This window comes from Curtobacterium sp. MCBD17_021 (assembly GCF_003234525.1).
In the GTDB taxonomy this organism is placed as follows: Bacteria; Actinomycetota; Actinomycetes; order Actinomycetales; family Microbacteriaceae; genus Curtobacterium.
In genome coordinates this window covers 1-230686 of sequence record NZ_QKTS01000002.1, presented here as the reverse complement: position 1 = coordinate 230686, position 230686 = coordinate 1, and the positions used below count along the sequence as shown (strand labels likewise).

The 230686-nt window shown below is 70.9% G+C and carries 207 protein-coding genes, 8 tRNA genes, 1 other RNA gene and 1 pseudogene (1 of these 217 cut by a window edge); 127 read left to right on the top strand and 90 right to left on the bottom strand.

Translation table 11 applies throughout. The annotated features are described in order from the left end of the window. The 10 genes from DEI83_RS02975 to DEI83_RS02930 all read left to right on the top strand — a co-directional run. Window positions 1-322, top strand: the final stretch of a protein-coding gene (locus DEI83_RS02975; RefSeq protein ID WP_111080302.1) for a deoxyguanosinetriphosphate triphosphohydrolase. It extends 959 nt beyond the left edge of the window; 322 of the gene's 1281 nt are visible here — the last part of the coding sequence; its start codon lies beyond the left edge, outside the window; it ends in the stop codon at window positions 320-322. A gap of 69 nt (window positions 323-391) precedes the next feature. Then, window positions 392-2326 carry a DNA primase gene (gene dnaG, locus DEI83_RS02970; protein ID WP_111080301.1) on the top strand — a complete coding sequence of 645 codons (1935 nt, stop codon included), beginning with the start codon at window positions 392-394 and terminating at the stop codon, window positions 2324-2326. A 292-nt stretch (window positions 2327-2618) separates the two neighbouring features. Continuing rightward, the gene (locus DEI83_RS02965) at window positions 2619-4238 is read left to right on the top strand and encodes an ABC transporter substrate-binding protein (protein WP_111080300.1); all 1620 of its coding nucleotides are present in this window, start codon (window positions 2619-2621) and stop codon (window positions 4236-4238) included. A 71-nt stretch (window positions 4239-4309) separates the two neighbouring features. Then, entirely contained in the window at window positions 4310-5404 is a 1095-nt protein-coding gene (locus tag DEI83_RS02960; RefSeq protein WP_111080299.1) for an ABC transporter permease, read from the top strand. A gap of 2 nt (window positions 5405-5406) precedes the next feature. Continuing rightward, window positions 5407-6405: an ABC transporter permease gene (locus tag DEI83_RS02955; protein WP_111080298.1), complete on the top strand. Its 999-nt coding sequence runs from the start codon at window positions 5407-5409 to the stop codon at window positions 6403-6405. Continuing rightward, window positions 6402-8108, top strand: coding sequence for an ABC transporter ATP-binding protein (locus DEI83_RS02950; RefSeq protein ID WP_111080297.1), 1707 nt, complete (start codon window positions 6402-6404; stop codon window positions 8106-8108). The genes DEI83_RS02955 and DEI83_RS02950 overlap by 4 nt, the downstream gene beginning before the upstream one ends. Before the next feature lie 138 nt (window positions 8109-8246). Beyond that, complete coding sequence (locus tag DEI83_RS02945; protein ID WP_111080296.1) at window positions 8247-9122, top strand: ATP-binding cassette domain-containing protein; 876 nt, start codon at window positions 8247-8249, stop codon at window positions 9120-9122. After that, window positions 9119-10126: a D-isomer specific 2-hydroxyacid dehydrogenase family protein gene (locus DEI83_RS02940; protein ID WP_111080295.1), complete on the top strand. Its 1008-nt coding sequence runs from the start codon at window positions 9119-9121 to the stop codon at window positions 10124-10126. The genes DEI83_RS02945 and DEI83_RS02940 overlap by 4 nt, the downstream gene beginning before the upstream one ends. Before the next feature lie 128 nt (window positions 10127-10254). Then, window positions 10255-10327 (top strand) — tRNA-Asn (locus DEI83_RS02935). A gap of 148 nt (window positions 10328-10475) precedes the next feature. Beyond that, window positions 10476-10988 carry a hypothetical protein gene (locus DEI83_RS02930; RefSeq protein ID WP_111080294.1) on the top strand — a complete coding sequence of 171 codons (513 nt, stop codon included), beginning with the start codon at window positions 10476-10478 and terminating at the stop codon, window positions 10986-10988. A gap of 38 nt (window positions 10989-11026) precedes the next feature. On the opposite strand, the gene def is transcribed toward DEI83_RS02930, so the two are convergent. Beyond that, entirely contained in the window at window positions 11027-11602 is a 576-nt protein-coding gene (gene def / locus DEI83_RS02925; RefSeq protein ID WP_111080293.1) for a peptide deformylase, read from the bottom strand. 39 nt (window positions 11603-11641) lie between these two features. Between def and DEI83_RS02920 the strand changes: the two genes are divergently transcribed. The 5 genes from DEI83_RS02920 (at window position 11642) to DEI83_RS02900 (ending at window position 15897) form a co-directional block, all read left to right on the top strand. Continuing rightward, window positions 11642-12556, top strand: coding sequence for a DMT family transporter (locus DEI83_RS02920; protein WP_181431046.1), 915 nt, complete (start codon window positions 11642-11644; stop codon window positions 12554-12556). A gap of 231 nt (window positions 12557-12787) precedes the next feature. After that, window positions 12788-14020: a glycosyltransferase gene (locus DEI83_RS02915; protein ID WP_111080292.1), complete on the top strand. Its 1233-nt coding sequence runs from the start codon at window positions 12788-12790 to the stop codon at window positions 14018-14020. Then, window positions 14011-14085 (top strand) — tRNA-Ile (locus DEI83_RS02910). The genes DEI83_RS02915 and DEI83_RS02910 overlap by 10 nt, the downstream gene beginning before the upstream one ends. Before the next feature lie 94 nt (window positions 14086-14179). Next, on the top strand, window positions 14180-15220 hold the full coding sequence (locus DEI83_RS02905) for an AI-2E family transporter (RefSeq protein ID WP_258371030.1): 1041 nt from the start codon (window positions 14180-14182) through the stop codon (window positions 15218-15220). 143 nt (window positions 15221-15363) lie between these two features. Next, entirely contained in the window at window positions 15364-15897 is a 534-nt protein-coding gene (locus tag DEI83_RS02900) for a DUF3145 domain-containing protein (protein WP_111080291.1), read from the top strand. A 159-nt stretch (window positions 15898-16056) separates the two neighbouring features. On the opposite strand, the gene DEI83_RS02895 is transcribed toward DEI83_RS02900, so the two are convergent. From DEI83_RS02895 to aceE, 6 genes are all read right to left on the bottom strand, one after another. After that, window positions 16057-17301 carry a beta-ketoacyl synthase gene (locus DEI83_RS02895; RefSeq protein ID WP_111080290.1) on the bottom strand — a complete coding sequence of 415 codons (1245 nt, stop codon included), beginning with the start codon at window positions 17299-17301 and terminating at the stop codon, window positions 16057-16059. Window positions 17302-17389: 88 nt separating this feature from the next. Then, the gene (locus DEI83_RS02890) at window positions 17390-17638 is read right to left on the bottom strand and encodes an acyl carrier protein (protein ID WP_058741348.1); all 249 of its coding nucleotides are present in this window, start codon (window positions 17636-17638) and stop codon (window positions 17390-17392) included. Window positions 17639-17721: 83 nt separating this feature from the next. Beyond that, window positions 17722-18810 (bottom strand): beta-ketoacyl-ACP synthase III, encoded by a 1089-nt coding sequence (locus DEI83_RS02885; RefSeq protein ID WP_258371029.1) that lies wholly within the window; start codon window positions 18808-18810, stop codon window positions 17722-17724. Next, window positions 18807-19748 carry an ACP S-malonyltransferase gene (locus tag DEI83_RS02880; RefSeq protein WP_111080289.1) on the bottom strand — a complete coding sequence of 314 codons (942 nt, stop codon included), beginning with the start codon at window positions 19746-19748 and terminating at the stop codon, window positions 18807-18809. Before DEI83_RS02880 ends, DEI83_RS02885 begins: the two co-directional genes overlap by 4 nt. A 115-nt stretch (window positions 19749-19863) precedes the next feature. Continuing rightward, window positions 19864-21090 carry a CdaR family transcriptional regulator gene (locus DEI83_RS02875; protein ID WP_111080288.1) on the bottom strand — a complete coding sequence of 409 codons (1227 nt, stop codon included), beginning with the start codon at window positions 21088-21090 and terminating at the stop codon, window positions 19864-19866. 7 nt (window positions 21091-21097) lie between these two features. Beyond that, window positions 21098-23842, bottom strand: coding sequence for a pyruvate dehydrogenase (acetyl-transferring), homodimeric type (aceE, locus tag DEI83_RS02870; RefSeq protein WP_111080287.1), 2745 nt, complete (start codon window positions 23840-23842; stop codon window positions 21098-21100). 243 nt (window positions 23843-24085) lie between these two features. Between aceE and DEI83_RS02865 the strand changes: the two genes are divergently transcribed. Together DEI83_RS02865 and DEI83_RS02860 are read left to right on the top strand one after the other, a co-directional pair. Beyond that, a complete protein-coding gene (locus DEI83_RS02865) occupies window positions 24086-24574 on the top strand; it encodes a peroxiredoxin (protein ID WP_111080286.1) in 489 nt (162 codons plus the stop codon). A 114-nt stretch (window positions 24575-24688) separates the two neighbouring features. Further along, entirely contained in the window at window positions 24689-25576 is an 888-nt protein-coding gene (locus DEI83_RS02860; RefSeq protein WP_181431044.1) for an alpha/beta fold hydrolase, read from the top strand. Here DEI83_RS02860 and DEI83_RS02855 read toward each other — a convergent pair. Both DEI83_RS02855 and DEI83_RS02850 read right to left on the bottom strand, forming a co-directional pair. After that, on the bottom strand, window positions 25569-26513 hold the full coding sequence (locus DEI83_RS02855; RefSeq protein ID WP_111080284.1) for a L,D-transpeptidase: 945 nt from the start codon (window positions 26511-26513) through the stop codon (window positions 25569-25571). The genes DEI83_RS02860 and DEI83_RS02855 overlap by 8 nt on opposite strands. A 279-nt stretch (window positions 26514-26792) precedes the next feature. Then, the gene (locus DEI83_RS02850) at window positions 26793-27347 is read right to left on the bottom strand and encodes a lipoprotein (RefSeq protein ID WP_111080283.1); all 555 of its coding nucleotides are present in this window, start codon (window positions 27345-27347) and stop codon (window positions 26793-26795) included. Between the two features lie 77 nt (window positions 27348-27424). On the opposite strand from DEI83_RS02850, the gene DEI83_RS02845 reads away from it, so the two are divergent. After that, window positions 27425-27500: transfer RNA gene (locus DEI83_RS02845), tRNA-Val, on the top strand. A 258-nt stretch (window positions 27501-27758) separates the two neighbouring features. On the opposite strand, the gene DEI83_RS02840 is transcribed toward DEI83_RS02845, so the two are convergent. Then, on the bottom strand, window positions 27759-28868 hold the full coding sequence (locus DEI83_RS02840) for an acyl-CoA desaturase (protein ID WP_258371027.1): 1110 nt from the start codon (window positions 28866-28868) through the stop codon (window positions 27759-27761). 69 nt (window positions 28869-28937) lie between these two features. After that, window positions 28938-30020 carry a hypothetical protein gene (locus DEI83_RS02835; RefSeq protein ID WP_146243222.1) on the bottom strand — a complete coding sequence of 361 codons (1083 nt, stop codon included), beginning with the start codon at window positions 30018-30020 and terminating at the stop codon, window positions 28938-28940. 24 nt (window positions 30021-30044) lie between these two features. Here DEI83_RS02835 and DEI83_RS02830 point away from each other — a divergent pair, with 24 nt between their 5' ends. Further along, a complete protein-coding gene (locus DEI83_RS02830) occupies window positions 30045-30644 on the top strand; it encodes a TetR/AcrR family transcriptional regulator (protein WP_111080281.1) in 600 nt (199 codons plus the stop codon). 12 nt (window positions 30645-30656) lie between these two features. Here the strand turns inward: DEI83_RS02830 and DEI83_RS02825 are convergent, their stop codons facing one another. From DEI83_RS02825 to DEI83_RS02770, 12 genes are all read right to left on the bottom strand, one after another. Beyond that, window positions 30657-31799, bottom strand: a complete 1143-nt coding sequence (locus DEI83_RS02825) for a glycosyltransferase (RefSeq protein WP_111080280.1) — start codon at window positions 31797-31799, stop codon at window positions 30657-30659. A 115-nt stretch (window positions 31800-31914) separates the two neighbouring features. Further along, entirely contained in the window at window positions 31915-33288 is a 1374-nt protein-coding gene (locus tag DEI83_RS02820; RefSeq protein WP_111080279.1) for an FtsX-like permease family protein, read from the bottom strand. Next, window positions 33285-34019, bottom strand: a complete 735-nt coding sequence (locus tag DEI83_RS02815) for an ABC transporter ATP-binding protein (RefSeq protein ID WP_111080278.1) — start codon at window positions 34017-34019, stop codon at window positions 33285-33287. The genes DEI83_RS02820 and DEI83_RS02815 overlap by 4 nt, the downstream gene beginning before the upstream one ends. Before the next feature lie 179 nt (window positions 34020-34198). Next, entirely contained in the window at window positions 34199-36985 is a 2787-nt protein-coding gene (locus tag DEI83_RS02810) for a LuxR family transcriptional regulator (protein ID WP_111080277.1), read from the bottom strand. 80 nt (window positions 36986-37065) lie between these two features. After that, entirely contained in the window at window positions 37066-37581 is a 516-nt protein-coding gene (locus DEI83_RS02805) for a MarR family winged helix-turn-helix transcriptional regulator (RefSeq protein WP_111080276.1), read from the bottom strand. A 92-nt stretch (window positions 37582-37673) separates the two neighbouring features. Then, complete coding sequence (locus tag DEI83_RS02800) at window positions 37674-38078, bottom strand: nuclear transport factor 2 family protein (protein ID WP_258371026.1); 405 nt, start codon at window positions 38076-38078, stop codon at window positions 37674-37676. A 56-nt stretch (window positions 38079-38134) separates the two neighbouring features. Continuing rightward, window positions 38135-38620 carry a nuclear transport factor 2 family protein gene (locus DEI83_RS02795; RefSeq protein ID WP_111080275.1) on the bottom strand — a complete coding sequence of 162 codons (486 nt, stop codon included), beginning with the start codon at window positions 38618-38620 and terminating at the stop codon, window positions 38135-38137. A gap of 85 nt (window positions 38621-38705) precedes the next feature. Next, on the bottom strand, window positions 38706-39665 hold the full coding sequence (locus tag DEI83_RS02790) for an alpha/beta hydrolase (protein WP_111080274.1): 960 nt from the start codon (window positions 39663-39665) through the stop codon (window positions 38706-38708). 81 nt (window positions 39666-39746) lie between these two features. Further along, window positions 39747-40739, bottom strand: a complete 993-nt coding sequence (locus DEI83_RS02785; protein WP_258371025.1) for an SDR family NAD(P)-dependent oxidoreductase — start codon at window positions 40737-40739, stop codon at window positions 39747-39749. Continuing rightward, a complete protein-coding gene (locus tag DEI83_RS02780) occupies window positions 40736-41407 on the bottom strand; it encodes an NADPH-dependent F420 reductase (RefSeq protein ID WP_111080412.1) in 672 nt (223 codons plus the stop codon). The genes DEI83_RS02785 and DEI83_RS02780 overlap by 4 nt, the downstream gene beginning before the upstream one ends. Before the next feature lie 141 nt (window positions 41408-41548). Next, window positions 41549-44164 (bottom strand): discoidin domain-containing protein, encoded by a 2616-nt coding sequence (locus DEI83_RS02775; RefSeq protein WP_111080273.1) that lies wholly within the window; start codon window positions 44162-44164, stop codon window positions 41549-41551. A 162-nt stretch (window positions 44165-44326) separates the two neighbouring features. Then, on the bottom strand, window positions 44327-47008 hold the full coding sequence (locus tag DEI83_RS02770; RefSeq protein WP_111080272.1) for a glycosyl hydrolase: 2682 nt from the start codon (window positions 47006-47008) through the stop codon (window positions 44327-44329). 255 nt (window positions 47009-47263) lie between these two features. On the opposite strand from DEI83_RS02770, the gene DEI83_RS02765 reads away from it, so the two are divergent. From DEI83_RS02765 to DEI83_RS02755, 3 genes are read left to right on the top strand one after another with little or no spacing between them, the layout of a single operon-like run. Beyond that, complete coding sequence (locus DEI83_RS02765; protein ID WP_146243221.1) at window positions 47264-48529, top strand: sensor histidine kinase; 1266 nt, start codon at window positions 47264-47266, stop codon at window positions 48527-48529. Between the two features lie 13 nt (window positions 48530-48542). Then, entirely contained in the window at window positions 48543-49211 is a 669-nt protein-coding gene (locus tag DEI83_RS02760) for a response regulator transcription factor (protein ID WP_220036748.1), read from the top strand. Next, window positions 49208-50389, top strand: a complete 1182-nt coding sequence (locus tag DEI83_RS02755; protein ID WP_258371024.1) for a low temperature requirement protein A — start codon at window positions 49208-49210, stop codon at window positions 50387-50389. Before DEI83_RS02760 ends, DEI83_RS02755 begins: the two co-directional genes overlap by 4 nt. Window positions 50390-50438: 49 nt before the next feature. Here DEI83_RS02755 and DEI83_RS02750 read toward each other — a convergent pair whose 3' ends face one another. Together DEI83_RS02750 and DEI83_RS02745 are read right to left on the bottom strand one after the other, a co-directional pair. Continuing rightward, window positions 50439-51701: an APC family permease gene (locus tag DEI83_RS02750; protein ID WP_111080269.1), complete on the bottom strand. Its 1263-nt coding sequence runs from the start codon at window positions 51699-51701 to the stop codon at window positions 50439-50441. A gap of 42 nt (window positions 51702-51743) precedes the next feature. Then, on the bottom strand, window positions 51744-52205 hold the full coding sequence (locus DEI83_RS02745; RefSeq protein ID WP_111080268.1) for a BLUF domain-containing protein: 462 nt from the start codon (window positions 52203-52205) through the stop codon (window positions 51744-51746). Between the two features lie 135 nt (window positions 52206-52340). Here DEI83_RS02745 and DEI83_RS02740 point away from each other — a divergent pair, with 135 nt between their 5' ends. From DEI83_RS02740 to DEI83_RS02730, 3 genes are read left to right on the top strand one after another with little or no spacing between them, the layout of a single operon-like run. Further along, window positions 52341-54380, top strand: coding sequence for an acyltransferase family protein (locus DEI83_RS02740; protein ID WP_111080267.1), 2040 nt, complete (start codon window positions 52341-52343; stop codon window positions 54378-54380). A gap of 51 nt (window positions 54381-54431) precedes the next feature. Beyond that, complete coding sequence (locus DEI83_RS02735; RefSeq protein ID WP_111080266.1) at window positions 54432-55220, top strand: hypothetical protein; 789 nt, start codon at window positions 54432-54434, stop codon at window positions 55218-55220. Between the two features lie 3 nt (window positions 55221-55223). Beyond that, window positions 55224-56183 (top strand): SDR family NAD(P)-dependent oxidoreductase, encoded by a 960-nt coding sequence (locus DEI83_RS02730; RefSeq protein ID WP_111080265.1) that lies wholly within the window; start codon window positions 55224-55226, stop codon window positions 56181-56183. 150 nt (window positions 56184-56333) lie between these two features. Here the strand turns inward: DEI83_RS02730 and DEI83_RS02725 are convergent, their stop codons facing one another. Together DEI83_RS02725 and DEI83_RS02720 are read right to left on the bottom strand one after the other, a co-directional pair. Next, on the bottom strand, window positions 56334-56768 hold the full coding sequence (locus DEI83_RS02725; RefSeq protein ID WP_111080264.1) for an HIT family protein: 435 nt from the start codon (window positions 56766-56768) through the stop codon (window positions 56334-56336). Next, entirely contained in the window at window positions 56765-57268 is a 504-nt protein-coding gene (locus DEI83_RS02720; RefSeq protein WP_111080410.1) for a heme-degrading domain-containing protein, read from the bottom strand. The genes DEI83_RS02725 and DEI83_RS02720 overlap by 4 nt, the downstream gene beginning before the upstream one ends. Before the next feature lie 235 nt (window positions 57269-57503). On the opposite strand from DEI83_RS02720, the gene DEI83_RS02715 reads away from it, so the two are divergent. Both DEI83_RS02715 and DEI83_RS02710 read left to right on the top strand, forming a co-directional pair. Next, window positions 57504-58820, top strand: coding sequence for a reverse transcriptase family protein (locus DEI83_RS02715; RefSeq protein ID WP_111080263.1), 1317 nt, complete (start codon window positions 57504-57506; stop codon window positions 58818-58820). Window positions 58821-58930: 110 nt separating this feature from the next. Further along, the gene (locus DEI83_RS02710; protein WP_111080409.1) at window positions 58931-59182 is read left to right on the top strand and encodes a DUF4287 domain-containing protein; all 252 of its coding nucleotides are present in this window, start codon (window positions 58931-58933) and stop codon (window positions 59180-59182) included. A gap of 37 nt (window positions 59183-59219) precedes the next feature. Here DEI83_RS02710 and DEI83_RS02705 read toward each other — a convergent pair whose 3' ends face one another. After that, a complete protein-coding gene (locus DEI83_RS02705) occupies window positions 59220-60188 on the bottom strand; it encodes an acetylxylan esterase (RefSeq protein ID WP_258371023.1) in 969 nt (322 codons plus the stop codon). Window positions 60189-60315: 127 nt separating this feature from the next. On the opposite strand from DEI83_RS02705, the gene DEI83_RS02700 reads away from it, so the two are divergent. From DEI83_RS02700 to DEI83_RS02685, 4 genes are all read left to right on the top strand, one after another. Continuing rightward, window positions 60316-60510: a zinc transporter permease gene (locus DEI83_RS02700; protein WP_111080261.1), complete on the top strand. Its 195-nt coding sequence runs from the start codon at window positions 60316-60318 to the stop codon at window positions 60508-60510. Between the two features lie 131 nt (window positions 60511-60641). Then, complete coding sequence (locus DEI83_RS02695; protein WP_111080260.1) at window positions 60642-61244, top strand: hypothetical protein; 603 nt, start codon at window positions 60642-60644, stop codon at window positions 61242-61244. Window positions 61245-61254: 10 nt separating this feature from the next. Further along, complete coding sequence (locus tag DEI83_RS02690) at window positions 61255-61932, top strand: RES family NAD+ phosphorylase (protein WP_111080259.1); 678 nt, start codon at window positions 61255-61257, stop codon at window positions 61930-61932. A 47-nt stretch (window positions 61933-61979) separates the two neighbouring features. Beyond that, window positions 61980-63005, top strand: coding sequence for a hypothetical protein (locus DEI83_RS02685; RefSeq protein WP_111080408.1), 1026 nt, complete (start codon window positions 61980-61982; stop codon window positions 63003-63005). A 175-nt stretch (window positions 63006-63180) separates the two neighbouring features. On the opposite strand, the gene DEI83_RS02675 is transcribed toward DEI83_RS02685, so the two are convergent. Further along, window positions 63181-63756, bottom strand: a complete 576-nt coding sequence (locus DEI83_RS02675; RefSeq protein ID WP_111080258.1) for a GIY-YIG nuclease family protein — start codon at window positions 63754-63756, stop codon at window positions 63181-63183. 83 nt (window positions 63757-63839) lie between these two features. Next, window positions 63840-64700, bottom strand: a complete 861-nt coding sequence (locus tag DEI83_RS02670) for a siderophore-interacting protein (protein WP_111080257.1) — start codon at window positions 64698-64700, stop codon at window positions 63840-63842. A 76-nt stretch (window positions 64701-64776) separates the two neighbouring features. Between DEI83_RS02670 and DEI83_RS02665 the strand changes: the two genes are divergently transcribed. From DEI83_RS02665 to DEI83_RS15795, 8 genes are all read left to right on the top strand, one after another. Continuing rightward, entirely contained in the window at window positions 64777-65445 is a 669-nt protein-coding gene (locus DEI83_RS02665) for a heme oxygenase (biliverdin-producing) (RefSeq protein WP_111080256.1), read from the top strand. Window positions 65446-65603: 158 nt separating this feature from the next. Beyond that, entirely contained in the window at window positions 65604-68261 is a 2658-nt protein-coding gene (locus DEI83_RS02660; protein ID WP_111080255.1) for a phosphoenolpyruvate carboxylase, read from the top strand. Window positions 68262-68371: 110 nt separating this feature from the next. Then, window positions 68372-68710, top strand: a complete 339-nt coding sequence (locus DEI83_RS02655; protein WP_110825419.1) for an STAS domain-containing protein — start codon at window positions 68372-68374, stop codon at window positions 68708-68710. Continuing rightward, window positions 68701-69129: an ATP-binding protein gene (locus DEI83_RS02650; protein ID WP_111080254.1), complete on the top strand. Its 429-nt coding sequence runs from the start codon at window positions 68701-68703 to the stop codon at window positions 69127-69129. Before DEI83_RS02655 ends, DEI83_RS02650 begins: the two co-directional genes overlap by 10 nt. A 66-nt stretch (window positions 69130-69195) precedes the next feature. Further along, complete coding sequence (locus tag DEI83_RS02645; RefSeq protein ID WP_111080253.1) at window positions 69196-70155, top strand: helix-turn-helix domain-containing protein; 960 nt, start codon at window positions 69196-69198, stop codon at window positions 70153-70155. A gap of 156 nt (window positions 70156-70311) precedes the next feature. Beyond that, window positions 70312-71442: a hypothetical protein gene (locus tag DEI83_RS02640; protein WP_111080252.1), complete on the top strand. Its 1131-nt coding sequence runs from the start codon at window positions 70312-70314 to the stop codon at window positions 71440-71442. A 38-nt stretch (window positions 71443-71480) separates the two neighbouring features. After that, a complete protein-coding gene (locus DEI83_RS02635; RefSeq protein ID WP_111080251.1) occupies window positions 71481-72314 on the top strand; it encodes a Nif3-like dinuclear metal center hexameric protein in 834 nt (277 codons plus the stop codon). Between the two features lie 2 nt (window positions 72315-72316). Further along, a complete protein-coding gene (locus DEI83_RS15795; RefSeq protein WP_181431042.1) occupies window positions 72317-73051 on the top strand; it encodes a zinc ribbon domain-containing protein in 735 nt (244 codons plus the stop codon). Between the two features lie 86 nt (window positions 73052-73137). On the opposite strand, the gene rnpB is transcribed toward DEI83_RS15795, so the two are convergent. The 3 genes from rnpB to map form a co-directional block, all read right to left on the bottom strand. Then, window positions 73138-73498: RNase P RNA component class A (rnpB, locus tag DEI83_RS02625), an RNA gene on the bottom strand. Between the two features lie 60 nt (window positions 73499-73558). Next, window positions 73559-74311: a polyphosphate--glucose phosphotransferase gene (gene ppgK, locus DEI83_RS02620; RefSeq protein WP_111080250.1), complete on the bottom strand. Its 753-nt coding sequence runs from the start codon at window positions 74309-74311 to the stop codon at window positions 73559-73561. A gap of 43 nt (window positions 74312-74354) precedes the next feature. After that, on the bottom strand, window positions 74355-75218 hold the full coding sequence (map, locus tag DEI83_RS02615) for a type I methionyl aminopeptidase (RefSeq protein WP_111080249.1): 864 nt from the start codon (window positions 75216-75218) through the stop codon (window positions 74355-74357). Between the two features lie 68 nt (window positions 75219-75286). On the opposite strand from map, the gene DEI83_RS02610 reads away from it, so the two are divergent. Beyond that, window positions 75287-75472, top strand: a complete 186-nt coding sequence (locus tag DEI83_RS02610) for an SPOR domain-containing protein (RefSeq protein ID WP_111080248.1) — start codon at window positions 75287-75289, stop codon at window positions 75470-75472. Between the two features lie 4 nt (window positions 75473-75476). Here DEI83_RS02610 and DEI83_RS02605 read toward each other — a convergent pair whose 3' ends face one another. Together DEI83_RS02605 and DEI83_RS02600 are read right to left on the bottom strand one after the other, a co-directional pair. Continuing rightward, window positions 75477-75722, bottom strand: a complete 246-nt coding sequence (locus tag DEI83_RS02605) for a CDGSH iron-sulfur domain-containing protein (protein ID WP_111080247.1) — start codon at window positions 75720-75722, stop codon at window positions 75477-75479. Continuing rightward, window positions 75712-76803: an iron-containing redox enzyme family protein gene (locus DEI83_RS02600; protein WP_258371021.1), complete on the bottom strand. Its 1092-nt coding sequence runs from the start codon at window positions 76801-76803 to the stop codon at window positions 75712-75714. The genes DEI83_RS02605 and DEI83_RS02600 overlap by 11 nt, the downstream gene beginning before the upstream one ends. A 187-nt stretch (window positions 76804-76990) precedes the next feature. Between DEI83_RS02600 and glnA (DEI83_RS02595) the strand changes: the two genes are divergently transcribed. From glnA (DEI83_RS02595) to DEI83_RS02575, 5 genes are all read left to right on the top strand, one after another. Further along, on the top strand, window positions 76991-78328 hold the full coding sequence (gene glnA, locus DEI83_RS02595; RefSeq protein WP_111080246.1) for a type I glutamate--ammonia ligase: 1338 nt from the start codon (window positions 76991-76993) through the stop codon (window positions 78326-78328). A gap of 34 nt (window positions 78329-78362) precedes the next feature. Continuing rightward, window positions 78363-81338: a bifunctional [glutamine synthetase] adenylyltransferase/[glutamine synthetase]-adenylyl-L-tyrosine phosphorylase gene (locus DEI83_RS02590; protein WP_111080245.1), complete on the top strand. Its 2976-nt coding sequence runs from the start codon at window positions 78363-78365 to the stop codon at window positions 81336-81338. Between the two features lie 514 nt (window positions 81339-81852). Next, window positions 81853-83427, top strand: a complete 1575-nt coding sequence (locus DEI83_RS02585) for a glycosyltransferase family 2 protein (RefSeq protein WP_111080244.1) — start codon at window positions 81853-81855, stop codon at window positions 83425-83427. Continuing rightward, window positions 83420-84949 carry a glycoside hydrolase family 26 protein gene (locus DEI83_RS02580; RefSeq protein WP_146243220.1) on the top strand — a complete coding sequence of 510 codons (1530 nt, stop codon included), beginning with the start codon at window positions 83420-83422 and terminating at the stop codon, window positions 84947-84949. The genes DEI83_RS02585 and DEI83_RS02580 overlap by 8 nt, the downstream gene beginning before the upstream one ends. Next, complete coding sequence (locus DEI83_RS02575; RefSeq protein ID WP_111080242.1) at window positions 84946-86373, top strand: UDP-glucose/GDP-mannose dehydrogenase family protein; 1428 nt, start codon at window positions 84946-84948, stop codon at window positions 86371-86373. The genes DEI83_RS02580 and DEI83_RS02575 overlap by 4 nt, the downstream gene beginning before the upstream one ends. A gap of 315 nt (window positions 86374-86688) precedes the next feature. Here DEI83_RS02575 and glnA (DEI83_RS02570) read toward each other — a convergent pair whose 3' ends face one another. Then, entirely contained in the window at window positions 86689-88113 is a 1425-nt protein-coding gene (gene glnA, locus DEI83_RS02570) for a type I glutamate--ammonia ligase (protein WP_110825433.1), read from the bottom strand. Between the two features lie 142 nt (window positions 88114-88255). Here glnA (DEI83_RS02570) and DEI83_RS02565 point away from each other — a divergent pair, with 142 nt between their 5' ends. Continuing rightward, a complete protein-coding gene (locus tag DEI83_RS02565; protein WP_111080241.1) occupies window positions 88256-88693 on the top strand; it encodes an RDD family protein in 438 nt (145 codons plus the stop codon). A gap of 173 nt (window positions 88694-88866) precedes the next feature. Here DEI83_RS02565 and DEI83_RS02560 read toward each other — a convergent pair whose 3' ends face one another. Beyond that, window positions 88867-89580 (bottom strand): DUF4191 domain-containing protein, encoded by a 714-nt coding sequence (locus DEI83_RS02560; RefSeq protein WP_111080240.1) that lies wholly within the window; start codon window positions 89578-89580, stop codon window positions 88867-88869. 128 nt (window positions 89581-89708) lie between these two features. Here DEI83_RS02560 and DEI83_RS02555 point away from each other — a divergent pair, with 128 nt between their 5' ends. Beyond that, window positions 89709-90632 carry a hypothetical protein gene (locus tag DEI83_RS02555; RefSeq protein WP_146243219.1) on the top strand — a complete coding sequence of 308 codons (924 nt, stop codon included), beginning with the start codon at window positions 89709-89711 and terminating at the stop codon, window positions 90630-90632. A 12-nt stretch (window positions 90633-90644) separates the two neighbouring features. Here DEI83_RS02555 and sucB read toward each other — a convergent pair whose 3' ends face one another. From sucB to DEI83_RS02540, 3 genes are all read right to left on the bottom strand, one after another. Then, window positions 90645-92177, bottom strand: coding sequence for a 2-oxoglutarate dehydrogenase, E2 component, dihydrolipoamide succinyltransferase (sucB, locus tag DEI83_RS02550; protein ID WP_111080238.1), 1533 nt, complete (start codon window positions 92175-92177; stop codon window positions 90645-90647). 67 nt (window positions 92178-92244) lie between these two features. Next, window positions 92245-93618 carry a dihydrolipoyl dehydrogenase gene (lpdA, locus tag DEI83_RS02545; protein ID WP_111080237.1) on the bottom strand — a complete coding sequence of 458 codons (1374 nt, stop codon included), beginning with the start codon at window positions 93616-93618 and terminating at the stop codon, window positions 92245-92247. A 168-nt stretch (window positions 93619-93786) separates the two neighbouring features. After that, on the bottom strand, window positions 93787-95292 hold the full coding sequence (locus DEI83_RS02540) for a leucyl aminopeptidase (RefSeq protein WP_111080236.1): 1506 nt from the start codon (window positions 95290-95292) through the stop codon (window positions 93787-93789). A 95-nt stretch (window positions 95293-95387) separates the two neighbouring features. On the opposite strand from DEI83_RS02540, the gene DEI83_RS02535 reads away from it, so the two are divergent. The 5 genes from DEI83_RS02535 (at window position 95388) to DEI83_RS02515 (ending at window position 101333) form a co-directional block, all read left to right on the top strand. After that, window positions 95388-96302 carry a proteasome assembly chaperone family protein gene (locus DEI83_RS02535; protein ID WP_111080235.1) on the top strand — a complete coding sequence of 305 codons (915 nt, stop codon included), beginning with the start codon at window positions 95388-95390 and terminating at the stop codon, window positions 96300-96302. 186 nt (window positions 96303-96488) lie between these two features. After that, window positions 96489-97808, top strand: a complete 1320-nt coding sequence (locus DEI83_RS02530) for a nitrate/nitrite transporter (RefSeq protein ID WP_111080234.1) — start codon at window positions 96489-96491, stop codon at window positions 97806-97808. A gap of 171 nt (window positions 97809-97979) precedes the next feature. After that, a complete protein-coding gene (locus tag DEI83_RS02525; RefSeq protein ID WP_111080233.1) occupies window positions 97980-99293 on the top strand; it encodes an RNA polymerase sigma factor in 1314 nt (437 codons plus the stop codon). Between the two features lie 7 nt (window positions 99294-99300). Further along, window positions 99301-100563 (top strand): MurT ligase domain-containing protein, encoded by a 1263-nt coding sequence (locus DEI83_RS02520; RefSeq protein ID WP_111080232.1) that lies wholly within the window; start codon window positions 99301-99303, stop codon window positions 100561-100563. Next, window positions 100560-101333, top strand: coding sequence for a type 1 glutamine amidotransferase (locus DEI83_RS02515; protein WP_111080231.1), 774 nt, complete (start codon window positions 100560-100562; stop codon window positions 101331-101333). The genes DEI83_RS02520 and DEI83_RS02515 overlap by 4 nt, the downstream gene beginning before the upstream one ends. A 112-nt stretch (window positions 101334-101445) precedes the next feature. On the opposite strand, the gene DEI83_RS02510 is transcribed toward DEI83_RS02515, so the two are convergent. Beyond that, window positions 101446-101673 carry a hypothetical protein gene (locus DEI83_RS02510; protein WP_111080230.1) on the bottom strand — a complete coding sequence of 76 codons (228 nt, stop codon included), beginning with the start codon at window positions 101671-101673 and terminating at the stop codon, window positions 101446-101448. A 179-nt stretch (window positions 101674-101852) separates the two neighbouring features. On the opposite strand from DEI83_RS02510, the gene DEI83_RS02505 reads away from it, so the two are divergent. Beyond that, complete coding sequence (locus tag DEI83_RS02505) at window positions 101853-104042, top strand: type IIA DNA topoisomerase subunit B (protein WP_111080229.1); 2190 nt, start codon at window positions 101853-101855, stop codon at window positions 104040-104042. Window positions 104043-104072: 30 nt separating this feature from the next. Here the strand turns inward: DEI83_RS02505 and DEI83_RS02500 are convergent, their stop codons facing one another. After that, on the bottom strand, window positions 104073-106559 hold the full coding sequence (locus DEI83_RS02500) for a DNA topoisomerase (ATP-hydrolyzing) subunit A (protein WP_111080228.1): 2487 nt from the start codon (window positions 106557-106559) through the stop codon (window positions 104073-104075). 43 nt (window positions 106560-106602) lie between these two features. Here DEI83_RS02500 and DEI83_RS02495 point away from each other — a divergent pair, with 43 nt between their 5' ends. After that, window positions 106603-107751 carry an alkaline phosphatase family protein gene (locus tag DEI83_RS02495; RefSeq protein ID WP_111080227.1) on the top strand — a complete coding sequence of 383 codons (1149 nt, stop codon included), beginning with the start codon at window positions 106603-106605 and terminating at the stop codon, window positions 107749-107751. Window positions 107752-107853: 102 nt separating this feature from the next. Here DEI83_RS02495 and sepH read toward each other — a convergent pair whose 3' ends face one another. Next, window positions 107854-108873 carry a septation protein SepH gene (sepH, locus tag DEI83_RS02490; RefSeq protein ID WP_181431041.1) on the bottom strand — a complete coding sequence of 340 codons (1020 nt, stop codon included), beginning with the start codon at window positions 108871-108873 and terminating at the stop codon, window positions 107854-107856. A gap of 262 nt (window positions 108874-109135) precedes the next feature. On the opposite strand from sepH, the gene DEI83_RS02485 reads away from it, so the two are divergent. Next, entirely contained in the window at window positions 109136-109435 is a 300-nt protein-coding gene (locus DEI83_RS02485) for a DUF4193 domain-containing protein (protein WP_110825450.1), read from the top strand. Window positions 109436-109544: 109 nt separating this feature from the next. Here the strand turns inward: DEI83_RS02485 and DEI83_RS02480 are convergent, their stop codons facing one another. Beyond that, a complete protein-coding gene (locus tag DEI83_RS02480; RefSeq protein ID WP_111080225.1) occupies window positions 109545-110027 on the bottom strand; it encodes a DUF3093 domain-containing protein in 483 nt (160 codons plus the stop codon). A 77-nt stretch (window positions 110028-110104) separates the two neighbouring features. Here DEI83_RS02480 and dut point away from each other — a divergent pair, with 77 nt between their 5' ends. The 5 genes from dut (at window position 110105) to dxs (ending at window position 117400) form a co-directional block, all read left to right on the top strand. Further along, entirely contained in the window at window positions 110105-110668 is a 564-nt protein-coding gene (gene dut / locus DEI83_RS02475; RefSeq protein ID WP_111080224.1) for a dUTP diphosphatase, read from the top strand. After that, window positions 110665-111384, top strand: a complete 720-nt coding sequence (locus tag DEI83_RS02470) for a DUF3710 domain-containing protein (RefSeq protein WP_111080223.1) — start codon at window positions 110665-110667, stop codon at window positions 111382-111384. Before dut ends, DEI83_RS02470 begins: the two co-directional genes overlap by 4 nt. Before the next feature lie 40 nt (window positions 111385-111424). Beyond that, the gene (locus DEI83_RS02465) at window positions 111425-112270 is read left to right on the top strand and encodes a DUF3159 domain-containing protein (RefSeq protein WP_258371020.1); all 846 of its coding nucleotides are present in this window, start codon (window positions 111425-111427) and stop codon (window positions 112268-112270) included. A gap of 129 nt (window positions 112271-112399) precedes the next feature. Beyond that, entirely contained in the window at window positions 112400-115237 is a 2838-nt protein-coding gene (locus tag DEI83_RS02460; RefSeq protein ID WP_111080222.1) for an aconitate hydratase, read from the top strand. A gap of 228 nt (window positions 115238-115465) precedes the next feature. Continuing rightward, window positions 115466-117400, top strand: a complete 1935-nt coding sequence (gene dxs / locus DEI83_RS02455) for a 1-deoxy-D-xylulose-5-phosphate synthase (RefSeq protein ID WP_111080221.1) — start codon at window positions 115466-115468, stop codon at window positions 117398-117400. 159 nt (window positions 117401-117559) lie between these two features. Here the strand turns inward: dxs and DEI83_RS02450 are convergent, their stop codons facing one another. The 4 genes from DEI83_RS02450 to DEI83_RS02435 form a co-directional block, all read right to left on the bottom strand. Then, window positions 117560-119698 carry a 3-hydroxyacyl-CoA dehydrogenase NAD-binding domain-containing protein gene (locus tag DEI83_RS02450; protein ID WP_111080220.1) on the bottom strand — a complete coding sequence of 713 codons (2139 nt, stop codon included), beginning with the start codon at window positions 119696-119698 and terminating at the stop codon, window positions 117560-117562. 2 nt (window positions 119699-119700) lie between these two features. After that, window positions 119701-120912, bottom strand: a complete 1212-nt coding sequence (locus tag DEI83_RS02445; RefSeq protein ID WP_111080219.1) for a thiolase family protein — start codon at window positions 120910-120912, stop codon at window positions 119701-119703. A 126-nt stretch (window positions 120913-121038) separates the two neighbouring features. Next, window positions 121039-122397 (bottom strand): HRDC domain-containing protein, encoded by a 1359-nt coding sequence (locus DEI83_RS02440; protein WP_111080218.1) that lies wholly within the window; start codon window positions 122395-122397, stop codon window positions 121039-121041. Further along, a complete protein-coding gene (locus tag DEI83_RS02435) occupies window positions 122390-122986 on the bottom strand; it encodes a DUF3000 domain-containing protein (protein WP_111080217.1) in 597 nt (198 codons plus the stop codon). The genes DEI83_RS02440 and DEI83_RS02435 overlap by 8 nt, the downstream gene beginning before the upstream one ends. A 98-nt stretch (window positions 122987-123084) precedes the next feature. Here DEI83_RS02435 and DEI83_RS02430 point away from each other — a divergent pair, with 98 nt between their 5' ends. Next, window positions 123085-124329 (top strand): S9 family peptidase, encoded by a 1245-nt coding sequence (locus DEI83_RS02430; RefSeq protein WP_181431040.1) that lies wholly within the window; start codon window positions 123085-123087, stop codon window positions 124327-124329. Window positions 124330-124421: 92 nt separating this feature from the next. Here the strand turns inward: DEI83_RS02430 and DEI83_RS02425 are convergent, their stop codons facing one another. The 5 genes from DEI83_RS02425 to DEI83_RS02405 are packed head-to-tail and all read right to left on the bottom strand — an operon-like array spanning window position 124422 to window position 127214. Beyond that, the gene (locus DEI83_RS02425) at window positions 124422-125216 is read right to left on the bottom strand and encodes a hypothetical protein (protein ID WP_111080215.1); all 795 of its coding nucleotides are present in this window, start codon (window positions 125214-125216) and stop codon (window positions 124422-124424) included. Between the two features lie 48 nt (window positions 125217-125264). Next, complete coding sequence (locus DEI83_RS02420) at window positions 125265-125660, bottom strand: DUF6188 family protein (protein ID WP_111080214.1); 396 nt, start codon at window positions 125658-125660, stop codon at window positions 125265-125267. Further along, the gene (locus DEI83_RS02415) at window positions 125657-126031 is read right to left on the bottom strand and encodes a hypothetical protein (RefSeq protein ID WP_111080213.1); all 375 of its coding nucleotides are present in this window, start codon (window positions 126029-126031) and stop codon (window positions 125657-125659) included. Before DEI83_RS02415 ends, DEI83_RS02420 begins: the two co-directional genes overlap by 4 nt. Beyond that, entirely contained in the window at window positions 126028-126438 is a 411-nt protein-coding gene (locus DEI83_RS02410) for a DUF6188 family protein (RefSeq protein WP_111080212.1), read from the bottom strand. The genes DEI83_RS02415 and DEI83_RS02410 overlap by 4 nt, the downstream gene beginning before the upstream one ends. Then, the gene (locus DEI83_RS02405; RefSeq protein WP_146243217.1) at window positions 126435-127214 is read right to left on the bottom strand and encodes a hypothetical protein; all 780 of its coding nucleotides are present in this window, start codon (window positions 127212-127214) and stop codon (window positions 126435-126437) included. The genes DEI83_RS02410 and DEI83_RS02405 overlap by 4 nt, the downstream gene beginning before the upstream one ends. Window positions 127215-127565: 351 nt before the next feature. Here DEI83_RS02405 and DEI83_RS15680 point away from each other — a divergent pair, with 351 nt between their 5' ends. Further along, complete coding sequence (locus DEI83_RS15680) at window positions 127566-127886, top strand: hypothetical protein (protein ID WP_146243216.1); 321 nt, start codon at window positions 127566-127568, stop codon at window positions 127884-127886. A gap of 161 nt (window positions 127887-128047) precedes the next feature. On the opposite strand, the gene DEI83_RS02400 is transcribed toward DEI83_RS15680, so the two are convergent. The 5 genes from DEI83_RS02400 to DEI83_RS02380 all read right to left on the bottom strand — a co-directional run bounded on the left by DEI83_RS02400 (window position 128048) and on the right by DEI83_RS02380 (window position 131845). Continuing rightward, on the bottom strand, window positions 128048-128452 hold the full coding sequence (locus DEI83_RS02400; protein WP_146243215.1) for a hypothetical protein: 405 nt from the start codon (window positions 128450-128452) through the stop codon (window positions 128048-128050). Window positions 128453-128944: 492 nt separating this feature from the next. After that, the gene (locus DEI83_RS02395; protein WP_111080209.1) at window positions 128945-129214 is read right to left on the bottom strand and encodes a hypothetical protein; all 270 of its coding nucleotides are present in this window, start codon (window positions 129212-129214) and stop codon (window positions 128945-128947) included. Window positions 129215-129249: 35 nt separating this feature from the next. After that, window positions 129250-129501: a DUF6531 domain-containing protein gene (locus tag DEI83_RS16390; protein ID WP_220036747.1), complete on the bottom strand. Its 252-nt coding sequence runs from the start codon at window positions 129499-129501 to the stop codon at window positions 129250-129252. A gap of 986 nt (window positions 129502-130487) precedes the next feature. Continuing rightward, window positions 130488-130937 carry a SufE family protein gene (locus tag DEI83_RS02385; RefSeq protein WP_111080207.1) on the bottom strand — a complete coding sequence of 150 codons (450 nt, stop codon included), beginning with the start codon at window positions 130935-130937 and terminating at the stop codon, window positions 130488-130490. Further along, window positions 130934-131845 (bottom strand): sulfurtransferase, encoded by a 912-nt coding sequence (locus DEI83_RS02380; RefSeq protein ID WP_111080206.1) that lies wholly within the window; start codon window positions 131843-131845, stop codon window positions 130934-130936. The genes DEI83_RS02385 and DEI83_RS02380 overlap by 4 nt, the downstream gene beginning before the upstream one ends. 135 nt (window positions 131846-131980) lie before the next feature. Between DEI83_RS02380 and zapE the strand changes: the two genes are divergently transcribed. Both zapE and DEI83_RS02370 read left to right on the top strand, forming a co-directional pair. Continuing rightward, window positions 131981-133036 (top strand): cell division protein ZapE, encoded by a 1056-nt coding sequence (zapE, locus tag DEI83_RS02375; protein ID WP_258371019.1) that lies wholly within the window; start codon window positions 131981-131983, stop codon window positions 133034-133036. Window positions 133037-133214: 178 nt separating this feature from the next. Further along, window positions 133215-134489, top strand: a complete 1275-nt coding sequence (locus tag DEI83_RS02370; protein ID WP_111080205.1) for an ammonium transporter — start codon at window positions 133215-133217, stop codon at window positions 134487-134489. A 69-nt stretch (window positions 134490-134558) separates the two neighbouring features. Here the strand turns inward: DEI83_RS02370 and DEI83_RS02365 are convergent, their stop codons facing one another. Continuing rightward, the gene (locus DEI83_RS02365) at window positions 134559-134882 is read right to left on the bottom strand and encodes a hypothetical protein (RefSeq protein ID WP_146241526.1); all 324 of its coding nucleotides are present in this window, start codon (window positions 134880-134882) and stop codon (window positions 134559-134561) included. Window positions 134883-134952: 70 nt separating this feature from the next. Then, entirely contained in the window at window positions 134953-135924 is a 972-nt protein-coding gene (locus tag DEI83_RS02360; protein ID WP_111080203.1) for an aldo/keto reductase, read from the bottom strand. An 89-nt stretch (window positions 135925-136013) separates the two neighbouring features. Between DEI83_RS02360 and DEI83_RS02355 the strand changes: the two genes are divergently transcribed. Next, window positions 136014-136406, top strand: a complete 393-nt coding sequence (locus DEI83_RS02355) for a ChaB family protein (protein WP_111080202.1) — start codon at window positions 136014-136016, stop codon at window positions 136404-136406. A gap of 62 nt (window positions 136407-136468) precedes the next feature. Next, window positions 136469-137437, top strand: a complete 969-nt coding sequence (locus DEI83_RS02350) for a beta-ketoacyl-ACP synthase 3 (RefSeq protein WP_111080201.1) — start codon at window positions 136469-136471, stop codon at window positions 137435-137437. Window positions 137438-137517: 80 nt separating this feature from the next. Here the strand turns inward: DEI83_RS02350 and DEI83_RS02345 are convergent, their stop codons facing one another. The 5 genes from DEI83_RS02345 to DEI83_RS02325 are packed head-to-tail and all read right to left on the bottom strand — an operon-like array spanning window position 137518 to window position 141662. Next, entirely contained in the window at window positions 137518-138402 is an 885-nt protein-coding gene (locus DEI83_RS02345; RefSeq protein WP_181431039.1) for a hypothetical protein, read from the bottom strand. A 59-nt stretch (window positions 138403-138461) separates the two neighbouring features. Then, window positions 138462-138854, bottom strand: a complete 393-nt coding sequence (gene fliW, locus DEI83_RS02340) for a flagellar assembly protein FliW (RefSeq protein WP_111051984.1) — start codon at window positions 138852-138854, stop codon at window positions 138462-138464. Beyond that, window positions 138851-139735, bottom strand: coding sequence for a flagellar hook-associated protein FlgL (gene flgL / locus DEI83_RS02335; protein WP_111080200.1), 885 nt, complete (start codon window positions 139733-139735; stop codon window positions 138851-138853). The genes fliW and flgL overlap by 4 nt, the downstream gene beginning before the upstream one ends. Before the next feature lie 2 nt (window positions 139736-139737). Beyond that, complete coding sequence (gene flgK / locus DEI83_RS02330; RefSeq protein WP_181431038.1) at window positions 139738-141174, bottom strand: flagellar hook-associated protein FlgK; 1437 nt, start codon at window positions 141172-141174, stop codon at window positions 139738-139740. 2 nt (window positions 141175-141176) lie between these two features. Further along, window positions 141177-141662, bottom strand: coding sequence for a flagellar protein FlgN (locus tag DEI83_RS02325; RefSeq protein ID WP_111051982.1), 486 nt, complete (start codon window positions 141660-141662; stop codon window positions 141177-141179). A 370-nt stretch (window positions 141663-142032) separates the two neighbouring features. Between DEI83_RS02325 and DEI83_RS02320 the strand changes: the two genes are divergently transcribed. From DEI83_RS02320 to DEI83_RS02220, 21 genes are all read left to right on the top strand, one after another. Next, entirely contained in the window at window positions 142033-142851 is an 819-nt protein-coding gene (locus tag DEI83_RS02320) for a sigma-70 family RNA polymerase sigma factor (protein WP_111051981.1), read from the top strand. 131 nt (window positions 142852-142982) lie between these two features. Next, window positions 142983-143873 (top strand): flagellin, encoded by an 891-nt coding sequence (locus DEI83_RS02315; RefSeq protein ID WP_111051980.1) that lies wholly within the window; start codon window positions 142983-142985, stop codon window positions 143871-143873. 122 nt (window positions 143874-143995) lie between these two features. Further along, a complete protein-coding gene (gene fliD, locus DEI83_RS02310) occupies window positions 143996-145399 on the top strand; it encodes a flagellar filament capping protein FliD (protein ID WP_111080199.1) in 1404 nt (467 codons plus the stop codon). Between the two features lie 17 nt (window positions 145400-145416). Continuing rightward, the gene (gene fliS, locus DEI83_RS02305; protein WP_111080198.1) at window positions 145417-145899 is read left to right on the top strand and encodes a flagellar export chaperone FliS; all 483 of its coding nucleotides are present in this window, start codon (window positions 145417-145419) and stop codon (window positions 145897-145899) included. Next, on the top strand, window positions 145889-146242 hold the full coding sequence (locus DEI83_RS02300) for a hypothetical protein (protein ID WP_111080197.1): 354 nt from the start codon (window positions 145889-145891) through the stop codon (window positions 146240-146242). The genes fliS and DEI83_RS02300 overlap by 11 nt, the downstream gene beginning before the upstream one ends. Window positions 146243-146401: 159 nt before the next feature. Beyond that, the gene (locus DEI83_RS02295; protein ID WP_111080196.1) at window positions 146402-146746 is read left to right on the top strand and encodes a flagellar basal body protein; all 345 of its coding nucleotides are present in this window, start codon (window positions 146402-146404) and stop codon (window positions 146744-146746) included. Continuing rightward, window positions 146743-147138 carry a flagellar basal body rod protein FlgC gene (locus DEI83_RS02290; RefSeq protein WP_258371018.1) on the top strand — a complete coding sequence of 132 codons (396 nt, stop codon included), beginning with the start codon at window positions 146743-146745 and terminating at the stop codon, window positions 147136-147138. Before DEI83_RS02295 ends, DEI83_RS02290 begins: the two co-directional genes overlap by 4 nt. Further along, window positions 147138-147443: a flagellar hook-basal body complex protein FliE gene (gene fliE / locus DEI83_RS02285; RefSeq protein WP_111080195.1), complete on the top strand. Its 306-nt coding sequence runs from the start codon at window positions 147138-147140 to the stop codon at window positions 147441-147443. The genes DEI83_RS02290 and fliE overlap by 1 nt, the downstream gene beginning before the upstream one ends. Then, on the top strand, window positions 147443-149113 hold the full coding sequence (gene fliF / locus DEI83_RS02280) for a flagellar basal-body MS-ring/collar protein FliF (protein WP_111080194.1): 1671 nt from the start codon (window positions 147443-147445) through the stop codon (window positions 149111-149113). The genes fliE and fliF overlap by 1 nt, the downstream gene beginning before the upstream one ends. Next, entirely contained in the window at window positions 149110-150147 is a 1038-nt protein-coding gene (gene fliG, locus DEI83_RS02275) for a flagellar motor switch protein FliG (protein ID WP_111080193.1), read from the top strand. The genes fliF and fliG overlap by 4 nt, the downstream gene beginning before the upstream one ends. Beyond that, window positions 150140-150769, top strand: coding sequence for a hypothetical protein (locus DEI83_RS02270; RefSeq protein ID WP_111080192.1), 630 nt, complete (start codon window positions 150140-150142; stop codon window positions 150767-150769). The genes fliG and DEI83_RS02270 overlap by 8 nt, the downstream gene beginning before the upstream one ends. Further along, window positions 150766-152109 (top strand): FliI/YscN family ATPase, encoded by a 1344-nt coding sequence (locus DEI83_RS02265; protein ID WP_111080191.1) that lies wholly within the window; start codon window positions 150766-150768, stop codon window positions 152107-152109. The genes DEI83_RS02270 and DEI83_RS02265 overlap by 4 nt, the downstream gene beginning before the upstream one ends. Continuing rightward, on the top strand, window positions 152109-152534 hold the full coding sequence (locus DEI83_RS02260; RefSeq protein ID WP_111080190.1) for a flagellar FliJ family protein: 426 nt from the start codon (window positions 152109-152111) through the stop codon (window positions 152532-152534). The genes DEI83_RS02265 and DEI83_RS02260 overlap by 1 nt, the downstream gene beginning before the upstream one ends. After that, window positions 152531-153289, top strand: coding sequence for a C40 family peptidase (locus DEI83_RS16320; protein ID WP_111080189.1), 759 nt, complete (start codon window positions 152531-152533; stop codon window positions 153287-153289). Before DEI83_RS02260 ends, DEI83_RS16320 begins: the two co-directional genes overlap by 4 nt. Beyond that, window positions 153286-154773: a flagellar hook-length control protein FliK gene (locus DEI83_RS02250; RefSeq protein ID WP_111080188.1), complete on the top strand. Its 1488-nt coding sequence runs from the start codon at window positions 153286-153288 to the stop codon at window positions 154771-154773. The genes DEI83_RS16320 and DEI83_RS02250 overlap by 4 nt, the downstream gene beginning before the upstream one ends. Window positions 154774-154800: 27 nt before the next feature. Next, window positions 154801-155241, top strand: coding sequence for a flagellar hook assembly protein FlgD (locus DEI83_RS02245; protein ID WP_111080187.1), 441 nt, complete (start codon window positions 154801-154803; stop codon window positions 155239-155241). A 42-nt stretch (window positions 155242-155283) separates the two neighbouring features. After that, window positions 155284-156459: a flagellar hook protein FlgE gene (locus DEI83_RS02240; protein WP_111080186.1), complete on the top strand. Its 1176-nt coding sequence runs from the start codon at window positions 155284-155286 to the stop codon at window positions 156457-156459. A gap of 225 nt (window positions 156460-156684) precedes the next feature. Beyond that, window positions 156685-157947 (top strand): site-specific integrase, encoded by a 1263-nt coding sequence (locus tag DEI83_RS02235; protein WP_181431037.1) that lies wholly within the window; start codon window positions 156685-156687, stop codon window positions 157945-157947. A gap of 4 nt (window positions 157948-157951) precedes the next feature. After that, window positions 157952-159637 carry a hypothetical protein gene (locus DEI83_RS02230; protein ID WP_146243214.1) on the top strand — a complete coding sequence of 562 codons (1686 nt, stop codon included), beginning with the start codon at window positions 157952-157954 and terminating at the stop codon, window positions 159635-159637. After that, window positions 159630-161858, top strand: coding sequence for a hypothetical protein (locus DEI83_RS02225; protein ID WP_111080183.1), 2229 nt, complete (start codon window positions 159630-159632; stop codon window positions 161856-161858). The genes DEI83_RS02230 and DEI83_RS02225 overlap by 8 nt, the downstream gene beginning before the upstream one ends. 59 nt (window positions 161859-161917) lie before the next feature. Then, complete coding sequence (locus DEI83_RS02220; protein WP_146243213.1) at window positions 161918-162313, top strand: hypothetical protein; 396 nt, start codon at window positions 161918-161920, stop codon at window positions 162311-162313. A gap of 191 nt (window positions 162314-162504) precedes the next feature. Here the strand turns inward: DEI83_RS02220 and DEI83_RS16385 are convergent, their stop codons facing one another. Further along, a complete protein-coding gene (locus DEI83_RS16385; protein ID WP_111080181.1) occupies window positions 162505-163020 on the bottom strand; it encodes a helix-turn-helix domain-containing protein in 516 nt (171 codons plus the stop codon). Between the two features lie 277 nt (window positions 163021-163297). On the opposite strand from DEI83_RS16385, the gene DEI83_RS02210 reads away from it, so the two are divergent. The 13 genes and pseudogenes from DEI83_RS02210 (at window position 163298) to DEI83_RS02150 (ending at window position 183020) form a co-directional block, all read left to right on the top strand. Further along, entirely contained in the window at window positions 163298-163888 is a 591-nt protein-coding gene (locus tag DEI83_RS02210; RefSeq protein WP_146243212.1) for a hypothetical protein, read from the top strand. Beyond that, on the top strand, window positions 163881-164894 hold the full coding sequence (locus DEI83_RS02205) for a hypothetical protein (protein ID WP_111080179.1): 1014 nt from the start codon (window positions 163881-163883) through the stop codon (window positions 164892-164894). Before DEI83_RS02210 ends, DEI83_RS02205 begins: the two co-directional genes overlap by 8 nt. A 14-nt stretch (window positions 164895-164908) precedes the next feature. Continuing rightward, a complete protein-coding gene (locus DEI83_RS02200) occupies window positions 164909-165193 on the top strand; it encodes a hypothetical protein (protein WP_111080178.1) in 285 nt (94 codons plus the stop codon). A gap of 39 nt (window positions 165194-165232) precedes the next feature. Further along, window positions 165233-166090 carry an antitoxin VbhA family protein gene (locus DEI83_RS02195; RefSeq protein WP_111080177.1) on the top strand — a complete coding sequence of 286 codons (858 nt, stop codon included), beginning with the start codon at window positions 165233-165235 and terminating at the stop codon, window positions 166088-166090. Window positions 166091-166343: 253 nt separating this feature from the next. After that, complete coding sequence (locus DEI83_RS02185; RefSeq protein WP_111080175.1) at window positions 166344-167372, top strand: hypothetical protein; 1029 nt, start codon at window positions 166344-166346, stop codon at window positions 167370-167372. Between the two features lie 347 nt (window positions 167373-167719). Continuing rightward, on the top strand, window positions 167720-168460 hold the full coding sequence (locus DEI83_RS02180) for a hypothetical protein (RefSeq protein WP_111080174.1): 741 nt from the start codon (window positions 167720-167722) through the stop codon (window positions 168458-168460). A 214-nt stretch (window positions 168461-168674) separates the two neighbouring features. Then, window positions 168675-170132: pseudogene (locus tag DEI83_RS02175) on the top strand (type I restriction-modification system subunit M); the annotation flags it as partial. Window positions 170133-170165: 33 nt separating this feature from the next. Continuing rightward, window positions 170166-170843, top strand: a complete 678-nt coding sequence (locus DEI83_RS16380) for a restriction endonuclease subunit S (protein WP_375334641.1) — start codon at window positions 170166-170168, stop codon at window positions 170841-170843. Next, entirely contained in the window at window positions 170840-172051 is a 1212-nt protein-coding gene (locus tag DEI83_RS02170; RefSeq protein WP_181431035.1) for a restriction endonuclease, read from the top strand. Before DEI83_RS16380 ends, DEI83_RS02170 begins: the two co-directional genes overlap by 4 nt. After that, entirely contained in the window at window positions 172048-175185 is a 3138-nt protein-coding gene (locus tag DEI83_RS02165; protein WP_111080172.1) for a type I restriction endonuclease subunit R, read from the top strand. The genes DEI83_RS02170 and DEI83_RS02165 overlap by 4 nt, the downstream gene beginning before the upstream one ends. Further along, window positions 175182-178826, top strand: a complete 3645-nt coding sequence (locus DEI83_RS02160) for a P-loop NTPase fold protein (RefSeq protein ID WP_111080171.1) — start codon at window positions 175182-175184, stop codon at window positions 178824-178826. The genes DEI83_RS02165 and DEI83_RS02160 overlap by 4 nt, the downstream gene beginning before the upstream one ends. A gap of 174 nt (window positions 178827-179000) precedes the next feature. After that, entirely contained in the window at window positions 179001-181484 is a 2484-nt protein-coding gene (locus DEI83_RS02155; protein ID WP_111080170.1) for a helicase C-terminal domain-containing protein, read from the top strand. 876 nt (window positions 181485-182360) lie between these two features. Then, window positions 182361-183020: a hypothetical protein gene (locus DEI83_RS02150; RefSeq protein WP_111080169.1), complete on the top strand. Its 660-nt coding sequence runs from the start codon at window positions 182361-182363 to the stop codon at window positions 183018-183020. A 148-nt stretch (window positions 183021-183168) separates the two neighbouring features. Here DEI83_RS02150 and DEI83_RS02145 read toward each other — a convergent pair whose 3' ends face one another. From DEI83_RS02145 to DEI83_RS02110, 8 genes are all read right to left on the bottom strand, one after another. Then, window positions 183169-184086, bottom strand: a complete 918-nt coding sequence (locus DEI83_RS02145; RefSeq protein WP_181431034.1) for an NAD(P)-dependent oxidoreductase — start codon at window positions 184084-184086, stop codon at window positions 183169-183171. Then, a complete protein-coding gene (locus tag DEI83_RS02140) occupies window positions 184083-185273 on the bottom strand; it encodes a cytochrome P450 (RefSeq protein ID WP_111080167.1) in 1191 nt (396 codons plus the stop codon). The genes DEI83_RS02145 and DEI83_RS02140 overlap by 4 nt, the downstream gene beginning before the upstream one ends. Next, window positions 185270-186079 carry a glycosyltransferase family A protein gene (locus DEI83_RS02135; protein WP_111080166.1) on the bottom strand — a complete coding sequence of 270 codons (810 nt, stop codon included), beginning with the start codon at window positions 186077-186079 and terminating at the stop codon, window positions 185270-185272. Before DEI83_RS02135 ends, DEI83_RS02140 begins: the two co-directional genes overlap by 4 nt. A gap of 70 nt (window positions 186080-186149) precedes the next feature. After that, a complete protein-coding gene (locus DEI83_RS02130) occupies window positions 186150-186386 on the bottom strand; it encodes a hypothetical protein (RefSeq protein ID WP_110911277.1) in 237 nt (78 codons plus the stop codon). Window positions 186387-186512: 126 nt separating this feature from the next. Further along, window positions 186513-187400, bottom strand: coding sequence for an SMP-30/gluconolactonase/LRE family protein (locus DEI83_RS02125; protein WP_181431033.1), 888 nt, complete (start codon window positions 187398-187400; stop codon window positions 186513-186515). A gap of 64 nt (window positions 187401-187464) precedes the next feature. After that, window positions 187465-188013: an alternate-type signal peptide domain-containing protein gene (locus tag DEI83_RS02120; protein WP_111080164.1), complete on the bottom strand. Its 549-nt coding sequence runs from the start codon at window positions 188011-188013 to the stop codon at window positions 187465-187467. A 117-nt stretch (window positions 188014-188130) separates the two neighbouring features. Beyond that, window positions 188131-189723, bottom strand: coding sequence for a peptide chain release factor 3 (locus DEI83_RS02115; RefSeq protein ID WP_258371017.1), 1593 nt, complete (start codon window positions 189721-189723; stop codon window positions 188131-188133). Window positions 189724-190026: 303 nt separating this feature from the next. Continuing rightward, window positions 190027-190644 carry a cyclophilin-like fold protein gene (locus tag DEI83_RS02110; RefSeq protein ID WP_146243211.1) on the bottom strand — a complete coding sequence of 206 codons (618 nt, stop codon included), beginning with the start codon at window positions 190642-190644 and terminating at the stop codon, window positions 190027-190029. Window positions 190645-190730: 86 nt separating this feature from the next. Here DEI83_RS02110 and DEI83_RS02105 point away from each other — a divergent pair, with 86 nt between their 5' ends. Both DEI83_RS02105 and DEI83_RS02100 read left to right on the top strand, forming a co-directional pair. After that, on the top strand, window positions 190731-191603 hold the full coding sequence (locus tag DEI83_RS02105; protein WP_111080162.1) for a helix-turn-helix transcriptional regulator: 873 nt from the start codon (window positions 190731-190733) through the stop codon (window positions 191601-191603). Window positions 191604-191673: 70 nt separating this feature from the next. Continuing rightward, window positions 191674-192867, top strand: a complete 1194-nt coding sequence (locus DEI83_RS02100; protein WP_111080161.1) for an MFS transporter — start codon at window positions 191674-191676, stop codon at window positions 192865-192867. An 81-nt stretch (window positions 192868-192948) separates the two neighbouring features. Here DEI83_RS02100 and DEI83_RS02095 read toward each other — a convergent pair whose 3' ends face one another. Together DEI83_RS02095 and DEI83_RS02090 are read right to left on the bottom strand one after the other, a co-directional pair. Further along, window positions 192949-193353 (bottom strand): hypothetical protein, encoded by a 405-nt coding sequence (locus tag DEI83_RS02095; protein WP_146243210.1) that lies wholly within the window; start codon window positions 193351-193353, stop codon window positions 192949-192951. 163 nt (window positions 193354-193516) lie between these two features. Further along, a complete protein-coding gene (locus tag DEI83_RS02090; protein ID WP_111080159.1) occupies window positions 193517-193918 on the bottom strand; it encodes a MerR family transcriptional regulator in 402 nt (133 codons plus the stop codon). Window positions 193919-194011: 93 nt separating this feature from the next. On the opposite strand from DEI83_RS02090, the gene DEI83_RS02085 reads away from it, so the two are divergent. The 3 genes from DEI83_RS02085 to DEI83_RS02075 all read left to right on the top strand — a co-directional run bounded on the left by DEI83_RS02085 (window position 194012) and on the right by DEI83_RS02075 (window position 196826). Then, entirely contained in the window at window positions 194012-194713 is a 702-nt protein-coding gene (locus DEI83_RS02085; protein WP_111080158.1) for an SDR family oxidoreductase, read from the top strand. Window positions 194714-194909: 196 nt separating this feature from the next. Beyond that, window positions 194910-195128: a hypothetical protein gene (locus DEI83_RS02080; protein WP_146243209.1), complete on the top strand. Its 219-nt coding sequence runs from the start codon at window positions 194910-194912 to the stop codon at window positions 195126-195128. A gap of 108 nt (window positions 195129-195236) precedes the next feature. Next, the gene (locus DEI83_RS02075; protein WP_111080402.1) at window positions 195237-196826 is read left to right on the top strand and encodes a Na+/H+ antiporter; all 1590 of its coding nucleotides are present in this window, start codon (window positions 195237-195239) and stop codon (window positions 196824-196826) included. A gap of 11 nt (window positions 196827-196837) precedes the next feature. On the opposite strand, the gene DEI83_RS02070 is transcribed toward DEI83_RS02075, so the two are convergent. Then, complete coding sequence (locus DEI83_RS02070) at window positions 196838-197467, bottom strand: metal ABC transporter ATP-binding protein (RefSeq protein WP_258371016.1); 630 nt, start codon at window positions 197465-197467, stop codon at window positions 196838-196840. 50 nt (window positions 197468-197517) lie between these two features. On the opposite strand from DEI83_RS02070, the gene aztB reads away from it, so the two are divergent. From aztB to csrA, 17 genes are all read left to right on the top strand, one after another. Then, window positions 197518-198432, top strand: coding sequence for a zinc ABC transporter permease AztB (aztB, locus tag DEI83_RS02065; RefSeq protein WP_111080156.1), 915 nt, complete (start codon window positions 197518-197520; stop codon window positions 198430-198432). Continuing rightward, window positions 198357-199577, top strand: coding sequence for an ABC transporter (locus DEI83_RS02060; RefSeq protein ID WP_111080155.1), 1221 nt, complete (start codon window positions 198357-198359; stop codon window positions 199575-199577). The genes aztB and DEI83_RS02060 overlap by 76 nt, the downstream gene beginning before the upstream one ends. Further along, window positions 199574-200494, top strand: a complete 921-nt coding sequence (gene aztC / locus DEI83_RS02055) for a zinc ABC transporter substrate-binding protein AztC (RefSeq protein ID WP_258371015.1) — start codon at window positions 199574-199576, stop codon at window positions 200492-200494. The genes DEI83_RS02060 and aztC overlap by 4 nt, the downstream gene beginning before the upstream one ends. A 26-nt stretch (window positions 200495-200520) precedes the next feature. Then, on the top strand, window positions 200521-201738 hold the full coding sequence (locus DEI83_RS02050) for a hypothetical protein (protein ID WP_181431032.1): 1218 nt from the start codon (window positions 200521-200523) through the stop codon (window positions 201736-201738). 211 nt (window positions 201739-201949) lie between these two features. Beyond that, window positions 201950-202198 carry a flagellar FlbD family protein gene (locus tag DEI83_RS02045; RefSeq protein WP_375334638.1) on the top strand — a complete coding sequence of 83 codons (249 nt, stop codon included), beginning with the start codon at window positions 201950-201952 and terminating at the stop codon, window positions 202196-202198. A gap of 1 nt (window position 202199) precedes the next feature. Then, window positions 202200-203012, top strand: a complete 813-nt coding sequence (locus DEI83_RS02040; protein ID WP_111080152.1) for a motility protein A — start codon at window positions 202200-202202, stop codon at window positions 203010-203012. A 2-nt stretch (window positions 203013-203014) separates the two neighbouring features. Then, window positions 203015-203941: a flagellar motor protein MotB gene (locus DEI83_RS02035; protein ID WP_111080151.1), complete on the top strand. Its 927-nt coding sequence runs from the start codon at window positions 203015-203017 to the stop codon at window positions 203939-203941. A gap of 66 nt (window positions 203942-204007) precedes the next feature. Beyond that, window positions 204008-204889 (top strand): flagellar motor switch protein FliM, encoded by an 882-nt coding sequence (locus DEI83_RS02030; RefSeq protein ID WP_111080399.1) that lies wholly within the window; start codon window positions 204008-204010, stop codon window positions 204887-204889. Next, complete coding sequence (gene fliN, locus DEI83_RS02025) at window positions 204886-205599, top strand: flagellar motor switch protein FliN (RefSeq protein WP_111080150.1); 714 nt, start codon at window positions 204886-204888, stop codon at window positions 205597-205599. The genes DEI83_RS02030 and fliN overlap by 4 nt, the downstream gene beginning before the upstream one ends. A 5-nt stretch (window positions 205600-205604) precedes the next feature. Continuing rightward, window positions 205605-206171: a flagellar biosynthetic protein FliO gene (locus tag DEI83_RS02020; protein WP_111080149.1), complete on the top strand. Its 567-nt coding sequence runs from the start codon at window positions 205605-205607 to the stop codon at window positions 206169-206171. Next, on the top strand, window positions 206168-206995 hold the full coding sequence (fliP, locus tag DEI83_RS02015) for a flagellar type III secretion system pore protein FliP (protein ID WP_111080148.1): 828 nt from the start codon (window positions 206168-206170) through the stop codon (window positions 206993-206995). Before DEI83_RS02020 ends, fliP begins: the two co-directional genes overlap by 4 nt. A 24-nt stretch (window positions 206996-207019) precedes the next feature. After that, window positions 207020-207295 carry a flagellar biosynthetic protein FliQ gene (locus DEI83_RS02010; RefSeq protein ID WP_111080147.1) on the top strand — a complete coding sequence of 92 codons (276 nt, stop codon included), beginning with the start codon at window positions 207020-207022 and terminating at the stop codon, window positions 207293-207295. Further along, on the top strand, window positions 207295-208056 hold the full coding sequence (locus DEI83_RS02005; RefSeq protein WP_111080146.1) for a flagellar biosynthetic protein FliR: 762 nt from the start codon (window positions 207295-207297) through the stop codon (window positions 208054-208056). Before DEI83_RS02010 ends, DEI83_RS02005 begins: the two co-directional genes overlap by 1 nt. A gap of 4 nt (window positions 208057-208060) precedes the next feature. Further along, window positions 208061-209254 (top strand): flagellar biosynthesis protein FlhB, encoded by a 1194-nt coding sequence (locus DEI83_RS02000; RefSeq protein WP_111080145.1) that lies wholly within the window; start codon window positions 208061-208063, stop codon window positions 209252-209254. After that, the gene (locus DEI83_RS01995) at window positions 209251-211305 is read left to right on the top strand and encodes a flagellar biosynthesis protein FlhA (RefSeq protein WP_111080144.1); all 2055 of its coding nucleotides are present in this window, start codon (window positions 209251-209253) and stop codon (window positions 211303-211305) included. Before DEI83_RS02000 ends, DEI83_RS01995 begins: the two co-directional genes overlap by 4 nt. Next, a complete protein-coding gene (locus DEI83_RS01990; RefSeq protein WP_111080143.1) occupies window positions 211280-212242 on the top strand; it encodes a hypothetical protein in 963 nt (320 codons plus the stop codon). Before DEI83_RS01995 ends, DEI83_RS01990 begins: the two co-directional genes overlap by 26 nt. A gap of 60 nt (window positions 212243-212302) precedes the next feature. Further along, window positions 212303-212554, top strand: coding sequence for a carbon storage regulator CsrA (gene csrA, locus DEI83_RS01985; protein ID WP_111080142.1), 252 nt, complete (start codon window positions 212303-212305; stop codon window positions 212552-212554). 96 nt (window positions 212555-212650) lie between these two features. On the opposite strand, the gene DEI83_RS01980 is transcribed toward csrA, so the two are convergent. Next, entirely contained in the window at window positions 212651-214786 is a 2136-nt protein-coding gene (locus DEI83_RS01980) for an acyl-CoA dehydrogenase (protein ID WP_111080141.1), read from the bottom strand. Window positions 214787-215017: 231 nt separating this feature from the next. Between DEI83_RS01980 and DEI83_RS01975 the strand changes: the two genes are divergently transcribed. Further along, complete coding sequence (locus tag DEI83_RS01975) at window positions 215018-216481, top strand: peptide MFS transporter (RefSeq protein ID WP_111080140.1); 1464 nt, start codon at window positions 215018-215020, stop codon at window positions 216479-216481. Window positions 216482-216724: 243 nt separating this feature from the next. Here DEI83_RS01975 and DEI83_RS01970 read toward each other — a convergent pair whose 3' ends face one another. From DEI83_RS01970 to DEI83_RS01950, 5 genes are all read right to left on the bottom strand, one after another. After that, on the bottom strand, window positions 216725-217063 hold the full coding sequence (locus DEI83_RS01970; protein WP_146243208.1) for a hypothetical protein: 339 nt from the start codon (window positions 217061-217063) through the stop codon (window positions 216725-216727). Between the two features lie 56 nt (window positions 217064-217119). Next, window positions 217120-220485: an ATP-binding protein gene (locus tag DEI83_RS01965; protein WP_111080138.1), complete on the bottom strand. Its 3366-nt coding sequence runs from the start codon at window positions 220483-220485 to the stop codon at window positions 217120-217122. Next, on the bottom strand, window positions 220482-221315 hold the full coding sequence (locus tag DEI83_RS01960) for a DUF4194 domain-containing protein (RefSeq protein WP_181431031.1): 834 nt from the start codon (window positions 221313-221315) through the stop codon (window positions 220482-220484). Before DEI83_RS01960 ends, DEI83_RS01965 begins: the two co-directional genes overlap by 4 nt. Continuing rightward, window positions 221312-222847, bottom strand: coding sequence for a DUF3375 family protein (locus tag DEI83_RS01955; protein ID WP_111080137.1), 1536 nt, complete (start codon window positions 222845-222847; stop codon window positions 221312-221314). The genes DEI83_RS01960 and DEI83_RS01955 overlap by 4 nt, the downstream gene beginning before the upstream one ends. Window positions 222848-222945: 98 nt before the next feature. Next, a tRNA-Val gene (locus tag DEI83_RS01950) sits at window positions 222946-223018 on the bottom strand. A 281-nt stretch (window positions 223019-223299) separates the two neighbouring features. On the opposite strand from DEI83_RS01950, the gene DEI83_RS01945 reads away from it, so the two are divergent. The 3 genes from DEI83_RS01945 to DEI83_RS01935 all read left to right on the top strand — a co-directional run bounded on the left by DEI83_RS01945 (window position 223300) and on the right by DEI83_RS01935 (window position 223630). Further along, window positions 223300-223371, top strand: a tRNA-Gly gene (locus tag DEI83_RS01945). A gap of 87 nt (window positions 223372-223458) precedes the next feature. Next, window positions 223459-223532, top strand: a tRNA-Cys gene (locus DEI83_RS01940). 23 nt (window positions 223533-223555) lie between these two features. Then, window positions 223556-223630: transfer RNA gene (locus DEI83_RS01935), tRNA-Val, on the top strand. Window positions 223631-223703: 73 nt separating this feature from the next. On the opposite strand, the gene DEI83_RS01930 is transcribed toward DEI83_RS01935, so the two are convergent. Together DEI83_RS01930 and DEI83_RS01925 are read right to left on the bottom strand one after the other, a co-directional pair. Continuing rightward, window positions 223704-225194, bottom strand: coding sequence for a M20/M25/M40 family metallo-hydrolase (locus DEI83_RS01930; RefSeq protein WP_258371014.1), 1491 nt, complete (start codon window positions 225192-225194; stop codon window positions 223704-223706). Between the two features lie 125 nt (window positions 225195-225319). After that, complete coding sequence (locus tag DEI83_RS01925; protein ID WP_258371013.1) at window positions 225320-226714, bottom strand: serine hydrolase; 1395 nt, start codon at window positions 226712-226714, stop codon at window positions 225320-225322. A gap of 123 nt (window positions 226715-226837) precedes the next feature. Here DEI83_RS01925 and DEI83_RS01920 point away from each other — a divergent pair. After that, a tRNA-Gly gene (locus DEI83_RS01920) sits at window positions 226838-226909 on the top strand. A gap of 90 nt (window positions 226910-226999) precedes the next feature. Here DEI83_RS01920 and DEI83_RS01915 read toward each other — a convergent pair. The 5 genes from DEI83_RS01915 to DEI83_RS01895 form a co-directional block, all read right to left on the bottom strand. Next, on the bottom strand, window positions 227000-227251 hold the full coding sequence (locus DEI83_RS01915; protein WP_111080135.1) for a DUF6510 family protein: 252 nt from the start codon (window positions 227249-227251) through the stop codon (window positions 227000-227002). Continuing rightward, window positions 227251-228066 (bottom strand): FAD-binding oxidoreductase, encoded by an 816-nt coding sequence (locus DEI83_RS01910; protein WP_258371012.1) that lies wholly within the window; start codon window positions 228064-228066, stop codon window positions 227251-227253. The genes DEI83_RS01915 and DEI83_RS01910 overlap by 1 nt, the downstream gene beginning before the upstream one ends. Beyond that, a complete protein-coding gene (locus DEI83_RS01905) occupies window positions 228063-228656 on the bottom strand; it encodes a molybdopterin-dependent oxidoreductase (RefSeq protein WP_111080134.1) in 594 nt (197 codons plus the stop codon). Before DEI83_RS01905 ends, DEI83_RS01910 begins: the two co-directional genes overlap by 4 nt. 114 nt (window positions 228657-228770) lie before the next feature. Further along, window positions 228771-229433 (bottom strand): response regulator transcription factor, encoded by a 663-nt coding sequence (locus DEI83_RS01900; RefSeq protein WP_111080133.1) that lies wholly within the window; start codon window positions 229431-229433, stop codon window positions 228771-228773. Next, the coding region (locus DEI83_RS01895; RefSeq protein ID WP_111080132.1) for a sensor histidine kinase at window positions 229430-230686 on the bottom strand (1257 nt) is incomplete at its 5' end. The genes DEI83_RS01895 and DEI83_RS01900, both read right to left, overlap by 4 nt.

Here is a 230686-nt window from a genome sequence, read left to right as displayed (position 1 = left end):
CGTCGTCACCCCACCCGAGATCATCGGCGAGATCGCGGTCCTCAAGGGCATCGTCGCGGCCTTCGTGATGACGCACGGCGATCGTCAGCCGGTCTACGAGGACCAGCGCCGGATCCTGACCGAGCTGCTCGACGCACTGGCGGCACGTGGTGACGACGCCCTCGAGCCGGGCTTCGCCGCCGACTGGCGTGCCGCCGACGACGACCAGGGCAGGTCGCGCGCGGTCGTCGACCAGGTCGCCAGCCTCACGGACCAGGGGGCGCTCGCCTGGCACAAGCGGATGGTCGTGGGGGAGCGCGAAACGGTGCACATCGCCGTCTGAGCGGCCGCGCGGCCCCGGCCGCTCTGCACCGGTCGGCCGGCGTCGGTCCGTGCGAACTAGAATCGTGGGGTGGCTGGCCTGATCGCGCGGAACGACATCGACGAGGTCCGCGCGCGCGTGGACATCGCCGACGTCGTGGGCGACTACGTCACACTGAAGTCCGCCGGCGTCGGCTCGCTGAAGGGCCTCTGCCCCTTCCACGACGAGCGGACGCCCTCGTTCCACGTGCGGCCTCAGGTCGGTCGCTACCACTGCTTCGGGTGCGGCGAGGACGGCGACGTCTTCAGCTTCCTGATGTCGCAGGACCACACGACGTTCCAGGAGGCCGTCGAGCGGATGGCCGCCAAGATCGGCTTCACGCTCCACTACGAGGAGGGCGACGGGCCCCGCACCGACTACAACGCCCGCGCCCGGCTCATCGCGGCGAACGAGGCAGCGCAGTCGTTCTTCACCGCGCAGCTGACGACCGCTGCGGCCGAGCCGGCTCGCCGGTTCCTCGGGGAGCGCGGCTTCGACCCGGCGGCGGCGCAGCACTTCGGCGTCGGCTTCGCCCCGAAGTCCTTCGACGCGCTCAAGGACCACCTGCGCGGCCTCCGCTTCAGCATCGACGAGATCGTCGCCGCGGGCCTGGTCAGCCAGGGCGACCGCTCCCCGTACGACCGGTTCCGCGGACGGCTCATGTGGCCGATCCGGGACGTCACGGGGGCCACGATCGGTTTCGGCGCACGGCGGCTGCTCGAGGACGACAAGGGGCCGAAGTACCTCAACACGCCGGAGACGCCGATCTACCACAAGAGCCAGGTGCTCTACGGCATCGACCTCGCCCGCAAGGAGATCGCGAAGGGCAAGCAGGTCGTCATCGTCGAGGGCTACACCGACGTCATGGCCTGCCACCTGGCGGGCATCACGACGGCAGTGGCGACCTGCGGGACGTCGTTCGGCGTCGACCACATCAAGGTCCTCCGCCCGATGCTCGGTGACTCGGCCGCACAGCACGTGTCGCAGCTCGGTCAGATCGTCTTCACGTTCGACCCGGACGAGGCCGGTCAGCGCGCGGCGTCGCGCGCCTTCGCCGAGGAGCAGCGCTTCGCGTCGCAGACCTACGTCGCGGTCGCTCCGGGCGGGCTCGACCCCTGCGACCTGCGGCTGGCCCGCGGGGACGACGCGATCCGGCGGCTCGTCGAGAACCGCCGACCGATGTTCGAGTTCATGATCCGGCGACGCCTGGACGGCCACGACCTCGACACCGTCGAGGGCCGGGTCGGTGGGCTCCGCGAGTCCGCTCCGGTGATCGCGGGCATCCGAGACCGCGCCCTCGCCGACGGATACATCCGGAACACCGCCGGATGGCTCGGGATGGACATCGAGGACGTCCGACGCGCGGTCGCGGCCGCGCGTCGCCGTCCGGCCGACAGCGGCTCGGACCACCGCACAGGAGGCTCGGCCAGCGCCGGACACGTCGGCCCGGCCGGCGGACACGGCGGCCAGGGTGAGGCGTCGAGCATCCCCGAGGAACCGCAGGCGAGTCTCCGCTCCCTGCCGGACGACCCGATCGCCCGCATGGAGCGCGACGCCGTGATGGCGATGGTGCAGCAGCCGCAGTCCGTCGGCGCGCCGCTGCTCGGTCTGGCGGCGTCGGCGACGTTCTCGGCCCGGATGCTGTCGGTGGTGCGCGACGCCGTCGTGGCGAACATCGACGCGGTGGGGGACCGGGCGTGGCTCGACAAGCTGCTCGGTGACGTGCCGACGCCGTTCCGGTCGCTCGTGCAGGAGCTCGCGCTCGCGCCCATCCCGGCGCGGTCCGACGAGGACCTCGCCATCTACTGCCGGGGGATCGTCGTCGCCCTCGTGGAACGCGACCTGCTCGCACGGAAGGCGTCGTTGCTCGGACAGCTGCAGCGCACCGACCCGTCCGACCAGGAGCGCCGGGCGGATGTGCAGCGGCAACTCGTCGACCTCGACGCGCAGCGGATGCGCCTCCGCGCGGACACCCCGGGAGCCTGATCCCGACCAGCGGTCGCGCGTCCGCCCGCGGCCCGTCAGGCCCGTCATCTCGCGGAGTTGCCCGACGCAACTCACCGCCAGGGGCGCAACGAACCTGCGCGCCGCGCCGGGCACACTGCCTCCGATCGTGCACCGCGAGACGCGATCGTGCGTTACAGCGGTGTAAACAATCCGCTCCCGGGGCCGCCAGTTGTCTGACAGGGTGTGACCATTGAACGTCCCCGCGGCCGGTCACAGCCCGTTCCACCTCGGTCCCGGGACTCTTGCAACCACATCAGAGAGGCAATCGGACATGGCATCCGTTTCCACATGGGGCAAGCGCACCCTGGCGCTCGGCACCGGAGCAGCGGCGACCGCGCTCGTGCTCACCGGCTGCGCAGGCGGCACCAGCGGCGGCTCCGGCGACCTGAACGGCCTGATCATCGGTACGACCGACAAGATCACGTCGCTCGACCCGGCCGGCTCGTACGACAACGGCTCGTTCGCCGTGCAGAACCAGGTCTTCCCGTTCCTCATGAACACGCCGACCGGGAGCCCGGACGTCGAGCCGGACATCGCCACCAAGGGCGAGTTCACCGACCCGACGACGTACGAGGTCACCCTGAAGAAGGGCCTCGAGTTCGCCAACGGCAACCCGCTCACGTCGAGCGACGTCAAGTTCTCGTTCGACCGCGACCTGAAGATCAAGAACGACAACGGCCCGTGGTCGTTGCTCGCGAACCTCAAGAGCATCGACACGCCGGATGACACCACCGTCGTGTTCAACCTCGACCACGCCGACCAGACCTGGCCCCAGGTGCTCTCGAGCCCCGCCGGCCCGATCGTCGACGAGGACGTCTTCTCGGCGACCGAGCTGACGAGCGCGGACGACATCGTCAAGGGCAACGCCTTCGCCGGCCAGTACAAGATCACCTCCTACAAGGAGAACGACCTCATCGCCTACGAGGCGAACGAGAAGTACGACGGCGTGCTCGACAAGGCGAAGACGAAGGACGTCACCGCCCAGTACTTCACCAAGGAGACGGACCTCAAGCTCGCGGTGCAGCAGGGCGACGTCGACGTGGCGTACCGCTCGCTGACCCCGACCGACATCTCCTCGCTCCGCAAGGACGAGGACCTGCAGGTCATCGACGGCCCCGGCGGCGAGATCCGCTACGTCGTCTTCAACTTCGCGACGCAGCCGTTCGGCACCGACCAGGACGGCGCCGACGAGGCCAAGGCCCTCGCCGTGCGTCAGGCCGTGGCGGACGTCGTCGACCGTGACGAGCTCGCGGAGGAGGTCTACGACAACACCTACACGCCCGTCTACTCGATGGTGCCGGACGGCCTGACCGGTGCCGCGACGCCGTTCAAGTCGCTCTACGGCGACGGCAACGGTGCCCCGGACGTCGACAAGGCGAAGAAGACCCTCGCCGACGCGGGTGTCACCGGCAAGGTCGAGCTCGACATCCAGTACTCGCCGGACCACTACGGTTCTGCCTCGGACGACGAGTACGCCACGCTGAAGACCCAGCTCGAGGACTCGGGCCTGTTCACCGTCAACATCCAGTCGACGGTGTACACGACCTACGCGGTCGAGCGCACGAAGGACGCCTACCCGCTGTACCAGCTCGGCTGGTTCCCGGACTTCTCGGACGCCGACAACTACCTCTCGCCGTTCTTCACGAAGGACAACTTCGTGCAGAACCACTACGACGACCCGACCATCCAGGGTCTGATCGCCGACGAGCAGCAGGAGTCGGACCCGGCCAAGCGCGCCGAGATCATCGAGCAGGCCCAGGAGCGTGAGGCCGAGCAGATCTCGACCCTGCCGCTCCTCCAGGGCAAGTCGGTGGCCGTCGCCGGCAAGGACGTCAAGGGTGTCACCCTCGACGCGTCGTTCAAGTTCCGCTACGGGACCATCACCAAGTAACCCGATGCACGACCGGGGGCGCTCCCACGAGGAGCGCCCCCTCTCGGCGTCATGCGAAAGGCACCCACCCCGTGACCCTCACGAACCCCGAGGCGATCGACACGGAGCCCACGAAGCCACAGGCACAGCGACGTGCCAGTGGCGGCGGCGGACTCGGTCGGTACGTCCTCGTCCGCTTCCTCCTCATCTTCCCGACGGTCTTCATCCTGGTGACGCTCGTCTTCTTCCTGATGCGCGTCGTCGGGAACCCGATCACCGCCTCGGTCGGCGGACGGCTCACCCCGAGCCAGCTGCAGGAACGCCTGCACGACGCCGGCTACGACCGCCCGGTCATCGTCCAGTACCTCGAGTACCTCGGCCAGATCGTCCGCGGTGACTTCGGCACGACGGCCACCGACAACCGGCCGGTGACCGAGATCATCCTGCAGTACGGCGGCGCGACCGCGGAGCTCGTGTTCTACGCGCTCATCGTCGCCCTCGTGCTCGGCATCCCGCTCGGCATGCTCGCCGCCTACCTGCGCGACAAGTGGCCCGACGTGCTGCTCCGCGCGCTGGCGATCCTGACCTACGCGACCCCGGTCTTCTTCGGTGGCCTGCTGCTCAAGCTCGTCTTCTCGGTCTGGCTGGGCTGGCTGCCCCTCGGCGACCGTGCGTCGACCCGGGCGCAGCTGGTGCTCGACCGCATCGAGAACCCCACCGGCATCTACATCATCGACGCGATCCGGACGGGCAACGGGCAGATCATCAGCGACGTGCTCCAGCACGCCGTGCTGCCGGCGCTCACCCTGGGTCTCCTCACCGCGGGCATCTTCCTCCGCCTGGTCCGCGCGAACATGATCGGTTCGCTCGGCTCGGAGTACGTCGACGCGGCCCGCTCCCGGGGTGTCCGCGAGTCGCGGCTCGTCCGCACGCACGCGTTCCGCCCGGCCCTCGTGCCGATCATCACCGTCATGGGGTTGCAGATCGCCATGTTGCTCGGCGGCTCGGTGCTCACCGAGACCACCTTCGGGTGGCGCGGGCTCGGCTTCGAACTCAACCAGTACCTGTCCGCCCGTGACTTCATCGCGGTCCAGGGCATCGTCGCGATGCTGGCGGTGATCGTCGCCGTCACCAACTTCGTCGTCGACGTCGTCGCAGCGCTCATCGACCCGAGAGTGAGGTTCTGACGATGTCCGACATCACACTCGTCGACCGCCACGAGCCGCTGTGGAAGCGGCTCCCCGTCGTGGTCCAGCTCCGTCGCAGCACGGGTTGGCAGCGCGCCATGCTCATCGTCGGCGTCGTCATCTGTGCGGTGTACCTGCTCGTCGCGCTGTTCGCCCCCCTCCTGGCGCCGTACGGCTTCGGGCAGCAGCAGGGCGCCGACGGCGTCAACTTCCCGCGCACCGCTGAACCGAGCGCCGAGCACATCTGGGGCACGACCGTTGGTGGCCTCGACGTCTTCAGTCGTGTCGTCTTCGGGGCCCGGACCGCGGTCCTCGTCGTCATCGTCGCCGTCATCGTGTCGATCGCGATCGGCGTCCTGCTCGGCATGGTCTCCGGCTACATCGGCGGCTGGCTCGACCGGATCCTCGTGGTCGTCGCCGACGCGATCTACGCGTTCCCGTCGCTGCTCCTCGCGATCGTCGTCTCGATCGTGGTGTCCGGCGGCAACTCGAGTTACTTCGGCGGCATCACGGCGGCGGCGATCTCGATCACGGTCGTGTACATCCCGCAGTACTTCCGCGTCGTGCGCGCCGAGGCCGTGCGGCTCAAGAACGACGCGTTCGTGGAGTCCGCGCGCGTGATCGGCACGAACCCGTGGCGGATCATGACACGCCACGTGCTCCGGAACTCCACCCGGTCGCTGCCGCTCATCCTCACGCTCAACGCGAGTGACGCGGTGCTCACCCTGGCCGGCCTCGGCTTCCTCGGGTTCGGCATCGGTCCGACGCAGGGCGCCGAGTGGGGCTACGACCTCAGCCGGGCGCTCTCCGACGTCGCGAGCGGTGTCTGGTGGACGGGCGTCTACCCGGGCGTCGCGATCGTCGTGCTCGTGCTCGGCGTGACCTTCATCGGGGAGAGCCTCAACGACATCTCCGACCCGCGTCTGCGTGCGCGTCGTCGGCTCAAGCAGCTGGTCTCCACGCGGCGCGCGGCGGCCACGACGGAAGGAACGGGCGCATGACGGGCATCCCCACGGGCCTCCGGTCCGGCTCGGGCCGAACCGCAGCCGACCCGGTGGTCGTCGTCGACGACCTCACCGTCACCTTCGCGACGGACGGCGGCGCCGTCGACGCGGTGAAGGGCGTCAGCCTCGACGTCCGGCCGGGCGAGGTCCTGGCCCTGGTCGGCGAGTCCGGCTCCGGCAAGTCGGTGACCGCGCGGAGCATGCTCCGGCTCATGCCGGAGACCGCCACGCTCGGCGGCGCGGTGCTGCTCGACGGCACCGACGTCGTGTCGGTCGGCGCCCAGAAGCTGCGCGACCTGCGCGGCACGGCGGGCGCGATGGTGTTCCAGGAGCCCTCGACCGCGCTCAACCCCGTCTTCACGGTCGGGTGGCAGATCGCCGAGGGCCTCCGAGCGCACGGCGGCATGTCGAAGAAGGAGGCGCGGGCGAAGGCGATCGACTACCTCGGCCGCGTCGGCATCCCCGACGCGGAGACGCGCGTCGACCACTACCCGCACCAGTTCTCCGGCGGGCAGAAGCAGCGTGTCGTCATCGCGTCGGCGCTCGCCCTCGAACCGTCGGTGATCATCGCCGACGAGCCGACCACCGCGCTCGACGTCACGGTGCAGGCCGAGATCCTCGACCTGCTCCGCCGGTGCCGCGACGAGTTCGGTGCCGCGATCGTCGTCATCACGCACAACATGGGTGTCGTCGCCGACCTGGCCGACCGGGTCGCCGTGATGTACCAGGGCGAGATCGTCGAGGAGGCCCCGGTGCACCAGCTCTTCGCTGCGCCGCAGGCCGACTACACGAAGCGGCTGCTCGCCGCGGTGCCCCGCCTCGAGGCGTCGACGGGCGGCGCCCGGCGCGCCGCCGTCACCGAGGACGTCGAACCCGTCGTGTCGGCGAAGGGCCTCGAGATCGTCTACCCGGGCCGGCTCGGATCGGCGGCGTTCCGCGCGGTGAAGGGCGTCGACCTCGCGATCCGTCCCGGCGAGGTCCTCGGGCTCGTGGGCGAGTCCGGATCGGGCAAGACCACCATCGGTCGGGCCATCGCCGGCCTCACGAAGATCACCGGCGGCTCGCTCAACGTCCTCGGCACCGAGATGCTCGGGTACAAGGAGCGCGACTTCAAGCGGCTGCGCAAGGACATCGGGTTCGTCTTCCAGGACCCCGCGACGTCGTTCAACCCGCTGCTGACGATCGCCGAGGCCGTCGCCGAGCCGCTCGTCGTGCACGGCGTGGCCTCGTCACCGCGCGCGGCCCGGAAGCAGGTGGACGAGCTCATGGAGGCCGTGCAGCTGCCCGCCGCGTACGGCGACCGGTACCCGCACGAGCTCTCGGGCGGACAGCGACAGCGCGCCTCGCTCGCACGGTCGCTGGCGCTCCGGCCGAAGCTGCTCATCGCCGACGAGCCGACCAGTGCGCTCGACGTGTCGGTGCAGGCACGCGTGCTCGAGCTGTTCCTCGAGTTGCAGCAGGACTTCGGGTTCGCGTCGCTGTTCATCAGCCACGACCTGGCCGTCGTCGGGGCGCTCTCCGACCGGATCGCGGTGCTGTACCGCGGCGACCTGGTCGAGACCGGCACGACCGCGCAGGTCCTCGGCGCCCCGCAGCACCCGTACACGCAGCGGCTGCTCGCGTCGTTGCCGGTGCCGGACCCGGAGGAGCAGGCCGAGCGACGGCGTACGCTGGAGCGACTGGAGCAGGCCGGCGCCTGACCGCTCGGTCACGACCGACGGCAGCACGACCAGCCAGGAGGCCCGGCCCCCGTCCGCGACGACCGTCGCGTCGGCGGGGCGGCCGGGCCTTGCGACATGGTGCCGCCGCAGGGCGCGCGTGGCACGAGAAGGGGTTGCATGACCGGGGAGAACGAGCCGGCCGTCGTCGCGGACGACGTCAGCATCGAGTACCGGGGCGGTGCGGTCACCAGCCCCATCCGTGCCGTCGACGGCGTGAGCCTGTCACTCGGGTGGGGCGAGGTCCTCGCGGTGCTCGGGGCCTCCGGATCCGGCAAGTCGACCTTCGCCGCGGCGGTCGCCGGGCAGCTCGGGACCCACGGTGAGGGCGAGGGGGCCCACCGTCGTCGCATCATCGGCGGGGAGCTCACCGTCCTCGGGCAGCCGACCCGCCGGATCCGGCAGTCGTCGCGGCGGTACTCGCGGTTGACCGGTCGGATCGGGTACCTGCCGCAGGACGGCGCCGACCGGCTCCGTCCCGACCTGCTCGTCGGCGAGGCGATCGCCGAACCCATCTACGCGCGGGACCGCCGGTTCGACCGGAAGGAAGCCGGCCTCATCGTCGCGCGCCTCGTCGACGCCGTGCACCTGCCGCTCGGGGTCCTCCGGCTCAACACGTGGGAGCTCTCGAGCGGACAACGGCAGCGCGTCGCACTGGCTCGGGCGCTCGTGCTCGAGCCGCAGCTGCTCGTCGCCGACGAGCCGGCGCGGGGTGTCGACGTGCTCGTCCGCCAGTCCGTGCTCGAGGCCCTGGTCGGACTGCAGCGGAAGCGACGGTTCTCGGCGATCGTGGTGTCGAGTGACCTCCGCGAGGCCCGGGCCCTCGCCGACCGTGTGGCGATCATGAACGAGGGCCGGCTGGTCGGGCTCGGGACCTTCGACGAGGTCCTCGACAACCCGCTCGACCCGTACGTCCGGACGCTCGCGGCGACCGCGTCGCGTCCGGTGAAGCGCAGGCCGGCCACCGCCGGCCGAGGAGGGGTCCGCCAGGCATGAGCGAGCAGCACCAGTCACGAGGCCACCGGGCCGTCGTCACCGACGAGGGCCGTCCGCTCCCCGTCGGCACGCCCGCACCGGGGGCGATCACGATCCTGCCGACACCCACCGACCTGCACGAGGACGCGGTCCGGCAGGCCGGCGGCGCCCTCGCCGACCTCGGCGGTGACACGCGGGGGATCGTCTGGCTCGATGCGAGCGACCCCGACGGGTTGCAGCGTGCGCTGACGACGGCCCCGGACGTGTCCTGGGTGCAGCTGCCGTTCGCCGGAGTGGACGCGTTCGCGCACCTCATCGCCGAGCACGGGGACCGTGTCCTGTTCACCTCCGCCAAGGGCGCCTACGCCGAGCCGGTCGCCGAGCACGCCCTCGCGTTGACGCTCGCCACCCTGCGCGTGCTGCAGAAGCGCGCACGCACGACGTCATGGGGTCGCGAGCCCGAGGGTGTATCGCTCTACGGCCGCTCGATCGTCCTCATCGGTGCGGGTGGCATCGCGCTCGAGTACCTGCGCCTCGTGGCGCCCTTCGACGTCCGCGTGACCGTCGTCCGGCGGTCCGCCGAGGCCGTGCCCGGGGCCGAACGCACCGTGACGACGGACCAGCTCGACGAGGTGCTGCCCGGCGCCGACGTCGTCGTGGTCGCCGCGGCCATGACCTCGGGGACGTCGGGGCTGCTCGGTGCGCACCAGTTCGCGATCATGCCGGAGCACGCCCGGCTGGTGAACATCGCCCGCGGCGGGCTCGTCGACACGGACGCGCTCGTCGACGCCCTGCGCTCCGGGAGCATCGCCGCCGCGGGACTCGACGTGACCGATCCCGAGCCACTGCCCGACGGTCACCCGCTGTGGGACGAGCCCGGCGCGCTCATCACCCCGCACCAGGCGGACACCCCGGAGATGGTGGCGCCGCTGCTGGCCGAGCGGGTCGGGGCGAACGTCGCGGCCTTCCTCCGTGGCGACGGAACCGGTTTCATCGGCGTGGTCGACCCGGCCGCAGGGTACTGATGCACCGCGGCTGACCAGGACTTCCGCCACGGCGCGCCCGGGATGCGCGACCGATGCGCGGGACGCTGGACGTTTGCTGCTATGCTGTTACCCGCTGTTCAACCGCCTTCCAGCGGAACCGGCAGTGATCCTCGATAGCTCAATTGGCAGAGCAGCCGGCTGTTAACCGGCAGGTTGTTGGTTCGAGTCCAACTCGGGGAGCGACAGGCCCTCACCCTTCGGGGTGGGGGCCTCTTGCGTTCTCCGGCCGTCCCCACTGCTGCACTGTCGCAGGTGGTCGGTGCGGTTCTCGGGCGTCGTGGTGCGCGTGCTCAGCCGTCACCGCGCCCGATGCTGTTAACGTCCACAGGTGCCCCGTCCTCCCCGCCGCTCCGCGACCCTCGTCGCCGTGCTGTCGGTCGGGTTCGTCGTCGCGGCCCTGACCGGGTGCTCGTCGACGGACGACCGGGCCGGCCTGGCTGATGCGGAGGACCCCATCTCGTCATCCGCTGCCGATCCGTCCGGCCCGACCGGGTCGTCGCCGATCGTCTTCGCCTTCACCTGCGACACCGGCGACGGCGCCGAGCAGGAGACCTACACGACGGCCGCGGCGGTGTGGGAGGACGGCCGGACCTCGTGCACGGCGGCCCCGATCACCGGCACCGAACCGTCGGAGCAGCAGCGCTCCGCCCTGGACGCCGCCGCCGGTGACGTGACCCTCGAGCAGCTCGCCGCCGGATGCGCCGTCAGCGGTACCGCCCCGTGGACGAGTGCGGTGACGAGCCCGTCGCAGGCGCACCTGGCATCGGGGCTGGAACGGTACTGCCCGGGGCACCCGGAGATCGAACGGCTCCGCCGGGCCCTGGCGGCGTACCAGCGCTGAGGCGCGGAACCGAGCCGCTACCGGCGCGGTCGGAGCGTTCAGCCCTCGGGGTGGTCCCGCCCCGGCAACCACGACCTGCCCGGGCCGCCCCAGCTGTTCTTCCGCACGGCCTTCTGCGCCTGCTTCGCGTACGGGTGGACGAGTCGGTCCGCGTACAGCAGGCCGTCCAGGTGGTCGTACTCGTGCTGGAACACCCGGGCGAGCCAGCCGTGCGCCTCGATCTCGAACGGTGCACCGTGCTCGTCCACCGCGCGGAGGAGGGCTCCCTCGGCGCGACGGAGCGGGAAGCGCTCACCGGGGATGGACAGGCAGCCCTCGGACTCCTCGTCCTCGTCGAGCTCCTCGACCGACTCTGGCACCGGGGGAGTGGTCCAGAGCACCGGGTTGACCGCGACGCCCCGCCAGAGCACGTCCTCGTCGTCCGTCCACGAGTAGACGAACAGGCGCTTGTCGACGCCGACCTGCGGACCGGCGAGCCCGACGCCCGGCGCCAGGTCCATCGTCTCGAACATGTCGGCGACGAGCGCGCGGAGGGCGTCGTCGAAGACGGTCACCTCGGTCGCGGGAGTGTGCAGGACGGGTTCACCGGTGATCCGGATCGGGAGGACGGCCATGCAACCAGGTTATCTGCGCGCGTCGGATAGCCTCGACCCGTGACACCGGACCTGCCGATCCCCGACGTGGTGCAGAACCTGACCCCGTTCCAGGCCCTGATGATCCCCGTCGCACTGATCGGAGCGGTGTTCCTGTCCCTCGGTGCGCAGTTCCAGAGCCGCGGGGTCCAGCGGGTGGAGGCCCGGCTCGGGCAGCAGTCGAAGGGCCTGTCCGTCCGGCACGTCCTGGCGTTGCTCGGCAGCGGCAACTGGGTGCTCGGCACGCTCATGCTCGGAGCCGCCATCGTGCTCCAGCTCGTCAGCATCACCTACGCGCCACTCATCGTCGTGCAACCGCTCGGAGCCGTCGCCCTCGTCGTCACGACCTGGTTCTCCTCCCGGAGCTCCGGCGTCCCGCTCGGCACCCAGGCACGGCGGGCCGTCTGGACCTGCATCGGCGGCGTCGGCCTGTTCGTGCTCATCGCCGCCCTGTACGGCCGTGAGAGTCCGATCGGACGCGGGCAGCTCATCACCGTCCTCGTGGTCCTCGCGGTCGTCCTCGTGCTCGTCGTCGTCTCGTTCCGTCTCGTCGCCAAGCGACGGAACGCGCTCTACTACATCATCGGTGCCGGTGTCCTCTACGGCTTCGTGGCGACCCTCGCCAAGGTGACCCTGAACCGCCTCGTGAACGGCAGCTTCGACTGGGTGACGGTGTTCGCGATCGTGGGCGTCGTGGTGGCCTCGGCCGTCGGTGCGTACTTCGTGCAGAACGCCTACTCGAGCGGGTCCGCCGACCTGGTGATCGCCGGACTCACCGTGGTCGACCCGATCGTCGCCGTCGGCATCGGCGTGATCGTCCTCGACGAGGCGGCGGGCGCACCCGTCGGGGCCGGGATCGGCTTCCTCGTCGCCGGCGCCATCGCGATCACCGGGGTGTTCCTGCTCGCGAAGCACCACCCCGACACGCGCCGGTAGCGACAGCCGGGAGGCATGCCTCCCGTCCGTCTCCGGACCCGCGTCCGCGACGTGGCGCATGCAGACCCCGCTGCACGTCCTGGTCCCCACGGGGCGGTACCACGGGATGACGCAGGTCAGCCGCGCGGCGGAGGCGGGCGGCCAGAGGGGTGCGGTAGCGTTCCGAACCGACCAGTCCGGCGTGCTGCGACGACGTACGCCGGTGATCGCGACGAGAGGACGACCCCCGCCGTGTCAGCAGACGCCACGACCGAGACGACCGACACCACGGCCGCCACCGGGGGGCGACGACCGCTGCGGGTCCTCATCGCCGCCGACACGTTCGCCCCCGACGTGAACGGCGCGGCGACCTTCACCGAAGAGCTCGCCGTCGGCCTGGCCGAGCGCGGGCACGAGGTGCACGTCATCGCGCCGTCCTGGAACCGCACGCACCACGGCTCCTTCGACGAGGAGCACCGCGGCGTCACCCTGACCGTCCACCGCCTCGCGTCGTACCGGTGGCCCGCCCACGCCTGGTACCGCTTCGCCTGGCCCTGGACGGTCCGCAAGCACACCGCTCCGGTCATCGACGCCCTGCAACCCGACGTCGTGCACATCCAGTCCCACATCGTGGTCGGTCGCGGCGTCGCCCGCGAGGCGCACGACCGGGGCATCCGGATCATCGGCACGAACCACTTCATGCCCGAGAACCTGCTCGAGTACACGCCGTTCGGCAAGCGCACGACGCCGATCGCCCTCAAGGTCGCGTGGGCGGACGCAGCGAAGACGTACCGGTTGGCCGAGGCGATCACCACGCCGACCGAGCTCGCGGCCGACTACCTGCGCGATGCGATCGCCGGTCAGCCGGTCCTCGCGATCTCGTGCGGGATCGACGCCACCCGCTACACCCCGGCGACGGGCCGGCCGGCGGGCAACGACATCGTCTTCGTCGGACGCGTGGCACCGGAGAAGAACCTCGACGTCGTCATCCGGGCGCTCCCGCTCCTGCCCGCATCGCTCGACGCGCACTTCACGGTCGTCGGTGACGGCGACATGATCCCGAAGCTCACGGCGCTCGCGCAGGAGCTCGGTGTCGAGGACCGCGTCCGCTTCCTCGGGTTCGTCCCGGACGAGGTCAAGCTCCGCACGCTGACGAACGGGACCGTGTTCGTGATGCCGTCGACCGCCGAGCTGCAGAGCATCTCGTCGCTCGAGGCGATGGCCTCCGGGCTGCCCGTCGTCGCGGCGGACGCCATGGCGCTCCCGCACCTGGTCGACGGCAACGGCGCCCTCTTCGCCCCCGGTGACGAGCACGACCTCGCGGCGAAGCTCACCTCGGTGCTCACCGCTCCGGACGACGAGTACGCACGGATGCGGGAGCGCAGCCTGACGATGATCGAGGCACACGACATCAACCGCACGCTCTCGACGTTCGAGGCGCTGTATCGTGGGGAGCCGGTGGCCGCTGGCCCCGAGGGGCGGTAGCCAAGCTGGTCAAGGCAGTCGGCTCATAACCGAACGATTCGCGGGTTCAAGTCCCGCCCGCCCTACGTGCACCTGCCGTCCAAGAAGCGCCCACCCGAAGACACGAGTCACGCGCCCACCCCGAACGTGGTGTTCGAGGTGAGCCGGGCCGGTACGGGCGTGCGCGTCAACGCCTTCCGCATCGGGTTCATGGGCGCGATCGGCGTGCTCGTCGCCCTGTTGGCCGGCACCCTCATCCACCAGCTGAGCACCGTCCTCGTCTACATCGGTGTCGCGCTGTTCATCGCCCTCGGTCTCGACCCGCTCGTCACGCTGCTCGAGCGCTACATCCCGCGGTGGTCGGCGATCACGATCGTGGTGGTCGCGGTGCTGGGCGCCTTCGTCGGGGTCGTCTTCGCGATCGTGCCCCTCCTGGTCGAGCAGGCCACGAACCTCGTGCAGAACTTCCCCGAGATCGTCGCGGACATCTCGCACCAGGGCTGGGTGCAGGACCTGTCGCGCCAGTTCGACGGGTCGTTCGACATCGACCACGCCCTCGAGTCGGTGCAGACCTTCGTCGAGAACCCGGGCAATCTGCTCTCACTCGGCGGCGGGATCCTGGCCGTCGGCAGCGGCATCCTCTCCGGGCTGACCGGCGCGCTCATCGTGATCATCCTGATGCTGTACTTCCTGGCGTCCATGCGCGGACTCAAGACGATGGCGTACCGCTTCGTGCCGGCGTCCCGTCGCGAGAACTTCGTCGCCGTGAGCGAGGAGGTCACGTCCTCGGTCGGCCGCTACGTCGTCGGGCAGATCACCCAGGCGGGCATCAACGGCGTGCTGAGCATCATCTGGCTGCTCATCATCGGCGCCCCGCTGCCCGTGCTGCTCGCGACCTTCGCGTTCCTCGGGTCGCTCATCCCGCTCGTCGGGACGATCGGTGCCGCGGTGCTCATCTCACTGCTCTGCCTGTTCGCCTCGCCCGCGACGGCGCTGGCGGCGGCGATCTACTACCTCGTGTACATGCAGGTCGAGGCGTACATCATCTCGCCGCGCATCATGTCGCGTGCCGTCCAGGTCCCGGGAGCCCTCGTGGTCATCGCCGCCGTGGCCGGCGCGACGATCGGCGGGGTGCTCGGCGCACTCGTGGCGGTGCCGGCCGCCGCGTCGGTGATCATCATCGTGCAGAAGGTCATCTACCCGCGCCAGGAACTCGCGTAGCGGCAGTCCGCGGGCGGCCGGTCGGACCGGGTTCGTCGGGGTGCTTGCCGTTCCCAGTCGGCACCTGGCATGATGAGCGTGTCCTCCGGGACATCACAATCGCATACCGATGGTCCCGAACGGGTCCTCCGCTGTACAGGTCGATGGGGAAGTCGCACCTGACGATCGGAGGAATCGTGACTGGGACAACGTCAGGAGTGCTCTACGTGCACTCCTCACCGCGCGCGCTCTGCCCGCACGTCGAATGGGCGGCAGGTCGCGCGATGAGTCGCGCCGTCAACTTTTCGTGGCTCGACCAGCCCGCGCTGGACGGTTCGCGCCGCACCGAGTTCACCTGGACCGGTCCGGTGGGCTCAGGCGCCGCGATCGCCTCTGCGCTGCGCGGGTGGGAGCACCTCCGCTTCGAGGTCACCGAGGACGCCACCGCGGACTCGGACGGTGGACGGTGGATGCACACGCCCGACCTCGGTGTCTTCTACGCGCAGACCGACGTCACCGGGAACATGGTCGTGCCGGAGGACCGGATCCGCTACGCGATGGAGGTCGCGGGCAGCAACGCCCTCGAGCTGCGCCGTGAACTGCGACTCGCGCTCGGCCAGGCGTGGGACGACGAACTCGAGCCCTTCCGGCACGCCGCCGAGGGCAACCCGGTCGTCTGGCTGCACCGCGTGGGCTAGTCCCCGACTCAGGTTCCTCCGATCGACGGCGTCGTCTCTGCTGAGGCGGCGCCGTCGCCCCCGTGGCGAGGTGCCGCGGGCAGCGCTGACCGCCAGGGCGGCCACACGGACAGGAGACCCGCCCCGCGACGCGGGACGGGCCTCCTGGACGAGCGTGGATCAGACCGAGCGGAACGCGACCACCGCGTTGTGCCCGCCGAAGCCGAACGAGTTGCTCACCGCGAGCAGGTCGCCCTGGGGCAGGTCGCGCGGCGCGGTCGCGACGTCCATCACGATCTCCGGGTCCTGCTCGGTGAGGTTGATCGTCGGCGGTGCGACGCGGTTCTCGAGCGCGAGGACGGTGAAGACCGCCTCGATCGCGCCGGCGCCACCGAGCAGGTGCCCCGTGGACGCCTTCGTGGCGGACACGACGACCTGGTCGAGGTGGTCGCCGAAGACCCGACGCATGGCGTGGTACTCGGCGACGTCGCCGACCGGCGTCGACGTCGCGTGCGCGTTGACGTGCGCGACGTCGGACCGGCTGGCGTCCGCGTGCTCGAGCGCCATGATGACGGCACGGGCAGCCGCCGAACCCTCGGGGTCCGGCGCGGTGATGTGGAACGCGTCGGAGGTGATGCCGGAGCCGGCGACCTCGGCGTAGATGTGGGCGCCCCGGGCCTCGGCGTGCTCCTTCGTCTCGAGGATGAGCGCGGCCGCACCGTCGGCGAGCACGAAGCCGTCACGGGTGACGTCGTACGGACGCGAGGCCGTCTCGGGGGAGTCGTTCCGACGGGACAGCGCCTGCATCGCGGCGAACGAGGCGAGCGGCAGCGGGTGCAGCGCAGCCTCGGCACCACCGGCGATGACGATGTCCGCGTCACCGAAGGCGACGTGACGGTAGGCCTCGGCCAGGGACTCCGTGGAGGAGGCGCAGGCGGAGAGGTAGGTGCGGGCGCCACCACGGGCGCCGAACTCCATCTCGATGGCGGCGGCGGGGCCGTTCGCCATGAGCATCGGGACCGTCATCGGCATGACGCGACGCGGGCCCTTCTCGCGGAGGGTGTCCCACGCGTCGAGCAGCGTGTTGACGCCACCGATGCCGGTCGCCCAGTCGACGATGAGGCGCTCGGGCACGACGGACTCGGCGTCGATGCCCGCGTCCGCCCATGCTTCGCGCGCGGCGATGAGGGACAGCTGCGACGAGGGGTCGAGACGCTTCGACTCCGGGCGGGTGAGCTGGTCGGTGACGAAGCGGCGCGCCTGGCCGGCGAACTCGACGGGGAGCTCGAGCTCGGCGTAGCGCGGGTCCTCGATGCGGCTGATGCCGGACTCACCGGCGAGCAGTGCCGCCCAGGATTCCTTGGCGGTCGCAGCGAGGGGACTGATCGCACCGATCCCGGTGACGACGACGGTTCTCTTGGTCATGAACGACGGTTCTTTCTGCGAGGGACAAGACGAGCGCCGCGGGCCACGACTCGAGGGTCAGCGGCCCGCGGCGCTCAGGAAGCTCGACTCAGGCCTGGGCCTTGACGATGAAGTCGACGGCGTCGCCGACGGTCTTGAGGTTCTTGACCTCTTCGTCGGGGATCTTGACGTCGAACTTCTCTTCGGCGTTCACGACGATGGTCATCATCGAGATCGAGTCGATGTCGAGGTCGTCGGTGAACGACTTGTCAGCGGCGACGGTGTCGGTGGCGATACCGGTCTCGTCGTTGATCAGCTCGGCCAGGCCGGCGAGGACTTCTTCGTTGGACAGGGCCATGGGTGTTCTCCTTGAGGGGGGTGTCGTTTGACCGTGGGACAGCCTAGGGCACGGGCACTGCCCGCGCCCGGAGGCGCGAGGGGCTAGGGGAGGACGACCACCTGTGCGCCGAACACGAGTCCGGCGCCGAACCCGATCTGCAGGGCGAGGCCGCCGGACAGTTCCGGGTGCTCGGAGAGCAGGCGGTGCGTGGCGAGCGGGATGCTCGCGGCCGAGGTGTTGCCGGTGGTGGTGATGTCGCGGGCGATCGCCACCGTGTCCGGGATCCCGAGCTGCTTCGCGAACTCGTCGATGATCCGGATGTTCGCCTGGTGCGGGACGAAGGCCGAGAGCTGGTCTGCGCGGACGCCGGCGGCCTCGAGTGCCTGACGCGCGACCTTGACCATCTCCCAGACGGCCCAGCGGAACACGGTCTGTCCGGCCTGGCGCATGGTCGGGCGGGGCGCGCCGGCCTCCCACTCGTTGTAGGTCGCGGTCATGCCGATGGCGTCCCACTTCGAGCCGTCGGAGCCCCAGATGCTCGGGCCGATGCCGGCCGTGTCGCTCGGACCGACGACCGCGGCGCCCGCGCCGTCCCCGAGGAGGAACGAGATGGAGCGGTCGGTCGGGTCGACGACGTCGCTGAGCTTCTCCGCGCCGATGACGAGCACGTGGTCGGCGATGCCCGACTTGATGAACGAGTCGGCCTGCGCGATGCCGTAGGCGTAGCCGGCGCACGCGGCGCTGATGTCGTAGGCAGCGGCCGGTGCGGCGCCGATGCGCTCGGCGAGCAACGAGGCCATCGACGGGGTCGCGACGGTGTGGGTGACGGTCGCGACGAGGACGACGCCGATCTGGTCGGGGGTGAGCCCGGCCTTCTCGATCGCCTCACGTGCGGCGGCCTCGGCGAGGTCCACGGCCTCGACGTCACGGCCGGCCCGCATGCGGGTCACGATGCCGGTCCGCTGGCGGATCCACTCGTCGGACGAGTCGATCGGGCCGACCAGGTCGTCGTTCGGGACCACGTTCTCGCCGCGGGCGGCGCCGAAGGCGAGGATGCGCGTGAACTCGTGGCCGCGTCGCTGGGCCAGGACGGGGCGGGCGCCCGCCTGGAGGCCCTGGGTCGCGTCCGCCGCACCGGCCTCGGCGGCCGGCGTGGTGGCGCCTGGGCCGGTCGTGCTCGTGTCGGTCATCGGGTGGCCTCGGTGGTGTCGACGGTGGCGCTCAGCAGCTCGACGGCCGCGGGCAGGTCTTCCGGCGTCTTGATCGCGACGGTCGGCGTGCCGCGGAGTCCGCGCTTCGCCAGGCCGACGAGGGCACCGGCCGGGGCGAGCTCGATGATCCCGGTGACGCCGGCCTGCTGGAACGACGTCATGACGGCGTCCCAGTGCACGGGGCTGGCGATCTGCCGGACCATGAGGTCGACGAAGCGGCGTCCGTCGTCCACCCGGGAGCCGTCGGCGTTCGTCCAGAGCGGGAGCGTCGGGTCCTGCACGGTCGTGGCCGCGGCGACGGGGGCGACACGATCGACGGCCGGGGCCATGAAGCGGGTGTGGAAGGCGCCGGCGACCGCCAGGGGCACCACGCGGGCCTTGGCGGGCGGCTGCTCCGCCAGGCGCACGATCGCGTCGGCGGGTCCGGCCACGACCGTCTGGCCACCACCGTTGTGGTTCGCGGCGGTGAGGCCCAGGGACTCGAGGGCGGCTGCGAGTTCGTCGGCGTCGCCGCCGAGCACTGCTGCCATCGAGGTCGGCTCCAGCGCCGCGGCGTCGGCCATCGCCCGCCCGCGCTCGGCGACCAGCGACACGGCGTCGGTCGGCGTGAGGACCCCGGCGACGGCGGCGGCCGTGAACTCACCCACCGAATGCCCCGCAACCCCGCCGACGAGGGCGCGACGGCCGTCGGCGAGCAGGGCGTCGGCGGTGACGAGTCCGGCAGCCACGATGAGCGGCTGCGCCAGGGCGGTGTCCTTGATGGTGTCCGCGTCGGAGTTCGTGCCGTGCTCGGCGAGGTCGACGCCGATCGCCTCGGACCACTGGCCGACTCGTTCACGGACGGCGGCGTCCTCGAGCCAGGGGGCGAGGAATCCGGGGGTCTGGGAGCCCTGTCCGGGCGCGACGACGACGATCACCGGTCAATCCTGCACGGCCACCACCCCGGGATCCGTGTGGAATCCCCACACGGATTCCGGGGACGGGTTGTAGGAACCCCTACGGGTGGGGCGGGTGAGGCGGCAGGACCGGGGTCTACCGGCGGGTCGGACGACGGCGGGTGGACGCCGACTCGGACATCGCTCCGAGGATGAGCGCCGACTGCACGATCAATGCGTCGCGGGCGTGGGTGGCGTCCCACCCGATGATGTCCGCGACCCGTCGGAGCCGGTAGCGCACGGTGTTCGGGTGCACGAACAGTTCCCGCGCGGTGGCCTCGAGTGACCGTCCGGTGTCGAGGTAGCACCACAGGGTCTGCAGGAGCTCGGTCGACTGGTCCTTGAGGGGTGTGTAGATCCGCTGCACGAGTGCCGACCGGGCGAGCGGGTCGCCGGCCAGTGCCCGCTCGGGGAGCAGGTCGTCGGCCAGTGCCGGGCGGGGTGCCCCGCGCCAGGCGCGTGCGACCGCGAACCCGGCGAGGGCGGCCTTCGCGCTGGTCGACGCGTCGACGACCCCGGGCACCTCGTTGCCGAGCACCAGGTGTCCCTCCCCGAAGAGCGGTTCGAGTTCCTGCGCGATCGACATGAACGACACCGGCTCTTCCCCCTCGGGCACGTCGTCCCGCGGGGTGGCCCGGCCGATGACGACGACGAGCCGCGACCCCTGGACGCCGATGAGCACGTCCGCGTCCTGGTGCCGGGCCGTCCGGCGGACCTGGTCGACCTCGAGCTGCTTCGGCGCCGTGCCGACGAGCACCGCGACCTCGCCGTGTCCGTGCCAGCCGAGCGCGGCGATGCGCGACGGCAGCTCGTCGTCGTACTCGCCCGACAGGATCGAGTCGACCACGAGGGCCTCGAGACGGGCGTCCCAGAGCCCGCGGGCCTCCGCGGCGCGGGCGTAGACGTCCGCCGCCGCGAAGGCGATGTCACGCGAGTACTTGAGGATCGCCTCCTGCAGCATCTCGTCGTCGGCAGCGCGCTCCTCGACCACGGTGACCACGACGCGGATGAGCTGCAGGGTCTGCTGCAGGCTCACCGAGCGCAGGAGCTCACGTGGCGCCGAGCCGAAGACGTCGGCGGCGGCGATCCACGGGGTGGAGGCGCTGCCCTCGAGCCATGAGATGAACGAGGTGATGCCGGCCTGGGCCACCATGCCGACGGCCGAGCGACGGCCGGGAGGCATCTCGCTGTACCAGGGCAGGGTGTCCTCGAGCCGCTTGATCGTCGCGGTCGAGAGTTCGCCCGACACCTGCCGGAGCCAGGAGAGCGCCCGTTGCCGGTCGTCCTCCCGGCCCGCGGCGGTGGCGGTGCGGGGTGTGGTCACGCCCAGATCAGCTCTCGCCGCCCGCGCTGCCGGTGGTGCCGGCCGTCACGTCGTGCAGGCGGTACTTGTCGATCGCCTGCTGCAGGACGGAGGCGTCGAGCTTGCCCTGGCGGACCAGCTGCTGCAGCGTCCGCACGACGACCGAGGGACCGTCGATGTGGAAGAAGCGGCGTGCTGCCGGACGGGTGTCCGAGAAGCCGAAGCCGTCCGCGCCGAGCGTGGCGTAGTCGGCCGGGACGAACGGGCGGATCTGCTCCTGCACGGCGTGCATGAAGTCGCTCACCGCCACGACCGGACCCTCGGTACCGAGCAGGCGCTCGGTGACGTACGGGGTGCGCGGCTGTTCGTTCGGGTTGAGGAACGCGTGCTGCTCGGCGTCCACACCGTCGCGGTAGAGCTCACCCCAGCTGGTGACGCTCCAGACGTCAGCCGACACGCCCCAGTCCGAGGCCAGGAGCTCCTGCGCCTCGAGGATCCACGGCACGGCGACACCGGACGCGAGCAGCTGGGCCTTGGGGCCGTCGTGTTCGCTCGCCTTGAGCAGGTACATGCCCTTGACGATGCCGTCGACGTCGACACCCTCCGGCTCGGCCGGCTGCACGAGCGGCTCGTTGTAGACCGTGAGGTAGTACATGACGTTCGGGTCGTCGTGCGACGGCGTGCCGTCCTCGTTCGTGCCGTACATGCGCTCGAGGCCGGAGCGGACGATGTGCCCGATCTCGTACCCGTACGCGGGGTCGTACGAGACGACGGCCGGGTTCGACGCCGCGAGGAGCGGCGAGTGGCCGTCCGCGTGCTGCAGACCCTCGCCGGTCAGGGTGGTGCGACCGGCGGTGGCGCCGATCATGAACCCGCGGGCCATCTGGTCGCCGGCGGCCCAGATCGCGTCGCCGGTGCGCTGGAAGCCGAACATCGAGTAGAAGACGTAGACCGGGATGAGCGGTTCGCCCTGCGTCGAGTACGAGGTGCCGACCGCGGTGAAGGCCGCGAGGGCGCCCGCCTCGTTGATGCCGACGTGGATGATCTGGCCCTGCGGGCTCTCCTTGTAGGCCAGGAGGAGTTCGCGGTCGACCGACGTGTAGTGCTGGCCGTTCGGGTTGTAGATCTTCGCGGTCGGGAAGTACGCGTCCATGCCGAACGTGCGCGCCTCGTCCGGGATGATCGGGACCACGCGGTTGCCGAAGTCCGGCGACCGGAGCAGGTCCTTCAGCAGGCGGGCGAACGCCATCGTCGTGGCGACCTCCTGCTTGCCGGAGCCCTTCTTGACGACCTGGTACTTCGACTCGTCGGGCAGGTTGACCTGCGTGTACTTCGTGCGACGCTCCGGCACGTAGCCACCGAGTTCACGGCGGCGCTCGTGCATGTACTGGATCGCCTCGTCGTCGTTGCCCGGGTGGTAGTACGGCGGGGTGTACGGGTTCTCCTCGAGCTGCGCGTCGGTCACCGGGATGCGCATCTCGTCGCGGAACTGCTTGAGGTTGTCGAGCGTGAGCTTCTTCATCTGGTGGGTCGCGTTGCGCCCCTCGAAGCTCGGGCCGAGGCCGTAGCCCTTGACCGTCTTGGCCAGGATGACGGTCGGCTGGCCCTTGTGCTCGGTCGCGGCCTTGAACGCGGCGTAGACCTTGCGGTAGTCGTGGCCACCGCGCTTGAGGTTCCAGATCTGGTCGTCGGTGTAGTCCTCGACCAGCTCGAGCGCCTTCGGGTCACGCCCGAAGAAGTTCTCGCGCACGTAGGCACCGTTCTCGGCCTTGTACGTCTGGTAGTCGCCGTCCGGCGTCTGGTTCATGAGGTTGAGGAGCGCGCCCTCGGTGTCGCGGGCGAGCAGGTCGTCCCACTCGCGGCCCCAGACGACCTTGATGACGTTCCAGCCCGCACCGCGGAAGAACGCCTCGAGCTCCTGGATGATCTTGCCGTTGCCACGGACGGGGCCGTCGAGGCGCTGCAGGTTGCAGTTGATGACGAAGTTGAGGTTGTCGAGACCGTCGTTCGCCGCGACCTGGAGCTGACCGCGGGACTCGACCTCGTCCATCTCGCCGTCGCCGAGGAACGCCCAGACCTGCTGCTCCGAGGCGTCCTTGATGCCACGGTTCGACAGGTACTTGGCCTGCTGTGCCTGGTAGATCGCGTTGATCGGACCGATGCCCATCGACACGGTCGGGAACTGCCAGAAGTGCGGCATGAGACGCGGGTGCGGGTACGAGGAGAGCCCGCCGCCGGCGTGCGACTTCTCCTGTCGGAAGCCGTCGAGCTGGTCCTCGCTGAGACGGCCCTCCATGTAGGCGCGGGCGTACATGCCGGGGGAGGCGTGGCCCTGGAAGAAGACCTGGTCGCCGCCGGACGGGTGGTCCTGCGCACGGAAGAAGTGGTTGTAGCCGACCTCGTACATGGCAGCACTCGACGCGTACGTCGAGATGTGGCCGCCGACCGAGATGCCGGGGCGCTGCGCGCGGTGCACGGTGACGGCCGCGTTCCAGCGGATCCACCGGCGATAGCGGCGTTCGAGCTCTTCGTCGCCCGGGAACTCGGGCTCGTCCTCGGGGGCGATCGTGTTGACGTAGTCCGTCGTCGGGACCATCGGCACGCCGAGGTGCAGCTCGTTCGAGCGCTTCAGCAGGCTCTGCATGATCTCGCGCGCCCGCTGGTGCCCGTGCGTCGCGACGAGACCGTCGAGGGACTCACGCCACTCGGCGGTCTCCTCCGGGTCCTGGTCCTGCCCTGCGGTGCTGCGCGGGTCCTGGTCGTTCACCGTCACCGTTGACCTCGTTCGTTCTCGTGGTGGTGGACATGTCGAGCCGTCGGTGGTCGGATCACGACCGGGGACGGGCCGCGTCCACTCTAGGCCCCTGCACCGACGGCGATGCTGATGACGACGCGGTGCGGACGGCACTTGCGTTCGCCTGCCGTCGGCGTAGCATGGCCGATCGTGCGTCCGCGACCGGCGGACGCGTGGAACCGACGGGCACACCCAACGCCCGGGGAGAGAAGCACCACCACGATGGCACTGGAGATCGGCTCACTCGCGCCGGACTTCGAGCTCCCGAACCAGTTCGGTGAGCACGTCCGACTCAGCGACCACCGCGGACGCCGCCCGGTCGCCCTCGTCTTCTTCCCGCTCGCGTTCTCGTCCACCTGCACTGATGAGCTCTGCACGCTGCAGGACAACATCGCGATGTTCCAGGACCAGCGCATCGAGTTGATCGGCATCTCGGTCGACTCCAAGGCGACGCTGCGTTCCTTCGCGCAGGCCAACGGCTACGACTTCGAGCTGCTCGCGGACTTCTGGCCGCACGGTGCCGTGTCCAAGGAGTACGGCGTCTTCCTCGAGCAGAAGGGCTTCGCCACCCGCGCGACCTTCGTCATCGACGTGGACGGTCGCATCAAGGCCTCGATCATCACCGAGCCGGGTGTCGCCCGGGACGTCACGGAGTACCGGGCGGCCCTCGACCGCCTCGCGGCCTGTGCCGCGCCGGTCTCCGTCGGCTGAGCGTCGCCCCTTCCCTGACGGCGTCGGTTCCGAACTCCGGGTGACGTCACGAGACGTCGGACTGGAGGCACGGTGGCCGTCACCGACACCGGCGCGGTCCCTCAGGTGGGATCCGTGCACCCCGACGCGTACGCGCCGTACCCCGTCGTCGGCGACCCTGCTCGGTGGGGCCTCACCACGACGACGGTGTCGACGAGTGCCGGCCCGACCGTGGTCCGGCACCGACCGGGTGCGCGTCCGCTGTTGTTCCTGCACGGTGTCGCCGGGTCGTGGACCACGTGGACGCCGCTCCTGTCCGCAGCGGGTGCCGTCGTCGGCCGTGGACTCGTCCTGGTCGACCTGCCGGGGTGGGGCTCCTCACCCGCGCCGGCGGTCCCGCTCGACGTCGACGAGTCGTCACAGGTGATCGTCGAGGTGCTCGACGCCCTCGGCCTCGACCAGGCCGACGTCGTCGGGCACTCCATGGGGGCCTTCGTCGGCCTCCACCTCGCGGTGACCCGGCAGGACCGGGTGCGCTCCCTCGGCCTCGTCTCCGGCACCACCTTCGCCACGGCGACCGCCGCGCGCCACCCGGTCCGGGCCCTCCGGACACTGCCGGCCTTCACGCTCCTGCGCGCCGGGCTCGCCGTGACCCGGCGGGCTGCCCATGGCCTCCTGCGCGGACTCGCCCGGATCGGACTGCTCCCGCTGCTCGCCGGGCCGGTGTTCGCCACCGTCCGGCGACTCGACCCGAGTGTGCTGCGGGCGTTCGTCGAGGAGTTCCGTCCGGTGGGCTTCCTCGGCGCGGCCCGGTCGGCCGCCCGCTACGACACCCGGCGATGGGCCGGGGTGCGATGCCCGGTCGTGGCGGTCGCGGGGCGGCAGGACGTGTTCGCTCGGGTCGACGACCTCGCGCGTCTGGGTGGTGTCCTGCCGGACGTCCGCACGGTCCTCCTGGAGGACTGCGGGCACTTCGCGCACGTCGAACGTCCCGGCGCGGTGGTCCGCGAACTGTTCAGCTGAACTCGATCGGCGTGCCGATCGGCAGCGTCGCGAGCGCGTCCGTCATCGCGGCCGTGACGCGGACGCAGCCGTGCGACGAGCCGGTCGGGTCCGGGTAGAAGTGCAGCGCGGTGAGGGCCGCGTTGCCGCCGTACCCGGCGAGCTTCGACGAGTGCGCCCCGGTCAGTGCGATCGGGTGTCCCTGCGTGTACGGGACCTGCGGATCGACGTAGTTCGCCTCCATGTAGGTCTTCGTGTCAGCGGGTGTCGGGTCTTCCGGGGTGCCGAGCCGTGCGGTCTCGCTCGTCTCCGTGGTGCCGTCGCGATGCACGATCGCGATCGTGGACGTCGCGTTGTCGATCCGGACCTCGCGGTCGATGCTCGCGAGCGTGAAGTCGGCGGCGCGGGCCCAGGCGAAGGTCGAACTCGGGGCTTCGGCGACCCCGCCGTCACCCGGGGTCCGGTTCCGGGAGGGCGTCGAGACGAGGACCATGCCACCGTCTTCGCCAGCCGTACGCCCCCACACCGCGGTCGCGGTCGGCGTGTTCAGGGTCGACACCGACGAGGACAGTGTCGCGACCGGGGCAGCGTCGGCGTCGGGTGCGGCGTAGAGCGGGACGAGGGGGGCCTTCGGCGTCGCGGTCGTCCACTGGTTGCGGGCGTCGACCTGGGAACCGTCGAGGAGCTGGCTGATCACGGCGTCGTGGAACGCCAGGGGCAGTGCGGCGAGTGCCTGGTCCGACGGGCGGTCCGGGACGGCGGGCAGGGGCGTCTGCGAGGGGGTGGGCGTCGGCGTGGCGGTGGCGACGGCCGCTGCGGGGGTGGGGCGGGCCTCCCGGCCGGGGTCGGCGAGTGACCACGCAACCGTGCCGGCGGCGACCACGACGGCGAACGCCCCGGCCCCGACGATCCACCAGCGTCGTGGGTTGCCGTGCGGCGGTGCTGACGGTTCCGTCATCGAAGTCCCCGTTCCCCTGTCCCGGTGGTCCGGTCCCACGACCGCGGCCTGGTCCCGTTGTCGTTCCTCCACAGCATCCCAGATGGTGCTGCGTCGTCCACAGGCTGCCGCCCGTGGCGTCCTGCCCGTACCGGAGGGAGCCGGTCCGGAAGCGCACGAACGAGTGCGTGGCAACTCGGACCAGGCTCGGCGGACGAGAGGGACCTGGACCTCGTGGGTGGCACCGAAGGAGGACTGAGCGGGTGGTCCGGTCCGGTCCGGTCCGGCTCTGCGGGTCGGTCAGCGGTACTGCGGCGGCCAGTCGAACGGCGCCGGAGGATGCGGGACCTCACCGATCGTCGTCACGCCGAGACCGATCTCGCGCCGGTTCGTCAGCTCGATGGACCGCGGGTTGCCGAAGTACCGCTTGCCGTCCACCCAGACCGTCAGCTCACCGCGCAGCCCGCCGACGTGTGCCGGCCCCAGCGAGACGCCCCACTCGTCGAAGAACTGCCCGAGCGTGAACGTCCGACGGGTCGGGGACTCGACGTGCAGGATGCCCGACGTGTCGTGCGTGTGCAGCTGTGCGGCGAAGCGCTGGGACTTCGAGTGGCCCACGTTCCCCGGCACCACGACCGGGCTGTCACCGTCGGTGATGCTCAGGTGCGTGTGGACGTGCTCGACCAGACGTTCGCCCCAGACGTCCTCGAGTCCGGCCTCGTCGGCGCGGTGCGCCAGGTCCGTCGGACGCGGCCACGGCGGTGCGACCGAACTCGTGTCGGCCGCGGGCGCCGAGCAACCGGTGAGCAGGGCGACGAGCACGGCGGCGACGACGACGGCGGGGGAGCGGCGCATGCGGCCGAGCGTAGTCAGGCGAGCGGCGTCGCTCTCGGCGCACCCGTAGGATGTGGGGTGCACCGGCAGTGGTGCGAGGGCCTTTAGCTCAGCTGGTAGAGCGCCACGTTTACACCGTGGATGTCGTCGGTTCGATCCCGGCAGGGCCCACCACGAGGAGCCGAGGTCCGAGGGCACCGGTCGAGATCAGCGGGCGGTCAGTTCGGACGGCAAGACGATCCTCCTGCTCCTGCGGGCGGCGCTGCACGGCGCGAGGGGTGGGCGCTCGACGGCCTCGCCGCCGTCGAGTCGGGTGATCCCCTCGGCCACGGTGCCGAGGTCCTCGGCGCGCCGGAAGGGGTTCTCCGCACCGATCGGGGTGACCGCCGTGCCGAGCTCGTCCGCCCGGCTGGTGTCGGTGATCAGTGCACCTCAGTGGATGCGGAGCTGCGAGACCATCGGGCAGGTGAACGGGTCACGGGCGGCGAGGCCGACGCGGTTCAGGTAGCGGACGACGATGCCGTACGAACGGAGGAGGGTCGTCTCGGTGTACGGGACGTCGAGCGTCTCGCAGTGCTCGCGGACGAGCAAGCGGGCCTGCTTGAGCGCCGGGCGCGGCATGGACGGGAACAGGTGGTGCTCGACCTGGTAGTTCAGGCCGCCCATGAGGAAGGACACCCACCATCCGCCGCGGATGTTGCGCGATGTGCGGACCTGGCGCGAGAAGAAGTCGACCTTCGCGTCGTGGGCGATGGTCGGCATGCCCTTGTGGTTCGGGGCGAAGGAAGCGCCCATCATCACGCCGAAGACGGCGAGCTGCACCCCGAGGAACGCGCACGCCATCCCGAAGGGCAGGAACCAGAACACGATGGTGAGGTAGATGCCGAAGCGCAGGACGAGGAGCGTGGCCTCGAGCATGCGGTTGCGGAGGTCGGCCTTGGTGTCACCGCCCGTCAGCACGGTCCGGACGGCGGACCAGTGCAGGTTGACGCCCTCGAGCGTCAGGAGTGGGAAGAACAGCCACCCCTGGAACCGGGTGAACAGCCCTCGCGGCCCCTTGGTGACCGCCGCGTCCTCCGGGGTGAAGCGGATGACACCGGGAGCGATGTCGGGGTCCTTGCCGATCGTGTTCGGGTTGCCGTGGTGGCGGGTGTGCTTGTTCATCCACCACGAGTAGCTCAGACCGACCAGGAACGTGCCGACGTACCGGCCCGCACGGTCGTTCCAGCGCTGCGACGCGAACACCTGACGGTGCGTGGCCTCGTGCGACAGGAAGGCGAACTGCGTGAAGAGCACGCCGAGCGCGCCGGCGACGATGAGCTGGAACCACGAGTCACCGAGGAGGGCGAACGCCACCCAGGCGAGGGCGAGTGTGCCGACGAGCGAGCCGAACAGGGACCAGTAGAAACCGGTGCGGCGGCGGAGCAGGTCGTGTTCCTTGACCTGCGCGAGGACCGCCGAGTACGTGGAGGTGCTGGACCCGCGATTGCCGACGGCGGGGCGGGTGCGGGTGTAGCCGGCCTGGATCGGGGTGGTGGTCAACGCAGACCGACCTTCCGTCGCCGCCGGTCCTGCGACCGACGTGGGGTGTTCGCGCGATCGCGCTGGTGGTCACGATAGGCGATCACGATGCGAAGTGGCATGACTGTCCGCATCCGACCGGGGTGTGGCCGCTCGGTCGGCGGGACCGGGGGTGGGCCGCCGCGTCCGGGAGCGGTGGCTCGTGAGCACCAGGACGCCCGACGCGACCACGATCCACAGGGCGAGCGTGACGAGCGCGCGTGTGGCCCCGGCGCCGTCGAAGTAGCTGAAGGACGTCACCGCGCCGAACGCGGCCCCGGGCGGCAACGCGCTGCCCACGGCGGCCAGTGCCGGCGGCAGGAGGTGGGTGCTCACCGTGGCGCCGCTGGTCGCGTTGCCGAGGGTGGTGAACACGAGGGTGGACACGACCACCCCCATCGGGCCGAGGAGTGCGGTGATGGCGAGGGTGGACATCGAGACGGCCACGGCGAGGAGCGACAGCACGGCGATGACGACTCCGGTCCCGGCGGGTACGGCTCCGTCGACCGGACCGGCGATGACGGCCACGACGACGGCGGCGGCGATGCTCCCGACGACGGTGACGAGGACCCGGACACGCAAGCGGGCGAGGGCGCCCAGGGAGTTCATGACCTGGGCGAGGATGAAGGCCGCGAGCGTCGTGCCGAAGACGAGGTAGAACCCCGCGATGCCCTGCGCGTCACTCGTCGTGAGGGGCACGAGGTCCTGCGTCCGCGACACCGGGACGCCGCCGGCCTGCGCCACCCGGATGAGCATCGCCGAGGCGGCGGCGCTCGCGCTCCGCCCGTTCGCTCCAGCGGTGGCGAGCGTCGAGCCGTCCGCGCTGGGGAGGAGGGCCGCGACGACCTCGCGGGAGCGGACGAGTTCGCGAGCCGCCGTGGCCGAGGAGACGGGGCGGACGTCGGCCGAGTCGCCCAGCGCCGCGGATGCTGCGTCGGCGAGTCGAGCGTCCGCGACGGCGACCGGGAGGTGGTGCGGGACGGGGGCCTTCTGCAGCCCGACGTACAGCCCGACGAAGGCTCCGGCGACGGTCATGGCGACGAGGACCTGTACCACGAGGACGGGGAGGACCCGGCCCAGCGGCGGCAGGACCCCGGCGTGGGAAGCGACATTAGTAATCGATTCATTACTCATGGCATCGGATGATACCCTCGAGCCATGGCGACAGCAAGCGGCCCGATCCCGAAGGCAACGGAGCGCATGGCCGGCAGTCGACGGCGAGAGTCCACCCTCGCCGCTGCGGCCACCGTGTTCGCGCGCGAGGGGTACCACGGCGCCACCACCGAGCGGATCGCGAAGGCCGCCGGGATCAGCCAGCCCTACGTCGTCCGCATGTTCGGCTCCAAGGAGAACCTGTTCCTCGCGGTCATCGAAGGGTGCCTCGAGGCGGTGCTCGACGCGTTCCGCGCAGCACTCGACGAGGACCGGCCCGGCACCGTCGAGTCGCGGCTCGGCGAGGCGTACCAGGCCCTGGCGACCGAGGACGGCGTCCACCTCATCGTCATGCAGTCGTACATGCTCGGCGCGGACCCGGTCATCGGCCCCGTGGCGCGGGACGGGTTCACGCGGATCCTCCGCTTCCTGGTCGACGAGGCCGGACTCGCACCGTCGGCAGCCGAGACCTTCCTCGCGAAGGGCATGCTCATCAACACGCTGCTCGGCATGCGCCTGTACGACCACGACGACGACCTCGTGCGTCGCTTCACCGCGACGGTGTTCGGCCCGGGTCCGGCAGGGCCCGGGCCGAGCGGAGCGTGACGGGGACCGGGATCAGCCCTGCTCGGCGGTCGCCACCCGTCGCACGCGGGCGACGAGCTCGCTGATCGCGTCGGTGGCACTCGGCCGCTGCTCGGCCTCCGCACGCAACCGTCGGGCGGCGTCGGCGTGCGCGGATCCGGCGAGCATCCGGTGTACCGCGGGACCGACGGCCTCCGCGCGGTCCACGACGACGGCCATGCCGGCCTCCGCCGCGCGGGCGGCGTTGATGAACTGGTCCGCACCCTGGGGCAGAAGTACCATCGGGACGCCGGCACTCGCCGCCGCGAGCACGGTACCGGCACCGGCAGCGCTGACCACGACGTCGACGCCGTCCAACAGCTCGCGCATCGGTCGGAACGGGACGAAGTGGACGTGCTCGCTGTCGGCGAGGTGGTCCCCGATGACGCCGACGGTCGCGAGGACGTCTGCCTCGTCGGGGTGGAACCCGTCGATGATCGTCTGCAACAGCGCAGCGTCGCCGAAGACGGTCCCCAGCGTCACGAGGACGCGGGGCCGGTCCGTCGCCGGGAACGGCGCCAGGGGTGTGCGCTCGCCGGGCCGGCTGTGCGGCTCGGACCGGAAGGGGACGGTCACGGGGTGCTGCGTCCACCCGGGCGCCTGGAGCGACGCCGGGGTCGGGTCGAGCAGCGCCAGCGGCGGCGACGGGACGAGGCCGCGCTGGGTGTAGCGGGGGAGGACGAGGTCCGTCATGGGCCGGCGGAACGCGTCGGGGACCTCCGGGCCGAACGCGACGACGGCGTACGGGATGCCGAGTGCCGCCGCGACGAGCGGCCCGACCAGGTCGACGGCGTCGGCCACGACGACGTCGGGCGACCAGGCGGTCGCCTCCCGCAGGGCGTCGTCGACGGTCAGGTCGACGCGGGTGCCGGCGAAGAACTCGGCGACGTCGGCGGGTTCCGGTCGGTTCGCGGGGTCGCTGCCCGGGATGCGTCGGGCCACCTCGGCGAACAGCGCCGACGGCATCGGCCCGGCCGCCAGGAGCGGCACCGTCGGCAGCTCGGCAGCGAGTGCATCACGCATGCCCCCGCTGGTGAGGAGGGCGACGTCGTGCCCCGCCGCCTGGGCGGCGCGGGCGAGCGGGACGAGGGGGAGCAGGTGTCCGAGTGCGGGGACACCGGAGAAGAGGATGTGCATGGGTTCTTCCTGGTGGGGTCGGCGAAGCGGTTGGAGGGGAGGACGGAGGGAGCACCCGGGCAGTCCGGGCAGCCGGGTGTGGGCTGGAGGCCCGGAACGGCAGGGAGCGCCGGCGTCAGTCCGCCGCGAGGACGAGCGGGACGCTGCGGCGCCCTCCGACGACGAGCGGGAGCGTGCCCGCCACCACCATGAGGACCAGGCTCACCAGCGCGGCGGGGGCGGCGGCCTGTAGGCCGAGGTGCGGGAGGGTCCCGGGGGAGGTGACGCCGAGTGCGACGGCCTGCGCGCAGCTGGTCACCACCAGGACGGCGCTCGACACGAGGACCGCTGTCCCGACCAGGATGACCGACTCCCAGGCGGCGCGCGCGAGGACGACACCGCGGGACCCACCCGCGGCCTCGACGAGCGCCCCCTCCTGCTCTCGGGTCCGTCCCGCCATGAGCACGGTCGCGGCGGCCCCGGACAGCGAGACCAGGAGCGGCCCGCCGAGCATGAGGAGGAAGCTCTGTGGCGCCAGGCCGCTGATCTCGGAACCGGTGGTGCGTCGGACGGCGTCGCCGAGCGTCGCGAAGCCCGACGTGATGCTGGCCGGCAGGGCGATCGTGATGACGAGTGCGCTGACGGTCGCGCTGCTGCGGCTCACCGCGGCGGCGGCCGCGTTCCGGGCCAGGAACCACGAGGCGGAGGCGTGCGCGGGCACGACCGCGGTCCAGGCGCGGAGGAGGGCGGGGAAGACCGACGGTCCGACGGCGATGACAGCCCCGGTGACGAGGGGCCCGATGAGCAGGACCTGGGACCCGGCACGGACCCCCGCCCCGGCGAGTGCGAGGGTCATCAGGCTCGCGAGGAGGAGCGCGACGGCCGCGCCCGTCCATCGTGTCCACCCCGTCCGCCCCTCGACGGCCTCCGGTTCGCGGAGGACCTCGACGGGACGGACCCGGCCCGCCCGGCGGGAGGGCCGGAGACTGCTGAGCACCACCACCGCGGTCACCCCGACGACGACCGCGGCCCCGCTGACCGCGCCGAACCGTTCGTCGAGGGCCCGCAGCCCGTCGGACTCGGAGAGCCCGAAGTGGAGGAAGGCCGGCACGAACGGGCCGGCGACGAGGCACCCGAGGGCGCTGCCGACGAGGGCGACGACGGCGAGCTGGAGTCGCACGATGACCGTCACGGTCGCTGACGGGACCCCCACGAGCTGCCAGAGGGCGTACCCGCGGCGCTGCAGGTCGATCGTCAACCGCGTGATGTTGCCGAGCACCGCGGTCACGGCGACGACCGTCAGGACGAGGACGAGCGAGGCGAGTGTGGCGAGTCCACCGGCTCGGAGGAGGTCCGACCGGGTGCCGGACGTCACGAGTTCGAGTCCGGTCTCGAGCATCCCGGCCGCGATCGCCGCGGCTGCTGCGGTCGCGGCGCTGACGACGAGTGCGCCGATCCAGATCCCGGCGTTCGACCGGAGGTCACTGAGGACGAGTCGGAACACGGTCACGCCTCCTGGGCGGCGGCGGTGAGCGCGTCGAGCACCTCGGTGGCGCTCGGTCGGACGAGTTCGCGGTGGATGCCTCCGTCCCGGAGGACGAGCACACGGTCGGCACGCGCGGCCGCCTCGAGGTCGTGCGTCACCATCACGACGGCACGGTCGCCCGAGGCCACCTTGCGGAGGAGTCCGAGCACGGCGTCCCCGGCGGTCGTGTCCAGCGCGCCGGTCGGTTCGTCGGCGAAGACGACGTCGGGGTGGGACGCCAGGACCCGGGCGATCGCGACCCGCTGCTGCTGGCCTCCGGACAGGCTGCCCGGCCGGTGGTCGCCACGGTCGGCGAGCCCGACCGACGCCAGGGCGGCGTCGACCTCGGTCGCGGACACGGGCCGGTGCGCCAGGCTGGCCGGGAGCGCGATGTTCTGCCGAGCGGTCAGGGACGGGATGAGGTTGAACGACTGGAAGACGAAGCCGATGGTCGACCGGCGGAGGGCCTGCAGTCGCTTCGGTCGGAGCGTCTCGAGACGCTGCCCGGCGATCGACACCGACCCGCTGTCGTAGGGCTCGAGGGCGGACAGGCAGTAGAGCAGGGTGGACTTGCCGGAGCCGCTCGGCCCGACGATCGCCACGAACTCGCCCGGGAGCACGGACAGGGAGACCCCCCGGAGCACCGGGACCCTGGCCTGGTCCGGGCCGGGGAAGGACTTGGTGAGGTCCTCCGCGTGGAGGAGTGGTTCGGTCATGGCGTCAGTCCATCTCGATCGGGTCGTCGGGTCACTGGTGCAGGCAGGACACCGGTGGTGGAGTGCACTCCACCCCTCCGGGCACGAGCGTGCCAGTGGCGTCGGCGACGCAGCATCCGTCGCGTGACGTACGTCGGGCCTCCCGACCGCTCCTGTTCCCCGAGCCGCGGGACCGGCGACTAGTCGGCGTACCCGGTGGCGGCGAGCGCTTCGGCGAGCCCGGCGCGGCTGGTGACGCCGAGCTTCGGGAACACCTTGTAGAGGTGCGTGCTCACGGTGCGGTGCGACAGGTAGATCCGGTCCGCGATCTCACGGTTCGACATGCCGGCGGCGGCGAGCCGGGCGATCTGCAGTTCCTGCGGGGTGAGCGGCGCGCTCGTCGCGGGCGGCGCGGTCGCGTCGCGGAGCGGGGCCTCGCCCGCGGCGCGGAGTTCGGCGGCAGCTCGGGTGGCGAAGCCGGTGGTCCCGGCCGCGACGAACTCGCGGAGGGCGTCTCGGAGGTGCTCCCGCGCCTCGACGACCCGGCGGCTGCGGCGGAGCCACTCGCCGAACAGCAGTCGGGTCCGGGCGAGTTCCAGCGGTGACTCGCTCAGTCGTCCCGCCTCGATCGCCCGCACGAAGCAGGACTCCGCGCGGTCGTCCACGGCGAGGAGCGCGCGGCTGCGCAGCACGAGCGACATGAGGTGCGCGGAGTGTGAGGCGGTGGCCACCGCTTCGGCCTCGTCGAGGTTGTCGATGACCGACTCCGGGCGGCCGCCGTGCACCGCGGCCTCGGTCCGGTCCGCGATGGCCGAGAGCGCTCGCGTCGGGTGCACGGTCATGTGCGTGAACTCGATCTGCGCGTCGCGGTAGCGGTGCTGGCCGAGGGCGACGAGCCCGGCGGCCCAACGGGCGTCGGCGCTCGCGAGCGCGAGCCGGCCGCCCATCGACTCGGCGGCACCGTCGCGGAGGGCACGCTGGGCGGCCTCCGCGTCACCGAGGAGGGCGTGTGCGCGCGCGAGCGTGCCGGAGGCCATGCCGGCGATGAGCGGGATGTGGCTCTCGCGGGCCATCCGGATGGCGTACTCCGCGTCGGCGACGGCGTCCCGCACCCGACCGCGGAGCAGGAGGACGGTGGACCGGCCACGGAGCGCCTGGGTCTCGTCGGCCACGGCGCCGAGCTCGTGCGCGCGCTCGTAGCTGAGCTCCCAGCAGGTCAGCGCCGTCTCGAGGTCCTGCAGGGACTCCGCCGCGATGGCCAGGGACGCCATGCCGAGCGGCGAGTCGGTCAGTTGCGGCACGAGGTGCGGCAGACTCGCCCGGAGCGCCGGTGCGGCACCGAGCGGTGCCAGCGCGGCGAGCGCGACGGGCTTGAGCGGACTCGTCGAGGGGAGGGCGCGAAGGGCGGTCTCGATCTCCAGCCACTCGGCGCGGGGCAGGTTCCGGCCGCGGGCGTTGAGCGCGGACGCCCAGAGCACCCGGACGAGCCGTTCGGTGTGTTCCGGGGCCGCGAGGACGGCGCGGATCCGTTCCACCTCGATCCGCGGCACGCCCGGGTAGCCGGTGGTGAGGCCGAGGACGGTGCTCGTGACGGCGGTCTGGGTGACGGTGTCGGCGTCGCCGTCCAGGGCGTTCACCTGCTCGAGGAGGGCGATCGCCTCGTTCGTCATGCCGGCGGCCCGTGCCGTCTCGGCGGCGCGTCCGAGCCGTCGGGCCCGTCCGACGACGCCCTGGGACAGGGTGGCCGCGCGTTCGTACGCACGGACCGCTTCGGGTCGTGCACCGCGTTGCGCGGCCCGGTCGGCGACGGCCTCGAGGTCGGCGGCGATGGTCTCGTCGCGTTCGAAGGTCGCTGACGCCCGGTGCCAGGCGGCCCGGCTCTCGTCGCCGACCACGGACGCGAGTGCTCGGTGGACGGCTGCGAGTTCGGCGGCGGACGCGGTGCCGACCACCGCGGACCGGAGGAGCGGGTGTCGGAAACGCAGGGACTCGAGGTCGGTGCGGAGGAGTCCGCGCACCTCGAGCGGTTCGAGGTCGCCGAGCCCGAGGTCCATGGTGCGTGCGGCCGCCATGACGTCCTGCAGGGGCGCGCCGTCGGCGGCGGCGGTGAGGATGAGGAGGGACCGACTGCCGGCGGGCACGTCGCCGAGCTGGTCGAGGAACGCCTGCTCGAGTCGGCGCGTCGTCGGCAGGCGGGTGGCGAGCGACGTCCCCGAGGAGCCCGTCGCCGCGAGCGCCGCGGGCAGTTCGTGGAGCGCGAGCGGGTTGCCGCCCGCCTCGGCGAGGACCCGGCGGCGGGCGGTGCTGCTGAGGGTGGCGACGTGTCCGTCGAGGAGGGCTGCCGAGGCGTCCGCGTCGAGGGGGCCGAGTGTGGAACGGGTGAAGGAGCAGGGGAGCGTGACGGTGGCAGCGTGGCCGGTCCTGGCGGTGGCGACGATGACGATCGGGGCGTTCGAGAGCCGCAGTCCGATGAAGTTGAGCACCTCGGCGCTGGACCGGTCGAGCCAGTGCAGGTCCTCGGCACGGACGAACACCGGCCGGTGCGTCGCGGCCTCTTCGAGCAGACCGAGCGCCGCCGTGCTCACGAGGAGCCGGTCGGGGACGGGGCCGTCCTCGAGTTCGAGCGCGGTGAGGAGCGCCGCGCGCTGGCGGGCAGGCAGGGCCTGCGCGTAGGGCAGCAGCGGGTGGAGCAGTTCGTGGAGGCCGTCGAACCCGCCGGCGTTCGACCCCTGCAGGCCGGTGCAGGTGAGGATCCGGAAGCCGGCGGCGCGGGCGTGGTGTTCCACCGCCGCGACGAGGGCGGTCTTCCCGATGCCGGCCTCGCCCTCCACCAGGACGGCGGTGCCGCCCTGGCCGGCGTCGTCGACGGCCAGGGTGAGCGCGGCGAGGTCGTCGTCGCGCCCGACCAGGGTGTGCCGGGCGCCGCTGCGGACGGTGACGCCGTCCGGTGCGGACGGGAGGCCCGACCCGGCTCCGACTGTGCGCATGGCCCGTCCTCCCCGTCGTTTGCGTGATCTTTCACCCAAACTACGGGGATCGTCGCCACCGAGCAAGCGGAGCGGCGTCGTCAGGGGTGGTCGGCGGGGCGGGGCAGGGTGCCGTGTTCGATCACGGACTCGTAGACGCGTTCCAGCACGGCGGCGAAGCCGGGCAGCTCGTCCGCCGTCAGGTCGCCGAAGAACATCTGCTTGACGAGCTCGGTGTGCCGTGGCGTCGCCTCGCGGAGGGTGCGCCAGCCGTCGTCGGTCAGCGCCACCGCCGTGCTCCGTCGGTCGTGCTCCCAGCGGCGGAGGTCGAGCAAGCCACGGTCCGCCAGGCGCTTCGCGTGGTGGGAGGCACGGCTGCGCTCCCACCCGATGCGGGTGGCGAGGGCGGACATCGTCATCGCGCCGTCGGGCTCGCTGGTCAGCGCGACCAGGACGTCGTAGTCCGCCAGCGAGATGTCGCTGTCGGCGCGCAGCTGCCGGTTCATCTCGTAGCGCAGCCGCAGCTGCAGCTTCATCCACGCGTACCAGGTCCGGGTCTGCTCGGCCGTGAGGAAGGCGTACGGCGACTCGGGTGGCACCTCGGGGTGTGCTGCCATCGTCCGTCACCTCCCGTCGCCCGCCGGCCGCCCGGCCGCGGGCGTGGCGTCCATCATCGCAGGACGCGGTGCCCGACGGCACGGCACACCCGTCAGGTGGTCGGCGCCTCCGGCGCGGGCGGCTCGCCCGGTGCCGGCGGGGTGCTGGTCAGGAGCGTGTAGACCTTCGCGATCACATCGCCCTCGACGAAGCAGACGTCCATGCCCGACACGACGGGCTCCTGTCCCTCCGGACCGAAGTGCCAGGCGAGGTAGCCCATCCCGTGGTTCTCGTACACGGGGCCGGCGGGGGAGAAGACGAACCCGGGGGCCTCGTCGAGCAGACGCTGCGCCTTCGCGTGCAGGGCATCGTGCCCGGTGACCACCTCGTCGGGGTCGAGGAAGACGACGTCCGGGGCGTACGTGCGCTCGACCGCGGCGCGGCGGCGGTCGGGGTCCCGTTCGCCGAACACCTCGAACAGGTTGGCGTGCATGAGGGACTCGAGGGGTTGCGACATCGTGGTCTCCGTTCGGTGGTGCTGGTGCCGGTCGAGTTCCTCGACCGGGGTCGTGCTCAGGGCGCGGACGGGGCGCGGTCGGTCCAGTCGAAGACGAGGCGTCGGAGCGCGATCGCCCAGGCACCGTCCACCCGGACGAACCGGTCGAGGTACCGGATCGACATCGTCAGGAGCGTGCGCTCGTCGCCCTCGTGCAGGACATGGAAGGCGATGCAGTAGGTCTCACCCTCGGCGTCGTCCGGGCTCGTGAAGCGGATCGTCGACTGTCCGTTGAGGTACGTCGTCACGTCGTACTGCTCGATGAGCCCGGCGAAGGTCTCGGCGAGTCGGTCGCGTCCGCGGATGGTGTCGACCGGGTCGGAGGTCGTGGGGTCGCCCTGGTACAGGACCACGACGCCGTCCTCGGTGAACACCGAGGCCTCGAGCACCGCGTCGCGGCGGTCGGCTCCGCGGGCGTAGGTCGACAGGAGGGTGCGGATCTGCTCCCGGTCGACCAGGGTCGTCAGTGTCTCGTCCATGTCGTCCTCGTCGGGGTCGGTCACGCTCGGTGTCGGAGTTGCTGCTGGGGTGCTCGGTGGTGGCGGCGGGACGGGGCGTCCGGGTCGGCCCCGTCCCGTCGCCCGTCCGTCAGGCCAGGGCGGCGCGGAGGGACGCGGTCGCGAGCATCAGCGCGTGCCTCGCCGCCTCGGTGTCGTGCAGCGCGTTGACCATCACGAAGTCGTGCACGATCCCGCCGAAGCGCGCGTTCGTGGCCTTCACCCCGGCTTCGCGGAGGCGTGCGGCGAACGCCTCGCCCTCGTCGCGGAGCACGTCGGCCTCGCCCGTGATGACGAGGGTCGGCGGCAGCGTCGCGAGGACCTCGAGCGGAGCGCGGAGCGGCGACACCGTCGGGAGTGCCCGCACGGCCTCGTCGGTCGTGTACTGGTCCCAGTACCACTGCATGCCGGCACGCGTGAGGAAGTACCCCTCCGCGAACTCCTCGTAGGACCCGGTGTCGAACGCCGCGTTCGTCACCGGGTAGAAGGCGACGAGCTCGACGAACTCGACGTCCCCGCGCTCCGCCGCCATGAGCGCCAGGGCGATCGCCATGTTGCCCCCGACGGAGTCACCCGACACCGCGAAGCGCGACGCGTCGAGTCCCTTGTCGCGGCCTTCCCGCACGACCCACTGCGCGGCCGCGTAGGACTGCTCCAGCGCGACCGGGTGCCCGGCCTCGGGGGAGCGGTCGTACTCGGGGAACACGACGGCCGCGTTCGAGCCGATCGCCAGGTCGCGCACCAGACGGTCGTGGGTGTGGGCGTCGCCGAAGACCCAGCCGGCTCCGTGCACGTAGAGGACCACGGGCAGGTTCGCGGTGGTGCCGGCCGGCTTCACGAGGCGGATCCGGACGGTGCCGGTCGGGCCGCCGGGGACCTCGAGCCACTCCTCGTCGACGTCCGGCTTGAAGACGGGGGAGTCCTGGACGGAGTCGACCGCCTTGCGCCCCTCGGCCGGCGGCAGGTCGTTCAGGAACGGCGGGTTCGACGTGGCGTCGACGAACTCCTGGGCGGCGGGCTCCAGGGCGATGTGCTTCGGGTTTCCGGGCATGGTCTGCTCCTCGTGTGGGTGTCAGCGGGGTGGGGTGTGACGTCGTCAACGCTCGCAGGAGCCCGACTCGACGGGCATCCGTCAGCTGACGTATCCGGCGCTCAGCTCCCAGAGCCGCTCGGCGTTCCCGGGGTCGAGGGCGTACCGCGCCACGCCGCGGTCGTGACCGGTCCCGTCGTCGAGGACCGCGGCCTCCTGGTTGTCCTCGAAGTAGCGACCGGTCACCCCGTCGACGGACGGCGACGCGACGAGGAGGGTCGACGTCGCCGCGCCCTGCGCCGGGGTCTTGAAGGACGGCTGCTCGATCCGGTTGCCGTCGTCGTCCATCGCGCCCATGGCGCGGAGGGTGTCGTCGTCGAGGTGGCGCTGCAACCCCGTCGTGATCCACCCGGGCATGAGCGAGTTCGCGGTGACACCGACGTCCGCCCAGCGGCCGGCGACGCCGACGGCGAGCAGGACGTCGGCCGTCTTCGACTGCGCGTACGCAGCCCAGCGGTCGTAGGGACGCACGGCGAACTGCGGGTCCTCGAAGTGGAACGGCGACCGGAGGTGCGCGGTCGAGCTGACGGTGACGACCCGGGCGCCGTCCGCCGCGGCGAGGTGCTCGTGGAGGCCGACGAGGAGCGCGAAGTGGCCGAGGTGGTTCGTGGCGAGTTGCATCTCCCAGCCGACGGCCGAGAGGCGGCGCTCCGGCAACGCCATGACGCCGGCGTTCGCGACGACCCCGTCGAGTGAGCCCTCCCAGCCGTCGGTGAAGCGGTGGACGGAGCCGAGGTCGCTCAGGTCGAGGGGGCGCGCGTCGATCCGCCCCGCGCCGTCCCTCAGGAGCGGGTCCAGGGCCGAGCGGACGCGCTCGGGGTCGCGGACGCCGACCGTGACGTCGGCCCCGGCACCGGCGAGCGCCAGGGCGGTCTCCGCGCCGATGCCGGAGCCACCGCCGGTGACCAGGTAGCGGCGGCCGTGGAGGTCCAGGCCGGCGAGCACGTCGGCGGCGGTCGCCTCGGCGGAGAACGGTGTCCGGACGGCACCGGAGAGCTCGTGGAGGTCGGTGGCGTCACCGGGGCGGGTGATCACAGTGCGCGCTCCGTCCGACGCTCGGCGGCGGCGAGCGCCGCCGTCATGTCCGCCCGGTCCCGCGGGACGCCGTACGCGGGCTGGTCGCGCTCGTACCGCCAGCCCTCGTCGAGGGCTCCGGCGTCGACGACGTCGAACCCGAAGCGGTCGATCAGGTCCGCGACGACCGCCTTGGCGTCGGCGTCGTCCCCGGCGACGACGAGGCTGCGTCGGCCGGGGCTGCCGGCGGGAGAACCGTCGGTCGTGACGTCGGCGGCGCTCAGGTTGTTGAACGCCTTCACGACCGAGGCGTCCGGCAGGTGCCGCTGGAGGAGCTCCGACGTGGTCGGGGCCCCGGGCTGTTCGAGTTCGTCGACGGGGCCGGAGTACTCGGGGTAGTAGTTGCCGGTGTCGATCACGGTCTTGCCCGCGAAGGCCTCTGCCGGGAGGTCGCGGTAGCCGCTGATCGGGATCGCGACCACGACGACGTCGCCGGCACGTGCCGCGTCGGTGACCGTCGCTGCGCCCGCCGACGGCGCGAGCTCGGCGATGAGTTCCTCGAGCGACTCCGGGCCGCGGGAGTTCGCCAGGACGACGTCGAGGCCGACCTCGACGGCTCGTCGTGCGATCTGTGCGCCGACGTTGCCGGCGCCGATGATGCCGAGGGTCCGGACGGGGGTGGGGGTCATGTCGTCGTGCTCCTGGAGGTCGTGGGGACCGCCGCGCGCGGTCCGTCCCGTCAACGCTCCACGGTCCTCCCGGCCGGAGGCATCCGTCGGACGACGTAACCCGCGGCGGCCGCGACGTGTCGTCGCGGCCGCCGCGCCGGCCTACCGGATCTCGAGGTCGTAGACGGAGTAGCCGTACGGCGTGGCCCGTTCGACACCGTGGAGCCGGACGTACCGCCAGGACCCGTCGAGGGTGTGCCGGTCGGTCCCGCCGTCCCCGTCCGCCTCGTCGGCGAGCGTGGTCCACCGGTCGTCGCCGGGGTTCCGCGCCTCGATGCGGTAGGCCCGGCCGAACGCGTCCTCCCAGCGGACCACAGCGTCGTGCAGCTCCCGGGAGGCACCGAGGTCGAGTGCCAGCCACTGGTCGTCGGTGTGCCCGCTCGCCCAACGGGAGCCCGGGTCGCCGTCGACGGCGTTCCGGGCGGGGACGCCGTCGCCCTCGTCGGCGGACGACGACACGGCGGCTCCGCGCGCGAGGTCGGGTGTGGGGGCACCGCGGGTGGAGTACACGCGGAGGTCCCAGACCGACACGCCGTACTGCGTGTTCCGGGTGTCGGCGAGCAACCGGACGAAGCGCGCCGGGACGCCGTCGAGCGGGTGCGCGGTCCGTCCGCCGTCACCGTCGACCTCCTCGGCGACCGTGCGCCAGTCGTCCTGGGCGTCGTCACGGACCTGGATCCGGTAGTGGTCGGCTGACGCGGCCTCCCAGTCGATCTGGACCTGGTCGATCGGCAGCACGGCGCCGAGGTCGACGGCCAACCACTCGCCGTCCCGGGCAGCGCTCGACCACCGGGTCGCCCCGTCCCCGTCGACCGCGTTCCCGCCCGCGAGGTCCCCGCGCTCGTCGGAGGACGTCGTCACGGGCTTGCCGGTGGCGACGTCCCGTGACGGGCCGGCGGCGGATCCGTCCTCGGCCGTCCCGGCCAGCGTCGTCACGGTGGCCCGCCCGGAGGCGCCACCGACCGTGGCCGTGACCGTCGCCGTGGCGCCGCCCTCGGTCGGTGCGGTGACCACGCCGCCGCCGTCGACGCTGCCGCCACCCGCGACGGACCACTCCGGGCGAGCGGCACCCAGTCGGCCGCCGTACCCGTCGCGGTCGAAGCCGTACGCAGCGAGGCGGACGTCGTCGCCGGGCCGGACGGTCGTCGCACGCGGGGCGACGAGCACGTCCTCGACGTCGACGGCCGACGCGGCCGGGGTACCGGAGACGTGCACCTCCCAGATCGAGTAGCCGTACCCGGTCAGTCGGTCGGTCATGTGCAGGCGGACGAACCGGGTGGTGGTCCCGACGTCGACGGTGTCCCTGGCGGCCGTCGTCTTGTCGACGGTGCGGACGTCCCGCCACTCGTCGTCGGCGGTGTCCCTGACCTGCAGCACGTACCGGGCCGCGGCGGCGGCCTCCCAGTCGACCTGCACGGTCGTGACGTCGATGGGGCGGCCGAGGTCGATCGTGTAGTCGACGTCGTCGGTGCCGTGGGCGCTCTCCCACCGTGTGGTGGAGTCGCCGTCGACGGCCTTCCCGGCCGTGTTGCCGCCGTCCGTCGAGCTCGCCTCGACGTCCGCGCCGGCCGCGGCGTCGGGGACCGTCGCCACCGAGGCGACGACCGCCGACCCCTCCACCTCGCCCGCGCTCGCGACGACGTGACCGGACCCGGGCGAGGTGGTCGTCACGGTGCCGTCGTCGGAGGCGGTCCCGGCTCCGGTGTACGACCACGAGACGTCCCGAGGCAGGGCGGCCCGGTCGCCGTACTGGTCGTGGCCCGCGGCGCGGAAGCGTCGGGGTTCCCCGACGACGAGCCGGTCGAACCCGGGCGAGACGTCGATGCCGGTGAGGACCGGGGCCGGACCGACGCGGAACCGGTACGACCCGTGGACGTCACCGACGGTGGCGGTGACGGTGGCCGCGTCCGTCGGCGTCGTCGCCCGGAAGACGCCCGAGCTGCTGACGGTGCCGCTGGTCGTCGACCACTCCACGTCGTCGAGGGGGATCGTCGCTCCGTACTGGTCGTACCCGGTGGCGGTGAAGGTCGTCGTGGTGCCCGGGACCAGGGTCTTCGGGTCGCCCTCGGCGCGCACGACGACCTCGGTCAGGCGGGCGTCCATCCGCGACGTGATCTGCGTCTGCGCGGGGACCGCGATCTGCCCGATGACCTCGGAGCCCTCGTACACGTCGTAGGTGTGCTGCACGGTGTCCGGGTTGTCGAGCACGTAGCTGATGGTGCCGTCCGCGGCACGGAACACCTGGCTGAGCGGGTCGGAGGTGTGCCGGTCGGTGACCTCGGTGCCCACGGTGCGGTTCGACATGGCCTGGTGGTAGACCAGTCCGGCCATCGACTGCCCGGTGACGGCAGGGTCGTCCGCCTCCCACAGCGCCGCGTGCACGTCGGCGTAGGTCGTGGGGTCGTACTGGGCGAGGAACCCGAGGACGACGTTGCCGAGCGCGTCACCCATGCCGCTGAACACCGTCGCGGCGTGCTCGGTGTCGACGCCGGGCGTGTGGTCCGTCAGGTCGACGCCGTAGAGCCGGTCGATGGTGGCGGTGTCGGCGCGGAAGTCGTCGACGAGGAACGGCATCAGCGGGGACGGCACCGGCCAGTCCTTCGGCAGCCGGTCCGCGGTGGGGCCGTCGAGCTGGGCGGGGACGAGTGCCGCCGGCAGCGTGTCCGGGGTCCAGTACCGGTCGGGGAACACCACCCGGCCGTCGCCGTCGACGCTCACGAACAGGGTGTCGGTGGCCGGGTCGTAGAGCGGGTTCGACGCGGTGCGTCGGGTGACGTACCCGGGGTGGTTCGTCTCGACGGCGCGGACCGCCTCCTGCAGTTCGCCGATCGCGGCCGGACGGTCGCGCGTGATCTTCGCGTCACCGTACGTCCCGACGCCTCACCACTTCTTGGTGAGCATCTGGATGCGACCGGCGTTGCCGTCCGTGACCCCGGCCTGCCCGAGTACCCGGGGCCGGGCGGCCATCATCTGCCGCATGACCGCCTTCGAGAAGTCCGGGTCCCACCCGAAGTAGTCGAACCACGGCGCGGTCGGCATCCACTGGATGCCGTAGATCCAGGCAGGGTCGCCCGAGAAGTACGTGGCGTGGGCCTGCCCGGAGTCGAACAGGATCCCCGCCTGGCCGTGCTGGTACGCGTCCGGGAACGCCCCGTTGCCGTCGTACGACGCCGACGCCGGGTTGCCGCGTACGTTCTGCCAGTAGTCACGGACGGCGGCGCGTTCGGTGACGTACTGCATCGCCCCGGTGGCCTGCATGTCCTCGTCGCCGAGGACGGTGCCGAGCAGGAACAGGCCCGCCTCGGACTGGATCGCCTCGGACGACGACTCCTGGTTGTTGCCGCCGGGGGAGGACACGCCGCCGGCGTTCGACCGGCCCTCCCACACCCCGTACGTGCGCAGGTACGGGAAGCGCGCGTCGTCACGGTCCCAGTTCGCGTACTGCTTCGCCACGAGCGTCGCCATGCCCTCGTACCGGTCCGCCCACGCGGGGTCGACCCGGCCGAGCAGGGCCGTCGCGACGGCGAAGTAGCCGTAGTGGAAGTGGTTGTCGTTGAACTGCGCCGACCCGTACGAGTCAGCGAACCCGACGAGGGCCTTCCACGTCGGGTACATGGCGAAGAAGTGCTCCTTCTCGCCGTCCGTGTACGTGTACCAGTCGGTCAGGGCGGTCTCGAGCGTCTCCTGCAGTGCCGCCGCGTCCTCGGTGTCGCCGATCTGCCGCGCGATGGTCATGTACTCCGCGAGCTGCAGGACGTCCTTGCCGCCCCAGTACGTGTCCCCGCCGTAGGTGGTCTTCGCCGCGTAGTCGTGCAGGTACTCCCGCATGACGTCCTCGGAGTACGCGTCATCGCCCACCGCCTCCGGGTCGGCACCGATCGGGGTGATGCCCGTGAACCGGTAGTCGAGCGTCCACCCGTCGTGTCCGACCGTCGTCTTCATCGTGCCGCGCGGCGTCGCGTAGGTGGCACCGGTGAACCGCAGGTTCGTGGTGGCGTCGGCGTACTGGTGCTGCAGCCACCCCTGCACCGTGTCGTGGTCGTCGCCCTGCAGGGGTTCGGTGTCGATCGACCACTGCTGGCGGACGTTCGCGGCGGCCGCGTCGTAGGAGTACTCCATGGTCGTGTCGCGGGGCACGGCGAAGGCGGTGCGGTGCAGGTCGTCGAGCGTGAGTCCGTCCTCGGGGACGGCGCTCAGCACCAGGTACGGGGTCCCGCCGGACGCCTCGACGGTGTTGCCGACACGGGTGAACGTGGTGCCGTCCGGGGCGTGCACGCCGAAGACGTGGCCGTCCTGCCGGATCTCGAACCGGTCGGTCTCGGCCGGCAGGTCGAGCGGTCCACCGTCCCCGTCGGTGATCGTCGCGCCGTCCTGCAGGGTGATCCGCGGTGTCATGCCGTGGAACTCGAACCACTCGTACGGCGACCCCTGCACGCTCGTGACGTCCATGTACTGGCCGCCGGGCCCGTCCTGTGGCATCCGCCAGCTGACGTTCCAGTCGCCCCACCGCAGCGCGTCGGCGCGGGCGGCGCTGAAGGCCGTCGAGAACCGCTCGGCCACACCCTCCGGCGCGTCGGTGAGCAGCACCTGGTCGAGCAGGACGTGGGCCCATCCGGCAGGCAGGTCGTCGACCACCCGCAGCTGCGCGCGCTGCCCGCGGTGCGCCGACACGTCCCACGTCTCCCACCGGAGCTCTTCGCTGTCGGCCCCGGTGCTGCTCGCGACGACGTCGCCGTCGACCAGAAGCTGCACCGCTTCGTGGTCGGGGTGGTTCCCGCCTCCGACGAGGAACGCCAGGGTCGACCGGTCGATCGTGAACGACGGCGAGGTCAGGGTGCCGGTCGCGCCGTCGCCGTCCGCGTCGGTGAAGGAGTTGAGGAGACCGTCGCCGAGCCACCCGGCGACCGCGCTCTGTCCGGCGTTGGTGCCGGTCGCGGTCCGGGTGAACGCGTCCCCGGTCGCGACCCACCCGCTCGGCAGGCCGTCCTCGAAGTCCGCCAGGACCCGGTCGGACGCGTCCGGAGTCGGCTCGACCGTCCCGCCGACCGTCACCGGGGCCTCCAGGCGCATCGCCGTCCCGTCGCTGTTCCAGCGGGTGGGGATGGTGACCTTCGTCCCGGCGGCACTGTTCGACGAGACGAACGGGTACGCCCACATGTCGCCGGAGTACTTGCTGACCAGCAGGTCGGTCCACCACTGGTTCGTCGGGACCGGCTCACCCGCCCGGGACGGGTCGATGTACAGGCGCTGGTCCAGCGTCTTCCGCACGTCGGCGATGTCGGTGATCGTCGACGGCGGGGTCGGCGCGTAGGAGCCGTCCCCGACACGGACGCCGTCGGCCGCCGGACCAGCGGGTGGCGCCGCTGCCGCATCGGTCCCCGCGCCGACACCGGAGTCACCGCGGTCGACCACCGAGGGTGCTGCCGGGTCGCCCGGCGCTCGCCGCGGAGCGGTGTCGGCCACGGCCGGTGCGACGCCCGTGACCGCGAGGGTCACGGCGGCGACCGCAGCGGTGGCCGCGAGGACGGTCCTGGTACGGAGGGTGGGACGCGGTGTGCTCACCGGTGACTCCTGTGGGAGAAGGGCCGAGCACGGCGGACGCGTCCGGTGCTCGACGGGGTGCGGGAGGTGCGGGACCTGCACCCGGACTGATCGGCAGGTCCGGTCGCTTCGTCAGCAGACCGTCGGGCCGATCCTGCCCCGGGCCGGCACGGGCGGCACGGGTGCTCGGTCGAGGCCTCGTGGTGGACCCGGCACCACCGGTGTCCGACAGTCACCTCCCTGGTGGTGGGACCGGCGCCGCTCTACCGTGGGCGGGTGACGAGGACCGACCGGACGGACCCCCTGGCGCTCGGCGTCGCACCGTGGACGTTCCTGCTCTCGCCGACACCGTGGCGGTCCGTGCTCGCGGTGGCCGTCACCGCGGCGCTCGGCCTGGTCGTCACGGCTCCCGCCGTCGCGACCTGGTTCGCCGCGCCCTTCTGGGCCGTGCTGATCGCCCGCTTCGGCCGGTGGCTGCCGCTCGTGCTCGGCCTGCCGCGGATCCAGGACCCACGGCGGACCGGCCGCGATCGGGGCGTGACCCTCCGCGACCGCGTCCGCGACCCGCTCGTCTGGTCGGAGCTCGGGTACCTGCTGGTGTTCGCCGTCGTGGCGACCCTCGGGTTCGTCCTGGTCGTGCTCGCGCTGCTGGCCGTGACGACCGCGGCCGGCGCCGCCACGGGGATCCGGCCGCCCGCCGACGACGTCCTCCGGACCTGGGTGGCCGGGCTGGGGCTCGCCGCCCCGGTCGTGCTGGCGGCGTCGCTCGTCGCCCTCGTGGCCGTCCTCTACGCCGTCACCGTGCTCGCCGTCGTCCACGCGAGGGCCGCCCGGGCGCTGCTGTCCGGACGCGCCGAAGCGCTCGCCGACCGCGTCGAGGAGTTGACGTACTCCCGCCGCGCACTGCTCGACGGGTTCGACGCCGAACGCCGACGCATCGAACGGGACCTGCACGACGGCGCACAGCAGCAGCTCGCCGTCCTGTCGATGAACATCGGGCTCCTCGCCGTCGACCTCGACGAGGCCGAGCGACACGGCGGTGGCCTCGGCCCCGTCCGCGAGGCACTCGACGAGATCACCGGCAACGTCGAGGACGCGGTCGAGGCACTCCGCACGAGCATCCGGGGCATCCACCCCCGCGTGCTCGTCGACCACGGCCTCGGCGCGGCGGTCACGGAACTCGCGTCGCGCTCGCCGCTGTCCGTGCACGTCCGCGTCGACCTGCCCGTCCGGCCACCCGCACGGGTCGAGACGGCGGCGTACTTCGTCGTCAGCGAGGCCCTGACGAACGCGTCCCGCCATGGCCGGGCTCGGACGGTGTCCGTGACGGCGACGACCGGTGCGGACCGGTTCCGCCTGGAGGTCGCCGACGACGGCGTCGGGGGAGCGGCGCTGCGCCCCGGCGGCGGGCTCGACGGCCTCCGGGAACGCGCGACCGTGCTCGGCGGGACGTTCGCGGTGGACAGCCCCGACGGCGGCCCGACGACGCTCCGGTTCACCGCGCCCCTGCACGAGGACGAGCGGGGAGCCGCAGAGTCGTGATGCAATGGCGGTCGTGAAGATCTTCGTGGCGGACGACGCGGTCCTCCTCCGGGAGGGACTCGTCAGCCTGCTGGAACGGTTCGGGCACACGGTCGTGGGGACCGCGGCCGATGCGCGAGGGCTGCTCGACGGCGTCTCGGCCCTGGCCGCGGCGGGGGAGGCGCCCGACCTCGTCCTCACCGACGTGCGGATGCCGCCGACCGGCACGGACGACGGACTGCGCGCCGCCGTCACCCTCCGACTTCGACACGACGGACTCGCCGTCGTGGTGCTGTCCCAGGTCGTCGCCGACGCGTACGTGCAGGAGCTGCTCGACGACGGCCGGGGCGGCGTGGGCTACCTGCTCAAGGACCGGGTCGGCAAGGTGCCGGCCTTCCTGCGGGCACTCGAGACGGTCGCCGACGGCGGCGTCGTCGTCGACCCGGACGTCGTGCGGCACCTGACCCGGAGCCGATCGGCGGACGGCCCGCTGGCACGGCTCACCGCGCGGGAGGCCACCGTCCTGGGCCTGATGGCCGAGGGGGCCTCGAACGCGGACATCGCGGGGACACTGCACCTGTCCGACGCCGCCGTCGCCAAGCACGTCGGCAACGTGTTCACGAAACTGGACCTGGCACCGGACGACGCGAACCGCCGGGTCCGAGCGGTCCTGACCTACCTGCGCGAGCGGAGCGGCGCGTGACCACGATCGGTCTGCGCCGGATGGTCCCGCGTGACCCGGCCCAGCGCCACCGCGCAGCCAGCCCGTTGGAACTGCTCTTCGACCTCGTGTTCGTCGTCGCGGTGGGGCTCGCCGCGACGAACCTGCACGAGATCGAGGCCGAGGGCGAGATCACCTCGGCGGTCCTGTCCTACGGGCTGGTGTTCTTCTCGATCTGGTGGGCGTGGATGAACTTCACCTGGTTCGCCACGTCCTTCGACACCGACGACTGGCTCTACCGGGTGATGACGGTCGTCCAGATGGCGGGTGTCCTCGTGCTCGCCGCCGGGGTGCACGCGGTGATGGTCGACGGCGACTTCACCGTGGGCATCACCGGGTACGTCATCATGCGGCTCGCCCTCGTCGGCCAGTGGATCCGCGCCGCCGTCTCGTCCACGCGCTTCCGCCCGAGTGCCGTCCGCTACGCGGTCGGCATCACCGCCGTGCAGGTCCTCTGGGTGGCCTCCCTCGCGCTCCCGCACGACCTGCGGCCGGTCGCGGCACCGCTGCTCATCCTGGCCGAGGTGCTGGTCCCCGTCTGGGTCGAGTCCCGGTCGGAGACCACACCGTGGCACACGCACCACCTGGCGGAGCGGTACTCGCTGTTCACCCTCATCGTCCTCGGCGAGGGGCTGCTCGCGTCCTCGAACGCCGTGATCGACGCGCTCGAGCACACCGAGCACCTGGCATCACTGCTCACCCTCGCCGCCTGCGGACTCGTCATCACCGTCGGCATGTGGTGGATCTACTTCTCCCGCGAGCAGCACGACCACATCCGCTCGTTGCCGACGGCGCTCGTCTTCGGGTACGGCCACTACGTCGTCTTCGCGGCGGCGGGCGCGCTGCCGGCCGGCCTCGAGGTGGCGATCCGCGCCGACGGCGGCCGGGTGGAGCTGTCGTCGTCCGCGGTGGCCGCGACGGTGGCGGTCCCGGTCGCCCTGTTCGTGCTGTCGATCTGGGCACTCGCCATCCGGCCGTCGCTGTCCCGGCCCGCGAACACCGTCGTCATCGCCCTCACCCTCGCCGTCCCGGCCTCGGTCGCGGTACCGGCCCTGTCGCTCCCGGTGACCGCGCTGCTCGTGGCGGCCGTCGTCGTGACGCTCGAGGTCGCGTCGCCGCGGGGGATGCGCGCGCCCGGCGCTCCCGTCACGGTGCCCTGACGCCCGCCGAGCGCACCGCTCGGCGGGCCGTGCCGGGCTGCCGTCGGGCTCAACCCTGCCGACGCCGTCCCAGCGTGAGCCGGGCCCACCGGTACCCCAGCCCGACGACCGTGACGACGACCCCGCCCACGATCGAGGACACGGGCAGCGCCGCCACGAGGACCACGCACCCGAGCGCACCGGCCACGGACAGGAGGCGCGGGTAGCGCCGGTCCCGCCGCTCCTGCGTCCACGCGGCCACGTTCGCGACGAAGTAGTACAGCAGCACGCCGAACGACGAGAACCCGATCGCCCCGCGCAGGTCCGTGACGGCGACGAGGACGCACACGACGACGCCGAGCGCCACCTCCGCCCGAGCCGGGACGCTCGTCCGCGGGTGCACGGCCGCGAACCACCCCGGCAGGTCCCGGTTCCGCGCCATCGCCAGGCTCGTCCGCCCGATCCCCGCCACCATCGCCAGGAGCGCACCGAGGGAGGCCGCCGCGGCACCCACCTGCACGACCACGTCCGGCCACGCCTGCCCGGCCGTGGCGACGACGGACCGGAGCGGCGCTGCCGACGCGGCCGCGCCTCCCGGACCGATCGCGTGCAACGTGGCGACCGCGACGAGCGCGTAGACCACCAGCGTGACGGCGAGTGCCGTCGTCACCGCGCGCGGGATCGTCCGGGCTGGGTCGAGCACCTCTTCGCCCAGGGTCGCGATGCGGGCGTAGCCGGCGAAGGCGAAGAACAGGAACCCCGCCGCCTGCAGGACACCGAGCGGGGACACCTCGGAGCCGGGGACGGCCGTGCTCGGACCCGTGTGCGTCAGACCGACGACCACGACGACGGTCAGCGCGACGAGGGACACCACGACGAGCACCCGCGTGAGCCACACCGTCCGGGTGACGCCGAGCGTGTTCACCACCGTCAGCGCCACGACGGCCGCGATCGCGACCGGCTTCTGCCACGGCTCCGGGGCGACGTAGGCGGCGAACGTGATGGCCATCGCCGCGGAACTGGCGGTCTTGCCGATGACGAACCCCCACCCGGCCGCGAACCCCGCCCACGGGCCGAGCCGCTCGCGGCCGGAGACGTAGGCGCCGCCCGACGTGGGGTACTGCGCCGCGAGCTGCGCCGACGAGGTGGCGTTGCAGAACGCGATGCAGCCGGCCACGACGAGGCCGAGCAGCAGGCCGGACCCGGCCGCCGACGCCGCCGGGGCGAACGCGGCGAACACGCCGGCACCGATCATCGACCCGAGGCCGATCACGACGGCGTCACGCAGCCGCAGTCGACGCGCGAGTGCACCGGTGGTGGGAGGAGACGTCACACTCGCAACCGTGCCAGGTCCAGGTGAACTGGACCCCCTGCCTCAGGCTGCGTGGCGACCGAGCGAGACGGCCTCGACCGGGGTGTCCCGCAGCTCGCGCCCACGGAACCACCGGAGCAGCCAGTCCGCCGGCGACCCCGACAGCCCGGCCGGCAGGCCCCCGCGGCGCTGCAGGAAGTCGCTGAACCCCGGCTCGTCGCGGAGCTCGGCGTCCGAGGGGTTGCCGAACGCCATCGACCAGCCGTCGAACCGGCGGGCGGCGATGTCCTCGCGGCTGAGCGAACGGACGTCGGTGTGGCGGGGGTCCCGCTGGATCGCACCGAAGCGGTCCTCGACGCTCCACGCCGGCCCCTCCAGGACCTGCATGAACCGACCTTCCTTCGCGACGAGCAGCCCGGAGACGCCGAGCGCGTCGTTCTTCAGACGGGCGTCACGGAGCAGGTCGACGAGCTGCGCGTCGGTGAGGTCGTCGACGGCGACGGACATGTAGACGAGGGAGAGCATCGCCTCACCATCCCCCGCGTCACCGAGAGCGGTCAACCGCGCCCGCGACGAGAGGCCGGATCCCGCACTCGAGCCCGCAGCACCGGCACCGCCGCGTCCCCTGCCGTTCACCCGCCGTGCCTACCGTCACCCCTGATGGCACCGCAGCACGGCCCCTTCCGCACCGACGTCCACGCGATCCGCGCCGTGGCCGTCGTGCTCGTGCTCGTGTACCACCTCGACGTCGGCTGGCTCCGCGGTGGTTTCGTGGGCGTGGACGCCTTCTTCGTCGTCTCCGGGTTCCTCATCACCGGCCAGCTCGTCCGGGAGCTCCACGGCACCGGACGCATCGACCTCCCCGGGTTCTGGGCACGCCGCGCCCGCCGCCTCGTGCCCGCCGGACTGCTCGTCCTCGCCGTCACCGCCGTCGCGTCCGTGCTGCTGTTCCCCCGCGAGGACTGGCCGACCCTCGGCACGCAGCTCGCCGCCAGCGCCGTCTCGGTCGAGAACTGGGCGCTCGCCGCGTCGAGCACCGACTACCTGGCGGCGGGGGACCCCTCGACGCCGTTCGAGCACTTCTGGTCCCTCGGCGTCGAGGAGCAGTTCTACCTGCTCTGGCCGATGCTCCTGCTCCTCGCCTGGGAGGCCGGCCGACGCGGTGTCGTCCGCATGCGGGCGGTCGCCGCCGTCGTGGTCGTCGTGGTCGTGGTCTCCCTCGTCTGCTCGGTCGTCCTCACCGCCACGGACCCCGCCCCCGCCTACTTCTGGCCGCACACCCGGGCGTGGGAGTTCGGCGTCGGCGCGCTCCTCGCACTCGTCCCGGCACCGACGGCGGCAGCCCGCCCGCGAATCGGCACCGGAGCCGCCGCCGTCGGCTGGGTCGGACTCGTCGCCTGCGGGCTCCTCCTCACCCCGTCGGTGCCCTACCCGGGCATCGCCGCCGCCCTCCCCGTGGTGGCGACGGCCCTCGTGATCGCGGGGCGCAACGAGGACCGCACGCTCACGCGCCTCACCACCCTGCCGCCGGTCCGTTGGCTCGGCCGGGTCTCGTACCCGCTCTACCTCTGGCACTGGCCGGTCGCGCTCCTGCTGCCGCGCGCCGTCGACCTGCCGACGCCGGCGCGGGTGGCCGCCACGGTCCTGCTGGCCGGCGTGCTCGCGCACCTGACCACCGTCCTGGTGGAACGACCGGTGACGACCGGGAGGCTCGCCCGCCTCCGTCCGCGCGTCACCTTCACCGTCGTGGCCGCCGGCACCGCCCTGGTGCTGCTCGCCCCGACGGCCGGGTGGGCAGCACTGACTGGGCAGCTCCGCGAGGACAGCGCCCTGGCCGCGGAGCTCAGCACCGACGGCGACCGGTGCTGGGGCGCCGCCGCGATCGCGCCGGGCAGCGGGTGCGCCGTCAGCGGCCTGCCGGGCCGGGGCACGACCCCGTCGACGATGACGGCGGCGTACGACGTCGACCCGACCTGGGACGACTGCGAGGCCGACGCCACCGTGGTGCGCAGCTGCGTCGTCGGCGTGCCGGGCGGTACCCGTGTCGCGCTCGTCGGGGACTCCCACGCCCACCAGTGGTCCTCCGCCCTCATCGCCCTGGCCGAGGAGCGTGGGTGGGAGCTGCACCTCGTCGTGAAGGGCGGGTGCGAGTTCTCGCACGTCGACTGGTCCGACGTGTCGGACGCCGACCGGAGTCGGTGCGGTACCTGGAACCGGGCCGTCGACCGGTCCCTCGCCGCAGAGGCACCGTTCGACCTCGTGTTCACGTCCTCCCGGGCCGACCTGCGGGGGGAGCCGGTGGGCTCGGACCCGGCGAGGAGCGCGCTCGAGGGGTACCGGGCCTCCTGGCAGCCCCTCATCGACCGGGGCGCCACCGTCGTCGCGATCCGGGACACCCCGGCCGCCGGCAGCGGGGTGCAGCGCTGCGTCGACGAGCACCCGGACGACGTCGGCTCCTGCAGCATCGACACCGAGCGGGCCTTCGCGGCGGAGGACCGGCTGGTGGACGCGGCGCGAGCCACACGGGGGGCCGTCGTCGCCGACCTGACCTCCTCGTTCTGCACCGCGGGGTCCTGCCCGGCGGTGATCGGGAACGTGCTCGTGTACCGGGATTCGCACCACCTGACGCGCACGTACGTCACGACGCTGACCGCAGCGCTGGGGAGTCGGACGGACGTGGCCTTGCGTGACGCAGGCTGAGCGGTCGCAGGCGCGCCGGACAGCCCTCGGCGCCGCTGCCAGGCTGGGTCGATGGACGACAGTGCACAGCGGTGGGTGCAGCGACTGCGCGATGGCGAGGTGCCGCCGACGTGGCGGATCGTCCTCGTGACGTCGCTCGTCTCGGTGGTCGGTGCCTTCCTGCTGTGGGAGCTGTTCGTCCACCCGGCGGTGACGCAGGGGATCGCTGACGCGTCGAGGCGGAGCGGGATGTTGCTGCTCATCCCTCCCGTCCTGGTGCTCACCGGTCCGGTCGTGGCGCTCATGGCGTGGTCGTCCGGTCGGCGGGATCGACGGACCCTCGCCCACATCCGTGCCTCGGGAACCGAGCCGGCGTTGCACCTCCCCGTCGAGAAGCGCGCCCTCGTGACCACCGAGGAGTTCGCTGACCCGAAGCCCGTCGTCTGGACCGTGGACGACGCCGGGTTGCACGGTTGGTCCCCGGGCCACGAGCGGCCCGTCCACGAACTGCCGTGGGAGCGCATCCGCTCCTTCGCCCTGGCGGAGACCCAGGAGAGAGGCCGACAGCGGTACTGGGGGATCTGGGTCAACACCTCACGCGGCCATGTCGTGCTCGTGCCCCGGACGACGCTCTGTCGTCCGTTCGGTGCCGGCCAGGCGAAGCTCGATGCGCTGGTGCAGGTGCTGCGTTCGCTCCGCCGCGAGATCGACCGAACGTCCACAGCTCGGGACACCCCTCCCTCCGCAGCAGCACGAGCCCCCGCGCTCACACAGCACGGCGACGAGCACGCGAGCAGCGGGCCACGGGACCGGGGGACACCGCGTTGGGCTGACGGCCAGTGGCCGCCGGGTAGCCATTGATCCATGGGTTCACGTTTCCGCGGCAAGGTCGTCGTCATCACCGGAGCATCGAGCGGCATCGGCCGGGCTGCTGCGCACGAGTTCGCGAAGCAGGGCGCCACGCTCGTCCTGGCCGCACGCGGGAAGGAGAGCCTCGAGGCCGCCGCCGCCGAGTGCCGGGAGCTCGGGGCCGAGGCCGTGGCGATCCCCACCGACGTCGCCGTCGAGCAGCAGGTGAACGACCTCGTGGGTGCCGTCACCTCCCGTTTCGGCCGGATCGACGTCTTCGTCGGCAACGCCGCACTCTTCGTCTACGGATTGTTCGACCAGACCCCGACCGAGGCCTTCAAGCGCGTCATCGACACCAACCTCCACGGCCACGTGCACGCGGTGAAGGCGCTCCTGCCGCACTGGAAGCAGCGCGGAGAGGGCACGTACGTCCTCGTCGGCTCGATCCAGTCACTGCTCTCCGCGCCGTACCAGTCGGCCTACGTGACGAGCAAGCACGCCGCGCTCGGCCTCATGGACGTCCTCGCCGACGAGCACCAGGGCACGGGCATCCGCTTCGGCGCAGTCCTGCCCTCCACGATCGACACCCCGATCTACCAGAACGGCGCGAACTACACCGAGAAGGCCTCGCACCCGTTGCCGCCCACCGTGTCGGTGCAGCGGGCCGCGAAGGCCGTCGTCGCCCAGGCCCGACACCCGAAGCGCAACCGGTACGTCGGCCGCATCCAGGCGTCGCTCGTCTCGGCGGAGTTCATCGTGCCGTGGCTCTTCCACCGCATCACCACGCCCGCGGTCGAGGTCTTCGCGCTCCGCGGGCACCAGGCCCCGACGGACGGCAACCTCTACGCGCCGAACGACGCCGGCAACGCCACCGACGGCGGCTGGGTCGCGAAGCGCCGTCGCGTCACCCGGCCGCTCGTCTGGCTCGGTGTCGCTGGTCTCGTCACGCTCGTGGTGCGGCGCGGCCGCCGCTGACGCCGCCACCGTACGGAGGGGAGGCCCCGGGTCCGGTCGGGCCCGGGCCTCCCGTCCGTCAGCTGTCGCGTCCGTCGAGCTCAGGCGTCCGGGGTAGCGGACCGGTGGGGGCTGCTCGTCGTCACGGTGTGACGCGCCGGTCCTGCTCGCTCACTCGAACATCTCCGCGAGCATCACCGCCGCGTCCCCGTCCACCACGTGCGCGGACCGCCGCTCCGGCCAGCGCAGGACGCCGTCGTCCGGCCAGCACGGCACGACGTGGAGGTGCAGGTGCGCCACGCTCTGTCCGGCGTCCGCTCCGGTCGCGCTCAGCACGACCACGCCGGTCGCACCGAGGGCCGCACGCATCGCCCGTCCCACCTGCTGCGCGAGCAGCGTCGTCGCCCGTAGCGCGTCCGGTGACACGTCCAGGAGGCCCGCGGCGTGCTCGCGAGGGACGACCAACGTGTGCCCCGGCGCGAGTTCCGACCCCGGCAGCGGCCGGAACGCGACCGCCGCGGGCTCCCGCTCGATCCAGACGGTGTCCGGGTCGTCCGTCGCGATGACCCGACAGAAGACGCAGTCGTCCGACTCCGTCCCCGTCACGAGCGCCCCGCCCGGTGTACCCGGAGTGCCTCCACCACGAGGGCGTGGTCGTCGTGCATCTCCAGGCCGCTGACGCCGACGGCACCGACGAGCGACCCGCGCACGACGAGCGGGAAGCCCCCACCAGCGGCCTGGTACTGCCGTGGGTCGAGCGCCGCGGCCTCGTCGAAGGTCGATCCACCGGCCTCGTACTGCGTCCGCACCGCGAGCGTCGAGTGGCCGAAGTGCCGGACCACCCGGAACTTCCGCTCCAACCAGGCGTCGTTCACCGCGCCGGAGCCGGGGGTCGCCGCGTGGAACACCCGCTGTTCGCCGAAGGACACCGCGAACCCCACGCCGAGCCCGCGCTCCAGGGCGGTCGCCCGCAGCCAGGAGCCCACCGCCCAGGCGTCGTCGAGGTCGAACGAGTCGTGGTCGAGCTCGCGTTCCTCCGCGAGCAGGACGGCGAGCTTCTGCTCGGTCCCGAGTTCGCGGTACTGGGCTCCGGTGGCGTCGGACATGGTGCTCCTCACGGGGACGGCGGTGTCGCTCGTCACCGTAGCGGCTTCCTCCTAGGCTGAGCGCGTGGAGTTCCCGGGGGAGGCGGACGGCGCGCGTGACGCGTCGACCTCTCCGGGGTCACCCCGGGGCACGCAGGACCAGCAGGACCACACGCCCCGAGAGGCTCGGCGCGCTCCGCGCGCTCGTCCTCACGGAGGCACCGACAGGTCCCCCGGGAACCCCACGCCCCTCGACGTGGTCGCCACCGCCCTGGCCGACGCGTTCCTCGCCTCCGGTGGGTGGGACGCCGACCACCTGACCGCCGCTGGGTACGACGTCGTCGGCCTGGAGCGTGCGTACGTGGGACTCGCGGTCCGGGCTGCTCTCGAGACGTACCCACGGCCTCCCGTCGGTGCTCCTCGCCAGCTGGCCGCCGTCTTGGCCGGGTCCCCACCGCTGGTGCGCCTGCACGACTCACGGCGCGACCGCCGACCGGTCCGGGTGCTCCTCCGTCGCGCCGTCTCGGTGCAGGCGGTCCCGACCGTGTCGAGTCGTCTCCTCGTCGACACCCTGCCCGAGCTCGCGCGCGAACTCGACGTGACCGTCGGTCGGCTGCTCTGGCTCGCCGACACCCGCGGGTGGAACCGTCGATCGGGTCCCTCGGGTCCGCTGCACCACCACCACCACCACGAGTGGGTGCGTCGACCCGGACGGACCCCGCGGCTGCTGGAGAAGCCGATGGACCTGCTCCGTCGGACTCAGCGCACCGTGCTCGACGAGCTGCTCGTGGTCCTGCCGGTGCACGACGCGGCACACGGCTTCGTCCCCGGACGCAGCGTCGTGACGGGTGCTGCCGCGCACGTCGGGCAGCAGATCGTGGTGTCGGCGGACCTCACCTCGTTCTTCGCGAGTGTGCGGGCACGGTCGGTGTACGGGGTGTTCCGGAGCGCCGGGTTCGCCGAACCGATCGCGCACGTCCTCACCGGACTCTGCACGCACCGGGTGCCGCCGCACGTCCTCACCGCGATGCCACCCGGGGGCGACCCGGACGAGCGGGCAGCGCTCCGTCGGGTGCTCGCCGAGTCGCACCTGCCGCAGGGGTCGTCGACCTCGCCGGCACTGGCGAACAGCGTGCTGCGACACCTCGATGCCCGACTCGCCGGCTGGGCGGCATCGGTCGGTGCTGCGTACACGCGGTACGCCGATGACCTGACGTTCAGCGGCGGTGCTCAGCTGGCGCGACGACCGGACGCGTTCCTCCGCGGTGTGCAGCGGATCGTCACGGACCAGGGGTACCGACTGAACGCGCGGAAGACCCGGGTCCGCCGCGCCGGCGTCCGTCAGTCCGTGACCGGCGTCGTCGTCAACGAGCGGACGGCACCCGGGCGCCGCGAGGTCGACCGGCTGCACGCGATCCTGCACAACTGCGTCGTGCACGGGCCGGCGTCGCAGGACCGCGGCGGGCACGCGGACTTCCGGGCGCACCTGCTCGGCCGGATCGGCTGGGTCGCCCAGGTGCACCCGGCTCGCGCGGTCCCGCTGCGCGAGGAGTTCGCTCGCATCATCTGGTGACCCCGAGCGCTGGTGTCCTCGGACCGGGCATCGCACGGCCCCACCGCTGCGCGGGAACCACCGCCCTGCTGGACCTTCCGTCGTTCGCGTCCGGTCGCTACCGTGGCGCCATGAGCGAGCACCGCGTCACCGCCCCGGAGCCCTCGGCCGACGGCAGCAAGCCGAAGGGGCCGGCGTCCTACTTCCCGAGCATCGCCACCACGTACGGGCGACCCGTGCAGGACTGGCTCGACCTGGCGGCAGACCGGCTGGACGACCACCGCCACATGGAGGTCGTCGAGTGGCTGAAGACCGAGCACGGCCTGGGGCACGGTCACGCGAACGCGGTCGTGGCCTACGTCCGACAGGCGCTCGCGCGCTGAGTCGTCGGTGCCGTCCCGTCGCCCCGTCGGTGGCGTCTCAGCCGAACAGCTCGCGCAGTCGGGGGATCGTGTCGGCGTCCTCGTGCGGACCGCCGCCCTCGTGGCCGTTGTACTCCCAGACGGTGATCTCCTTCGGCCCCGCCCACGCGTTGTACGCGGCGTACACGGTCGACGGCGGGCAGATCGGGTCCATCAGCGCGACCGAGAACCACGCCGGCGCACTCGCGCGGGCCGCGTGCAGCACCCCGTCGAAGTAGGCCAGGGTGCCGAAGACCCGGTCGGTCGCGGTGCGGTGCGTCGCCAGGTAGTCGACCAGCTCGTGGTACGGGTACGCGTCGGTGATCTGCGTCGCATGGCGGTGGTCGCAGAGGAACGGCACGCGCGGGAAGGCCCCGGCCAGCCCCTCGACCAGCCCGGCGACGGCGATCGCCAGGCCACCGCCCTGGCTGCCGCCGAGGACCGCGATCCGGTCGCTGTCGATCAGGTCGAGGTCCCGTGCGGCGTCGACCGCGCGGACGGCGTCGGTGGTGAGACGCCGGTAGTAGTAGGTGTCGGGGGACTCGATCCCGCGCGTCATGACCCCGGGGATCGCGGGTCCGGTGCCGTCCGGGTCGGGGGTGTCGCCGGTGGCCCAGCCCGAGCCCTGCCCGCGCGTGTCCATGAGCAGGTGCGCGACGCCGGCTGACCCCCAGAGCAGCCGCTCGGTCGGCAGGCCCCGACCGCCGCCGTACCCGATGTACTCCACGACGGCGGGGAGGGGGGCGTCGGCACCGCTGCCGGCGGGGACGGTGAGCCACGCGGCGATGCGCTGCCCGTCCCACCCGGCGAACGAGACGTCGTAGGTGTCGACGGTGGTCAGGCCGGTGTCGACCCGGTCGGCCCGCACCGAGATCGGGTGCGCACGGGCTGCGCTGAGCGTGCGTCGCCAGAAGTCGTCGAAGTCGTCCGGTTCGGCGACGCTGCCGCGGTACGAGGTGAGGTCCGGTCCGGTGATGTCGGTGTACACGGCTCCGACCCTGGCACGGCCCGGAGCGCGTGGGAAGGCCGATCGGGGCGATGCCACCGGCAGCGGACACGGCGAGGGCCACGCCGTACGGTGGACATGAGAACCGATCTCACGAAAGGACGGGACCATGACCGACACGACCGGACCCACCCCGGGGCAGGCGCCGGAGGACGAGCACCGCGTCGCCGAGCACGGCGTCAGCGAGCACGAGCACGAGGGCGACGGGGGCGAGCACGAGACCGTCGAGCACGGCGACCACGTCGACTTCGTGCACGACGGACACCGGCACGCTCGTCACGAGGACCACTACGACGAGCACTGAAGCCCGCTGACGCGGTGACGCCGGACGGGAGGCGCGGTGCCGGACGTGCACCGCGCCTCCCGTTCGTCGGTTGACGCGGTTGTCACCAGACGCGTACGCTCGGGTTGACACGGTTGACGGGAGGAGTCCGCATGGGATCGACACTGCACCGCTCGGGGACGCGGAGCGCGGGCGCACGGCGCACCGGGGGCGCGGCCGCCGTGGACCCCGTCGCGGCCCGGGGGCTCTCGACCACGGAAGCGGCCCTCGTCGACGCGATCGCCGACCGCGTCCGGCGCGGCCGAGCGGACGCGGCACTCACCGACACCGCGGACGTCGACGCGCTGGCCGAGCGGATGCTCGCCGCCCTGCCCACCGTCAAGCACGAGGCCGACGCCCTCGTCGGGCCCTTCTACGACACCGCCTCGCTGGCGACCTGGCGCGGTGTCACACGACAGGCGATCCACAAGGCGAGCCAGAAGCGCGACCTGCTCGGACTCAAGATCGGCGACGGCAGCCGCATCTTCCCCTCGTTCCAGTTCGGTGGTTCCGGTACGCCGCTGCCACACCTGCGCGAGGTCCTCGACCTGCTCGACCGCGACGGCATCGACCCCTGGGGCAGCGCGCTGTGGTTGAACACCGTCGCCGACGAGTTCGGCGGGACGACGGCTGCGCAGGCGCTCCGCGACGGCCGTGTCGAGCCCGTGCTGGCCGCCGCCCGCCGTGCCGCGAACGCCTGGCACGCCGACGCCTGAGTCCACCCCGATGACCCCGGCACACGAACCCCGACGCACCGACGTCGCCCAGGAGCCCCCGCACCGGGACGTCGACCTGTCGACGTTCCCCGCGGTGGAGTCCCGTGGGACCACCTTCTACCGGGCCAAGCGGCACGACCGCGGTGCCTGGTGGTTCGCGTCGACGCCTGCGGATGCCGACGGCGTCGACGGCGGTCGCTTCGACCTGGCCACGCCGCGCGGCACCTGTTACTGGGCGGACTCGGTCGAGGTCGCCGTCCGCGAGCGGCTGGCGCACCACACCCTCACCACCAACACCGTGTTCGCCGCACGTGCACGCGAGATGGTCGTCGTGTCGGCCCGCGCGTCACGCGGGCGCCGGTTCGCCGACGTCACCGACCCGGCGGCGGTCCGCTCAGGGGTCGGCGCCGAGCTGCAGACGATGGGGGACTACCGCGTGCCGCAGGCCTGGGCGCGGGCGTTCGACGGTGCCGGGTTCGCCGGGGTCCGCTACAGCACCCGGTTCACCAGCGCCGCCGACGCCAACGCGTGGGCGGTCTTCGGCAGTGCGGGGGTACCGACGCGGCCACGTCCCGAGCGTGTGCACCGTGACGGCATCACGGCGTGCCGGGAATCCGGCATCCGGGTGCTCGAGGACGGGTCGGACGCCGGCCCGGAGCGGTTCACGTTCGTCACCCCGCCGCGCTGAGGACCTCCGACCGGCGTGTGTCGGTGGCTCGTCCTACCGTGCCGCTCGTGGCCGAACCAGTCGATGCGTGGTGGCGCCGCCGACAGTGGTCGCGCGGTGTCCCGGTGCCGTACGCCGTCGGGGAGTTCCGCGCCGAGTGGGCTTCGTGGCCGGTCCTCGTCCGGCAGTACCACCCGGAGTGGAACGCGGGGGTCGTGCTCACGCAGGTCCCACCTGCTGCCGACGTCCTGCTGACGTGGGAGTGCGACGTCGGCCACGTCTTCGTCGCGACCCCGAGCGAGCAGCGGTCCCGTCCGGGCCGTGAGCGCCGACGGTCGGTGTGGTGCCCGGAGTGCGCGGTGCTCGCCCAGCCGCAGCGGTGGCCCGTCCTGCCGGAGGACTGGCCGGCCGGCGTCCCGGTCCCGCAGCGGGCGGTCCGCACGACCGGTCGGCAGACGCTGCCGGCGGCACCGGCTCGCGGTGGTGCTCGCGCCGCTGCCGCTGCCGCTCCCGCTCCCGCTGCGGGAGCGTCCGGCGCTGCCGGCCTGCCGAGCGGGGCGGTCGCGTCGACCCGCCGCGGGTCCGGCCGCTCTCCACGTGTGCGGGGCGCCCGGATCACGGCTGCCCGGACGATCTGCCCGAAGACCCCGCGCCTGCCGTCGGGGGAGTCGTTCGTCAGCCGGTGCGCGCCCGTGCCGGCCTCGGCGGTGGAGGCCGAACTCCGTGCCGCCCTGCGCGAGCGTCTCGACCTGACGTTCGACCACACCGCGATCCGCCTCGACCGGCCCTTCCACGAGCACGTCGAGGTCTGGCCGGACATCGTGCTGCCGGAACTCCGGGTCGCGATCGAGTACGACTCGACCGGTCGGCACGGGCTCGAGCACGTGGGCTCGCGCGAGGAGTCCGACCGGCGCAAGGACCGCGCGACCCGGGCCGTCGGGTGGGAGGTCCTGCGCATCCGCACCGGGCGTCTGCCGGCCCTCGGACCGTGGGACCTGCAGGTGTCGGGCGTGTCCGGGCGCACCGTCGACCGGCTCGTCGACGTCCTGCGCGAGATCCGCGGTCCTCTGTTCGTCGACGCCTACGCTCGCTGACCGTGGGGCGGCGAACCGACCGATCCGTCGCGCCCGTCCGACCCGCCGCGCCCGACCGATCCGTCGCGCCCGTCCGACCCGTCTGGCGCGCCCGACCCGTCTGGCCGCGCGGCTCGTCGCGCCCGTCCGACCGCGTCCCGTCACCTCGCTCGGGCACCCGGTGTGAGCGCTCCGATCATGTTCGGAGGGCCAGCGCCTCGCTCACCCACCGCGTGTGCAACGCCCACGGGTCCGGCACCCCGGCAGCGACGACCGCGACGTGCGCCAGGAGCTCCGGCGTCACCCGGAACCACTCGGTGCCGGGGTACCGCGAGGCCGCGAACTCCCCGTGACGCCGCCGCTCGAGCGTGCGGTCGCCCCGCTCGAAACCGAGCACGTCCTGGTGCGCGATCCGACCGAGCCGCTGCCGCGGGTTCGCGGTCGTCCCGATCTTGATCCGGTCCCCGGTGTCGTCGCGCATCCGGAGGTAGTAGACGACGTCGACCCGCGGTGCCCCGAGTCCGCCGTCGGGCACGTCCCCGAACCGCCACTCGCACACGGCGCAGAGCGTCCCGGACGGGAAGCGCACGCCGATCCGCCCGCCGCAGACGATGCACGGGCCCGGCAGGACGTCCTCCACCCCGACGTGCTCGGCGGCGAACTCGCTGACCTGGACGACGTGCCCGGTGCACAGCGGCACCGGCGTGTCGGCCGCCGCCAGGCGGTCGCACCCGGGCGCGCAGCACCCCGTGACCTCTGCCGACCGGACCATGTGCAGGACGCTACCGCTCGCCACCGACCCCGGCCCGGGCCTCCCGTCGGGTCCACCGTCACCGTGGCGCCCCGGTCGCCGCTTCAGTCCTCGAAGACCACGCCGACGGGTTCGTGCTTCTCCTCCTGGAACCGGTCCTCGGCACGCCCCAGCGCCCAGTACGCGGACAGTGACATGTCCGCCTTCTCGAGGCCCCAGTCGTCCTGCAGGACCCGACGGATCGCCTTGATCGCGGCTCGCTCGCCGTGCGCGAAGACGCGGGTCGGACGGGAGGCCCGCTGCAGCTCCCGGGTCGCGGCGAGCAGCAGCGTGCCCGGGTCGGCTCCGCCCGCGTCGCGGTGCAGCCAGCGGAGCACGACGCCTGCGGGGTGCACGAGCGGCTGTTCGTCGGCGGGGCCGGCCACCTCGATCACGGCGATCCCGGTGGCGGCGGGGTGCATCGTCTCCAGGGCGGCGCCGATGGCGGGCAGGGCACTGTCGTCGCCGAGCAGCACGTGCGTGACGGCCGGGTCGGTCGGTGGTGCGTAGCCGCCACCCGGACCCGACAGGGCGACGCGGTCGCCCGGCCGCGCGGCGAGGGCCCACGGTCCGGCGAGACCGTCGTCCCCGGACCCGGTCGAGGTGTGCACGACGAAGTCGATCGCGATCGTGCGCGCGACCGGGTCGACCTGCCGGACCGTGTACGTCCGTCGGGCCGGCAGGTCGGACTTCGGCGTCGTCGCGCGGAGGACGTCGAGGTCGTACGGGGGCTGCAGGCCGGTGCCCGGCTTCGGGAGCAGCAGCTTGACGTACTTGTCCGTCATGGCCAGGCGGTCGGGGTCGGCGGCGGCGACGAAGGCGTCGTACCCGGGGCCGCCCAGGTGCACGCGGACCATGTGCGGGGTGAGTCGTTCCGTGCGCTCGACGACCAGGACGTGCTGCGGGCGGTTCGGTTTCGGGCTCATCTGCGGACGAGTCTCCTTTCCTGGGTCTTCCCGTCGGAGGGTGACGACGGACACCAGGTGAGGTTAGCCTCACCTCATGAGCACGAACGTCGTCCCGTTCTCCGAGGCCCTGCGGGTCCGGACCCGGCGCTCGCACGGAGTCTCGGCGGGGAACGGCTTCATGCACGACCTCGTCGAGGGACGTTGTGACGTCGCCGACTACGCAGCCCTGCTCGGGCAGTACGCCTTCGTGTACGACGCCCTCGAACGTGCCGCTGACCGCATGGCGGGCCACCCCGTGGCGGCCCCGTTCGTGACGAGCCGACTCACCCGGATGCCGGGGATCCGGGCCGACCTGGAGTACCTGGTCGGACCGGACTGGGACGAGCTGCTCACCCCGCTGCCGGCGACGACGGCGTACGTCCGCCGGCTCAACGAGGTCGCGGCCACCTGGCCGGGCGGTTTCGTCGCACACCACTACACGCGGTACCTCGGCGACCTGACCGGCGGACACGCCATCGGCCGGTTGCTGGCCGACCAGTTCGGGTTCGAGACGAACGGCGTGCTGCTGTGGATCTTCGACCAGGTGGCCGACCCCGCGGCGTTCACGGACACCTACCGTGCCGAACTCGACGCGGCACCGTGGACCGAGGACGAGCGTGAGCGTGTCATCGCCGAGGTGGAACTGGCCTACCGGCTCGACGCCGGGTTGCTCGCGGCGGTCGACGGCACGCGCCTGCCGTCGGTCCTCGCCGACCCGGCCTGACCCGACGGAGCCAGCCGACCCGGCCGACGTGCCCCGTCCCTCCGGCCGTCCGGACGGTCGTCGTCACGAGGCTGCCGTGCCCGGTACGCTGCTGGCACGCCGGGACACCCCGGACCGACCCGGGCCACAACGCCCGGACCGACCCGGGAAGGACCCTGATGACGGCGATCGACGGTTCGACGCGCTTCGGACGCGCGCGTGACGACGTCAGCGGAGCGGTCGACAGCGACCTCCGCGCAGACGTGCGGTACCTCGGCAACCTGCTCGGGCGGGTGCTCAGCGAGACCGGCGGTGCCGACTTGCTGCGCGACGTCGAGTCCCTGCGCCAGGCGGTCATCGACGCGTACGAGGGCACCCACGCCGACGGGGCCGCGCGCGCCGAGGCGGTCGTCGCGGGTTTCTCCGCCGAACGTGCGGAAGAGGTCGCCCGCGCCTTCACGTCGTACTTCCACCTGGTGAACCTGGCCGAGGAACACCACCGCGTGCGTGTCCTCCGGTCCCGCGGGGACGACGGCGGTCAGCCGGGGGACTCGTTCCCCGCCACGTTCGTCGAACTCGTCGAGCAGGTCGGCGCCGACGAGGCCGCAGCCCGTCTCGAGGGGCTCCGGTTCCACCCGGTCCTCACCGCCCACCCGACCGAGGCCCGGCGCCGCGCGGTGACCACGGGCGTCCGCCGCATCACCGACCTCATCGACGAGCGCGACCGGACGAAGAACGCCACGGCCCGTGCCGAGAACGAACGGCGCCTGCTCGAGGAGATCGCGACCCTGCTGCGGACCTCACCGCTGCGCACCACCCGGCCGACCCCGCTCGACGAGGTCCGCACCGCCATGAGCGTCTTCGACCAGACCCTGTTCGAGATCGTGCCGCAGGTGTACCGCCTGCTCGACGACCGGCTGCAGGGCGACGACGCCGGCCGTGCCCCCGTGCAGGCGCCCGCGTTCGTGCGCTTCGGTACCTGGATCGGCGGGGACCGGGACGGCAACCCGCACGTGACCGCCGACGTCACCCGGCAGGCCGCCGAGATCGCCGCGGAGCACATCCTGCTCGGTCTGACCCGGGCCGCCACCCGCATCGGCAGCGCGCTGACGCTCGACGCCGACCAGACCCCGGCCGACGCCGGGCTCACCGCCCTCGTGGCCGCGCAGGAGTCGCTCGACCCGGACGTCGCCGAACGCATCGGGATCCGTGCGCCCAACGAGACGCACCGGCGGGCGCTGCTGTTCATCGCGGCCCGCATCGACGCCACCCGTCGCGACGACCGACCGCTCGCCTACCACGGTCCGGACGAGCTCCTCGCCGACCTCCGCGTCGTGCAGGGGTCGCTCACCGCCGCCGGTGCCGTCCGAGCCGCCAACGGCGAGCTGCAGAACCTCGTGTGGCAGGTGGAGACCTTCGGGTTCCACCTCGCCGAACTCGAGATCCGACAGCACTCCCAGGTGCACCGCACGGCCCTGGCCGAGATCCGGGCCGGGGGACCGCGCAGCGAGATGACGGAAGAGGTCCTCGCCGTCTTCCGCACCATCGCGGACCTGCAGCGCCGCTACGGCGTCCGCTCGGCGAGCCGCTACATCGTCTCCTTCACCCAGTCCGCCGCCGACCTGGCCAACGTGCACGAACTCGCGGTCGCAGCACTCGGATCGGTCGAGGCCGCGCCGGTGCTCGACGTCATCCCGCTGTTCGAGACCTTCGCCGACCTGCATGCCAGCGTCGACATCCTCGACGAGGCCGTCCGGACCGAGCCGTTCCAGCGACGCCTCGCCGCCACCGGGCGTCGACTCGAGGTCATGCTCGGCTACTCCGACTCGTCGAAGGACGTCGGCCCGGTGTCGGCCAACCTCGCGCTCTACGACGCCCAGGCCCGGATCGCGACGTGGGCGGCGTCGAACGACGTCGAGCTGACACTGTTCCACGGCCGTGGTGGCTCGCTCGGCCGCGGTGGCGGTCCAGCCAACGAGGCCGTCCTCGCGCAGCCGCCGGGGTCGATCGACGGCCGTCTCAAGCTCACCGAGCAGGGCGAGGTCATCTTCGCCCAGTACGGGGACCAGGACATCGCGGCCCGACACCTCGAGCAGATGGCCTCCGCGACGCTGTTCGCGTCCTCGCCGTCGAACGAGGCGCGGACCGCTGCCGCGGCCGAGCGCTTCGCCGGCCTCGCGCAGCAGCTCGACGACGTCTCGCGCGCCGCCTTCTACGACCTCGTCAAGGCGGACGGCTTCGCGCCGTGGTTCGCCCGTGTCACCCCGATGGAGGAACTCGGGCTCCTGCCGCTCGGTTCCCGCCCGGCCCGACGCGGCCTCAGCGTCGAGTCCCTCGAGGACCTGCGGGCGATCCCGTGGGTGTTCTCGTGGACGCAGGCGCGCATCAACCTCGCGGGCTGGTACGGCCTCGGCTCCGCACTCGAGGCCGTGGGTGACCTCGAGCTGCTCCGCACCGCCGCCGCCGAATGGCCCCTCTTCGCCGCCCTGCTGAAGAACGTCGAGATGTCACTGGCCAAGACCGACGTGCAGATCGCCCGGCGGTACCTCGAACTGGCGGACCGCGACGACCTCGGTCGGAAGGTCCTCGACGAGATGGACCGCACCCGCGGGTGGGTGCTCCGGATCAGCGGAGCCGAGGGCGTCCTCGAGGACCGTCCGGTCCTCGCCCGGGCCGTGCGTCTGCGCTCCCCGTACGTCGATGCCCTGTCGCACCTGCAGCTCCGGGCGCTCCGGTCGATCCGGACCTCCGGCAGCACCGACACCACCGATGCCGACCACCGTCTGCTGCTGCTGACGGTCAACGGCATCGCCGCCGGGCTCCAGAACACGGGGTGATCCCCCCGGACCGGGGGCGCAGGAGTCAGCGCGTCCTGTTCCCCCGGTCACCCACAATCGGTAGCCTCCCTGGAAGGCACGCGCACGTTCTCGAGGAGGCCCCGGAGACAATGGACATCGTCGTACACGAAGCCGGCACGGAAGCGGCGGTGCTCGAGTGCTCGGGCCGCCTCAACATGGTGTCTGCCCCTGCATTCCGCGAGACGGTCGCTTCCGTCATCGAAGGAGGACGCCCGCGCGTCGCCGTCGAGCTCTCGAAGGTCGAGTTCCTCGACTCGTCGGGACTCGGGGCGCTCGTCGGTGCGCTGAAGACGGCGCGACAGGCCGGGGGCGACCTCCGGATCGCCGCGCCCTCCGAGCAGGTGGCGATGGTCCTGAAACTGTCGAACATCGACAAGATCCTCCGTAGCTACGCCGACGGCGACGAGGCCGTCAGCGAATGGGTCTGACCGGGGCCGTCGTGGGCGAACACCGGTTGGACTTCGCGTCGCCGCCCGACGACGTCTCCTCGGTGCACGACTTCCTCGCCGACGTCTGGACGGCAGAGCCCGCGGTCAGCGTCGAGGACCGCATGGCCCTCGAGCTCGCGATCATCGAGCTCGCCTCGAACGTGATCGAGCACGCCACCTCCGGTGTGCCCTTGACGTGCTCGTTGACGCTCGCGGTGGCCTCGGACGCCCTGGAGGCCCGGATCACCGACGACGGCCGTCCCGCCGCCGTCGACGTGGCCGGTGCGACCCTGCCGGACGAGCTGGCGGAGAGCGGTCGTGGCCTCGCCCTCGTGCAGATGGTCGTCGACGAGTTGCGCTACGACCGTCACGGGGACGAGAACCGCTGGACGGTCCGGAAGGCCACCCGCGCGGACTGAGCCGCTTCCCGCACTGAATCCATCCGGATTCATGGACTCTGTCCACCTCGTGGCAGCCTTCCGGTGATGACCGAACTGCCCGACCCCCGGACCGTCTTCGAGACGACCGGGACCGACCTCGATGCCGCCCGCGCGATGTTCGAGGAGGCCTACGGCGCGTCGGGGTTCCTGCCGGAGCGGTCCGAGCGTGACTTCGGTTACCGGTTCCGGTCCGTCGGCGACGCGACGATGTCGTTCCGGTCGACGCGCTACGACGCGCGGATGGTCGGTGAGGTCGCGTCGCCCGACGAGTTCGTCGTCACATGGGTGGGCGAGGGTGGCGGTGTCGTGGACGTCGGCCGGGACGAGGTCGCGCTCGCGCCCGGCCGCCCGGTCGTGTTCCCGAATGAGCGCCCCTTCCGGTTCGACCTCGCCGACGTCCGGCAGAACCTCGTGCAGATCGATCGTGTCTTCCTCGAGCGCGTCGCCGCCGAGGTGCACGGCACCGAGCCCGGCACCCTCGTGCTCGACCATGCCGTCCCGCCGGGGGCCGAGGCGGTCCGCGCCTGGAACGCCCAGGTGCAGGACGCTGCCCGGATCCTGTTCGGCAGCGCCCCGGTGTCCGTGCTCGCCCTCGCCGAGACCGCCCGCCGGACCGCGCTCGCGCTGCTGAGCACGTTCCCGCACCACGTCGTCGCACGCCGGTTCCCGGTCCCGACCGGCGCGTCCGGCCGGGTCCGTGCGGCAGTCGAGTACATGCAGGCGGTGGCGCACACCCCGATCACGACCACGGACGTGGCCGAGCACGTCGGGCTGAGCGTCCGCGGGTTGCAGCAGGCGTTCCAGCGGCAGATCGGTGTCGCACCGAACGCCGTGCTGCGCGGCATCCGGCTCGATCGGGTCCGCGACGAGCTCCGCGCCGGATCGCCCGCCGAGACGACCGTCGCCAGCGTCGCGGTGCAGTGGGGGTTCGCGCACCTCGGGCGGTTCTCGGCCGCCTACGCACGCCGGTTCGGGGAGTACCCGCGCGACACCCTGCACACCTGACCGGGTCCCGAGCGGACGGGTCGGGCGCTTGGTCGGCGCCGTCGGCCCGTGCGCCCGCTCGACACGCCGCTCATCTCCCGCGCGACATGCCACCGGATCGCGCGACACTCCGCGGATGTCCGCCGTCCACGGGCCCGCGATATTCATACTCCTCACATGGAGACGCAGTCCGGTGCACGCACCCCCCTCGTCGACCCCTTCGGTCGTGAACTCGAGGAGTGGTTGCGCGACGCTCCGGCGACGCGTTCCCCGTACGTCGCCGACCTCGTCGTGCCTCCGGTCACCGGCCCGGTCCGTCGTCCGGTGCTGCCGCCCGTCGAGGCGCAGGACGAGCCCACCGCCCACACGGAGCCGGCGGCCGTGGCCGACGTGCTCGCCGTCGAGCAGGCGGACGACCGAGCCTTCCGCCGCGACCGTGCCCGGCACGTCGCCGTCTGCGCCCCGTCCTTCCCCGAGCCCCCCGAGCGGCTCGCCCTGCGCATCGACGACCTCGCCGTCGCACTCGACGCCGCCAGCGGCCGGACGACGATCGAGCGCATCGACCTGCTCGAGGACGAGGTCCGTGTCCGTGACGAGGACCTGGCCCGCCTCGCCGCCTGGGAGGCCGTCGTCGCCGGCTTGTCCGGCACCGAGGTGTCCGAGGCCGAGATCGCAGGGGCCCGCGCCTTCGCCCGAGAGGTCTTCGCCGACCTGCTCGCCGACGCCGCGCGCGAGGCCGACCGCCGCGAGCGCGCCGCGCTCCGCCGGGCTGCCACGGCTCCGGTCCTCGTCGGTGCCGTCCGAGCGCTCCTGCCCGCGCCGCACGCCGCGGTCACCGAACCGGTCGCGCTCGTCCTGCCCGTCGTCCTCGACTCCGCGGCCGACCGTGACGACGCCGACGACCTCGACGATGCGGTGACCGCTCCGGCAGCGACCGCCGTCGGACCACGCGCCGCCGTCCGACCCGTGTCGGGCCTCCAGTCCGTCACGCCGGTCTCGCCGCCGCTGCCGGCCTCGGGTCGCCCCACGCCGCTCGTGCAGCCGGCCACCGGGCCGACGGTCATCGACCGCGAGGCCTTCGCCGCGGTGCTCCGCGCCCACACCGGCGAGACGCCCGTCGTCTCCGTCGCCGTCCCGGCCGCGCCGCCGGTCGTCGCGGAGGACACCACGGCCACCGCGTCCACCGAGGGCACGACGGTCGTCGACACCGTCGACCGGGAGGCCCGTGGCGCCGCCGCCACCGAGACCGGCCCCGGTTGGTGGGCGCGTCTCGTCGCCCGCCTCCTGCACCTCGTCGGCCGACGCTGACCCCCGGTCCGACCCCCGCGTCTCGGTACACTGACGGGATGCCGACGCTCCGAGAACTGCAGTCCGTCGTCGAGTCCCTGTGGCCGGCGGCCGGGGCGGAGTCCTGGGACTCCGTCGGCCTCGTCTCCGGTGACCCGGACGCGCCGGTCGAGCACGTCCACCTCGCCGTCGACGCCGTCCCGGACACTGCTCGCGAGGCCGTCGCAGTCGGCGCGGACCTGCTGCTCACGCACCACCCGCTGCTGCTGCGGGGCGTGACGACGATCGACGAGTCCACCTACAAGGGCTCGGTGCTCGCGACGCTGGTCCGGGGCGGGTGCGCGCTGCTCGCCGCCCACACGAACGCCGACGTCGTGACCACGGGGACCTCCGCGGTGCTCGCCGACCGGATCGGTCTCGTCGACCAGCGCCCGATCGACCCCGCCGGCGACGGTGTGACCGGGATCGGCCGCGTCGGCGTGCTGTCAGAGCCGATGCCGCTCGGAGCCCTGGCCCGCCGGATCGTCGACGTCCTGCCCGCCACGGCGACCGGCGTCCGCGTCTCGGGGGAGTACGACCACCCCGTGCGCACGGTGGCGCTCTGTGCCGGTGCGGGTGACTCGTACCTCGGGCACCCGGCGGTGCGTGCGGCCGACGTCTACGTGACGAGCGATCTCCGGCACCACCCCGCCTCGGAGTTCCGCGAGCAAGCGCTGCTCACCGACGGACCGGCACTCATCGACACGTCACACTGGGCGACGGAGTGGCTCTGGCTCGACGTCGCCGCCGAGCAGCTCCGGGCCGCCGCCGGCGTCCAGGTGACGGTGAGCGACCTCCGTACCGACCCGTGGGACTTCGCCGTCCTGCCATCCGCACCCAACGAAGGAGCCTGACCATGAAGGCATCACCCGAGGACCAGGCCACCCTGCTCGACCTCCAGCGGCTCGACAACGACATCACGCGTCTGGCGCACCGGATCAGTTCGCTGCAGAAGGGGGAGCACCTGACGGAGCTCGGCGCCCGGGCGGCCGCCCTCCGCGCGCAGCTCGTCGTCGCCGTCGGCGAGGTCGAGGACGCCGAGCGCGACCTGGCCCGCCTCGAGTCCGACACCGCGACCGCCCAGGCCCGGGTCGAGCGCGACACCACGCTGCTGCAGAACGTCGGCAACGCGAAGGACGCCGCCGGGCTCCAGAACGAGCTCGACTCGCTGAACCGGCGCATCGGCGACCTCGAGACGCAGGAGCTCGAGGTCATGGAGACGCTGGACCGCCTCCGCGCCCGGGTCGGCGACATCGAGTCGCAGCTCGCCGAACTCGACGGCGAACGGGGTCGACTGATGGGCGTCCGCGACGACGGCATCGCCCGCTTCGAGAAGGACCGGGTCGCGGCCGTGCAGGCTCGCTCGGACGTGGCGGCTGCGGTGCCGGCCGACCTGCTCGCACTGTACGAGCGACAGCGCGCACGGTACGGGTTCGGTGCCTCGCTGCTGCAGGGTGGGGTGTCGACGGCGTCCGGTGTGACGTTGACGAACTCCGACCTGGCGGCCATCCGGGCAGCGGCGCCGGACGACGTCGTGCTCTGCCCGGACAGCGACGCGATCCTGGTCCGGACGGCGGAGTCCGGCCTGTAGTCGGACCGACTCGATCGCGGCGTCCGACGAACAGGACAGCCCGGCACCGCGCGGTGCCGGGCTGTCGTCTTCGGTACGGTCCTGGGCGAACGGGCCGGCCGTACGCCGGGTTCTGTCCCGCGACTTCCGCCGCGGTGACGGCCATCTCTCTCGGACCGACGTTGCCGTCGGCCTCCAGCGGTCTACCCGAGGACTCAGCGAGCAGCTTCGACATCCTCTGTCTGACCTTGCTCCGGGCGAGGTTTACCGAGCGGATCCGGTCACCCGGACCCCTGGTGGTCTCTTACACCACCGTTTCACCCTTACCGACGTCACCGCCGGCGGTCTGCTTTCTGTGGCACTGTCTCGCGGATTGCTCCGGGTGGGTGTTACCCACCGCCCTGCTCTGTGGAGCCCGGACGTTCCTCGGCACTCCCGGGGGAGTGACGCGACCGTCTCACCGACCCGTTCGCTCTGCAGAGTCTAGCGGGAGACGGCACACGCACGCCCGCCCGCGTCCGGGGAGGGCTAGTGCGCGCTCCGTGCAGCCAGGGTCGCCGCACCGATGATGCCGGCGTTGTTGCGGAGCGTCGCCGGGATGATCTCGGCCTGCAGGTCGAGCAGCGGCAGGAACTCCTCGTACTGCTTCGAGACCCCGCCGCCGACGACGAACAGCTCCGGGGAGAGCAGCGCCTCGAGCCGCGAGTAGTACTTCTGCAGCCGCTTCGCCCAGTGCTTCCACGACAGGTCGTCGCGCTCCTTGGCGGCGAACGACGCCTTCGTCTCGTAGTCGACTCCGTCGATCTCGAGGTGACCGAGCTCCGCGTTGACGATGAGCACGCCGTCGTTGATGAGCGCCGTGCCGATGCCGGTCCCCAGGGTCGTCATGATGACGAGACCGTCGCGGCCCTTCGCGGCACCGAACTGCTGCTCGGCGAACCCCGCGGCGTCAGCGTCGTTGACGAAGTGGATGGAGCGGCCGAGCTCCTTCTCGAAGAGCGCCTCGGCCTCGAAACCGATCCACTTCTTCGAGACGTTGGCAGCAGACATGGTCTTGCCGCCGCGCACGATCGCCGGGAAGCAGACGCCGACGGCGACGTCGGAGGCCGGGGACAGGTCGTCGAGGATCGACTTCGCGACGTCGACGATGTCCTGCGGCTTGCCGCCCTCGGGCGTGGCCTTCTTGATCCGGTCGGTGGTGAGCTGACCGGACTCGGTGTCGACGATCGCGCCCTTGATGCCTGTTCCGCCGATGTCGACGCCGACTGCGAGTGAGGTCATGAGGAACGGTGCCTTCCGGTAGTCGTGCTTCGGGGTGGTGCGGTCAGGAGACGGTGAGGAGCTCGGCGCCGCGTTCGGTCACGACGAGCGTGTGTTCGAACTGCGCGGTCCACGACCGGTCACGCGTGGTGACGGTCCAGTCGTCGTCCCAGATGTCGGCCTCGATGCCACCGAGGGTCAGCATCGGTTCGATCGTGAAGACCATGCCGGGTTCGATGACGGTGTCGTACCGGACGTCGTCGACGTGGGGGATGATCAGCCCGGAGTGGAACGCCCGACCGACGCCGTGGCCGGTGTAGTCGCGGACGACGCCGTAGCCGAAGCGCTTGGCGTAGGACTCGATCGCGCGCCCGATGACGTTCACCTGACGCCCCGGTGCGACGGCGCGGATGCCGCGGCGCATCGCCTCCTCGGTCCGGGTGACGAGGTCCTGGACCTCCTGGGACGCCGAGCCCACCACGAAGGTGCGGTTCGTGTCGCCGTGCATGCCGTCCTTGTACGCGGTGATGTCGATGTTGACGATGTCACCGTCCTGCAGCACGGTGTCGTCCGGGATCCCGTGGCAGATGACCTCGTTGAGGGACGAGCAGAGCGACTTCGGGAACCCGCGGTAGCCGAGCGTGGACGGGTAGGCCCCGTGTCCGACGACGAACTCGTGGCCGATGCGGTCGAGCTCGTCGGTCGTGACACCCGGGCGGATCGCGGCGCCGACGGCATCGATGGCCTGCGAGGCGATCCGCCCGGCCGTGCGGATGCGTTCGACCTCGTCCGGCGTGTACGTGTCGCCGAGACCGTGCTCGTGCGGTTCGACTTTGCCGACGTACTCCGGCCGCTCGACGTCCTTCGGCACGGGCCGCTGCGGGGAGATCCGGCCGGCGGTCAGGTGTCCGTGTTCGTCCCGGGGCATGCGCTCCACTCTAGCGGCGTGTCGGAGACCGCCGCCGCCCGGTGCGGTCGGCGGGTACGGTCGGGCCCATGACCGACGAGCGCATCGAATCCCAGTGGTGGTACAACGACAAGACCGGCGAGGTCGAGCAGGGCCTCAAGTCGACGAACCGACACCACATCGGTCCGTTCGCCACCCGCGACGAGGCCGCGCACGCCCTCGACCGCATCCGCGCGAACAACGAGCGCGCCGACGCGGCCGACGCCGAGGGCTGAGCCGCTAGTCCGCCGAGCGGTCGCTGTCCTCCGCCGGGAGTTCGGGCTCGGTGCGGAAGCCGATGATCTTGTGCGTGCCGTCGCAGTACGGCTTCAGCATCGACTTGCCGCACCGGCAGAGCGCCACGGTCCGGCGGCGCCGGGGCAGCTCCTGCCCGTCCGGCCCGAGCACCGCGACGTCGCCGCGGAGCAGGAACGGCCCGTCCGGGTAGGCGACGATCGACGGTTCGTCGGCCTGTTCACGCGACATCGGCGACCCCGCCCGGCGTGACGAGTGCGTCGTCGAGGGGGCGACGCAGCGAGCTGCGTCCGGCCTCCCAGCTCGACAGCAACTGCGCCCCGGCCATCCCCTCGACCGTCAGGCACGCCGCTGCCCCGAACATGACGTCGTCCAGGAGGGTCGGATCGGCCTCCACGAGCCCACCGGCGAGGTCGCGCCCGGCGATCTGCTCGTGCACGGCGTCGGCCTCGACGTGCTCGTCGAAGTACCAGGTCGCGTCCTCGTCGAACCCGTTCCGCCGGAACCCGTCCCCGTAGAGCTTGCTCGGGATCGACGACGTCATCTCGAACGCGGCGAGGTGCCCGACGATCGCACCGCGCAGGCGCCGGTGCAGCCCGAACATGCTCATCATGTTGAGCGCGCCGAGCGTGATCGCCGGCAGGTGGTCGACGTAGGCGCCGTACGAGTCGTCGAGCCCCGCTGCCCGGAGCGTCCGCGCGAAGATCGCCGAGTGCATGCGCTTCGGGCGTCCGCCGCCGTACTCGTCCGACTGGATCTCGACGAGCGCCGCCTTCGCGCGCCCGGACAGACGGGGGATCGCCCAGCTGTGCGGGTCCGCCTCCTTCAGGGTGTACACGGTCTTCTGCACGAGGAACTCGCGGATCTGCTCACGGTCGGCCTTGCGCGCCACCCACCGCGAGACACTCGGCCCGCTGTCGGCTGCGGTGAGGGCGAAGAGGGCCGCCGACACGCCCTCCGCGGTCGGCTCCGGTCGTTCCGGCACCGGCACGACGGCGCGGACGGCGGCCTCGAGGGCCGTCTCGAGCACGGCGCGTGTCGTGAGCAGCGTGGTGTCCCACTCCAGACGGTCGTCGACGCCGTCGACCCCGCCGTAGTGGAGTTCGTACAGGACGAACAGGGCGAGCTGGACGTCGTCGTCGTCCAGGACGTCGGACGAGGCGGCGACGGCGGCGGCCGCGGTGGTCGGCAGAGACGCATCGGGTGCGCCGGCGAGCAGCGCGTCGAGGACGGCCGCACTCAGCGCGCCGCGCGGCTCCGGTGCCGGCATGGGGGTCTGGGTGAGGACTTCGGCGGCGTCGAGGACGGCCATGACGTTGCTCCTTCGCGGATCGGTACCGGTCCGATACTGGTCGGTACCCCTGACAACGGGCCGCGCGGGACGTCGACCGCGCGCGTCCCGCCCACGACCAGCGGCTCGGGCACTAGCCTGTGTGCACGGTCGCGATGCGGCCTCCGGCGAGCCGCGATGCGGCCCGGCGAACACGGAAAGGTCGCGCATGGACAAGCAGACGGACTTCGTGCTCCGCACCATCGAGGAGCGCGGGATCAAGTTCATCCGACTCTGGTTCACCGACGTGATCGGCACCCTGAAGTCGGTCGCCATCGCGCCGGCCGAGGTCGAGGGCGCGTTCGCCGAGGGCATCGGCTTCGACGGTTCGGCGATCGAGGGGCTCACCCGCTCGTACGAGGCCGACGTGCTCGCACACCCGGACCCGTCGACCTTCCAGATCCTGCCGTGGCGCGGTGAGGTCGACCCGACCGCGCGGATGTTCTGCGACATCACGACGCCGGACGGGCAGCCCGCCGTCGCGGACCCCCGCAACGTGCTCAAGCGCACCCTCGCCAAGGCGAGCGACCGCGGCTTCACGTTCTACACGCACCCCGAGATCGAGTTCTACCTGCTGAAGAGCCGCGACTGGAAGGACGGCGGCCCCCAACCCGTCGACCGGGCGGGTTACTTCGACAACGTGCCCGGCGGGAGCGCCCACGACTTCCGGCGGCGCTCCGTGCGTATGCTCGAGGACCTCGGCATCTCGGTCGAGTTCAGCCACCACGAGGCCGGTCCGGGGCAGAACGAGATCGACCTCCGCTACGCCGACGCACTGACGATGGCGGACAACATCATGACCTTCCGCACGGTCGTGAAGGAGGTGGCGATCGAGCAGGGTGTCTACGCGACCTTCATGCCGAAGCCGCTGTCCGGCCAGCCCGGGTCCGGGATGCACACGCACGTGTCGCTCTTCGAGGGTGACCAGAACGCGTTCTACGAGCCCGGTGGCGAGTACCAGCTCTCGCCGACCGCCAAGCACTTCATCGCGGGAGTGCTCAAGCACGCCCCGGAGATCACCGCCGTGACGAACCAGTTCGTCAACTCGTACAAGCGCCTCTGGGGCGGCGACGAGGCACCCTCCTTCGTCACGTGGGGCCACAACAACCGCTCGGCGCTCGTCCGCGTCCCGCTGTACAAGCCGAACAAGGGCCAGTCCGCGCGCATCGAGTACCGCGGCATCGACTCCGCCGCGAACCCCTACCTGGCGTACTCGCTCCTGCTCGCCGCCGGGCTCAAGGGCATCGAGGAGGGCTACGAACTCCCCGCCGAGGCCGAGGACAACGTCTGGAGCCTGTCCGACTCGGAGCGCAAGGCCCTCGGGTACAGCCAGCTGCCGGCGAGCCTCGACCACGCCCTGTCGCTCATGGAGGACTCGGAGCTCGTCGCCGAGACCCTCGGGGAGCAGGTGTTCAACTTCGTCCTGCTCAACAAGCGGCAGGAGTGGAAGCGGTACCGCGACCAGGTGACGCCGTTCGAGCTCGACACGAACCTCGGCATGCTCTGACCATCCGGAAGCGCACCACGGGAGTACTCGCGAGATGACCAGCAGGACGGCGACGTCGCGGTCGCAACTGGCCCGGCTCGGCTTCGCCGACCTGTCCGGGACCCTCGAGCGGATCGCCGCCCTGGAGGCCCGTCCCACGTCGGACCCGCGGGTCCCGATCGCGGACGCCGAGTCCGTCTGGGCCGCCACCGCGGACCCGGACGGCGCGCTGCTCGCCGTCGAGCGGCTCATCCAGTCGGCGCCCGAGCGACTCCGCCCGGTCCTGGCCGACCCAGGGGCCACGGAGCGGTTGGTCCGGCTGCTCGGCTCCTCGATCGGCCTCGCCGAGTTCCTGCAGCGCCGACCGGACGAGCTCGGCCTGCTGCTCGAGCCGGTGACGCCGCCGTGGTCGCAGGAGCGGTACACGGCGTCGTTGACCGACGCGGTCGACGGCGCCTCCGGGGAGACGGCCCGGCGCCGTCTCCGTGTCCGCTACCGACGGCACCTCGCGCAGATCGCGCTGTTCGACGTGCTGCACGCGGTCCCGACCGAGGCGTTCCCGGCCGTCGCCGCCGGGCTCGCCGACCTCGCGGGGGCCGCCCTCGACGTCGCGGTGGCGGTCGCACGCCGCGAGGTCCCGTTCCCCGCGGCCGACGTGGCCGCCACACCGCTCGCCGTCATCGCGATGGGCAAGGCCGGCGCGCGGGAGCTCAACTACGTCAGCGACGTCGACGTCATCTTCGTCACCGAGCCGACCGAGCCGCAGGAGGGGGACGACGCGCCCCGCATCAGCACCGACCGCGCGGTGCTCATCGCCACGCGGCTCGCGATCGCGGCGACGCACGTCATCACCGACCTCGCCGCGGAGCCCGCGCTCTGGGAGGTCGACGCGAACCTCCGGCCGGAGGGCAAGGACGGCGCGCTCGTGCGCACGCTCGAGTCCCACGTGGCCTACTACGAGCGGTGGGCGAAGGGGTGGGAGTTCCAGGCGCTGTTGAAGGCCCGTGCGATCGCCGGTTCGACGGACCTGGGGGAGCGCTACGTCGCCGCGGTGGCCCCGTTCGTCTGGGAGTCGTCGAAGCGCCCGGGGTTCGTCGAGTCCGTGCAGCGGATGCGGGAGCGCGTCACCGCCCACATCCCGGACGCCCAGGTCGACCGGCAGCTCAAGCTCGGGCCGGGCGGCCTGCGCGACGTCGAGTTCACGGTGCAGTTGCTCCAGCTCGTGCACGGCCGCGACGACGAGTCCGTGCGCGTCCGGTCGACGCTCGAGGCGATGGACGCCCTGGCCACGGCCGGGTACGTCGGTCGCGTCGAGGCGGCCCGGTTCGGGCCGGACTACGCGCTGTTGCGCGTGCTCGAGCACCACATCCAGCTCCGCCGCCTGCAGCGGACCCACCTCATGCCGAGTGACGAGGACGAGCTCCGGGTCCTCGCCCGGTCGACGCGCCTGGCGTCCTCGGCGGCCGCGCTGCAGGACCGGTGGCGCTCGGTGAAGCTCGAGGTGCGCGGACTCCACGAGCGGCTCTTCTACCGGCCGATGCTCTCGGCGGTGGCCGCGACCGACGGCGAGATCGTGCTCACGAGCGGCCAGGTCCGTGATCGTCTCACGGCGATCGGCTTCCTCGACCCCGACGGCGCCGTCACCCACATCCGGGCCCTGACACAGGGGACGTCACGGCGAGCGACCATCCAGCGGAACTTGCTGCCGGTGCTCCTGCGCTGGATGGCCGAGGGACCCGCTCCGGACCGCGCCCTGCTGGCCTTCCGTCGGCTCAGCGACACGCTGGGGGAGTCGAGCTGGTTCCTCCGGATGCTCCGCGACTCCTCGGGTGCCGCCCACAGCCTCACCACGGTGCTGTCCGAGTCGGCGTTCCTGTCCGGCCTGCTCGAGCGCTTCCCGGAGGCCGTCGCCTGGCTGGACGAGCCCGAGACCCTGCTGCGGCCCCGTCCACTGCCGGCGCTGCTCGCCGAGACCGGTGCGACGACCGCTCGACACGGTGACGCCGTGGACACCGCCGCATCGCTCCTCCGCGGAGTCCGTCGCCGTGAGACCCTCCGGCTCGGCATGGCGGCGGTCCTCGGTCACCTCGGCGTCGACGGGCTCGGGCCGGCGCTCAGCGACGTGACCGAGGCCACCCTGAGCGGTGCGTTGGACCTCGCGCGACGGGACGCGCCCGGAGGGCTGGAGTTCGGGGTCATCGCGATGGGGCGGTACGGCGGCCGTGAGCTCGGGTTCGGCTCCGATGCCGACGTCCTCTTCGTCTACCGGTCGTCGACGGTGTCGAACGAGGTCGCGTCCCGTGCGGCACAGGTGATCGTGCGCGAACTGAACCGGCTGACCGAGGACGCGCTGCACCCGTTCGACCTGGACATCGACCTGCGGCCCGAGGGGAAGAACGGGCCGGTCGTCCGGTCGTTCGACTCGTACGCGGCCTACTACGCCCGCTGGTCGCTCACGTGGGAGGCCCAGGCGCTGCTCCGGGCGCGCGGCGCCGTGGGGGACGAGCAGTTGCTGCGCGACTTCGAACACCTCGCCGACCGGACGCGCTACCCGGACGCGATCGAGGAGCGCGAGGTGCGCGAGGTCCGGCGGATCAAGGCACGCGTCGAGTCGGAGCGCCTCCCGCGCGGTGCCGACCCCGCCAGGCACCTCAAGCTCGGGCGCGGCTCCCTCAGCGACGTGGAGTGGTTCGTGCAGCTGCTCCAGCTGCAGCACGGACGCGAGCATCCGGCACTCCGCACCACCTCGACGCTGGAAGCGCTCGAGGCCGCGACCGACGCGGGCTGGGTGGCCGCGGAGGACGCCGAGAAGCTCGCGGCGGCGTGGCGCTTCGCCTCGCGGACCCGGAGTGCGCTCGTGCTCTGGTCCGGCCGGACCACCGACGTCCTGCCGGTCGAGCGGACGCAGCTCGAGGGCATCGCGCGACTGCTCGAGTACCCGCCCGGGTCCGCGTCGCAGCTCGAGGAGGACTACCTCGCGGTCACCCGCCGGGCGCGACAGGTCTTCGAGCGCGAGTTCTACGGCGCCTGAGACGCCGTCCCGCCGCTCGCGACACGCCCGGGGTGCGTCGGACGGGGCGAAGATGACGAGTTGTCAACGGCAATTTCCGGTCGGTCATCACCGTACCCCGCATCGTGAGCATGCGTACCCCGGATGGTTCGACGCCGGAACCGTCCTCAGGGAGCGATCAGGGTTTCGGAACACGTGTCGGCGAACCGGCCGCCAGGGCTGATGATCGTCCGGTGGGGGCCTGCTGACCTGGGGTTCCCTGACGAGCCGCGTCGGACCTCCCGGTCGTCCGGCGGTGCGCGCGACCCTGCTATGTCCGTCGGACCGGTCCACGCAACTGCTGTCAGCACCAGTGCGGACACGGACTTGTCCGGCGTGCAGCGGACCCCCCTGTACCCCGTCGTCTGCAGTGGTCACCCCCACGCGAGGGCCACGTTGCGCGGCGAGTCTGCGTTCTGTCTGAATGAGGACACCCGAACCGACCCCGATTTCCCGATGGCGCGGAATCTCCCCTCGAACGTTGAAGCAGGGATCGATGTTCACCTTCATCCTCCAAGTCCGGCAGATGGTCGACGGGCACCCCGAGTTCTACCTGTTCACCGTGTACTCACTGGTGATCTGGCTGCTCTGGTTGCTCAAGGTCGTGCTGTCCGCGCGCTACCGCCCCTTCACCGGCACGTACACCGGGACGACGAGCGTCGTCGTCCCGGTCGTCGACGAGCCGCTCGACCTGTTCCGGGACGTCATCGGCCGCATGGTCGAACAACGTCCCGGCGAGATCATCGTCGTCATCAACGGCGCACGGAACGAGGCGCTCGAAGCGGTCTGCGACGAGTTCGCACCCCTCGTCCGCTGGACCCACACGCCGATCCCGGGCAAGCGCAACGCGGTCAAGGTCGGCACCGAGATGTCCACCGGTGACATCACGGTGCTCGTCGACTCGGACACCGTGTGGACGCCCGGCACGCTGGTCGAGCTCCTCCGGCCGTTCGCGGACGAGTCCGTCGGCGGCGTCACCACCCGGCAGCGGATCCTCGAGCCGACGCGCTCGTGGATCACCCGCTGGGCGGACTGGCTGGAGAACTCCCGCGCGCTCTACTCGATGCCCGCCCAGAGCGTCCTCGGCCAGATCGGCTGCCTGCCGGGCCGCACGATCGCCTTCCGCCGGAACATCCTCGTCCGGGTCATGCACAAGTTCATGCACGAGGAGTTCATGGGCGTCTTCCTCGAGGTGTCCGACGACCGGACACTGACGAACCTGACGCTCAAGGAGGGGTACCGGACCGTCTACCAGTACACCTCGCTGGTCTACACGGACGCCCCGCTGCAGGTGAAGAAGCTGTTCAAGCAGCAGCTCCGCTGGGCGCGCGGCTCGCAGTACAACACGCTGCGGATGCTCCCGTGGATGCTCGGTCACGCGCCGGTCCTGGCACTGTTCTTCCTGACCGACATCATCCTGCCGTTCATGCTCTTCGGCGTGATCGCCGGCTGGGTCTACCGGGCACTCACCGGGCAGGGCCAGAACCTCTACGAGGGGATCCTGCACCAGTACGGGTTCTCGACCGGGTTCGTCTACGTGGCGGCGCTCATGGTCGTCTCGAGCGTGCTGAGCATGGCGATCCGGCAGATGCGGCACCTCGCCGAGAAGCCGTCGGACTTCTTCCGGCTGCCGATGTTCATCATCGTCTCGACGTTCTTCCTCATGCCGATCCGCCTCATCGGGTTCTTCCGCCTGGCCCACGCGAGCGGCTGGGGGACGCGTGCCGGTGCCTACGCCGGCGGACCCGTCGAGGAAGCGCCGGCGCAGCCGCAGCCCAGCACGGGTGTGGTGCCGATGAGCCCCGTCGACCGCGACCCGTCCGCACCGGTCGGAGTGGTGGACGAGCAGGCCGCCGTCGACCGCGCGTTCGACGGGATCTTCGGACCGGACGCCACCACGGCCTCCACGACGACCGTCCTCGCCACCCGCCGCGACGTCGCCACCGTGACCGAGCGAGCGGCGCAGCGCACCCCGAAGCCCACCCGCACCCGTCGACTCAACCCCTACGCGTCGATCCCGTACGTCATCGGGATCGCGGTCTTCGCACTGGAGGCGTTCCTCATTGTCTGATCTCCCTCGCCCCACCGGTACCTGGTGGGCTCCCTCGACGCGACACGCCAAGCGCACCGCGGTGGGCATGGCGGCCATCGTCGCCGTCCTCTCGCTCATCACCTGGTCGGTGTGGATCTCGCCCTCCGGCCCCGTCTCCTCTGCGGTCAGTCGGGCGCTCGGCGTCCCCACGAAGCAGGAACCGTCCGCTGACGCCGACGCCCTGCAGGCGAAGCTCACCGCGGCCCAGCAGCGGATCTGGAAGCTCGAGGGCAAGCTGCAGAGCACCACGGCGCAATCCGGCTCCCGTGGGGACCAGGTCGCGCAGCTCAAGGCCCAGATCGCGGACCTGCGGTCGCAGCTCGGGCACGCACGGACCGCGTCCGGCTCGGACTCCTCCTCGGGAGGCTCGTCCTCCTCCGGCACGTCGGCCTCGGCGAGCGGCGGGACCGGTGGGGCGGGAGCGCACGGCGGCTCGTCCGGCCACGGCGGCGGCCCGACCGTGGTGCCGGGGAAGGGCGGCCCGTCCACCGACCCCGACCCCGCCACCCCCATCGACGTCCCGACCAAGGCGGAGGTACTCGCGCAACAGTCCCGCTGGTACGGCCTCTACACGGCGCAGTCGCCCTTCAACTGGGCCGAGTACGACCAGGTGTCCCAGCAGGTCGGCCGGTCCACGAACATGGTGGGCTACTTCCAGGGCTTCGACCAGGACTTCAACGCGAACGCCGTGCAGCGCTCCTGGACGAACGGGCGTGTCCCGATGCTCACGTGGGAGAGCCGGCCCCTGAAGACCGGCAACGACCAGAAGTACGTCCCCGGCTACACGAACAGCGACATCACCGGCGGAGCGTTCGACCGCTACCTGACGGAGTACGCCGAGGCCCTCGTCGCGAACGGGCAGCCCGTCGTCATCCGGCTCGACCACGAGATGAACGGCAGCTGGTACAACTGGGCCGACGGCACCGCCCAGCGGAACGCACCCGGGTCCTTCGTCGCGATGTGGCAGCACGTGCACGACGTGTTCGACCGTGCCGGGGCGAACGACTACGTCATCTGGAACTGGTCGCCGACCCGCATCGACGCCCTGGGCAACGCGAAGTACCAGACCCTCGACTACCTCGAGGCGTACTACCCGGGCGACGACTACGTCGACTGGGTCGGCATGAGCGGCTACTACCGCAAGGCCGCCGAGGCACCGACGTTCGACACCACCTTCGCCGCGACCCTCGAGCAGATCCGGCAGATCGCGCCGGACAAGCGGATCCTGCTCAGCGAGATCGGCGCGACCGAGACCGGTGCCGCGGTGACCGACGGCCAGAAGGCGCGGTGGATCACCTCGCTCTTCGACGCCCTCGCCGACCCGGCCAACGCGGACGTCATCGGCTTCGCGTACTTCAGCGAGACCGCCACCACCATCGTCGACGGTGCCCGCACCACCAACGACTGGCGTCTCAACTCCCGCGCCGACAGCCTGGCGGCCTTCGCCGCCGGCATCGCGCGCAACGACATCGACTACGACCTGCAGGAGGTCAAGAAGTGACCACATCGAAGCAGTCGACCACCTCGGCCGACACGCGCCCCGCACCCGTCATCAGCGTCATCGGCACCGGCTACCTCGGCGCCACGCACGCCGCAGCGATGGCGGAGATGGGCTTCGAGACCATCGGCGTGGACGTCGACCCGGCGAAGCTCGCGGCGCTCTCCGCTGGTCAGGTGCCGTTCTACGAGCCCGGACTGCCCGAACTCATCACGAAGCACGTCGCGACCGGGCGGCTCCGCTTCACCGCGTCGATCGCGGAAGCGGTCGCTGCGGCCGACGTCCACTTCGTCTGCGTGGGCACCCCGCAGAAGGCCGGGTCGCACGCGGCGAACCTCGCCTACGTCGAGAGCGCCACCCGCGGCGTCGCCGAGAACCTCACCCACCCTGGTCTCATCGTCGGCAAGTCCACCGTCCCGGTCGGCACCGCCGCTCGGCTCCGCCGGATCGTCGCCGAGTCCACACCCGCGGGCATCGACGCCGAACTCGTCTGGAACCCCGAGTTCCTCCGCGAGGGCAAGGCCGTCGAGGACACGCTCCACCCGGACCGCCTCGTCTGGGGCGGCGCATCCGAGGCCGCGGACGCGGTGATCCGCGAGGTCTACGCCGCCCCGATCAGTGAGGGCACCCCGGTCATCACGACCGACCTCGCGACGGCCGAGCTCGTCAAGGTCAGCGCGAACGCGTTCCTCGCCACGAAGATCTCGTTCATCAACGCGATTTCCGAGATGTGCGCGATCACCGGCGCGGACGTCTCGACCCTGTCGGACGCCCTCGGGCACGACGACCGCATCGGCCGCAAGTTCCTCAACGCCGGCCTCGGCTTCGGTGGGGGCTGCCTGCCGAAGGACATCCGCGCCCTCATGCACCGCGCGAACGAGCTCGGTGCGGGAAGGGTCGTCGGGCTCATGCAGCAGGTCGACGAGATCAACATGGGCCAGCGCCAGCGGGTCATCGACATGGCGATCGAGTCCGCCGGGGGTTCGGTGCTCAACCGCCGGGTCGCCGTCGTCGGTGCGGCGTTCAAGCCGATGACCGACGACGTCCGCGACTCGCCGGCGCTCAACGTCGCCGCGGCCCTGCACCTGCGCGGTGCCCAGGTGACGCTGTGGGACCCGGAGGCGATGGAGACCGCCCGCCGCTCGTTCCCGACGCTGACCTACGCCGGGTCGATGGTCGAGGCGATCGAGGGCGCGGACCTCGTGCTCGTCCTCACCGAGTGGGACGAGATCGTCGAGGCCGACCCGGTCGCCCTCGCGGCGGTCGTCGGTCAGCGCGTCGTGATCGACGCGCGCAACTGCCTCCCGGCCGACGCCTGGGTCAGGGCGGGTTGGACCGTCCGGTCCCTCGGCCGGCCGGCACCCGTCGCGGGTGCAGCGCCGAGCGTCGCCGCCGGCGCGACGGACACGCTGGCGACGGCACGCTGACCCAGCCCGGGTCGAGCGGGGCCCGTGCCGAGGACGGCACGGGTCCCGCGCTCGTGGTGCGCCGCCCCCGCCCCGGTGATGGCGCACCTCGCCGCGCCTCGGCCCGGCAGACGGCCTGCGCGGTCCGCGGGCCGCGGATCGTCCGCTCAGCCGAGGCTCGGCGTCGGCGATCGGTGGTGACGGCCTGGAGGCCCGGTGTCGGTCCGACGGGTCGGTGCCGGGCCTCCCGTCCGTCTCGGCGCCCCGCCCTCCGGACGCGGACACGAGGAAGGGCCCCGCACCTGACGGTGCGGGGCCCTTCCTCGTGCGCGGAACTCAGACGCCGAAGTACAGCTCGTACTCGAACGGGTGCGGACGCTGCGCGAGGGGGAGGATCTCCTTCTCGCGCTTGTAGTCGATCCAGGTCTGGATGAGGTCCTCGGTGAAGACGTTGCCCTTCGTGAGGAACTCGTGGTCCGCCTCGAGCGCGTCGAGCGCCTGGGACAGGCCGGCCGGCACCTGGGGGATGTTCTTGGCCTCCTCCGGCGGGAGCTCGTAGAGGTCCTTGTCGACCGGCTCGTGCGGCTCGATGCGGTTCTGGATGCCGTCGAGGCCCGCCATCAGCTGCGCGGCGAACGCGAGGTACGGGTTGCCCGACGCGTCCGGCGCGCGGAACTCGATGCGCTTGGCCTTCGGGTTCGTGCCCGTGATCGGGATACGGATCGCCGCCGAACGGTTGCCCGCCGAGTAGACGAGGTTGACGGGGGCCTCGAAGCCCGGGACCAGGCGGTGGTACGAGTTCACCGTCGGGTTCGTGAAGGCGAGCAGGGCCGGCGCGTGACGGAGGATGCCGCCGATGTACCAGCGGGCGACGTCGGACAGGCCGCCGTAGCCGTTCTCGTCGTAGAACAGCGGGGTGCCGTCGGACCACAGCGACTGGTGGGTGTGCATGCCCGAACCGTTGTCGCCGAACAGCGGCTTCGGCATGAACGTGGCGACCTTGCCCCACTGCTCGGCCGTGTTCTTGACGATGTACTTGAACTTGAGGATGTCGTCCGCAGCGTGGACCAGCGTGTCGAACTTGTAGTTGATCTCCTGCTGGCCACCGGTGCCCACCTCGTGGTGTGCGCGCTCGAGCTCGAGGCCGGCGTCGATCAGCTTCAGCGAGATGTCGTCGCGGAGGTCAGCGGTCTTGTCGACCGGCGAGACCGGGAAGTAGCCGCCCTTGTACGGGGTCTTGTTGGCGAGGTTGCCGCCCTCTTCCTCGCGACCGGTGTTCCAGGCGCCCTCTTCGGAGTCGACCGAGAAGAAGGACTCGTTCTGGGTGACCGAGTAGCGGACGTCGTCGAAGATGTAGAACTCGGCTTCGGGGGCGAAGAACGCGGTGTCGGCGATGCCGGTCGAGGCGAGGTACTTCTCGGCCTTCTTCGCCACCTGGCGCGGGTCACGGCCGTAGATCTCGCCGTTGCGCGGGTTGTAGATGTCGAACACCATGATCAGCGTGCGCTCCGCGCGGAACGGGTCCACGTACGCCGTCGTCACGTCGGGGATGAGCTGCATGTCCGACTCGTGGATCGACGCGAAACCGCGGATCGAGGAGCCGTCGAAGAGCTGACCGACGGCGAAGAAGTCCTCGTCGACCGTTGATGCGGGGATGTTGAAGTGCTGCTGGACCCCGGGGAGGTCCGTGAACCGGATGTCGAGGAACTTGACGTCCGTGTCCTTGATGAAGGCGAGCACCTCGGAGGAATCACTGAACATGCGAGTCGGTCTCCTGTGGGGTTGGGTGGTGTCGAGGGAACCAGGAGGCACCCTCCGACGAGGCTAGAGACACCGGGTTTCCCGGACGTGACTGCGTTGTTTCCAGCGTGTTACGCACCGGGCGAGCGCCTACGCTGGGGACATGGCCCGCTCCACTCCGTCCACCCCGCCCGCAGCCGGTTCCGGACGGACCGAGTGGCCCGGCAAGGCCCTGGGGCTGCCGGAGTCCGGGCCACGGAGCATGGGCAGCTTCGGACGCCGGTTCCTCGGACTGCTCGTCGACTGGGCCCTGGCGTCGCTGCTCTCCCTGGCCATCGGGACCTACGGCGCCGCCGGCAACTTCGTCACGCTGGGGATCTTCGCCGCGCTGCAGGTCCTGTTCATCGCGCTGCTGTCCGGGTCGTTCGGGCACCTCTGTGTCGGGCTGCGCGTCGTCCCGATCCGCGGCGGCTACGTCGGGGTGTGGCGGCCGGTGGTCCGCACGCTCCTGCTGTGCATCGTCGTCCCGGCGTTGATCCACGCGAAGGACGGCCGTCCGCTCCACGACGGTGCAGCCGGCACCGTGCTCGTCCGCCGCTGACGCTCGTCCGCCGGACTCTCGCGTCGCAGGACGGTCGCGTCGCAGGACGGTCCCGCCGCCGGCGCTGCCCGGCGTCGCAGCCCACGGACGGCGAGCAGGAACGACGATGCTGCCGGGGAACGACGACGCCCCCGGCCGCAGTGGCCGGGGGCGTCGTGACGTGGAGGAGGCGATCAGCGCGGGCGTCCCGCACGGACGCGCGTCGGGTCGATGCCCTTCGGGATCGCAGCCGCCGGACCGTGCGTCAACGAGTCGAGGCGGTTCGACACCGCGAGCACCTCGTTCCGGTTGAGGGCCTTCTTGTGCTTGTTCATCGCCTTGGGCAGCTTGTGCAGACTCACCTGGCCGTCCGCGTCGCCGACGTTCACGACGTGGATCGGCACGTTCGGCACGATGCGGGCCACCTTGCGGCGTTCCTCCTCGACCTGACGCGTGAGGTTGCTGACCTGGCCCTCGGTGATGAGGATGACGCCCGGCGTCCCGACCGCCCGGTACACCGCGGCCTGCGAGCGACCGTGCACCGCGACCGGCATCTCGCTCGAGCGCCACTGGCGACGGAGCGAGTTCGAGAGCACGGCTCCGACCGCGCCGGGCTGTCCCTCGATCTGCGAGTACGCAGCCCGCTCGGCGAGACGACCGAGGACGATCAGGAAGAGCAGCACGCCGAGCAGGACACCGGCGAGGATCCAGAGGGTGATCGCGAGCCAGTTCTGACCGGGGAGCAGCAGCGCCAACAGGACGCCCGCCACGACCGGACCGAGGAACGCGAGGGCGAACCACCAGACCGACGACGGGTCGGCCCGACGGGTCATGGTGAAGACCTGGTACATCTGCTTGAGACGACCGGGCTCCTTCGCCGGGGTGCTTGAGGAACTGCTGCGTGCCATGCCGTCAAGGATACGGCCTGGCACACAGATCGAAGACCGTCGGTCGCGCGGCTGTGGGCGAACACCGGTTCTCCACCGATGCCTGCTCCGACCGGGAGGCCCGCCCCACCGCCGCCACGCTGGTCGCCATGGAACCGTGGGAACAGATCGACCTCTGTTGGCGTGCGGCAACGCCGTCCGACGCATTCTGGGAATGGGTGGCGGACCGCAGTGCGATGACGCACGACCACCTGGTCGGCATCGCCGAAGTGGGTCGTGACGAGACCGGATCGCTCGTCGTGCACGCGTCCGCGGCCGTCGGCCTGCCGTTGCCCGCTGCGCTCGACCGGATCGGGTCGCCGACGCCCGGGGTCGCCGTGACCCTCACGCTCCCGCTGGTGCAACTCGCCCGGCTCGCGGACAGCGGCGCCGTGCTGCTCGGGACGGCTCGGGTGGAGGACGTCCTCGTCGACGACGCCGGCGCCGTGGTCCTCGTCGATCGTCCGCCCGGCGCCGACGGCACCGTGCCGGCCGGGTCGGTCAGCGGGGCCGAGGCCCTCGTGCTCGCCGTCCGCGCCGTGTGGGACCGGGTCGACCCGAGGGGGACCGGGGTGGCCGGCCCGGGGCTGGTCGGCATCGACGATCGGTGTTCGGCGGCTCGGACTCAGGGCGGTGCCGCTCTCGTCGACCTCGAGCGCGTCGTGCGGGCTGCTGCTCCGCCCCGCCCCGTCCGGTGGGACCCACCACCCCTGACCTTCGCGTTCGACCCTGACCGCGGCGCATCGACCACCAGCGGACGAGTCCGGGGCCGTTCGGCCGACGATCCGTTCGTGCGTGTGTTCGTCGGGTGTCGTGAGCTGGTGTCGTCGGGAGTGCCGTTCGGCCGCCGGCGGATCGGCATCCGCCCGCTCGCCACCGCGGTCGTGGTCACCGTGGGTCTCGTCGTGGCCGCCGTGGGCGCACTCGGGGACGACCGAGCCGCCGACGTCGCAGGCGCCCTCCTGCCGGGCGACGTCCCCGGACGAACGGCGACGGCCCCGCCTCCCATGGGAGAGACGGGGCCGCCGGGGTGACGCGCTGCGCGGTCAGTACCCGAGGTTGGGCGCGAAGTTGCCCTCTTCGAGACGGTTCTTCACGGCCACCAGGTACCGGGACGCGTCCGCGCCGTCGATGATGCGGTGGTCGTACGACAGCGCCAGGTACACGAACGAGCGGATCGCGATGGCTTCCTGGCCGTCGACCTTCACGACGGCCGGGCGCTTCGTCACGATGCCCGTGCCGAGGATCGCCGACTGCGGCAGGAAGACCACCGGGGTGTCGAACAGCGCGCCGCGCGAACCGGTGTTGGTCAGCGTGAACGTGCCGCCAGCGAGCTCGTCGGGCTTGAGCTGGTTGTTGCGCGTCCGCTCGGCGAGGTCGGCGATGGCCTTCGAGAACTGAGCGAGGTCGAGCGACGCTGCGTCCTTGATGACCGGGGTGAGCAGGCCGCGCTCGGTGTCGACCGCGATGGAGACGTTCTCGGTCTCCGGGTAGACGATCTCCTCACCGTCGACGGTCGAGTTGATCTTCGGGTGGGCCTTGAGCGCCTCGGACGCCGCGAGGGCGAAGAACGGCATGAAGGACAGCTTCGAGCCGGTCTTCTCGAGGAACTCCGCCTTGTGTGCGTCGCGGAACTGCGCGACCTTCGTGACGTCGACCTCGACGACGCTGGTGAGCTGTGCGGTCGAGGTCATCGACTGCACGGCGCGCTCGGCGACGACCTTGCGGAGGCGGGTCATCTTCTCCCGCGTCCCACGCAGCGGCGAGACCTCGGGGACGAAGGGACCGGCCTGTGCCGGAGCGGCCGTCGAGCCCGACGCTGCCGGAGCGGCTGCTGCTGCGGAGGCCGCGGCGAGCACGTCCTCCTTGCGGATGCGGCCGCCCACACCGGTACCGGTGACGGTCGACAGGTCGACACCCTGCTCGTTCGCGAGCTTGCGGACGAGGGGAGTGACGTACCCCGAGGCCGCACCGGTGGTGGTGGGGTTCGGGACCTCGGCGGACGGCGTGGAAGCCGGGGCCGCAGCAGCAGGGGCGGCGGCCGGAGCCGGTGCCGCCTTCGCCGGAGCGGGGACCGCGGCCGGCGGGGCCGCGGCGGGCGGCGGGACCGGTGCGGCTTGCGGCACGGGGGATGCCGCCGGCGGCGCGGACGGTGCCTGCGGGGCGGCGGGCTGCGTCTGGCCGGCCGGGGCGGGCTTCGGCTCCGTCGGCTCCGGGGCCTTCACCTCGGTGTCCTGTTCGGTGCTCGGGGCCGTCTCGGGCTCGGTGTCCTGCGCGACCGCCTCGGTCGAGCTGTCGGTGGACTCGGAACCGCCCTGGTCGGAGGAGCCGCCGCCGCCCGAGCCGTCACCGATCTTGACGAGGGGGGTGCCGACCTCGACGGTCTCGTCCTCCTGGACGAGGATCTCCTCGATCACGCCGGCCACCGGCGACGGGATCTCGGTGTCGACCTTGTCGGTGGAGACCTCGAGCAGCGGCTCGTCGACCTCGATCCGGTCACCGACGTTCTTCAGCCATCGGGTGACCGTACCCTCGGTGACGCTCTCTCCGAGCGCCGGGAGGTTGACGGATTCGCTCATCGGGTTGACTCCTCTTCGCAGGCGTGGTGCGTGGTTGTGGTGTTCGTGGTGTGCACGGGCGTGTGGTTCACAGCGCGTGCAGCGGCTTGCCCGCGAGGTGCAGGAACGCCTCGCCGAGGGCTTCGTTCTGCGTGGGGTGTGCGTGCACGAGCGGCGCGACGTCCTCCGGGTGTGCCTCCCAGTTGACGGCGAGCTGAGCCTCGCCGATGAGCTCGCCGACGCGGGCGCCGATCATGCTGACACCGACGACCGGGCCGTCGATGACGCGGACGACCTTCACCGCGCCGGCCGTGCCGATGATGTGGCTCCGGCCGTTGCCGGCGAGGTTGTACTCGTAGGTGTCGACCTTGTCGGCGCCGTACTGCTCCTCGGCCTTTGCCTGAGAGAGACCGACCGAGGCGACCTCGGGGTCGGAGTACGTGACCTTCGGGATGTTCGTGTCGGAGATGACGACCGGGTTGAGGCCGGCGATCTCCTCGGCGACGAAGATGCCCTGCTGGAAGCCGCGGTGGGCGAGCTGCAGACCGGGGACGATGTCGCCGACGGCGTAGACGTTCGGCAGGTTGGTGAGGAGGCGCTCGTTCGTGGTGACGAACCCGCGGTCCATCGCCACGCCGACCTCGTCGTAGCCGACGTTCTGGGTGACCGGACCACGGCCGACGGCGACCAGGAGGACGTCGCCCTCGTAGGTCTTGCCGTCCTCGAGCGTCACGACGACGCCGTTCTCGTGCTGGTCGACGTGGTCGAACCGGACGCCGAGCGAGAACTCGATGCCGCGCTTGCGGAACGCGCGCTCGAGCTGCTTGGACATCGACTCGTCCTCGGCGGGGATGAGGTGCGGCAGGCCCTCGACGATGGTGACCTCGGCGCCGAAGGACTTCCAGACGCTGGCGAACTCGACGCCGATCACGCCGCCGCCGAGGATGACGACCTTGTTCGGGACGTAGTCCATGCGGAGGGCGGTCTCGGAGGTGATCACGCGGCCGCCGATCTCGAGGCCGGGCAGCGACTTCGAGTAGGAGCCGGTGGCCAGGACGACGTTGCGCCCGGTCACGGTCTGGTCGCCGACCTGCACGGTGTTCTGCGAGGTCAGGCGACCCCAACCCTCGACCACGGTGATGCCGCGGGCCTTGATGAGTCCCTGCAGGCCCTTGTACTTCGAGTTGATGACGCCCTGCTGGTACTCGATGACCTTGGGGACGTCGACCCCGGCGAACTCGGCGAGGACGCCGTACTTCTCGGCGTCACGGGTGCCGTCGGCGATCTCGGCCGAGTGCAGCAACGCCTTCGTGGGGATGCAGCCGCGGTGCAGACACGTCCCTCCGAGCTTGTCTCCCTCGATGAGTGCGACGCTCATGCCGAGCTCGGCGGCCCGGAGCGCTGCGGCGTAGCCGCCGCTGCCGCCACCGAGGACCACGACGTCGTAAGTCTGTTCCGTCACCTGGTGCAACTCCCTCGTGCGTGTCAGGGGCGGCTTGGTGTCTCTTGGACGCCGTCCCGGTGGACACCGCGCGGCGGCGTCCGGCGGTCGGACCGTCGGTGCCGGTCCCGTCCCGTCAGTTCCGGCGGGGAGCACGCTGACGCGGCGGCCCCGCCGGAACCAAACCTACTACTTGGACTGCAGGTCTTCTGCGAGTGCGACCAGGGTCCGGACCATCACGCCGGTCGCGCCCTTGCCGAGCCATCCGTATCCCGCGCCGCGGTTCTCCGAGGGGCCGGCGATGTCGAGGTGTGCCCACGGGATGGTCACACCGTCGGCCGTCGTACCGACGAAGCGCTCGAGGAACTTCGCGGCGAGGAGCATGCCGCCCGCGGTCTGGCCGACCGTGGCGTTGACCATGTCGGCGACGTCGCTCGCCAGTCGTGCGTCGAGCTCCTCCGGCATCGGCATCGGCCAGACCGGCTCGGCGACGGCGTCGGCGACGGCGCGGACCCGGGCGACGAACTCGTCGCTGCCCATGAGTCCCGTCGTCCGGTCGCCCAGGGCGACCATCTGGGCGCCGGTGAGCGTCGCGACGTCGACGATCGCGTCGGGCTGCTCGAGCGAGGCCGCGGCCATGCCGTCACCGAGGACGAGGCGCCCTTCTGCGTCGGTGTTGGTGACCTCCACCGTCTTGCCGTTCTTCAGGGTGAGGACGTCCCCGGGGCGCGTCGCCGATCCGGACGGCATGTTCTCGGCGAGGCAGAGCCACGCGGTGACCTTGGTGTCGAGGCCGAGGCGTGCCGCGGCGACCGTCGCGGCGAGCACCGTCGCGGCACCGGTCATGTCGGTCTTCATCCCGAGCATCGACGCCGCGGGCTTCAGCGAGAGGCCGCCGGAGTCGAACGTGATGCCCTTCCCGACGAGCGCGAGGTGCCTGGTGGCTCCGGCGGGCTCGTAGCGGACGACGACGAGCCGCGGCGGACGGACGGACCCGCGACCGACACCGGCGATGCCGCCGAAGCCCTGCTCCTCGAGCTCCGTCTCGTCGAGGACCTCCACGGTGAGGGGCAGCCCGTCGGCGACGGCGGTGGCGACCTCGGCGACGTCGGACGGACCGAGGTCCCCGGCGGCGGTGTTCACGAGGTCGCGCACGAGCGACGCGGCGTCGGCGACGATCGCCGGTCGGACCGTGGCGTCGGCGTCGACCGATGCGGGCGCGACGACGGTGATGCGCTGGTCGCCGCGGGCTGGCCCGGTGGTGCCGGCGCCCTTGTGGCGGGTGAACGCGTAGGAACCGAGGGCTGCGCCCTCGAGCGCGGCGGCGACGGTCTCGTCGTCCTCGGTCGGCAGGGCGAGGGCGATCGTGGCGACGTGCGGGAGCTGGCGGACGGCACTGCCGGCGGCGGAGCGGACGGCGGCGGGGCCGGTCGCACTGCCGAGCCCGACGAGCGCGATGCCGGCGGCGGCGACGCCGGCGGGTGCGCCGCCGGGGATGCGGACGAGTTGGTCCTTCGCGCCGGTCGCGCCGACGGCGCCGAGGTCGAGCTGCTCGAGGCCGGCGACGGTGCCGGCAGCGCTCGGTGCGAGTGTCGCGGGGCCGCCGTCGGTGCCGGGACGGACACCCACGACGAGCACGTCGGCGTCGACGGAGGCGGGGGAGGAGGAAGTGGTGGAGAGCGTCGGTCGGACCATGCGTCCAGCCTACTGACGGCCCTCTGTCGGCCTGTTCGCTGTCGGCGTGGGCCGCTGCCCGGGTGGCGTCGGTGGCCCCGCCTAGCATTGGCCTGGTGAACCACCCCGAGGACCTCTACACGCTCGACGAGTCCGCCCCGACGGTCCCTGCCGGGTTGCACCTCGTCGCCGCCCTCACGGGCTTCGCGGATGCGGGTTCGGCGGTGGCGCAGATCACCGCGTCGATCACCGGCACGCTCGAGACGCAGCTCGTGGCCGAGTTCGACCCGGACGTCCTGCTCGACTGGCGTGCCCGTCGTCCGGTGATCACCTTCGAGCACGACCACATCACCGCGGTGGAACCGCCGCGGCTGACCCTGCACCTCGTGCGTGACGAACTGGGGCAGCAGTTCCTGTTCCTCTCCGGGTACGAGCCGGACTTCCAGTGGAACCGCTTCGTCCGCGCCGTCGTCGACCTGGCCGAGGACCTGCAGGTCGCGGACACGACGTGGGTGCAGGCGATCCCCATGCCGGTCCCGCACACCCGGTCGATCGGCATGACGATCTCGGGCACCCGCGCCGACCTGGTCGAGTCCCTGAGCGTCTGGAAGCCCGAGACCCAGGCGCCGGCGAACGTCCTGCACCTGGTCGAGCACCGTCTCGCCGAGCTCGGGCAGCAGGTCACCGGACTCGTGCTGCTCGTGCCGCACTACCTGTCCGACACGGAGTTCCCGGACGCAGCGGTCGCCGCCCTGTCCGGCATCTCGGCCGCGACCGGGCTCATCTTCCCGACCGACGCTCTCCGCGAGGAGGGCCGGGAGTTCCTGTCCCGGGTCGATGAGCAGGTCGCCGGCAACGCCGAGCTGCAGCGGCTGGTCGGGGCGCTCGAGCAGCGCCACGACACGTACATGGAGGGCAACCCGGTGGCGTCGCCGCTGACGGGCGCCGACGGTCAGGTGCCGACGGCGGACGCGATCGCCGCCGAGCTCGAACGCTTCCTCGCGGACCGTCGCACGGCCGACGACGACTGACGTCGGTCCGGAGGCCCGGGTCGCCCCCGCTGGTCCGCCTCCCGCCGTCACGCCTCCCGTCCCGACGGACGCCGCGCGGTGCGCGCGGCCCGTACCCGGTGCTCCACAGCCCGCGCTCCGGGCTGATCCGTCCACCGGCACCGGCGGACGCGCAGGTGCCGCTCGAGCGGTGGCTAGCCTGGTCGGGTGAACTCCCGCCGCGCCTTCGTCGTCTGGGGCGTCGCCGTCCTGGCGTACGTCCTGGCGGTCGTGCAGCGGTCGTCCCTCGGTGTCTCCGGGGTCGACGCGCAGGACCGTTTCGCCGTGTCCGCCGCCGTGCTGTCGACACTCGCCGTCGTGCAGATCGCCGTGTACGCGGGCCTGCAGATCCCCGTGGGGATCGCGCTCGACCGCGTCGGCCCGCGGCGACTGGTCCTCCTCGGAGCGCTGCTGCTGACCATCGGTCAGGCCGTGGTGGCCCTGTCGCCGACCATCGGCCCGGCGATCGTCGGGCGGGTGCTGGTCGGTGCCGGCGACGCGATGACCTTCATCTCGGTGATGCGTCTGCTCCCGATGTGGTTCACCGGGTCCCTGCTGCCGCAGATCTCGCAGTGGACGGGCAACCTCGGGCAGGTCGGCCAGATCGTCTCCGCGTTCCCGTTCGCCCTGCTCCTGCACTCCCTCGGGTGGGACGCGGCGTTCGGCGTCGCGGCGATCGCCAGCGCGGTCGGACTGGTCCTGGCGGTGGTGTTCGTCCGGGCCGGTCCGGTGGCCGTGCGCACCGACACGATCCCGATCCCGCACTCGTGGGCGGCCGCGTTCAGCACGTTCGGCCACGCACTCCGACGCCCGGGCACGCAACTCGGGTTCTGGTCGCACTACGTCACCCAGTCGTCGGGCACGGTGTTCAGCCTGCTCTGGGGTGTGCCGATGCTCCGCGGGCTCGGGTACTCACCGACCGAGGCGGCGAGCTTCCTCACCGTCATCGTGGTCGTCGGGTTCGTCGCGGGACCCGTCCTCGGGCTCCTGTGCGCACGCTTCCCGATGCGGCGCTCCAACCTGGTCCTCGGGATCGTCACGGCGCTCGGTGTCGTGTGGACCGCCGTCCTGCTCTGGCCGGGTCAGCCACCCACGTGGCTCCTCGTCCTGCTGGTGGTGGCGATGGGTGTCGGCGGCCCCGGATCGCTCATCGGGTTCGACTTCGCCCGGTCGTTCAACCCGGTGGGGTCGCTCGGCTCGGCGAACGGCGTGGTCAACGTCGGCGGCTTCCTGGCGGCCTTCGTGATGATGTTCGCGATCGGTACGTCGCTCGACGTGCTGGCGTCCGCTTCGGGGACGGAGACGTTCGCCTGGCAGAACTTCCGCGTGGCGATGACCGTGCAGTACGTCGTCGTCGGGTTCGGCGTCGTCATGCTGCTGCTCGCACGCCGACGCACCCGCGCGCGTCTGCACGCAGAGGACGGAATACGGGTGGGGCCGCTGTGGGTTGCACTCGTTGCACGCTTGCGGAAACGGCGCGTGCAATAATGACCACGGACCCTTTCGGGTTCCCCGCGTCCGACGTCGGGGGACTTGACATGGGTCCTAGTGCTGCCCGGAACGGTAGGACCAGACGACGTGGGGGACTGCGGCGGTGGCCCTGGGCGGCGAGGGAAGGCCACGACCCCAGGAACGTGGCACGACGAGGAAGGTGATCGCATGGCTGCCCGGAGCACGACGGTCGATCCCACGAAGGACACCACGCCCGACGGCGTCGTGGCGGAAGACGCCACGGAGACGGAAGGCACGGTCGCGCCGAAGAAGCGCGCCACCAGGACCACCACCGCCGCCAAGAAGGCCGCCCCGAAGAAGGCGGCTCCGAAGAAGGCGGCCGGCAAGAAGGCCGCGGCCGCCGCTGACGACGAGGACGGCGACGGCGAGGACGACGCGCCGGTCGAGGTGGCGGAGGACGTCACCGAGACGACCGACGACGTCGCCGAGGACACCGAGGACGACTCGGCTGCGAAGCCCACGACCGAGGCTGCCGCGGTCGCCGCGGGTGCGCTCGTCATCTCCCAGACCGACGACGACGAGGCACCGGTCTACTCGACGACCATCACGGGCGCCACGGCCGACCCGGTGAAGGACTACCTCAAGCAGATCGGCAAGGTCGCGCTGCTCAACGCCGAGCAGGAGGTCGAGCTCGCGATGCGCATCGAGGCCGGCCTGTTCGCCGAGGACAAGCTGCAGCACTCCACCGGCCTGTCGAAGCCGGAGGAGCGCGAGCTCCGCTGGGTCGCTCGTGACGGTCAGCGTGCGAAGTCGCACCTGCTCGGGGCGAACCTCCGCCTCGTCGTGTCGCTCGCCAAGCGCTACACCGGCCGCGGGATGCAGTTCCTCGACCTCATCCAGGAAGGCAACCTGGGTCTGATCCGTGCGGTCGAGAAGTTCGACTACACCAAGGGCTTCAAGTTCTCGACCTACGCGACGTGGTGGATCCGCCAGGCGATCACCCGTGCCATGGCCGACCAGGCGCGCACCATCCGAATCCCCGTGCACATGGTCGAGGTCATCAACAAGCTCGCCCGCGTCCAGCGGCAGATGCTGCAGGACCTCGGCCGCGAACCCACGCCGGAAGAACTGGCGCGCGAGCTCGACATGACGCCCGAGAAGGTCGTCGAGGTGCAGAAGTACGGCCGCGAGCCGATCTCGCTGCACACGCCGCTCGGCGAGGACGGCGACTCCGAGTTCGGTGACCTCATCGAGGACACCGAAGCCGTGGTCCCGGCCGACGCCGTGGGCTTCACGATGCTGCAGAAGCAGCTCGAGAGCCTGCTCGACTCCCTGTCCGAGCGCGAGGCCGGCGTGATCCGGATGCGCTTCGGCCTCGGCGACGGCCAGCCGAAGACCCTCGACCAGATCGGTGACACGTTCGGCGTCACGCGCGAGCGCATCCGTCAGATCGAGTCGAAGACGATGGCGAAGCTCCGCCACCCGTCCCGGTCGCAGTCGCTCCGCGACTACCTCGAGTAGGCCGGACGTGCGCTTCGCGATCCCGATCCTGGTCGGGCGGATCCTCCGTGCCCTCGCTCGTGCGCGGGGCGGTGGGTCCGCCTACCCGGGCTACATCGTCCTCAAGCTCGTGCCGGACTTCCTGCAGCACGTCACGCGACAGTTCCCGAACGGCGTCGTCTTCGTGCTCGGCTCGAACGGCAAGTCCACGACGACCCACATGATCTCCGAGATCGTGCGCGCGCACGGGCTTCGGGTCTTCACGAACCCGTCCGGTGCGAACCTGCCGCAGGGCATCGCGTCGGCGCTCCTCTCCGAGGTCTCGCTCACCGGCAAGCTCAAGGCCGACATCGGGATCCTCGAGGTCGACGAGGCCTTCGCGGTCGAGCTGGCCGGCATCCTGTCGCCGTCCACGGTGACGATGCTCAACGTCCAGGTCGACCAGCTCTACCGGTTCTTCGAGACCGAGCGCGTCGCGACGATGATGCTCGACACGGCGGCCCTGTCGACCGCGAACGTCATCACGAACCACGACGACCAGTTCCTCGACGCCTACACGGCCGTCGAGGGGCAGCGTGTGCTCCGGTTCGGCGCCAGCACCGAGGTCGTCGCCGCCGCGCCGAACGGCCTGCAGAACGCCGACGACTTCGTCGCGGGAGCCGATCGTGCGCAGACGACCGCGGACGCCGAGGTCGTGACCTTCACGGGTGACGGTGCGACGATCGCCTTCGCCGGCGACCAGGTCCCGGTGCGTCTCCCGGCGCGCGGCCTGCACTACGCCGTCGACGCGGCGGCGGCCACCGCCACCGCGAGTGCTGCCCTCGGCGAGCAGTTCCGCCCGGACGCCGTGACGAAGGCGTTCGAGCGGATGAAGCCGGCCTACGGCCGTGGTGAGCGGCTGCCGATCGCGGGGGAGTCCGCCGAGTTCACGATGTTCAAGAACGCGGCGAGCCTGCAGCTCAACCTCGATGCCCTGCCGGCGCACCCGGAACAGGTGCTCATGGCGATCGACGAGGGCACGCCGGACATCTCCTGGATCTACGACATCGACTTCTCGAAGCTCGACCACGTGGACGTCGTCTCGGGTGACAAGGCCTGGCAGATCGCGATCGCCCTGGAGCACGCCGGCGTCCGCATCGGCCGGGTCGAACCCGACGTCGAGTCGGCCATCCGCCACATGCAGGGCCTCGGCGCGACGACGACCGGCACGAAGAACTTCATCGTCAACTACGAGATCATGATGATCGCCCGGAAGGCCCTCGGCCACCCGGACCTGGAGAAGACCGCATGACGGCCGATCGCCTGACCATCCTGCACGTGTACCCACGCCAGATGGGTGTCTCCGGCGACCGCGGCAACGTCGCGGCGCTGGTCCGGCGTGCCGACGCGGCCGACATCGCGACCGAGGTCGTGGAGTACGCCCCGGGTGACGAGCTGCCCACGACGGCCGATGTCGTCCTGGTCGGGAACGGACCGCTCAGTGCGATGCGGTCCCTCGGTGCCGACGTCTCCCGCATCGGAGCACCCCTGCGTGCGTTCGCCGCGGCCGGAGTGCCGGTCATCGCCGTCGGTGGGGGATTCGACCTCGCCACGCAGCAGGTCGTCCCCACCGAGGGAGCACCGGTCGACGGCTTCGGGGTGTTCGACGCCCGTGCTGTCCGCGGTGCCGAGCGCCGGGTGAACTACTTCGTGCTCGAGACCCGTTACCCGCTGCTCCCGGGGGCACCGACGCGTCTGGCGGGGTTCGAGGACCACGCCGCGCGCATCGAGCTCGCCGACGGTGTCGAGCCGTTCGCCGACGTCGTGTCCGGCGGCGGCAACCAGGCCGGCGCCCCGGTCGAGGGAGCGATCGCCGGGACGTCGTTCGGGACCCACACGCAGGGACCGATCCTGCCGCTCAACCCGCAGCTCACCGATGCGGTCCTCGCGGCGGCGACCGCGCGGCTCGGCCGGTCGTACGCGCCGGACGCGGAACGCACCGCCACGATCGACCGCTACGCCCGCGAGGCGCGCGCGACGATCGACCGCTACGTCGACAAGGCGTTCAAGCGCATCGCCTAACGACGCGCTGCCCGCCGTCCGGTGGGCGACAGACCGGAGGCCCGGTGCTGGTTCACGGAACCGGCACCGGGCCTCCAGTCTGTCGCGGCGGCGTCGCCTGCTCGGACGGGTCCTACTTGGACTCGTGGAGTCGCGACGACTCGTCGTGCCACTCGAGTGCGGTGGCAGCCAGCTTGTCCTTGAACTCGGCGCCGTGGTGGGCGCAGAACAGGAGTTCACCACTGGCCATGGTGGCGCGGATGTAGGCCTGCGCACCGCAGCTGTCGCAGCGGTCGGCCGCGGTGAGCTGGTGGTTGTTGCTGAGTTCGTCGACGGAGAGGTCCTGCACGGTCTGGGTCATTGCTGTGCTCCTCACGGATCGCAGTACGGTGCGGTGAATGCACCCATTCCAACACGTCCTGCCTGGATGCCCCGCATCCTGACGGGCCTCGTTCGCTGAGCGCGGAGCGGTTGTCCCCAGGCCGAGGGTCACGGCTCGTCCCGCCCGCTGGTGTCGGTGCGGATCGGTACCCTTCTCAGGTGAGCTCCGACTACTCCGCACGGCACCTCTCGGTTCTCGAAGGACTCGAGGCGGTCCGGAAGCGTCCCGGCATGTACATCGGATCGACGGACTCCCGCGGCCTCATGCACTGCCTGTGGGAGGTCATCGACAACTCCGTCGACGAAGCCCTGGCCGGGCACGGTGACGAGATCGGCGTGACGCTGCACGCGGACGGGTCGGTCGAGGTGTCCGACCTCGCGCGTGGCATCCCCGTCGACGTCGAGCCGAAGACCGGCCTGACCGGGGTCGAGGTCGTCTTCACGAAGCTCCACGCCGGTGGCAAGTTCGGGTCGGGGTCGTACGCGGCCTCCGGCGGTCTGCACGGCGTCGGCGCCTCGGTCGTCAACGCACTGTCCGAACGCCTCGACGTGCAGGTCGACCGCGGTGGCAAGACCTACGCCATGTCGTTCCACCGGGGCGAGCCGGGCGTGTTCGACGACTCGCAGGGCATCGGTCCGGACGCGCCCTTCGCGCCGTTCACGTCGGGCAGCGAACTGCGCGTGGTCGGCAAGGTGAAGAAGGGCGTGACGGGGACGCGGGTGCGCTACTGGGCGGACCGGCAGATCTTCACCAAGGACGCGGCGTTCAGCACCGGGGACCTCGTCAACCGTGCGCGACAGACCGCGTTCCTGGTGCCGGGGCTCGGGCTCACGATCACCGACGCTCGACCGGCGTCGATCGCCGCCGCTGCCCAGCGGGCCGCGCTGGCGGTGTCCGCTCCGGACGCCGGCGCGTCGGACGGCGCGGCTCCGGCCGGTGCCGAGCAGGTCGCGACGCCGGTCCTCGAGCAGGGGCCCGTCGTCGAACGCTTCCGGTACGAGGGCGGCATCGGCGAGTTCGTCGAGCACCTCGCCGTCGACGGCGCGAAGACCGACGTGTGGCGCATCCAGGGGACCGGCACCTTCAAGGAGACCGTGCCGATGCTCGACGACAAGGGCCACATGGTCTCGACCGAGGTCGAGCGTACGTGCGAGGTGGACGTCGCCCTCCGCTGGGGCGACGGGTACGAGACGGTGTTCCGCAGCTTCGTCAACATCATCGCGACGCCGAAGGGCGGCACGCACCAGGCCGGGTTCGAGTCGGGCCTGGTCAAGGCCGTGCGTGCCCAGGTCGAGGCCAACGCCCGCAAGCTCAAGGTCGGCCAGGACAAGCTCGAGAAGGACGACGTGCTCGCCGGCCTCACCGCCGTGCTGACCGTGCGCCTGCCCGAGCCGCAGTTCGAGGGGCAGACGAAGGAGATCCTCGGGACGCCGGCCGTCCGACGGATCGTCGACTCCGTCGTCTCGAAGCGGATGACCGAGATCCTCACCTCGACGCAGCCGACCGAGAAGGCCCAGGCCGCGGTCGTGCTCGAGAAGGTCGTCGCCGAGATGAAGACCCGCATCTCCGCGCGGGCACACAAGGAGACGCAGCGCCGCAAGAACGCGCTCGAGAACTCCTCGCTGCCGACGAAGCTCGCCGACTGCCGGTCGAACGACGTCGACGGCACCGAGCTCTTCATCGTCGAGGGCGACTCGGCACTGGGGACCGCGAAGCTCGCCCGCAACAGCGAGTACCAGGCGCTCCTGCCCATCCGCGGCAAGATCCTCAACGTCCAGAAGGCGTCCGTGTCGGACATGCTCTCGAACGCCGAGTGCGCCTCGATCATCCAGGTGATCGGCGCGGGGTCCGGGCGCACGTTCGAGCTCGACCAGGCGCGCTACGGCAAGGTCATCATCATGTCCGACGCCGACGTCGACGGCGCCCACATCCGGACGCTGCTGCTGACGCTGTTCTTCCGGTACATGCGTCCGATGATCGAGCAGGGCCGGGTGTTCGCCGCGGTACCGCCGTTGCACCGGGTGGTGGTGGTCAACCGCGGCAAGCCGAACGACACCCTGTACACCTACTCCGAGCAGGAACTCACGACCCTGCTGAAGAAGCTCGAGCGTTCGAACAAGAAGTACCTCGAGCCGATCCAGCGCTACAAGGGCCTGGGGGAGATGGACGCCGACCAGCTCGCCGAGACGACGATGGACCGGGCACACCGCACCCTGCGTCGCGTGAACGTGTCTGACGCCGAGTCGGCGGCGAAGGTCTTCGAGCTGCTGATGGGCAACGACGTCGCACCGCGCAAGGAGTTCATCCTGGCCGGCGAGGGCCTCGACCGCGAGCGCATCGACGCCTGACCGATCGGGGCGTCGGACCCGCCGGCCGCGTCAGGCCTCGCCGCGCGTCCCGTCGACCGCCGCCGCACTGCCGCCGATGGTGACGACCTCGGCATCGAGCGGACTGCCCGACCCGTCGCGCTTCGACAGCCAGTCCGGCAGGGTCCGGGCGGCACCGTCCGCGCCCACGGCGTGCGGCGGAGCGACGCCCGCCCAGGCCACCGTCAGGCCGTCCTCGCCCTTGAGGAACGCGTGCGCGCGGACCCCCTGCGTGCCGCGGCCCTTCGCCGGGAACTCGGTCAGCGCGGACACCTTGGCACGCCCGGCGTCGGTCCCCGGGAGTGCTGTCGACGTCGTCGAGACGGTGGCGACCACGGAATCCTCGGTGAGCGCGACGGAGCCGAACCAGATCACCGACGCGCCCGTCGCGAGCGACACCCCGGCGACTCCTCCGGCCGGCAGCCCCTGCGGGCGGACGGCGGCGGCCGGGAACCGCAGCAGTTGCGCGTTCGACGTGATGAACACCAGGTCGTCCGACTCGGGTGCCTGGGTGGCACCGACGACCCGGTCCCCGGGCTTCAGCCCGATCGCCACGACCTCGGGCTTGTCCGGCCATGCCCCGGGGACGACGCGCTTCACGACGCCCTGCGCGGTGCCGATCGCGAGGGATCCGGGCGCCGTGGCGTCGAGGGACACGAGTGCGACCACGGTCTCGGACTTCGCGATGCCCAGGTAGTCGGCCACCCGGACGCCGGCGTCGAGCCGGACGGACGCGGGCGGGACGGCGGGCACGTCGACGGGGGAGAACCGCAGCACACGGCCGGTGGAGGTGAGCGCGCCGACCTGCCCGCGGACGGTCGAGACGACGGCCGAGCGGACGGCGTCGTGCTTCGAGCGCTTCGGCACGTGCACGATGCCCGACTCGGCTGCGGGGATGTCGACCCGGACGAGCCGCCCGGTGGTCGAGAGCAGCACGCGGCACGGGGCATCCGCGACCTGCAGCGACTCGGGGTCGACCGCTGCCTTGCGCCCGCCGCGGACCGGGGCGTCTGCCTCGGTGAGGAGGGTGCGGCGCGGCGTGGCGAACCGGTCGGACACCTCGGAGAGTTCCGTCGCCACCTGGGCCCGCAGACGGTCGTCGGACGCCAGGAGCTCCTCGAGCGCGGCGATGTCGGCGAGCAGCTGGTCGCGTTCGCCCTCGAGCTCCATGCGCGAGAACTTCGTCAGGCGTCGGAGGCGCAGTTCGAGGATGTACTCGGCCTGCACCTCGGACAGGTCGAACACGTCGCGCAGCCGGTTGCGGGCGGCCTCGGAGTCGTCGGACGTGCGGATGACCTGGATGACCTCGTCGATGTCGAGGATCGCGATGAGCAACCCCTCCACCAGGTGGAGCCGCTCCCGGCGCCGGGCGAGTCGGTACTCGGACCGCCGCGTGACGACGGACAGGCGGTGCCGGACGTACACGTCGAGCAGGTCGCGTAGTCCGAGCGTGCGCGGGGACCCGTCGACGAGCGCGACGTTGTTGATGCCGAAGTTCTCCTCGAGCGGGGTGTGCTTGTACAGCTGCTCGAGGACCGCTGTGGGGTTGAAGCCGGACTTGATGCCGATGACGAGCCGCAGACCGTGGTTGCGGTCGGTGAGGTCGTTCACGTCCGAGATGCCGACGAGCTTCTTCGCCTGCACCCCGTCCTTGATCTTCTCGATGATCCGCTCCGGACCGACCAGGTACGGCAGCTCGGTCACGACCAGCCCGGTCTTGCGCGGCGTGAGGTTCTCGACGGAGACCTTCGCGCGGGTCCGGAAGGTGCCGCGCCCGGTGGCGTAGGCGTCCCGCACGCCGGAGAGCCCGACGATGGTGCCGCCAGAGGGCAGGTCGGGACCCGGCACGAACTCCATCAGCTCGTCGAGGGTGGCCTGTGGGTGCAGGAGCAGGTGCTTCGCGGCCTCGACCACCTCGCCGAGGTTGTGCGGCGCCATGTTCGTCGCCATGCCGACCGCGATGCCCGAGGCACCGTTGACGAGCAGGTTCGGGAACGCCGCCGGCAGCACGCTCGGCTGCATGATCTGGTTGTCGTAGTTCGGGACGAAGTCGACGACGTCCTCGCCGAGCCCCTCGGTCATCGCCATCGACGGCTCGGCGAGCCGCGCCTCGGTGTACCGGGCGGCTGCGGGTCCGTCGTCGAGCGAGCCGAAGTTGCCGTGTCCGTCGACGAGCGGGACCCGCATCGTGAACGGCTGGGCGAGCCGGACGAGCGCGTCGTAGATGGCTCCGTCGCCGTGCGGGTGCAGCTTGCCCATCACCTCGCCCGTGACGCGCGCGCTCTTGACGTGCCCGCGGTCCGGGCGCAGGCCCATCTCGGCCATCTGGTACAGGATGCGTCGCTGCACGGGCTTCAGGCCGTCGCGGGCGTCGGGCAGGGCGCGCGAGTAGATGACGGAGTACGCGTACTCCAGGAAGGAGCCCTGCATCTCCTCCGAGACGTCGACGTCCTCGATGCGCTCACCGTCGGGCAGACCGACGACGTCCGTGCGTGCCATGGCACCTTCCTGCTGACCCAGTTCGATCTGGGAGACTCTGGGGGTGGGAACAAGCGTACCGACGGCCCCCGACGGCGCCGCGAACCTCGCCGACGTGCTGCCGAGTTGTCTGGTCGCGCTGGGCGCCGCCGACGACGCGTGGCTGCGGGACCACGGCCTGGAGGCCCGGATCGCCCTCCGCCCCGCCCGTTCCGCCGTCGTCGTGCTCGTCGACGGACTCGGGGCGAACGCCCTCGCCGCCAGGTCCGGGCACGCCCGGTTCCTGACGGCGACGAAGAAGCGCCTGCGGAGCGGGTTCCCGACGACCACGGCCGCCGCGCTGACCACCCTGGCCACGGGCCGCTCGCCCGGCACGCACGGCGTCGTCGGCTACAGCGGCTGGAACCCCGACGAGTCCCGGGTGATGAACCTGCTCAGCGGCTGGGACGACGAGGTGCCCGCCGGGTGGTTGCGCTCCGGGACCGTGTTCACCGCGGCCTCGGCCCTCGGCGTCGACCCGGTCGTCGTCGCCCCCGGACGGTACCGCTCCTCGGGCATGACGGCGAACGTCCTCGGTGGCGCGCGCTTCGTGTCGGCGGACACCGTCCCCGCCCGGATCGACGCCGCACTCGACGCGACGGCGACCGGGCAGCAGCTCGTCTACCTCTACATCCCGGAACTCGACTCGATCGGGCACAAGCACGGGTGGCAGTCCGACCGGTGGACGGCGGCGCTCGAACTCGTCGACGGTGAACTCGCGCGCCTGGCGGCCCGGATCGGACCGGACGTCGGCGTGCTCGTCACCGCGGACCACGGTGTCCTCGACGTCCCGCCGGAGTCGAACCTGGCCATGGACCCCGCGCTCCTGACCGACGTCGTCGGTGTGGCTGGCGACCCCCGGTGCCGACAGTTGACCGTGACACCCGGTACCGACGTGCCCGCCCTCGTCGAGTCGTTCCGCACCGCACTCGGCAAGCGCGCAGTCGTGGCGAGTCGCGACGAGGCAGTGGCCGCCGGGTGGTTCGGCGCTGTCGCTCCCGAGGTGCTGCCCCGGATCGGCGACGTGCTGCTCGTCGCCCGCGGCTCGTGGGCCTTCAACGACGACCGTGCCGTCCCGGCCGGCACCGACCCCGGCCGGATGATCGGGCAGCACGGCGCGATGACCGACGACGAACTCCTCGTGCCGTTGCGCCTCGCGGGCGCGTTCGCGTAGCGCCCCGCCCGTCCGCTGGCTCGAGCCAGCCCGTGTCGCGACAGGAGGCCCGCCCCACGGACGTGGGACGGGCCTCCTGTCGGTTGCTCGGTGGCGGACGGCTCAGACGGTGTCGTCGTCGGGGCGTGTGCCGAAGACGATCTCGTCCCAGCTCGGCATCGCGCGGCGGTTCCGCTTCCGGCGGTCCTTCTGGGAGTCGGCCTCCGCGTTCGACGTGGACCGGGCCTCCGGCTGCGGGGCGGTGTCCGAGTCGTCGGCGCCGTGCAGGGGGATGTCGACCACACTGACGGACGGACCGCGCGGCGCGTCCTGCTGCTCGGAGAACGAAGCGGCCTCACGCTCCCCGCGACGGCGGCGCAGCGCCTCGAGCAGGTCGGCGGTCTCGTTGCCGGGCGCGCGTTCCTCGACGTAGGCGGTGCCGATCCGGGGGAGCGGCGGACGGAGCGGTGCGCGCTCCGTGGCCTCGGGAGCCGCCGTCTCGTCCTCGGTCGGGGTCTCCTCGACGCGGAAGGCGCCGGAGTCGAAGCGGGTGCCGTCGTCGTCCTGGTGCTCGTACTCGACGGCGCGGAGGCGGGGCGCGATGCCCTCGTCCTCGGTGTGGGACAGCCGGTGTGCGTCGCCGTTGTCGGGGACGAGCGTGGCGGTCTTCGGGTCGAAGCGCCACTGGGCGTCGTGCTCGACCTCGGCGACCGTGTAGCGGACCTGGACCTGCCAGCCGTTCTCGACGTGCTTCCAGCTGGACCACGAGATGTCGGACGCGTCGCCGGACTCCAGACGGGCGGTGATCGCCTGGCCGAAGGTGTCGGGCGCGGCGTCGTCGACCGGGGTGACGCTGACCCGGCGTGCGGCGTCGAGGATGAACGCGCGCTCGGCGAGGACCGGTCCCTCGAAGCGGCGGACGTACTCGACCTCGACGCCCAGAGCAGCGGCGACGTCGGCGGCGTCGGCACCACTGCGGATGCGCGCCTGCACGTCCTTCGGGGACACGCGCTTCTGCGGACCGGAGTCCGGGTTCGCCTGCCGGACCTGAGCCGGGAGCGACGCCGTGACCGGCAACCGGAACTCGGTCCCGCCGTCGGTCGCGAGGAGGAGTGACCCGGATTCGACTCCGATGACTCTCACGTCTTGCATGGTTCCGCCTTCCGCTGCCTGCGTACGGTCGTGCGTCGTACCCGAGGAGTATGCAGGCCGTCCGGGCAGTTTCCGGGGAGGCGCACGGCGTGCCGCGTGCAGGTCGTCGACCCCGGGAATGGCCGGGGTGCGCGCCGGGTTGCACGGCCAGAACGCACCGCCCGACCGCCCGGTTTGCACTCGGACGGGTCGTGGTGCAAACTGTCGCCGCCGATTCCGGCGACGACCCTCTCGATACGAGAAATGGATGGGCATGGCCACCGATTACGACGCCCCTCGGAAGACCGACGACAACTCTGACTCGGAGTCGATCGAGGCCCTCAAGGAGCGCGTTCCCGACAAGATGTCGGGGGTCGTCGACGACGATTCCGACAACCCCGGCAGTTTCGAACTCGCCGGGCAGGACCTCAGTGACGTCGACCTCGACGTCGTCGTCCTGCCCCCGCAGGTCGACGAGTTCACGTGTGTGGAGTGCTTCCTCGTGAAGCACCGCTCGCAGCTCGACCACGAGACGAAGCTCGGCCCCGTGTGCATGGAGTGCGCTGCTCTCTAGAGCCGTGTCCGACAGCCCACGCTGCTGAGCGCAGAACGGCCCGCATCCTGCTGGATGCGGGCCGTTCTGCGTGTCGGGGCAGCGGTCGGAGCCGGGGATGCCGCCGGGGTCAGCGGCGGTCGTCGCGCGTCGTCCGTCGGTCGTCACCGGGCACGGCAGGGGTGCCGACGAGTGCCCGGGTGACGGCGTCCGGGTGCCGCACGCTCACCAGCCAGTAGGGCGTCGGGTCGGCGTCGTCGCGGACCTCGACCTTCACCACGCCCGAGACGTACCCGCGGAAGAGGGTCCAGGCGCGGGCATCGAGCTCCGGCCCGCGCTGCTTCGTCGCCGCCGCGCCGGTGAAGCCCGCCACCTCGCCCACAGCGGTCCGGGGCAGGTGCGCCCGGCCCGCACGGAACTCGGTCTCGGTCACCTCGACCACGGGTGCGAGGACCCACAGCAGCACGAGCACGGCCAGCTCCATGGCGATCGCCACGACGACGCCGGCCGTCACGCTGATCGGCAGGAACACGAGCAGGCTCGCGGGGATGACGAGCGCCGTCGCCAGGTACAGGGCGGGCGGGGCCCACAGTCGTTCGCGGTACACGGTCACCCCTCCATTCGACCACGAGCCGCTGCGTGCTCCGAGCCAGGTCACGGATCGGTCACGGTCTGCACTACCCTCGTCTCGTGACCGAAGCAGTCGACGTGCTCTGGACCGGCGGTGCCGCTCCCGTCTTCGCCAACCCCGGTGACGCCGGGGCCGACCTCGTGTCCGCGGAGGCCTTCGTCCTCGAGCCCGGGCAGCGGCGCCTGGTCGGGACCGGTCTCGCCGTCGCGCTGCCGGACGGGCACCTCGGGTTCGTCGTGCCGCGCAGCGGACTCGCCGCCAAGCACGGCATCACCGTCGTGAACGCGCCGGGCACGATCGACGCCGGTTACCGCGGCGAGGTCAAGGTCGCGTTGCTGAACACCGACGCGTCCGAGCCGTACGCCGTGCAGGTGGGCGACCGCATCGCGCAGCTCATCGTCCTGCCGGTCCCGCGGGTGACCTTCACCGAGGTCGCCGAGCTGCCCGACAGCGTGCGCGGCCAGGGTGGGTTCGGATCGTCGGGCTACGGTGACGAGCGGGTCGGGCATCCGGCCACGTACGGGGTCGGCGATGCCCGCCCGATCACCGGGACGAGCGGACACGACGGCGCGGCGACGCCCGTCGACATGCACGAACAGGGTCGAGAAGGGACACCGTCATGAGGATCGGACGACGCAAGCGCGACGAGGTCGAGGTCGCCGAGGCCGTGGCGGACGAGGTCGAGGTCGCGGGGCCCTCGCCCGAGATCGAACTCGCTGACGACGCCGACGCCGGACTGGACGAGGTGCTCGCCACCGAGTCCACCGACAAGTCCGCTCCGGCCGACCGGAGCGAGAACGGTCCGCTCGACGAGACCGAGGCGAACCTCGTGCGCCCGTACGTCGACCTCGGTGGCGTGAAGATCCTGCCGCGCGAGGGTCTGCACCTCCGGCTCGAGGTGGAGGAGGACTCCAAGCGGGTCGTCGCCGTCGGGCTCGACTTCGACGAGTCCACGCTGCAGGTGCAGCCGTTCGCCGCCCCGCGGTCGACCGGCCTCTGGCACGAGATCCGTGCGCAGATCGCCGAGCAGATCGAACAGCAGGGCGGCGTCGTCACGGAGGTCGACGGGCCCTTCGGTCCGGAGCTCCGCGCCCAGGTGCCGGTCGTCGGTGGCGCCGGTGTCACCGACGGGGTCCGCGCGGCCCGCTTCGTCGGCGTCGACGGTCCGCGCTGGTTCCTCCGCGGCGTGATCGCCGGCAAGGCGGCCGACCAGCCCGGCGACTCCGCCGACATCGAGGAACTCTTCCGGAGCGTCGTCGTCGTTCGCGGCACCACCCCGATGCCGCCGCGGGACCTCATCCCGCTGCACATGCCGAAGTCGACGCAGTCGGCCATCTGACCCGGCCGCTCGCCGACCGACGACCCATCCTGGAGGCCCGGTGACGGACCACGACGACCGCCCACGTCCCGACGGGGTCGCCCCCGGCAGTGCCGTCCCGGACGGTGCAGTCCGCGGTGACGCCGTCCCCGATGGTGCAGTGCGCAGCGGTGCCGTCCCCGCTGGGGACCCGTACGCCGAGGAACGCGCCGAGCCCCTGTCGCTGAACGCGCAGCTCCGCGACGCGGTCCGGAACGCCGGCATCGGACAGGTCGCTCCGGGAGAGGCCCCGTCGGGCAAGGCGCTCCTCACCGCGGTCGGCGGGGTCCGCGGGCTCGCCGAGTCGGTCCTGCCCGGCTTCGCGTTCCTCATCGTCTACGCGATCACGAAGGAGGTCGTGCCGAGCGTCGTCGTCCCGGTCGCGATCGGGCTCGTCTTCGTGGTGCTCCGCCTGCTCCAGCGGCAGTCGATCATGATGTCCTTCGCGGGGATCTTCGGCGTCGCCGTCTCGGCCGGGCTCGCGCTGCTCACGGGGCGAGCGGAGAGCAACTTCATCCCCGGCATCGTCATCAACGCGGTGTTCCTGGCGGTCATCCTCGTCACGCTGGCGATCCGGCGGCCCCTCATCGGCCTGGTCGTCGGACTCCTCGTGCCGGGCGACGACGACGGGCACGACTGGCGGGACGACCCCGCGAAGCGTCGGGTGCTCACCGTCGCGACCTGGATGTGGGCAGGACTGTTCGCGTTCCGTCTCGCCTTCGAGATCCCGCTCTGGCTGACCGCGCAGGTCGAGCTGCTCGCCGGCATCAAGCTCATCACGGGGGTGCCGCTGTACGCCGCGCTGCTCTGGGTGACGTGGCTCCTCGTCCGCTCCGTGTTCGTGCGGGACGAACCGGCCCCGGTGTAGAGTTGTCTCGACGTCAAGACACTTTCCCCCGGGCACGACGCCGGTCCCGGGTTTAGGTTCACCTTGCTGGTGGGACGTTCCGCGGCCCGCGAGGATGAGGGCACACCGATCAACTCAGGAGGCGGCACAGTGGCTGCAGTCAACAGCTTCGGATCGAAGGACACGCTCTCGGTTGGGGGTGTCGACTACACGATCCACCGGATCGACCGGGTGCCGGGGCACGAGAAGCTGCCCTACAGCCTCAAGGTGCTGCTCGAGAACCTGCTCCGCACCGAGGACGGCGCGAACGTCACCGAAGGGCAGATCCGCGCCCTCGGCTCGTGGCGCCCGGAGGCGGAGCCGGACACCGAGATCCAGTTCTCCCCGGCTCGCGTGGTCATGCAGGACTTCACCGGCGTCCCGTGCATCGTCGACCTCGCCACCATGCGCGAAGCGATGGCCGAGATCGGTGGCGACCCGAACAAGATCAACCCGCTGTCCCCGGCCGAGATGGTCATCGACCACTCGGTCATCGCGGACCTCTTCGGCAGCACCGACGCCCTCCAGCGCAACACGGACCTGGAGTACGAGCGGAACGGGGAGCGCTACCAGTTCCTCCGCTGGGGCCAGACGGCGTTCGAGGACTTCAAGGTCGTCCCGCCGGGCACCGGCATCGTCCACCAGGTGAACATCGAGTACCTGGCGAAGGTGACCTACACGCGCGACTTCGACGGCGAGACCTACGCCTACCCGGACACCCTCGTCGGCACCGACTCGCACACCACGATGGTCAACGGCCTCGGCGTGCTCGGCTGGGGTGTCGGCGGCATCGAGGCCGAGGCAGCGATGCTCGGCCAGCCCGTGTCGATGCTCATCCCGAAGGTCGTCGGCTTCAAGCTCTCGGGGGAGATCCCCGCCGGCGTGACCGCGACCGACGTGGTGCTCACCATCACCGAGCAGCTCCGCAGGCACGGGGTGGTCGGCAAGTTCGTCGAGTTCTACGGTGCGGGCGTCGGCGCCGTGCCGCTCGCCAACCGCGCCACCATCGGCAACATGAGCCCCGAGTTCGGCTCGACGGCGGCGATCTTCCCGGTCGACGACGTCACACTCGACTACCTGCGTCTGACCGGCCGTGACGAGGCGCAGATCGCCCTGGTCGAGGCCTACTCGAAGACGCAGGGCCTGTGGCACGACCCCTCGGTCGAGCCGAACTACTCCGAGTACCTCGAGCTCGACCTGTCCACGGTCGTGCCGTCGATCTCCGGCCCGAAGCGTCCGCAGGACCGCATCGTCCTGTCCGAGGCGAAGGACCAGTTCGAGGTCGACCTCGCCAACTACGCGAGCATCGACCACACCGAAGAGGACAAGGCCGTCGCGGACACGTTCCCGGCCTCGGACCCGGTGGCCGCGGCCCCGGGCGACGAGCACGCCGTCGACGACCTGCAGGACGCGCCCGCGTCCGAAGTCCCGGCCCACGCCTCCAGTGCCCCCGGCACCGTGTCCAAGCCGACCTCGGTCGCCATCGCCGACGGTGACCCGTTCACCATCGACCACGGCGCCGTCGCGATCGCCGCCATCACGTCGTGCACGAACACGTCGAACCCGTCCGTGATGATGGCGGCCGGCATCCTCGCCCGCAACGCGGCGAAGAAGGGCCTCAAGGCCAAGCCGTGGGTGAAGACCACCCTGGCCCCGGGGTCGAAGGTCGTCACGGACTACTACGAGAAGGCCGGTCTCACGACCTACCTCGAGGACCTCGGCTTCTACACGGTCGGCTACGGCTGCACCACCTGCATCGGCAACTCGGGCCCGCTGCCCGAGGAGATCTCGCAGGCCGTGCAGGACAACGACCTCGCCGTCACCGCGGTGCTCTCCGGCAACCGCAACTTCGAGGGCCGCATCAACCCCGACGTGAAGATGAACTACCTGGCGTCCCCGCCGCTGGTCATCGCGTACGCCCTCGCCGGCTCGATGCACTTCGACTTCGACACCGACGCGCTCGGCACCGACACCGACGGCAACGCGGTGTACCTCAAGGACATCTGGCCCGACACGGCCGAGGTCCAGCAGGTCATCGACTCGTCGATCGACACCGAGATGTTCACGCACGAGTACGGCTCCGTGTTCGAGGGCGACGACCGGTGGAAGAACCTGCCGACGCCCACCGGGGACACGTTCGAGTGGGACAGCGAGTCCACCTACGTCCGGAAGCCCCCGTACTTCGAGGGCATGACCATGCAGCCGGACGCCGTCTCGGACATCTCCGGTGCCCGCGTGCTCGCGAAGCTCGGCGACTCGGTCACGACCGACCACATCTCGCCGGCCGGTTCGATCAAGGCCGACAGCCCCGCCGGAAAGTACCTCGCCGACCACGGCGTCGACCGCAAGGACTTCAACTCCTACGGCTCGCGTCGCGGCAACCACGAGGTGATGATCCGCGGCACGTTCGCGAACATCCGCCTGCGCAACCAGCTGCTCGACGGCGTGGAGGGCGGCTACACCCGCGACTTCACGACGACCGACGGCGCGCAGTCGTTCATCTACGACGCGTCCGAGCACTACCAGGCGCAGGGCATCCCGCTCGTCGTCCTCGGTGGCAAGGAGTACGGCTCGGGCTCGTCCCGTGACTGGGCGGCGAAGGGCACGAGCCTGCTCGGCGTGAAGGCGGTCATCACCGAGAGCTTCGAGCGCATCCACCGGTCGAACCTCATCGGCATGGGCGTCGTCCCACTGCAGTTCCCGGCGGGGGAGTCGATCGAGTCCCTCGGGCTCGACGGCACCGAGGTGATCTCGATCTCGGGCCTCACCGAACTCAACCAGGGCACCACGCCGAAGAACGTGCACGTGACCGCCGAGCCCAGCGAGCACTCGCCCGCCGGCAAGCAGACGGTCGAGTTCGACGCGGTCGTCCGCATCGACACCCCGGGCGAAGCTGACTACTACCGCAACGGCGGGATCCTGCAGTACGTGCTCCGTTCCCTGGTCTGACCCGCGCGACACACAACAGGGGCGGCTCCCCGCAGCGGTACTCCGTTGCGAGGAGCCGCCTTCGTTGCGTGGGCTCCGCTCTGGGGGACGCGCCAGCGGCGCACGGCGCCAGCACCGGCCGAGCTCCGCGACGGTGGCCAGGTCCCTCCGGGAGGCGCGTGGCGGGCCAGCACCGCGCCTCCAGTCCGCGCGCATAGAGTGAGCCGACACCGCACGAAAGGAGCGCCCGTGAGCCTGCTCGCCAGCATCACGTCGCCGCGCGACCTGAAGCGTCTCTCCGACGCCCAGATGACCGACCTCGCCGCGGAGATCCGCAGCTTCCTGGTCGCCGAGGTCGCGAAGACCGGCGGGCACCTCGGACCGAACCTCGGCGTCGTCGAGCTCACCCTCGCGATGCACCGGGTCTTCGACTCACCGCACGACCCGTTCGTCTTCGACACCGGGCACCAGTCCTACGTGCACAAGCTCGTCACCGGGCGCCAGGACTTCTCGCACCTGCGTGAACGCGGCGGCATCGCCGGGTACCCGCAGCGGAGCGAGTCGGAGCACGACATCGTCGAGTCGTCGCATGCGTCCTCGTCCCTGTCGTGGGCGGACGGCATCTCCCGGGCGTTCCAGCAGACCGGGCAGTCCGACCGCACGGTCGTGGCCGTCGTGGGTGACGGAGCGCTCACCGGTGGCATGACGTGGGAGGCGCTCAACAACATCTCGGACCAGAACGACCGTCGACTCGTCATCGTGGTCAACGACAACGGCCGCTCGTACGCACCGACCATCGGCGGCATGGCCCGCTTCCTCAACTCCGTCCGGACGCGCCGCGAGTACCGCACGCTGTACGAGAAGAGCCGTGCGGCAGCGGACCACTTCGGCGCACCCGGACGCGCGGTGTACCGCGGGCTGCGCGGCGGCCTGCACGGGTTCCTCTCGCGGTTCACGAACAACGAGGCGCTCTACTCGAACCTGGACATCAAGTACGTCGGGCCGGTCGACGGGCACGACCAGCAGGCGATGGAGGCGGCGCTCCGCCAGGCGAAGGGCTACGGCTCACCGGTCATCGTGCACGCGATCACCGAGAAGGGCCACGGGTTCGAGCCGGCCCTCCGCGACCAGGCGGACCAGTTCCACGCGGTCGGGCACATCGACCCGGAGACGGGCGAGTCGCTCGACGTCTCGTCAGCGCCCTCCTGGACGTCCGTCTTCGCCACCACCCTGGCCGAGGTCGGGCACGAGGACCCCCGCGTCGTGGCGATCACGGCGGCGATGCTCCGGCCGACCGGGCTGCACCTGTTCCAGCAGGCGCACCCCGAGCGGGTGATCGACGTCGGCATCGCGGAACAGCACGCCGTGACGACCGCGGCCGGGCTGGCGTACGGGGGGCTCCACCCGGTCGTCGCCCTGTACGCGACGTTCCTCAACCGCGCGTTCGACCAGGTGCTCATGGACGTCGCACTGCACCGTGCCGGGGTCACGTTCGTCCTCGACCGCGCGGGCATCACGGGTCCGGATGGCCCGTCCCACCACGGCATGTGGGACCTCGCGCTGCTGCAGGTCGTCCCCGGCATCCGGATCGCCGCGCCGCGCGACGCCGTGACCCTGCGCGAGGAGTTCCGGGAGGCCGTGGCCGTCGACGACGCGCCGACGGTCCTCCGGTGGTCCAAGGGCCAGGTCGGGGCGGACATCCCGGCCGTCGAACGGCTCTCCGACGGGGTGGACGTGCTCCGGGAACCTGCCGCCGACCAGGAACAGGACGTGCTCGTCGTGGCCGTCGGCTCGATGGTGCCGACGGCGCTCGAGACGGCGAAGCTCCTCGAGGCGCAGGGCATCGGCGTGACCGTCGTCGACCCGCGCTGGGTCGTGCCGATCCCGGTGTCGCTCATCGACCTGTCCCGCAGCCACCGTCTCGTGATCACGATCGAGGACGGCGTCCGTGTCGGCGGCGTCGGCACCCGGTTGCGCCAGGACCTCCGCGCTGCCGGGGTCGACACCGGGGTGAACGAGCTCGGTCTGCCGGACGAGTTCATCGACCACGCCAGCCGGAGCCAGATCCTCGCCGACGCGGGACTGACGCCACAGGCGATCGCCCGCGACGTCATCGACCAGGTCGTCGGCACGAAGGTGCCCCAGGCGAAGCCGGCTCGCTCGCGGGAGTCCGCCGAGCGCTGAGCGCCCTGCGCTGCCCGGCCGAGCCCGCCAGCCCGCGCCCGCAGCCGTGGCGCGTTTCGGCACGGCACAACAGGAACCGCCTCGAACCACGGACGTCCGTGGTTCGAGGCGGTTCCTGTTGCGCGGTTCCGGCTGGGGCCGGGGCCGCGGCCAGCCGGGCTAGCGGCTGACGGGGCCGACGATCCGCGGCTCGTGGAACGTGCCGCCGAAGACACGCTCCGAGGCACCGCTGCGGTCGAGGTACGGGCTGATGCCGCCGGCCTGGAACGGGTAGCCCGCGCCGAGGATGAGCCCGAGGTCGATCTCCTCGACGTGCTCGACCACGTGGTCCTCGAGCATGCGGTGCACCTCGTCGGCCAGGGCGTCCTCGAACCGGCGCTGCATCTCGGCAGCATCGACGGGCTTCGCGTCCTTCTTCGGCGGCGCGACGAGCTTCACGGCGGCGGGGTCGTACCCGGTCGCGTTGCCCTTCTTGTCGCGGGTCAGGATCGTGCCGTGCTCGGCAATCCGCTTCAGGCCGTCGCCCGGGTAGAAGCGCTCCGGCCACGCCGCGTGGTGCGAGTCGAGCACGTGCGCGCCCACCGGCAGGCCGACGAGCTCGAGCAGCTCGAACGGCGACATCGGCAGGCCCAGGGGAGCGGCGCCCTCGGCGACGGTGTCGAACGAGGTGCCCTCCTCGACGCCGCGCATGGCCTCGCCCAGCACCCGGGCGAGCACCCGGTTGACGACGAAGCCCGGCTGGTCGGCCGTGACGATCGCCGTCTTCTTCAGGGTCTTCGCGACCGCGAGCGCGGTGGCGACGGCCTCGTCGGACGTCTTCGCCGCACGGACGACCTCGAGCAGCGGCATCACCGCGACCGGGTTGAAGAAGTGGAAGCCGACCAGACGCTCGGGGTTCGTCAGGACCGAGGCCATCTCGTCGACGGACAGCGACGAGGTGTTCGTGGCGAGGATCGCGTCGGGTGCGATGACCTGCTCGATCTTCCGGAACACGTCCTGCTTGACGCCCATCTCCTCGAAGACGGCTTCGATGACCCAGTCGGCGTCGGCGAACGCGTCGTAGGACACCGACCCGGAGACGAGCCCGGTGATGCGGTTCGCGTCGTCCGGGGAGATGCGGCCCTTCTCGAGGAGCTTCGCGACCTCACCGGCGATCCGCGCCACCCCCGCGTCGACCCGCTCCTGCGACACGTCGGTGATGACGACGGGCACACCGAGACGGCGGGCGAAGAGCAGGGCGAACTGCGACGCCATGAGCCCGGCGCCGAGGACGCCGACCTTCGTGATCTTCTTCGCGTCGACGCCCTCGGGGGCACCCACGGGACGCTTGGCCCGCTTCTGCACGAGGTCGAACGCGTACATCGACGCGGCGAACTGGTCTCCGGCGAGGAGGTCGGCGAGGGCGTCGTCCTCACCCGCGAACCGCTCGTCGAGCGAACCGGACTTCGCGGCGGCGACGAGGTCGAGCGCGCGGAACGGGGACTTCGGGACGGTGCCGATCTTCGACGCGACCTGCCCGCGGGCGACCTTGACCACCGTGCCCCATGCGGCCTTCTCGAGCATGCCGGGTTCGTTCTTCCGCACGACCTTGGTGCGGCCGGACACGACGGCGTCGGCCCAGGCGACCGCGGACGGCAGGAACCTCACCGAGGGGATCAGCGCGTCGCCGATGCCGAGTTCGACCGCGGCCTTGCCGTCCATCAGGCGGTTGTTCTTCAGCGGGTTCTCCACGATGACCCGCAGGGCCTTCTCCGGGCCGATGAGCCGGGGGAGCAGTGTCGCGCCGCCCCAGCCGGGGATGATGCCGAGGAAGACCTCGGGCAGCCCGATGCCCTGCGCGGCGGACGAGAACACGCGGTACGTGCAGTGCAGCGCGACCTCGAGCCCGCCGCCGAGCGCGATGCCGTTGACGAACGCGAACGACGGCACCCCGAGCTCGCTGAACTTGCGGAGGGTGGCGTGCCCGAGGACGCCGAGCTCGTGCGCGACCTCGCGCGAGGGCAGCGCGGCAGCCTGCGAGAGGTCGGCGCCCGCGGCGAAGCAGTACTCCTTGCCGGTGACGGCGACGGCCTGCACGGTGCCGGCCGCTGCAGCTGCGCGCAGCTCGTCGAGCACGTCCGAGAGTTCGCGCATGGTCCGCGGACCGAGCGTCGACGGGCGCTTGTAGTCCTTGCCGTTGTCGAGCGTGATGAGCGCGAGCGTGCCGCCGGAGGGCAGCGCGACGTGCTTGACGTAGGAGTGGGTGACGACCTCGTCCTCGCTCAGGGCGGTCAACTGGTCGGTCGGTGCGATGGTCATGGTCAGGCCGCCTTCCGTGCCGCGCTCTTGCTGTAGTTCGGGTTCTCCCAGATGACCGTGCCGCCCTGACCGAGGCCGATGCACATGGTCGTGATGCCGTACTTGACGTCCGGGCGCGCGGCGAACTGTGCCGCGAGCTGCGTCATCAGGCGGACGCCGCTCGAGGCGAGGGGGTGCCCGACGGCGATGGCGCCGCCCCAGGCGTTCACGTTCGGGGAGTCCTGGGCGATGCCGTAGTTGTCGAGGAACGCGAGCACCTGCACGGCGAACGCCTCGTTGATCTCGAACAGACCGATGTCGTCGATCGACAGACCGGCCTTCCGGAGCGCCTTGTCGGTCGCGGGGATGGGGCCGACGCCCATCACCTCGGGATCCACGCCCGCGAAGGCGAAGGAGACCATGCGCATCTTCGTCGGCAGACCGTGCTGCTTCGCGCCGTCCTCGGACGCGAGCAGGCTCATCGTCGCGCCGTCGTTGAGGCCTGCGGCGTTGCCGGCGGTGACCCGTCCGTGGGGCCGGAAGGGCGTCTTCAACGCGGCCAGGGCCTCCAGGGTGGTGCCGGGGCGCGGCGGCTCGTCCTTCGTGACGATGTCCCAGCCCTGGCCGGTGTTGACCTCGACCGGGATGACGTCGGGCTGTAGCTTGCCGGCGCCCCAGGCGGCGGCGTAGCGCTGCTGGGACTGCACGGCGAAGGCGTCGGTGCGGTCCTTCGTGATCGCCGGGAAGCGGTCGTGCAGGCGCTCGGCGGTGTTGCCCATCACGAGCGCGTCCGGCGCGACCATGCGCTCCGCGACGAAGCGGGGGTTCGGGTCGGCGTTGAAGCCCATCGGGTGGCGACCCATGTGCTCGACGCCACCGGCGATGGCGACGTCGGCGGCACCGAAGGCGATCGCGCCGGCGAGGGTCGTGACGCTCGTCATCGCGCCGGCACACATCCGGTCGATGGCGTAACCGGGGACGGACTTCGGCAGGCCGGCGAGCATCCCGACGGTGCGGCCGAGGGTCAGCCCTTGGTCGCCCTGCTGCGTGGTCGCGGCGACCGCGACGTCGTCGACGGCGGCACCGTCCAGCGAGCTGTTCCGGTCGAGCAGGCCGCGCATCGCGTGCACCGCGAGGTCGTCGGCACGGGTGCGCCAGAAGACGCCCTTCTCACCGGCGCGGCCGAACGGTGTGCGGACACCGTCCACGAACACGACGTCTGATGTCTTCGGCAATGCGAGCCTCCAGATCCACAACGATCGGGTCGGGGGTCCTGTCGCCCCGACCTGGCCGGGCCTCGCCCGGCGACGGTCCGACGCTAGTACCCCCGGCTGAGCGGCGGCACGTCGGTTGGGCGGTTCCTACGAGCCGGTCGTCCCGGTGGCGGCGTCGGGCTGTCCGTCTGCGACAAGAGCGGCGTCACCCTGCTCGGCTGCGTCGAATGCTGCGCCGTCCGTGTCGTCCTCCGGCCGGGAGGCCGTGGTCGCCGTGACCGCGGCCGCCGGGTCCGCGACGGACCGGTCCGCGGCGACCTCGAACGCGTGCGCGATGACCGAGGCGGTCTCCTCGACCTGCCACGGCCGGGCGTCGTGCGATGCCAGGGTGGCGCCGACGGTCTCCGTCGCGACGGTCTTCGGCGGGTTCCAGGACACCAGGCGGAGCGTCTCCGGCGTGAGCAGGTTCTCGACGGGCAGGTCCAGTTCCGCGGCGCGGGCGGTGACGGCCGCGCGGGCGGCACGGTACCGACGGTCCGCGTCCGGGTTGCGGTCCGCCCATGCGCGCGGCGGCGGGAGGCTCGGTTCGCCGCCGCCACGCAGGCGCGGCAGGTCTTCGGTGGTCCGGCCCTCCTCGACGGCGGCCCACCAGCGGTCGAGCTCCGAGCGGCTGGCTCGACCGGTGAAGGTCTTCAGCGCGCCGAGCTCCGCGCGCGAGGTCGGAGCGGCAGCGGCGGCGGCGATGATCGCGGAGTCGGGGATGGTCCGTCCCGGCGCGATGTCGGTCTCCTGCGCGTACGCGTCACGTGCGAGCCAGAGCGACCGGGCGATCGCGAGGGCCCGGGCACCGCGGAGCGCGTTCATGCCCGACAGGCGACGCCAGGGCTCGGCGCGTGGGGGCTTCGGGGCGCGGGCGAGGACGGCGGCGAACTCCTCCTCGGCGATCCGGGTCTTGCCGGCGGCCTCCAGGACCTCGGCGAGGGAGTCACGCAGATCGGGGAGCAGTTCGACGTCGAGGGCGGCGTAGACGAGCCAGGCCTGGGGCAGCGGACGGGTCGACCAGTCCGCGGCGGAGTGCGCCTTCGCGAGCGTGATGCCGAGCAGCTGCTCGACGACCGCGCCGAGCCCCACGCGCGGGAAGCCGGCGATCCGGGCCCCGAGCTCGGTGTCGAAGATCCTCGTCGGGACCAGTCCGACCTCGCGGAGGCACGGCAGGTCCTGCGACGCGGCGTGGAAGACCCACTCCTCGTCGACGATGGCCGCCTGCAGGTCGCTGAAGTCACCGATCGCGATGGGGTCGAACAGGAACGAGCCGGAGCCGCGGCGGAACACCTGGATCAGGTAGGCCCGCTGCGAGTAGCGGTAGCCGCTGGCGCGCTCGGCGTCGACGGCGACCGGGCCGTGCCCGGCGGCGAGTCGTGCGACGGCGTCGAGGTACTCCTCGCGGTCCTCGATGACGTGGACGGCGTCGTGCGTGTCCTCGTAGGCGGGATCGGCGTCAGTCACGGGCGAGCCTCCGAGGGGCCAGGAGTGAGACACCGTCCGAGGCCGGGGGGAGTCCGGCGAGCATCGCCACGATCTCCTCCCAGGCCTGCACGTGCGGCGTCAGGTCGTCGTCGAGGGGCGTCCACGACGCCCGGAGTTCCAGTTGGGCACCGTCACCCTGCGTCGCGAGTTCGCCGTACCCGCGCGAGATGATCTTCGTCGCGGTACCCGAGGCGTTCGCGTACCGGGCGCCGTGCGCTCCGAGGGCGTCGACGAGCCAGCTCCACGTGACGTCGGCGACGAACTCGTCGACGCCGATCTCCGGTTCCAGCGGGGCCTGCGCGAAGGTGACGATGCGGTACGCACCGCCCCAGCCCTCCGGCTCGTCGGGGTCGTGCAGGGCGATGAAGCGTCCGGTGCCGAGGTCCGAGTCCGCCCCGTGCACGGCACCCGACACGTCCGCCGCGAGGGCGAGCGAGAAGGGTGCGATGCGGCTCGGCGAGGGGATCTCGGTGACAGTGGTCTCGGTGCGGGTCCTGCCACTCGACACGAACGCGCGGAGACGCGCGAACGCCTCCGGTTCGGCGTCGGGGACTCGGGATTCGGGCACGGATGCAGACTAGGCTCCGGATCGAGCACCGGTGCGGGCGGCACGCCGTCCGCCGCGCAGTCGTGCTGCCCGCAGTCGTCCTCTTCCTGGAGGCCCGCATGCCCCGCCCTTCCGCCGCCGTCCGTCCCGCACGTCGGTCGCGGCCGGGGCGGGTTGAACGCACGGCGCGCTCCGCCGGCTTCTTCGCACTCGGCGCCGGCCTCACCGCCGCCGCCTTCGGCGTCGCCGTCATCGGCGGCTCGGTGGCGGCCGTGGCCCGCGCCGTCGTCACCCCGGACCGCAAGCGCACCGAGCGGGTCCCGATCATCGCGGTCGACCTGGAGGCCCGCACCGTCACCCTGGGCCGGAGTCCCGACACCGAGCTGCAGGGCCGGTACAGCCTGTGGTTCGGCGGAGCGACCGGGCACATGCGCGTCGGCGAGGTGCTCGCCGTCACCGACACCGCCGTCACCCGTCGGATCATCGCGGTGGACGCCGGCGACCCGACCGTTGCACGGCGCGGACGATGGGGCGGCTGGTTCTACCTGACCCCGGGGGAGCTCGGCGTCCCGGTCGAGGACGTCGATGTGCAGACCCCGAACGGCCCGGCGCCCGCCTGGGTCGTCCGTGCCGAGGACCCGGGGGCGCCCTGGGCAGTCCTCGTGCACGGTCGCGGCGTCACCCGCGCCGAGACGATCCGTGCCGTCCCGGTGTTCCGCGCGGCCGGGTACTCCGTGCTGCTGGTGTCGTGGCGGAACGACGGCGTCGCGCCCCCGAGCGCCGACGGCCGCTACGGTCTCGGCTCGACCGAGTGGGAGGACGTCGACGCCGCGCTCGACTGGGTCGCGCAACAGGGCGCCACGAGCGTCGTCCTCATGGGTTGGTCGATGGGCGGCGCCGTGGTCCTGCAGACCCTGGTCCGCTCCGGGCTCGCAGGACTGGTCACCGGCGTCGTGCTGGACTCGGCGGTCGTCGACTGGAACGCCGTCCTCAAGTCGCAGAGCCGCGCGCTCCGGCTGCCCCGGCCGGTCCGCAAGGTGGCGCAGTGGGTCCTCCGCACCCCGGTCGTGCACCGGATCGCCGGGCTCGAGCGGCCGATCGACCTGCGGGAACTCGACATGGTCGCCCGGGCCGACGAACTCCACGTCCCGATCCTGCTGCTGCACAGCGACGACGACGGCTTCGTCCCCTCGTCGGCGGCACACGCCCTCGCCGCGGCACGACCGGACCTGGTGCAGCTCGAGGTCGCGCACGTCGCCCGGCACACGAAGCTCTGGAACCACGACGCGGACTGGTTCGACGCGCGGATCCTGAAGTGGCTCACCGAGGTGGTCGAGCCGCGGCCAGCGGCCGACGTGCGGTGACCAGGGTCGGACGGGAGGCGCGGGACCAGCGGTGACGCGCCTCCCGTCCGACGGGTGGTCCACCCCACCCGGGGTGGCCGCCCGCGCCCGCTTCAGCGCGCGGGGAAAAGGTCGACGGAGCGCGGGGTGGAGCGGTAGCGGAGATGCTCGAAGTCCGGGTGCCAGTCGACGAGGCCGACCACGGCGCGGACGGCGATGTCGATGAAGTACGGCGAGACGACCACGCGGCGGGGGACCGTCGTCGCCTCGATCTCGGTCGCGGGTCGGGAGCGGGACCCGTCGAAGTCCGTGACGTGCACGCCGTCGACGTCGGTGCCCCAGGTGTACGCGGGCAACAGACGGTCGGTGTCCGGGGCGACGTTGCCGACGACCTCCCACATGCCCGGCTGGAACCGTGCCGGCAGGGTGAGCCCGGCCACCACCGGCTGCGTGGCGAGCACGACGAGCGGGTCGGCGGGGCGCGGGAGGTCCTCGGGGCGCTGGAAGACCGCGACGTACACGGCATCGTGCAGCGTCGCGAGGACGTGCCCGAGCAGCACGCTGCCGCCACCGTCCGGGATGAGGAAGACGTCACCGGTCTCGGCCGTGAAGGGCTCGCGGCTGAGCGGGACCAGCTCGTCGGCGGAGGCATCGGCGCGTACGGACGCGCGGTCTGCTGCTGCTTCCGTGGCCGGCGGACGTGATGCCGTCACACCGGAGCGTCGGAGTCGTTCGACCTGTTCGTCGAGGTCACGGCCGGGTCTGCCGCGGCCGACGATCTCGATGGTGAAGACCTTCTCCGGGTCAGCCCTGGTCTCGGCCAGGAGCTGCGCGAAGAGGTGCTGATCGCTATCAGCATGGTGGAACTCGGAGCCCGATGGCTGGTGCCTCTTGCGCTTGCCGAACACGTCGTCCGTTCCCCTCGTCCGATGGCGCCCTCATCGTGGCACGGCTGGTCAGTCGGAGGTCGCTGGTGGTCCGAAGACCGCCAGGCCACCACCGGGCAGGGCGATGATCATCCGGCGCTCCGGTCCGCCGCCGTCGTACTGCCACGACTCGTACGAGTCGTCGGGCCAGGCCTCGAGGACCGTTCCGGATGCGAAGTGGAGCCGGAGGTCAGCGCCGTCGAGTGTCGCGTTCGTGACCGTGTCGTCGTGCAGGGCCAGGACGGGTGCGAGCGACGTCGGGTCCGTCGGGTCCATGATCCGGCGTTCCCCGTCCGGACCGGTGATCGCGAACTCGGCCTCGAACTGCATCGTCGTGCCGTTCGAGAAACCGATGGTGGTCTGGAAGGTGAAGCTGAGGGAGTCCACCTGCGCTGCGGTCAACTCGAGTGCGAGATCGTCGGTCACGGAGCCTCCTCCGTCGGTCGGATGGGCGGTCTGGTGATCGCCGATCGGTCGTACGCCGTGGCGGAGAGGAAGACCCGGTCAGCAGCACGGAGGAGGACGGTGACGATCTCCGACCCGGACTCGACCTGGCACACGAGGACGAGTGCGTCCCCGAGCGGCCCGAGTGGTTCGACCAGTGGCAGCAGGTTCGGTTCGTCCTGTGCGTAGCCCCTCCGGACGACGTCGGCGAAGGAGCGGGCCGGCACGTCGTAGGTGAGGACCTCGGCGTCATCGGCGATACCGGACAACACCTCGTGCACCCGGCCCGGGACGAGCGGGTCGGATTTCGGGATGCGTCGGCGCAGGACGTCGGCCGACACGACGTCCGTCATGACGGCATCCCTCCCGGCAGCGTGCGGGCGACGACCTCGCCGCCGGTCAGGACGTCGATGTCCAGGCGCGCTCGTCCTGGTTCCGACCAGTGCCACGAGGGCCGGTCGCGGTGGGACCACCCCTCCAGCAACGCACCCGATGCGAAGCGGACGGCGATGCGGGCGCCGGTGACGGTACCGCCTTCCACCACCGTCGTGTGCAGGGCAAGGAGCGGCAGGAGCGAGGGTGGGTCGCCGGGCTCCATGAAGGTGTGCGTGCCGTCCGTCTCGGTGAGCGAGAAGGCGGTCTCGAACCGGAGGGTCGCCCCGCTCGAGAAGCGGACGGTGACGGCGGTGTCGATCGTGACGGCGTCGACCGTGTCGCCAGCGAGGTGCAACTGGATGGGAACCGACGTGGTGTTCGTCACGGTGTCCTCTCGCCGTCGCCGGCGTCTCGCTCTGCGGGGAAGACGAGCTGATCGAGACGCGGCAGTTCGGTCGGCATCGCGTCGGTGCACCACGGGATCTCGACCATCTGCATCCTGCCGTCGTGCACCCAGATGAGCAACTCGCCCCCGGCTGCCTCGGCGTCGGTCTGGTACCTGGCGGCTTGCGGCAGTGGTCCGTCGGGGAGGTCGACGCGGGGCGCGTCGTCGCGTTCGAGCGCGAGCGACCACGCGCGCGGCCCGGACGGCGTGACGCCGACCACTGCGTCGAGCTGAGTGAGGAGCGCCGACGCCTCGTCGATCCGAGGGTTCTGGAGGCACGCGCGGACGAGCGCGCGGATCTGCTGACCGTCCCGTGCCTCCTGTGCGCGGCGCTGCTCGTCCGCGATCTCCTCGTCGCGGCTCCCGATGCCGGACGCGGGAACGCCGGGTCCGAGGAACAGGTCGAACTCCCAGGAGGTCTCGATCACCGAACGATCCAGGGTGACGGTGACCGTCGTGCTGTCGAAGAAGTCGATGCGGACCATGGCCTGCGACGCATCATCGGCGGTGCTGTCGATCGGAGAGCCGAAGAACTCGCCATCGATCATCTGGTGGTTGTACCGGACGAAGCGCCGCATGTCGTCGTCGGTGATCCACAGTCCGGCGCCGCTGCTGCCGCGAACCTTCTGCTCCCACTCGAGGACGTTGATGTCCGAGTCCGGCAGCACCACCATGTTTCGGTCGGTGACGAGCCAGCGCAGCGGAGGGATGGTCATCCCGTTGACGATGTTGCGGAACGTCAGAACGCCCATCGGTTGCGAGCCGATCAGACAGTGGTAGGTGACGAATTCCGGCTCCGACCGCCGGGTGGCCGGGCGGCCTGATCTCCTGCGGAACGACATGATCTTCACTCACTCACTCACTCACTCACTCACTCACTCACTCACTCACTCACTCACTCGCACGCACGGATCGCTCCTTACTGCCTCGTAGAGCGGTTCGCGAGTCTGCGGGAGCTTGCCAGACAACTCGATCACTTCGTCGAGGAGCGCGGGCGAGCGTTCATCTCGTGGGCGTGCGCGTCGGCCTCGGTCTTGTAGATCTCGCCCCATGCGATGCTCGGAGGCATGGCATGGCATGGCATGGCATGGCATGGCATGGACAGGCAGATCGACGTCAGGGAGACAAATCTGCACGAAGTGCGGGAAGGCGGGGAAGGTCCAGGGGTCTTCGTCTTCGAAGCGACTCCAGAGCAACAGCTCTCCGATGCCGAGTGGGTGGCCGAGTTCCTGTCCGTTCAGCGGCGGATCGCAGCTGACCATCAGTGCATGGTGACCGTTCGGGAGCTCGATCGGTCGTTCCACTTCGCACCGGAAGACAGACGAGAACCACTTGCTGTCCATGGACGAGAGAAAGAAGACTTCTTGCATGTCAGAACTCCGGGTTGATGCCGCTGACGCGATCGAGCTGGATCGCGCCCTTCTTGATGCCGTTCAGATGATGTACTCGTCAAGTCCGCCTCGGTTGCCGTCCAGGGAAAGCGCTGCCCTCGTCTCACCACCGCGCTGGGGTGTTCTCGATCCAGTCGAAGACGACCACGGGCCTTCCTTCAGGCATCGTGTGGTCGGCGGGACATGGCCGTCGCCGGTGTTCCTTCCCCGAAGGTCGAAGTAAAACGGTCTTGCACTCCGACTCGATCCAGGTCGAGGATCACCGTCCACCATGCTCCGTCCACCACATCGATGACGATGACGGCCTTGTCGAGCTGACCCACATCTGCTTCCTCGAAGCCGATGAACTCGCCCTGGATGAACTGCACAGTGGCTGCGACGAGACGAGTGAACGTGGCGTGGTCGAGCACCGGGTTCGGAAGACCCGGCGTGCCGGACACTTGTTCGAGTTCACGAATCCCCGATCCGAAACCAGGGGAGACGTTGACGAAGATGTCCTCTGCTGTCCAGTGAAGCTCGGGCAGGTACAGAGACTCCAGAATGTCGTCGAGTTCGACATCCACGTCTTCATTTTGGATCAAGTCAAGAGTGAAAAGGCGCAGCATCCGGTACCTTGCGGCTAGAAAAGTGGAGGCGCAATCCTGCTCCGTTTTCGTGATCCGACCGTTTCATCAGGCTCCCACAGATGGTAATGAGGGTTTGGATGGAGTTTCGGTCGATTGTGATCAGTGAAGTCGATGTCCCGAACCATATTTCCGTCACCGTCCCACTCGCGGGCCTGGGGATACTCCGTCCCCGTGCTGCTCACCTGCCATCCAAGTTCGGCGTGTGGATACTCTGATTCAGAAATCCGCACGCCTTCCAGCGAACTGTCCAGGATCAGTCGGCTCACGCCGTCCGAGATCGACTCATTGCCGAGCAAGGTTCTCAGCAGGCATCAGTTCAAGACCCCGGTGTCCAGGAGGGGCGGCGACCACAGACGTGAGTCAACGCAGCAGCAGATTCCCTGCCTTCGCGGCCCCGCTGATCGCGGCGAATTTGAACGGAACCCTCGATCAGGTGCTCGGCCCTTCGGGTGGCACATCGCCGCGGAGGAGAACAGAGCCATGCGTCTCGAAATGTTCGGGAAGCTCAGCCAGTTCCTCTGGCCACGCTTGCAAGAGACGTTTGATGTCCTCGACGATCCACATGGGAACAGTGAGGTTGCGCTCCGCGATGATCCCTGCTGCGATGCTCAGACCGAGAGGGGCTTCGTCGCATTCAACGAGATCGCGCGCATCTTCCAGCGCTTGATTTCCGAGCCGATCCTCGAGCTCGCTAATCATGCGGAGTGCCTGATCTCGGTAATTGCCAAGGTCGTTCATCGTGAGTTTTTCGATGTGTTGGTAGGGAATCCGGCGTTGTCGGCGACGACGAGCACGGCGTCCTCACGGCGGAGCCAGAGGTCCTCGCCGACCCCGCGTCCCCAGCCGTCGCCGTCCCGGGGGAAGTCGACCTGGCGTCCGTCCTCGAGGATCGACGCGACCTCGTCGCCGAGCTCCAACCGGACGTCGAGCACCGACGACCAGCCGATGCCGAACCACCCGACCCGGGTGTCGAGCGAGTTGTACATCCGCGAGAAGTGCAGCGCTGCCGCGAGTGGCGTCGATGCCGGCCGCGGCCAGGGCCGCGGAGATCGAGGCGTCCGACAGTGTGGCGGGTCCGGTGCCACCGCCTGCGGCCTCGAACTGCGCCGCGACGGTCCCTGCCCAGGCCGCGTCCTGACCGTTCGCGGTCAGCCAGTCGTTCACGGCGGTCACGAGCGACTGCGCGTTGAGTGTGCCCCAGCACGGGTTGCAGCCGGACTCGTAGTCGGTCAGGGCGTTGCGGAAGGTCGAGACCGCACCAGCGAGTGACTCGTCGCACGACCGGACACCGGACTGGAACGACCGGAGGTCGGCGGGCACCGCCGACGACGTGCCGCCGCCTCCGCCGCCCCCACCGGCCGGGATGATCCGGCCGCTCACGGTCACGGCGTCGGCCTGGCGGTGCGGCTCGGGCTCCGGCTCCGGTGGCTTCGGGTCGTCGTCGGCGCCGAACCAGGTGCCGACCTCGTGGGTCGCGGCGACGAAGAGGTTGTCCTCGCGCTCCTTCTTGCGCGCCGCCCATGCCTTCGCCTTCGCCCGCCGGTCGTCCTCCTGCTTCGCGGCCTCACGCAGCTGCTCGACGAAGCCGGACAGGCTCTGCAGGGCGTCGACGAGCTCGGACGCGCTGCGTGACGCGATGTCGGCGTTGTCCGCGAAGACCTGGGAGAAGTACCCCCGGAACTCCCGGCTCGCCGTTGTGACGTACGACGCCCGCGTCCCCATCTGTCCGCTGATCGCGCTCGCGAGCCCCGTCGCGGCGGACTTCAGCCCGTCGGCGTCTCCGTACGAGTACCCCGTCGGGTCGTTGCCGTGGATCTTCCCCACGTCGTCCCGTTCCCCTCGTCGGTTGACAGGCCCATCCTGCCACGCGGACCGGTCGTTCCGCCGGTACGTCCTGCGGGCGGATGGCGGGGAACCATGGACGGGAGGCGCGGCACCAGCTGGCACCGCGCCTCCCGTCTTCCAGAAGCCGCTAGGCGACCGCCGCCCGCACCTGCCGCTGCACCCGGCCGAGCATGCCGACCATGCCGCGGATGCGCAGCGGACTGACCGCCTCGTTCAGCCCGAGCGTGAGCGGGTAGTCCGCCGGCACGGCGAGTACCTGCTCGACCGTCAGGCCGGAGAGCCCCTGCGCCAGGATCGACGCGAAGCCGCGCGTGGTCGGTGCTTCGCGCGGCGCCGTGGCGTGCATGCGGACGACGTCCGAAGCATCGCCGTCCTGGGCGACCGTGACCGCGATGAAGACCGGCGACTGGCACTCCTCGACACGTTCGAGTTCGTCTTCGTGGCCCTGCAGGCGGGGCGGGAGTGCCGGCAGCTCGTCGGAGAACTCGAGCAGGAGCTGCAGGCGGTCGGACTGCGTGAGCGCGAGGAACTCGTCGCGGATCTCGGCGAGGGGCTGGGGGAGTGCTGCGTCGGTCATCGAGCAGGCAGCGTACCGGGCTCGGAGCCGACCACGATCGGGACGCGGACGGCGCTGCCCCACTCGGTCCACGAGCCGTCGTAGTTCTTCACGTCCTCGACGCCGAGCAGGTGCTGCAGGACGAACCACGTGTGGCTCGACCGCTCGCCGATGCGGCAGTACGCGATGACCTCGTCCGCGTCGCCGATGCCGGCGCCCTCGCGGTACACGGCGTCGAGCTCCTCGCGCGGCTTGAACGTGCCGTCGGCCGCGGCTGCGGACTTCCAGGGGATGTTCACGGCGGTCGGGATGTGGCCGGCGCGCAGCGCACCCTCCTCGGGGTAGTCGGGTGCGGTCGTGCGGTCGCCGGAGTACTCGGGGGCGCTCCGCACGTCGACGAGCGGCTTGCCCAGGTGCGCGAGGACGTCCTCCTTGAACGCGCGGACGCTGGTGTCGTCGCGCTCGACCACGGGGTACTCCACCGCGTTGACCGACGTCCGGTCGGTGGTCATCGCCCGGCCCTCGGCGATCCACTTCACCCGGCCGCCGTCGAGTAGGCGTACGTCCTCGTGCCCGAAGAGCGTGAACACCCAGAGGGCGTACGCGGCCCACCAGTTGTCCTTGTCGCCGTGGATGACGACGGTGGTGTCGCGGCCGATGCCCTTGCCGCCGACGAGTCGGGCGAAGGCCTCGCCGTCGATGTAGTCGCGCTGCACCGGGTCGTTGAGGTCGGTGTGCCAGTCGATCTTCACCGAGCCCGGGATGTGGCCGGTCTCGTAGAGCAGGACGTCCTCGTCGGACTCGACCACGACCAGCTCCGGCGACCCCACGCCGGCGTCGAGTTGCTCCTGCAGCCACTCGGTGGACACCAGGCGTTCGGGGTGCGCGTAGGAGCGGAACTTCTCGGACGGGTCGACCGGTGCGGTCATCGGGGGTACCTCCTGGGGATCGATGGCGCGCGGACTAGGATCGGTCCCTGCGCGTCACCGCCAACGGTACGCGGAAGCTCCGTGTCGCAGCCGTGACGTGACACCAGACGACAGGCCACCGGAAGGTCCCGCACCGTGCCAGAACCGCGCCCCGCGCCGGAACACCTCGTCGACCGCGACCCGCAGGTCACCCCGCAGCAGATGGCCGCCGCACTCGTGCCGCCGCCGCAGTTCGCCCAGGCGTCGTTCGCCTCGTACCGGCCCGACCCCGAGTACGCCTCGCAGGCCGAGGTGCGGGACGCGGTCGAGACCTTCGTCACCACGGTCCCCGAACCGGCCAAGCGGGGGCTGTTCGGCCGGAAGCGCAAGGAGCCCGAAGTGCCCGCCAAGTCCGGCGTGTACCTGGACGGCGGGTTCGGCGTCGGCAAGACCCACCTGCTCGCCGCGGCCTACCACGCGGCCACCGGGCGGAAGACCTTCGGCACGTTCATCGAGTACACCGCGCTGGTCGGGGCGCTCGGCTTCCAGGGCACGGTCGACCTGCTCCGCGGGACCGCGCTCGTCTGCATCGACGAGTTCGAGCTCGACGACCCGGGCGACACGATGGTGATGACCCGGCTCATCAAGGAACTCACCGAGACCGGCACCCGCTTCGCAGCGACGTCGAACACCCCGCCCGGGGCGCTCGGCGAGGGGCGGTTCGCCGCGCAGGACTTCCTCCGCGAGATCCAGGCGATGTCGGACCGGTTCGACACGATGCGCATCGACGGCCTCGACTTCCGTCGCCGCGCGGTCGATGAGTCCGCTTCGGTGGTCGATGACGTCCCTGCCGCACTGGCCGCCGTCTCCCGGCCGGGAGGCCCGGCCCGCGTCACGCAGGACGACTTCCGGTCCGTCGTCGCCCACCTGGCGTCGGTGCACCCGTCGAAGTACGTCGCGCTCGTGGACGGTATCGATGCCGTCGGGCTCACCGACGTGCAGGCGTTCACCGACCAGACCGACGCGCTCCGCTGGGTGGCGCTCGTCGACCGGCTCTACGACGCGCAGGTCCGGATCGTCGCATCAGGCATCCCGCTCGACACCGTGTACCCCGACGTGATGCTCGAGGGCGGGTACCGCAAGAAGTACCTGCGTGCCGCCAGCCGCGTCGTCGCGCTGACGCGCGCGGAGGAAGTGCCCCGGGCCTCCTGAGCGTCCCCGCACCCGCACTGCCGGGCGCTGCACGGGGTCGCGAAACACAGCGTTCACAGAAGGCGCTGTGACGTTACCTCCGCGAAACAGAGCGCGCGCTCCGGTGAAACACGTCGTCGCCAGACTCAGTCGCACCCGAGGCGGACGGAGAGCCGCACAGCTCACGAGAGGTGCACACATGCTTGATCAGGGCAACACGACGTTCGTGTTGGTCATGGCGGCGCTGGTGTTGTTCATGACACCCGGCCTGGCCTTCTTCTACGGCGGATTGGTGAAGGCCAAGTCCGTCATCAGCATGATGATGATGTCCTTCGGGGCCATCGCGCTGGTGAGCGTCCTCTGGGTGCTCTACGGCTACGCGATCGCCTTCGCGAACCACGGGGACAACACCGCGGTGACGGGCATCGTCGGCTTCTTCAGCATCGACTGGAACCTGCTCGGCCTCGGCCAGGCGTTCGAGGAGGCGCAGTCGTCGGACATCCAGGCGGCCTACCCGTCGATGGCCTTCGTCGGCTTCCAGGCCACGTTCGCGATCATCACCGTCGCGCTCATCTCCGGTGCCATCGCCGACCGCGCGAAGTTCGGTGCCTGGATGGTCTTCGCCGGCGTCTGGGTCACGGTCGTCTACTTCCCGGTCGCCTCGTGGGTCTTCAACCTGACCTCCGGCTGGGCCGCCACGTGGGGCGTCATCGACTTCGCCGGTGGCACCGCGGTGCACATCAACGCCGGTGCCGCGGGTCTCGCCCTGGCGCTCGTGCTCGGCAAGCGCGTCGGCTTCGCCAAGGGCGCGCACAAGCCGCACAACCCGCCCTTCGTGCTCCTCGGCGCGGCCATCCTCTGGTTCGGCTGGTTCGGCTTCAACGCCGGTTCCGAGGGTGCCGCCGACGGCATCGCCGCCATCGCCTGGGTGAACACGCTCGCCGCCCCGGCCGCCGCGATCCTCGGCTGGCTCCTCATCGAGAAGCTCAAGGACGGCAAGGCCACCTCCGTCGGTGCCGCCTCGGGTGCCGTGTCCGGCCTCGTGGCGATCACCCCGGCCTGCGCCGCGCTCACGCCGGGCTGGGGCATCGTCCTCGGCTTCCTCGCCGGCGTCGTCTGCTGCTTCGCCATCGACTGGAAGTACCGTCTCGGGTTCGACGACTCGCTCGACGTGGTCGGCGTGCACCTGGTCGGCGGTGTCTTCGGCACGCTGTTCCTCGGCTTCTTCGCCAACGACACCGGCCTCATCTACTCGGGATCGTTCGAGCAGCTCGGCAAGCAGGCGGCCGCGGCCCTCATCGTCGGCCTCTACTCGTTCGTCCTGGCCTTCGTGATCGGCTTCATCATCGAGAAGACGATCGGCTTCCGCGTCAAGACCGAGGACGAGGTCGCCGGCATCGACACCGCGGTCCACGGTGAAGAGGGCTACGTCCTCTACGACCAGGAGGACAGCAGCCCGGTCGGCGTGCGCTGACCGCTCCTGCCACACACGACGACGGCCCCCGCTCACTCGGAGCGGGGGCCGTCGTCGTGCGGCCGGTGGTCAGTGCGTGTCGGCACCGTCCTCGCGCGAGCCGGCCGGGGCCGCCTGGTCGTCGGTCTGGGTCCCGGTGGACGTGTCCCCGAGATCGTCGCCGCCACCGACGAGGGCGTCACCTCCGCGGGCGTCGTTCCCGAGCGCGGCGAGCGCGGACTGTTCCTGGTCCCCACGGTCCTCCAGGTCGAGTCCGGAACGGTCGTCCTCGGCACGTGGTTGCTCCTCGGCCGACCCGGAGTCGCCTGTGGTGGCGGCTTCGTGCTGCAGCGCTTCGCCGAGCTCGGTGTTGCCGCCCTCGCCGCCGTGGTCGTTCGGCATGGAAGTGGTCATCGTGGGTGTCCTCTCATCGGTGGTCCGAGGCTCCATCGGTAGTCGTCGAACCCTGGACCGGTGTGCGGAGCTACCAGGCGTAGTCCTCGGGGGACGTCCGGTGACCGGGGAAGAGATCGTCGAGGCGGTCGAGCGCGGCCTGGTCGAGCCGGACGTCGACGGCGCGGACCGCGGACTCCCACTGCTCCATCGTGCGCGGGCCGGTGATCGGCGCGGTGACGCCGGGCTGGTGCAGGAGCCAGGCCAGCGCGACCTCACCCGGTGTGTGCCCGAGCTCCTTCGCGAACGACTCGTACGCGGTCAGCTGGTCGCGGTGCGCGTCGACGTACTCGGCGCTGCGGCCGGAGAGGCGGCGCGAGCCGTTCTCGGTCTTCTCGATGACACCGCCGAGCAGGCCGCCCTGCAGCGGCGACCAGGGGATGACGCCGAGGCCGTAGTGCTGCGCGGCCGGCAGGACCTCACGCTCGACGTCCCGGACGACGAGGTTGTAGATCGACTGCTCGCTGACGAGGCCGAGGAAGTTCCGGTGCTGCGCCGCTTCCTGCGCCTGGGCGATGTGCCACCCGGCGAAGTTCGACGAGCCGACGTACAGGACCTTCCCCTGGCCGACTGCGATCTCCATCGCCTGCCAGATCTCGTCCCACGGGGTGTCCCGGTCGATGTGGTGCATCTGGTAGAGGTCGATGTGGTCGGTCTGCAGCCGCTGGAGCGACGCGTCGATCGACCGGCGGATGTTCAGCGCGCTCAGCTTGCCGCCGTTCGGCCAATCGGTCATCTCGCCGTACACCTTCGTGGCGAGCACCGTCTTGTCGCGTCGTCCGCCGCCCTTCGCGAACCACCGGCCGATGATCTCTTCGGTGGCGCCCTTGCCCACCGAGCCGCCGTACGCGTTGGCGGTGTCGAAGAAGTTGACGCCGAGCTCGTGCGCCCGGTCCATGATCGCGTGCGAGTCGTCCTCGCTGGTCTCCGGTCCGAAGTTCATCGTGCCGAGCACTGCCCGTGACACCGACAGGCCGGTCCGTCCGAGGTGTGTGTAGTCCATGACCCACGTCTACGCCCTCCCCTCCGGGCCCTGCCAGGCTCCGCCGAGTACCCGTGGGCATCCGGACGCCCACGTGACGAAGGAGCGACATGCCCGCCGATGACGACATCCCGAGCACCCTGCAGCGGTCGCCCGGACACGCGCAGGAGATCTACCGTGCTGCCCGGAAGTCGGCCGAGGCCGAGTACGGCGACGGACAGCGTGCCGGCCGGACGGCGTGGGCCGCGGTGAAGCACGAGTACGAGAAGGTCGGGGACCACTGGGAGGAGAAGGACACGGCCGGCCCGTCCGACTCCGGGGCAGCCGGGTCGCGGGGCGCCGGGACGACGGAGGAGGGCGTCGACGCGAACGCCTCGAAGGCGCACCTGCTCGACGTCGCGAAGCGCCTCGAGGTGAGGGGCCGCTCGAGGATGACGAAGGACGAGCTCGTCGACGCGATCAAGACGGCGAACCGCCGCGCGACGGCGAAGACGCGCGACTGACCGCGCCCACTCCATGCCGAGCCCGGCATGCGGCGTTGGACGACAGGCGTAGCGTACGGGTCGTGAACATCCCAGCACTTCGAGGCAGCCGGATCACCGGGTTCGGCCACCACCAGCCCGACCGGATCCTCACCAACGACGAACTGTCGACGATGGTCGACACGAACGACGAGTGGATCACGACACGCACCGGGATCAGGACCCGGCGCATCGCCGGCCCGGACGACAGCGTGACGTCGATGGCGACCGAGGCGGCGCGCAACGCCCTGGCGGACGCGGGCGTCTCGCCGACCGAGGTCGACCTGGTCGTGGTCGCGTCGACCACCCACCGGGACCGCTCGCCCTACACGGCCGGACGCGTGGCGGCAGCGCTCGGCATGTCGAACGGCCCGGCACCCGTCGACATCAACACCGCGTGCAGCGGGTTCGAGTACGCCATGGCGATCGCCGACCAGGCGATCCGCACCGGTTCCGCCGACACCGCGCTCGTCATCGGCTCCGAGACGCTGTCCCGCATCGCCGACTGGACCGACCGCTCGACCTGCGTGCTCGTCGGCGACGGCGCCGGCGCCGCGGTCGTGCAGGTCTCCGACGAGCCGCAGATCGGCCCGGTGTCGTGGGGGAGCGTGCCGCACCTGCAGGACGCCGTGCGCGTCACGCACGACCCCGAGGTCTTCCAGCAGGAGGGCCGCTCGATCTACCGGTGGGCGATCACCGAGGCCGAGGGGCACGCCCGCGCGGTCGTCGAGCGGGCCGGCCTGACCCTCGACGACATCGGGGTCTTCGCCTTCCACCAGGCCAACCTGCGCATCATCGAGCCGCTCGTCACGGCGCTCGGCGGCGAGGGCAAGTACGTCGTCCGCGACGTCGTCGAGTCCGGCAACACCTCCGCGGCGAGCGTCCCGCTCGGCCTGTCGAAGGCGTGGCACCGCGGCGAGCTGCCCGAGGGGGTCCCGGCGCTGCTGTTCGGGTTCGGCGGGGGCTTCGCGCACGCCGGCCAGGTGGTCACCACGCCGGTCCGCCGCCGCTGACCGCGGTCGCCCGAGGCGACCCCACGACGGACGGGAGGCCCGCCACCACCCGGTGGAGAGCCTCCCGTCCGTCGTCCGCGTCAGCGGTCGAGCCTGCGCTGCTGCCGCTTGCTCAGTGGCTTCTCGCTCAGCGGCTTCTCGCTCAGCGGCTTCTCGCTCAATGGCTTCGCGGACTCCGCGGTCCCGATCGGCGTGGCGTCGACCACGACCGAGAAGTGGGCGGGCGGCGGGCCGAAGGCGCTGCGCGACGACTGGACCACCTTGCGACCGAGCGCGTGGTTGCCGAGGCCACCCACGACGGCCCCGATCCCGAACGGGATGGCCCGGCCGAGGACGGACGTGCCCTGGCGGGTGAGGAAGCGCTTGACGAACGTGTTGCGGAGCTTGCCGCCGATGCCGCTGACCGCCTGCTTCGGCAACGACGAGGTGACGAGTTCACCCCAGAACGCCGAGCGACCCTGTCCGCCGCGGGCCTGGCCGGCGAGCTGTTGGACGAGCTGCGTGCCGGGGGCACCGAGCATCATCGCCATGACGAGGGCACGGGCGCGCTCCGGGTCCTCGACGGTGATGCCGTGGACCTCGGTGACGGACTGCGCGAAGAGCGCGCTGGCCTCGAGGAACCCGACGGTCTCGGCGCCGCTCAGGCCGAGGCTCGCGATCATGCCGACGCCGGGGATGACGGCGCTCGCACCGACGGCCGCGCCGCCGGAGGTCACGGCGGCCAGGTACTGGCGCTCGAGGATCTCGATGACCTGGGCGGGGGTGGCGTCGGGATGCCGACGACGGACACGGTTGACGTGGGCGACGACGACGGGCCGCTGCACCGAGATCGCCCGGTCCAGCCAGGAGGCCCAGCCCGAGGTGTCGTCGGGCTGCACGCGCTGACCGTCGGCGGACGGAGCACTCTGGACGGGTGCGGGGGGCATCGGCACGATCGCGTCGTGGCCCTTGGAGGTGCGGGACATGCCGACGACGCTACGCGCGGCGTGCTCGGAGCGGCCGTGACCGGCCGTTCTCCGGAGGGTCAGCTGTGCGCGAGTTCCGCCCGGATCGGCAGGTCCTGGTCCTCGAGGATGAACTGCGCGCCGACGCCGGTGCGGGCGTTGACGACGACCGGGGCGAGCAGGTTGACGGTGGTGCCGGCCGCGTCCGGGTTGGCGACGACGAGGAGCATGGCCTCTTCCGCGCGCTCGAGGCCGATGCGCTCGGCCTGGTCGTCCGCGAGCACGGGTGCGTAGTCGGGCAGGTGCACGGCGGCGTCGAGCAGGTACAGGCGGGGGTCGGTGACACCGGAGTCCGTCGTGCCGGTGCCCACCAGCGTGAACAGGCCGTCGGCGCCGTCGACGGGGACGAGCGCGAAGGACCGCAGCGGCTCGAGGCCGAACGGGGCGACGGGGAAGGTGAGGTCGATGTTCATCGGAGGTAGTCCATCAGGGTCGGCTGCAGGACCTTCGCGGTGACGGCGAGGGCTGCCTGGTAGTTGGTGCTCTGGACCTGCAGGTCGAGGACGGCCTGCGCGAGCGCCTTGTCCTCGACGCCGGAGCGACGTCCCTCGAGCGTGGTGGACAGCGTCTTCAGGGCGTCCTGCGCGGAGAGCGCCGCTGCGTGCCGGACGCCGACGTCCGCCTGTGCTCCGCGGACGGCGGTCTGCGCTGCATCGATCTCGTTGAGTCTCGGGTTCACGTTCGTCCCTGCCTGCAGGTCGGCGACGATGTCGTCGAGGAGCGCGAAGACCGAGCCGTCGCCGGTCCCGAAGACGGCGCTGCCGTCGGTGTCGACGCGGACCTCGTCCCCGGTGCCGACCGTGCGGGTGACGCTCGTGGCCGACGAGCCGGCCCAGGTGGTGTCCGGCGCGTACGCGGCCGCGGCGGGGGAGGACCCGGCGAAGACCGAGCGGGTGCCGTACTTCGTGTTCGCCGAGCTGAGCAAATCGGCCTTGAGCCCCTGCAGCTCCTTGACGAACGCGTCGCGCGCCGCCGGGTTCAGCGTCGCGTCGTTGGCGGCCTGCACGGTGAGGTCCCGGACCTTGCCGAGCACGTTCGACACGTCGGCGAGGGTGCTGTCCGTCGTGGCGAGCCAGCCGACGGCGTCGTCCGCGTTCCGGGCGTGCTGGGCGGCCTGCGCCTGCTCCTTGCGCACCTGCATCGCGGTCGCGGTGCCGGCGGGGTCGTCGGACGGCTTGCGGATCGCCTTAAGCGTCGTCGCCTGGTCGGTCAGGTCGGCGACCTTCGCGGCTCCGGCCTGCAGCCGCGACTGCGCGGCGGCCATGGTCATCTGGGTGGTCACACGGGTGATCACGGTCAGCTCCTCCCGACGAGGCCGAGGCGGTTGATGATGGTGTCGAGCATCTCGTCGACGGCGGTGAGGACGCGCGCCGCGCCCTGGTAGGCGTGCTGGTACGCCAGCAGGGAGACGTTCTCCTCGTCCATGTCCACGCCGGCGCTCGACTGCTGTTGCGTGCGCGCGTTGGTCAGGGCGAGCCCGGTGAGCGTCGCCTCCGACGTGGCCGTCCGGGAGGCGCTGCCCACGCCCGTCACGAAGGTCGCCCAGGTGGTGTCGGGGCCGCCGGCACGGGTGCCGACGGCCGCGATGGCCGTCAGCACAGACGCGTCGAACTGGCCGGTGGCGCTCCGGGTGGCCAGCCCACTCGCATCCGTCGGGACGACGGACAGTCCCTGGGCCGCGGGGACACCGGCGGCGAGGGCGAAGAACGGGGCGCCGGTCGCGCCCGTGGGGGTCGTGCCCGTGGTGTGCAGGGCGTTCACCGACGTCGCGACGTCGGTGGCGACGGCGTCGTACGCGGCGGCGGCCTCGGCGAGGGCGCCACCGGTCCGCGAACCGTTCGCCGGCGCGAGCAGCGACAAGCCGCCAGCGATCGACCCGCCGTCGAGCGCCACCGGACCGCCGGAACCGCCGAGCCAGGTCAGGGACGGTCCACCCGATCCAGCGCGCACGTCCGCGAGGGTGCCGCCACCGGTGATGGCGACGGCACGCGCCGAGGTTCCCTGTACCAGCGCGTTCCCGCCGAGGACGACGTCGACCGTCCCGTCACCGTTGTCCCGGACGGCGGCGCCGGTCAGCGTCGCGATCGACTCGGTGAGCTGGTCGCGTCGGTCGAGCAGTTCGTTCGCGTTGCCGCCCGAAGCGACCGTCGACCGGATCTGGCCGTTGAGGTCGGCGACCTGTACCGCTGCGTCGTTGAGCTGCGTGACCTGCGTGGCGACGGTCGACCGCGTCGCGGACCACTGCGCGTCGACGCTCGCCGAGCCGGCGGACAGCGCGGTGGCGACGGTCTTCGCGGCACCGAGCAGCGCGCTGGCGGCGCCCGGGTCGTCGATGTGGGTCGCGAGGTCGCTCCAGGCGGACCAGAGGCCGTCGAGCTTCGCCGCGAGCCCGTCGGCGCCCGGCTCGTGCAGACCGGTCTCGAGCTGGTCGAGGGCGGTCGCTCGGGTGTCGGCGTACGCCGCGGCACCGGCGGAGAACCGCACGCGGGTGTCGAGGGTCGCGGTCGCGAGCCGGGCGATGGCGTCGACCGAGACACCCTGTCCCGCGAGGGCAGCGGTGCCGCGGAGGAAGCCCGTCTGTGCCGGTGCGCCGACCTCGCTCTGCACGATGCGCTGTCGGGTGTAACCGGTCGTCCCCGCGTTCGCGATGTTCTGCCCGGTGACGTCGAGTCCGGCGCGGGCTGCCGCGAGTCCCGAGTAAGCGGTCTGCAGCGATCCGAAGGTGCTCACCATGGTCACAGGTTCCCGTCGAACAGGCGGGCGCCGTCCGGGTTCGCGCCGGAGGACCCGGTCGCGTCGTACGTGTCCGCGTCGGCGACGGTCCCCGCGAGCGTCTCCTGCGTGGCCTGCGCGGCGATGCGGAGGAAGCGGTCGTTCTCGTCGCGCAGTGCGCCGATCCGGGTGGTCAGCTCGAGCATGGCGGCGAGGTGGGAGGCGAGGATCTCGCTCCAGGGTCCGGACGGTGCGGCGGCGACGACCTCGCGCAGCGGTGCGTCCGAGGAGACGCCCCACTCCTCGGCGACGGCGGCGCTCTGGGCGCTGCGCTCGAGACCGGTCGTGCGGAGGCGGTCGAGGACCTGCTCGACCTCGCGGCTGGCGTGCGACACCCAGCGGGAACGCCCGGCGGCGAGGATGAGCTGCTCCTCCTCGAGCTTGAACGTGAGCAACTCGAGCAGCTCGCGTTCACGCCACAGGACGGCGGACAGGTCGTTCACGCTCATCAGCCCCCTCCGGGATCGGTCGACCGCCCGTTGCGGTCTCCAGGGGTTATCGACCCGGGAGACCCCGGCGTAAGCACGGCGGCCCCGGTCCTCCGATCGGGGGACACCGCCGCTCCGGGTCCGCAGAACGGCGGACTGCGGTCCAAGCCCCTCACCCCCGCACTGGGTACGGACAGACCCTCGTTCAGCCCCTGCGCAGCCGATAGGTTCGGAAGCAGCACCGGGGGACAACCTCCAGGTCGCGCCCAGGGCGCGGGTGCACCGCGAGGACGGATCCCCGCGGTTCTTCGACGTACTCCGGCGGTCCCGACGCCGGTGCTCGTCATGCCCACGGACGGGTCAGCCGAACCAGGACGACCAGGGGAACACCATGGACCGGAACGCACGCAACGCGATGATCGTCGAGCACCTGCCGCTCGTCGGCTACATCGTCGCCGAGACCTGCGCACGCGCGACCCACCTCAGCCGCGACGACCTCGCGCAGGTCGGCTCCGTGGCCCTCGTGCAGGCGGCCGACGCGTTCGACCCGACCCTCGGTGTGCCGTTCGGCGCCTACGCCCGGACCCGGATCACCGGCGCGATCGCCGACGACCTGCGCGCCGGCGACTGGGCCAGCCGCGGCACGCGCAAGCGCATCCGCGAGACGCTCGCCACACAGGAGGCCCTCTCCGCGGGTCTCGGCCGGAGCGTCACCCCGCAGGAGATCGCCGACGCGATGGGCGTCGACCGGCAGACGGCGGTGGACGCGCTCAGCGACGCGGCACGGACGATCACCCCGATCGACGAGACCGTGCACGACACGATCGCCGCCGACCTGCCGCTGCCGGGCGAGGACCTGCTCGAGGCCGAGAAGCGTCGGTACCTCCGCGCCGCCGTCCTGGCGCTGCCGGACCGCATGCGGCTCATCGTCGAGGCCGTCTACTTCGGAGACCGCACCGTCACCGACGTCGCCACCGAGCTCGGCATCACGCACTCCGCCGTCTCGCAGCAGCGGTCCGAGGCGATGCGACTGCTCCGCGACGGCCTGGCTGCGCACTACGGCGACGACGGGGCCGCTCCCGAGCCCGCCTCGCGCACCACGGCGGCACGACGGAGCGCCTACCTCGCCCGTGTCGCCACGAACGCCGCCGCCGGGGTCGCCCGCGCGGTGCAGGACGCCGCACCGATCGGTCGGGTCGCGGCGAGTTGACCGTCCGGCGGTCCGACGAGCGGGAAATCGTCCGACGGATCGTCTAACGCCTCCGGCCGACCGGCCGAGAGGAGCACTTGTCAGCCCACGGACGGGCTGACGATCGGCCCAGTTTCACGGAGGAACACACCATGGGTATGTCCATCAACACCAACCTCTCGGCACTCAACACGTACCGGAACCTCAACGCGACGCAGAACGACCTGTCGAAGTCCCTCGAGAAGCTCTCGACCGGTCTCCGCATCAACCGCGCCGCCGACGACGCTTCGGGCCTGACGATCTCCGAGGGGCTCAAGTCGCAGGTCGGTGGCCTCACGGTCGCCGCCCGCAACGCGCAGGACGGCATCTCCGTCGTGCAGACCGCTGAAGGTGGCCTCACCGAGACCCACTCGATCCTCCAGCGCATGCGCGACCTGGCCGTCCAGGCTGGCAACGACTCGAACAACGAGACGTCGCGTGAAGCCATCAAGACCGAGGTCGGGCAGCTCCAGAAGGAGCTCGGCCGCATCGCGGACTCGACGAACTTCAACGGCATCAAGCTGCTCGACGGCAAGGCGTCGACGACGGCTGCCGACACGGGCACCGGCACGCTGACCTTCCAGGTTGGCGCCAACGGTGACGACTCGAGCAAGATCGAGGTCGACCTCTCCAAGGCGAACGTCAAGTCGATGGCGACGCGCCTCACGGTCGACGAGTCCGCTGCGGGTGCTGACGATGCAGCGCTCAAGTTCGACACGAACGCGAACGCGCAGCTCTCGATCGCGGCGATCGACGCCGAGATCAAGAACGTGTCCGAGGCTCGCTCGAACATCGGTGCCATCCAGAACCGCTTCGACCACGCCATCAACGTGACGAACGTGGCCAAGGAGAACCTCACCGCGGCGCAGTCCCGCATCACCGACGTCGACATGGCGCAGGAGATGGTGAAGTACACGCGCGACAACATCCTCAGCCAGGCCGGCACGTCGATGCTCGCGCAGGCGAACCAGAGCACGCAGGGCGTCCTGTCGCTGCTCCGCTAGTCGCATCGGTCGCCACCACCGAGGAGCCGTTCGGGTGCTCCTCGGTGGTGGCGCCCACCCCCTCGGACTGACCGCGGTCGGTCCGCCACCACCACGATCCGACGACCGCCGGGGAGCCCGCGATGTCCACCACGTCCGCGACGGGCACCTCGCTCGCGATCGACGGTCTGGTCTCCGGTCTGAAGACCTCGGACCTCATCAACTCGCTGATGAGCATCGAGCAGGTCCCGCAGAACCTGCTCAAGGCGAAGGTCACCACGACCAACTCGTTCATCTCGTCGTTGCAGACGATCAACTCGCTCGTGCAGTCCCTCGCGACGAAGGCCTCGGCCGCCGCGAAGGCGGACTCCCTCGACGTCTACACGGCGTCGTCGAGCGCCACGAACGCCACCGTCTCCACGGGCGCGACCGCCGCACCCGGGTCGGTCTCGTTCACGGTCGGCCAGACCGCCGCCGCACAGGTGGGCGTCACCGCCGCGATGTCGTCCTGGGGGGACACCGCGTCGCCGCTGACGTTCACGAAGCCCGACGGCACGACCACGACGGTGACGCCGAAGACCGGGTCGCTCGACGACACCGTGTCGGCGATCAACGCCTCCGCTGCCGGGGTCACCGCGACGAAGGTCGCCGCCGGGACCGACGCCGCCGGCACGAAGCTCTACCGGCTGCAGCTGAGCAGCACCGCGACCGGAGCGGCCAACGGCTTCACCCTGCACCGGGGGACGGCTGCCGACGTCGCGGCCGGGACCGCGACGGACATCCTCGCCGAGACCGGCGCGGCCGTCGTGACGCGGGCGTCCGACGCGTCCGTCACGCTGTGGGCCGGCACCGCCGCGGCCCAGACCGTGACGAGCGCCACGAACGCCTTCGCCGACCTGCTGCCCGGCGTCAGTGTCACCGTCTCGAAGGCCTCGACCGACCCGGTCACGGTCACCGTGGCGCGGGACTCCGCCAAGGCGCAGGCGGTCGCGTCCGGGCTCGTCGACGCGTTGAACGCCGTCACGTCCTACTACGCGTCGAACACCGGTGTCACGAGCACCACCAGCCCCACGAGCGGGACGACCAGCACCACCGCCGGCGTCCTGCTCGGTGACGGCACCACACGGTCCGCGGTGCAGCGTCTGACGTCCGCGATGTCGACCCCGGTCCACGGGAAGTCCCCGTCCTCGATCGGCATCGTCATCACGAAGGACGGCGACTTCGAGTTCGACGCCGACGCCTTCCAGAAGGCCCTCGCCGCCGACCCCGCCGGGACCCAGAGCATGCTCTCGGGTGTGGCGAAGACCGTGGCGGACGCCGCAACCGCAGCCAGCGACAAGTACACCGGCTCCATCACCACCGCGATCACCGGCAAGCAGTCCGTGGTCAAGGACCTCACCACGCAGATCGAATCGTGGACCGACCGCCTGACGATGCGTCGGGCGACGCTGCAGAACCAGTACGCGGCGCTCGAGACGAGCCTCAGCAAGCTGCAGTCTCAGTCGAGCTGGCTCGCCGGGCAGCTCGCGTCGATGTCCGCGAACTGAGCCGCAGGAGAACCGACATGAACGCCTACGACCTCAGCGGTGCGGCCGCCTTCCGCCAGGCAGCGGCACCGCGCTCGATGACCGAGCAGCGTCGCGCCCAGTACACGAACGAAGCCGTCCTGTCGGCCACCCCGGCCCAGCTCGTCACGATGCTCTACGACCGGCTGCTGCTCGACCTGCACCGCGCCGAGACCGCGCAGGTGGCGTCCGACTGGGACACCGCCCGAGACCAGCTGATGCACGCGCAGGCGATCGTGGGGGAGCTGTCCTCCACGCTGAAGGTCGACGTGTGGGACGGCGGCGAGGGACTGCTCGCGCTCTACAACTACGCGTCGACCTCGCTCATCACCGCGAACGTGCACCGCGACGTCCAGGCGACGCGTGACTGCATCCGGATCCTCGAGCCGCTCCGGCAGGCCTGGCACGACGCTGCCGCTTCGCTGCCGGCGACCCCGGCCGCGCCGCAGCACACCGCCGGCGGGGCCCTCGGTGTCGCCTGAGCCCGGCCCCCACGACGCGGGTCCGCTCGACGCGGGTCCGATCGACGCGGGCCCGCCGGCCGCAGGCGACGGATCGCACGCCCGCTGGGAAGCGGTGCTCGACGCCCTCGAGTCGTCGCTCGACGGCGACGACGCCGACGAGCCGTGGACCGAGCCGACCGGGCTGGGACCGGTCCCGCGCGACCTGGTGGGTCGGGCCTCCCGGCTGCTCGCCGCACAGCGCGACCGCATCTCCGCCGTCGAGGACGCCCGCCGGACCACCCTCGACCACCTCGGCGCGCTCCGCGCCGTCGACGCCACGCGCCTGCCGTCCGGCTCCGTCTACTTGGACGCCAGCGCCTGACGCACCCGTCGGCCCCCCGTTCGGGGCGACGGCTTACACGGCTCGTCGGCCCCGCCGATAGGCCACCACGAGCACGGATCGCTCGACAACCGGCCACGGATCGGCCACCACCGCTTCGGCGACGTCCCTCGTGACGACGCCCGACGAGGGGACCCCTCCGTGTTCGACTCCGTGACGTCGGCTGCGCTGCAGAGCGCGCTCGACGGCCTCTCGATGCGCCAGCGTGTGATCGCGGACAACATCGCGAACATCAACACGACCGGGTACCGGGCGCAGAAGGTCCGGTTCGAGGACGCGCTCGCGCAGAGCATCGTCGACGGGGACGGCCACACCGCGCCGTCCGTCGCCCGGAGCCTCGAGCCGACGAACACGAACGGGAACAACGTCAACCTCGACGAGGAGACGCTCTCGAACGTCGACACCGTGCTCCGGTACCAGTTCGCCACGCAGGCCGTCGGCGGCGAGGCCACCAGCCTCCGCACGGCGATGCGGACCAACTCGTGACTACGTTCGACGCGATCGGCATCGCGAGCACCGGCATGACCGTGCACCGGAAGTGGCTCGACGCGATCTCGGACAACATCGCGAACGTCAACACCGTCCGGTCGATGGACGACGCCGCGTTCCAGGCCCGGTACGTGGAGGTCCAGGAGGGCAACGGCGTCTCCGGCGCCTACGTCAAGGGCGCCGCGTTCGGCAGCGCCGCCGGTCGCGTGACCTACGACCCGGACAACCCGCTCGCGAACGCCGAAGGGTACGTCCGCATGCCGGACATCGACCTCGGCACGCAGATGGCGGACCTCATCATGGCCCAGCGCGGCTACCAGGCGAACGCCGCTGTGGTCGACCGTGCCAAGACCGCCTACGAGGCGGCACTGCAGATCGGGAAGAACTGATGCCCATCGACGCCGTGAACGGTGTGACCACCAACGCGATGACGAACGCCGTGACCCGTGCGTCCGGCACCACGAGCGACAGCGGCGACGCCTTCGCCGCGAGCCTCGGCTCCGCCGTCGACGGCCTGCAGCAGCTGCAGAGCGACTCGAAGACGCTCGCGCTCAAGGCCGTCACCGGGAACCTCGAGGACATCCACGACGCCACGATCGCGTCCACCCGTGCGCAGGTCACCCTCGAACTCGTCGCCGCCGTCCGCAACAAGGGCGTCGACGCGTTCAACGAGATCATGCGGATGCAGGCCTGATGCCCGCCGGGGTGCAGGGCGTGCTCGGCCGACTCGGCGCGTACGTCAAGGGGTTCACCGCCGCGCAGCGGACCATCGCGATCATCGGTGTGGCCGCCCTCGTGCTCGGGGGCGTCGCGCTCGCGTCCTGGCTCGGCAAGCCGTCCTACGCGCCGCTGTTCACCGGGCTCGCCGCGGCGGACGCCAGCTCGATCACCGACCAGCTGACGACCGACGGCGTCCCGTACCAGCTCACCGACGGTGGCGCGACGATCCTCGTGCCGCAGGCGAAGGTGTACGGCGAACGACTCAAGGCCGCGTCGAACGGGCTGCCGTCGTCGAACGAGGGCGGCTACTCGCTGCTCGACGACATGGGCGTGACGAGCTCGGAGTTCCAGCAGGACGTCACCTACAAGCGCGCCATCGAGGGCGAACTCGCGAAGACGATCTCGGCGATGGACGGCGTGCAGACCGCCAGCGTGCAGCTCGCGATCCCGGAGAAGTCCGTGTTCGTGGACGAGGAGGAGGACCCGACGGCGTCGGTGTTCGTCGCCACGAAGAACGGCGCACAGCTCGGGTCCGACCAGGTCCAGGCGATCGTGCACCTGACCAGCGCCGCCGTCGAGGGCATGCAGCCGACCGACGTCTCCGTCGTCGACCAGAAGGGGCAGACCCTGTCCGCCGTCGGCACCGGCGCCACCGGCTCGGGCACCGACCAGGCCGCCGACTACGACGCCGCCACGAGCAAGAAGATCCAGGACCTGCTCGACACCACGCTCGGTGCGGGCAACGCCAGCGTCGTGGTGGCCGCCACGATGAGCGACAACTCCGGCACCCGCACGACCGAGTCCTACACGACGCCGACGACCGGTCCGGTGGCGCTCAACGAGTCCTCCACCAAGGAGGAGTACGGCGCGGGCGCCGGTGCCGGCGCGAACGCCACGGGCGTGCTCGGACCCGACAACATCGCCGTCCCGAACGGCACCGCCGACGGCGCGGCCGGCATGGACGACGGGTACCAGAACGAGTCCGCGACGAAGAACAACGCCGTCGACAAGACCACCGAGACGACCCAGATCCCCGCCGGGGCGATGGACCGCCAGACCATCTCGGTCGCGCTCAACTCGAAGGCCGAGTCCGTGCAGGGCGTCAACCTGCAGAGCATCAACGACCTCGTCGCGAACGCAGCCGGGGTCGACGCCGCCCGCGGCGACCAGGTGAAGGTCGCGGTGATGGACTTCGACACGAGCGCCGCCGACGACGCGGCGAAGGCGCTCGAGGCCCAGCAGCAGGCGGAGGAGCAGGAGGCCCTGTGGTCGGCGATCCGCACCGCCGGCATCGTGGTCGGCATCGTCCTGGCCCTCGTCGCCCTGATGGTGTTCCTCGCCCGCCGGAGCCGCCGACAGCAGCGCGAACAGGTCGACATCGGCGAACTCGACGCGTTCGGTGATGCCTTCCAGCTGCCCCTCGCGGTCGAACCGGCCGAGCACCGCAGCGGGCTCGACGCCGGCGACGCGCCCACCGTGGCGCTGCAGGCCCTGCCGGTCGAGGACGCCCCGACCGAGGTCCTCACCACCGACGAGATCACCGCCGAACGTCGCCGTCAGGACATCGCCGCCCTCGCCGAGCGTGACCCGAAGCGCACGGCCGAGCTCCTCCGCGGGCTGCTCGACGACCGGGCGTCCGTGTGAGCGCCGTCGTCCCCGCGCCCGGCACCGACCGTCAGCTGACGGGTGCGCAGAAGGTGGCGCTCATCCTCATGCAGATGGAGACCGAGCGCGCAGCCGAGGTGATGAAGCAGTTCTCCGAGCTCGAAGCCGAGGAGATCTCCGCCGAGATCGTCCGGATGCGCCGGGTCGACGACGAGACCGTCGACCGCACCCTCGGCGAGTTCCACCGCCTCACCCGCACCGGTCGCACCAGCCGCCGGGGTGGCAAGGAGACCGCACTCGGGCTGCTCGAGGCGTCCTTCGGCGCCGAGCGCGCTGCGGGCGTGATGGACCGGCTCGCGTCGAACCTGGCCGGTCAGTCGTTCGAGTTCCTCGACGACGCCGAGCCCGGCCAGGTGATCGCCCTGCTCGAGGGCGAGCTGCCCCAGACGATCGCCCTCGTGCTCGCGCACCTCAAGCCGGCCCAGGCCAGCGCGGTCCTCGCCGGCGTCGACGAGCGCGTCCGCACCGACGTCGCGCAGGCCTTCGCCACGATGGGCACCGCCACCCCGGAGTCGGTCGGCATCGTCGCGGGCGTGCTCCGTGCGCGTGCCGGTGCCGTCGTCTCGCCGCGCGAGAGCGTCGAGGTCGTCGGCGGTATCGCACCGCTGGTCGAGATCATCAACCGCTCGGACGTCGCCACCGAGAAGGCCGTGCTCGACGGCCTGGAGGCCCGTGACCCGGAACTCGCCGAGGACATCCGTTCGCGGATGCTCACCTTCGAGGACATCGTCAAGCTCGAGTCGCGCGACATCCAGCAGGTGCTCCGCGGCATCGACTCGAAGATCCTCGCGACCGCCATGAAGGGCGCGTCCGCCCCGGTCGTCGAGACGATCCGCGCGAACGTGTCCGAGCGCAACCGCGAGCTGCTGGACGACGAGCTGCAGTCGATGGGCCCGGTCCGGGTGTCGCAGGTCGAGGAGGCCCGCGCCGAGGTCGTCCGGTCCGTCCGCGAACTCGAGGCCCAGGGCGTCATCACGGTCCACCGCGCCGAGGAGGACGAGCTCGTTGACTGACCGTTTCGCCCCGGTCGCGTTCCCGGTCATCACGGACGCAGCGCTCACCCGTCGCGCCGCGAGCGCCGACGTCCGCGGGCACGCCGCCGGGTACGCCGCCGGACTCCGGGCCGCGCAGGTCGAGACCGACGCGCTCCGGGCCCGGATGACAGCTGAGCACGAAGCCAGGGCCGCGGCCCTCGACGCCGTCGTCGCCGAGCGGATCGCCGTCCTCGACCGTGCGGCGGCTGCGCTGCAGGCCAGGGTCGCGCCGGTGCTCGCCGCCGCCGAGGAGTCGGTCGCCCGCGCGGCCGTCGACCTGGCCGAGGCCGTCGTGGGGTCGGCGATCCGGGCCTCCCGTCCGGACGGCGACGGGCCGGGGCCGTCGGGGCGTCGCGCCGCGTCCGCCGAGGAGACCGTCCGCCGCGCCCTCGCCGCCGTCGACGGTGCCGTGGCGACGGCGGTGCGGCTCAGCCCGGGCGACGCCGACGTGCTCGACGGACTGCCACTGCCGGTCCCGGTGGTCGCCGACCCGGCACTGCGCGACGGCGACGCCGTCGTCGACCTGCCGGACGGGATCCTCGACGCGCGCATCGGTGCCGCCCTCGACCGTGCCCGTACCGCGCTGGGAGGCCTCCGGTGACGGCGGCGACCCTGCTCCGGCCGCGCGGCCTCGACGCCGCGGTCGCCGCGGCGCGCCCCCAGCGCGTCGGCACCGTGACGAGCGCGGTCGGTCTCGGACTGACGATCGCCGGGCTCGATGCCCGCGTCGGCGAGGTCGTCACGGTCGGCGCCGAGGGTGCCGAGCAGACCGCCGTCGAGGTCGTCGCGACCGACGCGTCCGGTGTGCGCTGCATGCCCCTCGGACGACTCACCGGCATCACCGCGGGGACCCCGGCACGGTCCACCGGGCAGCCCGTGCTCGTCCCGACCGGTACCGGCCTGTTCGGGCGTGTGCTCGACGGACTCGGCCGACCGATCGACGACCGTGGGCCGCTCGCCGCCGAGTCCTGGGTGCCGCTCGATCACGACACCCCGAACGCGATGGCACGCACCCGCATCGACACGCCGCTGCAGCTCGGTGTCCGGGTGCTCGACACGCTCACGACCGTCGGCCGCGGGCAGCGCATGGGGCTCTTCGCGGGTTCCGGCGTCGGCAAGTCCTCGCTGCTGTCGATGATCGCGCGGGGGAGCGACGCGGCCGTGAACGTCATCGCCCTCGTCGGTGAGCGCGGGCGCGAGGTGCGCGAGTTCCTCGAGGACGACCTCGGCGCGGAGGGGCTCGCGCGGTCGATCGTCGTCGTGTCGACGTCCGACGAGCCGGCCCTCATGCGCCTGCGTGCGGCGTTCGTCGCCACGCGCATCGCCGAGTCGTTCCGCGACGCCGGCCAGGACGTCGTCCTCATGATGGACTCGCTCACCCGCGTCGCGATGGCGCAGCGCGAGATCGGGCTGTCCGTCGGGGAACCCCCGGCCACCCGGGGTTACCCGCCGTCGACGTTCTCGGTGCTCGCCGGGCTGCTCGAACGCGCCGGGACGGACCGGGTCGGCAGCGTCACCGGGCTCTACACCGTGCTCGTGGACGGTGACGACCACAACGAACCGATCGCCGACGCCGCGCGCAGCATCCTCGACGGGCACGTCGTCCTCGACCGCAAGCTCGCGGTGACCGGTCACTTCCCCTCCGTCGACGCGCTCGGGTCGATCTCGCGCGTGGCCTCGAAGGTGACGACGCCCGAGCAGCGGGCCGTCGCGACGACCCTGCGGAAGGTGATGGCGGCGCGTCGGAGTGCGCAGGACCTGCTCGACGTCGGTGCCTACCAGCGGGGCACGAACCCGCTCGTCGACGCCGCGGTGGACCACCAGGACGCGATCGACGCCTTCCTCCGGCAGGGCATGGCCGAGCGGGTCACGGCCACGGGCTCGTGGGAGCGTCTGGCCGGACTCGTCCGCACCCTCGGTGTCGCGGGAGGTGTCTCCTGATGCAGCGCCGCTTCCCGCTCGCCGGGCTCCTCCGCCTGCGGCACGCCGAACAGGACCGCGCCGCAGCGTCCCTCGCCGACGCGAACGGTCGGGTGCGCGACGCCGCCGACGCCCGGATGGCAGCCCGCCGGACCCTCGACGACGAGCCCCGGACGATCTCCGACGCCGCGACCCTCAGCGCCGTCGCATCGGCTCGCGCCGCGACCAGGGGCATGCTCGAGGAGCTCGACGCCGTCGTCCGCTCCCGTCGCGCCGACGCCGAGCGCGCCCAGGACACCTACAACGCCGCACGCCGCTCCGCCCTCGGGCTGGAGAAGCTCGAGGGGCAGCACGCGACCCGTGTCGCCGCCGAGGACCTGCGCACCGAACAGACCGCGCTCGACGAGATCGCCGCGCGACGTCGCACCGAGGGGGGACACCGATGAGCATCGACGCCGTGCTGTCGCGGATCAGCGAGATCCGCAGCCAGATCGACACGCTACAGGGGCGCTCGACCGCCTCGACCGCGGCGGGTCCGGCCACGTCGTCACCGTCGTCCGCCGCCTTCGCCGACGCACTGGCGACCGCGACCGGGACCGGTGCCTCGTCCGCGACGGCCGCGACCGCGGCGGCGGCCGGCGCCGGTCCGTCGGCGTTCGCGACCCCCGCGACCTCCGTCGACGCCGGCCGCGGCACGATCGCGACGGGCAGCGGCGCGACCGGGGACGACGTCGTCGCGGCCGCGAAGAAGTACCTCGGCGTCCCGTACGTGTTCGGTGGCGAGACCCGAGCCGGCATGGACTGCTCCGGCCTGGTGCAGACGGTGTTCAAGGACCTCGGCGTCACGATGCCCCGCGTCGTGCCGGACCAGGCCGACATGGGCGTCGCCGTGCCCTCGCTCGCGCAGGCGCAGCCCGGCGACCTCATCATCCCGAAGGGCGAAGGACACATCGTCATCTACCTCGGTGACGGCAAGGTGCTGCACGCACCCCGCCCCGGCAAGGACGTCCGGATCGTCGACAACTGGTACTCGGAGGGCGACATCGCCACCATCCGCCGCATCGTGCCCTCCGCCCAGGAGGCGGCAGCCACCGCCGCCACGAAGGTCGCCTCGACCGTCGGTGCAGCGGGCGCGACGAGCACGACCGACCTGCAGACCGCGGCACTCAAGTCGCTGCTCGCCGCCGGGAGCGCCGCGTGAACGCCGTCACCGCGCCGCCGTCCGGCACCCCGCGGAGCGTCGACGCGAACCGCGGCCCGGCGGGTGGTCCCGTCGCGGTGGACAGCGGCCCCACCGGGTTCGGTGCGGCGCTGTCCGCCGCCACCGCGCTCCTGCCGACGGGCACGCCCGCCGCGCCCACTCGCGTCAGCGACCCCGGAGCCGACCCGACCGCGGCGGCGGTGGCCCGGTCCCTGCTCGGCTCGGTGGTCGAGCAACCGGCTGGCCGGACGTCAACCGGCGGCCCCTCGGCTGTCGAGACGCCGGCGGAGGGCGACCCCGCGACGCTCGTCGATCCCGACCCCGCTGCCGTCGACGCGACCCTGGTCGTCGCTGCCGTCACGGGCCCGGGCGCGACGACGACCGAGGCGACACCGGGCCTGCAGGGATCCTGGACCACCGTCGGGGGAGCGACGTCGACCACCACGGAGACCGGTCCGGCAGCGCACGCGGGCGACGGCCTCCACGCTGGTCCGGGCACCGACGAGGGCTCGGGCGTCACCGGGAGCTCGACGCGCGCCGACGACGGCACCCCCACGGCGACCCCGGCCGAGCCGTCCGGCGGTGCCGCCGCGGGTCCCACCGCCTCGGTCACGGCTCCGGGGCCGGTGTCCGCCGCCGGAGCGTCGACCGTCCCCGTCCTCGGAGGCGCCACCGCCCGAGCGACGGAGCCGACCGCCGGCACCGCCTCGGCCGTGACGCAGGAGGAGGCCACTCGGACTGCCACCGGTGGTGCGGTCGGCGCACCGGCGTCACCCGTCGGCTCCGGGCTGCCGGCAGCACACACCGCCGACGCCGGCCGCACTCCCGCGCTGCCGGTGACCGGAGCCACGCCGACGACCGGGACGGCCGGCACCGCCCCGCCCGTCCACGGACCCTCGGGGACGGCGATCGACCAGAGCGGGCCGGGCCTCCCGGTCGTGACGGCGCAGGACGCACCCACCGTGCTGGCCGTGCCCGCGGCCGCCGCGACGAACACCACCGCGGCCACCGCGGCCCCGTCCGCCGCGCCGGACGGCAGCGCACCGACGGCGCAGCCGCTCACCCAGCAGCTCGCGCGCCCGCTGTTCTCACTCGCCGCCGCCGGGCCCGGCGAGCACGTCGTGACCGTCCAGCTCAGCCCCGACGCCCTCGGCCCGGTCACCGTCCGCGCTCACGTCGGCGGGCACGGGATGCACGTCGAGCTGTTCGCCGCCTCCGACGCGGGGCGCGACGCGGTGCGGCAGATCCTGCCGGACCTCCGTCGCGACGCCGCCGGTGGCACGACCCTCGACCTGTCCGCCCAGAACCGGCCGAGCGGCGAGCCGGCGGACGGCGGCCCGCGGGACGGCCGCCAGGGCGCTCGTGCGGACGCCGTCCGCGGCGACGCCGGTCTGCCCGGCCGGGAGGCCCGACCCGTCACCGCCACCGAGCAGCCGTCCGCCTCGACCACCGTCCGCACCGCGGGACTCGACGTCCTCGCCTGACCGGCCACCACGACAAGGAACGCAACCATGCCACTCGACGGGATCACCGGGTCCGTGGACCCCGCTGCCCAGGCCGCCGCCCTCGCCGCGAACGCGGCGTCGTCGCGGTCGCAGACGATGGACTCCGAGGTCTTCATGAAGCTCCTCGTGACGCAGCTCCGCAACCAGGACCCGTCGTCGCCGATGGACACGAACCAGATGATCAGCCAGCAGACGCAGCTCGCGATGATGGAGCAGATCACCAACCAGACCACGACGGCCAACGAGGGCTTCTCGCTGCAGATGCGCATGGCCGCCGCGAACCTCGTCGGGAAGCAGGTCAGCTACACCGACGCCACCTCGGGCAAGGCCGTCACCGGGACCGCGACCGCGGTGTCCTACGCCGAGAGCGTGCCGACCGTGACCGTGAACGGGAAGGAGGTCGATCTCGACGTGATCTCCGGTATCTCCACCACCTCCGGTTCCTGACCCTCCCTCCTCCTCCGCTCCTCGTCCACGAAGGGACGCACCATGCTCCGCTCGCTCTACTCCGGCATCTCCGGCCTCCGCTCGCACCAGCAGATGCTCGACGTCACCGGCAACAACATCGCCAACGTGAACACCGTCGGGTACAAGACCTCGACCACCGTGTTCCAGGACACCCTCTCGCAGATGACGCAGGGCGCCGGCGGGCCGCAGACCGGCGTCGGCGGCACGAACCCCGCCCAGATCGGCCTCGGTGTGCAGGTCGCCGGTGTCTCGACGAACTTCGCGCAGGGCTCCGCCCAGGCCACCGGCAAGGCGACCGACCTGATGATCTCGGGCGACGGCTTCTTCGTCACCCGTCTCGGCAACGACACGGTGTACAGCCGCGCCGGAGCGTTCGACTTCGACGCCGACGGCCGCCTCGTCACCGCCGACGGCAAGATCGTGCAGGGCTACTCGGCCACGAACGGCGTCGTCGACGACGGCGGGCAGATGACAGACATCCGGTTGCCGATCGACACCGCCGCGCCCGCGACCGTCACGACCGCCGCGGGCGTCACCGGCAACCTCCCCGCCGAGACCGCCGTCGGCGTCACGATCACCCGCGACGCCACCGTGTACGACCAGGGCGGCGCCAAGCACACCCTGTCCCTCGCGTACACGAAGACGAACGCCGGTTGGTCCGTCGTGGCGTCGAACGGCCAGGGCGCCTCCGCGACCGGTGCGATCACGTTCGCTGCCGACGGGAAGATCGCCAGCGGAGCCACCCTCCGCGTCGGTGGGATCGCGGTCGACATGCGGGACCTCTCCGGCTTCGCGGGCCTCAACACCGCGTCGATCTCGTCGCAGAACGGTCAGGCTGCCGGGGCGCTGCAGAGCTACTCCATCTCCAAGGACGGAACCGTGCTCGGGTCGTTCTCCAACGGCGCGTCGCTCGCCATCGGTCGGATCGCCCTGGCGACGTTCGCGAACCCGGCCGGCCTCGAGAAGACCGGCGCGTCGGGCTACCGTGCGACGGCGAACTCGGGGGAGGCGACCGTCGCCGTCGCCGGGTCCGCCGGTGTCGGCACCCTGGCGTCGGGCACGCTCGAGATGTCGAACGTCGACCTGTCGCAGGAGTTCACGAACCTCATCGTGGCCCAGCGCGGGTTCCAGGCGAACGCGCGCATCATCACCACCTCGGACGAGGTGCTGCAGGAGCTCACCAACCTGAAGCGCTGAATTTGCGGGAAACCCTGCTGTCTCGTGTCTGGGGCCGTCCTCGCAGAAGTGCGGGGGCGGCCCTATCTCTGGCGTCGCGCGCGGGTACATACTGTGTCCGTCGAGAGGCCAGCAATGACGCGAGTGGGGTTGCATAACGGGGGCGCCTGGGATGACGCGACCGTTCGTCGTGTCCTGGGTGTCGACCCCCTCCAGGTTGAACCTCGCGAGGCGCCGGTTCTCACCGTGGACGGGCAGATAGAACCCGACGCCTCGGCATGGCTCCGCCACATCGCAGCCCGATCCTTCCGCCCCCATCAGACCGCGACGCCGGTCACACGAGCGCAGAGCCTCCGCCACCTGCTCCGATGGCTGACAGAACGAAACACCTCGCTGCGTGGTGCGACCAATCAGCAGATCCGCGACTACTTGCTGAGCCGAATTGAAGGACGCGGACGTGTCTCCGGAAATACCCTCGCGAACGACAGAACCGCAATCAAGCAGTTCTATGAGTGGCTCCACGACGAACGTGACGTTTCACTCCCGATCACGATCGACCTCCTGAAGAGTCCGCGCGGAGTGGTGTCGTCCATGCGTGAAGGACGCGGGATTGCAGCTGCAAGCGCTGCCGCAACGCCGCTCGAGCCGCCGCAAGTCGACGAACTCATGGCAGCTGCCATCAAGTACGGCGCGAATCGCGCACCGAACGGCACATATACCGGAATGCGCGACGCCGCCTTTATCGCACTCGGGGCAGCCTGCGGTGGACGCGCAAAGATGCTGACTCACCTCACCACCTACGAGATTCCCCCTGCGCCAACACGAGCGAGTGGACGGCGCGATGAGGGTGACCTCATCAGCATGCATCTGCCCGCCGCGCTCACAAAAGCGAATCGGGCAGTAATTCTCCCGGTTTTCCGCCGCCGACTGGATGTCGTGCGCGAATTTATCAGCCCCGAGCGCGGCGCGCGGCGGTTCCAGATTGCGAAATGGCGCCCGGCCGACCCGATCACTATCGCGGACGAGCCCACCGGGCGTTTTTGGGGCATCGTCGACATCGATGGGATACCGCGGCCCTTCAACACCATGAGTGCCGAGATTCGGCGGCGCCTTGTGAAACCGAATGGTGAACCTGCGATGATCTTCCTCACCGCCCACGACGGACGACCCCTGAAACTCGCGACCGCGCGCGAGATCACCGGAGACATATCGATCATGGCCGAGGAAGACGCCATGAGCCGCGGTGAAGCGTTCCCACACGTGCACACTCATGATCTCCGCGCGACATACGCCACGCACCTCGCCGCGCTGTTCTACCTCGGAATCCCGACGAGTGACGGCGTTGACCTCCACGGGCGGCCCCATCGCGTCAGTATCGAGAGCGCAGTCAAGATGGCCAGCGTTGGACTCGGACATATCGACGCGGCAACAACGGCGTTATACGTACAACAAGTTGGAATCATAGCCTTGAGGTACACAATCGACGACCTGCTCGGGCGAAGGAGTTGACCTCGTGAGGCTTGGGAAGGAGTCAAACAACGGACGGCGGTCACGCAGCGATGCGCGCGGAGTTCACGTCAATTTCGTCACACGAGCGGAAATCGACGCAAAAGGGGCCTTCGTTGTCGATATTCGCGGCGAGTCGACAAGCCGACGCATCGAGCCGGTCGGCTCATCGGTCGCTGCCGCGCAGCTCACCTTGGCCTTGCAGAAGAAACTGACGATCAATGGCGGAACATGGACATCCTCGGAAACTTTTGCAAACCATGTTTACTACTGCTCCATCTTTCTGCAGAAGCTTGAAGAGCAACACGATATCCATGATTTGTCGTCGCCGCGCCTGACAACCGAGATGGTGTGGGAGGCGGTGCTGGCGGTAAGCCAGCAAGGGGGTCCGCAGCGCAACCTGCGTAGTTTCCTCGCGGACAGCTTCCCGCTCATCCGGTGTGACGGGGATACTTTCGAGGAAGTGCTGAACGCGGGTCGACTAAGAACGGACGTCTACAAGCGAGTCGGCTACGAACCGTCCGTTGCGGATGCGATCGAAGCTTTCGTAAAACCGTTCGTCGCCGCCTGGTACACCCGACACCGCGCTGCCGTCGCTGCGGCGCTTGGCGAGCAGCGAAAAGACTGGCTGTCGGTTCCCGCTGAGATTCTGATCAGAGCAGAAAACTACTCACGAAGCAGCTTCTTCGTCACCATCGATGACCTGGTACCGGCGATGATCCTCCTTTCGCTCGTCGACAACAAGGGCCCGAACCTGTCGGTTATGCGCTCATACACCTCCGATTCAGTCGAACGATCGAACAGTGGTGCGGGATTCGCCACTGGTGTGAAGGCGCGGAACAAGGAACTGCTGCGCACACCCGCCCCGGCCAGGGGTCTCTTCAGCTACCTCGGCTTGCTCGAATTCCTCACAGCAGCGACGCGAGTTGACCGGCACCTCCGGCGGCATTCCGACGATTTCGACCGTCTGCTCTTCGTGCGCTCCCGAGGCGAGAAAACGATTGACTCCGGTAGTGTCAATTCTTGGTGGAAGCGGACGTTACTGCGGGCGGATAAACCTGATCAGCTCCTGCCGCCGAGCATCAGCTTCCAGAAGACACGGAAAGCTGCGTTGCTCCGAGCGCGCCGCGAAGGGCAAGACGTTATCGGCCATAGCACCGCTATGAAACGGGTGTACTCGGCAGACGCTGTCCCCGACGTCATTACGGTGCCGCTCCTGCTCCAAACGCAAGCCGCTGTCGCCGAACAATGGCGCGGCCGGATCGCGGGACTCGCTGAAGGCAAGCGGGCGGAGCCCCTTACGGCCGCCGAAGAAGCAGCGGCCGATACGATTGGCTCTGCGGAAGCAATCATGGATGTCGGCGTTGCTGCCTGCATCACTAACGGCCAAGCACCGGATGACCAAGATCTCCCATGCGGGCTAGGTCCCGTGGGCTGCTTCACGTGCCCAAAGGGGTTCCGCACGCCTGAGGTAATTCCCGGACTCATCGGCGCGGTGCAATTCACCGAAAACATTCGCAAGTACGATCCCGCGGAATGGTTGGACGGGGAAGCGGCGAAGCTGAACGTCCTGGCGCAGAAGAGCCTTGATCAGTTTCCACAACACCTCGTCGAATCCGCTTTGCCGATTGCGATTGACACCGGCCGCCTCCTCGTGGCCTGCGCCTACTCGGAGACACGATCAAATGCCTGATACCCGCGCACGCCTCAGCACCCTTTCGGTTCAGGGCACCAGACCGTCGCTCGAGCCCGACACTGACGTCAGGAGCCTGATTCCCAAAGGCATTCAAATACGGCAGCCTATCCGCTACGGCGACGATCGCTGGGTGATCGAAGGTTACCCGCTCACAAACCAGAATGTCACCGAGCTCGATTTCCGGCTCGTGCCGATCCGATGGCGGACCATCATCAAAGACTGGGTCCTACTCCGACTGAATCCCAGCCTTGCCCGATCAGGCCTCAGCAGGCTCGACACACAAGCGCCATTGGCGCTCGCCACGGCCGCCTCGCTACCGATCTCGATGATGAGCGCGGTCGCCTACCTCTACACCTTCACGGTAACCCTGCCGATCGTCGACGCGAGAGGCACAAAACTCGGGCCCCTCGACTGGAAAGCGGTGGCGCAGAGTCTCCGCGACCGGGACTCCCGAGTCAGCTCGAAAACCAATGCGACATACGCTCGTCCCCTCAACGCACTGTGGACTGTCCGCGGTCTCCTTCGTGTCCCCGACATGTTCGGTGGTCGACCGTTCGGAGGCGAGGCAGTCGAGAAAGTGTTCGCCGTACCTGCACGCGACCTCAACGTCGACCGGCCCGAACCGCAACTCTGCGGCCCACTCCTGGGGCTCTGCCTCTGGATCATTGACAACTGCGCAGAAGACATACTTGCACGCGTTGAGCACCTCGCGGTCGTGCCCGACCGCAGCCACGCACCCCGACAGGACCAGATCGCGGCGGTTATTGACCTCCTTGACGAGTGGAATGCAACAGGACGCGCGCTGCCCGCGACCGTCGGGCTGCGCGGCGACACAACCGGCCTGCGCCCCTCGTGGGCAACGTTCGTGAAGCTGGCTGGCGCCTCCAACCAGTCGTTGAAGAACCCAGTGGGCGACGCCGTAGCCGTCTGGAAGGACCTGTGTGACCGACGAGGTGTGTCGCGCCACGAGGATGGCTTCAACCTCCCCATCCGCCAAGTCACGGCGCTCGACGGATCGGAACGGCAATGGACGGACGCGCTGGTCGCAACACGGTACGGCTTCGGCCTCGACCACTGGGTATCCACGCTCGCCTATGCGTGTGCCTACGTCATCGCACTCCTGACGACCGTTCGCGACCGCGAACTCGCTGCGCTGCCCGATGACTGCCTCCGCGAAGGCACCTACGAAGCAGGCGACATCGACGTTCCGGTCACCAGGATGCGCGGGTATCTCGTCAAGAATGTTGGCGAGCCAATACCGGCGTCCTGGGTGGTCGGTGAGGACGTCATGCGTGCTGTGGGCATCATTCAACGGCTCAAAAAAGCGCTGCACCTCGAGCCTCGCCTGCACCCCGTGACTCAACGAGAGATCTTGCTTCATCCCGGCCTCGGCCTCGGGGCCAACTCCGGAAAGGACACGCTAGTGCTCGAACGCGAGTGGTTACGCCGCTTCGAGAGCACCGGCAACTTCCTCGGCGAAAGAGGCTTGATCGCTGCCTTCCCGGAACTCCCCACGTGGTTGTCCCACCGGACCATCCGCATCACCGGTATCGAAGCGTACGCAAGCCAGCCCTGGGGTGACGCACTCGCGTCGGCTCAAGCGCACTGGTCGAGCCGCACCGTGGCCGAGGGGTATTACGGGCACCTCCCGAACAGCGTGTACATCGCCGACCCTGATGCGATCGAAGAAGTCAGGCAGGTACTCGTTGGGCAGACCCTCCTCGACGTGGCCGCAGACGCGAACGCGACTGCCGCGGGTCTCAGCGATGTTGTGGGCGGGGCGGGGACCGGCCGCCTGGACGCGGTCCTCGAGCAGGCAGAAGCGTACGAGCTCGTCAACTCACCGGTGACGGGGAAGCAGCTTGTGAAGATTGCCGCCAACAACCCCAACGTCACCGTTGGCACGTTCACCATCTGCATTTTCGGCCCGGGCGGCCTTTGCGGTAGCGTCCACGAGGCGAACTTTCGACTGTGTCGTCCTGGGAAGTGTCGAAACTCGGCAATGACGCGCGGGCAACGCGCGCGGGAGGAGCTCGTTCGACGCGGCCACGCCGGCAAGGGCGGCATTTTCGAACGGGCGAAGAGGAAAATCGAGGCAGATATGCCTGCGCTGCAGCCGGAGTTTGCGGTGCTTGATGACTCAGACCTCATCGAGATCGTGCTGACCGACTTACCCGGTCGGTACGCAGCTGCAGCACGGAATGCGGTGCCAGCTTGAGGAGTCAAGACCTAGCGACCATCCTTGATCGCCTCCTTACCGAAGATGACCCCCTCCCCGTGCCGCTGAAAGCGCTCCTTGCCAGTGTGATGATGGCCAGCCGCGGTGCGGCGCTCTCGAAAGCTGGGATGGCTCGTACTGGGCAGTACTCCCATGGCAGCGCGCATAAGCACTACAACGAACTCCTCGAAACTCTCATGGTTCATATACCTGCGCACTTGAGGAAGATGGACGATGTCGGCGTGCGGGCAATCGACCCTAATGCCCTCCAGGCTGAGGTCGCCTCCCGTAACGCAACCATCGCGGCGCTCCGCGCAGAGTTGGCAGCTCGCGACTCCGAATTGGACCAAATCCGGCGCTACGCCCTTGCCTTGCATCAACGGACGGTGGAGGTCGAGGAACAGTGGGCAGCCGATCATGGCCACCGCGTCCGACCCATCAGGGCGCTCGACTGAACGACGTCACAAGGCGAAGCGCACCGCAGAACGAGCACGGGCAAAGCAACGGACCTACGCTAGGCGCCGCGCTAGACCGGCGTACTCGGTCGAACCGACGCTCAGCTGCATCGGCCGACGATGTATGGCTACTTCGGATCCTCGACTGGTCGCCCTCAGCTGGTCCCTTGCGGTCCCAGCTGAGATAGCAGTCATCGATCGTCAACGGCTGCTTCGTCTTGCGAGTCTGTAGCGTCGAGAGCCTCCATCAGCTCGCTGAAGCGGACGCCGAGCCCGCGGGCAAGCTTCCACCACGCCGACAGTGACCCGGTTCGTTCGCCCGAGGCGAGGTACTGGACGCTCCTACGCTGCAGTCCTGACCGCGCCGCGAGTTCGTCCCAAGTCAGGCCCGCGTCGTGCCGCGCCTGCTGCACAGCGAGTCGGAGTGCCGAGAGGTTCGGCTCGCTTCGGTCGGGCACCCTCCGACGCTGGCGTGAAAACTGGCAGAGCGCAGTGAACAAATGTTCGCTATCTTGTCGGATATGGCAAGACGCGCTGCGAACAGGGCGAGCTCCGCATCGATGCTTCGATACGGCGCTCGAGAGACCCCACCGGAAGTGGTGCAAGCCGCAGGTCGACCGTGGAGTGCTGCGGCACTCCTGACACTCACTGTCGGCGGCGGCGATGTTGATCCCGGGCGTTTCTTCGACGTCGCCAACGCGCTTCATTCGGCCACGCTAACGAGCAGGCCTCGGCGTGCCCGCATCGGCTTGGTCCTCTCGGCGGGAGAGTCATGACGTGGGAAGGCACTGCGGGCGAAGCTCCGGTGCGGTACGTCGACGCGACGGATTTCGGCGCGCACCCCGTCGAGTGGGTGCTCCTCGTGCATGGTCACGGGCATGTGGTGCTGACCGTAGAGGGTCTGCCCGTAGCTCGCGTCGAGCCGCTCCCGGGGGCTGCCCAGGTTACACAGACTCGGGCGGGGGAGCGGCTATGACTCCGGGAGTGGATGAAGCCTCCGCGCACCAATTCGAGCGCATCCCCTTTTCGGCTTTACGTGACCAACGTCCTCCGGATCTCCAGGCCCTTTATGCCGAGGTCCAAGACGGCCAAGCCCTCATCCCGGGCCTCAAGATGGGCCTTGGCGCCCTCACAGTCGAGCGGTGGGATCCGGCATATGCAGCTACCGGTTGGACGCTCTACGGTGCGGACCTCACCCTGGACATGGGTCATCCGTTCGGGTCGCTGTTCTACCGCAACGACGCCGACGGCCGGGTGCTCCGCATCGGGGTGAAGTGGCATCCGCCGGTGCAGCAGCTCGAGTTCCCCGCCCTGCACCCTTCGAAGCCGGAGCTCGCGTCCGATTGCACTGCTGAGGAGGTCGCTGCGGTGGTGCTGGATGCGCGGAGTCGGATAGGGACGCTTGTCGCGGTCAACGCGCAGATCGGGTCGTTCGTCGCCACCGAGGAGTCCGAGAACGCGATCCTCGACGCGTCCGGGCTCGGGCTCGAGCGGCTCTCCGAAGACGACCCGAGGCTCGCCGGCCGCGACGCGCGCGGGCCGTCGCAACCAGACAGTAGCGGCGCTGATGGGTGATCGGCGGTGGGTGCAGGACATCCGGGACCAGCAGACGATCCTGTCGTTGCCGTTCGGGCTCGGGTGGACGATCGACATCACCCAAACGCTGGTCGCTCTCGCGGCGGCGGGGATGCCCGCTCGTGTGGAGGCGTTCGACCGGCTCCGGTTCGAGGACGGCCGGTCCGGGTTCCTGTCCACCCCGAACCCGACCGCCACCATCAACGACGACGGCACCCCGGCCGAGCGGACCGAGGACCTCATCGTCATCCCCGGCGGGTCGGAAGGCGGCGTGCTCTCGCTCGCCCGCCGGTACCCGGACCTGGTGTTCGTGAACGGGAAACGGCAACGCGTCTGGGCCGACGGCCGGCAGGTTCACGGGTCGTCGATGGAGCGGGACGCGACACCGGGATGGCGGACCGTGTTCGCGATCGCCCGCACGATTGCCCTGCATGGCGGCGGCACACGCGCTATCGCGGACCGCATCGGGATCCCGCTCGAGGACGTGCGTGCCGCGATGCCTGCTCTCGGGACGCACGTCTTCCACACTCCGATCGGGTGGGAAGCAGCCGACCGGGCCGCCCTGTGTGACTGGGCACTGGCGGCATATCCGGGTTACGGCGGGATCCGCACCTGCTGGCGCCGCGACACCACCATCGACGAGCAAGCCGATCAGCTCATCGGACTCGGTGGGGTGACGTCGGACCGGTGGGCGGCACAGCAGTCCGGCGTCCTCGTCCCCCCGAACCGGCTGACGGCGTTCTTCGCCCACCACCCCGACATGGCCGCACTCGACTACGAGCCCGCAACCGCGGACGAGGCGACGGTGTCGGTCGTCATCCCGCAGGACACCACCATCCTCACCGGCGCTGAGGGGTGTTGCACGGATGAGTTCATCACCGCGCACGTCATCTACGAAGACAGCTGGGTGGCCGTGAACACCGACGCGGTGAACGGGCTGCGGCAGCTGCTGCACTTCCAGGCTGACCTTGCGCACGATCTCCGCTGGCACCCCTCCGGCAGCTGAGAAGAACGGATCCGATGATGTTGCAGCTGCTGTCTCTGACGTTGGCGTTCGATGACACCCGGTTCTTCGGCTCCGTCATGTTCACCAACCCCACCCGCCCCAACGACAAGCCCTCAGTCGTCCTCATCGACCACGCCGACGAGGTGCCGTGGTTCCGACTCAGCAACGTCGACCCTGACGTCCAGGACCCGTCGGATCCGGCGATGGCGGAAGCGGACCGGATCATGCGGTTCATCCTCACCTGGGCGCCAGAGCGTCTCGGCCGCACCCACCCCGCACCCGCACCCGCACAGTCCTGACCCACCCGCACCACTCCCGACTTTTTGGAGGTACTGACGATGATGCGTCTGCTGTCCATGCACCTCTCGAACGACCGGATCCTCTGGGGTCACGTCCTCCTCGAGGACACCGAAGACCCGAACGCGGGGCTGGCGCAGATCCTCGTCCGTCCCATCGACAAGGAGCCCGGCTACGAGCTCTACGACAAGCACAACACGGTCCTGTCGGACCTGAGCGTGCCGGCGGTACGGGAAGCGAACCGCATCGTGCAGACCCTCCTCATCCCAGCCTCCGAAGTCGCCAGGCGCGAGCAAGCTGTCCGGGCGGTGATCCACTCCGGCTACCTCGAAGGATTCCCCGACGACATGCCCTGGCAGTCACAGCTGTGGATGTACGCCCGCGGGGAGATCACCCCGGAGCAACTCAGCGCCTACGCCGACAACGGCCGACAGATCCCACGCGATCCCGAACACAGCGCCGTCAACACAGCCGACGTACCCGAGGACTGGTGGAGAACCACGCAGGCCCGGATCCGCCGGCACCTCCTCGACTCGACCCTCACCGAAGCGGAAGCCGCCGCCGCCCTGCAGATCAGCATCGATGGGGTCGGCGAGCTGTTCGGGTCGAACCGCCTACTGAGCTTCGACCTCGAGGGCGAAGAACGCATCCCCGACTGGCAGATCCTCGGCCCGGCCCTCCCCGAGTTCGGCGACCCCTCCGCCCTGCTCCCAGGACTGGAAGTGCTCTACGCGGCAGCACCGCAGCCACTACTCGACGCGGCAGCGATGACCGAGTTCATGACCACACCCCACCCACACCTCACCATCGACACCCACGCCCTGACGCCGCTGCAATGGATCTGGGAAGGGCGCCAGCTCGAGACACTCATCGCCCTGTTCCGGGGACGTGCATGGTGACGTCAGCCACCCGCCCCGACCTGTTCCTGCTGAGCGTCGCGTTCGACCTCGCCGGCACCCACGGACACATGTACTTTCGCGACCCGACTGGCCCCGAGCTTCGGCAAGTCATCGTTCGCAGCGCCGATGGAGGGTCCGGTTACCGGTGCGAACCCGCACACGGAGACACTCGCGACGGGTGGGAGCCGTTCCTCAACGAAGCTGGCTGGCTCATGGCCCTCATCCGACCAGACACCGCGGAGGAACGCCGCTGATGGGGCCAGGGCTCGAATGGGTCGCTGCTGCGTACGCCGGTCGGCCGCAGATAACCATGCCGTACGGGCTCGGAGACACCACCGACCTCACCGACGCCCTCGCCGTCCTCAAACTCGCCGGGCTCGCCGCGGTCGTGGAGTCCCACGACACTATCCGCCTCGCCGACGGCCGCCGTGCACGCTTCCCAACACTGACGCAGCGGCCTAGCGACGAGCTGCTAGCCGACTCGGAGTTGCTGCTGTTAGCGCCGCGGACCGTGACGGCGACGCAGATCGCGCTCGCGGAACAGACCGCGACGGTGCTCCTGGTCGACGTCGACCGGCGCCGCGTCTGGATCGACGGCAGGCAGGCACTTGGGACGAAGGAGCGGTGGAAGGACGCCGCACCGATCTATGTCACGTTCGCCGTAGCGCGGATGCTCGCTATCAACGGCGCCACCTTCGACTGCCTCGTCGGCGCAGGGCTCTCGGCAGGTCAAGTCGATGACGCCTTGGCCAGGCTCAGCAAACGCGTGCACCGCACCGACATCGGGTGGGAGTCTCGAGAGGTGGGTGGGCTCATCGACTTCGCCATCGCCTGCTACCCCGGCCCAGGCGGCGTCCGGACTCGGTGGACCTCAGAACTGCCGCTCGTCGAGCAAGCGGAACGGCTCATCAGCGTCGGCTGCCGCATCTCCGGTCGCGCGATCTCGGAACGGCCTGGCTACCCGGCGATCAGCAGACGGAAGATGCCTTATCGGCTGGTCGCGTTTGCCGAACACGAACTCGACATGACAACCCTCGGGTTTGAGCCCGACACTGTCGGCTACTCCGGCACCGAACTCATCCGACCCGCAGACCCCACCATCTGCCTCACCGCGGCAGCCGCTGGCTATCGGGACCGAACCGACGACATCATCACCGCCAACTCGCTCCTCCGCGCCGACATGCGCAACGACGACGACGCAGCCTCACTCGAGGAGGTACGGAGCCGGCTGCAGTTCCTCGCCGACACCGGATACGACCTCAGACACGGACTGCCGAGCTGAAGGCGGGGCACTCAAACCCCACCTGACCGTCAGCCGGTTGCATTCCCCGAATACCCGATCACGAATCATCCGGACCGGCGCCCGACGTCGAGGCAGCTTGCAGCGGCTCCACCAGGAGCGTCACCGGAGTGCCGAGCCGCGGCGCTTGAGGTGAGCCAAGTAGCGTCCTGTGAACATGCGCCCTCCGCAGCCGTCCGACCATCGCTCATGTTGCAAGATCGCCCTAATAAGCAGTGCCCGGGAGCATCCACACTCGCAAGCTAAGAAGCCGAGACCTTCCGGAAAAGGCGCGCGATCGTGTCAGCCCGCTGGTGTTAACTGAGTCCCAACGAGCGCTGGGGGACTACGTGGGCAAGATTTACGGATACTACGAGTACGACGAATCGCTGACTCCGGGACGGTCGGCGGACGGTGGCCTGAGCCAATTGCTCTTCGACAACGAGGGGAAGCTGTCGGATCACGCGTCGTTCCATCCCGAGGACCCAGACGACGATGAGGACTACAGGTACCACGCGACGTTGCCCACCAACGACACCGAGTCGGCGGCGCTCCTCATCTTGGCGGTGATCGGTGCCGCGGCGGGTGCGTACATTCTGGTCCGCAAGGCGAGTCCGCAGGTGCAGCGCATGCTCACCGAGCGCGCGCTACCAGCAGTCCGATCGGTTTGGAGGAAGGTGCGTGGACAGGGGAGCGAAGCCGATTCACCTGACGCAGGCGAAGCGAGCATCGTCGTTGTGAGCACTCCGCTCCCACACCTGGACGCAGCAGCACCTGGAACCGACGTCTTTGTTGCGAAGCCGCAGATGAGCGCGGACGAGTGGTATGAGCGCTTCCGAGCGATGTGTGCGGCACGGAAGTTCGCTGACGAGCAGTGGAAGCTCCTGTCCTCAGCGCAGGTCGCGGATGACGAAGTAATCGCCGAGCTGCAGCGCGAGATGACGCACACTCGTCCGGAGGCGGTCGTTCGGCAGGTGACACTGATGCTCGAGGCAGCGCGAGAAACTGATGCGGATGCGGATGCGGATGCGGATGCCGGAGCCGAGCGGATGCCCCTAGAGGACGAGAGCGATCCCGGACAGCGCCCCTGAGCGACCCCTACTCAGTAAGAGCTCAGCTCAGGGCAGACTGAGAGCAGGTACCGGCGCCAGGTTGACGCAAGCTGACTCCCGGCCGGAACGCGACACGAAGGTTCGCATGAGACCTGTTGGGCTTGATTGTCGTAGCCGACCGATACCGTGAGTTTGAGTGACCCGACAGCATCAATCTGCGCCGTGATCGGCGTTCAGGAGACGACAGCACGCCATGGCAGGACGAACCGCTAAGCCGAAACCAACGAAGACGCTGGAGCAGCGACTGTGGGACGCTGCCGACAAGCTGCGAGGAAATCAGGAGCCGAGTGAGTACAAGCACGTCGTGCTCGGACTCGTCTTCCTAAAGTACATCTCCGACCGCTTCGAGGAGCGCCGCGGCTCGCTGGAAGCCGAGGTTCTTGCCGACGGCATCAAGCCGGAGCGCATCGCGTCCTTCCTCGAAGACCGCGATGAGTACACCAGCCAAAACGTCTTCTGGGTGCCTGAAAACGCCCGCTGGGGCTACGTGCAGTCGCGCGCGAAGCTGACGACAGTCGGCTACGACATTGACTCAGCGATGGACCTTATAGAGAAGGAGAATCCATCCGTCCGTGGTGTGCTTCCGCGCAACTATGGACGCGACGGCCTCGATAAGCGCCGCCTCGGCGAGCTCGTCGACCTGATCGGCGGTATCGGCTTCACGAGCACCGATGACCACGGTGCCGACGATGTACTCGGGCGCGTGTACGAGTACTTCCTTGGGCAGTTCGCCGGTAAGGAGACCGGCAAGGACGCTGGCGCCTTTTACACCCCTCGAAGCGTCGTGAAAACGCTCGTCGAGATGCTCGAGCCCTACAAGGGCCGGGTATACGACCCAGCTGCAGGCTCGGGCGGCATGTTCGTTCAGTCCGCCGAGTTCGTGAAGGCACATGGCGGCAAGCGCACCGACATTTCGGTGTACGGCCAGGAGTACACGGATACGACTTGGAAGCTCGCCAAGATGAACCTTGCGCTACGAGGCATCGAGGCTGATCTTGGCCCTAAATCGGCTGACTCCTTCACAGAAGACCTTCACCCAGACCTTCGCGCCGACTTCATCATCGCCAACCCGCCGTTCAACGTCTCCGACTGGTGGGACGGGAAGCTCGCGGATGACCCGCGCTGGAAGTACGGGACCCCGCCCCAGGGAAACGCTAACTTTGCGTGGGTACAGCACTTCATCCACCATTTGAGCCCTTCGGGCACGGCCGGGTTTGTTCTCGCTAATGGTGCGCTGTCGTCCCGCGCCGCTGCCGAGGCTGAGATCCGAGAGCACCTTGTGCGTGAGGATCTTGTTGACTGCATTGTGTCGTTGCCGGACCGGCTCTTCTTCAACACTGCAATACCCGTCTCGCTCTGGTTCGTGTCGAAGGGCCGGCGGGGGAATGTTCACCGCGCTCGATCAGGCGAAGTGCTCTTCATCGACGCGCGACATTTAGGTGAAATGGAAACGCGACGGTTGCGCACACTTAGCGATTCCGACATCGCAGAGATTGCCAGTACCTATCACGCCTGGCGCTCTCGCGAATCAGTCGAGTCGTACGCCGATGTCGACGGTTTCGCCCGCGTAGCAACTACCGAGGAGATTGCTGCTCACGGTTACGTTCTAGCTCCAAGTCGCTACGTTGGCTCTAGTGAACAAATCGCTGACCCCAATTCCGCCGAGGCCGTCTCGAAGCGAACGATGCTTGCTTCTAAGGCTCGGCAGATGCTCGATGTCTTTGATGCCGCTCGGGTCGACGCCGAATCCGCGCTTGCCGAATTGTCTGGCGCATTCGACGTGTCCGACTGGCAAGAGATATGTGTTGGCGATGTTGCGAAAGTCGTCGGTGGCGGCACGCCGCCTTCCCGTGAAGAAAGCAACTTTGGCGGGGACATTCCTTGGGTGACGCCTAAGGACATGACCAACCATCGCGGTCGATATATCAGTGCTGGTGCGCGATTTCTTACCAGAGAAGGGCTCTTGAACTCGAGCGCGAAACTTCTTCCGAAGGACGCTGTACTGGTGTCGAGCCGTGCACCGATTGGTCTCGTTGCGATCGCATCTAGTCCACTCTCGACAAACCAAGGCGTCCGGTCCCTGATCTTCGACGAGAGTCAGAATCCCGTCTTTTGGTATTACCTCTTGCGGCAGTCTACCGCTGTTCTCGACGCGCATGCCAACGGTAGTACATTTCGGGAGATCAGCGGCGGTAGCCTCGCCAAGCTCAAGTTCACGGTGCCTTCACTTGAATGGCAGGGGCGGATCGCACAGACCTTGGATAGGTTGGACAACCTGATCGAGTACAATCTCGGCCTCAATCAAGTGCTTGGTCAATTGTCAGCTATGGGCTCCCACTACGCAGTTAGGCAAAGCGAATGAGAAGTGCCACTCTGTGTCTGGTCGATGGTTGCCTTAGGATGCAGGGTCACGCTGGTGAGCACGATGTACGGCCGTCTGAGGCGTGGAGATTCTTTGGCGAGGCGGATACGAGAAAGATTGCGAAGGCAGGCTACGCAACCCCTCGAGGTGGCGCAAAAGGCGCCTATCAGAATCACGTCTACCGAAACAATCGCGTAATCGTCCCGTTCGAGCATCTCAATCAAGTTGACCTCAAACAGTTCACGGACGGCTACGTGGTGCGTCTCTTTCCAGACCAGTATTTCGAGTCTGCTGGAGTTGCCTCGGGTAGGTTCGCGGAACCTGATGCCCCAGTGGTTGGTCAGGACGCATTCGTGCTGTATCGCAGTCATCAGTCGCTCGAAGCTTTCCCGCCACCCGCGGACTGGGAAGTGCGAGGGCTTTCCAAAGATGGCAGGCTTGTAAACCGGCGCGGGACCGGCGCGGTGGACACTGGGGAGTATGTTGTCCGTCTCTCGAAGGGCGGGTCGGCCTTTCCGAAGCGGGGCGAAGGGCCTCCGCAGGGAATCTTCGCGCCCGAGTACGCCACTGCACAAACCAACTTCGAATGCCAGGCGATGCTCGCCTGGTTGATTGTCCACGCCCGTTCAAGTCCTTACACCACCTCTCAAGCGATGCATTTGAGATCGATTCTTGAGTATTGCGACTTGATCGGTGACCGCTTGGAGCGTGCGGGCGTGACACGGAACGGTCTTTCCATTTGCCCTCTGTGCCTCCGGGTGATCGATTACGATGAGCTCCACAAGGCCGTTGACTTCAGTCAGGTCGACGGGCTGCTTAACGCGGCACTCCAGGTCGACGGAGCGACTCGTTCGACGGAGGCAAACCTGTTTCATCTCGAACCCCTTGTCTACGAGCGGCTTAATCATAAGCCGACCTCGGTGGCGTGGGGACACGCGACCTGCAACACGCTACTCGGTCAGCGGCGCTGCTTTTCCCTCGCAGAGCTTCAAGAAGCGGGTCGAAAGGTTGGCTTCTTGGATGAGAACGACGAACTTCTGACATTTGGCTGGATGTCGAATGACTTCAAGATGATCCGCTCGCCGCACGGCGCAGTGTGGGTGCAACTGAGCGATGACATGTCTCAGGCCGAGCAAGACGCCGCGTTCGATCGAGGAGAAGACCGTCCTCTCGCGGCTCCTGCAGAGGAAGAAGGTGACGCATCATGAGCGCCTTCAACGAGAACATTGTCGAATTGGCCGCGCTGGAGTACTTCGCTGAGCTTGGATATCACACGCTGCACGGCCCGAGCCTCGCGCCCGGCGAGATCACCGCTGAGCGTGAGTCGTACGAGGAAGTCTTTCTGTGGAATCGACTGCGCGATGCCCTCCGTCTTCTGAATCCGGACCTCGATAGCGACGCGGTGGCTGAGACCATCAAACGCGTGCAACGGGCCGAGTCCCAGAGTGTGATCGATGAGAACTACCGGCTCCACAAGCTTGTCACGGAAGGTGTGCCGATCGAGCAACGCGGTGCTGACGGAATCCTCCGTACGCGCACCATCAACCTAATCGACTTCGAGCACCCAGATTGCAACGACTGGGTGGCGCTGAACCAGTTCACTGTTGTCGAAAACGGCAAGAACCGGCGACCGGATGTGCTCGTGTTCATCAACGGAATGCCGCTGGCGCTGTTGGAACTCAAGAACCCGGCTGCCGAGCACGCAACGCTCAAGTCCGCCTGGAACCAGGTGCAGACGTATCGCAAGGACATCCCGTCCGTGTTCCTGGCGAACGCGGTGACGGTCATCTCCGACGGAACTTCTGCCGCAATGAGTAGCTACAGCGGTGCGTTCGAGCACTACGCCCCATGGAAGACGATGGACGGCAGGACGGTGATCACCAACCGGCCGGCGCTCGAGGTGCTCATAAAGGGCGTTTTCGATAAGGTTCGTTTCCTCGACCTGCTCCGCAACTTCGTTGTATTCAGCCGCGAGACAGTCACGGACAAGGTCACGAAGCAGAAGACCTCTGTTCTTATCAAACGCGTCGCGAAATATCACCAGTATTGGGCAGTCAACGCTGCGGTTGAGTCGACCATTCAGGCATCGAGGCCGTCCGGTGACCGTCGCGGTGGTGTCGTCTGGCACACCCAGGGCTCCGGCAAGAGCTTCGAGATGGTGTTCTACGCCGCGAAGGTGATGCGCGATGCGCGAATGGCCAACCCGACGCTCGTGTTCATCACGGACCGTAACGACCTGGACAACCAGCTTTACGAAGAGGTCTTCGCGCCCTCGCATATCCTGCCCGAATCACCGGTCCAGGCCGAGACCCGCAGGGATCTGCGCACTAGGCTGACCCGGGCGTCAGGCGGCATCGTATTCACGACGATTCAGAAGTTCGCACCGGGCGAGGACGGTGACGCGAACGTCGTGCTCACGGATCGACGCAACGTCGTTGTAGTCGCGGACGAGGCGCATCGCTCGCAGTATGGCTTCAGCGAGTACATCGACCGCAGCGGTCGACTCAAGGCCGGGCTCGCCAAGCACCTGCGCGACGCCCTGCCGGGAGCTACCTACCTCGGCTTCACCGGCACGCCGATCGACTCCGCAGACAAGTCGACGCGTTCCGTGTTCGGCGATTACGTCGACGTCTACGACCTGACGCGTGCTGTCGAGGACGGCGCTACCGTCCGCATCTTCTACGAATCCCGCCTCGCCAAGGTGGATCTATCAGCCGAGGACTACGCCGCGCTCGACGAACTCGTCGAGGAAGCCACCGAGCAGGTCGAGGAGGATGCCGCAACCGCCGCGAAGTCGCGTTGGTCACGGCTTGAAGCGATTGTCGGCGCCGACGCGCGCCTCGACATGGTCGCAGCAGACATCGTTGAGCACTGGGAAAAGCGACGCGAGTCGATTCTCGGTAAGGGCATGATCGTCACGATGAGTCGCCGCATCGCGGTACGCCTCTACGAGAAGATCGTGGCACTGCGACCGGAGTGGCACTCGGACGATTCCGCCCAGGGAAAGATCAAGATCGTCATGACTGGCTCAGCTGCGGACCCGGCAGAGTTCCAGCCGCACATTCACTCGAAGGACGTGCGCAAGGATCTGAAGGTACGGGCGAAGAACGTCGACGATCCACTTGAGCTGGTTATCGTGCGCGATATGTGGCTGACCGGCTTCGACGCTCCGTCGATGCACACGATGTATGTCGACAAGACCATGCAGGGCGCAGGGCTTATGCAGGCCATCGCGCGAGTGAACCGAACGTTCCGTGACAAGCCGGGCGGACTAATCATCGATTACATCGGCATCTTCGACAACCTGCAGAGCGCGCTGAGCGAGTACTCGCCGTCCGACCGTGATCAGGCGGGCGTCCCGATCGAAGACATGGTCGACATCATGCTCGAGAAGCACGACGTCGTGCGTGGGCTGCTTCACAGAGTGACGTATGACGCTTCCCCTGCGCTGACGCCATCGCGGCGTCTCGCTGAGTACGCCAAGGTGCTCGACTTCGTGATGGCCGACCCGGATACAACGAGCCGCTTCAAGGATCAGGTACTGGCACTGGCGAAGGCGTTCGCGCTGGCCGGAGCGCGTGATGAAGCGGCCGCCATACGGAACGACGTCCGATTGTTCACGGACGTGCGCGCGGCGATCCTCAAGATCGAAAACCCTGACTCCGGGCGTGGCGGAAGTGGAAGTGTCGAAATAGACACCGCGCTCGGGCAGCTCTTGAACGAGGCTGTGTCGGCGAACCGGGTAATCGACGTCTATGAGCTGGCCGGCGTCGAGACCCCCGAGCTGTCGCTGCTGTCCGAGGAGTTCCTCGACTCGCTCGCCGAAAAAGAGAAGCCCAATCTGCAGATGGGGCTGCTTCGTCGTCTGCTCAATGACCAGATTCGCACTGTGCAGCGGACGAACGTGGTGCAAGCGCGAAAGTTCTCCGAGCAACTCGAAGAGGCCATCAACCGCTACACGAACCGGTCGCTGACGACGGCTGAGATCGTCGCGGAACTCGTGAAGCTTGCGAAGACGATGCGTGCGGAGGATGCCCGCCATAAGTCGCTTGGGCTGCGTGAGGATGAAGCTGCGTTCTACGACGCCGTCCGGCTCAACGATGCCGCGGTGCTCGAGCTAGGTGACGACACGCTCAAGAAGATTGCACACGAACTCGTTTATGCGGTTCGGTCGTCGGCCACGATTGATTGGAACCTAAAGGACTCTGTCCGCGCTGCGATGCGGACGAAAGTGCGGCGACTTCTCGCAAAGTACGATTACCCGCCCGACGCAGAGGCAAAGGCAATAGAGCTGGTGCTTGAGCAAGCCGAAGTGCTGGCGGGCAGCGAGGTTCAAGGATGAGCAGTTTAGAACGCGAACCTGCATGGGACCTAACCGCGCTCACGCCCGAATTCATCGAGACCGAACACGCCCAATACGCCAAAGCCATCGCCGACAACCTCCAGAAAGACGATGTGCTGAACATTGCCCTCTCGGGGAATTACGGCGTCGGCAAAAGCAGCATCTTGAGGCGAGTATCAGACGACCACAAGGGTCGCGTGGTGGAACTGTCACTTTCTACATTGTCGCCCATCGAAGCCTCGACGCTCGACGAATCGATTCCTGTTCAGGCAACCACGCCAACGAACCGAATCCAGCAGGAGATCGTCAAGCAGCTGCTATACCGCGAGGAGCCGAAGTCCGCGCGCGCCTCGCGTTTCCGACGGATTGAACGATTCAGCTGGGGCAGGGAAGTTGCGCTCGCCCTAATCGGCGGCGCGGTAATTTCGCTCGCATTCATGATTCTGGGGTGGGCGGGGAAAATTGAGCGAACACTCCAGCCGCTCGTCGAACTCAAACTCTGGGTGTACCCGATCCTCGCGCTGCTCGCCGCTGGCGGGATTATTGCGACCCGCGCGCTACTCCACGGTCGTATCCACATTCGTCAGTTCTCCGCTGGCCCCGCCGCCGTGACGCTGGATGAGAAGTCAGTCTCGTACTTTGACCAATACCTCGATGAGATCGTGTACTTCTTCGAAACGTCGAAGCGTGACATCGTCCTCTTCGAGGACATCGACCGTTTCAACGACTCGCACATCTTCGAGACGCTTCGGTCTCTCAACGCACTACTCAACGCGTCTCCCCAGATCAAGAAGCCAATTCGCTTCATCTACGCGATTAAGGACAGCATTTTCGACAGGATCAGTCTTGAGCACGAGCAGCGGAGGCTTGATGTGGCTCTCGTCGAGATCGCCGACCCGGCGCAGGCGGAAATCGTGCGTTCGAACCGGACCAAATTCTTCGACCTCGTCATCCCGGTAGTTCCGTTCATCACCCATCGAAGTGCGCGCAACCTGACGACGCAGATCCTACGCGGGATCGAGCACGACGTGTCGCCTGACCTTATCGACCTCGCCGGTCGGTTCGTTCCGGACATGCGTCTACTCAAGAATGTGCGCAACGAGTTCGTTGTCTTTCGGGACAGGATATTTGCGGGGGACGGAAAGCAACTCGAACTCAGCGAAACCCGCCTATTCGCGATGATGCTCTACAAGAGCACGCACCTCAGCGATTTTGAGGTCATCCGGCTCGGCAAAAGCAAGCTTGACAAGCTGTACGAGGTCAGCCGCACGTTGGTGTCCGTGAACATCGGACGCGTTGAGCGTGAACTCCGCTCCGCGCGCGCGGAGATCTCGCGGCGCACGACCGCGAAGCAGCGAGCATCACGGCTCGGCAAGATCCTCGTGTCTCGAATCGACCTCATGATCCGCGCCGCGAGCTATCAGAAGCTGAACGGTTACTATTTGCTTGGGGGTCAGTCCGCGGAGCCAATCAACTTCGAATCCGTCGAGTTCTGGCGCAAACTCGCGGACGACGAGCACGATCTCACCGCTGGTTGGCGCAATCCTCACTACAGCCGCCAGCAAATCGAGCTGGGTAGATCAGATATCTCTACTCTCGTTGGAGACTCGCTGGATGTTGATGCGTGGCGTGAAGCCGAGGACGAGGCCGAGTCTGAGCAAGTGCGCGACTTGCAGGAGCAGCTCGCGTTCCTGCGTACGTCTGACATGGGTGACCTCATGCGTCGGCCCGAGTTCCTGGTCGAGTTCGAGAATGTCTCGCAGCCGCTCAACGCGGTGGCGGAGAAGCTGCTCACGAAGGGGCTCGCGTTCGACCTGATTCGTGCGGGCTACGTGGACCGCAACTTCACGCTCTATACGTCCACATTCCACGGCGATCGAGTCAGCCCGGCGGCCACTAACTTCATCATCCATCACGTCGAGCGTGGGCTCATGGACGAGCAGTTCGTCCTGACCGCTCAGGACGCGGAGGCCGTGATCCGTGAGCGCGGAGCCCGTTCGCTTGCTGAGTCGCCGCTGTTCAATATCGCCATCTTGGATTACTTGCTGGACTTGAACAGCCCGGACGCAAACATCATGATCACGGCTCTGGCGCGCTTCGACGCCGATAGCAAACGGTTTCTGCAGAGCTACCTGAGCAGCGGGGCATCGCGTCAACCGCTCGTTGAGAAGCTCACGGCGCGGAGCCCGCGCGTGCTCAACTACCTGGTCGCAGACGTCGACCTGGACGATGACACGAGGACCGAGCTCGTCAGCGCCTGCCTCGGGAGTTTGGCCACGAAGCCGAAGCAGACCGTGACAGAAAAGGCTAAGGCATACCTCGCTGCGAACTACGCGCAGCTACCCGCCATCGCGAGCGCCGCGCTGCCAGCCGCGCGAGCCGAACGGGTTGCGCTCCTATTTAAAGAGGCCGGGCTGTCGCTGCCTGACCTATCGGAAACGAGCGGTGCGGTGAGGCCGGCATTCGTGAAGCTCGGTCTGTACGAGATGAGCCTGTCCAACCTCCAGGCGGCAGTCGGCGACGTGGTTGGCGTTTCGCTCGATGAGCTCAGGGCCGCTCACAGAGCGGACGTTTACGCCAAGGCGCTTGCCGACCTACCGAGTTACCTCGATGCTGTCGACGGTCACGCAGCAACGAACCACACAGCTGACCGGTTTCACACCGTTGTCAGCGAGGTGCACGATGCGGCACCGGAACTGCTCGATCGCTTCATTGCCGGTGTCTCGGATGAGAGTCAGATCGCGGACGTCGAGGACGTGCCAGACGAGACGTGGCCCGTGCTCGCTGCGCACGAGAAGTTCCCGGTGACGTTTTCCAACGTAACCAAGTACATCGAGCGGTTCGGCGGTGCGGACGCGGATCTCGCAGTGGTGCTCGCATCGGCAGAGAAGATCACCGAGCACGAAAACGCGGACGAGGATGCGAAGCGCAGACTCGCCGTCACCCTGATCGCGACTCCGTTGACGCTTAGTGCAGAGCTTCGCGCAAAGCTCGCGGAGAGCCTCGGACTGAAGGCATGGATCGTCGCGACAGATCTGCCGGTCGAGTCCGGTGCGCTGTACCCTGAACTCGTCGCTCGTAGGGTTATCTCCGGCAACGCCGTGACCTATCTGCATCTCGCGTCGGCAAACTGGGCGACGCGAGAACGAGTCGCCGCCGTGTCGACGAAGTTCGCCGAATGGGTAACGCCTGAACTCATCGGCACTGATCTTGCGAGCGCACTTACCAGCTCCTCCGTGTCAGACGAAGCGAAGCGGGCAATCATCGAGAACGCTGACGCGTACGCGTCACTTGGTGGTCGCGCGGGACTTATCGAGCTTGGAAAGGCTGCACGAAGGCTTCAGATCCTCATCAGCTTCTCGGTTGTCGAACAGATGGCAACGCATCGAGTTGGCGATGAGGCAGTTTTGCATCACCTCGTGCCGTACCTGACCACGGCGTCAGACGCGCAGCTCTTCGGAGTTCTGAACGGCATGGGCGGCGCCTACGGTAGCCTCACGCGGCTAGGGCGGGACAAGCCGAGGGTGGCGAACACCGCCGATAACCATCGACTGCTTGAATCGTTGAAGCAGCGGGGGATCGTTACAAAGGTCGAAGACGACAGGAATCCCATGAAGGTGCACAAGAGATACGGAAGCTGACGGCATATTTTCCGAGTGTTGGAGCGTTCGACCGTTCGAACCGACACCACCCGCGGCGCCGGCGGCAGGCAGACTCAGCTGGCTGCGTTTAGAATCTTCAAGGGCCCAGACTCAGCGCGGCGACGTGGCCGCGAGTGAGGTTCGCTGTGCCCCAGGAGTGATGGGGCAGGGTCAATGGTGGACTTCGGGGCAATGCTGGCAAGCGACGCGGACGACGCGCCGATCGAACCGCGAGAGCTGCACAGCCAGCTGACAAAAGCACCGGGTTATGGATACCTGCGCGACGTCCAAGGGCAGGTGCTCTCGAAGTGGCACGAGCGCCGCGACGAACGCGACATTGTCATCAAGGTCAACACCGGCGGCGGCAAGACCATCGATGGTCTCATCATCCTGCAGAGCTACCTGAACGCCAGCGAGGGACCGGCGCTGTTCGTCGCCCCCAGCGAGTACCTAGTGGGACAGGTCCTCGCAGAGGCGCAGAAGATCGGCATCGACGTCACGACCAACGTCGATGGCGCGGCGTACCTCAATAGCGAGGCCATCGGCGTCGTCAACGCCCACAAACTGGTCAACGGACGGACGGTCTTCTCGAGCAGACGGCCAACGCGCGCTCGCGCTCCTATCGGAGTGGTCGTTGTGGATGACGTGCATGCGGCCATCGCCACGACCCGTGAAAAGCTGTCGTTGACGCTGCCACGTAATAACGCCGCGTTCAAGCCCCTCTTGGATCTATTCGCGGAGGATCTGAAGACTCAGTCCTCGGACTCGTACCTCGACGTGCGCGACGACCGGCGCGGCGCCCCTGTGCGGGTGCCGTTCTGGGCATGGCGTTCGAAGGTCGAACAAGCGCGGGAGCTGCTTCGCAAAGAGACTGGTGAGAAGAAGGACCTGTTCTACGACTGGCCGGCGGTCGCGGAGGTTCTGCCGCTGTGTCGCGCAGTCTTCTCTAACCATGAGCTGACGATCACACCGCACTGTCCTCCCATCGACCACGTCACGTCGTTCATGGAAGCGAAGCACCGCGTGTTCCTCACAGCGACGCTCGCCGACGACAGCGTGCTCGTCACCGACTTCGGCGCCTCCCCGACCAGCGTGCAGTCGCCCATAACCCCGCTGTCCGCAGGTGACATCGGCGAGCGGATGATCGTCGCTCCGCAGGAAATCAATCCCGCACTCACCGTCGAGGCGATCCGCGCGGAAATCGTCAATCTCAGCAAGACGTTCAACACAGTGGTGCTCGTCCCGAGCGCCCCATGGGCGGAGGCGTGGAGAGCGCACGCGGCCATCGTTGCGACGAAAGACGACATCGAGGACGCCGTCAAGAAGCTCCGTGCTAAGAAGCACGTCGGACTCGTTGTACTGGTCAACCGCTACGACGGCATTGACCTTCCCGACGACGCTTGTCGGGTGCTCGTTCTCGACGGTTTGCCCGAGGCGTTCAGCCCCGAAGAACGCCTAAGCTCAAGCCTCGCCCGCGCCAGCTCCGGAATCGACGACCGCCAGGTGCAGCGAATCGAGCAGGGAATGGGCCGCGGTGTGCGCAGCAACGAGGACCACTGCGTGGTGTTTCTGCTCGGCCCCCGGCTAGCCCAGCTGACCGTGGACCCTCGCACCGTGACCCGTTTCAGTCCCGCAACCCAACAGCAGCTCAAGCTCTCACGCCAGGTAGCCGCGAAGATGGACAACCTCCCGCTCAGCGGTATCGTCGATACGGTAAAACAGGCGCTCACGCGAGACAAGAACTGGGTGGAGCTGGCCCTCAAGGCGCTGCGCAACATTGCCCCGGCACCGGGACATGTCTCAGACGCGGCGGTTGCAGAGCGCGAGGCCTATGTCCTGGCGCAGAACGGCAACACAGCCGCCGCCCGCGATCGCATCGCTACCGCCGCCGCAGCTGAGACGGACGAGACGTCCGCGGGGAGACTGCTGGAGCTGCAAGCAACGTACGCGGATATCACCAGCCCAGAACTCGGGCAGCAGATCCTCACCCAGGCCCGCCTGAAGAACACCAACGTCACGAAACCCCTCGCCGGACTGACCTTCGTTGCCCTCGAAACTCACTCACCTCAGGCGGTGGCATGTGCCACCCGCCTGGGGCAGAAGTACTCCACCGCCGCCGCGCTGCGCCTGGACGCAGAATCCATCATCGAGGACCTCACCTTCGATGAGTACCGAGTCGAGCAGACCGAGGAGTCACTTCGGCGTGCCGGCGAGTTCATCGGGCTAGGGTCCCAGCGGCCCGAGCACGATACGAACACCGGACCCGACAACCTCTGGGCGCTCGGAGACAACGAGTTCTGGGTCATTGAAGCAAAAACAGGGGCGAAGAGCGCCGCCATCGGTAAGCGCGACATGGGTCAGCTCGCGACCTCGATGCTGTGGTTCGGTCAGCGATACGACCCTGCCGCCCGCGCAGTGCCGATCTTGGTACACCGTGCCACCGCCGCTTTCTCAGACGCGACTCCTGTAACGGGCATGCGAATCATCACGGAAAGAGGGCTGGGCGAGTTCGCGTCGGCACTGCGCGCCTTCGCCACCGCCCTCGCCGAGGGCGTGTGGACGGACCCGGAGGCAGTTGCAACCTTGCTGGAGGGCCACGGGCTTTCGTCCAGCAAGTTGAGCACTTTCGCCACCGCGCAGCGCGGCATCAAAAACTGATCACATCGTCACGTTGACTGTCCCGGCAGCCGATTCTCCAGTGGACGGCGAGCTAACTAGAAGCCCGGTCGCGTGATGGGAGTGACGGCGGGGACCCGAGCCGAGGCCGTCAGCCGCTCAATCGTTCTCGAGACGAGTTCGCTGTGGGGGTCGCCTAAGAATCGCGCGCGGGTCTCATTACCGAGGTCTTTCAGACGTAGGCGCGCTGCGTTTGTGCTCCTCGAAGCGAACGCCGTGAGAAAGGGGACTGCTGCAGGTTTCGTTGACTCGTGCTTTTAGACGGCGTACCTGTCAGGGGTTAACCGAACCTGCAGCAGCCCGCGCCGCGACTTGTCTGTTCGGTCAGGAGGAGCGCGGCGCTCCAGGCGCGCAGGCTCCACTCGAGGGCTCGTACACGCAAGGACGAAATCCGAATGGATGCGCAAGCGCTTCGCGGTCCAGGGTCGCCCATTGCTCGTCGCCGCTCGTCTCCTCGGGGACCAGGGCAGGGTTGCTTACATCCATGATCTTCTCCTGTTCACGAGCTCCTTGCCGGCGGAAGAGGCGCCGACGCGACTGCAACCTACGTCCGCACCGCGGTCAGGTCAACAAACCGGCGTCAGGACCTGAACGACACGCACCCAGCACGACCGCGGCAGGAGACAGCTGCGGCGGGTCGTTCAAACGGATGCCGAAGATTAAGGAGACAGCCGGACGGGCGCAGCGTGGTGGAGACACCCCTGGTTTCCGACAGATGCAATGACGGACCTCGGGGACCCCCGGCCTCCTGTCGATCGGGATCCGGGGGTCCTCCGGACGACCCCGGCCCGGACGCGTACGGTCGAGAGCGGACTCGCCGGTGCACGGGGCGCACGGCGACAGCCGAGGGGGAACCACATGTCCATCACGTCCAGGACCGCCAAGGCGGGTGCGGCCGCCGTGCTCGCCGTCGTCGTGTCGTCCGGCTGCGCCGGAACCGGGAACGGGCCGGCGGGAGCCCAGCGGTCGGCGTCGCAGGCGCCGGCACCAGCTGCCTCGTCGTCGACACCGAGCGCTGAGGCATCGGGCCCCACCGACACGGCAGCGCCCACCGACCTGACGTTCGAGGACGGTGCCACGCTCTCCGCGAGCTCGCTGCCCGCGTTCAGCCTCGAGGTCTCCGCGCTCGACGGGTGGGAGCAGACGGGCGAGGACCCGACCGCGGGCTCGCGGGAGTACACGAACGCGGACGGCTCCGTCGCGACGATCACGCAGCAGCGGATCACCGACCTCGACCCGACGATCGGGGACCGGGCCGCGACGGAGCAGATGTTCACCGCAGCGGGGCTGCCTGCCGAGCAGCTTGAGGAGCAACTCCTGCCGACGATGACCGGTGGCACCGCACAGTTCCTGTCGATCGCCGGGCACGACTCCGACGGGTCGTGGTCGGCGACGGTGGCGCGCGCGTTCGCGAAGCCCGGCGCTGCGCTCATCGTGAAGGTGAGGACGTCGTCACAGGAGGCACTCCGCCCGGACCTGCACGACGTCCTCGTCGCCGCGCAGGTCGCGCTGACCTGACCGACGGCCCGTCGTCCGCCGTGTGGGACGGGGCCCGAGACGTGTCGGCCGCACGAGAGCGCGTGGCCCGCCCTCGTCCTGCGACCGGTCGTCGACCCCTGGTGCGGGAACCGGACGACGACGGACGCTGAAGCGACACGCTCGGTCCTCAGTGGACCGGAACGGGGTGGCGGAGACCCGTCAGACGTCCCAGCGTCCCGGGCTCCGGGACCCAGCCGAGCAGATCCGTCGTGCGGCTGAGGTCGTAGGTGCGCTCGAGACCGAGCTGACGGACCGCGTACGGCGAGATCCCGAGTCGGCCACGCATGACAGCGGCGACGTGTCGAGCGGTCCGCATCGGCACGTGGAGGACCGCCAGCGGTCCGCCGGCCACGGCTCGGAACGCGTCGCCGATCGGGACGGGGTCGCCGTCGGTGACGTTCAGCGCGTGCGTGCCGTCGACGTCGGCGCGGAGCGCTGCGATGACGGCCGCAGCGAGGTTGTCGACCCAGGTGAGCGCGTGGGGCGCCCGTCCACCCCGCGGGAGCGGGAGGACCCCGTGGCGAGAAGCACGGAGCACCTGCGGGAGCAACGTCCCGTCACCGGGACCGTAGACGGCGTGCGGCCGGAGGATGACCGCTGCGTCCCGACGGGCCGCCACGAGCTGCCGTTCGTTGGCGTACTTCGATTCCCCGTAGGTGCCGAACCAGCGGTACCGTCCGGTCGCTTCGCCGGGCTGCGCATCGACGGACGGGCGCGCGAGGTCGTACACGGACGACGAGCTGACGTGGACGACCCTGCCCGTCGTGAGGCCGAGCGCGGACTCCATGATCCGGAGGTTCCGGTCGAGCACAGCACGGTCGAACCCGTCCCGGACCTCCGCGGCACAGTGCACGAGCGGGACGTCACCGAGCCGCGGCACACCGGCGGGACCGGCGGTCAGGTCGACGTGGACGTGCTCGTCGGCGTCGCCCCGAGCGGGGCGCCGTCCGAGGTCGATGACGTGGTGCCCCTCCTGCTGCAGGGCCCGGATGACCCGGCCCCCCACGAACCCGCTCCCGCCGGTGACGGCGACGGCACTCGTCACGTCGCCCCCTCCGCGCGGATCACGAGTCGGCTGTACGAGGCCGCCATCGTGCGCTGCTTCCGCACCCGGGTCCGGATCCGGAGCGGCCCGGACGCGGCCGTGCGGGCGAGTGCCGCGGCGAACACCTCGGCCTCGAGCGTCGCCAGCGGCATCCCGATGCAGAAGTGCGCCCCCGCACCGAACCACAGCTGGCGCATCTCCTTCGGGACGGGGCGGAACGGGTCGAAGTCGCCGGCCCGGGCGCAGGCGAAGACGTTCGCGAGGACGATCCGCTCACCGGCACGGACCCGGACGCCGTCGATGCGGTGGTCCCGCAGCACGCTCCGGATCATCACCGGCGAGGGGACCGTCACGCGCATCGCTTCGGCGACGGCCGTCGGGACGTCCTCGGGGTGCTCGGTCAGGTGGTCGAGGTACCCGGACTCGATGACGAGGTTGGTGAAGCGGGGGACGAAGCTGACGATGGTCTCGGTGCCCGCGACGATCATCGCCGTGACGACCGAGACGGTGTCCTCCTCGCTGATGCCCTCGGCCCGCATGAGCGCCGGGACCGTCCCGGTGTCGGCGTCCCGGTACGCCCTGCGGGTGCTGCGGTTGAGGACGGCGAGCTTCTCGTGGATGACGGCGAGTTGCACACCCGAGAACTCCTTCGTCGTCAGGGTGACGAAGCCGAGGATCTCGCGAGCCCGTGCGAGCTGCGCGGCGGCGTCGTCCTCCGGGTACCCGGTCAAGCGACAGATGATGAGCGCGGCCGCGCGTTCGATGACGGTCACGACGTCGACGTCCTCGCCTCGGCTCACCGCGTCCTCGAACCGGTCCATCTCCGGGGTGAGCACCTCGTCGACGATGCTGCGGAGGAACCGCTGCGAGAACAGGGGAGTGAGCTTCCGGCGCAGGTGCGCGTGCTCCTCCCCGTCCATGTTGAGCAGGCCCCTCGGACCGATGATGGGCGTCCAGAGCCGGTCCGAGCCTCCCGGCCCGACCTTCGAGTAGGTGACGGGGTCGAGGAGGATCTGTCGCATCCGCGCCGCGTCGCTGACGACGACCCCGAGACCGGGGACCCGCACGACCCGGCCGAGCCGGGTGATCCCGCGGAGCGCCAGGTACCCGGCGCGGTGGGCGTGCAGGACGACGCGGCGGTCCTCCCGGGTGGCGCGGCGAGCGGCGCGGGCGTCGATGCCGGTCACGGTCGGACGTCCACCGTGCTCGTGGACCGCGGGCGGTACCGGTGGCCGGCATACCAGGCGAGCGACCGGACGATGCCCCACACGGCGATCCTGCGGACGGACATCGTGACGACCATCTCGCGGTGCAGGCCGTACCGGTCCGTCACCCGCCGGACGGCGTTGGTGAGGTCACGGTCCTCGTGCGTGTCCTCGATGGCGGTCCGCGGGAACCCGCCGACGCGCTCGTACAGCTCGCTGGTGATGGCGAGGTTGTTCCCGGCGACCATCACGTAGGGGCCCTGGTACTGCCTGCCCCGGTTCTCCGGCAGGAGGCGCCCACACCAGATCGCGACCTCGTTGACGACGCACAGGAACCGGTAGCGGAGCGGCCCGACCGGGAAGTCGTCGCGCCGTGGCAGCGTCAGGCCGCCGAAGAACAGGTGGTCCGTCTCGGCGAACAGGCGCTTGACGGTGGCGGTCCAGTCCGGGGCCGGGAGGCAGTCCGCATCCGTCCGGACGAGGTGCGTGCACCCGGCGGCGATCGCGGCGCGGGCGGCGGTGTCCGATGCGGCACCGGTGCCCTTCTGCCGCTCGACGACGACCTGCCAGGACAGGGCGTGCCGACGGACGTGGTCGGCGACGATCCGCTCCGTGCCGTCGGTCGACCCGTTGTCGCAGACGACGACGGTGAAGTCCGGGTCGACCTGGTCGCGGAGCGCGTCGAGCAGACCGGGCACGAGGCGCGCCTCGTTCCAGGCGGGGACGATGACACCGAGACGGATGCCGGCGCTCGTCTCGGGTGTGTCGGACGGGACGGTACGGGACATGGTCGCTCTCCGGACTGACGGAACTCGTGCGCGTGGTCCCGTCGAGGCGGGGTCGTGCACGAACGGGTCGTCAGGCGACGGAAGACATCCCTGCGGCACCGGAGGTCCCGGGGTGCGCTGCCCTCGAGATGCCCTCGGCGGTCGACCGTGCTGCGTCCATGTCGGCGACCGCGCGGTCCCCGACGGCCCGGTCCGGACGTCCCAGGTGCCCGAGGACACGACGTCGGCGGCGGTCCTGCAGCTCGAGGACGACGAGTGCGGACACGACGAGCACGGCCACGGCGGTGAGTGTCAGGACGACGATCACGGTGTTCCCCCCTTCCCGGACGATGTCCGGTAGGGACAACCTAGCGGCCCGGAGACCGCTGCTGGGAACGGTCCCATGGGAGCGTGTCGGCTCGTCCCGGGAGATGCCGTCCCGGGGGACTGCCGGTCAGGCACCGTCCCGCGCGACGGTCGACGGCCCGGGGACGGCGACCTGCACGGCGCTGATCCGCCCCGCGCGTGTCTGCGCGGTGGTGGCCGGGTCGTAGCTGTCCGCGGTGGCGAGGTACAGCGTCCGGCCGTCGGGTCCGCCGAGTGCGCAGTCGATCGCGCAGAGGCCGGGTGCGTCGATGCGGTCCGTGACCTCGCCGCCCTCGACGACGCGCAGGAACTCGCCCGTGTCGACCGAGCAGACCCAGATCGCCCCCTCGCTGTCCACCGTGCTCCCGTCCGGCGTGACCCCGTCCGGCAACGCCGCCCACTCGCGCCGACCCGTCAGGCTGCCGTCCGGCTCGATGTCGAACGCGGTCAGACGGCCACCCCAGGTCTCGCTGACCACCAGGGTCCGCGTCCCGGGCAACACGTTCGCACTGTTCGGGAACACCAGTCCGTCCGCAGCGAGCCGGGAGGAGCCGTCCGGGTCGATCACGTACAGCGGGCCGGGACGCAGCTCCTCGCCGCCGTACAGGTCGTACCCGAACGCGCCGATGTACGTGCGGCCGCTCTCCGGGTCGACGACCAGGTCGTTCAGGAGCGACGGCTCGGTGGCGGACAGGTCCGCGAAGACGCTCGTCGTCCCCGCGGCGTCCACCGCCACGACCGTGCGGGACTCCATCGCGCTGACGACGAGCCGTCCGTCGGGCAACCACCCGAGCCCGGACGACTGGCCGTCCACGGTGGTCTCCAGACGCGGCCCGTCCTCCGTGCCGGGGTCGATCGAGAAGACCTCGCCCGTGTGCATGTCGGAGTACCAGAGCCGACCGCGGTACCAGCGGTTCCCCTCGGGGAAGCGGATACCGGTGACGACGTCGGTCGCGGACTGCAGGGTGGTGTGCACACCGCCAGCCTGCCACCCGGCCCGGCGTCGGCGCACGGGGAGGACGTGTGCCGGACGACCGGGCTCAGGGCCCGATCGGCTTCTGGGTGAGCGTGAAGGCGATGCCGCTGAGGTCGATGGACTGCCCCTTGCCCGTCGTGACGTCCGACGACAGCCCGATCGTGAAGGTGACGTCGAGGACCGAGGTACCGTCCGTCGATGTCACGGTCCACGAGGTGCGGCCCGCGGGCGCGAGGCTCGAGCTGGTGGAGGCGAGCGACAGGGACTGCGTCGACGCGGCGATGAGTTCCGCGTCGCCCGTGATGCTCTGCGGCACCCAGGTCAGGTCCGCCGTCAGGTCGTCGCCGGTCGCCGTCACGTCCAGCGTCTGGTGGAACTGGTACGTGTTGCCGGGGACCATCCGCACCGTCGTGATGTCGACCACGTCCGACCGACCGTTCGTGATGTCCGTCCACACGCCGTCCGGGTTCGCGGACAGCGCGAGCGTGCCGGAGGAGACCGTCGCCGGACGGGTGGAGGCCTCGGCGTTCCAGAGCGCGAAGGTGCCCGCGCCGCCGAGGAGGAGGGCGAGGCCGCTGGCGCTGGCGACGACACCGGTGACGATCTTGTGCATGGGGGCCCGTTCGGGTCGGGTCGGTGGATGCCCCGACCGTACCGGTCCCCAGAAGTGCGGACACGGGACACCGTCCGCTTCGTGCGGCCCCAGATCGAGGGGCACGCGCACCGCTGGTCAGACGGGTGCCGGCAGTTCCAGGCCCGTCAGCTCCCGCATCACCGAGTTGAGGTGCCACTGGTCGCGGAACAGTCCGTACCGGTCGCGGTCGGTGGTGACGATCTCGAGGTCGCGACGCTTCTCGAGGATCGCGAAGTCCGCGTCCGTGACGGTGCGCACCATGGTCCACGGCAACGGCTCGACCCGGACGGCGGTGCCGAACTCCGCCATCAGGCGGGAGGTGAGGACCTCCAGCTGCAGCGACCCGACGACGCCGACCATCGGCGCCTGCGCGGTCCGACGCTCGGAGTGCAGCAGCTGGACGACGCCTTCTCCGGCGAGCTGCTGCATGCCCTTCCGGAACTTCTTCGCCGTGCTCGGGTCGGTGGGGGCGACGGTGGCGAACATCTCCGGAGCGAAGCGGGGGAGCGGTTCGAACTCGACGGCCTCCTCGCTGAACAGCGTGTCGCCGGGGTGCAGCATCGTCGCGTTGACGAGGCCGACGACGTCGCCGGGCCAGGCCACGTCGACGGTGTCACGCTCACGCCCGAACACGCTCAGCGCGTGCTTGGTGTTGAAACGCCGACCGGACTGGGCGTGCGTCAGCATCATGCCCCGGTCGAAGCGGCCGGAGCAGATGCGCACGAAGGCGACCTGGTCGTGGTGCGCGGGGTCCATGTTGGCCTGCACCTTGAAGACCTGCGCGGCGAAGGGCTCGGTCACCGGGCGGGCGGCGCCGTCCTGGGTGCGGCGGGGCAGGGCGGCGGGAGCGGCGTCGCGGAGGAAGCGCAGCAGGTCGACGGTGCCGACGTGCTTGGTGGCGACGCCGAAGAAGACCGGCATGCTCATCCGGTCGTGGAAGTCGCCCTCGTCGGGCAGGCCGCGGACCTCACGGGTGAGTTCGACCTCCTCCAGGGCGGTCTGCCAGGCGGCGCCGAGCAGCTCGGCCGCTGCTCCGGCCGGGTGTCCGGTCGCGACGGGCAGGTGTCCGCCACCGGTCGACTCGAACGTCGTGAGGGTTCCCGTCGCGGTGTCGACGAGACCGCGCAGGTCACCGGCCTCACCGACCGGCCAGGTGACCGGGGTGGGGGTGCGGCCGGTGCGCTCCTCGAGTTCGTCGAGCAGGTCGAGCGCCTCGCGCCCGGGCCGGTCCCACTTGTTGACGACCGCGATGACGGGGATGTCACGGGTGCGGCACACCTCGAACAGCCGGATCGTCTGGGCCTCCATGCCCTTGGCGGCGTCGATGAGCATCACGGCGCAGTCGACGGCGGCGAGGGCCCGGTAGGTGTCCTCGGAGAAGTCCGCGTGCCCCGGCGTGTCCACGACGTTGATGAGCGTCCCACCGGCGTCGAGCTGGACGACCGCGGAGCTGATGGAGATGCCGCGGCTCCGCTCGATCTCCATCCAGTCGGAGACCGTCGCACGACGGGTCGCCTTCCCCTTGACCGCGCCGGCTTCGTCGATGGCGTCGGCCGCGAGGGTGAGCGACTCGGTCAGCGTCGACTTGCCCGCGTCCGGGTGCGCGATGACGGCGACGGTCCGACGGCGTCCCGCCTCACGCTCGATGACGCCGAAGGCGGCGGCGTCCGTCGGCGACGGCCCGGTCACGCTGCGCCTCGTCCGAGGCGCTCGGGGGCGGCGGCACCTGGGCGTTCCGACATCTGCACCCCACGACGATACCGACTGTCGCGCTCGGTCGACGAACCCGACGGGGCGTGCGGACCAGCCCGCGCTCGACGCGGCAGGCGTGGCTCGTGTCGGCCCGGTCCGGCGTCGGCGGGAGGGCGACGGACGCCAGGCCCGGCGCAGGTCGTGCTCACGGTACGGCGCACGTCGCACCCACGGCCCGCCATCCCGGACACGGACGGGCCCGTCCACCACAGGTCCGTCGAGGAGCAAGCCGCCCGCTGGTCAGTCCGCGCGCTCGATGTGGACGTCGAGGTCCCCGCGCCGCGCGGCGACGATCGCCGGATGGTCGAACGTGCCGATCCGGATGATCCCGGCGTGCTCGCCGACGTCACCGTGGTACAGGACGAGGTCGTCGTACGGTGCGTAGTAGCCGATGTCGCCGGGCGCGGGGTCCGCGGTCGCCGGAGCACCCTCCGTGGAGAGCGGCGGGTCCATCCGCCCGGTCTTCTCGGCGTCGTCGTGGTCGCCGAACCGCACGGTGAGCGGCAGACGCGACGCCAGGTCCCTGGCGGTGGCGGAGTCGCCGAGACGCCCGTCGACGGTGGCGCCGCCGACCACCAGACGGATGGCGGTGCCGCCCGTCTCCGGTCCGGTCCCGCCGGTCGATGCCGATGCCGATGCCGGTGCCGATGCTGATGCCGGTGCCCTGCCGCCTGGCCGCTCGGACGCCGTCGGGTCCGGCGTGGCGCTGTCGGAGGCCGCGTGGTCGTCGGTCCGGGTCGTCCCCGAGGCGCCAGGCTCGCCGTTGCTGCACCCGGTGACCAGGGTGACGAGGGCCACGGCGAACACGGCGAGCACGGACGGTGTGACGGCGCGGGAGCGACGGAGCGGGAAGAACACGGTCCCGACGCTACGGGCCGTCCCGTGTGTCATGGGTGCTCCGTCGGGGAACCCCTGTCGACGCGCGCCGGCCGTAGCGTTGTCGCGTGCCGAACGAGAACGAGGTCCGGGACTTCCTCATGTCCCGTCGTGCCCGCATCACCCCCGAGTCCGTCGGTCTGCCCGGTGGTCCCGGTCGCCGGGTCGCCGGGCTGCGTCGCGGCGAGGTGGCCGTGCTGGCCGGGGTGAGCACCGAGTACTACGCGCGGATCGAGCGGGGGAACCTCGCCGGGGTCACGGACAGTGTGCTCGACGCCATCGCGAGCACGCTGCGGTTCGACGACTCCGAACGGTCGCACCTGTTCGACCTCGCCCGGTCCGCCAACGCCTCACCGGTGCGCCGCGCCCGTCCGACGGCAGCGGGGACCCTCCGGCCCGGGCTGCGATCCGCCCTCGAGGCGATGACCGACGGCGTGGCCTTCGTGCAGAACGCGCGGCTCGACGTCGTCGCGATGAACACGCTCGGACGCGCGCTGTACAGCGACGTGCTCGACACCGGCGGTGACCGCCCGAACTTCGCCCGCTTCGCCTTCCTGCACCAGGACCTGTCCCGCCGCCTCTACCCGGACTGGGAGGGCGCGGCCGACACCGCCGTGGCGATGCTCCGGACGTCTGCCGGACGGCACCCCGACGACCGCGCGCTCCGCGAGCTCGTCGGGGAGCTCGCGACGCTGAGCCCGGAGTTCCGCCGGAAGTGGGCAGCCCACGAGGTCCGGCTCCACACGCACGGGGTCAAGGTCTTCCACCACCACGCGGTCGGCGACCTCCGGCTGTCCTTCGAGAACCTCACGCCCGGCCTCGACGACGAGCACAGCCTGCTCCTGTACTCGGCCGAACCGGGCAGCGACGACGCCGCTTCGCTGCGGCTCCTCGCGAGCTGGGCCGCGACGCGCGAGGCGGTGCGGCGAGACGTGCCCTGACAGGGCGTCCTCCCACGCCCGGACCCCCCGTACGGTCGACCTGCCCATCGACAGCACAGGACGGATCACGATGACGACCACCGCGCGCACACCGACCACGACCGGGAGCGTCCCCGCCACCATCCCGTGGAGCGCGCTCGTCACCCTGGCTGCGATCGGCTTCGTGGTGCTGTCCGCCGAGACGATGCCGGCCGGCCTCCTGCCGCTGATGGCTCGTGACCTCGACACGGGTGAGGGCGTCATCGGTCAGTTCATCAGCGTCTGGGCGCTCGGCACCGTCGTCGTGACCGTGCCCGCCATCACCCTCACGCGCGGGATGCGTCGGAAGCCGCTGCTGCTCACCACCCTGACGTGCCTGGTCATCGCCAACGCCGTCACGGCGGCCTCGTCGGACGTCGTCCTCTCGCTGGTCTCCCGCTTCGGCGGAGGCGCGGCGACCGGGGTCCTGTGGGGCATGCTGGCCGCGTACGGGCGTCGGATCAGCCCGCCCTCACGAGGCGGCCTCGCCCTCGCGGTCGTGTCGACCGGCGCCCCGGTCGGGTTCGCACTCGGCACCCCGCTCGGTGCCTGGCTCGGCGGGGTCGCCGACTGGCGGTGGTCCTTCGTCGGCCTGTCGGTGCTGGGACTCGTCCTGCTCCTCCTGGCGGTGCTCCTCGTGCCGGACGTCGCCGGGCAGCCGGCGGGCGAGCGCCTCCCGCTGCAGCGGGTGTTCCTGCTCCGCGGGGTGCCGGTCGTGCTCGTCGTCATCTTCGTCTGGATGCTCGGCCACAACACGATCTACACGTACATCGCGCCGTTCCTCCGTGACACCGGCACCGGTCTCACCGCCGACCTCGTGCTCCTGGTGTACGGAGTCTGCTCGATCGGCGGGGTCCTGCTCACCGCCGCGCTCATCGATCGTCACCCGCGCGGCCTGCTCTGGGCGAGTCTCGGCGGCTTCGTCCTCGCCGCGGTGCTGCTGGTGGTCGGACACGCCACACCAGCGGTGGTCCTCGGGGCGGCCGTGCTGTGGGGGCTGACCTTCGGCGGAGCGGCGCCACAGCTGCAGAGCGCGCTGACGATCGCCGGGGGAGCGGAGTCGGACCTCGCCAACGCGTTCCTGCCCGTCGCCTTCAACCTGGCGATCGCGGCGGCCGGTCTGGTCGGCGCGTTGCTCATCGGCGTCTCCGGTGGGCTGGTCCTCGCGGTGTCGATGGCCGTGCTCGGGGTCGTCGCATTGCTCGTGACGGTCGCCGGGCGGGCCACCTTCGCCGCCCGGGGCTGAGGAGCCGCGGCACCGCGTCGACCGCCGACGCCACGCACCTCGCCGTCCCCGGGCCGGGTGCGGCCGTCGGCCCCGTACCGGTCACCCGCCGAGCCGTGCCACCGTGGTCCCGCCGTCGTCGAGGCGGATGGTCACGTCGAGCACCGTCCCGGGGCCGGTCGGGTGAGGGAGGTCGAGCGCGTAGGCCGTCGGTCCGAAGTCCGCCGTGCACGCCGGTCCGCCCTGCAGTCGCAACTCGACCTCGACGGACGTGCCGCGCTGGTCGATGTCGGTCGGGGCCTGGGGACAGGTCGAGGAGCCGTAGGCCATCACGAAGAACCGCCTGCCGGGCTCGACCCAGCCGACGGTCGGCGTGGTGTCCCCGGAGCCGTCGACACCGAGGGTCCCGGGGCCAGCACCGGAGTACTCCTCGCCGATCACCGGCGGGTGGAGGACGCGCACGAGCGCGACGACCACCACGACGACGACGGCGAGGACGACCACCACGACGGCGATCCGACGTCCGTCCGGACGTGCCCGACGCCGGTGCTCAGGGCCCCGGCCCGCACCGACGTCCCCGCCCGTCGCCCGCATGCTCCGAGTGTCGCCGCTCGGCGCTGCGCCGTCCAGTGCCGGTCCGGCCGGCCGTCGGCGGGAGGGGCCCCTGCGGTCAGGCTGCCGCCGTGACGACCGCTTCCGCCCCGGTCCGCAGTGCCGGGCAGTGCTCCGGTGTCGGGTGCTCGCTGATGTGGATGACCTCGTCGAGTCGGTCCCGCGCCGCCGTGAGCTCGGCGAGCTGGGCCGTGATCCGGTCGCGCTCCTGCACGAGCAGGGCGAAGCTCTCCGGGGTCGCGCGACCCGCGTCGACGCACGGCAGGAGCTGCACGATGGTCCGGCTCGGCAGCCCGGCGGCGAAGAGCTGCTGGACCAGCCGCACGCGGTCCACGGCGTCCGCACCGTAGGTCCGTTGTCCGCTCCCGGTGCGGGTCGCGGCGAGCATCCCCTGCTCCTCGTAGTAGCGGAGCGAGCGGACGCTCACACCGGTCTCGGCAGCGAGGTCCCCGATGCGCATGTCGTCTCCGTCCCGGGCTTGCCCCTGACACTGATGTGAGGTCCTACCGTAACCGAGCCGCAGCGGGACGGACCCGTTCGGCGGAAGGAAACCATGGACATCACCGGATCGGTCGCCCTCGTCACCGGCGCGAACCGCGGCATCGGCCGGGGCTTCGTCGAGCACCTCCTCGAGCGCGGCGCCGCCAAGGTCTACGCGACGGCCCGGCGACCGGAGCTCGTCGACGTCCCCGGGGTCGAGGTGCTGCCCCTCGACATCACCGACCCCGCGTCGGTCGCTGCGGCTGCCGCTGCGGCGCCCGACGTCACCCTGCTCGTGAACAACGCCGGGATCTCGACCTCGGGCTCGCTCGTCACCGGGGACCTCGCGAGTGCGCGGTCCGCGATGGACACGCACCTCTGGGGCACGCTCGAGATGGTCCGGGCGTTCGCTCCGGTCATCGAACACAACGGCGGCGGCGCGATCGTCAACGTCCTGTCGGCGCTCTCCTGGTTCGCCGCACCGGGTGCGGGCGGGTACGCGGCCGCGAAGGCCGCCGAGTGGAACATGACGAACAGCGTCCGCTCCGAGCTCGCGAGCCGCGGCATCACCGTCCAGGGCCTGCACCTCGGCGCTGCGGACACCGACATGATGGCCGAGTACGACGGGCCGAAGACCGCACCGACCGAGGTCGCCCGCCTCGCGCTCGACGGTGTGGAGCGTGACGCGGCCGAGGTCCTGGTCGATGACTGGAGCCGCCTCGTCAAGGCGTCCCTCGCCGGCGACCCGGTGGACTTCGCCGCGCAGCTCGGCTGATCGACCCGCTGGCGCGAGCGCGAGCGCGGACACCGGTCCGAGCGTCGAGACGGTCCGGACGGGAGGCCCGAGGCGACCCCGCCACGGGCCTCCCGTCCGCAGTGGCCTCAGTCGGACCGGACGGCAGGGTCGACGGACGGCGACGAGGACGGTGTGTTCCGTCGGCACCGCGTCCGACGTGGTCGATGATGGGAGTGTGGACGGGCAGGGACAGCAGCCGCGCTGGCGGAAGACGTGGTCGATGGTGCAGGTCGGGGTGCTGACCGCGGCCGTGGTCGGGTGCGTCGTGCTGCTGCTCACGGGCGACGGCACGCTCGACCGGGTCTACGCCGTCGCACTCGTCTTCTTCGGCATCGCGCTGCTCGGGCACGTGACGTTCCTGGTCATCACGAGCCGGGCCGAGCGGGGCCGCTGAGCCGATCACCCCGGCCCCCCCCCCGGCACGCCGCGCCGGTCCGTCGGACTTCGCCACGCGGACCAGGCGTGAGCGCGGACACCTCCGCCCTGTCAGGCTGTGCTCCTCATGGAACTCATCGCACCCGAACTGGTCGTCGTGCTCGTGGTCGCGATCGCCGTCGCCACCGCCGTCTCGAACCGCGTGCGCATCGCACCCCCGGTGCTGCTCCTCGCCTTCGGCGCAGGCATCGCGTTCATCCCCGTGTTCGGGGAGTTGGAGCTGCCGGCGGACGCGGTGCTCCTGCTCTTCCTGCCGGCGCTGTTGTACTGGGAGAGCCTGACCATCTCGTTGCGCGAGATCCGCGCCAACCTCCGGGGCATCGTGCTGATGGGCACGCTCCTGGTCGTGCTGACCGCCGGCGGGGTCGCGACGCTCCTGCACCTGCTCGGGATGCCGTGGGGTCCCGCGTGGGTGCTCGGCGCGGCCGTCGCCCCGACCGACGCCACCGCCGTCGGGGCGTTGACCCGGTCGCTGCCGCGGCGCAACACCACGGTCCTCCGTGCCGAGTCGCTCGTCAACGACGGCACGACGCTGGTGATCTACGGCATCGCGGTCGCGGTGACGGCGGGGGAGCAGGAGCTCACGTTCTGGAACGTGTCCGGCATGCTCCTGCTGTCGTACGTCGGCGGGATCGCCGCGGGGCTGCTGACCTCGTGGCTCGGGATGCTCGTCCTCCGTCGCGTGCACGCGGTCGTCCTCGAGAACCTGCTGACGCTGCTCGTGCCGTTCGCCGCGTTCCTCGTGGCCGAGGCGGTGCACGCGTCCGGAGTCCTGGCGGTCGTCGTGGCGGGCCTCGTCGTCAGCCAGGTCGCGCCGAAGCTCGACCGGGCGGAGACGCGGCAGCAGGTCCGGTCCTTCTGGTCGTTCGCCACGTTCCTGCTGAACGGCGCGCTCTTCGTGCTCGTCGGCATCGAGGCGACGATCTCGGTCCGTGCCCTGACGGGCGGGGAGATCGCGGTCGGCCTCGGGCTCATCGGCGCCGTGTCGCTGGCCGTCGTCGTGCTCCGGTTCGCGTTCCTCAACCTCACCTGGGGCACGGTGCGGCTCGTGACGCTCCGGACGGGAGGCTCGCCCCGCGAGGGACACCGCGACCGGTTGGTGAGCGGGTTGACCGGGTTCCGGGGCGCGGTCTCGCTCGCGGCGGCGGTGGCCGTCCCCCGGATGGTGGAGAGCGGCGGCGCGTTCCCGGACCGGGACCTCATCGTCTTCGTCACGGCCGGCGTCGTCGTGGTGACGATCGTCGGACAGTCGCTCGTGCTGCCCGCGGTCGTCCGGTGGGCGGCGTTCGACGGCAGCGGCGAAGTGCTCGAGGAGCGTCGGTCGGCGGAGCGCGCCGCACTCGAGGAGGCCCTCGACGCGCTGCCGCGTCTGGCCCGGAAGACCGGGGCGGACGCCGAGATCGTCGACCGGATCCGTGCGGACTACGAGGGACACCTGGCGCTCGTGGAGGCCGAGGAGAGCGAGGACGACGACCACCCGCTCCTGCAGCAGCGCGGCGCGGCGGTGGAACTCGAACTGGCGCTCGTGCGTCTCAAGGCCGCCACGGTCCTGCGGCTGCGTGACCAGGGGGAGATCGACGACCTCGTGCTCCGGCAGGTGCGTGCCGAGTACGACGCCGAGGAGACCCGACTGCTCCGCCTCGACCAGCGCGACTGACCGGTCCGCGGTCAGGACAGGGTGCCGCCGCGGAGGGTGAGCACCCGGTCGGCCGCGGCGAGCGCCTCGGGGTCGTGGGCCGCGTGCACGACGACCGCGCCGCGGCGGGCCTCGGTCGCGAGGGCGTCCAGGACGAGGCCGAGCGAGCGGGCGTCGACGCCCGCCGTCGGTTCGTCCACGAGCAGCACCGGCGCGCGTTGGGCGAGCCCGGTCGCGACGAGCGCACGCTGCCGTTGTCCGCCGGAGAGCTCGGCGAGGGGGTGGTCCGCCAGGTCGTCGAGGTCGAGGCGGGCGAGCTGTTCGTCGACGACGGCCCGGTCCCGGGCGCGGAGGGGACGCCACCAGGGGAGCGCGGCCCACCGCCCCATCGCCACGGTCGCGCGGACGGTGAGCGGCGGCCCCGGGGTCGACACTGACTGGGCGACGTGCGCGACCGAGCGCGGTGACACGCCGCTGACGGTGCCCTCGACCGCGGGGAGGACCCCGGCGACGGTCTCGAGCAGTGTCGACTTGCCGGAGCCGTTCGCACCCGCGACGACCGTCACGGACCGGGGTTCGAAGACCGCGTCGGCGCGGTGGAGGACGGTGCGTCCCCCGCGTCGGACGGTCACGGAACGGAGGCGCACGGGGAGGGTCGACACCTGGGGAGGCTATCAGTAAGGAGAATCATTCCCATGTAGCGTGGTCGTCCGTGACCTGGCTGACCGATCCGTTCTCCGTCGACTTCATGCTCCGCGCCCTCGCGGCCGGAGCGACGGCCGCCGTGCTCTGCGCCGTCGTCGGGTCCTGGGTGCTGGTCCGCGGGATGGCGTTCCTCGGCGAGGCCCTGGCACACGGCATGCTCCCCGGCGTCGCGGTCGCCACCCTCACCGGGGTCCCGGCCGTGCTCGGTGCCGCGGTGAGCGCCGGGGTGATGGTGTTCGGCGTGCAGGCGCTCCGTCGTCGCGGCGGGCTGTCCTACGACACCGCCATCGGGTTGCTCTTCGTCGGCATGCTCGCGCTCGGGGTCATCATCGTGTCCGGGTCGCGGTCGTTCGCCACCGACGTCACCGCGATCCTGTTCGGCGACGTGCTCGCCGTGACCCCGGCCGACGTCGGCACCCTGGCGGTCGCCGCCGGTGTCGCCCTCGCCGTCGCCGGACTGTTCCACCGCCCCTTCACCGCCGCCGCGTTCGACCTGCGGAAGGCCGCGACGCTCGGGCTGCGACCCCGACTGGCCGAGGTCGTCCTGGTCGCCCTCGTGACACTGGCGGTCGTCGCCTCGTACCGGGCCGTCGGGACGCTCCTCGTCGTGGGGTTGCTCCTCGCCCCCGCCGCGGCCGCCCGCGCCTGGACGCGTGGCACCGGAGCGACCATGGCGCTCGGTGCGGTGCTCGGGGTCGCCGCGGTCACGGTCGGTCTCCTCGTCTCGTGGCACGCCGGCACGGCCGCCGGCGCGAGCATCGCCCTCGTCGCGATCGTCGCCGTCGCCCTCTCGCACGGCCTCCGCCGTTCGACCCAGCTCCTCGTCCACCGTCCCCGGAAGGAACCATGCACCACCTCCGCACACGACCAGCCCCGATCGCCGTCCCGGCAGCCCTCGGAGTCGCTGCCGCGCTCCTCCTGACCGCCTGCTCGTCACCGGACGCCGGCCCGTCCGGCGCACCGGGCAGTGCGTCGTCCGCTCCGGCGGAACCGCACGGGTACGTCGAGGGCGCGTCCGAGGCGTCCGAGCCCCAGCTGCGGCTGCTGCTCGCCGACGCCGAGGGGAGCGTCGCCGTCCACGACCTGCTGGCCGGCGAGACGGCGTCCCTCGACGACGTCCCGGCTCCCGCGCACGCGGCGACCGACGGGCGCTTCCTCGCCACGAGCGACGGGGAGCGCACGACGATCGTGGACGGTGGGTCCTGGACCGTCGACCACGGCGACCACACGCACTACTACGACGCGACGGCACGGGTCGTCGGCGGACTCGACCACGGCGGGCCCGTCGAACTCGCGTCCTCGGAGTCGACCACCACGCTGGCCTGGCCGGAGTCGGCCCGGGCGGTCGCGCTCGACCGTGCGGCGCTCGGCCAGGGTGAGGTGCGCGAGACCGCGACGGTCGCCGGCGCCGGCGTGCTGCTGCCGCTCGGCACACTCCTCGTGGCGGGGGACGTCGACGAGGACCGCGTCACGGTGCTCGACGCCGAGGGGGAGCCGACCGGTGTCGACGCCGCCTGCACCGACCCGGCCGGTGGCATCGTCACCCGGGTCGGCGCGGTCGTCGGCTGCGCGGACGGCGCGGTCCTCGTGACGGAGGGCCCGGACGGTGGTGACCCGGTCGTCGAGACCGTCGCGGTCCCCGCAGCCGATGCGGACCTCCCACGGGCGACCGACTTCGCGAACCGCACCGGTCGGCCCACCGTTGCCGCCCTCGCCGGGGACACCGGGTACTGGTTGCTCGACACCCGTGAGCGCACCTGGCAGCACGTCCCGACCGACCGCCCCCTGGTGCACGCGGTCGCGGTCGACGACGCCGACGCACACGTCGTCGCGCTCGACACCGACGGCCGGGTCCGCGTCTGGTCCGACGGGGACTCCGCCCCGGTGACGACCGAACCCCTCGCGGCCGCTGGCCGGGCGACGTTGCAGCTCGACGCGCAGCGCGCCTACCTGTCCGACCCGGAGGGCTCGGTCGTGCACGAGATCGACTTCGCCGACGGCGCCCGGGTCGCCCGGTCGATCGAGGTCCCGGTCCACCCCGACGTGCTCGCCGAGGTCGGCCGGTGATCCGCGTCCGCCGGGTCGCGGTCACCGCCGCCGTGCTCGCGACCCTCGCGACGACCGGGTGCACCGCGGCGGGTGCCGACGAGCGACCCCTCGTCGCCGTGACCACGAACATCCTCGGCGACGTCGTGGAACGGGTGGTCGGCGACAGTGCCGACGTGATGGTCCTCATGCCGCCCGGCGCCGACCCACACTCGTTCGAGGTCTCCGCGCAGGAGGCGGCCCGGCTGCGCTCCGCGGACCTGGTCGTCGAGAACGGCCTCGGGCTCGAAGAGGGTGTCGCCCGGCACGTCGAGGCCGCGGCCACGGACGGCGTCCCGGTGTTCACCGCGGGGGACGCGATCGACGTGCTCGACTGGACGACCGAGGACGCCAGCGGCCCCGACCCGCACTTCTGGACCGACCCCGCCCGGATGCGCGCGGTGGTGGACGCCCTCGGTGCGGAGCTCCACGAGGTCCAGGGGCTCGACGACGACACGCTCGACAGCGCCCTCCGCGACTACCGCGGGGAACTCGACGCCCTCGACGACGACATGGCGACCGCGTTCGCTGCGCTGCCGGAGGAGCGACGGGCCCTCGTGACGAACCACCACGTGTTCGGGTACCTCGCCGACCGGTTCGACTTCCGGGTGGTCGGGGCGGTGATCCCGAGCGGCACGACCCTGGCCTCCCCGAGCGCGGCGGACCTGCGGGACCTGGCGTCGGCCATCGAGGACGCCGGTGTGCCGACGATCTTCGTCGACGCGTCCCAGCCGGCGCGCCTCGCCGAGGTGCTCGCGGACGAAGTCGACGTCCACGTCCGGATCCGCTCCCTCGCCACCGAGTCGCTCACGCCCGAGGGCGAGGGAGCTGCCACCTACCTCGAGATGATGCGCGCGAACACCGAGGCGATCGTCAACGGCCTGTCGGCTCGCAATTGAGAATGAGAATCAATACAGTCGTGACCATGACGAAGAAGACACTCCTCGCCCCGGCCGTGCTGGTCGGCGCGTCCGCCCTCCTCCTGACCGGTTGTGCCGGCACCGGCACCGCGCCCGCCGGTGGTGGCAGCGCCTCCGCCACGCAGGCCGCCGACACCGACACCGACACCGGTCACCGCATCACCCTGACGCACGACGGCGGCCTGCTCGTGCTCGACAGCGACCTGCAGGTCGTGGGGGAGCACGCCATCGACGGCTTCACCCGCGTCAACCCCGCCGGCGACGACCGGCACGTGATGGTCACCGTCCCCGAGGGCTTCCGCGTGCTCGACACCGCGGCCGGCACCAGCGCGGACACCGCCCTGACCGACGTCACGTTCCCGGCCGACACCGGTGGGCACGTCGTGGTCCACGGGGACCGCACCGCGCTGTTCGCGGACGGCTCCGGCGACGTCACGACGTTCGACACATCCGACCTGACGAGCGCCGTCGAGGGCGGCGACCTGCCCGACGTCGACACGACGGAGTCCGAGGCCGCACACCACGGCGTCGCGATCGAGCTCGAGGACGCCACCCTCCTCACCACCATCGGCACCGAGGAGTCCCGCTCCGGCGTCCGCGCGCTCGACGCCGACGGCCAGGAGACGGCCCGCTCCGAGGAGTGCCCGGACGTGCACGGCGAGGGTGCGGTGGCCGACGAGGTCGCCGTCTTCGGTTGCACCGACGGCGCGCTCGTGTACCGGGACGGCGCCTTCGAGAAGATCGACGCCCCGACCGAGTACGGCCGCACCGGCAACCTCTTCACGACCGAGTCGTCGAGCATCGCCGTCGGCGACTACAACGACGACCCGGACTCCGAGGGGTACCTCCTCGACCAGGTCGCACTCATCGACGCGGCCGCCGGCGGGTACCGCCTCGCCGACATGCCCGACGGCGTCGGCTTCACCTTCCGTGACATCGCCCGTGGTCCCGGTGACTCGGCCGTGCTCCTCGGCAGCGACGGCGCCCTGCACGTCCTCGACGAGGAGACCGGCGAGCCGCTCGACACCTTCCCGGTGATCGGGGCGTGGGAGGGTCCCGCCGAGTGGCAGGACGCACACCCCGCACTCAAGGTCGTCGACGGCATCGCCTACGTCACGGACCCGAGCGAGCGCACGGTCTCGGCCGTGGACCTCGAGACCGGCGAGGTCGTCGCGACCAGCGACCGCCTGCCCGGCGTCCCGAACGAGATCGCGGTCGTCTGAGCCGACCGACCGCACCCGCGAGGCCCGTGACCAGTCGGTCACGGGTCTCGCGTCCGTCCCGCACTTACGGCGTGGCGCGACGCGCCGATAGTGCGCACTGACCACCCACGGACGGGCGGTCGAACACCTGCCCCACGGACGGCGGCGGGTCGATCGAGAACCAGGACGGGCCATGATCGTCGTCACACGACTGAACGGCAGCGGATTCGCTGTGAACCCCGATCTCGTGGAGCGCATCCAGGAGACGCCGGACACGACGCTCATCATGGTCGACGGGGCGAAGTACATCGTCCGCGAGTCCCTGGCCGAGGTCATCGAGCGGATCGCCGCGTACCGCGCCCGCATCGTCAGCATGGCCTACGGGACCGACCTGCCGACGGCCCGGGACACGGCGGCCACCGGGCCGCAGCCCACCCTCGCCCCCGTGGCGACCCTCCGTTCGCAGGACGGGGGGCGCTGACGTGGACATCGCGACCATCATCGGGATCCTGCTGGCCTTCGGCGCCCTGTTCGGGATGGCCCAGATGGAGCACGTCGAGATGGCGGGGCTCTTCCTGCCCGCGCCGATGCTCCTCGTGTTCGTCGCGACCATCGGCTGCGGCGTCGCGAGCACGACGCTGAAGGACGCCCTGGCCGCCTTCGCGATGGTGCCGAAGGCCTTCACGGGCAAGGTCACCCCGCCGCAGACGGTCATCGACGACGTCGTCGGACTCGCCGAGACGGCCCGCGCGAACGGCCTGCTCGCCCTCGAGCAGGAAGCCGACAAGCACGACGACCCCTTCATGAAGAAGGCCCTGCAGAACATCGCCGACGGGACCGACGGCGACGAGCTGCGGATCCTGCTCGAGGACGAGATCGAGTCGAACGCGGCACCGATGCGGAGCGCGAGCGCGTTCTTCATGGGCCTCGGCGGCTTCGCCCCGACGGTCGGCATCATCGGCACCGTCGTCTCGCTCACCCACGTCCTGGCGAACCTCGGCAAGCCCGACGAGCTCGGCCCGCTCATCGCCAGCGCCTTCGTCGCCACGCTCTGGGGTCTGCTCACCGCGAACTTCCTCTGGCTGCCGTTCGGCGGCAAGCTCCGGAAGCTCGCGCAGCTCGAGTCCGACCGGCAGACGCTCCTCATGGAGGGCCTCCTCGCCGTCCAGGCCGGCAGCCAGCCGCGGCTCCTCGGTGAGCGTCTCACCGCGATGGTGCCGCCGAGCGCCCGCGGCGCAGCCGGCAAGGGCGGGAAGACCAGGGCCGGCGCCGACGACCAGCAGCTGGCGGCCTGACCGTGAGCGCGAACCCGCGCGGCCGCGGACGCGGTCGTACGAAGGGCGGGCACGAGGTCGAGCACCCCGACGAGCGCTGGATGGCCTCGTACATGGACATGATCACGGTGCTCATGTGCATGTTCCTCGTGCTCTTCGCGATGTCCTCCGTCGACCAGGACAAGTACATGGCCCTGAAGGAGTCCCTGGCCACCGGCTTCGGCGAGGTCGAGTCGCAGAAGATCGACACCGCCTCGGGGACCATCGTCACGAAGGACGAGGTCGAGGACGGCACGGGGTACTCCGTCGACAAGGCGCAGGCCGACCACTCCACCGCAGCCTCCGGCGCCGAGGACACGAACGCCGACCCGGCGGCCGCCGTCGTGCCGCCGACCGCGACGAAGGCCGACCTGGCGGCGGCGAAGGCGGAGCTCGACGACCTGCAGGCCATCGAGCGGGCCATCTCGGGCAACCTCCAGAAGGCCGGGCAGGACGCGAACGTCCAGTTCCGCCTCGACGCCCGCGGTCTCACCGTCCGGCTCGTCGGCAGCGACACCTACTTCGGCACCAACAGCGCGGACCTGTCCGACCAGGCACGGCGGATCATGGACGCCATCGCCCCGGTCCTCCGCGACGCCGACCACGACGTCAGCGTCGAGGGGCACGCCGACAGCCGGAACTCCACCGCGCCGTACGCCACGAACTGGGAGCTCAGCTCGGCCCGAGCGACCGGGGTGCTGCGGGACCTCGTCGAACGCGGGCGGATGCCGGCCGAGCACATCCAGTCCGTCGGCTTCGGGTCGAGCCGACCGTTGGCGAAGGGCACCCGCGACCAGGACCTCGCGCTCAACCGACGCGTCGACATCGTGGTCCTGTCGAACGCCGACCAGGACGTCAGCGCCCTCATGCCGGCCCTCGCCGCAGCACAGGACGGGGCCCGCTCCGGGTAGCGGGACGCCGCCCCAGAAGAGGGGCCAGAGCTGACGGCCGCCGTCCGGTGGCCGAGAGTGCGCTTCGTGACCGAGACCCTGACCGCGCCCGAGGTGTACGACTTCGCGCGCCCGTCGACGCTCGCGCGTGAGCACGCCAGGGTCCTCGAACTCGCCTTCGAGACGTTCGCACGCCAGTGGGGCACGCAGCTGACCGCGAAGGTCCGCGTCCTCAGCCAGGTCACGTGCGAGCAGGTCGCGATGATGACCTACGACGAGTACGCCGCCTCGCTGCCGGCGCTCACCGGCATGGTGCTGCTGCCGATCGAGGGCGTGCCCGCGAAGGGCGTCCTGCAGGTGCCGCTCGACGCCGCACTGACGTGGGTGTCGCACTCGCTCGGTGCCTCGAAGCCGCTGCCGACGCCCGAGCGCACCTTCACCCCGATCGAGCAGGCCCTCGTGCGCCGCCTGGTCGAGGACGCCCTCGACGACCTCCGTTACTCGCTCGGCGGGCTGCTCGACCGGGCGATCTCCGCCGGAGCCTTCCAGTTCAACAGCCAGTTCGCCCAGGCCGCACAGAAGTCCGACCTGATGATCGTCGCGTCCTTCGAGATCCGGGTCGGGGAGCGCATCGCCGACGGCACGCTGGCCCTGCCGGCCGAGGCCGTCCTGCCCCAGCTCGTGGACCGTCCGGCCGACGTCTCGACCGCCGACGCGAAGGCCCTCATCGACGCGCAGCTCGCCGCGGTGCCGGTCGGCGTCTCGCTCCGCTTCGCGCCCGCGACCGTCCTGCCGGCCCAGGTCCTCGGCCTCGCCGTCGGGGACGTCCTGCCGCTGCCGCACCCCCAGCACCGCCCGCTCACCATCTCCGTCGACGGTGAACCCGTCGGCACCGCCGCCGTCGGCGCGAACGGCTCGCGACTCGCGGGCGTCGTCGTCACCACCACCGCATCGGAGCCGTCCGCATGACCGCCGTCACCTCCACGCTGCACACGACCGCCGCCGAGGCGCTCGCCAGCGCGCTGCCCACCCCCGTCCCGCTCATCGCGTCCGCGCAGCCGGGAGGCCCGACCCCCGACCTGCAGGCGCGCGCGGCCGACGCCGTGGTCGCCTCGTTCGTCGGCGGTGTGTCCGCCGACCTGGCCGTGGTCCTCGTCGACCTGGCCGGCATCACCGCCGCGGGCGGGGTCGACTCGGGACTCGTCTCGGTCGCCGACGTGCTCCGCCCGTCGCTCGAGGCCGCGGTCGCCCCGTTCGGCGCCGGGGTGCTCGGCGAGGGCCGACGCGAGTCCGCGGCGGCGCTCGTCGCCGACCCGGAGACCGTCGTCTTCGCGCTCACCGGCGCCGGGGCCCCCGCCGGGTGGGTCGCGGTCCGGATCCGCGAGAACGGCACGGTCGCCGAACCGGTCAGCGCCGCGCCGAGCCTGCCCGCCGGCAACCTCGGCCGGATCAACAGCGTCGAGATGACCCTGACCGTCGAGATCGGCCGCACCCGGATGTCCGTCCGCGACGTGCTCGGCATGGAGCCCGGCGCGGTCGTCGAACTCGACCGCTCCGCCGGGGCCCCCGCCGACGTCCTGCTCAACGGACGCCTCATCGCGCACGGCGAGGTCGTCGTCGTCGACCAGGACTACGCCGTCCGCATCACGAAGATCCTCGACGTCGCCGAGACGGTCTGACCCCGGTGGACACGCTCGTCATCGCGCTCCGCGTCGCGCTCTCCCTCGGCGTCGTGCTCGCCCTCATGTGGGTGCTGCACCGACGCATGCAGAAGGGGCAGTTCGGCGCGGGGCGCGCACGCGGGCGTCGTTCGGCGTCGGTCGAGGTGGTCGCCCGGCAGGGCATCGGCGGCAAGGCGAGCGTCGTCGTGGTCGACGTCGACGGCGAGCGACTCGTCCTCGGGGTCGCCGAACAGGGCGTCACACTCCTGACGAGCGGGCAGGCGCCCGCGCCGGAGCTCACGCTCGTGACGGGTCCGGTCGCGCTCCCGACGGCGGACGCGTTCCGTGCCGAACTCGACCGGCAGGACCAGGCCGCACCGGGCCTCCCGGTCGTCGCCGCGACCCCGGCCGACACCGGCCGGCCGGGCTCCGACCCACTGCCGCTCCGGCCCCGCGGTCGCCGTGCCCACCGCACGGTGACGGGGGACAAGCGGGTCGTCCCGACCGCCGCGCAGTTGCAGGGCTCGATCCTCTCCGCGGACACCTGGCGCCAGGCGGCGTCGGTCCTCCGCTCGCGGCGGACCGGGTGAGCGCGGCCCGCACGGGCAGGATCGTGCTGTTCGTCCTCCTCGGGTTGACGATGGTCGCCGGCTTCCTCATGCTCACGACCACCGGCGCCTCCGCCGCCGGCGTCGTCCAACCCACCGCGCCCGCTGTGCCGACCGCCCCCGCGACCCCGTCCACGGGCGGCTTCAGCGTCGACGTGAACGGGCCCGACGGCACGCCGTCGTCCGCCGTCGTCACGCTCATCGGCATCACGCTGCTCAGCGTCGCCCCGGCGCTGCTGCTCATGATGACGTCGTTCACGAAGATCTTCGTCGTCCTCGCCATGACCCGGAACGCGCTCGGCCTGCAGTCGATCCCGCCGAACCAGGTGATCGCCGGACTCGCGCTCTTCCTGTCGCTCTTCGTGATGGCGCCGGTGATCGGGCACGTCAACGACGACGCCCTGCAGCCCTACCTGGCCGGCAAGATCGACTTCCAGCAGGCCGTCGACGCCGGGACGGCACCGCTCCGGACCTTCATGCTGCACCAGACCCGTGACGAGGACGTCGCCCTCATCACCCGCGCGGCCGGTCGTGACAACCCCGCGCGGATGGCCGACGTGCCGATGACCACCGTCATCCCGGCGTTCATCATCTCCGAGCTCCGCAGCGCGTTCATCATCGGGTTCGTCATCTTCATCCCGTTCCTCGTCATCGACCTCGTGGTCTCGGCGGCCCTCATGTCGATGGGCATGATGATGCTCCCGCCGGTGATGATCTCGCTGCCGTTCAAGATCCTGCTGTTCGTCCTCGTCGACGGATGGGGTCTCATCATCACGTCGCTCATCGAGAGCTACCACGTTGTCTGACGCCGTCCGGCCCGGGGGGCACTCGTGAACCAGCAGGCGGTCATCGACCTCACCCTCCAGGCGCTCCTCGTCGCCGGCAAGCTCGCCGCGCCCGTGCTCGTCACCTCGCTCGTCGTCGGCTTCGCGATCTCGCTGTTCCAGTCGGTGACGCAGATGCAGGAGGTCACGCTCTCGTTCGTGCCGAAGGCCCTGGCGGTCGCCGTCGCCCTCGTCGTCTGCGGCAACTGGATGATCTCCGAGATGGTCGCGTTCACGCACGTGGCGTTCGACATGATCCCGAAGCTGCTCGGGAGCGGCTGATGGAGCTGCTGTTCGACGCGGCCCGGCTCGAGGGCACGATGCTCGCCGGCGTCCGGCTCGTCGCGTTCTTCGTCGTCGCACCGCCGTTCTCGTACCGCGCGTTCCCCGGCGTCGTGAAGGTCATCCTCGGCCTGGGGCTCGCGATCGGCGTGGCCCCCAGGGTGACCGCCGGCTACGAGCAGCTCGACACCGCGACCTTCCTCGTCGCCCTCGTGACGCAGCTGCTCGTCGGCCTCGTCCTCGGGTTCATGGTCTACCTGGTCTTCGCCGCGGTGCAGTCCGCCGGTGCGCTCATCGACCTGTTCGGCGGCTTCACCCTCGCGCAGGCGTTCGACCCGCAGTCCCAGGTGAACGGCGCGCAGTTCACCCGTCTGTTCCAGATGGCGTCCCTCGCCCTGCTGTTCGCCTCCGGCGGGTACCAGCTCATCATCGGCGGGCTCGTGCGGTCCTTCGACGGGGTGCCGCTCGTCGACGGACGCTTCCCGATCGACGGCGTCGCCCCGATGCTCGTCGCGGCCTTCGGACAGATGTTCCTCGCCGCGCTCCAGATCGCCGGGCCGCTCGTCGTGGTGCTGTTCCTCGCCGACGTCGGCCTCGGGCTCCTCACCCGCGTCGCCCCGGCCCTCAACGCCTTCCAGATGGGCTTCCCGATCAAGATCGGCCTCACCGTCCTGTTCGCGGGCGCGCTCTTCATGGCGCTGCCGAGCGTCGTGTCGTCCCTCACCGGCGACGCGGTGCAAGCCATCACGGGCAGGGGGTGACGACGTGTCGGACAGCGGAGAACGTTCCGAACAAGCGACGTCGAAGCGGATGCGCGAGGTCCACCGCAAGGGACAGCTCGGGCGGTCGCAGGACCTCAGCGCCTGGATCGGCATCGCCGTCGCGGCGCTCATGTTCCCGTCCCTGATCGGTCACGCCTCGGCCGCCGGACAGCAGCAGATGCACGCCGTCGCGCTCGTCATCGCGGACCCTTCGATCGGGACCATGCGGCACGTGTTCGACGACGCCCTCGCCTCGATCGGCACGACACTGGGCCCGATGCTCGGGGTCGTCGCGGTGGCGGTGCTCGCCACCTCCGTCGCGCAGGGTGGCGTGCACATCAAGAAGCTCACGCCGGAGCCCGACCACTTCGACCCGGTCGCGGGCCTCAAGCGGGTGTTCGGCACGCAGGCGCTCTGGAACGGGGTCAAGGCGCTCCTGAAGACCGCGGTCGTCGGACTCGTGCTGTGGTTCGCCGTGCAGGGCCTCGTCCCCGTGCTCATGTCGAGCGGGTCCCTGCCGCTCACCAGCGTCCTCGAGGCAGCCGGCGCCGGCGCGGGCACCCTCCTGCAGGCCGCCGTCGCCGCCGGCCTCGTGCTCGCCGCCCTCGACGTGTTCGTCGTGATCCGCCGGAACCGCAAGCGCACCATGATGACCAAGCGTGAGGTCAAGGACGAGAACAAGCAGGCCGAGGGCGACCCGCTCGTGAAGTCCCAGCGCCGCTCCCGGCAGCTCGCCGGCAGCCGCAACCGGATGATCGCCGCCATCGGGACCGCCGACGTCGTCATGACGAACCCGACGCACTACGCCGTGGCGATCAAGTACGAGGCCGGCAAGTCCGCGCCGCGGGTCGTCGCGAAGGGGGCCGGCCCGGTGGCGGACGCGATCCGGCAGAGGGCCGAGGAGGAGCGCGTGCCGATGGTGCGCGACGTCCCGCTCACCCGGGCACTGCACGCGGCGTGCGAGCTCGGTCAGGAGATCCCGGTCGACCTCTACACGCCGGTGGCCCGCGTCCTGTCGTTCGTCATGACCCTCGCCGCCCACGGCGCGGCGAGCGGCACGCACACCCCGCCCCGTCCGACCACCCCGGACGAGGTCGCCACCGTCCTCGACCCGACGACGCTCACCGGCGACGTCCGCCCCCGGAAGCTCCGAACCCCGCGCGGCGTCCAGACCGAACCAGAAGGGGTCCCCGCATGAAGCGCTCCGACCTGCCGAAGCTCGCCGTGCCGGTGTTCGTCGTCGGCATCATCCTGCTGCTCATCCTGCCGGTGCCGTCGTTCCTGCTGGACTTCCTCATCATCTGCAACATCCTGCTGGCGCTCGTCATCCTGCTCACGACACTGTTCGTCAAGAAGCCGCTCGACTTCTCGGTGTTCCCGTCGCTGCTGCTCGTCGCGACGCTGTTCCGGCTCGGCCTCAACGTCGCGTCCACCCGGCTCGTCCTCGGCGAGGGCTTCGCGGGCGAGGTCATCCAGGCATTCGGGCACGTCGCGGTCTCGGGCTCGATCATCATCGGCTCGGTGGTCTTCCTCATCCTCATCGTCATCCAGTTCGTGGTGGTCACGAAGGGCGCCGAGCGCGTCGCCGAGGTCGGAGCGCGCTTCACCCTCGACGCGATGCCCGGCAAGCAGATGGCGATCGACGCCGACCTCAACGCCGGGCTCATCACGGACGCCGAGGCGAAGGAGCGCCGCGCGGCCGTCTCCGCCGAGGCCGACTTCTACGGCGCGATGGACGGCGCCTCGAAGTTCGTCAAGGGCGACGCCATCGCCGGCATCCTCATCATCGTCATCAACCTCATCGGCGGCATCGCGATCGGCATGCTGCAGAACGGCATGGGCGTCACCGAGGCGCTGTCCCACTACGGCATCCTCACGATCGGCGACGGGCTCGTCACCCAGATCCCGGCGCTGCTCATGGCCGTCTCGACCGGCATGATCGTCACCCGCTCCGGTGCCGAGACCGAGATGGGCACCTCGGCCGCCGACCAGCTCTCGCAGTCCAGGGTCGCCCTCATGATCGCCGGGGTCGCCGCCATCGCGATGGGGCTCATCCCGGGCATGCCGATCCTGCCGTTCCTGCTCGTGGGTGGCACGCTGCTGTTCACCGGCTGGCGGATCGGTCAGAACGCGAAGAAGGCCGCCGCCGCAGCCGCCGAGCAACAGGCCATCGCCGCGGCCGCCCCGCCGAGCGACACCCCGGAGGACCTCCTCGAACAGATGCGCGTGCACGCCCTCGAGATCCTCCTGGCCCCCGACCTCGTCGACATGGTCTCCGGTGCGTCGGACGACCTGCTCGGGCGGGTCCGGGCGCTGCGGCGGAAGATCGCCGTCGACATGGGCATCGTCGTCCCGCCGGTCCGCACCCGGGACAGCATCGACCTGCCGCCGTCGACCTACGCCATCCGCATCGCCGGGGTCGAGGCCGGGCGTGGCACCGCCCCCGCGCGGAGCGTCCTGGCCCTCGGCGAGCAGCTCGACGGCCTGCCCGGTGACCCCACCGTCGAGCCGGTCTTCGGCCTGGTGGGCAAGTGGGTGCCAGCCGAGCTCCGGCACGCGGCCGAGATGACCGGTGCGACCGTGATCGACCGCGTGTCCGTGCTCGTCACCCACCTGCAGGCCGTGATCGGCGACAACGCCGCCCGGCTCCTCACCCGCGAGGACGTCAAGGTCCTGGCCGAGGGCGTCAAGCAGGTCAACCCCGCCGCTGTCGAGGAGCTCGTGCCGGGCATGCTCTCGATGGCGGAACTCCAGCGTGTGCTGCAGGGGCTCCTCGCCGAGCGCGTGCCGATCAACGACCTCGGCCGCATCTGCGAGGCGCTGACCCTCCGGGCGAAGGTCTCCACCGACCCCGAGGGGCTCGTCGAGGCCGCGCGGGCGTCGCTCGGTCCGGCCCTCGCCGCCCGACACCTCGACGGCTCCGTGCTCCGGGTGATCATGATCGACCCGGGCCTCGAGCAGGCGATGCTCGAGGGACTCCGTCCGTCCGAGCAGGGCACGCAGATCCTGCTCGACGCGCACCGCATCGAGCAGGTCCTCGGTTCCGTGCGCGACTCGGTCCAGGCCGTCGAGGAGCAGGGGCTGTCCGCGGTCCTCGTCTGCGCCCCGCAGCTCCGTCCGGCCGTGCACCGGATGGTGTCGGCGCAGGCGAACGGGCTGCCCGTGCTCTCCTACCAGGAGGCCACGGCAGCGGGGTCCACCATCGAGACCGTGGGAGTGGTCCGTGCCGCCGATCCGATCGCAGCGTAGCGGGGCCACGCTCGACGAGGTCCGCGCCGCCGTCCTCGCCGAGTTCGGCCCCGGCGCTCGCATCGTCGCCGCCGAACGCGTCACCACCGGCGGGGTCGCCGGGCTGTTCCGGAAGGCCCACGTCGAGGCGACGATCGAGGTCCCGGATCCGCTCGACCCGCCCACGGCCCGCGTCGCGATCGCGGCCTCGCCGGCGAAGCGCATCGGGATCGCGGCACTCCTCGCCGACGCCGAGGCCGCCGAGGCGCGCATCGCCGACACCGACGGGACGGCCACCACCCGCGCCGACGCGTTCGCGTCGGTGCTCGACGGCTTCGCGGCCGACGGGCTGGCTCCGCCGCGCCGGACCGCCGGCCTTCCCGCTCCGGCCGAGCCGGGCCTCCAGGTCGTCCCGTCCGGGGCGACGTCGCCTGAGCCGGTCGCGTCGCCCACCTCGGTCGCGTCCGTCGGGCCGGGAGGCACGGAGACCGACCCGTGGGCCGACATGCGTCCCGAGCGGCCCGCTCCTCCGGCTCCTGCGCCCGTCCGGACACCCGCGCCCGCGGTCTGTTCCGCCGACGGTGACCTCGTGCTCCTCGTCGGCCGGGCCGCCGACGTCGACGCCGCCGCCGGCGTGTTCGCCACCCGGCACGGCCTGCGGGCGACGGCTGCGTCCGACCGACGGAGCGGGATCCTCGCGCGCGCCGACGCCGTGCGCGACGGCGTGGCGTTGCTCGCGGTCGCCGCGTGGACGGACGTCGCGACCACGGCCTCCCTCGCACCCGACCAGGTCTGGGTCGTCGTCGACGCCGGACGGAAGCACGAGGACGCCGTCCGGATGCTCGCCGCGGTGGCCGAGACACCGGTCCCGCTCGCCGGCGTGCTCGCCATCGGCGCCGAGGAGACCGCGACCCCGGACACCGTGCACCTGCTCGGCCTGCCGGTCCGGACCCTCTGACCACCGACCCACACCGGGGCGTCGACCCGCTCGTCCGCGGGGAGTCGCTAGGCTTGGCGGGTGCTGGTACTCACGCGCAAGGTCGGCGAGCGGATCCTCATCGGTGACGACATCGTCATCACGGTGCTCGACTCCCGCGGTGACGGCGTGCGGATCGGCATCGACGCTCCCCGCGGTGTGAAGATCCAGCGCGAAGAGGTCGTCCGAGCCGTGGCCGAGGCGAACGTCGCCGCTGCCGCCGGGGCCGACGACGACGCCGAGGCCCGGCTCCGCGCAGCGCTCGGCGCCTCGCGACCGCCCGCCGCGGGCTGACGCGGGTCCCGTCACCCGGCCCCACGACGCTCGTCGCGCCCCGTCAGGGCGACGGGACGCGACGACCGGGGGACGGTCGCGGCCGCTGCGCGGTGCCTACGGGCGCGGCTTCTTCTCCTGCTCGGGCAGCCGTCCGGCGGCGCGCTCGGCCTCGTACCAGGCGCGGGCCTCGTCCTGCCGGGCCTGCTCCGCACCGCTCGCGATGGGCGAGCGGACGTGGGCGGGTTCGTAGCCGAAGGACGCGACGAGCTGCGGGACCACCGGACGGAGCCGTGCGACGAGGCGGTCGACGTACGCCGAGACGGCACGCGCGCGCTGCGCCGAGATCCGCCCGTGCAGCAGGTGCCAGTCGAGGTGCTCCTCGATGAGCCCGAGTGCGAACAGGTCGCGGAGCCAGACGAGCACCGTGCGGGTGTCGCCCGGCGGCACGTCGTCGATCGCCTCGGTGAACGCCTCCCACTGCATCAGCTCGGCGTGCGCCTTCGACGCCTCGATGAGCTCGTGCTGCGAGCGGTTGAGCAGCACCGCGGCGCGGGCACGGTCCTTGCCGGCGGTGCGCAGGCGCATGCCGATCTCGGTGACCATCGTCTCGACCCGTCCGACGAGCAGGGAGCGCTGCGTCGCCGGGTCCTGCAGGTCCGCGACCGAGGCTGCGAGCGACCCGCGGTCCGAGACGGTCTGGCCCAGACGACGCAGACCCGTCGCGTCCGCCAACTTCGACCCGACCTGGGCGGCGACGAACTTCGCCGTCGACGCAGCGTCCCGCGGCGCGGCCTTGCGGAAGTCGGTGAGCAGACGCTTGCCGACGAGCTGGAGGAGCACGGTGTTGTCGCCCTCGAAGGTCACGTAGACGTCGAGGTCGGCCCGGAGGCCCGTGATCCGGTTCTCGGCGAGGAACCCCGCGCCGCCGGTCGCCTCCCGGCACTCCTGCAGGGTGTCGAGCGCCGACCAGGTCGACATCGCCTTGAACGCCGCCGCCTGGGTCTCGAGGTCCTCGCGGCGCTCCGGGGTGTCCTGTCGGCCGCTGAACACGTCGTCGAACGTCTGCAGGAGCTTCTCGTGCGCGAAGGACTGCGCGAACACGGTGGCCAGGCGCGGGATGAGCCGTCGCTGGTGCCGTCCGTAGTCGAGCAGGACGCCCTCGTGGCCGTCACCGGTCGGGAACTGGCGGCGCTCCATCGCGTACGTCAGCGCGATCTGCAGGCCGATCTTCTGGGCCACGACCGCCGCGCCGTCGAGGGACACGCGGCCCTGCACGAGGGTGCCGAGCATGGTGAAGAACCGACGTCCGGGGGAGTCGATCGGCGAGGAGTACGTGCCGTCCTCGGCGACGTCGCCGTACCGGTTGAGCAGGTTCGTGCGGGGCACGCGGACGTGGTCGAACCAGAGCCGCCCGTTGTCGATGCCGTTGAGGCCGCCCTTGACGCCGTCGTCCTCGCCGCCGACGCCGGGCAGGAACGCGCCCGTGTCGTCGCGGAGTGGGACGTAGAAGGCGTGCACGCCGTGGTCGACGCCCTGGGTGACGAGCTTCGCGAACACGACGGCGGCCTTGCCGTGCAGGGCCGCGTTGCCGATGTAGTCCTTCCACGCACCGCGGAACGGCGTGTGCACGACGAACTCCTGCGTCTCCGGGTCGTAGGTCGCGCTCGTGGCGATGTTCTGGACGTCCGAGCCGTGGCCGGTCTCGGTCATGGCGAAGCAGCCGGGCACGTCGAAGGCGGTGATGCCGGGCAGGAACTCCCGGTGGTTCCGCTCGGTGCCGAGGTGGTGCACCGCGGAACCGAACAGGCCCCACTGCACACCGGCCTTGATCTGCAGCGAGGGATCGGCGACGGTGAGCTCCTCGAACGCCGCGAGGTTCCCGCCGTGGTTGTCCTGACCGCCGAACTCCGGCGGGTACGGGCGCTGGATCGCCCCGGCGTCGACGAGGAGCCGGAGCTGCTCCAGCGTGCGCGCCCGGTGTTCGGCGAGGGGCTGGCCCTCGATCTTGTGCAGAGCCGGGTCGCGGACCAGGCGACGCGAGGTGCGGCGGTCCTCCGCCCAACGACCGAGCAGGTGCTCGGCGAGCAGGTCGACGTCGATGCGGACGTCGGTGTCGGTCCCGCCCGTGGGCGTCCCGGCCGCGGTGTCGCCGGTGGCGTCGGCCTTCGGAGCGCTGACGCCGCCCGTGCTGGTGCGGACGCCGGTGCCGGCTGTGGAGCTGCTGCTGCGGACTGGTGCGGTCTCGACCATCGGGTGCCTCCTGAACTGCACGGTCGCGGACCGCGTCACTGCCACGTCGGTCCGACCGGTCCAGCGTAGGCACCGGTGTTGCGGAAGGCATGACAGCCGTGCCGGACCACAAGCGCGACCCGGTGGCGCCTCCCTCCGATGGTGGGAACCCTCCAACATCCGACGCCCGCCTCCGGTGCGACCCGCGCGACGATTGTGTGCCGCGCCGGTACGGGCGTCACACTGGCTGACATGTCGAGCACCACCGGACCGAAGCAGCAGCGCACCGGACGGACCTTCTTCGGGCAACCGTTCGAGCTGTCGACACCGTTCGCCGTCGAGCTCTGGGAGCGCTTCTCGTTCTACGGGATGCAGGGCATCGTCCTCATCTACATGTACTACTCGCTCACCCGCGGCGGGCTCGGCATCGACGAGGGTGTCGCGACGGGCATCATGGGCGCGTACGGCGGCTCGGTGTACCTCTTCACGATCCTCGGGGCCTGGACCGCCGACCGGTTGATCGGGGCCGACCGGACCCTGTTCGGCAGCGCGGTCGTGGTCATGATCGGGCACATCGCGCTGGCCCTCATCCCGGGGGTCGCCGGGGTCGGGGTCGGCCTCGTGCTCATCGCGCTCGGCTCGGGCGGACTCAAGGCCACGGCGACGACGATCGTCGGGTCGCTGTACGCCCCCGAGGACCCGCGGCGGGACGCCGGCTTCTCGCTGTACTACCTGGGCGTCAACCTCGGCGCGTTCGCCGGGCCGATCCTCACCGGGCTGCTGCAGTCGGCGCTCGGGTTCCACTTCGGCTTCGGCCTCGCCGCGGTCGGGATGGCGGCCGGCCTCGTGCAGTACGCCGTCCGCCGGCGCAACCTGCCCGAGGCCGTGCAGCACGTCGCGAACCCGCTGCCGCGCTCCCGCTACCCGCTCGTCGCGGTGCTCGCGGTCGTCGGGCTCGCCGTCGTCGCGGTCGCCGTCCTCACGGGCCTCCTGACGGTCTCGACCCTCCCGCTCGTGGTCGTCGTCGTGGTGGTCGTCGCGACGGTCGGCTACTTCGTCGTCATCCTCGGCAGCGGGCTGACCCCGGACGAGCGGTCCCGCGTGTTCGCGTTCATCCCGCTGTTCGTCGGCAGCGCGGTGTTCTGGTCGCTGTACCAGCAGCAGTTCACCGTCGTCACGGTCTACGCCGACCAGCGCCTCGACCGCGACCTGTTCGGGTTCGAGATGCCGGTGTCGTGGGTGCAGTCGATCAACCCGATCATGATCATCCTGCTCTCCGGCGTCTTCGCGGCGCTCTGGACCCGGCTCGGGGACCGCCAGCCGTCCACCCCGACGAAGTTCGCGCTCGGCACCGGCATCATGGGCGTCGCGTTCCTGCTCTTCCTGCCGTTCACCGGCACCGGCGAGAACGGCACCCCGGTGATCGCGCTCGTGGGCATCCTGCTGGTGTTCACGCTCGCGGAGCTGCTGCTCTCGCCGACCGGGCAGTCCGTGGCGACCAAGCTCGCGCCACCGAAGTTCCAGACGCAGATGGTGGCGCTGTTCTTCCTGTCGGTGTCGCTCGGCACCGCGATGACCGGTGTGCTGTCCGCCTTCTACGACCCGGAGGACGAGGCGCCGTACTTCACGGTGCTCGGACTCGCCGCCGTCGTGGTCGGGGTCGTGCTGCTCGCCGTCGCCCGTCCGGTGCTCCGCCTCATGCGCGGCATCCGCTAGCCGGCACCCGTCGTCCGCTACCCTGGACCCGGCCACCCCAGGCCCAGCCACACCGGCCCCGGATCACGAGGAGTCACCCCATGCTCGAGCTCATCGCAGGCATCATCATCGGCATCGGCGTCATCGGTGGGGTGGGCACCTGCATGGCGGCCGCCGCCATGATGAAGGCCGGCTCGGAAGAGTACTGAGCCCTCGGCGCTGACGGACCCCGGACGCCACCGGCCTCCGGGCGGCACCGGGCGGTCAGGACACTCCGGCGTCCACCGACGCGGGATCGTGCTCCATCGGGACCGGCACCAACTGACGACTCTGGACGGTCGCGCGCTCGAACGGGCCGCGGCCGTCCGTCGTGTACGCCGGCTCGTCGAACTCGACCACCCAGGCCACCCGCACACCGGCGCCCGCGTACCCGGCCAGCTGGGCGCCGCCCGGCGCGACGACGAGACCGATCGGCTCGTCGGCCCACTGCTCACCCCGGACCGACGGCACGACCCGGACGACGGCACCGATGCCGAGCACGGGGAGGTCCGACGCCCCGGTGGCGTCAGGGGGAGTGGGGCGGGGCTCACGACGTCCGAACACGCGACGACCCTACCGTCGCCCGCCCGGAACGGCCCCCGTCGCCCGGCCCCACTCCCTCAGACCCGGCGGATCTCCGTCACCGACGAGTACCCCGTGTCCGGGTGCTTCCGCATCGACAGCAGCCGCTCCATCGACGGCTCGAGTGCGGTGACCTTGTCGAGCGGTGCGCTCACCACGAGCTGGAACCCGAGCCGCAGCCAGGCCGTCACCGCGCGGCCGGCGAACTCCGAGTCCGCCTTGATGAACGCCTCGTCGAGGAACACCGGCGCGAACCGGGGCCGGGGACGGGTCTCGTCGCCGAGCTGGTACCGCAGGGCGGCGCCGACGATGAACGCCACGAGCTCCTGCGTCTCACCGCCGGACTTGTCCCCGAGTGACGAGTACACCCCCAGGTCGTTGCCCTCGACGTCGTACCGCACGGCGGTGATCTCCATGTGACGGCGGACGTCCAGCACGGCGTCACGCTGGGTGGTCCGGCCTCGCGGGGCTCCGGGATCGGGGCGGATGACCGCCATGAACCGCCGCAGCCGCCGGAAGCGCGTCTCGAGCACGTCGTCGGTCAGCTCGGCGTCCACCGACGCCGACAGCGCGCGGAGCTCCTTGCGGAACTGTGTGACGTCCTCGCGGGTGACGCGGCGGATGACGATCTTCAGACGGTCGCGGTTCGCACCGAACGGCAGGTCGCGGAGGATCTCGTTGACCGGCTCGAGCCGCTCCTCGATCTCGACGACGGCGCGGTCGAACGCGCCGGAGAGCGGGACGAGGTCCTCACCGCTCCACTGCGACAGCCGTCGACGCCACTCACTGCGTCGAGCGTGCAGGCCCGTGGCGACGATCTGGTCGAGGATCGCCCGGTAGTCCGGGTACGACGCCACCCCGGTGCCGAGGTTCGGGTCCGGCCAGGCGTCCTGGTAGCGCTCGAACGTCGTGGTCAGCGCCACCGAAGCGGTCGCTGCACCGTCGAGGGCCTGCGACAGCCGCTCCTCGAGCCGCCGGCGGAGGCGCTTGGTCGCGTCGTCGAAGCCGTCCACGCCGTCGGGCGCCCCGACCTCGTCGAACGCCTCGGCGAGCAGGCGCTCCTGCTGCTCGTCGGGCAGGCGTTCCGGTGCGTCAGCGAACCGCTCGAGGATCTCGGCGGCGGCGTCCTGGCCGTCGACGAGCACCGCGTGTCGTTCCTCCAGGCGCTTGACGCCGAGGCGGGCGGCGGAGCGGCGGTCGGCGGCCTCGTCGAGGGCGGCGCGCAGGCGTGCCACGGACTCGCGGAGCGTCCGCAGCCCGTCGTCGGCGGCGAGCAGTGCCTGCCGTTCGTCCTCGAGACGGGCGAGCGCTGCGTCGGCGCCCGCCACGTCGACGGCGTCCCAGGTGACGTCGACCCGGTGCTGGTGCGCCGTGCGGAGCGCGTCGAGGGCGGCCAGGTCCTGCGCGATGTCGGTGCGGCGGGCCTCCAGGGCGGTGAGGTCCGCGGCGATCTCGGCGAGCTCGGTCTCGACGGAGCGGACGCGGGACTCGTTCGTGAACCCGATGACGTTCGCCTGACGGCGGTCGCCGTGCGCACCGCGACGGCCGTCCCGGAGCTGCCCGGCGACGGTGACGCGCCGACCGCCACCACCGAGGTCGGTGGCGTCGCTGACGCAGCGGGCGTCGATCCGGTCGGACTCGATGCGCTCCCGGACCCAGGTGCTGAAGGGCGACGGCTTGATCGCGAGCTTGCCGGACACCATCGAGCTGTCACCCTGCAGGTCGAGGTGCGGGCCCATCGGGACGCCCTCGAACTGCACCCGCACCGGCAGGCGCAGCGAGTCGATCGCGGCGCTGAAGTCGTCGAGTCGGTCCTCGTCGACGAGCAACGTCCGGGCCACGGGCGCGAGCACGGACTCGATCGCCGTGCGCCACTGCTCCTCGGCCGGCAGGACGTCGAGCAGCTCGGCGACGAACGGCACGTCCGCGGGGTCGAGACCGGCGGCCTGGGCCATCGCGACGCGGGCCTCGTGCATCGGCAGCGGCATCGCGCCCTGGCGGTGCTCGAGCGACCGGCGCTCCTGGCGCAGGGTCCGCTCACGGTCGAGGAGCGGGTACTCCTCGCGGGTCAGGGCGTCCCGGCGGCCGTCGAGTTCGTCGCGGCGCGCCGCGTACGTGCCGAGGAACTCGTGGCTCGCGCGCTGGGCCTCGGCGAACTCGGCCTCGGTCGTCGACGGTTCGCCGAGGGGTGCGGTGCGCTCGTCGAAGACCTCGCGGGCGCGGGCGACGGCGGCACGCTCCCGGGTCCCGCGGTCGATGCGGTCCTCGAGCTGGGCGAGCGCATTGCCGCCGGAGTCGCGGAGTCGGGCCTCGGCGTCGCGGAGCTCGACCTCCACCGCGGCGTGCCGGGCCGACGCGGCCTCGACCTCGGCGCGCGTGGCGGTGCGCTCCCGGGTGTTCCGTTCGACCTCGAGGTCGAGCAGCTCCCGCTTCCGCGACGCCGTCCAGTGCGCGAACGGGGAGACGTCGGCGCCCGTGGCGATGCCGTCCAGCGCGGCTGCTGCGGCACGGGAGCGTTCGATCTCGTCGTGCAGCGCGGTGACGGGGGAGAGGATGCGGACCTTGCGCTCCTCGGTGTCCATCGCCTCGTACGCCTCGTCGAGGGCCGCGAAGTGCGCGAGGGCACGGTCGGCCGCCTCGTACGTGCCAGGGGTCTCGAGCACGAGCGACTTGTAGAGGGCGTCGACCGTCGGCATGTGCTGTCCGGCCTGGATCCGGGCGAGCAGGCGCATCGCGCGGTTGCCGCCACCCGAGTCGCCGATGCCCAGCCGGGTCTGCAGCGTGTACGCCAGCTCCTGGTAGGTGTCGCGGATCACGAGCCCCGGGATCCGACCGGTGAGCTCGAGGTGCGCGAACCGCGACGGCACGAAGTCCTCGAGCCGGCGCAGGTCGAAGACGTCGTCGACGGTCGCCATGGTCATCTGGATGTCCGCCACGCCCCGGGCACGCCGCGGCACGATGTAGGCGCGGAGGACGGTGAAGCGCCGCTCGTCGTCGTTCCGGAAGGTGACCGCGACCGCGCCCCAGGTCGTCTGCTCGTCGCCGCGGAGCGTGACGTCCTTGAGCGCCCCGGTCTCCGGATCGCGCCGGGTGTCGACCTTGCCGCGCAGGTATGTGAGCAGGTTGCGTTGGTCGGCGCTGCGCGCGCGGCCCGTGGTCGCGTCGTTCGAGGCGCCGTTGAACGGCACGTCGGACGGCATCATCACCGCGAGGTACGCGTCCATCAACGTCGACTTGCCCGTCCCGGACGCGCCGGAGATGAGGGTCGCCGTCCCGGAGAGCTCGACCTGACGATGCCCCTGGAAGCCACCCCAGTTGACCACCTGCATCGACTCGGCGCGCCACTGCGCGACGGTGTCGAACAGGGCGGGGATGCCCGTGGTGTCGATGTCGACGGTGCTCACGCGCGGTCCTCCTCGGTGTCGTCGCCCGCTGTCCCGGGCTCGGTGTCGTCGCCGTCCTCGGCGTCCGAGGTGGCCGGGAGGCCCGCCCCGTCGCCGTCCGTCGGCTCACCGCCGCCGCCGGTGGCCGCGGTCCGCAGCCAGGTGTCGAGCTCGACGAGGCGCTCCAACGGGAGCAGGACCTCGACGACGCTCGCGACCCGGAAGCGGTCCGGGTCGCTGGTCTTCAGCAGCACCCGTGCCGTGACGAGGCGCTCGATCGCCTTGGCGACCCGGGCCTCGTCCCGCGTGCGGTCGGTCGCGGTCGCAGGCCGGAAGCCGGACACGTGTCCCAGGATCTCGGACCGGTCCACGACGACCTGGTCGGGGCCCGGTCGGGCGTCTGCCCGCAGGCGCATGCGCAGGTAGACGAGGACGATCGTCTCCTCGCGGGTGTACGGGGCGTCCCGGAGCAGGGTCGGGAACCCGCGCCGGGTGCTCTCGGAGCGCGCCTGGCGTTTGAAGGCCACCTCGCGGTCACGGTCGACGTGCAGCTCCAGGAACAGGTCGTTGAGCCGGGACCGGAGCTGGTGCTCGGCGTCGAGGACCGCGCGCCACTCGTCCACGTGGGTCCGCGCGCTCACGTACGGGTGCCGGAGGAGGGCGACCAGGGCGCGGCGCTGCGGCTCGTCGAGTCGGCCCTCGTCACCCTCGAACAGCGCGAAGGTGCTCTCGTCGCGCACCGGCTCGTCGACGGTCGCCTCGCCGTGGCCCCCTGAGGACACGCCGGAGGCTCCGAACGCGTCCTCGAACGCGACCTCGTCGTGGACGGGTACTGGCGTCGTGTCGCTCACCGTGCCTCCTGGCCGGGCTCGTCGTCGGGGTGGGTCGTGCCGCCGCCGCGGGGGAGCGCGGCGGTCGGCATCTGGAAGGTGACGGGTTCGCCGTCGGGTCGGACCGTGCGGTGCGGCGCGGAGGCGGTGCCCGATTCGAAGTCGTCGTGCCCGGTGAGCAGGTGCGCCAGGCCGAAGAGCTCGACGGGGCGGCGCTGCTCGGCGGGCAGTTCGTGGAACGCGTCCACGCTCGTCGCTGCCGACCCGCCCGCCAGGACGTGCCGGAGTTCGGCGAGGAGCGGCCCGCCGTGCCGGCGGAGGGACTCGACGTCGATCTCCTCGAAGACGTCGTCGTCCGGCTCCTCGATCGGCGGTGGCACGGACTCGGCGTCCGGGTCGTAGAACTTCTCTCGCAGGGTGCCGACGGCCGCCGACGGTGGCAGGAGTCCGAGCGGCACGCGGTCGCGGGCGGAACCGACCTCCATCCACGCCGCCAGGCCGCGGTTCACCGAGCGGAGCACGGCGTCGAGCTCGCGGTCCCGCACGACGTCGTGGGCCACGATCTGGTCACGGAGCGTTGCGGTGAGCATCCGGCGCTGGGCGAGGACGTCCTCGATGCCCTGCCGCAGGATGCCGACCGTCCCGCGGAAGGTCCGTCGCTCGGACGCGCTGAGAGAGCCGGCGAAGGGGTGCTCGAGGATCGTGGTGATGTCGTCCCGGAGCCGGAGGAGCAGGGCGTCGTCGCGGAGGAGTTCGAACGCGCCCTGGAAGGCCCGGCCCTCCGGTGTCGACTCCATGAGGTTGTCGGTGCGGGCGAGGTAGCCGTCGAGGATCTCACCGATCGGGCGCACCTCCTGCCGGAAGTCCTCGACGATCTCGCGGTGCATGGTCGCGACCGCCTCCTCGACCCGCTTGAAGTCGCTCGGCAACTGCCGGATGAGGTCGGTGATGTTCGCGTAGCCGTCCCGCATGCGGTCGGCGTCGACGGTGACGACCTCGTCCCCGCTGGCCAGACGCGCACGCTCGGCCTGCAGTTCCGCGATCTGCGCGTCGAGCCGACGGACCTGGGTGTCCCGGTCCGGCTCGGCGCGCGCGGCCCAGCGGTGCACGGCGTCGACGATCATCGCGAGGCGGCTCTCGCTGATGAGGGCCCGTTCGGCGGACAGCGCGTCGATGAGGCTCAGGGCTTCGAGGGCGTGGCTCGTCAGGCTGTACTGCTCGTCGCCGTCCGGCGAGTTCGAGCGCACCAGCCACTGCGCTGCCACCCACTCGCGGCAGAGCGACCGGCCGTTCGGACGTGGCGCCTCGCCCACCGGGACGTCTCCGGTGGGCGAGTCACCCGCGGGCACCCGGGCGCCCGTGGCCTGCAGGCGGGCGACGTGTTCCTCGACCTGCAGGTGCATCCGGTCGGCGGGGACGTACTGCACGTCACGGTCGAACACCGTGCGGAAGACCGAGACCACGGCGGCGCTCGTCGGACGCGACATCAGTCGGAGCGTCGGCCGGTCGAGCACCTGGCGGACCCTGGCGAACTCGAGGTCGACGTCGGTCATGCTGCCCTTGCTGCGGTCGTACGGGTCGTGGGATGCGAAGAGCCCGACGCGGTTGCGTCGGGCTCTTCGGGTGGTCTTGCTTGCCCGTGATGGGCACGTGGGCGATACCAGACTCGAACTGATGACCTCTTCGGTGTGAACGAAGCGCGCTACCAACTGCGCCAATCGCCCCCTGCACTTGGGTGCGGATCGATAGTAGCGGATGTCGGGCCGTGCTCCGAACACGTGTGGGTCGTCGCGCGCGTCGCGCTGCTTCGGTCCGATCGCGAGGCACATGGGGATGCCGTCCGCTTCGGCCGCGGGGCCCGTCCAGACCCCGCCGATCCGCATGAACGCGGGGGACACGCCCGGTGAACGAGAACGGTTTTGGAGAAACGGCGGGGAATCGGTACAGTTTACGAGTCGCCGCGAGAGCGGGTCGGACGAAAGCGATGTGACTCCGGTCACGTCATGCGGATGTGGCGCAGTGGTAGCGCATCACCTTGCCAAGGTGAGGGTCGCGAGTTCGAATCTCGTCATCCGCTCGAGGTGCCTGTCTTCTCCGGAAGACAGCAACTCTCCAGAAGAGGTGTCCCACCGATCGGGTACTCACGCCAGACGTGGACCTTGATGGTGGGGTGGCCGAGAGGCGAGGCAGCGGCCTGCAAAGCCGTCCACGCGGGTTCGAATCCCGTCCCCACCTCCAGTCCGCTCCGGCGGAACTCATCTGGGCGATTGGCGCAGCGGTAGCGCGCTTCCCTGACACGGAAGAGGTCACTGGTTCGATCCCAGTATCGCCCACCAGATCGAAGGCCCCCGGCCGGTCCACCAGGACCGACCGGGGGCCTTCGTCGTCGTCCACGGCGCCCGCCGCCGCTCAGCGCAGCGCGTCCCCGAGCTCCTCGAGCAGGTACGCGATCGAGGCGGCACCGTCGAGGAGCATCTGCACCGAGACGCTCTCGTCGCTCGCGTGCCAGTGGTCCTCGGGCAGCCCGGTGCCGATGAAGAGCACCGGTGCTCCCAGCACGCGGCCCATCAGTTCCGCCGGGCCACCGCCGGCGTTGCCCATCCGCCCGGCCGTCTCGGTCCCGTGTCCCCGTTCCATCGCCCGCACGAGCGCGTCGAGCGCCGGTCCGGACGGCGTGACGTACGGGTCCTGACCGGACTCCTCGGGGATCTCGAGCTCATGGGTGACGCCGTCGGGCATCTGCTCGGCGACGAACGCCCGGAGCTGCGCCGCCACGGCGGACACGTGCTGGCCCGGGACGGTCCGGATGCTCAGCTCCGCGGTCGCCTGGCTCGGGATGACGGCCCGCGGGAACCCCGTCGGGTCGCCGGCGAGCAGGGTGAGGACCTCGATGGACGGGCGCGCCCAGAGCCGTTCCTCGACCGTGTGGCCGACCTCGCCGGTGATGCTCGTCGTCTCGGTGCGCTCCACCCAGACGTCCGGGTCGAAGTCCAGGTCGCGGAGCTCCTGCCGCCGCTCCTCCGTGAGCTCGTCGACGTCGTCGAGGAACCCCGGGATCGTGATCCGACCGTCGGTGTCGTGCATCGCCGCGAGCACCCGGACCAGGGCGTGCACCGGGTTCGGGGCCGGACCGGATGCCGCCCCGCTGTGCACGTCCCGCGCCGGGCCGGTGACGGTGAGGGTGCCGCCGGTCATCCCGCGCATCGAGGTGACCACGGCTGGGTTCCCCGACTTCCACTGCAGCGTGTCGGAGAAGACCACGACGTCGCAGGCGAACCGCTCGGGGTCCGAGTCGAGCAGGGCCGCGAGGTGCGTCGATCCGAGCTCCTCCTCGCCCTCGACCAGGTACTTCAGGTTCACGGCCGGTCGCCCGTCGTCGCGCGTGCCGAGGTGCGCCCGCAATCCCCAGAGGTGCGCGACCACCTGGCCCTTGGCGTCCGAGGCACCCCGGCCGTACAACCGGCCGTCGCGCAGGACGGGGGAGAACGGCGCGGTCTCGACCCACTCCTCGGGCTTCGCGTGCCGGACGTCGTGGTGGCTGTAGACGAGGACCGTCGGCAGCGCCGGATCGACGAGCCACTCGCCGTACACGGCTGGTGACCCGCCGGCGTCCAGCACCTCGGTGCGCAGTCCGACGGCCCGCATCGCCCCGGCGAGCCACCGCGCGGACCGTTGCACGTCCAGCGCTCGTTCCGGCTGCGACGCCACGGACGGGATCCGCACCCAGTCCGACAGCTGCTGGACGATCTCGTCCTGCGCCGCCCGGAGGCCCGCGGCGACGTCGTCCACCCCTGTCGGCCCGGGCGCCGCGCTCGTCCGCTCCCCCGTGTCGGTGTCCGTCGGACTGTCGGTGTCCGTCGCACTGTCGGTGTAGGTCTCGGTGTCCGTCTCGTGTTCCACGTGGCCGACGCTAGGGAAGGACCGACCAGGCGCCTCCCGGGATCCGCGTGACCCGGATCGTGCGCCCGGGGGGAGCGGACCAGGTGCCCCGGCACGCCGAGTGGGACGGCGCGGTGCGTGGGCTCTCAGTCCGGCCGGCGCAGGGTCGCGACCCCGTCGTGCAAGGGCTGCGTCTGCCACGCCGCCGTGACGGTGCCGTCCTCCAGGTCGACGCTCACGTGCAGCAGGTGCGGGGTCTCGACGAACCGCACGTCCACCACCACCCGGTCCCCGGAGCGGGCACCACTGGCGGCCGTGGCACCGTCGACGAGCCACTCGCCCTCACCGACCGGCACCGTCACCTCGCCCGAGGCGTCGACCAGGGTGAGCACCCACCGACCGGACACGTCCTGGGTCAGGTGCACCGCCTCCAGGCCGGAGTCACCGCCCACCGGGACCGGCGACGACGGCGGCGCTGCGGGGAGGGAGCCGAGCGGACCGTCCCCCGGACCGCCGCCGAGCGGCGGCAACGCGAGCGCGGCGAGCCGGTCGCGCAGACGGTCGTCGGCGTCGACGGACCCGGGACGGTCGACGGCCGGCAGCAGGTGCGCCCACACCGCGTCGAGGACGGCCTGCATGTCGGTGCTCTGCCCGGTCATCGCGACCACGACGTCCTGCTCGGGCAACACGACGCAGAACTGGCCGTAGGCGCCGTCGCCGCGGAAGCCGTGCCGGTCCATCCAGAACTGGAAGCCGTAGCCACGGGACCAGTCCGGGTTCACCTCGTCCGGGTTCGGCACCTGCGCGCTCGTCGCCTGGTCGACCCAGTCCTCGTCGAGGATCCGCTCGCCGTCCTGGACGCCACGCTGCAGGTACAGCTGCCCGAGCGCGGCGATCGCCTCCGTCCTGGCGAACCCGCCGCTGTACCCGAGCTCGGCACCGCGGTCGTCCCGGAGCCAGGCGAAGTCGTCGATCCCGAGCGGGGCGAAGAGCCGCGGGCGCAGGAAGTCGAGGAGCGTCTCACCGCTCACCCGCCGGACGATCTCACCGAGGGTGTACGTGCAGGGCTGGTTGTAGGCGAAGACGCTGCCGGGCTCCTCGTCCGGCGGCAGGAGCAGGAACCCCCGGACGGTGTTCGTCGGGTCGGTCGCCTCGGCGCGGTCGATGGTCTCGGCGCGGTGCCCGCTCGCCATCGCGAGCAGGTGCCGCACCCGCATCCGACGGGTGCGTTCGTCGGTGACCTCGGCGTCGAGCTCCGGGAAGTGGCTGATGACCGTCGCGTCGAGGTCGACGAGGCCGGCACGGACGGCGATCCCGACGGCGGCAGCAGTGAAGCTCTTGCTGAGCGAGTACAGCAGGTGCACCCGCTCCGGGGCGAACGGCGCCCACCACCCCTCGGCGGCGACCGCGCCGTGCCGGAGCACCATCAGGCTGTGCGGCTCCACCGCCGGGGTCGACCCGAGGGCGGACACGAAGGCGTCGATGCCCGCAGCGTCGATGCCGAGAGCGGACGGGGAAGTGCGTCGGAACGTCGTCGTCACCCGTACAAGCGTAGTCCGGGCGTCCGCCGCGACGTCCGGCACGCCCGACATGCGGACGGGAGGCCCGGATCACCACTCGGGTCGGGTACAGTGGTCGACGTTGGTCACCCCGGTGTCCAGCATGCGGATGTGGCGCAGTGGTAGCGCATCACCTTGCCAAGGTGAGGGTCGCGAGTTCGAATCTCGTCATCCGCTCGGAACAGCAGCACGACAGAACCAGCACGACAGAACCCCTCGGCCCATCGGCCGAGGGGTTCTGTCGTCTCGCTTCGTCCGCGTCCGTCGTCAGACCGCGGCGACCGCTCGCGCGCCCGGCAGGCCGACCCACCGCTCGGCGCCGGTGTCGACGACGGTCACGAGCACGGTGTCACAACCGCGGCAGCGGGCGACGCTGCCCATCGCGGTCCGGTGCACCCGCGTCAGCGCGAGCAGACCGGTGGACCCACAGCCGGCACAGCACAGGCGCGCCGACGTGGCGTCGATTCCGAGGACCTCGACGAGGTCCCCGGCCAGGGCGTTGCCGTCGACGATGGTCATCACGCGCCTCCGAACCGTTCCGCACGCACCCCGGTGGTGTCGTGTCCGAGCTCCCCGAGCCACCGCAGGACCTGCTCCACGAAGGGCGTGGATCCGCAGACGTACACCAGGGCACCGGCGTCCGGGGGCGACACCGCCGCCGCCAGTCGCTCGCGGGTGAGCCGCCCGGCGGGGGTCGTCGCGTCCTCCGGTGCCCGGCGGCTGTAGACCAGGTCGAGCGTGAAGGGCGCACGGTCGGCCGCGGCCACGGCGGCGTCGAGCTCCGCGCGGAAGAAGACGTCCTCCGGGGTGCGGACGGCGTAGAGCAGCCGGAACGGGCTCGCGTCGGCGGCTTCGGCGTGGGCGGTGACCATCGGCAGCAGCGGGACGATGCCGGACCCGCCGGCGATGAGCTGGACCGGTCGCTGCGAGTCGTCGGTCCCCGGGTGCCAGACGAACCAGCCGCCGAGCGGGCCGTGGACCTCGAGGGCGTCGCCGACCTCGACCGCGTCGACGAGGAACGGCGAGACCTCGCCGTCCTCGACCCGGTCGACGGCGAGCGTGAGCCGCGTGCCGTCTCCGGAGGACGCGATTGAGTACGACCGGGTGGCCTGGTAGCCGTCCTCGGCAGTCAGCCGCAGGTCGAGGTGCTGGCCCGGGTCGTTGCCGGGCCACGTCGGGACGTCGAGCACCAGGCGACGGGCGTTCGGGGTCTCGGGGGAGACCGCGGCGACGGTGGCGGGGTGCCAGGCCGGGCGGCGGAGCTGCGGGGCCGGCGGAGTGGGCGCGGGACGGGCTCCCGGGACGGCGGCGTCGTCGGCGGTGGACAGGGTCACCAGTACCGCTCTTCCTTCCACGGGTCGCCGTGCATGTTGTAGCCGGCGTTCTCCCAGAAGCCGGGCTCGTCCTCGGCGTGCATGACGATGCCGCGGACCCACTTCGCGCTCTTCCAGAAGTACAGGTGCGGTACGAGCAGCCGGGCCGGCCCACCGTGCTCCGGGGTGAGGGGTTCGCCGTCCGCCTCGAACGCGATCCACGCTTGGCCCTCGAGCAGTTCGTCGAGGGGGACGTTCGTGGTGTAGCCGCCGAAGCTGTGCACCATGCAGAAGTCGAGCGAGGTCTCGACGTCGGCGAAGAGCTTGTCGAGGGGCACACCGCGCCAGCCCATCCCGAGCTTCGTCCAGTGCGTCACGCAGTGGATGTCGACGGTGACGTCCTCGAGCCCGAGCGCCCGGACCTCGTCCCAGGTCCACGAGTGCAGGCCGGATTCGGTGCGGATCGAGAAGCTCCACTCGGAGGGCTCGATCTCCGGCGTCGCGCCCGCCGAGAGGACCGGCCAGTCCTGCACCAGGGTCTGCCCGGGCGGGATCCGGCTGTCGTCGGCGTCACGGCGGCGTCCGCCGAACCCGCGTGTGAAGGTGGCCATCGCGTCCTCGTTCCCTGGTCGTCCCCGGCGTCCGTCCTGCCGATGGCTCGATCCTGCCGCACCGCGGCGCGGTTGTCAGCAGCCGCGCGGCGGCGCCGTGCCGCAGCCGTGTCGTCAGCCCGTGGGGGTGACGAGCCCCGACTCGTACGCCAGCACGACGGCGTGCACCCGGTCGCGGAGCTGCAGCTTCGCCAACACCCGGCTGACGTGCGTCTTGACGGTCTGCTCGGCGATGTACAGCTCGCGGCCGATCTCGCCGTTCGAGCGGCCGCGGGCCATGAGCATGAAGACGTCCCGCTCCCGGTCGGTGAGTGCCGCCAGCACCTCGGCGGGCGCACCGGTGGGCCGGGGCCCGGCCACGAAGGCCTCGACCAGGTGCCGGGTCACCCGTGGCGCGAGGAGGGCGTCCCCCGAGGCGACCGTGCGCACGGCAGCGATGAGGTCCTCGGCTCCGGCGTCCTTGAGCAGGAAGCCGCTCGCGCCCGCCCGCAGCGCGTCGAACACGTAGTCGTCGATGTCGAACGTGGTGAGCATGAGCACCCGCACCGGACGACTGTTCGGCGCCGCGGTCATGCGCCGCGTGGCCTCGATGCCGTCGAGGACCGGCATACGGACGTCCATGAGCACGACGTCGGGCTCGAGACGGACGCCGAGCGCGACGGCCTCGGCCCCGTCCCCGGCCTCGCCGACGACCTCGAGGTCGGGCTGCGACCCGAGGATCGCCACGAGCCCGAGCCGGAACACCGCCTGGTCGTCGACGACGAGCACCCGCGTCACCGGTCGGCTCCGTCCAGCCGGCGGGGCAGCGCGGCGACGACCCGGAAGCCGCCGTCCGGTGTCGGCCCGGCGTCGAGCGAGCCGTCCAGGGCGGCGACGCGGGACCGCATGCCTGCGAGACCGTAGCCGCCGTCGTCGGCGGGTGGCGGGGGAGCGTCGGGCGCTGCCGCGTTCACCACCGCGACGCGCAGGACGCTGCCCTGGCGGGTGACCGTGACGGCGGTGTCCGCGCCGGGGGCGTGGCGGACGACGTTGCCGAGCGCCTCCTGCACGACGCGGTAGGCGGTCAGCTGCGCGACGGGGTCGACGGATCGGTCACCGATGCCGTCGCCGGGGGCCGTGCCGGGGTCGACGTCGAGCACGACCGACAGGCCGGCCGCCCGCGTCGAGGCGACGAGGGCGTCGAGGTCGCCGAGCCCGGGCTGCGGAGCGCGCTCGGCGTCCTCGTCCCCGCGGAGCGTGCCGAGCAGCTGTCGCATCTCGCGGAGCGCCGTGCGCGAGGTCGCGGCGATCGTGGCGAACTCCGCCCGCGCGGCCGCCGGCAGGTCGGCCACGCGGTACGGCGCGGACTCCGCCTGCATGTGCACGACGGACATGCTGTGCGCGACGACGTCGTGCAGCTCGCGGGCGATCCGCGCCCGCTCCTCGACCGTGCGACGTGCGTCGGCCTGCTGCTCGGCGTCCCGCCGGGCCGCCCGGAGCTCGACTCCGACTGCGCGTCGCTGCCCGAGCAGGACCGCGGCCGCACCGACGACGAGCCAGCTGCCCGCCGACACCGCGAGGGTCGTCACCCAGACGTCGGTCTGGTCCCACCGTGCGGGCACGACGGCCACGAGCACGAGGGTGAGGACGGTCGCAGCACCCCAGACGACCGAGGTCGTCAGCCAGTCGGTCCGCAGCCCGAGCACGACGAGGAGCACCGCGACGCCGATGATCGCCGTGACCGACAGCGGCCACGGCCCGACGGTGCCCGGTGCGGCGAGGAGCCCGAGGCCGACGAGCGTGACGAGGTGCACGGCGGTGGCGGTGCGGGGTCGGACCGGCGCGACGAGCAGGGTTGCGCTCAGCACCGCCGGCAGGAGGAGCGCGAGGGGCACCGGGACGTCGTGCACGACCGCGGCCACCGGGGCGCCGACCGCGAGCAGGGTGACCGCTGCGACGACGAGCGTCCCGCGGGTGGCGAGCACCGACCAGGAGGCCCGGATCCGGGTCCCGGGGATCCGGATCCTGGTGTCGGGGTCGGGGTCGGGGTC

Coding starts and splice junctions, on each gene's coding strand:
- DEI83_RS02805 (WP_111080276.1), bottom strand. CDS start 37,581: ATGGCAGCACACCCCGAGGTGCCACCCGAGTCGCCGTACGCCTTCCTC.
- DEI83_RS02315 (WP_111051980.1), top strand. CDS start 142,983: ATGGGTATGTCCATCAACACCAACCTCTCGGCACTCAACACGTACCGG.
- DEI83_RS01975 (WP_111080140.1), top strand. CDS start 215,018: ATGTCGAGCACCACCGGACCGAAGCAGCAGCGCACCGGACGGACCTTC.
- DEI83_RS02320 (WP_111051981.1), top strand. CDS start 142,033: ATGGACCGGAACGCACGCAACGCGATGATCGTCGAGCACCTGCCGCTC.
- DEI83_RS02835 (WP_146243222.1), bottom strand. CDS start 30,020: ATGAGTAATGAATCGATTACTAATGTCGCTTCCCACGCCGGGGTCCTG.
- fliN (WP_111080150.1), top strand. CDS start 204,886: ATGACCGCCGTCACCTCCACGCTGCACACGACCGCCGCCGAGGCGCTC.
- DEI83_RS02890 (WP_058741348.1), bottom strand. CDS start 17,638: ATGGCCCTGTCCAACGAAGAAGTCCTCGCCGGCCTGGCCGAGCTGATC.
- DEI83_RS15795 (WP_181431042.1), top strand. CDS start 72,317: ATGAAGGCATCACCCGAGGACCAGGCCACCCTGCTCGACCTCCAGCGG.
- DEI83_RS02430 (WP_181431040.1), top strand. CDS start 123,085: ATGCCCCGCCCTTCCGCCGCCGTCCGTCCCGCACGTCGGTCGCGGCCG.
- DEI83_RS02395 (WP_111080209.1), bottom strand. CDS start 129,214: ATGATTAGCGAGCTCGAGGATCGGCTCGGAAATCAAGCGCTGGAAGAT.
- def (WP_111080293.1), bottom strand. CDS start 11,602: ATGGCCGTCCTCCCGATCCGGATCACCGGTGAACCCGTCCTGCACACT.
- DEI83_RS01955 (WP_111080137.1), bottom strand. CDS start 222,847: ATGACCGACGTCGACCTCGAGTTCGCCAGGGTCCGCCAGGTGCTCGAC.
- DEI83_RS02355 (WP_111080202.1), top strand. CDS start 136,014: ATGCCCGCCGATGACGACATCCCGAGCACCCTGCAGCGGTCGCCCGGA.
- DEI83_RS02370 (WP_111080205.1), top strand. CDS start 133,215: ATGCTTGATCAGGGCAACACGACGTTCGTGTTGGTCATGGCGGCGCTG.
- DEI83_RS02135 (WP_111080166.1), bottom strand. CDS start 186,079: ATGTCCCGTACCGTCCCGTCCGACACACCCGAGACGAGCGCCGGCATC.
- DEI83_RS02695 (WP_111080260.1), top strand. CDS start 60,642: ATGGGATCGACACTGCACCGCTCGGGGACGCGGAGCGCGGGCGCACGG.
- DEI83_RS02260 (WP_111080190.1), top strand. CDS start 152,109: ATGCAGCGCCGCTTCCCGCTCGCCGGGCTCCTCCGCCTGCGGCACGCC.
- DEI83_RS02670 (WP_111080257.1), bottom strand. CDS start 64,700: ATGAGCCCGAAACCGAACCGCCCGCAGCACGTCCTGGTCGTCGAGCGC.
- DEI83_RS02950 (WP_111080297.1), top strand. CDS start 6,402: ATGACGGGCATCCCCACGGGCCTCCGGTCCGGCTCGGGCCGAACCGCA.
- DEI83_RS02500 (WP_111080228.1), bottom strand. CDS start 106,559: ATGGCACGCACGGACGTCGTCGGTCTGCCCGACGGTGAGCGCATCGAG.
- DEI83_RS02855 (WP_111080284.1), bottom strand. CDS start 26,513: ATGACGGAACCGTCAGCACCGCCGCACGGCAACCCACGACGCTGGTGG.
- fliW (WP_111051984.1), bottom strand. CDS start 138,854: ATGAACATCGACCTCACCTTCCCCGTCGCCCCGTTCGGCCTCGAGCCG.
- DEI83_RS16390 (WP_220036747.1), bottom strand. CDS start 129,501: ATGTACAACTCGCTCGACACCCGGGTCGGGTGGTTCGGCATCGGCTGG.
- DEI83_RS02225 (WP_111080183.1), top strand. CDS start 159,630: ATGCCTGATACCCGCGCACGCCTCAGCACCCTTTCGGTTCAGGGCACC.
- DEI83_RS02510 (WP_111080230.1), bottom strand. CDS start 101,673: ATGACCCAGACCGTGCAGGACCTCTCCGTCGACGAACTCAGCAACAAC.
- glnA (WP_110825433.1), bottom strand. CDS start 88,113: ATGTTCAGTGATTCCTCCGAGGTGCTCGCCTTCATCAAGGACACGGAC.
- DEI83_RS02810 (WP_111080277.1), bottom strand. CDS start 36,985: ATGCGCACAGTCGGAGCCGGGTCGGGCCTCCCGTCCGCACCGGACGGC.
- map (WP_111080249.1), bottom strand. CDS start 75,218: ATGCCCCGGGACGAACACGGACACCTGACCGCCGGCCGGATCTCCCCG.
- DEI83_RS02635 (WP_111080251.1), top strand. CDS start 71,481: ATGCCGACGCTCCGAGAACTGCAGTCCGTCGTCGAGTCCCTGTGGCCG.
- DEI83_RS02645 (WP_111080253.1), top strand. CDS start 69,196: ATGACCGAACTGCCCGACCCCCGGACCGTCTTCGAGACGACCGGGACC.
- DEI83_RS02730 (WP_111080265.1), top strand. CDS start 55,224: ATGGGTTCACGTTTCCGCGGCAAGGTCGTCGTCATCACCGGAGCATCG.
- DEI83_RS02700 (WP_111080261.1), top strand. CDS start 60,316: ATGACCGACACGACCGGACCCACCCCGGGGCAGGCGCCGGAGGACGAG.
- DEI83_RS02690 (WP_111080259.1), top strand. CDS start 61,255: ATGACCCCGGCACACGAACCCCGACGCACCGACGTCGCCCAGGAGCCC.
- DEI83_RS02090 (WP_111080159.1), bottom strand. CDS start 193,918: ATGCGCATCGGGGACCTCGCTGCCGAGACCGGTGTGAGCGTCCGCTCG.
- DEI83_RS02120 (WP_111080164.1), bottom strand. CDS start 188,013: ATGCACAAGATCGTCACCGGTGTCGTCGCCAGCGCCAGCGGCCTCGCC.
- DEI83_RS02415 (WP_111080213.1), bottom strand. CDS start 126,031: ATGACGGACGTCGTGTCGGCCGACGTCCTGCGCCGACGCATCCCGAAA.
- DEI83_RS02650 (WP_111080254.1), top strand. CDS start 68,701: ATGGGTCTGACCGGGGCCGTCGTGGGCGAACACCGGTTGGACTTCGCG.
- DEI83_RS02790 (WP_111080274.1), bottom strand. CDS start 39,665: ATGCCCGGAAACCCGAAGCACATCGCCCTGGAGCCCGCCGCCCAGGAG.
- DEI83_RS02160 (WP_111080171.1), top strand. CDS start 175,182: ATGAGCAGTTTAGAACGCGAACCTGCATGGGACCTAACCGCGCTCACG.
- DEI83_RS02170 (WP_181431035.1), top strand. CDS start 170,840: ATGAGAAGTGCCACTCTGTGTCTGGTCGATGGTTGCCTTAGGATGCAG.
- DEI83_RS02640 (WP_111080252.1), top strand. CDS start 70,312: ATGGAGACGCAGTCCGGTGCACGCACCCCCCTCGTCGACCCCTTCGGT.
- DEI83_RS02555 (WP_146243219.1), top strand. CDS start 89,709: ATGGAACCGTGGGAACAGATCGACCTCTGTTGGCGTGCGGCAACGCCG.
- DEI83_RS02205 (WP_111080179.1), top strand. CDS start 163,881: ATGGGTGATCGGCGGTGGGTGCAGGACATCCGGGACCAGCAGACGATC.
- fliS (WP_111080198.1), top strand. CDS start 145,417: ATGAACGCCTACGACCTCAGCGGTGCGGCCGCCTTCCGCCAGGCAGCG.
- DEI83_RS02540 (WP_111080236.1), bottom strand. CDS start 95,292: ATGGTCCGACCGACGCTCTCCACCACTTCCTCCTCCCCCGCCTCCGTC.
- DEI83_RS02560 (WP_111080240.1), bottom strand. CDS start 89,580: ATGGCACGCAGCAGTTCCTCAAGCACCCCGGCGAAGGAGCCCGGTCGT.
- DEI83_RS02815 (WP_111080278.1), bottom strand. CDS start 34,019: ATGACCGAACCACTCCTCCACGCGGAGGACCTCACCAAGTCCTTCCCC.
- DEI83_RS02745 (WP_111080268.1), bottom strand. CDS start 52,205: ATGCTCTCCCTCGTCTACATGTCCGTCGCCGTCGACGACCTCACCGAC.
- DEI83_RS02735 (WP_111080266.1), top strand. CDS start 54,432: ATGGACGACAGTGCACAGCGGTGGGTGCAGCGACTGCGCGATGGCGAG.
- DEI83_RS02380 (WP_111080206.1), bottom strand. CDS start 131,845: ATGACCGCACCGGTCGACCCGTCCGAGAAGTTCCGCTCCTACGCGCAC.
- DEI83_RS02515 (WP_111080231.1), top strand. CDS start 100,560: ATGACGGCCGATCGCCTGACCATCCTGCACGTGTACCCACGCCAGATG.
- DEI83_RS02850 (WP_111080283.1), bottom strand. CDS start 27,347: ATGCGCCGCTCCCCCGCCGTCGTCGTCGCCGCCGTGCTCGTCGCCCTG.
- DEI83_RS02565 (WP_111080241.1), top strand. CDS start 88,256: ATGGCCCGCTCCACTCCGTCCACCCCGCCCGCAGCCGGTTCCGGACGG.
- ppgK (WP_111080250.1), bottom strand. CDS start 74,311: ATGACCTCACTCGCAGTCGGCGTCGACATCGGCGGAACAGGCATCAAG.
- DEI83_RS15680 (WP_146243216.1), top strand. CDS start 127,566: ATGGCATGGCATGGCATGGCATGGCATGGCATGGACAGGCAGATCGAC.
- DEI83_RS02050 (WP_181431032.1), top strand. CDS start 200,521: ATGACGAAGAAGACACTCCTCGCCCCGGCCGTGCTGGTCGGCGCGTCC.
- DEI83_RS02655 (WP_110825419.1), top strand. CDS start 68,372: ATGGACATCGTCGTACACGAAGCCGGCACGGAAGCGGCGGTGCTCGAG.
- DEI83_RS02895 (WP_111080290.1), bottom strand. CDS start 17,301: ATGACCAAGAGAACCGTCGTCGTCACCGGGATCGGTGCGATCAGTCCC.
- DEI83_RS02710 (WP_111080409.1), top strand. CDS start 58,931: ATGAGCGAGCACCGCGTCACCGCCCCGGAGCCCTCGGCCGACGGCAGC.
- DEI83_RS02800 (WP_258371026.1), bottom strand. CDS start 38,078: ATGTCGCAACCCCTCGAGTCCCTCATGCACGCCAACCTGTTCGAGGTG.
- DEI83_RS01995 (WP_111080144.1), top strand. CDS start 209,251: ATGAAGCGCTCCGACCTGCCGAAGCTCGCCGTGCCGGTGTTCGTCGTC.
- DEI83_RS02405 (WP_146243217.1), bottom strand. CDS start 127,214: ATGACCATCCCTCCGCTGCGCTGGCTCGTCACCGACCGAAACATGGTG.
- DEI83_RS02605 (WP_111080247.1), bottom strand. CDS start 75,722: ATGTCGCGTGAACAGGCCGACGAACCGTCGATCGTCGCCTACCCGGAC.
- DEI83_RS02865 (WP_111080286.1), top strand. CDS start 24,086: ATGGCACTGGAGATCGGCTCACTCGCGCCGGACTTCGAGCTCCCGAAC.
- DEI83_RS02085 (WP_111080158.1), top strand. CDS start 194,012: ATGGACATCACCGGATCGGTCGCCCTCGTCACCGGCGCGAACCGCGGC.
- DEI83_RS02940 (WP_111080295.1), top strand. CDS start 9,119: ATGAGCGAGCAGCACCAGTCACGAGGCCACCGGGCCGTCGTCACCGAC.
- DEI83_RS02450 (WP_111080220.1), bottom strand. CDS start 119,698: ATGACCATCGCACCGACCGACCAGTTGACCGCCCTGAGCGAGGACGAG.
- DEI83_RS02740 (WP_111080267.1), top strand. CDS start 52,341: ATGGCACCGCAGCACGGCCCCTTCCGCACCGACGTCCACGCGATCCGC.
- DEI83_RS16385 (WP_111080181.1), bottom strand. CDS start 163,020: ATGAAGCGCGTTGGCGACGTCGAAGAAACGCCCGGGATCAACATCGCC.
- DEI83_RS02195 (WP_111080177.1), top strand. CDS start 165,233: ATGATGCGTCTGCTGTCCATGCACCTCTCGAACGACCGGATCCTCTGG.
- DEI83_RS02900 (WP_111080291.1), top strand. CDS start 15,364: ATGGGGAAGTCGCACCTGACGATCGGAGGAATCGTGACTGGGACAACG.
- DEI83_RS16380 (WP_375334641.1), top strand. CDS start 170,166: ATGCTTGCTTCTAAGGCTCGGCAGATGCTCGATGTCTTTGATGCCGCT.
- DEI83_RS02150 (WP_111080169.1), top strand. CDS start 182,361: ATGTCCATCACGTCCAGGACCGCCAAGGCGGGTGCGGCCGCCGTGCTC.
- DEI83_RS02005 (WP_111080146.1), top strand. CDS start 207,295: ATGGAGCTGCTGTTCGACGCGGCCCGGCTCGAGGGCACGATGCTCGCC.
- DEI83_RS02600 (WP_258371021.1), bottom strand. CDS start 76,803: ATGGCCGTCCTCGACGCCGCCGAAGTCCTCACCCAGACCCCCATGCCG.
- glnA (WP_111080246.1), top strand. CDS start 76,991: ATGGACAAGCAGACGGACTTCGTGCTCCGCACCATCGAGGAGCGCGGG.
- DEI83_RS02075 (WP_111080402.1), top strand. CDS start 195,237: ATGGAACTCATCGCACCCGAACTGGTCGTCGTGCTCGTGGTCGCGATC.
- DEI83_RS02185 (WP_111080175.1), top strand. CDS start 166,344: ATGGGGCCAGGGCTCGAATGGGTCGCTGCTGCGTACGCCGGTCGGCCG.
- DEI83_RS02345 (WP_181431039.1), bottom strand. CDS start 138,402: ATGTCCCGCACCTCCAAGGGCCACGACGCGATCGTGCCGATGCCCCCC.
- DEI83_RS02200 (WP_111080178.1), top strand. CDS start 164,909: ATGATGTTGCAGCTGCTGTCTCTGACGTTGGCGTTCGATGACACCCGG.
- DEI83_RS02590 (WP_111080245.1), top strand. CDS start 78,363: ATGACCAGCAGGACGGCGACGTCGCGGTCGCAACTGGCCCGGCTCGGC.
- DEI83_RS02955 (WP_111080298.1), top strand. CDS start 5,407: ATGTCCGACATCACACTCGTCGACCGCCACGAGCCGCTGTGGAAGCGG.
- DEI83_RS01980 (WP_111080141.1), bottom strand. CDS start 214,786: ATGGTCGAGACCGCACCAGTCCGCAGCAGCAGCTCCACAGCCGGCACC.
- DEI83_RS02470 (WP_111080223.1), top strand. CDS start 110,665: ATGAGGATCGGACGACGCAAGCGCGACGAGGTCGAGGTCGCCGAGGCC.
- DEI83_RS02720 (WP_111080410.1), bottom strand. CDS start 57,268: ATGTCCGACGCCACCGGAGCCCAGTACCGCGAACTCGGGACCGAGCAG.
- DEI83_RS02525 (WP_111080233.1), top strand. CDS start 97,980: ATGGCTGCCCGGAGCACGACGGTCGATCCCACGAAGGACACCACGCCC.
- DEI83_RS02155 (WP_111080170.1), top strand. CDS start 179,001: ATGGTGGACTTCGGGGCAATGCTGGCAAGCGACGCGGACGACGCGCCG.
- DEI83_RS02060 (WP_111080155.1), top strand. CDS start 198,357: ATGCACCACCTCCGCACACGACCAGCCCCGATCGCCGTCCCGGCAGCC.
- fliF (WP_111080194.1), top strand. CDS start 147,443: ATGCCCGCCGGGGTGCAGGGCGTGCTCGGCCGACTCGGCGCGTACGTC.
- DEI83_RS02965 (WP_111080300.1), top strand. CDS start 2,619: ATGGCATCCGTTTCCACATGGGGCAAGCGCACCCTGGCGCTCGGCACC.
- DEI83_RS01915 (WP_111080135.1), bottom strand. CDS start 227,251: ATGACCATCGTCGACGGCAACGCCCTGGCCGGGGACCTCGTCGAGGTC.
- DEI83_RS02585 (WP_111080244.1), top strand. CDS start 81,853: ATGTTCACCTTCATCCTCCAAGTCCGGCAGATGGTCGACGGGCACCCC.
- DEI83_RS02245 (WP_111080187.1), top strand. CDS start 154,801: ATGCCACTCGACGGGATCACCGGGTCCGTGGACCCCGCTGCCCAGGCC.
- DEI83_RS02665 (WP_111080256.1), top strand. CDS start 64,777: ATGAGCACGAACGTCGTCCCGTTCTCCGAGGCCCTGCGGGTCCGGACC.
- DEI83_RS02610 (WP_111080248.1), top strand. CDS start 75,287: ATGACCGACGAGCGCATCGAATCCCAGTGGTGGTACAACGACAAGACC.
- DEI83_RS02325 (WP_111051982.1), bottom strand. CDS start 141,662: ATGAGCGTGAACGACCTGTCCGCCGTCCTGTGGCGTGAACGCGAGCTG.
- DEI83_RS02100 (WP_111080161.1), top strand. CDS start 191,674: ATGACGACCACCGCGCGCACACCGACCACGACCGGGAGCGTCCCCGCC.
- DEI83_RS01905 (WP_111080134.1), bottom strand. CDS start 228,656: ATGGCCACCTTCACACGCGGGTTCGGCGGACGCCGCCGTGACGCCGAC.
- DEI83_RS02485 (WP_110825450.1), top strand. CDS start 109,136: ATGGCCACCGATTACGACGCCCCTCGGAAGACCGACGACAACTCTGAC.
- DEI83_RS02830 (WP_111080281.1), top strand. CDS start 30,045: ATGGCGACAGCAAGCGGCCCGATCCCGAAGGCAACGGAGCGCATGGCC.
- DEI83_RS02360 (WP_111080203.1), bottom strand. CDS start 135,924: ATGGACTACACACACCTCGGACGGACCGGCCTGTCGGTGTCACGGGCA.
- fliE (WP_111080195.1), top strand. CDS start 147,138: ATGCCCATCGACGCCGTGAACGGTGTGACCACCAACGCGATGACGAAC.
- fliD (WP_111080199.1), top strand. CDS start 143,996: ATGTCCACCACGTCCGCGACGGGCACCTCGCTCGCGATCGACGGTCTG.
- DEI83_RS02660 (WP_111080255.1), top strand. CDS start 65,604: ATGACGGCGATCGACGGTTCGACGCGCTTCGGACGCGCGCGTGACGAC.
- DEI83_RS02780 (WP_111080412.1), bottom strand. CDS start 41,407: ATGACCCCCACCCCCGTCCGGACCCTCGGCATCATCGGCGCCGGCAAC.
- sucB (WP_111080238.1), bottom strand. CDS start 92,177: ATGAGCGAATCCGTCAACCTCCCGGCGCTCGGAGAGAGCGTCACCGAG.
- DEI83_RS02945 (WP_111080296.1), top strand. CDS start 8,247: ATGACCGGGGAGAACGAGCCGGCCGTCGTCGCGGACGACGTCAGCATC.
- DEI83_RS16320 (WP_111080189.1), top strand. CDS start 152,531: ATGAGCATCGACGCCGTGCTGTCGCGGATCAGCGAGATCCGCAGCCAG.
- DEI83_RS02165 (WP_111080172.1), top strand. CDS start 172,048: ATGAGCGCCTTCAACGAGAACATTGTCGAATTGGCCGCGCTGGAGTAC.
- DEI83_RS02240 (WP_111080186.1), top strand. CDS start 155,284: ATGCTCCGCTCGCTCTACTCCGGCATCTCCGGCCTCCGCTCGCACCAG.
- DEI83_RS02385 (WP_111080207.1), bottom strand. CDS start 130,937: ATGACCGACGCAGCACTCCCCCAGCCCCTCGCCGAGATCCGCGACGAG.
- DEI83_RS02825 (WP_111080280.1), bottom strand. CDS start 31,799: ATGCACATCCTCTTCTCCGGTGTCCCCGCACTCGGACACCTGCTCCCC.
- flgK (WP_181431038.1), bottom strand. CDS start 141,174: ATGGTGAGCACCTTCGGATCGCTGCAGACCGCTTACTCGGGACTCGCG.
- DEI83_RS02675 (WP_111080258.1), bottom strand. CDS start 63,756: ATGGTCCGGTCGGCAGAGGTCACGGGGTGCTGCGCGCCCGGGTGCGAC.
- DEI83_RS02885 (WP_258371029.1), bottom strand. CDS start 18,810: ATGACCGACACGAGCACGACCGGCCCAGGCGCCACCACGCCGGCCGCC.
- DEI83_RS02365 (WP_146241526.1), bottom strand. CDS start 134,882: ATGACCACTTCCATGCCGAACGACCACGGCGGCGAGGGCGGCAACACC.